The organism is Marinomonas communis (genome assembly GCF_004363305.1).
Taxonomy (GTDB): Bacteria; Pseudomonadota; Gammaproteobacteria; order Pseudomonadales; family Marinomonadaceae; genus Marinomonas; species Marinomonas communis.
On the sequence record NZ_SNZA01000001.1, the window covers coordinates 1,072,413 to 1,303,098 of the forward strand.

A 230,686-nucleotide genomic window follows, 5' to 3' on the forward strand; every position below is an offset into this window, starting at 1 on the left:
TTTGAAGACGGACAGCGCGCTTGCCTAGATCTAAATATGTTTGCAGAAGGCTCACGCTACCAAGAAGAAATCTGTGCTATTGGCCCTAAAGCCAAACTTGAGTGCTTCGTACCAGGCCCTGGACGTTTCTGGCCGACTGAAACGCTCGGCGCAGCTCCCATTCCGAAAGTGGTTCTTAGCCCACGTGATCCAAAAGGCCCAATCGAGTCTGACATACCTGTGGATCCAGCTTTACTGGATGCCGGTGATCATAATGGCTCAACTTTTTACCAACACCTTGGCTTTTTCAAAGCCATCACAGAAAACGCTCCTGTAGACGTGACAGTGGAAGATGGCTTGAAAGCTGTCGTGATAGGCTTAGCCGCTCAACACTCTGCACAAACTGGCCAAGCCGTCACAATAACGGACTCTGGCTACGCTTTCGCGTAAATTAATTACAGAAAATAAAACTAAGTAAATCAATAGCTAATGATCAAGTAAGGCGTTTCTTACAAAAAATTCATTCACTATTGATTTACTTTTTAGATTCACGTGATTAGAGTTAATTAAATTCATTCACTATTGATTCATATCAATAAATGAATCCCTAACAACACGATGACCTAAATCGGGAGTAAATATGAGTGTGGTAATTTCCAAACTAGAAGAACAAAAACAAGTAAATGGGTTGGATTTTCCATTGCTGGTAACGCCTCACAACTCGGACGTTCAAAGCAATAAGATGGACTTTTTCAATTGGGTAGAAGGCAACAAAGCAGAACTTCATGATCTGTTGATCAAACACGGTGCCGTATTATTTCGGGGCTTCCCGGTCGAAAACTCAGACGAGTTCGAAAAGATGCTCGACCAAACAGACTACCAAAACATGCCTTATGTAGGTGGCGCCGCCCCTCGTGCACAGGTAACGGCTTCACGTATCGTGACCGCTAATGAGTCCCCAGCATCAGAAAAAATTCCGTTTCACCACGAAATGGCGCAAGTACCAACACCTCCGGGTTATATCTTCTTTTATTGTGAAACCTCCGCTGCCAAAGGTGGCGCGACCTCCATTCTTCACTCAGGCGAAATCTGCAAAAAATTCTTTGAAATCGCTCCTGACTTCGCCAAAAAAGTTGAAGAGCAAGGGGTTCGCTATGTACGAGTGATGCCTGAAGTGACGGACAACACATCTGCAATTGGCCGCTCTTGGAAAGACACTTTTCATGTACAAACCCGTGAGGAAGCAGAAGAAAAAATGCGCGAAGCGGGCATGAATTGGGAATGGCTAGAAAACGGTGATGTACGCACAGAAACTCGCGTGCTACCAGGTATTCGCTTCGATGATGAAACTCAGCAAAAAACTTTCTTTAACTCTATTGTTGCTGTGTTCACAGGCTGGAATGATTCTCGCAACCAAGGGGAAAAAGCGGTCACGACAGCAGATGGGGAGCCAATGGATGCCATGGCACTTGAACAACTCGTTGAGGCCATGGATGAGCTGTGCGTAAACTTTAAATGGCAAGCTGGCGATGTATTATGGATCAATAACCATACTGTTTTACATGCACGTCAACCATTTGAAGGCGAACGCCGCATTCTTGCCTCTATTTCTTTCAAGTAAAGTCATTAAAGGCGCTTGTGCAGTCAAGCGCCTTTCTAAACTCTTAACATCATCAATGACTTACGTAAGGCGATGGCACAATTGGACAGTTCACCACGACGTTAGTCCGTTCGATGTTCACTAGGCCTTTTGCTTCCGCATCCAGCAATGCTTCTTCTGATTTGAGTTCGTAGGCTTCATCAGGATTCACCCATTTCACCCAGTACATTAGCCAAAGTGGCGAATAGGCGGTATCAGTGCTTTGATAGCCCACTGGCGTAGGTGCCGAGGGGAAAATATTTCTCTGTTCACCATTGGGAAAGCCGTAAACGCGCTCAAGCACTGTCTTTTGACGAGGCGGTTTGGGGTAATTTGGGATAGCATCACGTAAGCGTGGCACATAGTTGGCGCCCATCTCTTTTGCCATGTCCTGATCAGACACATCCGTTGTCACGTAGTAGACTAGGTCATTATTGAACCAAGCGCTTTGTAGTGGCAGTGACACTTGTTTGGTCGAGTTGGTGGCGCACCCCGTTAGACCAATCATTAACAAAATTCCCAGCACCCCTCGGACAGTCATTTCCTTCGCCTCCTTTTATAATTTCATGTCCTATGAGTCTTTACTTAGAGATAAAGTTCCCAAGCTCTTCATAGACATTGACTGACACCAAGGTGGCCAATTTGCTCATGCGCAAAATTTCAGGAGGATTATCACTGGACCAGAAACTACGCCAATCTTCCGTTGTGTTCCAACGAGCAATGGTAAGTAGGTGATTCATTTTACTTTCATGTTGCAACAACACGCTGCCGTGGGCACCAGCATACATTTCTCGGACCAAGCCTGTCGTTTGCTGCCAAGCATCACAAAACTCTGATAGATGCTCTGGGCTGACGTGCCACTCATAAACCACTCGAATCATTGCGCTCTCCTTAAGATGAAACAAATCACTACGTTATAGAATTATAGGCTTTTTTCTTTAGCATATTTATAAACGGTATTACGGCTAACGCCAGCCAGCTTGGCTGTTTGAGACACATTCCCTTGGGTTTGCGCCAATAACTTAGGAATTAAGACATCGTATGACTCAGGTTCACTTTGCTCTTCAGATACTTGTGCAGACGTTTGCAGGTCATCAAAGAAATCATCAGGCAGGTGCCAATCTTCCAGCTCATCCCCATCTGCCATAGCCATGCCCACTTTTAACACATGTACTAATTGGCGCATATTGCCTGGCCATGGGTGTCCTTCTAACAGTGCCAACATCTCTTCTGACAGGGCTGGCCCTGGTTCATCTATGCGTAAGCGTTCATGAACGTAGGAAATCAGTTTACGCTTGTCTTGGCGCTGTCGCAGCGAAGGCAGCTCAATGTTCAAACCTGAAATTCGATAATACAAGTCTTGTCTAAAGCGCCCTTCTGCCACTTCGTCTTTTAAGTTTCGATTGGTGGCTGAAATCAGTTTCACATCGACAGGATATACTTCGGTTGATCCCAACGGTGTAACCACACGCTCTTGCAACACTCGCAGTAATCTGGATTGCACTGTGGCAGGCATTTCACCGATTTCATCAAGGAACAAGGTGCCCTTGTGCGCACGTCTAATGAGGCCAATTGAGCCTTTGTTTTGAGCGCCAGTGAAGGCACCTTTTTCATATCCAAAGAGTTCAGACTCCACCAACTCGGATGGGATGGCGGCACAGTTGACCGCCACCAACATCTCTTTGTGACGGGAGCTGTGATAGTGCAAACTGCGCACAAAGATTTCTTTGCCCGCTCCCGTTTCACCATGGATTAAGATCGGAATGTCTTTCTCCATGATTTTGTGAGCTTGCTTTACGACGCGCTGCACCTGTGGGTCGCCATGCTCTAGCTCATCTAACGGAATCACATTATCAGGGATGCTGCTGGGCATACTTTGCTTCGCAATTTGCTGCGGCGGCGCTTCATAACCACCTGATGTACGATAGTCAGGCACTTTCATCACTTGGGTGACAGGTGGCAGCACCTTCATATAAAACTGAAAACGCCCTAACGCTCGTTGCTTCATGGGCATGTGCAACGGCTGGTTTTTAATCTCACGCATGTCGCAGTCAAAAATCTGCGAAATATTCAGCAGCGATAAGTCCCGCGCCAAAACGATTTCAGCACGGCGGTTAGCCGAGACAATGGTGCCTTGATCATCCAATACCAATAATCCTGACCAATGGCTGTCGAGGCTGGTGAGATTGGTATTAAAGCTGACAATAAAATGATTCTGCTGGAATGCAGCAAAGATCAAACGATTTTCGACACTTAGAGACATGAGTTTAACCATGCCAAGGGTATGATCTTGAGGAAGATACGCGTCAGAGGAAATGTCTAGGACGCCCAGCAGTTCATTGCCTGTATCATAAATAGGTGAAGCTGACCCCACCATATAACGATTGGCACGTAAGTAGTGTTCATCACGGCCAACTTGAATCGCACGACCACTGATAATCGCCGTACCGATAGCGTTGGTGCCCACACCTTGTTCAGTCCATTGGTTACCTTCCACTAAACCGTGGTACTCACCACGCCCAAAGCGGTTTTGTCCCCATGTATTGAGTACATGTCCCTGACGGTCTGCTAAGACAATGATACAGGCCGAGTTACTGAGGATATTTTCGTAATAGGGAATGATCTCATTCTCAGTGGTTTCTAATAAGTTACGGTGTTGATCGCGTAAATCATTAAGCTCCCCTTTTGGCAGGGCGGCAAAATTCGGTTCAGAGGTGTGCTCTAAACCAAACTGTTCACATCGATACCACGAGGCTTCGATCTGTTGTTTGTGTTCTTCGTCATTTAAGTTGACGTTGGGACTTCGCATTGCCTTGCTGTCATCCGATTCTTGTTGTTCTTTTTTTATCGTCATTCTGTGCTCCATTTGAAAAAGGAGCGACAAGCCAACTGCTATTCTGCTTGGCTCTGACCACAAGGTCAATTCAATTACCAAGGATTGTTCAACAGTGTTCAAAGAGACTGTTCAGTGAACACTTTTTACGGATGTGAACACTTGTGTTTCGTAAACGAACATTTTCTAAAAAGCGACTCAAAATTAATTTATATCTATATATTTCAATAATTTAGCAAAAAACACCTTTTTCTTACACAATCTTGGCACAGGCTTTGTATTGTTACTCTGACCACTGACATGTTTATGCATTTGCGAAAAGCGACAAGCCAATCTCTTGAGGCGATGCTGAACACAGTGCCGACTACACACCGCATCATTGTGGCGGCCATAACAACAAAAAAGGGTTAATTACAATGTCACTGACGCTGAGTAATGTGTCTCGCGTTGTTGATGGAGAAACTTGGATTGACGACGTCAATCTGTCCCTAGAGCCAGGTTCATTTAACGTGCTTTTGGGAAGAACACTCTCCGGTAAAACAACGCTGATGCGCCTAATGGCAGGGCTGGACCGCCCGACATCAGGCAAAATTATGATGAACAATGTTGATGTAACGGGTGTTCCGGTTCGAGAGCGTAACATCTCTATGGTGTACCAACAGTTCATCAACTACCCCAACATGACGGTGTATGAAAACATCGCCTCGCCTTTGCGCCTAGCGAAAATGTCGGACCAAGAAATTGATCGCCGAGTTCGTGAAACCGCTGAAATGCTGCGCATTGATCCTTATCTAGACCGCTTACCACTGCAACTATCTGGTGGTCAGCAGCAGCGTACCGCCATGGCCCGCGCATTGGTCAAAGACTCACAAATTATTTTGTTTGATGAGCCACTGGTGAACCTAGATTACAAACTTCGTGAAGAGCTTCGCCAAGAATTACGCGCCTTGTTTAAAGCTCGTAACTGTATTGCTGTGTACGCTACCACAGAACCTAACGAAGCATTGGCTTTAGCGGGGAACACCGCGGTACTACACGAAGGCAAACTTTTACAATTTGGCGAAACTGCAGAGGTTTACCACCGTCCAAAAGACATCATCACCGCAGAGATGTTCTCCGAACCACCAATCAATGTCGTGCCTGGTCGTGTTAGCGATACCGAGGTGACTTTTGATGACAGTGTTCATTTTCAGTTAAACAGCGACTTGCGTCCTTTAGAACCAGGCAACTACCGCTTTGGTGTTCGCGCTTCGCATATTGGTTTAGTGCCACACTCAGACGACGATTTAGAACTCCCCGTACGAGTGGACCTTGCCGAAATCAGTGGCAGCGAAACCTTCCTGCACGTGCACAATCCACACTTTGATTTGGTGCTACACCTTTCGGGTGTGCATGAGTATCACGTTGATCAACAGATCAAAGTGTATTTCCCAACACACAAGCTGTACGCCTTTAACGAAGCGGGTCGCCTTGTGCATGCACCAGCTGGTTTAGGAGGACGCTAACATGGCAGAAATTACTTTGAATGCCTTGGCCCATACTTACAGTGATGCGCCCAGTAAACCGGAAGATTACGCCATTCGCCAAATGCAGCACGTTTGGCACCAAGGCGGCGCTTACGCCCTACTTGGGCCATCAGGCTGTGGCAAATCGACGCTTTTAAACATCATCTCTGGCTTGCTGGAACCCTCTGACGGTGAAGTGCTGTTTGATGGTAAACGCGTCAATGAGCTGAAGCCTGAAGAGCGCAACATTGCCCAGGTTTTCCAGTTCCCTGTGGTGTACGACACCATGAGTGTGTACGACAACTTGGCCTTTCCACTACGTAACATTGGCGTACCAGAGCATAAAATCCGCTCTAAGGTACTGGAAGTGGCTGAAATCCTAGAGCTTTCCGACCAGTTAAAACGCAAAGCCAAAGGTCTATCCGCTGACCAGAAACAAAAAGTCTCCATGGGACGAGGTTTGGTGCGTGATGATGTGTCGGCAATCTTGTTCGACGAACCATTGACCGTCATCGATCCACAATTGAAGTGGAAACTGCGCCGTAAGCTCAAGCAAATCCATGAACAGTTCAACATCACCATGGTGTATGTGACCCACGATCAGTTGGAAGCTTCTACCTTTGCCGACAAAATCGCGGTGATGTACCAAGGTCAAATTGTTCAATTTGGTACGCCACGTGAATTATTCGAGCACCCTGCTCATACCTTTGTCGGTTACTTCATTGGCTCACCGGGCATGAACTTTTTAGAAGCTGAAGTTGGCGAGGATGCGCTGATCTTTGGTGAACATACGTTGAATATCGATCCGAAGTTGTTAGCTGCTCTGAAAGCACAAAACGCGACCTCAGCAACCGTAGGCATTCGCCCTGAGTTTGTTCATGTGTGGGATGGCCAGAATGTAGACGCTTTCAAAGTAGATGTGGACTTTGTTGAAGACTTGGGCACCTACAAAATTCTTACTTTTACCTTTGCCGGTGTGTCCATGAAAGCACGCTTAAGCGAAGACCAGAAAGTGCCTGAAGGCAAAGCCTTTGTCAGCTTCCCAGAGCAGTGGACCAAGATTTATCTCAACGATTATTTAGTGGAGGTACCCCATGACTAAGGTCGAAAACAACAAGGCTTGGTGGTTGGTACTGCCAGTATTTTTGATCGTTGCCTTCTCCGCCATCATTCCGTTAATGACGGTGGTGAACTACTCAGTGCAAGACATTTTTGACCCTTACACGCGCTACTTCGTGGGCACAGAATGGTTCAAACAAGTCATGCTGGATGAGCGTTTGCACGATGCCTTGATTCGCCAGTTTATTTTCTCTTTCACAATCCTAGCGATCGAGATTCCACTCGGCATCATGGTAGCGTTAATGATGCCAACCAAAGGCAAAGGAGCATCTCTAGCGCTGATTTTGGTGGCGATCCCACTGCTGATTCCGTGGAACGTAGTCGGCACAATTTGGCAGATCTTTGGCCGTGCTGACATTGGTCTTTTTGGCGCAATGATGGCGGAACTGGGCATCAACTATAACTACGCCTCAGAACCCATGCACGCTTGGTTAACCGTGGTACTAATGGACGTTTGGCACTGGACACCTTTGGTGGCATTGCTTTGCTACTCGGGCCTACGCGCCATTCCAGAAGTGTACTACCAAGCTGCACGCATTGATAAAGCGTCGCGTTGGGCAGTATTCCGTTACATCCAACTGCCGAAGTTAACCAATGTGTTGATCATTGGCGTGCTGTTGCGCTTTATGGATTCGTTCATGATTTACACCGAGCCGTTTGTATTAACCGGTGGTGGTCCAGGAACGTCAACAACCTTCTTAAGCCAGTCTTTGGTACAGCAAGCCATCGGTCAGTTTGACCTAGGTCCTGCCGCCGCCTTCTCTCTGGTGTACTTCTTAATCATCCTGCTGGTGTGTTGGGTGTTCTACACCACCATCATGCATATGCAAAAAGACAAATAGGAGGTGAGTATGTCGACTTCATCCAGCATCACGTCACAACGCTCGTCTGAAGAAACAATCGCCGAGGGTTCTTACTCAAGCCAAGCGCCGCAAGCTCCTGTGGTCAGTCTGGCTGAGCGCAAAGCAAGAAATGCGATGTGGCGTGGCCGCATCGGCATGACGGTGTATTTGATTTTGTTACTGATGCCTATTTACTGGCTCATCAACATGTCATTTAAAACCAATACGGAAATTCTAAGTGGCTTATCGTTCTTTCCTGAGAACTTCACCCTGGAAAACTACGCCAAGATTTTTGGCGATCCGACTTGGTACATGGGGTATGTAAACTCGATCATCTATGTATCCATGAACATGGTGATCAGTTTATTAGTTGCCCTGCCCGCTGCTTACGCGTTCAGCCGTTACAAGTTTGTCGGTGATAAGCACATGTTCTTCTGGTTGCTGTCTAACCGTATGGCACCACCAGCGGTATTCCTGTTGCCATTTTTCCAGCTGTACTCGTCGGTTGGCTTGTTTGACACCCACATTGCCGTGGCGTTAGCACACTGTTTGTTTAACGTGCCACTGGCGGTTTGGATCCTAGAAGGCTTTATGAGTGGCGTGCCACGCGAGATCGATGAAACCGCCTACATCGACGGTTATTCGTTCCCGAAATTCTTCGTCAAGATCTTCTTGCCATTGATTCGCTCTGGCATCGGTGTGACGGCTTTCTTCTGCTTTATGTTCTCTTGGGTAGAACTGTTGCTAGCAAGAACGCTGACGTCCGTTGATGCCAAACCGATTGGTGCCATCATGACGCGAACCGTGTCCGCATCCGGTATGGACTGGGGGCTACTCGCCGCTGCCGGTGTGCTGACCATCGTCCCAGGTATTTTGGTGATCTACTTCGTTCGAAATCATGTTGCTAAGGGCTTCGCCCTAGGCCGAGTTTAAGGAGCTTCAAAATGGTTTGGATGTCTTGGACCTTACCTACTGCCGCATTTTTTGCTGGCATCGCTTTGATCCTCGTCGCGATGACGACTTGGCAAGCGATCTCCCCAAGCGTGGAACGTAAAGGCTTTTTGCCGATTGAAACGACACGTGGCGATCGTTTGTTTATTGGCCTACTGAGTAGCGCCTTTGTTCACCTAGGTTTCGTTGCGTTAAGTGATGTTCCACTTTACGTAGCAACCGCCCTTTGCGTGCTTTGGATGTGCTTCCTGATGCGCTGGGGTTAAGTGAGAGTGTACAAGGAAGAACCTGCATGGAAGCGAAATACCTATCTTTAATCATTGAGGTAAAACATGTACAACAATAAAAAGAAATTCGTTTTAGCTGCTATCCCATTGGCTGTTGCACTGGGTTCAGGATCTGCTTGGGCAGACCAATACTCTGATGCTGCCCAAAAATGGCTAGATAGTGAGTTTACGGTATCGACTCTTTCAGAAGCTGAGCAATTAAAAGAAATGGCTTGGTTCACTGAAGCAGCTAAACGTTTTCGCGGTATGGAAATCAACGTCGCATCGGAAACACTAACTACTCACAAATACGAGTCACAAGTTCTTGCCAAAGCCTTCTCTGAGATCACAGGGATTAAGGTGAACCATGACTTGATCCAAGAAGGGGATGTGGTCGAAAAACTGCAAACCCAAATGCAGTCTGGTCGTAACATCTACGACGCTTATGTAAACGACTCCGATCTGATCGGTACTCACTTCCGTTACGGTAAAGTAGTACCTATTTCAGACATCATGGAGCAGCATAGCGACCTTAAGTCTCCTACTCTTGATCTAGGTGACTTCATCGGTTTGAACTTCACCTCTGGTCCAGACGGTAAGCTTTACCAACTGCCTACTCAGCAATTTGCGAACCTATACTGGTTCCGCTATGACTGGTACCAACGTCCAGAGCTTAAGAAGCAATTTAAAGAAATTTACGGTTACGAGCTAGGTGTGCCAGTGAACTGGTCCGCTTACGAGGACATCGCAGAGTTCTTTACTAAGCACGTTGGCGAAATCGATGGTCAAAAAGTTTACGGTCACATGGACTACGGTAAAAAAGACCCATCTCTAGGCTGGCGTTTCACGGATGCTTGGTTCTCTATGGCCGGTGCGGGTGACAAAGGCCTGCCAAACGGTTTACCAGTCGATGAATGGGGTATTCGTGTTGAAGGCTGTAACCCTGTCGGTTCCAGCGTAGCTCGTGGTGGTGCGACCAACGGTCCAGCAGCGGTTTATGCGACGACTAAATATGTGGATTGGTTGCGTCAATACGCGCCACCAGAAGCGCAAGGCATGACATTCTCTGAAGCCGGCCCAGTGCCAGCACAAGGTAACGTGGCTCAGCAGATCTTCTGGTACACCGCGTTCACGGCTGATATGACACAAAAAGGCCTACCAGTGGTAAATGAAGACGGCACGCCAAAATGGCGTATGGCTCCTTCTCCACGTGGACCTTACTGGGAAGAAGGCATGAAACTGGGTTACCAAGACGTGGGCGCATGGACGTTCATGAACTCAACGCCTGAAGATCGTCGTTTAGCGGCTTGGCTATACGCTCAGTTCACAACGTCTAAAACGGTTTCTTTGAAGAAAACGCTGGTTGGCCTAACACCAATCCGTGAATCGGACATCAACTCGCCAGAGATGCAAGAAGCGGCACCATTCCTAGGTGGTTTAGTTGAGTTCTACAAAGGCCCTGCTCGTGAGCAATGGTCACCAACAGGTACGAACGTACCGGACTACCCAAAACTGGCTCAGCTATGGTGGCAGTACATTTCTCAAGCCGCATCTGGCGAAGCGACACCACAAGTGGCACTTAACGGCCTAGCAGAAGCCCAAGATAAAGTGCTTCAGCGTCTAGAGCGTGCTGGTGTTCATGAGAACTGTGGTCCAAAACTAAACGAGCCTCGTGATGAAGCCTACTGGTTGAATCAACCAGGTGCGCCAAAAGCGAAACTTGCGAACGAAAAACCTCAAGGCAAAACCGTCGATTACGACGCGCTATTACGCTCTTGGGAATAACGTTCAAAAGATCACCCTCTAAGTGTTAGACCGGCTTCGCGCCGGTCTTTTTTTGCATTCAGCATGCTCACTTAACGGCTAGTGGACACTCGCATAACACTGGCAATGATTAACAAGGCCCCGAGCCATTGGATTAGAGAAAGACTCTCCCCCAGCCACAACATGGCAAATAGGGCACCAAATAACGGCTCACTGCCCATCAGTAGCGCGACACGCGTTGGGGACGTTCGGCTGATCGCAAGGTTTTGAGCAAAAAATGCAAACAGCGTACACATCAGCACTAAATACAAGGTAATCAGCCAAAAAGCAGGTTGACTGAGTGACGACCAAGCAATCGATTCGCCTGAGCCCCAGCCAACGATGATGGCCATGAGCATCACCATCAGAGACTGAATCGCAGTCAAACTCAACATGGTAATGGAACGGTTATGAGTCAGGCGTTTGGTCAGCGTCACCATGATTGCACGCCCTACTGCAGCCAATAGAATCAAGCCATCTCCTAAGTTGAACGAGAGGTTAAAGCCTGAGTGCAAGCTCAGCAGCAATACCCCCAAACAACTTAACATCCCCATGAGCCATAGAGATCCAGAAACTCGGCTACGATTAATCAACGTTTCTGCAAGCGCCGTTAGGATCATAGACAAGCTGATCAGCACCGCAGCATTCGTAGCGCTGGTATACAGCACGCCAGACACTTCACAGACAAAGATTCCTGACAGAACAAGACCGGTAGGCAGAGCGCGTAACCAATCCTGATTCTTGCCTTGTTTAAAATCTCGAACCAAGACAGGCAAAAGCATCAGGAATGTCAGTCCAAAACGGATGCCAATGAAACTAAACACCCCAACATACATTAACGCGTCTTTTGTTAATCCATAGCTGGTCCCCCAAAAGATCGCGACCAGTAGCAGCATGCATTCTGTCCAGCCAAATAATGGTCGATAGGGGTGAGTTGTTAGGGTTGTCATCATCTTACCTCGTTGTTTCTTTTGACGAGGTACAGTCTAAATTGTATCGTTCAAGACAATAATACAGGCAACTAATAAATAACTTTTGTCTTATGAACACAAATGAACTACTCAAGCTACTGCCTGAACTCGGCACATTTGTAACGGTGGTCGATGCAGGCAGTCTTTCTGAAGCGGGCCGACGTCTACAGCTGCCGCCCTCTTCCATTAGTCGTGCCATCTCCAAGCTTGAAGATCAATTGAGCAGTAAATTATTAGAGCGCACCACTCGTTCATTGGCTTTGACACCGATAGGTCGGGATGTATACGAACAAGCGCTTTCAATGATGGACGCAGCAAAAGCCGCCATTGCTCGCATTGAAAGTCAAAAACACGAGTTGAATGGTCTGCTAAGGATTGCGGCCCCAAAAGCATTAAGTAAGCACATCATTGCGCCTTTGATCTTTAAATTTATGGCGCAGCACCCAGCGTTAAAAGTGCAGCTCACGGCTTCAGATAACATGGTCGACCCAGCGACAGGGGAAGTGGATCTATTGCTTCAGGTGACTGAATCCCCTTGTGAACATCTGGTGGCGAGGCCTGTGGGATTCGTTAAGCAAGTGCTTTGCACAACTTGGGATTACCTTGAACAACACCCCAAACCACAACACCCACAGGATTTAAAAGACCATACATGCATCGCTTTAGGTGAAAAAAACGATGATCACTGTTGGTACTTTGCCAACGGTGAAACAGTAGAGCAGGTCATGACAAAAGGCGCGTTTGCCAGCAACCACTCTGAGATTCGTCTAGCTGCCGTTCAGAAAGGACTGGGGATCTCGATTTTTCCAGAATTCGTGGTAAATGAAGCCATTTCAAAAGGCGAGTTGGTGGCGTTGTTGCAGGATTGGACGTTCCAAGGGAGCTATCACGGCACGATATACGCTCAATACAGCCAATCACGCTTTGTGCCGGCGACCATTCGAGCGTTTATTAGTTTTCTTACCTCTGAGCTTGCTGAAAAGGATTAGGTGTTCAGCAAGCCTACAGAGATGCTAAACGAGCGCTATTGGACCGAACGCACTCGGCTCACCGCATCAAGCCAACCGGAGTAAAGCTTTTCGCGATTATCTTGCCCCATTTCTGGGTTGAACTGCTGCTCTGATTGCCACAGTTCACTGATTTGTTCGAGAGATTCGTACATGCCCACACGAAGCCCTGCAAGGAAAGCCACACCTAATGCAGTGGTTTCCGTCACCTGTGGGCGTTCTACGGTGATACCCAATACATCGCTCAAGAACTGCACGACAAGGTTGTTCACCACCATGCCACCATCAACTCGAAGCGTACTAAACTGCGCGCCATCCTGCGCCATAGCATCGACAAGGTCTTTAGTCTGGTAACACACGGAACGCAGCCCTGCGCTGACGATATCCGACACGCTGGTATCACGAGTTAGGCCGATCATGGCACCACGGGCATCAGGATCCCAGTACGGCGCACCTAACCCAGTAAAGGCAGGCACTAAATAGACGGTATCTGCATTTAAAGCTCGTTCCGCAAGACTTTGCGTTTCAGCAGCATCATCAAACAACTTCAAACCATCGCGGAGCCATTGAATAGCTGCCCCAGCCACAAAGATACTGCCTTCTAGGGCGTAGGTGACTTGCCCGTTAATTCGATAGCCTACGGTGGTGAGCATTTTATGTTCTGATTTAAGCGGCTGATCACCGGTATTCAGGATCATAAAACAGCCTGTGCCATAGGTGCTTTTCACCATACCAGGGGAGAAACAAGCTTGACCCACTAATGCGGCCTGCTGATCACCAGCAATGCCGTTTACAGGGATTTCAGCTCCCAACCACTGGGCATCGATGGTGCCGAAATCATCACTTGAGTCCATCACTTGCGGGAAGATAACATCGCCGATTTCGAGTAGTTCGATTAGCTCTTCGTCCCATTTTTGCGTGTGGATATTAAACGCCATAGTGCGGGCGGCATTGGTCGCATCTGTTCGATGGTAACGACCATTTGTAAGCTTCCAGAGCAAATAGCTATCAACCGTACCAAAGGCAATGTGGCCGAGTTTTGCTCGCTCTTTAACGCCTTCAACATTCTCTAGAATCCAACGAATCTTGGTCGCAGAGAAATAGGGATCGATGAGCAGACCTGTTTTGGATTGCACCAATTCGCTGTACTCTTTGTCGACTAAAGATTGACAGTACTGGCTGGTTCGGCGATCTTGCCAAACAATCGCGTTGTAAACTGTCTCACCCGTCTCAGTGTCCCACAGCACGGTCGTTTCACGTTGGTTGGTAATACCAATTGAGGCTATCGCATCCGCATCAATGCCTGTATCCTTGAGCACGTTTTGACAAACCGTAAGGGTAGATTGCCATAGATCGTTCGGGTCGTGTTCCACCCAGCCATCGTTTGGAAAATGCTGAGGAAATTCTTGTTGGGACTGACCAACGCGCACGCCTTTCGCATCAAATATAATCGCTCGGCTACTGGTCGTTCCTTGGTCGATAGCAAGTAGATATTGGCTCATGACTTAGCTCTCTTGGTTTTTCAAAACATCACTATCCAATGGGATGGCAATGAATACGTTGTTATTTTTGTTAATCGAACATAAATGTTCAAATTCGAATATTCTGTATTAAAACCATATTCGTTTGCTTTAGCAAGCAGCTATTGAGGAGTTTGAGTCGGCATGGGCCAGATGACACGCCAAGATCAGATTATTAAAGTCGTTCGTGAAAAGGGTTACGTCTCTATCGAAGAGTTGGCTGCGCAGTTTAATGTGACCCCTCAAACCATTCGCCGTGACATCAATACGCTGGCCGACCAGAACATCATTCGTCGCCATCATGGTGGTGCTAGCTGCGAGTCTTCTACAACGAATGTAGATTACAACACACGCCAAGCATTACAGCTCGATGCTAAAAAACAGATCGCTAAGCACATCGCCAAAGAGATCCCAAACGGCGCGTCTTTGTTTATTAATATCGGCACCACAACCGAAGAAGTGGCTCGCGCATTGCTGCAGCACCATAACCTAAAGATCATTACCAATAACATCAATGTTGCGTCGATTCTGCGTACCAAAGAAGACTTTAACGTTATTGTTGCAGGGGGGACGGTTCGAAGCCGAGACGGCGGTATCATTGGTGAGGCCACGGTAGACTTCATAAATCAGTTTCGCGTGGATTACGGCATTATCGGTATCAGTGCCATTGATCAAGAAGATGGCTCTCTATTAGATTACGATTACCAAGAGGTACGTGTCGCACAGAGTATAATCTCCAATTCACGGGAAGTCTTTCTGGCCGCCGACCATGCGAAATTTGGCCGAAGTGCCATGGTGCGCTTAGGCAATATCACCCAGGTAGATCGCTTATTCAGTGATGCAGAACCCCCAAAATCTATTAAAGCCTTATTAAAAGAACACTCGGTAAAATTTGAACTGTGTGAGTAATCCTGACACAGTTCACGCTTTCTAACTTTGTCACAAGCCTTTTCCATTCTGAACACCTCTCCTCCTTCTCAAAGCTTAACGCTCAACAACTGTCACATTTGTTTGATAATTTTTTAATCAATCAGCTTGCCAAAGCGAACATCTAGTTCTAGTATTCGAACAATAATTTTCATTTTCGAAAATAAAAGTTCATATTCAAACTTATAAATGTATTCGAGAGGGACAGGGCATGACCCACAGACACGTTGATCTTTTCATTGTCGGTGGCGGCATCAATGGTGCAGGCATAGCAGCTGATGCAGCAGGCAGAGGCTTATCGGTAGCGCTGTGTGAAATGAACGATTTAGCCAGTGCTACATCTTCTTCTAGCAGCAAGCTGATTCACGGTGGCTTAAGGTATTTAGAGCATTACGAATTTCGTTTGGTGCGTGAAGCATTAAGCGAGCGTGAAGTATTGCTAAAGAATGCGCCTCATCTGGTGACTCCCATGCGCTTTCAAATGCCTCACCGCCCTCATCTTCGTCCTGCTTGGTTAATCCGCCTTGGTCTTTTCCTTTATGACCATATTGGCAAGCGCGAGATGTTACCTGGCTCAAAAGGCGTAAAGTATGGCGCTGACAGCCCTCTTAAACAGGACATTTCTCAGGGTTTTGAATACTCAGACTGTTGGGTTGATGATGCACGCCTAGTCGTTGCCAACGCTATGAGTGCTAGAGAACACGGCGCTCTGATCATGACTCGCACCCGTTGTGAGTCAGCTAAACGTGAAAACGGTGTTTGGGTAATCGACGTGGTTCATACCGAAACGGGTGAAAGCCAACGTTTTACCGCAGACGGCATGGTCAATGCGGCAGGCCCTTGGGTTTCAAGCTTTATCGAATCTAAGCTAGAGCGTAAGGCACCTTACAGCATTCGAATGATCAAAGGCAGTCACATTGTTGTTCCGAAACTATTTGAGCAAAGCAATGCCTTCATCATGCAAAACGCCGATAAACGCATCGTGTTTGCTATACCCTATCGCGATCAATACACATTGATCGGTACAACAGATGAAGAGTATCGTGGTGATCCAAAGGACGTGTCTATTAGCGATGCCGAAACGGATTACATTCTTGATGTGGCCAACCAACATTTTAAAACTCAGCTGTCTAAAAAAGACATCGTTTGGACTTACTCAGGGGTTCGCCCACTACTTAACGATGAGTCGTCTAACGCCTCAGCGGTCACCCGTGACTACACGCTTCATGTGGAAGATGACCACGGAAAAGCGCCATTGTTAAGCATCTTTGGCGGTAAGATCACGACTTATCGTCAACTGGCATTATCAGCCATGAAAGATCTGAAAGAGTATTACCCTAATATGGGCAAAGAATGGACCCATGCACACCCACTCCCTGGCGGTGATATGAGCAATGACCATCAGGCTTTCGCACAGAAACTGATGCAAGAGTTTCCATTCCTTACTCAAGCACAGGCAAAACGCTTTACAGGAAGCTACGGTACTCAAGCCTATGTTCTGTTGGGTGAAGCCACTTCAGTGAGTGATTTGGGCGAGTGCTTTGGTCAAGACCTCTATCAAAAAGAAGTCGACTATCTGATTGAGCATGAGTGGGCAAGAACAGCCGAAGACATCTTATGGCGTCGTTCTAAACTCGGACTGGAGTTCACCACAGAGCAATGTGCTCGTTTAGAAAGTTACCTGAAAAGTGAACTGGCAAACGACGAAATCCTGATTAGCGAACAAATCGCTTAAACCAGATAGTTAAAATGAAAAAGAGTGCACTCAGCACTCTTTTTTCATTTATTCACTAGTAAACTGAAGGATCGTCTTCATTAGGACGAGTTTTAAAGCGGCGATGCAACCACATGTATTGCGCTTTATTACGGCTGATCAACTCTTCAATAATTTGATTGCCGCGGATAGCATCCACCGTTTCATTTTCACCAGGGAAATTCTCTAAAGGCGCGCCAATTTCTATATTGTAGCCTTTGTCGTCAGCGTTACGCTCCACAAAGAATGGCAGTACTTTCGCTTTACCAAGTTTCGCCAATGTTGTGCCGCCAGTGATAGTCGCCGCATTCGGCACGGCAAAGAATGGGATAAACACAGCACTTGAACGACCGAAGTCTTGGTCAGCGGTGTACCAAATAACATCTGGCGCGCGTAAGCTGCGCACCATTTGTCGCATGTCTTTTTTCGGGATCAAAGCTTTGTTCGAACGCAAACGGCCTTTAACTTGTAGATATTCCATCACAGGATTGTTATGCGGGCGGTACACCCCAACACCAGGATTAAACTGACCAAAGATACGCGCCCCCATTTCCAGTGGTAAACAATGCACCGCAAACAAGATGACGCCTTGCCCATTGTCCAACGTGCTCTGAACATGCTCTTGGCCTTTGATGGTCATATGACGTTGCACACGCTCATCAGACCACCACCAACCACAGATCGTATCAAAAATAGCTTTACCAGCTTCTTCGAAATTACGGACTAATAAATCGTGGCGCTCTTCTGGGCTCGCATCAGGAAAACAAAGCTCTAAATTACGTTTCGCCGTTCTGACTCGGCTTTTAGCGTACTTCATGATCAGACGACCGATAAGTTTACCCAGTCCCATCTGCCATGGTAACGGCAACATGGACACTAAACGTCCTAAACCGATACCGAACCAAAGTCCCCAATGTTTGGGATGGAGCAATGCCTTAGAGAATTGCGCTTGTTCTACCACGTCTTATTACACCCATTAAAAATTCGCCGCCATTCTAACGTATCTTGCGTAAAATTTTGAGTTCGTAGAGACAAATAAAGCCCCATATAGGGGCTTTATGAGAAGCACTAAGGTTGAAATGAGTTATTGCTGTAAAGTTGCGATAAAATCGTCTGACTCTTTAATCGCTTCACTCATCTCGTTAATCAGACCTGAAATGTCAGTTCTTAGGCTTGCGAACTCGCCCTTGATAGCACTTACAGCGGCAGCATTAAGATTATGCTTCAAATACAGCACATTATCATTCAGGGTTGCCAGTACTGGCGCCATCTTAGACTCCGCTTGATGCATACTGCGAAGCATTTGGCTGAACTGACGCTTAGTCGCGTTCAGTTTGTCTTCGCTTGCACGGCGTAGCTTACTGTTCGTGTATTGATCGAGCTCGTCTTCCCATTCATCAAACAAGTCGTTAGCGACCTCTTCTACGTTATCGATTTTTTTCGATACACGCTCCGCCGCGGCTTTACTGTTTTGATAATCGTCATTTAGATCGTTGTAAATGTCTTCGTAATCGCCACCATCAAAATCGGTCAACACCACCAAACGCTGGTAAGCTGTTTGAAACTCTTCTTGGCTGTCTTTTTGACTATCACGGACATCTTCAACTCGATCCACCAAGATGTCTCGCTTATCAATGCCAATTTTTTCCATGGCACCATAGTAGGCCGTTTGACAGCCAGCTAATGACATCAACAACACTGCACCCATGGTTTTAACGACCATACCTTTCATATATTTTTCCTTATCAATCCGTTATCTGTTGAATATTGTCTCGACTGTTAACAAGGATTACAACCTTTCGCAGCCCAGCTTTCATATTAGGTATCATTATAAATCTTCCATACTGAGGCTTATCCTATCAGACATGTAATCCAGAAAAGCCGTTATTCGGCTGGCGAGTGTGGTATTGCGATAATACACCGCATGCACGGGCTCCCGCTCATTCGGGCTAACTGTGTCTTGCTCCAATACTTTGATGAGACGGCCACTTTTTAAATCTTGCATAATCATAAATTCAGATAACAACGCAAAACCTTGTCCTGCAAGGCATAGTTGGCGCATGGTTTCACCACTACTGCAATGCAAAGTTGGGCGCAGAGTCACTGCAGAAGAAAGCGGCCAACGATTCAAATGAGGGGCATCGGTAAATCCCAACACCTGATGTTTCAGTAAGTCTTCTGGCACTCGTGGAGCACCATAGCGATTAAGATACTCTGGAGATGCGACAACATGCAAAGGGCTTTTGCCAAAGTATCGCGCATGCAGATTTGAATCCTTAAGTGAACCGATCCTAAAAGCCAAATCCGTGCGGCGCTCAATCAAATCTATGATATTTTCATTTGCCACCAACTCCAGCTCCACCTGCGGGTAGCGTTCGCGAAAGCCTGCCACATGGGGGACTAGCTGATGCAAGATAAAAGGTGTTGCTGCATCAACTCTCAAGCGTCCCGCAGGAATGCCTTTTAGTACTTTTAATTCCTCTTCTGCAGCAGCAAGTTGTTGCAAGCCTAGGCGTACTTGCTGGGTGAACTGACGTCCCTCTTCCGTTAACTCAAGCCTTCTAGTCGTTCGGTTTAATAGTGTGCTATCCAATTCTTTTTCAAGGCGACTGACGGCACGAGACACTTTCGCCACTTGAATATCTAGAATCCGTGCAGCCGAAGAAAAACTGCCACTATCAACTACCGTGAGAAGAATTTCGAGATCTTCGTTACGAGAAATTATTGTCATTTTTGTAAAAGTAATTTGTTGTTAATGCTGTTTTTGCAAAAAATAGCATTGGGCATACTGACACGCAAGTTCAACATAACCTCAACTGGAGATTGAAATGCCCATTGCTCTACTCGCACTGACCCTCAGTGCATTCGCGATTGGTACAACCGAGTTCGTTATTGTCGGTTTGGTACCTACTATCGCTCAAGACCTTAGTGTGTCATTGCCCTCAGCTGGCTTGTTGGTCAGCTTGTACGCTTTAGGCGTAGCCATTGGCGCCCCGGTATTAACCGCTCTGACTGGTCGCTGGCCCAGAAAACATGTCTTACTTTCGGTCATGACATTATTTGTGATTGGTAATGTGCTAGCTTGGATGGCCCCTAGCTACGGTTCACTGATCACAGCCCGCATCCTTACCGGTCTTGCTCACGGTGTGTTCTTTTCTATCGGCTCAACCATCGCAACGGGGTTGGTTAGTAAAGATAAAGAAGCCAGTGCTATTGCCATCATGTTCACCGGTCTTACCGTTGCTCTAGTGACGGGTGTGCCGCTAGGCACATGGATCGGCCAAAACTTTGGTTGGCGTGCGACCTTTATGGTGGTTGCTGTTCTTGGCTTTATCGCACTGATCGGTAGTGCTTTATTGATACCTAAAAACTTAAAGCAATCAGCCCCTGCGCGTATCTCACAGCAGCTGAGTGTTCTGACTCAACCTCGTTTATTACTGGTCTATGCCATGACAGCTGTTGGTTACGGCGGCACTTTTACCGCCTTCACTTATCTTGCGCCCATTTTGCAACAAGTCTCAGGTTTTGATGCCAGTGCTGTAGGACTAATCATGCTGGTCTATGGCGTCTCTGTTGCGTTCGGCAATATCTGGGGTGGCCGTTTGGCAGACCGTTTGGGACCAATCAAAGCTTTGAGTTACATCTTTGCTGCGCTGGCTGCCGTTCTTCTAGTGTTCACGTTTACCGCAAGTAACTCTGTGGCAGCAGTACTGACGATCTTAGTTTGGGGAGCTTTTGCCTTTGGCAATGTACCAGGTCTTCAGGTCTATGTTGTGCAATTGGCAGAGAAATACACACCTAACGCCGTGGATGTGGCATCTGGTTTAAACATCGCCGCCTTTAATGTAGGCATTGCTTTAGGTTCGATTCTTGGCGGCGTCATTATTGAGCGCATGTCTCTCACGGACACCGCTTGGGTTGGCGCCATCATTGTTGTCATTGCACTCATACTGACCCGCTTTTCTGGATCTTTGGATCAGCGTCAAACCTCTGCTCAAGCAGCACTTTAACCCTTATCATTACATTAATAGGAGCATTTTATGAATACGATCCCATCACTTGGTTTTGGCACCTTTCGTCTAGAAGGTGACATCGCATATCAATCCGTAAAGTCTGCATTGGAAGTTGGCTACCGCCATATCGATACCGCACAAATTTATGGTAATGAAGCTGAGGTTGGTCAAGCCATTGCTGACAGTGGTATTGATCGCTCAGAGCTATTTATCACAACAAAAGTCTGGCTCGACAATTTAGCTACTGAGCACTTTATAAAGAGTGTTCAAGAGAGCCTAACCAAATTGCAGATTGACCAGGTAGATCTTCTGCTTATTCACTGGCCTGATGCGACTAACAAGATACCTTTGACCTCTTATCTTGATGACTTAGCTCAGGCTCAAAAACAGGGTTTAACCAAACACATAGGCGTTTCTAACTTCACCACCCAACATTTGGAACAAACCATTCAACAGTTAGGTGAGGGAGCAATATTTACCAACCAGATCGAAGTGCACCCCTATTTGCAAAATCGTCAGGTCATTGACTTCTGCCAGCAACACAATATTCGTGTAACAGGCTTCATGCCTCTTGCTGTCGGTAAAGTCATGGAAGATGCAGTGTTACAGTCCATTGCCAAAGATCACCAAACCTCCGTCGCGAATGTGGCGCTTGCTTGGCAGTTACAGCAAGGGTTTATTACTATTCCATCTTCTACCAAACGCGCAAATCAAGAGGCTAATTTAGCCGCATTCGATTTAGTTCTGACAAACGAAGACATGCAACGAATCGCTAGACTTGAAGCCAACGAGCGCATTGCAAACCCAGACTTTTCTCCTGAATGGGACTAATAGAGGTCGTTAAATATGATTCACGTAATCGCAACAATTGACGCAAAACCTGACTGCAAACAAGCCATCTTAACGGAGCTTCTGGCTATTCGTCCCGAGGTGCTGCTAGAAGATGGTTGCCTAGAGTATACGCCACTGGCGTTAAGGCCCAATACATTAGGCATGGAAGTAACAAACCATCCAAATCGCTTAACCCTTGTTGAAAAGTGGGCATCTGAAGAACATTTAAAGCGCCATTTAGAAACAGAGCACTTTCTGCGCTATAAAGCAGCAACGGAAGGCTTAGTAGAAGCTGTTAGCATTAACGTTTTTGAGCCGTTAGCGTAACGGCTACGTGAAAGGCATCGCCCTATTAATTGATATTTTTAGGGCGATTTTTTCTATGGAAAAATCTCGCTGTGTTAAGCGGACGTTCGACTTTGACGCTCTAACCAATCAAAAAACAACATCGCTTCAGGAGACAGGTCTGTGCCTGACTTGCGCACTAAATAGAAAGACTCACTAGCAGGGATACGTCGATCAAACAGTTCCACTAATCGACCATCGGCGAGCATATCTTCCACCATGGATGAACGTGCCAACGCTACCCCTACGCCAAGCTCCGCTAGACGCAACGATGCCAATAACGTGTCCAGTTGCATACCGCGAGAAGGATCGACCTGATCCTCATTGATCATCGATAACCAATAGCCCCAGCCTTCTTCGTAACCCAGTACATGCAGCAAGGTGGTTTTAGCTAAATCACTAGGATTTTCAATCGCTTCACGTTCCATAAGCTCTGGTGAGCAGACAGGAAACAAAGTATCCCAGCTTAGGCGCTGAGATACATAACCGGACCACTGGCCATTGCCCCAACGAATCTCAAAGTCATCGTCCGCATCGGTGTCTTTCACCCACAGGGAGCTGATATAGCGAATGTCGATGTTTGGGTGTAACTGATTAAACTCCGCCAAGCGCGGTGCTAACCAATGAACAAAGAAGGATAAACTGCCACGAATTTTTACTGGCGTGCGCTGATCCGAGTTGAACAGTTCATTGGTCGCGGCGGCTAAACGAGAAATAGAATCTTGGACCACGGGCAAATAAGACATGCCCTCATCGGTTAAGGTCAAACCGCGTGGCAAACGCTTAAACAATGCCACACCCAGATGACGCTCAAGCAAGCGAATTTGCTGACTGACCGCACCTTGGGTTAGATGTAGCTCTTGGGCAGCTTTGGTAAAGTTCAAGCTGCGCGCAGAGACTTCGAAGGTGCGTAACCAGTTTAATGGGGGAAGTGTTTTCTCATTCATCAAAGCACCCAAGCGCCGACCGTTTCGATTAGAAAGGCGCTTAGAGTACCTGACCTAGAAAACGTTGCAAGCGCGGGTGTTCAGAATTAAAGAAACGCTCTGGAGATTCTTCGAGAACTAACTCACCCTCTTCCATAAATACCACACGATCGGCCACTTCACGGGCAAAGCCCATCTCATGGGTGACCACGACCATGGTCATCCCTTCTTTGGCCAAGCCTTTCATAACATCCAGCACTTCTCCAACCATTTCAGGGTCTAGGGCACTGGTTGGCTCATCAAAAAGCAGTGCTTTAGGCTTCATAGCAAGTGATCGAGCGATGGCAACACGCTGTTGCTGACCACCGGATAAGCGTGATGGATAGTGCCCCATGCGCTCATGTAATCCGACTCGGTAAAGTAAGTCTTTGGCTTCTTGCTCTACCTCAGCTTTATCACGCTTCAGTACCTTTAGTGGCGCCAGCATGACATTACCTAGAGCTGTTTTGTGCGGAAACAAATTAAACGATTGAAACACCATGCCCACTTCTTCTCGAAGCTTGTTGATGTCAGTGCTTTTATCCGCCAAGTGCACGCCGTCAATCTCAATTCGACCAGAGCTAATGGTCTCAAGCTGATTAAGCGTACGCAGAAAAGTAGACTTACCTGAGCCACTTGGACCGATGATCACCACGACTTCACCACGGTGAATGTCGAGCGATACGTTTTTCAGCGCGTGGCAGCCATTTTCAAAGACTTTATCCACGTCTCGCGCTTGGATTAACACTTCTTGTTTGATGGACTTAGTCACTGGCCGCTAACCTCTTTTCTAGTCGTTGGATTGCCCAAGATAAGCTGCCTGTCACCAGCAAATATAATGCGGCGACCGTAAACCACACCTCAAATGGCGCAAAGCTGCCGCTGACCACTTCGCGGCCTGCCTTAGTCAAGTCGGTAATCGAAATCACCGATACCAAGGACGAGTCTTTGATCAAGTTGATGAACTGTCCCGCCAGAGACGGTAGCGTTCGCTTGATGGCTTGTGGCATCACCACATAGGTCATCGCTTTGGCATAGCTCATCCCTAACGAGCGAGCCGCTTCCATTTGACCTGGGGGCACGGATTGAATACCGCCGCGGACGATTTCAGCAACGTACGCTCCGGTAAAAATCGATAATGCCGCGACACCCGCTGTAAATCGATCGAGATCAAACACTGTGCCGATAAAGAAGTAGACGATGAATATCTGCACCAACAAAGGCGTGCCACGGATGACTTCTACGTAAGTGACAGCCAAATTACGCCATACTTGGCCATGAGCCACACGCATCAAGCCAAAAATCACCCCAAGGATGATAGAGAAAATCAGCGATAAAAATGAGATCTTAATGGTGACCCATAAACCTTCGGCAATCGGCCCAAAGCGCCAACCTTCGATACGGGCAATGGTGTCCCCTTGGAAGATCAAATCTCCATCACGGGCCACCAACTTGTCATATTCAGGAACGATCTGAGGCGAACCGCCAAAGTCAGGGGTGATACTTAGCTGACCGGAAGCACTCACCACTGCAGTACCATCGGTTTGGGCAATAATGTCCTGCGGCTCAGTATTAATGACATAAGGCCATAAGCGCTCCCAATGCCAACTGTAATTGATTTTCTGTCCTGAAAAATACACGCCAGCTATTAAAGCGGCCATGATGACAAGGTATAAGCCGTGGCCAAACCAGCGGCGTGATGATGTCTGCATGATGTCTCTTTTTATAGAAAAAGAGCCTAACAGGTTAGGCTCTTGATATGTCTCACTGATCGATTCAGCGTTTACTGAATGCTATCTACCCAAGCATCTGAGTTAAACCACTTGTCGTAAATACGATCGTAAGTTCCGTCTTTCTTGATCATCACTAGGTAGTTGTTCAAGAAGTTGATGAAATTTACATCATTCTGGCGAATCGCCCAACCCAATGGTTCGTATGTGAACGCTTCGTCTAGGTGTACAACACTGTCTTTGTTTTGTACCGCGTACATGGCGTTGTATGGCAGATCGTAAACAAATGCGTCCGCTTTGCCATTTTTCACCTGAAGAACAGAGTCTGCCGACGTTTCAAATAGGTCTAACTGTGCATTAGGGAAATATTTCTTTGCCGCCATCGCACCGGTTGTGCCGATTTGAGAAACCAAGCGGAACTTAGGATCATTCAAATCACGGAAGCTATCAATTTGTGCCGCGACTTCTGGCGTGACTAATACCGTTTGCCCCATTTCTAGGTAAGTGTCAGCGAACATCACTTTTAAATTACGCTCAGGTGTGATGGCCATGCCGCCATTGATAATGTCACACTTGCCGGTTTGTAAAGCAGGGATAATACCGTCCCAAGCAGTGTTAACAGGCACAAATTTCACGCCCATAGAACGTGCCATATGTTTTGAGATGTCGATATCAAAACCAATAAAACGACCATCTTTGGTTTTCATTTCGAAAGGAATGTAGCCAGCCTCAAAGCACACTTTTAACTCACCGGTTGAAAGGATGTTATCGATCGCTGAATCCGCCGCGTTGGCGAAACTTCCACCTAGCATTGAACCTGCTAGAGCTAAGCCAGCCAGTGCTTTCTTGAAACCTAGTTTCATGTCATTCCTCATCATCTATTTTGTTTTGAAGGCACTCTCACAGTAGTAAACCACTGCGCCTATTAGAGAGGCCTGTAAGGGGAACTAAATATACCCAAAACTAAAAAGAAGTAGTATCGACAGGATCCAGCCCTAAGACCCAAGTATTTTAATGGCTAGGCGGAATTTTATTGACAATTCGACCATTATAGCCATAAAAAACCAATTTTGACCCTCCAAAAGTAATCAATTCGATTTTATTTCCGAATTGACCTCGCTAGAATGGGCACCCATCAAATCTTGCTAGGAATACAATCGTGACGACAATCACCATACTTGATGGCGGCATGGGCCGCGAACTAGAGCGACGCGGTGCGCCTTTCAAACAACCTGAATGGTCTGCCTTGGCCATGATGGAAGCGCCCGAGATCGTAAAGGACGTACATAAAGCGTTTATCGCGGCAGGTTCTCGTGTCATCACGACCAACAGTTACGCTCTAGTACCGTTTCACATTGGTGAAGAGGTTTTTAAACAGCGCGCAGTGGAATTGGCGATTGATTCTGCCAAGGTTGCAAAGCAAGCGGTTGCGGAAAGCGGCGAAGAGGTAAAAATTGCCGGCTCTCTTGCGCCTTTGTTCGGTTCATACCGTGCTGATTTATATGAAGCGTCACGCGCTGAAGACATTGCACGTCCATTGATCACAGCGTTGGCACCACATGTTGACCTTTGGCTGAATGAGACTCAGAGCCTATTAGCAGAAACCTTGTTAATGAAGAAGTTGGTTGACGAACTTGATAGTGAGACAAAACCTTACTGGGTGTCCTTCACTCTTGAAGACTCAGAACCAACTACTGAGCCTTGTCTACGCTCTGGGGAAACGGTTGTTGAAGCAGTAAAAGCCATGGCTGAAGCGGGTGTCGATGGGATTTTGTTTAACTGTTGCCAACCTGAAATCATCGCTGATGCAATTGCTCTGACCAAACAAGTCTTGGCAGATATGAATAAAGAGCTTCAGATCGGTGCTTACGCCAACGCCTTCCCCCCGCAACCGAAGAACGCCACCGCGAACGACGGCTTAGACGAACTGCGTGCCGATCTAACACCAGAGTCTTACTTAGTTTGGGCTGAGAAATGGTGCGAGCTAGGTGCGACACTGATCGGCGGCTGCTGTGGCATTGGCCCAGATCATATTGCAGCGCTTGCTAAGCGTTTGTAATCCAGAATAGAAAGATCAATACAAAGCCACAACTAGCTGATCGTTGTGGCTTTAAGCCTTTTTCACAAATTTTGCTGTGACAAACATATCTCCAGCGCCATCCACCTTACAATCAAGTTGATGGTCTTTACCTTCTTTGATGCGTTTGATCAGCGCTTTCGTACCAATCTTTAGCACCATAGAGCTGCCTTTGACTTTGAGGTCTTTTGCTAAAGTGACTTTGTCGCCTTCAGATAACAAAGTACCGTTCGCATCTGCAACCGAGAACTCGCCATCATCTTCTACTTCATTAGGGTTCCACTCATAAGCACACTCTGGGCAAATAAGATTCAGCTGATCCTGATAGACATATTCTGATTGGCATTTCGGGCAAGGTGGTAAGGACATGTGATGCTTCTTTTACATTTAAAATAGTCGTTAATTTTAACCCCAAACGATTTCTTGGACGAGAGGCAAACTTGCTAAAATGCAAAAGCCCCCGAAAGTTACCTTTCGGGGGCTTGGTAAAGCAAATATTTAAGCGATCTAATGCTTAGTTTGCAGTGCGAACAGTGTCGAACTGAGATTGCAAATCACTGATTTTGTCTTGGTAAGCATCTAGTTTCTGAGACAACGTCGCTGGAGAGTTAAACTCTACATTTGGGTTTGATTCAACACCCATTGTCTCTAGTTGAGCAGACAATGCTTTGGCGTGTGCTTGTGCATCTAGGTAATCATCTAGAAGATTGTTTTCATCGCCAGAAGCGAATGAAGCTGTTGCAGTTAGGGCTAAAGTTGCAATGATAGCTGGAGTTTTAAAGTTCATATTATTCACCTTTTAATCTATTAAACATTTTCTGTTTTGTCTGTTAGGCGAAACGTTTAGGGAAGTGTTTCGCGTTTCGATGGAAGTAATATTAGCGCTTCCAAAATAGAAAAAAAGAGCCCAAACGTGCGTTCCAAAATGCTTCCTTCAAGCCTCTAAAACAGCCTTAATTAGCGATAAAAGCACCAATCGCGCAAACCCTAAAAAAAATGACATTAAAGCGTCAGAAGTTGCAAATAATGTTCATAAAAATCATGCCGTGCCCCGTTTAAATACATTACAACAGCCAAATATTGCAAACAGCATTCACCGATCCGTTCGCAATCCATCCTAAAACCCCACCATCAAAGTTATTTGAACTCGTACACTTACATAATTGAAATCGAAGAAATTGATAAGAAAGCATCAGTACGTTCGATACATTTTCTCAAACTGCAGAGTCATTAAGTTTTGTATATAAGTTTAACCCCCAAAGACGTGATTTTGCTTTGCAAATAAGCTGGCGGCTGACGGTCTGTAATCAGGCAATCAATGTCTTTCAGGCGTGTCCAAACACAGCGCGATGCACGGTCAAATTTCGTACTATCGACCATTAAAATTCGATAATGGCAATTATCAACCAAGGCTTCCAAAGAGCTGATGTCATCGTCCGTGAAATCAAACAACACACCATGCTTATCAATAGCGGATACAGAAAACACACCCACATCTGCGCGATATTTTTGAAAGAAGCGCACTGCATCTGCACCCACAATATCCTGATCGCGTTTACGGACTTTACCACCCGCAACGGTTAACTCTCCATTTGGTTGCTCGCTGATTATGCGCGCTGCATGAAGGTTAGTGGTCATCACATGCAAATCTTCTTTTTCATTTAAACATTTCGCAAGCTCAGCAACCGTAGAACCTGAGCCGAGAAACACCGACTGATAATCCGAAATCTGCTGTAAACACAGTTCGGCCATACGTCGTTTGCCTTCTGCATTGTGGATTTGTCGTTGGTTGAAGCTGATGTTTTCCCGATTGGGAAAAGGCACCACTTCCCCATGATTCCGCAGTAAAAGCCCTTTTTCGGATAACAAGCGAACATCGCTACGAATGGTTTGTACTGACACATCAAAGGCGTCAGCAACGGCTTGTAGCGGCTGACGACCATTCGTATTAATCCATTGAATAATATCTAGTTGACGCTGATTCATGATGAGCCCTTTTAGAGAAAACACTTCAAACGAAAGTAAATAACATTCAAACGAAAGCATTCAGTAACCTTAGTGTCAAAGTGTGGCGTTAGTGTTTCAGTAACTTCTAACCACTAAGGAACATTTGCAATGAAGATGTTAAAAACGCTCGTCGCAACCAGTATTTTGGCTTCAGTATCTTCCCTATCTTTCGCTGAGACCCTAACGCTTTACACCAGCCAGCCAAACAAAGATGCTCAAATGACAGTGGATGCGTTTGAAAAAGCGAACCCTGGAATCGATGTGGAATGGGTACGTGACGGCACCACTAAACTAATGACTAAACTTCGTGCTGAACTAAGCAGCGGTGTGGTGAACCCAGATGTGCTTTTGATTGCAGACAGCGTCACCATGGAATCCATGGCAAAAGATGGCTATTTAGCGCCCTACCTAAGCCCAAACCGCTCGAACTATGATGCGTCTCTTTACCACAACCAAGGCTACTACTACGGCACTAAACTGATCACAACAGGTATTGTTCGTCACCAACGTGCGCCAGAAAAACCAACAGACTGGTCTGACTTCGCAAAGCCTGAGTACAAAAACCAAATTGCGATGCCAAGCCCTCTTTACTCTGGTGCAGCGCTGATCCATTTGGCAACGCTTACGGATGAAGCAAGCCTTGGCTGGTCTTACTACGAAGCGCTGCATAACAACCAAGTAATGGCGCAAGGTGGCAACGGTAGCGTACTCAAAGCTGTGTCTTCTGGTACCAAACCATACGGTGTGATCGTCGATTTTCTTGCGATTCGTGAAGCACAAAAAGGCTCACCACTTGAATTCGTATTTCCGAAAACAGGTGTCAGCATGGTGACAGAGCCAGTGGCTATTATGAAAGGTTCGAAAAACCAAGCAGCGGCGCAAAAGTTCGTAGATTTTGTTTTATCAAAACAAGGTCAACAGCTAGTGCTTGACCAAGGCTACTTACCAGCACGCTCTGATATGCCTGTTCCAGAAGGCTTCCCTGCACGTGAAGACATTAAGCTGATGGCTTTCGATGCAGCAAAAACATTGGAAAACAACGAAGCCAACAAACAACGCTTTAGCGATATTTTTGAAGGCTAATACACGATGTACCTACGCAACACCGATAGCCAGCTTCGCTGGCTATCCTTTTCGATTTTTCTCCTGATTGCTTTGCTGAGCTTATTACCCAGCGTCAGACTCATCATGGAAGCCTTAAAGGGTGTGCAATTTGACGTGCAGTCTCCCTTAAGTGAAGTGATGCGCAGTAGTCAAACATGGACGGCTTTTCGTAACAGCTTTTATACCTCCGGCTTAGGCACATTAATCGCCGTAGTATTGGGTGCAGGGTTTGCCTTTATTGTCACCCTGACCAATATCCGTGCCCGTGCGATTTGGGTATTTCTGTTTATGTTGCCGATGATGATTCCACCACAAGTCACGGCACTGAGCTGGCTTCAGCTGTTCGGCCCAGCCAGTCCTATTTTGAATACCTTTGGCGTGGCACCTGCGCTGGGTAGTCCAAACCCAATGTACTCTGCAGAGGGCATTGCTCTGCTATTGGGCATTCAGAATGCACCTCTGGTATTCCTTGCTTTGCGCACTCAGCTGCTTTGCTTACCTCAAGATCTGATTGAGGCGGCTAAAGTTGCTCGTGCCTCACAAGAAGCCATTTGGATCGATATCATTTTGCCGCTCACCCGTGGCGCCTTAATCGCAGGTGCAGCACTGGCGTTTGTCTCATCATTGGGCAACTTTGGTATCCCTGCCATGCTTGGCATCCCCGTGAATTACTTGGTTCTGCCGACGCTGATTTATCAAAAGATGGCCGGCTTTGGCCAAGGTATGCTGAGCGAAGTAGCTGGTTTATCCATGCTGATCTCGTTTCTTGTTCTAGGCGGGATGATTATGCAGCAATGGCTACAACAGCGCAGCGAATACGCATTAGTGGGACACAGCTCAAGCCATATGTCATTTCGTTTAGGTAAATGGCGCCTACCGACTGAAACCGCTCTTGGCTTGATACTGCTAATGATTTTAGTGGTGCCATGCATTGCGCTTGTCGTCAGTTCATTTGTGCCAGCTTTAGGCATGCCATTGAACAGTCAAACGTTCACTGTCTCTGCTTACATTGAAATGCTTGCGAACCAAGGTGTGACGGCCAGAGCGTTTAGCAATAGTTTGTTGCTGGCTGGAGCGGCTTCCGTTGTCTTGATGTGCTTGTGTTTACCACTTAGCTACATCTTGCTAAAACTGCCGCTTAAGGTGCGTATCCTTGTGACCAGTTTGATCGAAGTGCCTTATGCCATTCCAGGCATTGTATTGGCCATTGCTTTCATTTTGCTGTTTGCACGCCCTCTGCCTATTCTCGGTGTGAGCATCTACGGTTCCATGAGCATTATCTTCCTTGCCTATTTGTCATGCTTTTTGAGTGTCTGCTTAAAACCGATTTATAGCGCTATGTCTCAGATGGACAAAGCTTTAGAAGAAGCTGCACAGTTAGCCGGCGCTAATGCAATACAGCGCTTGGTGCATATCATTCTGCCGCTTACCGCACCCGCCTTCTTTGCTGGTGCCATCCTAGTGTTTCTTATCTCAGTCAATGAACTGACAGTATCGGCTCTGCTTTGGAGTGCTGGTAATGAAACCCTAGGTGTATTGATCTTTAACTTGGACGAAAGCGGTGACACCGTTCTAGCGTCTGCAATTTCCGTATTAGTTGTTTTACTTGTGGCAGCGCTGATGGCCTGTCTTAGCTTACTCGCGCCACGCTTACCAAAAGGTGTAATCCCATGGCACGACTCAGTTTAAACGCAGTCAGCAAGTCTTTCGGCGATAAAACAGTCGTCGATAATCTTTCACTAACCATTGAACCTGGGCAGTTTGTCGCACTGCTTGGCCCAAGTGGTTGTGGCAAATCCACAATATTGCGCATGTTAGCAGGCTTTGAAACCGTCTCAGCTGGCGATATTCAGCACGGAGATCAGTGCCTTTCGAGCGCGAAATTTCACTTACCTACGGAAGAGCGCAACTTTGGTATGGTGTTTCAATCCTATGCTCTATGGCCGCACATGACCGTGATGGAAAACGTAGGCTATCCGTTGAAAATCCAGAAAGAGGATCGTCAAAACTATCAACGACGCGTACAAGACGCCTTGGATATTGTGCAGCTTAACGATTTCAAAGACCGTTTACCTAGCCAATTAAGCGGTGGTCAGCGTCAACGTGTAGCACTCGCTCGTAGCCTTGTGACAGAGCCAGATGTAATTCTGTTTGATGAACCTCTCGCGAATCTTGATCGTCATTTACGCGAAAGCATGGAAATCACTTTCCGTGAATTTCACCGCCGTACTGGCGCCACCATGGTTTATGTGACTCACGATCAAGCGGAAGCAATGGCTTTGGCGGATCAAATTGCCGTATTAAAAGATGGCCAATTGATGCAATGGAGTACGCCTGAAGACCTATACGCTCAACCAAGTAATGAATGGGTAGCAAACTTCATCGGCCAAGGCTCGATCCTGCGTTGCCAATCGGTTTTAGGTAACCAACTGCTGACTTCTGCTGATGTAATCGGGCTATTGTACGATCAAACAGGACATCATGGCCGAATGCTGGTTCGCCCTCAACATGTTGATTTGTCCGCTACCTCCAACATGTTACAAGGCACGGTTCGCGAATGTATTTTCCGTGGAGAACGTTACGATATTTTCTTGGAACTTGAAAATGGCGACACGCTGCACGCATACCACACAGAGCCTTTAACGATTGGCTCAACACGTCAGTTATCGATTCAACAAGCCTGGACCTTAGAGCCTTCCCATGACCACGACCATTAATGTTTTAAGTGGTTTTGGCACCAAGGCCGCAGCTGCGATTTCCGTTAAAACCCAATTAGAAAATGGCCAACTTGTGCACTTACTGCTCGATGCAGGCGGTTCACTAGAAGGCCTCTCAGATAAAGGCTGGCAACTCCCCGAGGATGTCGATGCCATCGTTATCAGTCACGATCATCCGGATCATATAGGTGGATTAATCGACGTCCCTGCATCGGTGCCTGTGTATGCAACGGAGCAAGTCATTCCCTATTTGCCGAAGCATTTAAAAATTCAGCGATTACCAAACCGAGGCAAGATTGATATTTACGGTGTTCAGATTCAAACAGGCTGTGCCGGCCATTCTTTTGGTGGCGTGTGGCTGCACTTGGACATCGCAGGCGGCATTTTTTACAGCGGGGATTTCTGCCTAGAATCCGAACTGTTTCCGTTTGACCGGCCGCCCAAAGCGGCAACGGCATTATTAGATGCGTCTTACGGTTTATACGAAAAAACTCAAGATCAGGCGAAGCAAAATATCTTGTCTGTGCTTTCAACAGAAAAGCCTAACTTGATGCCCGTTCCGCAAAGCGGTCGAGCACTGGAAATGGCTTGTTGGTTTGAACAACAAGGTATTAAAGATTGGGTGTTAGGCAATGACTGTCTACAACCTCATAACATCGCTCAAGTCTCGGATGAGCTGGTTTGCCCAGCGCTCAAAAAGCTAGCGTCTAATATTGCCCCCCGTAAATTTGATGACCATGCACCGATTATCTTGTGCGGCGATCCCGAAGGCTTCTCTGGCGATGCTGGACGATTATTGGAACACGCTGATCAGTACAACGTGATCTATACAGGGCACCTTCCCGCTCACGCGAGACAAGCCGTTTCCGAAGGAAAAGCGCACTTTGTCCGTTGGAATGTTCACCCAACCAGCCAAGACATCGCGCGCGTGATGGATCAATTGCAATGTCAGCGCTGTGTGCCTCTCTTTAGCCCCATCGAAGATATCGACGCATGGCGCTACCGCCTAGGCGAACATCTTCTAGCAACGTCAATAATCGAACTTTAACTATGCAACTTATCTCGAAACCGTTTGTATTTGCTCGCCATGCACAAAGCAACTTTAACGCTGCTAAACGCATTGGCGGCAGTACCGATAGCCATTTATCAGAGCTTGGTGAACAACAGGCTAAAAGCGCCGCCAAGTTGCTAAATAAGTCTTGGTCAGCCGTGTGTACTAGCGATTTAACACGCACCATTCAAACCGCCAAACTCGCCGTTCCGGGACATGATTTGAAACATTTCAAGGGCATTCGAGAGCGAGACTGGGGCAGCCTTGAAGGACGCCCTATCCCTGACGCAACCGACTATTTCGCAACGCCTGAAAACGGTGAGCCTTGGGATTATTTTTATGCTCGCAGCATCGATACCCTCAATCATATTTTGGCGCAATACGATCACCCTTTAATCATCGCTCACTCAGGCATTTATAGAGCCATTCATCATTCCCTATTCGGCACGCCAGAAGGTCCACGTATTGGCAATATTGAGCCAATCATCGTGCAGCCCAAACGTGGTCGAGGCAATCGCTGGGAACTTATTCCATACAGAGGACATTCATTATGAAACACAGTGCAGTCATCGTCGATTTAGATGGCACATTAGCCGAGTTCGATCCCGTTTTTGTCAAAGACTGGGTGCTAGGCAAAGAGAAGCAATGGGACCCTTTCTTTGATCACATGAAAGACGCCCCCGTGATTGAAAATGTCTTTAAACTGGTCAATATCCTAAAAAATAGTGGCGAAAAGATTCTAATCTGCTCAGGTCGCCCAGAAAGTCACCAGCGACATTCTGAAGCCTGGATGCAACAAAACAACATCCCATTCGATGGCGTTTATCTAAGACCATTAGATGCGGATCATGTGCCAGATGAAGAAGTAAAAAAACAGTTGCTTGAGCGTATTCATGCAGATGGGTTTGAGCCTTGGATGGTGCTTGATGACCGTGACGCAGTGGTGGAACAATGGCGTAAGCTGGGGCTGACTTGCCTACAGTGTGCGCCGGGAAATTTTTAATCCCAAAACAACAAAGCCCCGACAGAGTACCTGTCGGGGCTTTGTTGTTTTTCGGCTTTAACTTAAGCGTTAACTCAATATTAGTTAGCTTGAGTTACTGCTGTGTTGTGCGCATCAAATTCAGCTTGAAGCGAATCAATTTTGTCTTGATAAGCATCTAGCTTCTGAGACAACGTTGCTGGAGAGTTAAATTCTACGTTTGGATTTGACTCAACACCCATAGTCTCAAGCTGTGCTGACAATGCTTTAGCGTGTGCTTGTGCATCTAGGTAATCATCAAGAAGGTTATTCTCATCGCCAGCTGCGAATGAAGCAGAGGCAGTTAAAGCAAGAGCAGCGATTAATGCAGGAGTTTTGAAGTTCATAATTTCACCTTTAATTTGTCATTAGGCTGTCGATTACTACACCTTTAAACTTGTTAAGAATTAAGCACATTGCTTAATTCGTTTTGATAAGGTGAATATTAGACCGCCTAGAAAATAAAAAAAGAGGTCTAAAAAGTGTTCCCAAATGCTTCCTTCAAACCGTTAAATCAATCTTAATTTAGGATAAATGAATGGATTATGGAACTTTTGAGCATGACATCCGCTATTCATTAAACATCGCAAAAAATGTTTATGATCAACAAAATTTTCAGCATACCTTCGATCACTTAAACAGCAAGAGGTCAAAAAAACGTTAAGGATGAATGCAATATTCATCCTTAAAACTGTAACCAAGCTGAAATAGGTGTATTCCATTTACTCATTTGAAATCAATAAACTTGATCAGTAATGATCAAACTTATCGATAGTACTCACTTCGGCCAATGCCAAGCAGGTAGATCTAGAACATCAATATCAGGGATCATGGTTTCCCCAAAGCTTTTTTCTAAGCGTATCGAGTGACATTGCTCGTCTTGTTCTAAAGCTGCAATAAGGCGCGATGCATGCGAAACGACCCACATTTGTGAATGCTGAGCAGCGTAGCGGATTAAACGCGCAAGCGCAGGCAGCAGATCTGGATGTAGGCTTGTTTCTGGCTCGTTTAAAACCATTAGCTCCGGTGGTCGTGGCGTGAGCAAGGCCGCTACCCAAAGCACATAACGCAATGTTCCATCGGATAGTTCAGAGGCGGTTAGCGGTCTTAGTAAACCGTGCTGGTAAAAATAGAGAATAAAGCGACCTTCTTGGGTTCTCTCAATATCAATGCTGGAACCAGGGAAAGCAAAGTCAATTGCGCTGTGTAATGCTTCTGCATCCCCTATTTCTAAAATGGTTTGTAGAGCAGCGGCTAAATCCCTGCCATCATGATGCAGGACTGGCGTGAAGGTTCCCAAATGATGCTGACGTGCAGGCGCGGCTTGGTCAGTACGAAAGTGATCGTAGAAACGCCATTTCTTAATGCGATCTTTCATTAAGAATGCTTCTGGGGTTTGAACCGCGTTTGCCGCCACTTCAAATAATGAGTCAAAGCTTGAAGTATGGAAATTAATGACTTCCCAGCTTCGGCCATTACGACATTTGATGGCATTGTCTTGTCGATCGATCAAAGCACTAGCAGGTCGGTAATAATCACCATGCCAAATCGTTTCACGCATGATCCCAGGATCAAGTTTAAACAGCGTCTCAGATGTGGTCGGCATTGCCACTCCAAATTTTGGTAAACCAAGTGACACGGCATAGCCATAGTCTTCACCAGAAAACCCCAACCTCAGTTGGCGCTTGGTTTTTCTTGGGCCACCCTGTACAGGTACTTCGCCATTGCGCATTCGTTTTGAAATTTGTTCTGGGCCAGCCCAAAACACCGACTCCAAACCACCATCTTCTGCTAAGGAGCGCACCAAGCCACCCTCCCCCACTTTAGCCAGTAATCGCAGTGCTTTGTAGAGATTAGACTTACCGCTGCCATTTTCACCCGTGACCAAATTTAGCTGCCCCATAGGGATGGTTAAGTTAATAATGGATCGGTAATTTTGGATGGCTAAGGTTTTGATCATATGAAATGGCTTCCTTTGGATCAGTTTAACGCGTTCATACTTTGCTTTCTTTTAATAACTAGGTAACGTCTACCTGAATTAAGGAGTCATTTAATGCAAACCGTTGGAATTTTCGTGGACGTACAAAATGTGTACTACACCACAAGGCAAGCGTATCAAAAACGCTTCGATTATAACTACTTTTGGCAAACAGCTCTCTCAGATCGATCTCTTTACCAAGCTAACGCTTACGCCATTGACCGAGGTGATCCTCAGCAGCGCTCTTTTCAAAACATTCTACGCGCCATTGGTTTCAACGTAAAAACCAAACCCTACATCCAGCGAGCAGATGGCTCAGCTAAAGGGGATTGGGACGTTGGCATCACAATCGATGTTATGGAAAGTCTCCAACATATTGATGTTTTAGTCCTAGTGTCAGGGGATGGGGATTTCGAGTTACTAGTCGAAAAGGCAAAATCTTACGGGAAGAAGGTGGAAGTCTATGGCGTACCAAGTTTGACGGCGGACTCGTTAATACACGCTGCGACAACATTTATCCCTATTGAGCAGGACCTATTACTTAATAAATAACCTAACCATAACAATAGCTTAGTATCTTAATAGCTTGAAATAGTTTAGATTTAGGAAATATAACAATAAAACAGGATGTACCATGAAGATCGAGAATCTTTTTAACACAGACCATGTTCTCAGTCAGACAGAGCAATTTTCACCACTTGCCTCTACCACGAACGCCTCACTAAAACATATTGTCTCCCCAGCAGGCTGCTCCCTTGATACGAACTGGTACGATCAAGACCAAGAGGAGTGGGTTACGGTTATTCAGGGGTACGGTGTAATTGCTTTTGAGGACGCAACCATTGTTACATTAAAGCCTGGAGATCATATTACGATACCAGCACACACTAAGCATCGAGTCATTAAAACTTCCGCTGATGTAGCAACGATTTGGCTAGCTATGTATTTTGATAAGATGGAAGAGTAATGTATTACGCCACCTGTTGATTACGCTTTGATATCAATTAAGGTTCCGAGCATCTCATTGGAAGTATCAATGACTCGTGCGTTTGCCTTGGCGTTAATTTCACTTGTCTTAGCGTCAATCAAACCACTTTGAATACCCTCTCTGGCACCATCTGAAGTACGTTTTGTGCTCGCTTCTGCTACTTTTGCGCTGGCTTGGTCTAAACTTTGTTGGCTTCTTTGCAGACCTAATTGGCCATAATACAGACCGCCATTAGATGAAATTTGCATACAACACCTTTAGCTTTTATTCCGATCATTAGTTATAGCACAGTCTCAGTTGACTCGCCCCATGTCTCGCTCTTGCCAAATCTCGTGGGCAGCTTGATGCAACAGACTATGCCGCTGAGCTACTTTTTGATGATTATGATCATATCCCCCACCGATCACACATGCGATTGGCAAGCCTCGGTCTAATACTTGCTCTATCACGTATCTGTCACGCGCCAAAATCCCTTGATCCGATAAATTTACATAGCCTAATCGATCATCTTTGTGAACATCAGCACCTGCATCGTACAAAACAAAATCTGGTGAATGCTGGTCCAATAGTTTAGGGATATTCTCTTCTAGAATACGTAAATAGGCTTGGTCTTCCGTACCTTTTGGCACAGGAATATTAATGCCCTCTCTTTGCTTGTCAGCAGGGAAGTTTTCTTCACAATGGAATGACACAGGCAATACAGTTTCCATATCTTGAAAAAAGGCAATGGTGCCGTCCCCTTGATGAACATCACAGTCAATGATCATGACTTTAGTCGCCTTACCGGATTCGATCAGATGCGTCGCCGCGACGGCTAAGTCGTTAAAGATACAAAAACCAACACCTCTATCAGGAAATGCGTGATGTGTTCCCCCTGCCAGATGGCACGCTAGTCCATATTGCAAAGCAAGCTCTGTGGTGAGCAATGTTCCAGATACTGCTCTCAGTGTTCGCTCAACTAGCCAATCGCTCCAAGGCAAACCAATGGCTTTCACCTCTTCTGTCGATAACTGCCCACGAATAAATCGTTGCACATAATCAGGCTGATGAGCTTTCATTAACGTAGCTAATGACAAGGGGCTCGGTTCATGGCAGTTATCAGGCGTAAGGATTTCGAGTTGAATTAAGTGTTCGTACAGAAGCCGAAACTTGGCCATCGGGAATCGATGTCCATCTGGAAAAGGGATACTGTAATGAGGATGGTAAACGAGAGGTAACTTCAAAGCAGAACAACAAGTCGCATAAAAACTTAACCTTAACGCTATCGGTTCTTCGCCACCAGCAGTTTTCTCACCGCACGGTTAAAAGCATCAATTAAATGCGGCGGTACGCCTTTACCACTCTCTGAGTTTACTTTTTGAATGGCTCTCATGGCACTTTTTTTGTACTCACCGCCAGATTTCCCCCACACCACATCAATGAACTTTACCGCCATTGAAAGGACAAACGCACCTTGTGGGATCATGCCACCTACCAGCCCCTCTGGATAACCGGAACCATCAAAGCGCTCTTTGTAAGCCATGACCATTTCTGACGCCTGTTCCCAGCCCTCATGTTTGGACATGAGCTGTGCGCCAACCATTGGGTGGTTTTGCTCGGCATGTTGTTTAGCGTCCTCATCATCGCCACACTTAAGGATCATGGCTAATCCCATATTATGCATGTACGCCGCGGCGCAAAGCTGTGCTTTGTCGACAGGATCCGAGCATTCTTGATTAATCAGCAGACTCAATTTGAGGATACGCTCACCACGTTCAGGTGAATAGCCTAGCAACTTATTTAGTCGATAACTCAACTGTCGAAAGTGTTGGATATCTTCTAACTGCTCATCAGCGTAATCCACTTTTACGACGAGACTATCAGCTTCTTCGTTTTCCTCATCCTCAATATTGTTGTCGCTCATTTTTCGCAAGAAACTATCAGCTAAATCAATGCGCGTCTGCTGATCTTCTTCGGCATAAATTTTATCAAGGTAGGATTGTAGGAAGATCAGTGGCTCACGATCAGCACCGTGATGCTGATGCAACTGGCGAAGTAGATATAAGACTTGATCTAATACCAAGTTAATAAGTTCGCCTAGCAATGAGTCGTATGCAATGTATCCACCACGCATACCGTCTACGATTTCTTCTAAACGATGTAGAGCATCCACTAACGGATCAAGAAAACAAACAGAACAGTTGCCCTTCATACTGTGAAGAGAGCGAAACAAGGTGTCTAGCTTTTCATGAGAAAAGCCAGTTGATTCAATATCATTTACAATCGCTTCGATTTCTTGCTGAGCTTCCACGTAACACTCTAGCAAGTCATCTTTTAGCTCTGCGTCTAAAGCAGAGAACTCTTTGCAAGCAAATTGATTCATAGTTTATCCAATCAAACCCAAACATCCGGTTATTTCACTTAACCCATTTCATTGTAGTGACTATCTTTCGCTTAATGAACAAAATGAATGTATCTTTCTGCAAAGATCAACAATTTAAGAATAGGATAAGTATGGCAGTTTGGTTAATGAAGTCTGAGCCGGACGAGTTTTCGATCAATGATTTAAAGCATCGACAACGTGAGAATTGGGATGGTGTACGTAATTTCCAAGCACGCAACTTTATGAGAGACATGCGTATTGGAGATACGGTTTTGTTTTACCACTCAAGCTGTAAAGTACCAGCGATCGTGGGCTTAGCACAGGTTTCTAAAGAAGCTCACCCAGACCCCAGCTGTTGGAACCCTGAAAGCTCCTATTACGATCCCAAGTCTACTCCCGAAGCACCTAGGTGGGATCAGATTGAAGTGACCTTCGCTAGCATTTTGAAAAAACCACTGACTTTGACCCTATTAAAAAGCATACCTGAGCTAGCAGGCTTCCCATTAATCACGAAAGGCAGCCGACTCAGTGTCATGCCAGTAGAAGAAAACTACTGGCAAGTTATCAAAGACAAACTAGGCGACATCTGAGTTACATAAGTTGAACTAATGGAACGATCTGTCCCTTTGCTTGACGGTCATGGTGCGGTCAAAGAAGTAACGCACCTCTAGACCCACATAAGGAAATGAGTCCCCTTCCCCTGTTCGTAAGATAGCGCCGTACGCTAATTGGTTACGGCGCTTCTCAGGCTGAATAAACGATTCTAAGCGCCAACCTGTGCCTTTTACTTGGTCTTCGGCATACAAAGCAATGCGTCGAATCGCATCAGGATACCAAATAGCTCCCAATTCCATAGAAACCGCTCGATCAAACTCATCGTTATAATTGGCGTATTGCCAGTCCAATGTCACATCTTGCCAGTAGTAAGAAGCTAAAAATCGAGCAATGCCAACACGCTCTGTCGTAAACGAATCATCACGAGACTTTTTCTCCAATAACCCAAGACCCACACCTAAACGCCAGTCATCACGTCGGTAAAAGCCAATCGCATTAAACTCAGACATGGAATAATCTTCATAAACCGTGTCATTAAACACGTAGTCACTATCTAAGTTTATCTGTGACGAAAACCGCTCTGTAATCGGAATATTAATGGTCAAATCGATATTAAACGCAGGCTCTGTTTTCGCAATACCGCCACCTAACGCCAGCTCAAAGTTTGGTAACTCTCCATCAGCATGAGCGGTTGACACTAAAGCGCCCCCCAGCAAAGCTGCAAAATATAAGTGCTTCATCACGATTTTTAAGACCTTATAAAAATGACAAAATCGAAACAGTTTTCCATAGCCCGCTATCCTTGTAGACGAAGCAATCTTGAAAATCCTGTATAGCTTGGCTCCACCCTATGGGAATCGAACCAAAACCTCAATATAATGTGCGCCAAAGTCACATGACTCACATATTACTAGGTTTACTTTTTACATGGCGAAAAAACTCTTTATCCAAACGCACGGCTGTCAGATGAACGAATACGATTCATCTCGTATGGCTGACCTTCTTGGTGACTCTCACGAAATGGAATTAACGGACAACCCAGAAGAGGCAGATGTTCTTCTGTTAAATACTTGTTCAATCCGTGAAAAAGCACAAGATAAGGTATATCACCAACTTGGCCGCTGGAAAAAACTTAAAGAGAAAAATCCTGACCTGAAAATCGGTGTAGGTGGTTGTGTTGCCTCTCAAGAAGGCGACAACATCCGTAAACGTGCTAAACACGTCGATATGATTTTTGGCCCACAAACGCTGCATAAACTTCCAGAAATGGTCGATGCAGCAGCCAATGCTATCCCTATTACGGATGTTACCTTCCCTGAGATCGAGAAGTTCGACCACCTTCCCGCGCCAAAAGTGGATGGTGCTGAAGCGTTTGTATCGGTCATGGAAGGTTGCAGTAAATACTGTACTTTCTGTGTGGTACCTTACACTCGTGGTGAAGAAGTAAGCCGTCACTTTGAAGACATCATCAAAGAAGTGGTCCAACTGGCTGAGCAAGGTGTACGTGAAATTCATTTATTGGGTCAAAACGTTAACGCTTATCGTGGCGAAAACGAAGATGGCGACGAAATGGATCTAGCGGATGTAATTCATGCTGTGGCACTGATTCCTGGTGTTGAACGTATTCGCTTTACAACCTCGCACCCTGTTGAGTTCACTGACAGCTTAATTGAAGCTTTCCGTACCGAGCCAAAACTGGTTAGTCATCTTCACTTACCAGTACAAAGTGGCGCTGACTCGGTATTGGCCAACATGAAACGTGGCCACGACCGTCAGTTTTACATCGACAAGATCAATCGAATCAAAGAAGCACGTCCAGGCATTAGCTTGTCTTCTGATTTCATTATTGGTTTCCCTGGTGAAACTGAGCAGGACTTCATCGACACCATGAATCTGATTCAAGAGATCGGCTTTGATCATTCATTCAGCTTTGTTTACAGCCAGCGTCCTGGTACTCCCGCTGCGCAGCTTGATGACACGACGCCAGAAGAAGTGAAGAAAGAGCGCCTTGCGATACTTCAACGACGTATCATCCAACAGGCTTACGACATTAGTCTAGGAATGGTTGGCAACATTGAACGTATTCTAGTAAGCGGCTACTCTCCACGTGATCCAGGTAAGTTACAAGGTCGTACTGAAAATAACCGTATCGTGAACTTCCCTGCGGATAACCCTGCTCTGATCGGCAAATTTGCAGACGTCGTCATTTCTGATGCGTACCCTAATTCATTATTGGGCGAGCTGGTCAGTTCTGAGCTTGACGCCGACTTCGAACTAAACAAATAAGGTCTATTTTGGACACAACATCTGTTATAACCCAACAAATTCGTTTGGAGCCTGCTGAGGCTCCAGCACTGGCTGCATTATGCGGCCAGTTTGATGAGCACCTTAAACAAATCGAGCAACGTCTAAGCGTTTCTATTTCTCATCGTGGTGAATTATTCGAAATTTCTGGCGATGATAATGAGCGCGTTGCCGCGACAAAAGTGCTACTAGAAAGTGTTTACCGTGAAGCCCTTGCACAAAAGGAAATCACCAAAGAAGCCATCCATCTTTACCTACAAGAAAGTGCTATTGAATCGCTTTCGAAAGGCAAATCGGATAATGGCCAAGTAGTGATCAAAACCCGTAAGGCTTACATCAAACCTAAAGGTAAAAACCAGCAGAGCTACGTCCAGCAAATTCGTAAGCACGATATCAACTTTGGTATCGGTCCTGCAGGTACTGGTAAAACCTATCTGGCGGTTGCTTGTGCCGTAGAAGCCCTTGAGGCCGACCGTGTTGAACGCATCATGCTTGTTCGCCCTGCCGTCGAAGCAGGTGAAAAACTGGGATTCTTACCGGGTGACCTTTCGCAAAAAATCGACCCTTACCTGCGTCCTCTTTATGACGCATTGTATGAAATGCTTGGCTTTGAACTTGTCGATAAACTGATTGAGAAAAACGTGATTGAAATTGCGCCATTGGCTTTCATGCGTGGTCGTACTTTGAATAACTCCTTCATCATTCTAGACGAGAGTCAAAACACGACTCGAGAGCAGATGAAGATGTTCTTAACACGTATCGGCTTTGGTTCTACTGCAGTTATCACGGGTGACAAAACTCAGGTTGACTTACCTCGTGGCACAAACTCAGGCTTAGCGCACGCCATGCATGTACTCGACAATGTGAATGGCATTAGCATGACGCACTTTTCTTCTTCAGACGTGGTTCGACACCCATTGGTACAGCGCATCGTAGAAGCCTACGATAAGTTCGATGAAGAAGCCGAAGCTGAGCGCAAAGAGAAAGAGGCACTAAGACGTGCTGAGCGTGAAGCTGCGCAAAATACTGATCAAGGTCAATAAACGTGACAGAACTGTATTTAGACTTGCAGATCGCAACTGAAAGCGAAGATAACCTACCAAGCGAAGCTGATTTTCAAAAGTGGACATCAGCTGCACTGCCCAGTGATGGTGAGTTTGAAGTCACTATTCGCTTGGTAGACGAAGCTGAGAGCCATGAGCTAAACCTTGAATACCGCGGCAAAGACAAGCCAACGAACGTTTTATCGTTTCCTTTTGAAGTCCCTGAAGGGATTGAGCTGCCTTTGCTAGGTGATTTAGTGATTTGTCGTCAGGTCGTTGAACAAGAAGCCATCGAACAACAAAAACCTTTATCACATCATTGGGCACATATGGTTGTACACGGCATATTGCATTTACGTGGTTATGATCATATAAAGGACGATGAAGCAGAGGAAATGGAAGCGCTTGAAACTGAAATTCTAGCGACATTATCCATTCCTGACCCTTATTTAGTTAACGAGTGAGTTTCACCACCATGAGCGAAGACCGATCGGGAAGTTCTAACGATCAGCAGAAATCTTGGTTTGAGCGTCTTGCCCAAGCCTTCCATGACGAGCCTCGCAGCCGTCAGGACATTATTGAATTACTTCAAACCGCAGTTAAATCAGAAGTGATTGATCGTGATGCCTACACCATCGCAGAAGGTGCTTTGGATGTTTCTGAAGTGCAAGCGCGCGACATCATGATTCCACCATCACAAATGGTTGTTATCAAATCTGAAGACGACCCTAAAACCTCCATTAGAAAAGTGATTGATTCCTCTCACTCACGTTTCCCTGTGGTGGGTGAAGACTCTGATGAGATTCTCGGGGTGTTGTTAGCCAAAGATTTACTGCCTTTGCTCTTCAAAGAAGGTGAGGTTACGCTCGAAGACATTCTTGATAGACTGCGTCCAGCGAACTTTATCCCTGAAAGTAAACGCCTAAACGTACTACTCAATGAGTTCCGCACCAAGCGCTACCATATGGCCATTGTTTTGGACGAATACGGCAGTGTATCTGGTTTAGTAACGATTGAAGACGTGCTGGAACAAATCGTTGGTGAAATCGAAGATGAAACCGACCGCTTAGAAAACGAAGACATTCAAAGCACAGATGAGCCTGGAATTTACCTCGTACCCGCTCTGGTTTCTGTTGAAGACTTCAATGAACACTTCAATGCTAAACTAAGTGAAGAAGAATTCGACACTATTGGCGGCATCATTGTTCAGCAGTTTGGTCATGTGCCTTCTCGCGGTGAGGAAATTGCCTTTGAAAACTTCCATTTCAATGTTGTGAAGTCAGATGGCCGCCGTGTCAAAACTTTACAAGTCAGAAAGTTAAGCGAAGACGATACTGAATAATATGAACACCAACGCCACCTTAACAACGGATGTATTGGGGTGGCGTTTGCGCCTCCTTCATTCTTTTACCAACCACCCTTTCCTGCAATCTATTGCTTTGCTGCTACTCGGAGCAGTATCTACGTTAAGTTTTGCGCCTTTTTATATTTGGCCAATTTATATTCTGGCTGCCGCATATCTCATGCTTGCTTGGCAAGGCGCTCATTCCGCAAAACATGCTTCAGCCTTTGGCTTTAGCTTTGCTCTCGGGCTATTTGGCAGTGGAATTTCATGGGTATACGTGAGCATTGCCAACTTCGGCCAAGTAGGCTTTCCAATTGCCATTTTAATCACCTTTGGCTTGATTGCGGCGGCATCTATTTACTGGGCTTTCGCTGGGGCAGCGTATTTTAAACTGCGTACCCAATTAAATTTGGCCTTCAGAGTCCCTTTATTTGTAATGACCATACTGCTATTTGAATGGCTACGCAGCACACTTTTTACAGGCTTTCCGTGGCTGTTACCAGGCTACATTATCGAGAAAAACTGGCTATTTGAGTTCCTACCTATAGGTGGTATTTGGTTCGCCAGCGCATTAGTTGCACTAACTTCTGCGGCTATTGCGACCGCATTAATGTTTAAACAATGCCGTTATTTGGTCGTTACAGGACTGTTATGGAGTGCAGCAGGTCTGCTAACGTTTACGGCTCCAAGCTATGTCACTGAAACAGATACCAAGCAAGTCACCTTAGTGCAGGGCAATGTTTCTCAGGATCAAAAGTGGCTCCCTGAAAATGCCGCGCCAACGCTAACGTATTATCAGCAAGCAACGCTTGAGAACATTAGCAGTGATATCGTGATTTGGCCGGAAACAGCCATTACTTATGAACTGCACCAAGTTCAGCCATATCTTAAACCGTTCTCTGAAGATTTAGCACAACAGAACACAACCGTCATCACAGGTGTGCCAATTTGGGACGCAGAGCGTAAGAGTTATTTCAATGGGGTTTGGGCCACAGGAAATGGCTTTGGCATGTACGAAAAGCAGAAGCTTGTCCCTTTTGGCGAATACGTACCTTTAGCGGATTGGGTTGGGCCTATCTTTGATTTGTTTGGCATGCCCATGTCGCAATTCCGTAAGGGACCTAGCAACCAGCCCACTCTGCAAGCAGGCGAATTAAGCGTTGCCCCCTTTATCTGCTATGAAGTGGTGTACCCAGAACTCGTACGCTCGATGGTTCGCGACAGCGATGTATTACTGACTATCAGCAATGACGGCTGGTTTGGACACTCCATTGGCCCATTACAACATTTACAAATTGCACAGTTTCGCGCGAAAGAAGCGGGACGCTACATGATACGCGCGACTAATACTGGCGTCAGCGCAATTATCGACACCAATGGTCACATCAAGAGTGAGCTACCACAATTTGTCCGCGCCACACTGACCGGGGAGATCTCAACAGTGAGCGGAAACACACCGTATGTTATGCATGGCAACCTAGCCCTTTGGCTATTACTCGCCTTGCTGGCAGGTCTAGGCGCATTACCAAGTTTCAAATTATCCAGCCGACAATAACAACCTGCCGTACGAGCCAATTCCATTGGGATACGATGCTTTATCGCCATCAGGAGGTGGCTCGTACGACCTGATTTATTTTTTGGGGGCGGGAACAATTCCCTTACTCACCTTGGTAGTACATGACGCCGTAATGGCAGACCTCACAAGTCGCCAATGATCCACCCTCATGGCGATTTTCATGGCCGCAGTCCATACAAATATAGCGCCCAGCATCGGCCTCTTTGCCAGCGACGACACATTGCTCCAATGGTACTGGATTGCTGTTGGCATGGTTAATAAGCCAAAGCAACGCAGCATCCTCCCGCTTATCTAGGTCTTCTACGAGCTCTTCGCCTTGGTCTTGCACCAAATGCCAATTGGCATCGACCCAGGCTTCCATATACCCCATTTGATCATGCCAATAGGCTTTCATCAGTTCCACGTCTTCAAGAAACCAATTCTTCGCTCCTTCGAGTGTTTTTTTGGCTTCTTGCACCAAATCTAGGTCTTGATCAGTATCTTTTTTCATAGATTGTACAACTCCATCGTTATGCGCCTTCTAAAGTGCGCCCCATCTATATAAAATAGCGGATATTTCATTTTTCTGTTGGCGAAACTCGCATTCAAGCGATGTACAGTATTAAGTCGCCAAACAAACTTAACGCCTATTACGGGATGATCAAAGCACATGCAAGAACAATATAGTCCGCAGCAAATTGAAACCGCTGCACAAAGCTATTGGGATGAAAACAAAGTATTTAAAGCGGTAGCCGATTCAAGTAAAGAAAAATACTACTGCCTATCTATGTTCCCTTACCCAAGTGGTCGACTCCACATGGGCCATGTGCGTAACTACACCATTGGTGATGTGATCTCTCGCTACCAGCGTATGCTGGGCAAAAACGTAATGCAACCAATGGGTTGGGATGCATTTGGTATGCCTGCTGAAAACGCTGCAATCAAAAACAAAACAGCACCAGCAAAATGGACCGATGAAAACATCGCGTACATGAAAGGCCAGTTGAAGAAACTAGGTTTTGGTTACGATTGGGATCGTGAAATCGCGACTTGTAAACCTGAATACTACAAGTGGGAGCAATGGTTCTTCACTCAATTAGTAGAGAAAGGCCTAGCGTACAAAAAAACCTCTGCCGTGAACTGGTGCCCAGAAGACCAAACTGTTCTTGCGAACGAGCAAGTTGAAGATGGTGGCTGCTGGCGCTGTGGCACACAGGTTGTGCGCAAGCATATCCCACAATGGTTTATCAAAATCACTGACTACGCTGAAGAGCTGCTAAATGATCTAGACCAACTAGACGGCTGGCCAGAAAAAGTTAAAGCGATGCAGCGTAACTGGATCGGCCGCTCAGAAGGCCTTGAGTTCAGCTTTGCCGTTGAAGGCAGAGAAGAGCGTCTATCAGTTTACACAACTCGTCCAGACACTGTGATGGGTGTCACTTACGTTGCGGTTGCGGCAACGCATCCTCTTGCTCTAGAAGCAGCAGAAAACAATGCCGAGTTAGCGGCATTTGTTGAAGAAAGCAAACACACTTCTACAACGGAAGCAGACCTTGCAACGGTTGAGAAGAAAGGTATGGACACTGGCTTTAAAGCCGTTCACCCAGTCACTGGCGAATCTGTACCCGTTTACGCGGCAAACTTCGTATTGATGGACTACGGTTCAGGTGCCGTAATGTCTGTGCCTGCACACGACCAGCGTGATTACGAATTCGCAGAAAAATACGGTTTACCTGTTAAGCAAGTTATCCAGCCAGCTGGTGATGAAGCGATCGATCTAGCGAAAGAAGCTTTCACTGAGAAAGGCATTCTGTGCAACTCAGGTCAATTCGACGGCCTTGAATTCGCAGCAGCATTTGATGCGATTGCAGCTTTCATGACAGAAAAAGGCATTGGTGAGCGTAAAGTTAACTACCGCCTACGTGACTGGGGTGTAAGCCGTCAGCGTTACTGGGGCGCACCAATCCCTACGATTAACCTTGAAGACGGCACAGTAGTAACAACACCACACGACCAACTACCTGTGGAACTGCCAACTGATGTTGTGATGGACGGTGTTAACTCGCCAATTAAGAACAACCCTGAATTCTCTGCTACGACTTACAATGGTCAGCCTGCTGAGCGTGAGACAGATACCTTTGATACCTTCATGGAATCGTCTTGGTACTTCGCCCGTTACTGCTGCCCAGAGTCAGACGATGCTATGCTGACTGAAGAAGCAAACTACTGGCTTCCAGTTGACCAATACATCGGTGGTGTTGAGCACGCAATCCTGCACTTGTTGTACGCGCGCTTCTTCCACAAATTGCTACGTGATGCGGGTCTTGTAAAATCTGACGAGCCATTCAAGCGCCTACTAACGCAAGGTATGGTAAACAAAGACGGTACTAAGATGTCGAAATCTAAGGGCAACACCGTTGACCCTCAAGAGATGATCGAGAAATACGGTGCCGACACAGTTCGTCTATTCATCATGTTTACTGCGCCACCAGAGCAATCACTTGAGTGGAACGATGCAGGTGTAGACGGTGCGTCACGTTTCCTACGCCGCCTATGGTCATTGGCATACCGCCATAATAATGCAGGCACGCCGGGCAAACTGGATGCAGAAGCGCTAAATGGCGATCAAAAGGCACTTCGTCGTAAGACCCATGAAACCATCAGTAAAGTAAGTGATGATATTGAGCGTCGCCAGACATTCAATACAGCCATCGCTGCGGTCATGGAACTTTGCAACGAGATCAGTAAATTCGAAGACAAATCTGAGCTGGGCCTTGCTGTAGAGCGTGAAGCACTTGAAGCAGCGGTTCTTTTGCTTTCTCCAATCGTGCCACACATTTCGCACCAACTTTGGAGTGAACTAGGTCACGGTACCGATGTTGTTAATGCTCCATGGCCACAAGTGGATGAAGCCGCACTTGTTAAAGACGAACTAACCATCGTTGTTCAAGTACTTGGCAAAAAGCGTGCAGAAATCACAGTGTCTGCTAATGCAGACAACAAGGAAGTGGAAACTCAAGCACTTGCTAACCCTAACGTTCAGAAATTTATCGATGGCAAAACAGTTCGTAAAGTCATCGTTGTTCCAGGACGTTTGGTTAACATTGTTGCTAATTAAGTGACTTGGGGGTAGTGATCCTACCCCCTTTATATTAGGGATAAGATATGTCATTACATGTTCGTACTTTATGGCTTGCGCCATTACTTTGTTTGTCGTTGATTCTTACAGGTTGTGGTTTTCAGCTACGTGACCAAGCAAACTTGGCTCCGGAGTTGTCACAACTTACGTTGTCATTAGGCCCTGGTTCACAAGATTTTAACCGTGACCTTCGCATCGCATTAGCACAAGCAGGCATCAAGATTGTCGATGCCGAGCCATCCGAAACACTACGTGAGCTGAAGACTAACCCTTTGACAGCTGAAGATACCGTTTTAGCGCGGGCAAGTGATAACGATGTGACTCAAGTCGAACGTCGCCTTTCGTTGACATATTTCATCCGTGATGAAGAAGGTAAGGCCCTGTGGGGACCACGCACTATCAGTACGTCATTGATGCTAAATAACCAAGACGCAGAGCAAAGCTTAAAAGCGGCCTATAATGCGGAGCAAATGAGCCGAGCAGGTCAGCAACTTGCAGATGAGCTGGTGTACGACCTTAGGTTTGCCTCGTTCTAAGCATGAAAATTCGCCCTGATCAACTTAATGCCTCATTAGAAAAAGGCTTACAGCCTATCTATATCGTTTCTGGAGATGAGGTATTACTGTGCCAAGAAGCTTGTGACAGCATTCGCAAAGCTTCTTATCACCACGGAATTGAAGAACGTTTGAGATTTGTCGCTGATGCTCAATTCGATTGGCAAGATGTCACAAATGAGCTACAAGCCCTATCTCTGTTTTCCAGCCGCCGCTTGTTTGATATTCAGATTGACAAGCTCGCAGAAAAGCATAGCAAAGCTCTAGCGCAGATCGTGCAGCACTTGAGTCTCGACAATGTGGTGTTGCTGTCGCTTCCAAAAGTGGATGCGAGAACCCAAAAGAGCAAATGGTTCACGGCCCTAGAGCAAGCTGGAGCATTTATTCAAGTCTGGCCTATTGACGCCAATCGCCTACCAGCTTGGGCACAACAACGTGCCAAGTCGTTAAACCTAAACCTGTCACGGGATGCAGCAAGTGTGCTGTGTGAACGGGGTGAAGGCAACTTACTTGCGCTCTCTCAAGAGCTAGAAAAACTTCTTCTAAGTCACGGCCCAGGAGCTCAGTTAGACGTCCAAACGATTGATGAAACTGTTGCCGATTCAAGCCGTTATTCGATTTATGATTTAAGTGATCGCCTGTTAAGTGGCAAGCTTAAAGAAGCACTACACTGCCTGCAACAACTGCGCGCCGAAGGCACAGAGGACAGTATTATGCTTTGGCTATTTAACCGAGAACTGAGCACACTAGTCGAACTCAGCCACCTAGCAAAGCAACAAAACTTTCGTGCGGCCTGTCAAAAATTGAGAATTTGGGACAAGCGAGTACCACTCTACGAAAGCGCTTTCCAGCGCCTTCCTATCAACAGTCTGGCTTACATGCAGCGTTATATTGCGTTATTAGACCAAAGTATAAAGGGGCTTGAAGGTCCAGATATTGAGTTAGGATTTCGTAACATAACCCTTATGTTTTGTGGCATTAAACCCGTCATGACTGAACTAGACTGCTAAAAGTAGTGCCCTCTCTATTCTTAATGTCCATTGACTCAGATCAATTACCCTCCTAAGTTTACATAAACACTATAGGTTTACATTTCAGCGAACCTTACACTGAAAACAAAAAGTAATACTTATATTAGGACTGCAAAATATGGCTTGGTTTAAGCGTACACCTTTTGTCGATAGCACTACCTCACCTCAAGAATTTTCTAATCTCGTTCAAGTCAGTTCTAACCAAATTTCATCTGATTCCTTACAGAAGTTAGCCTTCAAAAAAGCCAAAACCCAACTGGTCCTTGCTTTTATATCTCCACACGTAGATTTTGAGTCGACGGTCAACAAAATCAAATCAGCGATACCATTTTGTTCAAATATCATTGGTATCATGACCGCAGGGGAATTAAACAGCTGTCAAAGTAATCTATATCAATCAGCTGATAATGCTTGGGATAACATTGTGCTACAAAGCTTCAGCAGTGATTTGTTTGAGCAAGTTAGTATCCAAAGTATTCCATTGCATTGTGAAGATCTTCGTTCAGGAAATGCTAAGTTCTCGAAAGAGCAACGAATCAAATCCATTCAAAATGAATTCGAGCGAATTAAACTGCCCTTTCCTGTTCATTTTAATGACACCATTGCACTGACATTTATCGATGGTCTCTCATCGTCTGAAAACTTCTTCATGCAAGCTATGTACGCTACCGGAGAATTCCCATGTCACTTTTTAGGTGGCTCCGCTGGTGGCAAACTGGATTTCAAGCAAGCTTTGGTTCATAACGGCAGTCAAGTTGCTCATAACTGTGCCGTGGTTGCATTTGTTAAGATGAAACCAGATACCCGATTCGGTATTTTAAAAACTCACAATTTCGAAGCCACTAACGAGTCCTTTATCATTGCTGAAGCTGATGCCCTGCGGCGAAATGTTCGAACTGTTATTTCTAAGAAAACAGGACAGCTGGTTAATATCATTGACCATCTTTGCCAACACTTTCACTGCCATCCTAATGAATTAGAAGATAAGCTTACTGGCCACACCTTTGCTGTAAATATTCGCGACGAGCTTTTCATTCGCTCCGTTGCTGCCGTCGACACCAATGAAGGCCTCATTCACTTTTTCTGTGACTTAGATTTCGGGGACGAGCTGCTACTCGTCAAAGCAAAAGATTTCGCCGGCTCTACTGAAAAAGCTTTCCAGGAGTTCATGCGCGAAAAGCCATCTAAACCAGTCGCTATGATCGCAAACGATTGTATTTTACGACGCTTAAACAATCCCAATGAGCTAAATAAAGTCACTAGTTTCAAAGACATCAAAGCAGCTGGCTTTTCTACGTTCGGAGAGATACTTGGCATCCATATGAACCAAACTCTCACAGGGATCTTTTTCTTTCAAACTAAACAGGGCGAAATCTTCAAAGACTACTTTGTTGATAAATTCCCTGTGCATTACGCAAACTTCCGAGAGTACTTCTTGCTCACGCAGCTCAACAGCAGCCAGCAGCTCAACAAGCTTCAGGATCACTTGATCCATCACCTGTCCGGGTATCGCCCATTATTAGAAGAGATAACCAGCAGCTTTGAGCGCGTTACGAATTACTCAAGCTCAACCCAAACGGTTGTTTCAGGTGTCACCTCAGAGTTTTCAGACTTTAGCCAAGCTATTCAAAGCCAAGAGAAAGACCGTGCTGAAATGGTATCGAATGTCAAAGAGCTGAAAGAGAATGCTGAACGAGTACTTAGTATTTTAAAGGTTATTTCAGGCATCGCAGACCAGACTAATTTGCTAGCATTAAACGCAGCAATCGAAGCAGCTCGTGCTGGTGAGGCAGGACGTGGCTTTGCGGTGGTTGCCGACGAAGTACGTCAGCTATCTCAGAATACTCAACAAAGCTTAGATCAGACAGGTGAGACCATCCACGCTGTGGATGCCTCCGTTGGTTCCATTGAAGACAGCATACAAAAAATCGACGCATTTATGAGTCGATTACTTGAAAGTACATCCACACTGTCTTCTCAAATAAGTAGTTTAAGTGAAACCTCTGAGTTGGCCAGTCAAGATGTTCAAAACAGTATTGCCTCCATCGAAAGAATGAGCCATCGAGTTGAAGAAATAAACAACGAAGTAGATATGATTGAACGGTTAAAAACCAATAACAAATTATCTATTTAGATAACCTGGTAGAGACCTAAAGGGATGTCCCTTTAGGTCTCTAAGTTATTAACCCTCTGAACTGACCTCACTGCTGTACACTTGCGCTAATCGATCTCCATCCCAAGATTCCAATCGAACATCAAAGCCCCATAAACGCTTGAAGTGTTTTACGACTTCTACAGTATCGTCATTTAATGGGCGAGAGCTGTCCATGGTGTGCCTCAACACTAGGCTGCGATCACCATATAAATTAACCTTTTGAACCTGAATGTTAGGCTCTCTATGGCTTAAGTTATATTGCTGAGCCAGTCTTTGACGAAGTCCTTTAAAACCGCTGTCATCATGGATTTCTTTCACTTCTACGTAAGGGTCCAGTACATCGTTTTCGATACCAAAGAAGCGGAAGTCACGCATTACTTTGGGCGATAAGAACTGCAGGATAAAACTTTCATCTTTGAAGTTTCGCATGGCAAAATCCAATACCTCTATCCAAGGCTTACCCACGATATCTGGAAACCACTCACGATCCTCTGGCGTTGGGTTCTCACACATGCGCTTAATGTCTGAATAAATCGCAAACCCCAAGGCGTACGGGTTGATCCCTGAGTAGTAAGGCGAATCAAAACTTGGCTGTGAAACAACGTTAGTATGCGACTGAAGGAACTCGAGTATAAACCCCTCTTCAACCTTGCCTCGGTTGTACAGCTCATTCATCAAGGTATAGTGCCAGAATGAGGCCCAGCCTTCATTCATTACCTGAGTTTGACGCTGAGGGTAAAAGTACTGAGCCATTTTTCTAACAATACGAATGATTTCACGCTGCCACGGCTTCAAGAGAGGTGCATTCTTCTCCAAGAAATACAGTAGGTTTTCCTGTGGTTCGCTAGGAAAAACTCGCTCTTTTTGCTGCTCCTCTTCTGCTCGATCAAATACTGGAATCGTGCGCCATAGGTCATTCACTTGCTGTTGCAAAATTTGCTCACGCTCATCCTGCCTAGCTTTCTCTTCAGTCATCGATAATGGAACGGGGCGCTTATAGCGATCCACCCCAAAATTCATTAAGGCATGACAAGAATCTAGCGTCAGTTCAACTTCTTCAATGCCATACTTCTCTTCACATTCAAGGATGTACTTCTTGGCAAACACTAAGTAATCAATAATGGCTGTGGCATCGGTCCAAGTACGGAATAAATAATTACCTTTAAAAAAGGAGTTATGACCATAACAAGCGTGAGCAATGACTAACGCCTGCATCATCATATTGTTTTCTTCCATTAAATAAGCAATACATGGAGACGAGTTGATGACTATCTCATAAGCCAGCCCCATCCGGCCGCGCTTGTAGTTTTGCTCCACTTCGAGAAATTGCTTGCCATATGACCAATGGTGATAACCAAGTGGCATCCCCACGGACGCGTAAGCATCCATCATCTGCTCTGAGCTGATGATCTCAATTTGATTCGGATAGGTATCCAACCCGAACTCTTTGGCAATTTTGCCAATTTCCTCATCATACTGCTGAATCAACTCAAACGACCAATCCGGTCCTTGAGACAAACGGTCTGACTTTTTAGCGGTTCGACTCATGCTGCCTCCTTTGGAACAAATCTCTAAACACAGGATAAATATCGCCTACTTCAACAATGTGACGCATTGCAAAGTTTTTAGGGTGATTGGTCTGTACTTGTTCATAAGCATGCCAGAGGCTCTGATGTTCACGAGGGGTGATCTCGATGTAAGTGAAGTATTGCACCAAATCGACAATTTCCTCTTCCATCAGTTGTCGACAAATTCGAGAGTCATCATCCCAGTTATCACCATCAGAAGCTTGCGCTGCGTAGATGTTCCACTGCTCCGGTGAATAACGATCTTTAACGATTTTTTCCATGAGCTTGAGAGCACTTGAAACAATGGTTCCGCCAGTTTCTCGGGAATAGAAAAACTCTTCTTCTGTTACCTCTTTAGCGCTGGTATGGTGGCGAATAAACACCACATCAATTTTCTCGTAGTTCCGGTTTAAGAACAGGTACAACAAAATAAAGAAGCGTTTCGCTACATTCTTTGTTTCCTGTGTCATAGAACCAGAGACGTCCATGATGCAAAACATTACTGCCTTGCTGCTTGGGCGCGGTTCTTTTACATGATGGTTATAACGAAGGTCATAAGTGTCTAAGAACGGCGTGCGCTCTATTTTTTGCCTAAAGAGCTCTATTTGTTCGTCGAGCCAGGCTATTTTGGCTTTTTCCTCAGGGGTTTCTGCAAGTTTTAGTAAGGCCTCACGTTCCGCTTCAGCTTCGGCAAGCTTCTTTCGGGAACCGCTACTCATAACCATACGGCGAGCGTAGGCATTACGCATCGAACGCACGATATTTAACTTTGAAGGGGTTCCTTCAGATACAATCCCTGCATGTTTGATACTAAACTCTTTAATTTCTTTTAGATCTTTCCTAACCAGATTAGGTAAGGCTAAATCTTCGAAAACAAAGTCCAGAAACTCTTCCTGAGAGATCTGAAAAACAAAGTCATCCTCGCCTTCGCCTTGGTTGGATGCATTACCTTGACCAGCTCCTTGACCACCGCCTCCCTCTGGTTTAGGGATACGGTCGCCCGTGGCAAACTCTTTGTTGCCAGGATGCACGATCGAACCTTTGCCCCCTGAGCCATGGCCAAAATTTGGCTCATGGATGTCACGCTTAGGGATCGTGATTTGCTCTCCACGATCCAAATCTTGAATGCTACGTTGATTAACCGCTTCCTCCACCGCTTTACGAATATGCTCGCGATAACGGCGCAGGAAACGCTGACGGTTGACGCTACTCTTGTGCTTTCCATTTAGGCGGCGGTCAATTATGTAAGACATGCTCGCACCTCCTCTTTCAACCTATTTAGGCAACTGCTTAACCACTACCTACTGGGATTTACGCACACGTAGATACCACTCAGACAATAAGCGCACTTGTTTCTCGGTGTAGCCGCGCTCAACCATTCGTTTCACAAACTCATTGTGTTTGCGTTGATCTTCTTTCGAAGATTTGGCACTGAACGAAATGACTGGCAACAGATCTTCTGTGTTAGAGAACATTTTACGCTCAATCACTACACGCAATTTTTCATAACTTAACCAGCTAGGGTTCGAGCCGTTGTTATTAGCGCGCGCACGCAGAACAAAGTTCACCACTTCGTTTCGGAAGTCTTTTGGATTGCTGATGCCTGCAGGCTTCTCGATTTTCTCCAGCTCGTCGTTGATGGCTGAGCGATCTAGAATGTCCCCTGTTTCTGGGTCGCGATATTCTTGGTCCTGAATCCAGAAGTCAGCATAAGTCACATAACGATCAAAGATGTTCTGACCGTACTCAGAGTATGACTCTAAGTAAGCAGTTTGGATTTCTTTACCAATAAATTCGACATAACGTGGCGCAAGAAACTCTTTCAATGCCCGCAAGTAGCGATCATGACGATCTTGGTCAAATTGTTCTTGCTCTATTTGCTGCTCAAGTACGTACATCAAATGCACAGGGTTTGCTGCCACTTCGGTTGGGTCGAAGTTAAACACTCGAGATAGAATTTTGAAGGCAAATCGAGTTGATAAACCATCCATGCCTTCGTTCACACCTGCGGCATCTTTATACTCTTGCAGTGACTTCGCTTTTGGATCAATGTCTTTTAAGGATTCGCCATCGTAAATCCGCATCTTAGAAAAGATACTAGAGTTCTCAGGCTCTTTGACACGAGACAGAACAGAGAATTGAGCCAACATTTTTAATGTATCAGGTGCACACGGCGCGTGATTCAAAGAGGAATGCTCAAGCAGCTTTTTATAGATGCTCATCTCCTCTGTCACACGCAAACAGTAAGGCACTTTTACCGTGTAAACACGGTCAATAAACGCTTCATTAGTTTTGTTGTTTTTGAACGATTGCCACTCAGATTCGTTTGAGTGGGCAAGGATGATTCCATCAAATGGAATACCACCGAGGCCTTCTGTACCGTTGTAATTACCTTCTTGAGTGGCAGTTAAAAGTGGGTGCAAGACTTTAATCGGCGCCTTAAACATTTCCACGAATTCCATAATGCCACGATTACCTCGACACAAACCGCCCGAATAGCTGTAGGCATCCGCATCGTTCTGCTCAAAGAATTCCAGCTTACGAATATCCACTTTACCAACCAAAGCGGAGATATCTTGGTTGTTCTCATCGCCTGGCTCAGTTTTAGATATACCAATTTGCTTAATGGCAGATGGATACACTTTCACCACTCGAAATTGTTGTATGTCACCATTGTATTCTTTTAATCGTTTAGCCGCCCAAGGCGACATCACCCCCTTCAAGTAACGTTTGGGGATGCCATATTCCTCAGCAAGGATGTCGCCATCTTCATTAACGTCAAATAAAGACAAAGGTGACTCAAAGACTGGTGAGCCTTTGATTGCATAAAATGGTACCGACTGCATTAGCTCTTTAAGCTTCTCTGCTAATGAGGATTTACCGCCACCGACAGGCCCGAGTAAATAGAGCACTTGTTTCGACTCTTCAAGCCCTTGAGCGGCATGAGTTAGGAAGGCGACGATCTTTTCAATCGAATCTTCCATACCATAGAAATGCTCAAAGGTTGGATAACGCTTGATTAGTTTGTTCGAAAAAATCCGGCTGCTACGGGAATCTTTCGACGTATCAATAATTTCTGGCTCACCAATTGCCATCAGTAAGCGTTCAGGTGCAGAAGCATAGGCAGCAGGGCTGTCTTTACACAAAGTTAGGTACTCGTCGAGTGACATTTCTTCTTCTTTTTGAGCATCAAAACGAGATTGAACATGATCAAAAATACTCATCGCGGTGTCCCCTTCTATACAGTCTATGGGTACGCACAGGTCGCAACGGCTACCCAGGATGTCAACCAGACGAACTGGTTTCAAATGCAGTAATAAATTTGAGAAGATAATTAAGGTTTAGCATAGTCTGGCGACTACTCAAGGAAGAAAAGACAGGATTTACAAAAATAAATCTTTGGTAAAACAAAGTGATAAAACTTTAACTGTCTGATAATTAAGCGTTTCAAAAGTGTTTCACGAAAATAAGGATTTTATTTTCTTGTTTCATCAGAACAGCTTATCTACGAGCATTATTTAAGGCAGTAGAATTGCCGTTTTCCTGTATTGAAGCTTTCCATACAAGATCAAAATGTAGTAATTTAACGAAATAAAGCACGTATTTTCATCATACAGTTTTTCGTTTACACAACCGATGCCGGAATATTTTTTGCATTACATTTAGAGCAATCTAATCTAAATAACAACATGCACCCGATCCGTTGTCATACTCGCTGTATCACAATGGATGACTTCAAACATTTTGCTAAGGCAATGTCATAAGGTGGTTTAATGGATTTATCAAATTATGTGAGCGACCTCCCATTTACTCAGAACGCTCCGCAACACGTCATTCAAACCCTTAATGAGCTGGCCCAACTTAAAGAACTCAACGCTGGAGACATGTTAGCTCAGCAGTTTGAGGTGGGACATTCTCTTTACTTTCTGGTTTCAGGAGAGATCTCAATCTCTATTCCTTTGCAAGAGTCTGGAAAAAGCTATCATGTAGGCCTAATCAACCAATCATTCGCACCGATTGGCTGGTCTGCGTTTCGCCAGCCTTCTCGCTACGCAACAAGCTTTCAGGCTACCAAATCAAGCCAACTGATCAGCTGGCCTATTTCGTCACTACAGAAGCTGCTTGAACAAGAAACAGATTTTGCTGATCAATTTTTGTCATTCGTTTATCGAGAATCACTGCCTGTACTGACCAGCATTCAGAACCAAACTCGCCCATTCTTCGCAAATGAGTCGCTCGCATTTGAAGAAACTCGTCCATTAATAAACCCTGTTATCCAAAAACAGTCGATCAAACAAACCACAGCATTTTTAAGCGATACAGCGTTCTGCGAATCATTCACTCAAGTGGAGTTGCAGGCCATTGCCAAACAAGCGGGGGTTATCCTAGCGCATCAAGGCGATATCCTCTCCCAGCAAGATCAAGCCGAAGATGGACTTTATTTCTTGGTTCAAGGTAAAGCGGTTGTCAGCTACCAAACAGAATCCGGCGACATCATCACCACGCGCACGATTTCACGCCCGGGTACCGTGTTAGCTTGGTGCACTACAGATGAACAACAACGCAATCGTGCGACCATTATTAGTTCTCGTGACTCGACGGTCCTATTTATACCAAGGCTTTCTTTGGTAAACATTTTTGCTGATATGCCTAAGCTAGCACTGAAATATTGGTATCGTTTAATCTGGTTAGTCGGCACACATTTAGTGTCGGCTCGAATGCGTTACCTATCGCAAATCGCAGGTGATGAAGTGCTGGCAGTGAACAGCATGATTGAACAGAACGCTGCCGTTCTACCAGTAAGCTCGCCGCTTTATAAAGTGGGATCTCTTTTGAAAAATGCGGTGACGACCGATGAGGCTTTTGGCGTTTTATATCGTTGCCTACACTATGGTACAAGGATTGAGCGTACGGTTGCGGGGATGAGTTTAGACATTCTTAAAGACCTGCAACGAGAAAATGCTTTCTACCGTAAGCTTGCTAACATTTATGATTCCGTCAATGCACTACCCGACGAGCAAAGTTCAATCGATGTAAGACGTTTTGGTACGGAGCAGTTCCGCCAAGCTTTCAAGCAAGTACCTTACATCATTAAAGGTATGGAAAATCTACCGAAGAAGCCCGGCAGCTTGTTCTTTTACAACCACCTTTTAGGTTCTAGCAGCACACAACTTGCGAATGGCTTCCGCTACTCCCTTGATGCGCAATTTATCAGCTCAATGGTGATTTACAAACAATATGGCGTGGCTGCGCAGCGAGTGGTACGACGCAGTAAGGAATTTGAGTTCTGGCGTGACGCATACTATGAACGTTTTGGTAATGTATTTGTCGACAGCTGGAGTGCTCTCACATCTGGAACAGAAGCGCACGACCAATTCATCGCTGATGGTCAAACAACCCTAAAAGCTAAAACACCTTTATTAATTTCACCTGAAGGAAAGAGCTTCGCAACCGATCAATCACCTGGTGAATTACTTCCCTATGTGTTCGAATTGGCTGGATCTTTGAAGGGTGAAGAGGAACCTTGGTTAGTGCCTATTGCGGTCGCCAACTTCGATAAGCGCTCCGATCACAATATTTATACGGTAGTCATTAAACCGGCTTTCAAACTCTCAGAGCGCGTCGATATCTCGGATAAAGAAGCGCTTTCTGCTTTCTTGAAAGACTACCAGCAAGAGTTCCGCTCAGCGGTAAAAGAAGCTGAAGAGCTAGCGCAAGAAATTAAGAAATACCCGATTCTTAGCCAGCGAGAAGGCTGCCTATCAAACGTTAGAAGTGTTAATCAGATCGATGTTGAATTTGAATCGGATGTTCGTGAACTAGAATTTCGCTCAGCTCACCGTCGTTTTGATAAGCGCCCGGTAGCATTTTATGGCAGCTCCACCATCAAATCTTGGTCAGAATTTGAAGCCCCTTTTGATACTAAGGAAACCATTAACTTAGGCTTTAATGGTGCGACACTAGATGCCTGCGTTTATTACTTTGAACGCATTATCTTACCTTATAACCCTCGCTCTTTGGTGCTTTATGCAGGGGACAATGACATTGGTAATAAGCATAACAGCAATAAAGTGATTGATCGGTATGTCAGCCTTTTAGAAAAAGTAGATCGCTATTTACCTGGGATTCCAGTCACCATTCTTGGCGTCAAAATTAGCCCAACTCGACACGGTTTAGAAGCAACAGTGAATGCAACAAACCAGATGCTTAAGCAGCTTGCACGAACAAGACCCAACACTCTCTTTGTCGATACCAACGAATCGATTCTAGATAAGCATGGGAATGCTGACGAAAGCTTGTTTGAAGAGGATAAATTACATTTAAATCAAAAAGGCTATCTGAAACTCAACGCTCAATTACAATCTAAAAAAGCTCACATATTCGACCAATAGAGCTTTAAATACTTGGGTAGTCCACGCTTTATGGTCTACCCAGTTCTTAGCATTGATGATGCTGCACAGTGTTATATGTACTCTGCCATAAGTGGCTGCAAATACGTCCTTTCAATTACACTAGCGGCTTGAGGTTTTGCAAAATAGTACCCTTGCAAGTACTTACACCCAAAGGACTGCAGCAACTCCCATTGCGCTTGCGTTTCGACTCCCTCTGCAACAACATCCATGGACATGCTGGCTGCAAGCGCAATAATAGCTTTTGCCACATCACGATCATAATGGTCATTGGTAATACCATCGATAAAACTTCTATCGATTTTCAATGTGTTGGCATTCAATTTTTTCAAATAGCCTAGGGAGGTATAACCTGAGCCAAAGTCGTCTACCGACGATTTTACACCGCATCGTCTCAACGTATTTAAAACCACTGTCGCTTGGTCAGGATCCGCCATAATGGCCGTCTCAGTTAATTCTATTTCTAAGCAATCTCCTAAATAAGGGTGCTTTTGTAATAGCCCCTGGAAAAGATCAACTAGACCATTTCTGGTGATATGCGCAGCGGAAACATTCACCGACACTTCTAACAACGGAAGCCCTCGTTTACGCCATTTCGAAAGCTGATCTGCGACCGCATTGACGACCCAACGATCCAACTCCAAGATCAAATTGGACTCTTCAGCAATACCGATAAAACGATCAGGATACACTAAGCCAAGTCGAGGGTGATTCCAGCGCACCAAGGCTTCTAGGCCATAAACTCTTCCCGAGTCCGCTTCCACTTTCGGTTGAAAATGAAGCATCAGCTGATCTTGAATGATTGCTTCGCGTAACTCTGACTCCATTTGCACGCGCTCTGGTGTGGAGCCTTTCAAAAACGAGCGTTGCCAGAACACAAAACAACCTTTACCAGCTTTTTTGGCTTCATATAACGATATGTCGGCATAACGCATGGCGGTCACCATATCTTGAGCATCATTCGGCAGGTTAACAATGCCGACACTTGCGCCGATATACACCTGGGACTCAAAGACATTGAATACCGCAGATAATTGTTCAATAAGATGCTCAGCAATCTGCTCTTGTTGCTGACGTGATAATACCCCCGTCAGCAACACCACAAATTCGTCACCACCCTGTCTGGCAACCAAAGTAGCATTTTCAACCGATGCCACTAATCGCTGTCCGACAAGATACAGCAGTCGATCACCAGCATGGTGCCCGAGTGAATCATTCACAAATTTGAACCGATCAAGGTCCAAATAAAAAAGAGTCATGGGCTGGGTTGTCAGCAGAGGAGAAGAAAGCTTTTGCGTTAGAAATTGCTCAAACTGAAAACGGTTAGGCAAAGAAGTTTGTGCATCAAAATAAGCCATGTGATGCAGCTGCTCTTGCACTTTCTTAGACTCAGTAATGTCATTGAAAATAGCAATAAAGTTAACCACCTTCCCCTGACTATCTCTCAAGGCTTCAAGTGATAACCAGATCGTCTTATCCACTAACTCAGGGCTAGTAAAGTAAACTTCCCCAGCCCAATGGCTACTTTCAATTACATGGCGCCATATATCATTAATAGACATATCATGCGTCCATGCTGTCGCTAGACGCTCATTGATCCTATCAGCGAACTCCCAGGCTCGTAATTTAAAAATTCCGCAAGCAACGTCATTAAAGTCCAGTATTTCTTTATGACGACCCATTAAGACATTACCCTGCATAGAGGACTGAAAAAAATGCGATGAAATTTTCACCAAGTGTTCCGAGGTTCTTAGGTCGGAGATATCCTGTAAAACGCCTTGAATAGCATCTTTAGAATGAACACCACCTACTTTAAATCGCCCCCTTAGGATGACGTAAAACTCCTGACCCTCTATGGCGAAATGCAGCTCAGACTGTATGGATGTTCCGTATTTTTGACAGTGCTTAAATTGCTTTTTTAGGACTTGCTGCTCATCGTCGTTCACCAGCTCTAAAAAGTCCGCAAACATGAACCTTCGATAGCTTTGAGGCAGTTTTAACAGCGCGAGCAAGTTATCAGAGAATAGGATTTCTTGGCTGTCCAAATCGAATGACCACTCCCCCATTTTGGCGAGCTCATGAGCGTTCTGTAATTCTTCTTCGAACTCCTCTAGTAGGCGCTCTGCTTGTTTTTGCTCAGTAATATCAGATAGCGTCCAAAGTCGACCTATCATTGCCTCCCCTCGCATGCGAGGCTTCACATGATATTGCAACCAGCGACCATCTTTTAACAAAAGCTCCCCATTAAAGGCGGCATGATTTTCATGACTGTTACGTAGGAAGGTTAGAAAATTATCTGGATTTTCTAACTGAATCGATAAAATCTGCAGAAAGCTGGCCATACTAATCGCCCCACTAAAATGCGGTGGGATTTGTAGTAACGTTGCCAGAGCGTCGTTGTATTTGAGCAATGCCTTTTCAAAGTCGACCAATAGCATCGCTTCAACAGAGGAGCCAAACGTAGCTTCGAACAGTTCCAAATTCTCTGTCGCAACATGGTTGTGCTCTTGTAAAGCCTCAGAAGCAAGATCAACTGATCTTTCCAGTAAGTTTATTTCTTGTTCTTGATCCCTAAACAGAAGATCTAATTCAGATGCCAAATTCTGAAGTTTGCGGTCTTCCAACTGATTTGGAAAATGCTTTTCAAGCAAGTACTTGATCTTCTGGTGCATTACAACTCTCTAAAATGAATTTAGTACTATCAGACATGCATAGATAACGAGATATGATGCTAATGAATTTCATCCTTAATTTCTAATGAAATCACCCTTAATTTCTTATGTAATAGACTTGACTCTCACGTAAAAAAACATCAGCATGACATGGATCCAGTTTTCAACTAGCAAAAGATTTCACGACTCATGGCATTCACTTCTAAACGCAACGGCGATAAACGTAAGGAAAAGAAACCTTGCGATGCTGGCGTGTGAATGTAATTTAACAAATTCCCCCGGCAGCATGTTTGCCGATGGAATACCTAAGCCAGCATGCTACCGATAAACAATGAGGTAACAGCATGTTTCAAGGCGCTATCACTGCACTAATCACTCCTTTTTCCAACAATCGTCTAGACGAAGATGCACTTCGTCGAATTGTCCGCTGGCAGATTGACTCAGGCATTAACGGACTGGTTCCTGTTGGTACAACTGGCGAAAGTCCAACGTTGAGTGAGGCTGAACATAAACGCGTTGTTGAAATCACAGTTGAAGAAAGCAATAAGTCTGTTTCAATCATCGCTGGTGCAGGCTCTAATAACCCAATCGAAGCAGTAGAATACTCAAACTTTGCGGCTCAAGCAGGCGCGGATGCTGCACTTCATGTTGCAGGCTACTATAATCGTCCAAACCAACGTGGCTTGTATGCTCATTATGAATACGTTCATAACCATACAAATTTACCTATTGTCATTTACAACATTCCACCACGTGCAGTCGTTGGTGTAGACGTCTCTACCATGGCAGAGCTGGCAAAACTTGAACGTGTTGTTGGCGTAAAGGATGCTACAGGCGATTTAACGCGCCCTATCCGAGAACGCGCGCTGATTCAAAAGCCTTTCAGCTTCCTAAGTGGCGATGACGTAACCGCTGTAGCCTACAATGTTGGTGGTGGTAATGGTTGTATTTCCGTCACTTCTAACATTGCTCCAAAGCTAGTGGTTGAACTGCATAAACTTTGTCGCGAAGGTGATTTTGTTGCCGCTGCAGCACTTCAAGACAAGTTATTTGCACTCCACTCCTCTCTCTTTATCGAGCCAAACCCAGCTGGCCCGAAATACGCCATGTCTCTACTTGGCCTATGTTCTGAAGAAGCACGACTGCCAATGATGCCGTTACAAGAAAGCACCAAAGAAACTATCCGCAATGCAATGAAGGCTCTCGAACTTATTTGATCACCCTACATAAAAAGGCAGCGAAAATTCGCTGCCTTTTGACATGATTTCAGTATCAGACTAACAATATCTATTCACCAATGTGCCAGCCATTTGTGATGGGGTATCGTCGATCTCTTCCGAAACCGCGCTCTGTGATTCGCACTCCTGTTGGCGATTGGCGGCGCTTGTATTCATTAAGGTCGACAAGACGTAATACACGATAAACCGTCTCACGATCAAAGGTGCCCAGCGCCAAGATTGCTTCTGCACTCATGTCTTTTTCAATGTACATATGCAGGATTTGATCTAAGACATCATAGCTTGGCAATGAATCTTCATCGACTTGGTCAGGCGCTAATTCAGCACTTGGTGGACGTGTAATCACACGCTCAGGAATCACATAGCCTAAAGTATTTCGGTATCGGCATAGACGGAATACCAAGGTCTTAAATACATCTTTCAGAACCGAATAGCCGCCAACCATATCGCCGTATAACGTCGCATAACCAACAGCCATTTCACTCTTGTTGCCCGTTGTCAGTACCATGTAACCTTTCTTGTTAGAAATCGCCATCAGTGTCACACCGCGGGTTCGAGCTTGCAGGTTTTCTTCTGTGGTATCACGACCATAGCCTTCAAATTCTGGAGCCAAGGTCTCCATGAAAGCAGTTACCATCGGTTCAATCGGCAAAACGCTGTATTCGACACCTAGAAGCTTGGCTTCTTCTTCTGCGTCTTCCAGGCTCATCGACGACGTGTAGGTATACGGCATCATAACCGCCTGCACCCGATCAGCACCAATCGCATCAACCGCGACGGCTAATGACAACGCTGAGTCAATACCACCACTTAAACCAAGTACAATGCCTTTGAAGCGATTTTTCTCAATGTAATCTCGAAGCCCTGTTACCATAGCTTGATAAACACTGGCTTCAACATCCATGGTCGGTGCGATTTCTCCCGCCATCACTTCCACGCGAGGCACACGATCTTCTGCGATGGTAAAATCTACACAATAAAGCCCTGATTCGTACCAAGGGGCTTGGCGGACTTTTTGACCTTGTGCATTCACCACAAAAGAACCGCCTTCGTAGACCAACTCATCCTGCGCGCCCATGTAGTTTACATACACAATAGGTAACTGGTTTTCTGTTGAACGCTGGTGCAGTAATCGCTCACGCACACCCATCTTTTCAATATGGAAAGGAGATGCATTAAGGTTCAAGATCATTTCAGCACCCGCGTCTTTGGCCTGTGCAATAGGCTCCGGATGCCAAATATCTTCACAAATACTTAGGCCAACTTTCGCTCCTTTGATCTCAACGATGCAAGGCGTATGCCCTGCTTGGAAGTAGCGCTTATCATCGAAAACTTGGAAGTTAGGCAGCTTCTGTTTGCAGTACTCACCTAGAATTTTACCTTGATGGAAAACACCTGCGCAGTTGAAGAGCTCTCCATCAATCTCACGTGGGTAGCCTACAACAACAAATATGTCATGAACTTGTTCTAAAATCTGAGTCAGAGCCGCTTCAATTCTCGGTGTTAAGCTAGGACGTAACAAAAGGTCCTCAGGTGGATAACCGGTAAGCGTTAGTTCAGGAAAAACGATAACGTCTGCGTTATGCTGATCTCTAGCGATCAAAGACTGAGCAATCACGGATTCCGTGTTATTTTTTATATCGCCAACCAGCATATCTAGTTGGGCCATAGCGATTCGAATGGTCATTACGTTGTGATCTCTGACACTCTATTTAATGGTATTCGTGTTATTGTCGTGGAATTACAAGGTTAAGGTAAAGAGCATGATTGTACGTTTGTTATTTTTTATTCTAGTTTTTGCCATTGTTTGGGTAATTTATCGACAATTTGCAAAAGCCATCGTTGCGAAGTCTAAGTCCGTCAAGAAAGCCGACAAAGCAAATCACGAAGAAAGTATGGTCAAATGCGCAACATGTGGCACCTTTGTTCCATTAAGCCATGCGGTGTACGATCACAACCAAGTCGCATTTTGCAGTATGGAACACAAAATTGAGCACTCAGACCAGCAGAAGTAACCTTCGCAGGTTAACAGGAAGCAATTTATTTTGACTAAGGCAGTGTGAGCCACATCTCTCTTTTTGCGCCAGAATCGTCATGCCACCAACATTTGATGTGTTTTTTATCAAAGGACGCGCACCAGCGCTCTACTGATAATGACGATAGGCGCTTACGTTGTAGCCACACTCTCTGCCCTTCTAGCATTTTGCTCTGCCACCCTTCGACTGAAGGACTACAAAACCCGATGCATGAGGGCCCTCCGCCTGGTGAGGGGGTAAGATCAGACAGAGCAAGATAAGCATTGTGCCAAACCACATTTTGCGAAAGCACTTCAGTGGCCAATTGGAAGCGTTTGTGATCGTTTATAACAGTTTGCTGCTGCAGTAAAAGCAAACCCAACATCACAACAAGCAATAATACAGGAACACTGATCCATCCCCGACTCTTAGCAGTTTTACTCATTGTTTTTCGCGACCACTAGCTTACCGATCCCCGAACATATGTTGTCATATTGCCAGCTGTCACCACGTAAAGTCCGATAGGCAAAAATAGACTGTCGTGCTTCACAATTTGGTAAACGGAAGTGGTATTCAACGAGCAGGCCAAGGAACTTATCGGAAGTCACCTTGTGGGGTTGATTCAACAACTCATCAGCAAAACCGTCATCATTGTGATCCAGTAATGAATAAAAACGTAAATGCTTAACTCCAGGCGTAAGCTCCAATGCATTGCCTTGCATAGCAGATCGCCGCCAAAATGCGTTTTCACCTACCTTGCCAGGCTTTACAAACCAATAAAAAGGCTCTTGAGAATAAACATGTAACTCCCCCTCCGATATAGGCTCGGGCCACAGAGCGATCACTTTGTCATTTGAAGTCGAAACTATTGGTACTTTTTGTGTACTATGGCAATCACTTGCTTGCAATTGGTCTCCCACATCAATGCTACTGCATACCGCTGGCAGCTCGACTAGACCACTCTTCAATGTTCCAAATGTCGAGCAGGCGCCAACATAGGAGCCATACAGCCAGTCCGCATCTCGGTCTAAATCATAGCCCTTTAACCGCGGTGGAATTTGATCGCTTGTGCCTACCTCAATCTCCAACTTACTTGTTGAACAGCCAAAATCTCCCACCTGACTCAACTGCGACGTTAACTGGTCAGTTATATTCTGCTCCAACAACATTAGCGCCAACATTTGGCGCCTAGTCTCCGTTGTTTTTTGAACCTGTTGAATACTTGGAGTCAGTAGCGCAAATAAACCTGTCAATATGGCAATCACCAGTAACACTTCTAGCAACAGATAACCATTAAGACGCTGCCTTACCATTGGTTCAACTCGTATTCTAAAACCTGCTTTAGCACAGCACCTTGGCAGGACTGACAAGATGGTATTGAGGCATCGGTTTGCCCCGTTGAGATCTTTACGGCAAACACTTTTTCGATCGATTCTTTCAAATCACGTTGTCTAGCCTCTATATGCGCCTGTTTTAACTCGTGTAACTGATGATCCAATGACGCCTGATGAGATTGAAAAAGCGACAGCATAAACGCAACACTTGCCACAGCAAACATGGCCTCTAGTAACAACCAACCTTGATACAGTCTTGCTCTCATTGACACACCTCAGCAGAGTACTCAGCCGTATCCAGATAAGCTCGTCCACTTTGGTTGATCAGTATTCGACGTGCCATCTCTTGGTCGTAGCACAAATAAAATGAGCCATTTTGGTAGCTAGACAGTCCATTGGGCAGGAATTCAATGTATTGACGAGACACCGGAAAACCTCGCCAGATCATCTTGGTCTCAAGCGCAAGTTTCCATGTATTAATGTCGGTTAATGATTCCGCCATGCGAAGGCTAATTAGTTGACTCCAATCGCCATCGCATTCTTGACCACCGCAAAGATAGATAGAGTGCTGAGACGTCACCGCTAGATTTCTTGCTCTCGTAATACCGGTCAAAAGCATTTGTACATCTTGGTTTAATGCGTTTTGCACTTGCCAGCGTTGAAATGCATTGCTGATGTTTGTCGATAGAAAACCTGCCGACAGAATTGAAAGGATGGCGACCACAATTAGCACTTCTGCTACAGTGAAACCACGATAATATTGGTAGGCCATGGCACACTCCCTATGCCCTCAAACAAGTGCGTCCGTGCACAAGTTTTATATTTTATTGCACCCCAAAAATGCTTACTCTGATTTGCTCACTTCATCGGAGGTCACACCGTTAATTTTAGCGTCTTGTGGCTGGATCCATTGAGCAATTCGATCAATCATTTCCTGCTGGTAATCAAATATTTGTTTCATATCAGTCATTGTTTGCTCTTGCTGTTCTCGCATGGCTAAAATATCTGACATAGTACTTTCTACAACGCTTCTAAAGTCATCAAACAACTCCGAAGCTTTTAGCATAGTGTCTTCCAAAGCCTGTCGATATTCTGTCAACGGCTCTTGAATCGAGCGCATGCCATTGTTCTGGGAATACGCTGAAACAGCCTGACTTGTCTTCATCGATTGTGTCGTTTGCAATGTCATTGAGAAATTCGCTAACTGCGACGCATCAAAGCCCATATCGAAGCCTTTTTGCAGTGCACCGGACACATCACCGCTAAAGAATAGATCGGACACTTCCCCTGCTGATTGCATCATTTCTTGAATGGCAGCCAACTCATCATCATTCAAATCACCTTCTACACTGAAATCAAAGGCAAAAGCTTGGGAAGTACTTTGATAGCGAGAATACGCCATGCCATCATCTGAAACACTTAATGAGTCACTCGCTTCAGAGCGGTTTAAGGCATACAAATTGATGCTAACGACATCTCCCTCTTGAGTCGTGACCTTCATCGTTGAGAAGTCTTCGCGACGGTAGCTCTGACTTGAGCTCGCTTCAAGAGCAGAAGTCACCTGCTCATTCGTATCAAACAAAACGGACTCTAAAGAATCAAACCCTTCGTCGAGCAAAGACTGTGTTTGATCAATCCCTTGTTGCACACCGCCATTGGCTAACCAGCCTAATGCTTCCAACTTTTCTTTGGCATCATCCATGCCCTGTTGCACAGCCTCTTTAGCACTGGCAAACACTGTACTGAGACGATCATCACTTGCGCCATCTTGCTGCAGTTTCTCCATGTAATTTCCGACATGAGAGAGAATTCTCTGAGCCACACGTTCAGGAGAGAAATCGTTTTTGGACTCTTGTGTATTAGCCTGTTCTGCAGTTGAGCTAATCCTACCTTCAATCGATGCGCTAAATCGTGCCGTCACCGACTGCTGAACTAGCCCCATAGCCCGATACGAGGAAGAAGATGGGCTATATCCATCAGCGCCCCAACTTTTTTGAGAGACAGAAGAATCGGCAGACGCACTTTGATTGCGCTGCTGTGTCGCATAATTGGACACGAAATTCCCCAAGCCTTTTAGTGGATCAGACATACTCCTTCCCCATAACTTAATTAAACTATAGGGAAGTTAACGGCCAAGCTGTTTAAAACTTAAGCAAAAAAAGACACTATTTTATTAGCCATTGATTAATGTATTTTGCAATTTGTCTTGGTTTTTGGAATGGAAGAGAGTGATCACAACCTGTTAGCATAATGTGCTGCCAACCGTTGCGCGCTTGAGCTACCTCGTCATAGTGCTCAATCAATAGGGTATGACTTAAAGCCCCAGAAAACAGTAAAACTTGATCCGTATGATCAATCAATACATCACGCTTATTTGGGGCTTTCGTCATCGCTTCCACCCAATCCGTCACGGCATCTAAGGCATAACTAAAGCCAATCGGACGATGGGCCAAGCGGCTTTGGGTCGTTGCTTCGGCAACCGGATGTTTGCGGCGATTCGGCGAGACACCATCCATAAAATGTGCAACACCGAGTTCCACGTCCCCTGTTTCTCGAATGGTTTGAGAAGCCAATCTGTAACGCTGACGCACGTCTGCAAGTGTATTAACACATGCTCTATCCAAAGAAGCTGGCTCCATTAACATCATACGATGCGCTACGCCATTTTCTTGCACCAGCCATGCATTTAGGTTCAGTGCTACTAAGCCTCCTAGAGAATAGCCAATGATGTCAAACTGCTGCCAAGATACATTCTCGATCAAACATTGTATCTCTCGAGTTAGAGAATCAATTGTGACCGGTGTTTCTTGTTTCGTGTAATGGTAGCTTTGCCCCATTCCGGTTAAGTCTGGGATCAATAACCAACGCCAATAAGATAAATGCTCTAACATAGGTCCATAAGTTAGCTCTCCTGCCACCCCTGCTCCGTGGAGTAGCAAACAACACCCATCACTGTGACTGTTGGGATTTTCGATTAGCCTGTATGCAAGAATACTCTCACCACAGTGTAAAAATTTTGTCTTCACCACTTTAATTCTTCCTATTTGCTCCCACTTTTTGGGTATCATACGTCTCTAACGCTTTAATTTACGTGGTTTTATATTATGTCAGAAGTCAAACTTATTCGTTTGCCTTATGAAAGCTCTCTTGCACGACTGTACCCAGCTGTGCAAGACCTCGATTACCCGATTTTACTAGATAGCAACCATGACTCATTCTCGGACACGCGTTGGGATATCCTGAGCGCCGCACCCATTGCGACGCTCACCGCCCAAGGAACATCGTCTGACCTAATGTGGCATACTCCAGCACCATTTGAACTAAGTAACCAAGAGAATCCGATGGAGACTCTGCGCTTAATGGTTGAAGAGATTACCAATCAACCTTGGAGCGACGATGTCACTCTGCCATTTAATGGTGGTTTGCTAGGCTACTATGGTTATGAAGCTGGAAGATATGTTGAACAGTTACCTGAAAGTGTCATCGAAGACGTTAACCTCCCTACTCTTCTAGTGGGATTATATGGTTGGGCTCTCATCTCAGACCATCAAGCCAAAACCACGTCTTTGGTCATGACACCTTGGTGTCAATTCGACGAGCAGACATTGCTCGACCGACTGACAAAGCTAACATCAGATAAGACGGTACCATTTTCGTTGCACAGTGCATTTGAAGCGAATATGAGTGCACAGAGCTATGCAGAGCGGTTTGAAAAAGTAAAAAACTACATCAAAGCTGGTGACTGTTACCAAGTCAACTTAACGCAACGCTTCTCAGCCTCTTATGAGGGGGATACTTGGTCTGCGTACCTAGCGTTGAAAGCTGTCTGTCCCACCCCTTTTTCCGCTTACTTCAAATTACCAGATGGACGCGCCGTTTTATCTCACTCTCCAGAACGGTTCATTTTGTGTGATCAAGGCAGAGTAGAATCCAAACCGATAAAAGGTACTCGCGCTCGTGGAGAAAATGCCAAACAAGATGCGGCATTGGCAGAAGAATTGCTTGCTTCTGAAAAAGACCGCGCTGAGAACTTAATGATTGTCGATTTGCTGCGTAATGATCTAGGTAAAAACTGCGTAACTGGCAGTGTAAAGGTTCCTATTTTGTTTGGCCTTGAGAGCTATGCCAATGTGCACCACATGGTTTCAACCGTTGAAGGCAGAGTCGCTAAAAAAGCCGATGCGTTAACCGTATTTCAAGAAGGCTTCCCTGGCGGCTCTATTACCGGAGCTCCCAAAGTGCGAGCGATGGAAATCATCGATGAACTTGAGCCTCATGAACGCAGTGTTTACTGTGGATCAATGATTTACTTTGGTTGTAATGGTCAAATGGACTCAAGTATCACCATTCGCACACTCGTGGCGGATGGTCAAAAGATCCATTGCTGGGCAGGAGGAGGCTTGGTCGCAGATTCAATCTGTGAAGAAGAATACCAAGAAACCTTTACCAAAATAGGTCGTTTAACCCATACTTTAGAGAAGGAGTTCTTAAGGTAATCGCTATGTTGGATGTATCTCACTTTTTAGAATCCCACCCATTAACGCCCACGATTGACGACATTCGTGCCGCGTTAGATATCGAGACATCCAACCACATCTACAATCCAGATCAACATATAGCACCACAGGCTTACCGCCATGAATATCGAGCGGCTGCAGTATTAATTCCTATTTATAATTGTCCCGAAAGCAACGAGCTGAAGGTTTTACTGACACAGCGCTCATTAAATATGCGTAATCATCCAGGTCAGATCGCCTTTCCAGGAGGAAAGCACGACCCAGAAGACGCCAGCATCCAGTACACCGCCTTGCGCGAGACATTAGAAGAAGTTGGGCTTTCCCCCGACTGTTTCGACCTATTGGGAGAATTGGGCGAGTACTGCTCCGTCTCAGGCTTTTGCATCAAACCCGTTGTCGCAGAGATGACAAGAATGAGTGAACTTAGCCTGTGTGAAGAGGAAGTGGAACAGGCTCATTGGGTCCCCTTGCATCACTTGCTTGACCCGAGGAACTTTCGCTACGTAGAGCGCGAAATTGGTAATGTAAAACGAGGCTATTTCGAGATTCTTTACGGTGATCTAAGGATCTGGGGAGTCACTGCTGGCATCATTTATGGGCTCTACCAAGCGATTGAAAATCATTCTCACAGATAGTGCTGATACATATAAGGTTAGGCATCATTTGTATTTTATATCCCGCTAGTTAATTGCTATGGTACAGCCAAATTTGATTTCAACTAGGGTAGGAAACAATGTCCAACTTTGACCTAGACGCCTTTGTTGCTCGCCATAAAGCAGATGAAGCACAAAAAATTATTCACAGCGCACTCAAAGAGTTCGATAACATTGCGATCTCATTCAGTGGTGCAGAAGATGTTGTTCTGATTGATATGGCTGTAAAAGCCAAAAAAGATGTCAGTGTTTTTTCTTTGGATACTGGCCGCCTTCATCCAGAAACTTACAAGTTTATTGAAACGGTTCGTAAGCATTACAACATTACGATTGATATCATGTCACCGGACTCAGCAAAGCTTGAAGCCTTTACCAAAGAAAAAGGTCTCTTTAGCTTTTATGAAGATGGTCACAAGGAATGTTGTGGCGTTCGTAAAGTAGCTCCTCTACGTAAAAAGCTGGCTACGTTAGATGCTTGGATTACCGGCCAACGCAAAGACCAAAGCCATGGCACACGTAATCAGCTTGATTTCGCCGAATTAGACAGCGCTTTCAGCAGCAAAGATCAGCCATTGTATAAATTCAATCCACTTGCAAACTGGTCTTCAGAAGATGTGTGGAACTACATCAAAGTGTTCGAAGTTCCATTTAATGAGCTACACCAAAAGGGCTTCACCAGCATTGGCTGCGAACCTTGCACACGCCCAGTTCTGCCTAATCAGCATGAGCGCGAAGGACGCTGGTGGTGGGAAGAGTCAGAGCATAAAGAATGTGGCTTACATATCGGTAACTTAATACCTACCAAGCAAGCCTAACTCTTTTTGAGCGCCTAAATCACTTTAGGCGCTTTGCCTTGCCGCTACACGATCATCTTTGTGAGTGACATAGCTCTGCCACTGCTCAACAAAACGTTCATAGCAACTACCTAAGTCTTGAACATGTTGAAACAGCACTTCCCCAGCCTCTGTTAACTCCGTTGAACGACCGTGGCGAATCAACAAAGGTTCACCCAATCCTTTCTCCAGTTTTTGAATATGCTGACTGACCGCAGGCTGAGTCAACCCCAGCTTACGAGCCGTCTGCGTGAAACTTCCTGTTTCGACCAGCGTTCTAAATGTAATAAGATGTTGAGTATTAAGCATAATGTTTCCTTATGATTACGCTCATTATGCCCCCTACTCAGCTGTCAGGCATTGACCTACATCGTATTTTAATGAAAGACTGAGATTACCGCCTTTTGACAGCAGTAAAGCATGATGAACGACAAATACGATCTCACCGAGTGGATGGAGAGACGCTCTGGTCCACGACTTGATAAAAGCAACGATCATCGCAATGTCTATCAGCGTGACCGTGCTCGAATCATTCACAGCGCGGCTTTTCGACGCCTACAATCAAAAACTCAAATTCTGGCCATACGCCAGAACGATTACAGTCGGACACGATTGACCCATTCATTAGAGGTTGCTCAGATTGGGGGCGGTATTGTCTACCATCTACACGCCTCCAATGATCAAGAAGCCGCTTTTCAGCCATGGCTTGCCAGTGACTCCCTGATCGAAACAATCTGCTTAAGCCACGATATCGGTCACCCACCATTCGGACATGGAGGTGAAGTTGCTCTGAACTACATGATGATTGATCACGGCGGTTTTGAGGGGAACGGACAGTCGCTGCGCATATTAGGTAAAAGAGGATCATACTCAGAACATTTCGGCATGGATGTTTCTCGAAGAACTATGCTAGGCGTACTGAAATATCCAGCACTACACGATACGGTGGTGGGAAAATACCCGCAAAAACCGGATAGTTTAAGAGAATTCAAAGCGAAAAACTGGCATCCGCCAAAATGCATTTATGCTGAAGAAAAAGAATTACTTGAATGGATTCTCTCACCTTTCAGTCAGTGGGATCGAGAACAACTCAGCCAAGTTACTTGGCACGAAAGCAGTCAACATGGACGAACCGCTCACTGTAGCTTTGATACTTCGATCATGGACCTAGCTGATGACATTGCTTATGGCGTGCATGATTTAGAAGATGCCATTGTGTTGGGTATGGTGACCCGAGACATGTGGCAACAACACCTACGCCCTAAATTGGATGAAATCAATAGTGCTTTTCTAAAGGACAACTTGTCCCGCCTTGAGGAGCAACTGTTTAGCAAGCAAAGTCACTTACGCAAGAAAGCGATTGGCGACTTGGTAAGCTGGTTTATTACCACCTGTTACGTCCAAGAAATACAGTCATTTGAGCATCCTTTGCTCCGCTTCCAAGCCACACTGCCGGAAGCTGAGCGCACTGCACTTAACATTCTAAAAGACTTTGAAATGCAGCACATCATCATGCGCCCCGAGGTGCAAATGCTGGTTTATAAAGGTCAGCAAATGCTCTTAGAGATGTTTGAAGCGTTGGCAGCAGACCCAGCCAGATTACTCCCCAAAGAGCTTGCAAAAGAATGGCGACAGTGCCATGAACAAGGAGCCAATAGCCATAGAATCATTTGCGACTATATGGCGTCAATGAGTGACGATTACGCCAGCCGCATGTATAAAACGTTGTTTGTTCCAAGTTCTGGGTCAGTATTCGAGCCGATTTAGCCAGTATCACAACTCAATATGGCGACCCAACAAAATCAGGTCGCCTTTTACACCACCGCTACGTGCAACACTGGGTAAACATCCCCACTGCTCATAACCCTGCTGCAAAAAGAAACGTTGACTGGTGACATTGGCCTCTAATACATGCGCTACAAATGTATGCAGCTGATGTTTCAAAGCGTACTGATTTAAATAGCGAAGTAGCCAAGCCCCGATGCCCAGTCTATGCCATGCTGTTTTTATATAGATGGCGATTTCAGCAACACCTTCCAAGGCCGGAACACCATAAAATGATTCTGAGGCACACCACCCAATGAGCTCACCTTCATGACATACAACCAGCAACGGGAATTTATCCGTTGAGCAATCGATCCAGTCCAGCACGCTGGCAAGAGTAATCCCGCCTTTGAAATCGGCCTGAGCCTCTGACTCAAGAAAAATAGCAAGAATTATTGGTGCATCATCTATATCCGCATGACGCACCAATAATGAATTAAGGTCCACGCTAACCTTGCTCAAGCAGTCGAATCAAGTCGATGATCTGTGCATTCGCACGGGACATATATGACGCCATCACAAGGGAGTGATTGGCAAGAAAACCGAAACCGCTACCATTCAAAATGACTGGTGACCATACAGCTTGCTGGGTTGACTCTAGCTCTCGAATAATTTGACGAAGGCTGACTAAAGCATTCTTATCCTGCAATGTGAACACGAAATCCACTTCCACAGATTTTAGAATGTGAATCATAGCCCAGCTTGCACCACGAGCCTCATAGAATACATCGTCTATTTGGGTCCATGGTGTCTGAACATATTTATAGCCAGATGTTTCAGTTGATTGACGCGCACTTGTGTCACCCGCCAAATCAGTGTTTTCTCGAACCTTGGCCACACTTGCCGATAAACGTTGGGACAAGCTGCCTAAACGAGTAGACATATCGGACAAGTAATCCGCTAAATTGTCAGCACGAGAGTAAAACTGTGCGTTATCTTCTTTCACAGCTAAACGATCGAGGTATTTGATAAGCTCTGAGTTGCCGCGGCGATACTCACTTTCACTAGATGGCAAAGCCCAACTGCGTGTGTCAAAGTTGTACTGTGGCTCCGCAATTTTCAAATTCTCATCTTCGGTAGATTGGGATTGACTACGGCTAAATTCTTTACGTAAAGCACGCGCCAAGTCTCGAACCTGAACCATTACTCCCATTTCCCATGCAGGCATATTGTCTAGTAATACGCCAGGTGGCATCACGTCATTTGATAAAAAGCCTCCCGGCTTCTCTAGCAAAGTATCAACCAAACTGTACAAAGTGTTTGTGGTCGTGTACCCCGTCACAAGTTGCTTACTATTATTCAAGTAGCCACGAGATTCAGCACGCTCTTTTGCCGCCGCCACCACATCAAATGGCTCAGGCTCTGAACTCCAATACATTCCCAGCCCAGTCAGCAATACGATCAGTAGCAGAACGATCACTGAAATCGTGCGACCAACCTTTGGCAACTCTGACAATGAGCGCCAAAATGCTATTTTACTAATGAATTTCGCCATAAATGCGTTCCCATAGTTAGTTTACTTTAATCTCAATCAGGTGCTTCGAGTTTCTATAAGTCATTGCTCGAACACGAAAATTAGGTGTTCTGCTATTGATGATTTGATATAGCAGCCGACCTTCTTTATCACTAGGCCAGTGTATTTCAAGTGCCCCTTGTGTTTGCTCAACACGATCAATAATGGGTTGTAAATGCGATAGAATAACAGGTTCGTCTAATGCAAATAAATTTTTAGGTAGAGTATACACATCTTCACTTACCCGCGTTTGCACGGCTTCTGTCTTATTAGCACTGATTTGAGCGATGCGCTGTTTTGCTTCTTTAATGGCTGGATCATCAGCGTTAACTCGCGATGCTTTTGCTATAAAACTATTCGCGCTCGCTCTTTTCCCCTGCCGAGCCGCCGTTTCAGCCCACTCGATATATGTGTCTACAATGTCAGCCAATCCTTGTGTCGCTTCATAGTTCCCAGGATCACGACCTAAAGCAATTTGAAAGTACAAATAAGCATTGTCACCCTCAGGAGTTAATAATCGCTGTTCAGACAAAGCCAGCTTACCCTGCTGGATAATCCTTTGTGTAATACGTTGCGCTTGTGACATTTTATTCGTTTTAGACGTGTTAGCACTATGACTAACTTTCGGCTCTTCAGCTTGCTCAATTACGTCACTTTTTTGAAGACTATTCGGTGTCGCTTGCGTATCCGTATGCCACCAGTTTTGCCCACCCATTGAGCTACAAGCAGTTAAAAACATTGACGAAGTAAGTAAGAAAAGCGCTTTTTTTATCAAGAGAACTCCTAGCTATTTGGAAACTTTTACATCCATTGGTAGTCTATATCGCCTTCAGCTACGATGACACTTCCGTCACAACAATTCGGGCCCAGCACTATTATGCGAATAATCGCTACATTTATATTATTCATTTTTTCCAGCTATGCCGCAGCCTTTAATTTTGGGTCACCTTTTCAATCCGAACCTGAGTTCCTACCTGTCGATCAAGCATTTAGTTTATCTGTAAACAGTGATGACACAGGACAAGTCTGGGCCACTTGGCAGATTGCTGACGGCTATTACCTGTACCGCCATCAACTTTCTGTAGACAGCGACAGCGCATCCAATATTCGCTTCAAAAGCATTCCAAAAGGGGAAATAAAGCAAGACCCGTACTTTGGCGAAGTGGAAGTCTATCATCAACAATTAAAACTGCCATTAGAGATCGACAACCCTCGCCCCTACCAAGCATCTTTTATACTTAAATACCAAGGCTGTGCCGAACGAGGACTTTGTTACCCCCCTCAATCCGTGCCCATGTCTACTGAGTTTCCAAAACTAGCCGCACCAGTACAGGAAAACCAAACAACTACTACGCAAAACATAGCGCCTTCCGAGGCAGAAAAAGTTTCCTCTTTGATCAGTCACTCGTCATTTGGTCAAATGCTAGTGGTTATGTTTAGTCTCGGATTAATGTTATCTCTAACACCCTGCGTGCTACCGATGGTGCCGATTGTTAGCGCTATTGTTGTTGGGGGCAAAGCGAATGGACGAAAAGGTTTTGCTCTATCCAGCGTGTATGTATCGGGCATGGCCGTAACATATGCTGCATTAGGCGCATTAGCGGGTTGGTTTGGCGCGCAAATGAATTTACAAGCGGCCTTGCAAAACCCTGTTGTTTTGCTGATTAGCGCAACGATATTTGCTGCTTTAGCTCTAGCAATGTTTGGTGTATTTGAATTACGACTACCGACTGCAATACAAACACGAGTCGACCAATTAACAAATCGCTCGCAAGCCTCAACATCTAGACTTCTCGGTATCTTTATCGCAGGCGTGCTCGCAACGTTAATTGTATCACCTTGCGTCTCGGCACCTCTTGCAGGGGTGATCTTGTATATCAGTTCCACTTCTGACCCCGTATATGGGGCAACAGCTTTGTTTAGCATGGGGATCGGCATGGGCATCCCTCTTCTACTAGTGGGTACATTTGGTGGTAAAGTGCTACCAAAGAATGGCCCCTGGTTAGATGACATACGAAAAGTGATGGGCTTTGCGCTTCTTGGACTCGCTGCATGGTTAGCAAACAGGTGGTTACCAGAAAGCACACATCTCATTATTTGGGGTGGCCTGAGCCTTAGTGTCGCAGCTTACTTTTTACACCGAGTCTTCACTCAGCACTCTCATCCAATCAGATGGTTCATTGCGCTCATTACCATTATGGCAGGTTTCATGGAGATTTTGGGCGGGGCCACTGGCGGCCAATCGCCATTATTTCCTTTAAAGCACTTAGTTTTAGGAAGTCCGTCTAACAATACATCCAAGACTGTACCTTATTATAAAACAATCGGCTCATTAGCGGAGTTAGAGCAGATTCAACAGCAAAGTACTCTTCCCGTGGTTATCGATTTATATGCCGATTGGTGTATTAGCTGCAAAGTAACAGAAGAAGAAATCTTTAAGCATCCTGACATTCTACCGATGTTGCGACAGGTAACTTTTGTAAAAGTAGACATTACTGACAACAGCGATGAGAACCAAGCACTACTCAAACACTTTAACCTGTTTGGGCCGCCAGCCATGCTGTACTTCGACTCTAAAAACCAGTTAATCGATAAGTTTTCTTTGATCGGAGAACCCTCAAAAGAAGAAGTTGAAATACGTTTGCAAGCTCTCATTACTAACAAGCAGGACCAACAAAGTTAACAGTTGATCATATTTTAACCTGAAATTCGTTTTTTATGTTTTTTCATAGCAAAACTGGACAATTTCGCGGTTTTTACTGATAATTTCCGGCTAATTGGAATTTCAAATGTCAGTAGATCCTTTTCTGTTCTACTGACACAATCGCCTATTGGCTTGTGCGACAAGCCAATAGAAATAGACTGAATACATAGACAAAGAAAGAGAGTCATCATGGACATTCGCAAAATCAAAAAGCTTATCGAACTACTAGAAGAATCTAACGTTTACGAGATCGAAATCAAGGAAGGCGAAGAAGCAGTTCGTATCAGCCGTGGTGGCGCTCCTGTAGCAGCACCTCAAGTATTTGCAGCACCAGCTCCAGTAGCAGCTCCAGCGCAAGCAGCGGCTCCAGCAGACGCAGCGCCAGCAGAAGCAGCGATTGCAGGCCACACGGTTAACTCTCCAATGGTTGGTACTTTTTACCAATCTCCTGCTCCAGGTGCGAAGTCTTTCGTTGAAGTCGGCCAAAAAGTAAACGTTGGCGACACGATCTGTATCGTTGAAGCGATGAAAATGATGAACCAAATCGAAGCTGACAAAGCTGGTACCATTGGCGCTATCTTAGTATCTGATGGTGAGCCAGTCGAATTCGACCAGCCACTTGTTACAATCGTTTAATTAACAGCCAAAGGTTCATCATGCTAGATAAAGTATTGATTGCTAACCGAGGCGAAATTGCACTGCGTATTCTTCGCGCTTGTAAAGAACTCGGTATTAAGACAGTTGCGGTTCATTCTAAGATTGACCGTGACTTACTACACGTACGCCTTGCAGACGAATCGATCTGTATCGGCCCTAACCCATCTAAAGACAGCTATCTAAACATCCCTGCACTAATCAGTGCAGCAGAGTTGACAGACACGTCTGCAATCCACCCAGGCTATGGCTTCCTTGCGGAAAACGCTGACTTTGCCGAGCAAGTTGAGCGTTCTGGTTTTGCCTTCATCGGCCCTAAAGCTGAAACAATTCGCCTAATGGGTGACAAAGTTTCTGCGATCAAAGCGATGCGTGAAGCAAACGTACCTACGGTTCCAGGCTCAAATGGTCCAGTACCATCTGACCCAGAAGAATGTATGCGTATTGCTCGTGAAATCGGTTACCCAGTGATCGTAAAAGCGGCAGCTGGTGGTGGCGGTCGTGGTATGCGCGTTGTTCACAACGAAGGCAGCCTTCTAAAATCGATCAGCGTAACGCAGTCTGAAGCAGGTTCTTACTTCGGTGACAGCACGGTTTACATGGAGAAATTCCTAACCAACCCACGTCACGTTGAAGTTCAAGTTCTTGCTGATGGTCAAGGCAACGCTATCCACCTATACGATCGTGATTGCTCTCTGCAACGTCGCCACCAAAAAGTATTGGAAGAAGCTCCAGCACCACTACTTGACCCTGAGTCACGAGCACAATGTCTTCAGGCATGTGTGGATGCTTGTATTAAGATTGGCTACCGCGGCGCAGGTACGTTTGAATTCTTATACGAAGACGGTCGTTTCTACTTCATCGAAATGAACACTCGTGTTCAGGTAGAGCACCCTGTAACCGAAATGGTAACTGGCGTAGACATCGTTAAAGAGCAACTACGTATCGCAAGTGGCTTACCTCTTTCTATCAAGCAGGAAGATGTTCAACTAAAAGGTCACGCAGTTGAAGCGCGTATCAACGCAGAAGACCCTAAAACCTTCATGCCAAGCCCAGGTAAAGTAAACTACTTCCACGCTCCAGGCGGCATGGGCGTTCGTGTTGATTCTCACCTATACAGTGGCTACTCAGTTCCACCAACTTATGACTCAATGATCGCAAAAGTTATTTGTTTTGCTGACACTCGCGAAGGCGCATTGAAACGCTTAGAAGTGGCTCTTGACGAGACGTTCATTGATGGCATCAAAACCAATGTCGACCTGCAAAAAGACTTGGTAACAGACGCCAACTTCATTCAAGGCGGTGTTAACATTCACTATCTTGAAAAGAAACTGGGCCTATAATTGCGCTCAATTACTACACCTCCAGCCGGAGGTGTAGTACCCTCCTTTATATAAAGAATTAACCAGACTTGCAAAAGTCTCAATTGGACCTTACTCCCATGCCTTGGTTGCAAATCCGCGTTCATACAACACCTGACCACGTCCCAGCTTTTGAAGATGTCTTGCTTGACTGTGGCGCTTTAGTTGTCACCTTCGAAGATGTTCATGACGACCCAGTTTACGAACCAGATCTCAACACAACACCACTTTGGAAGCACACTCGTGTAACGGGACTTTTTGAAGCCGATGCGGATCTTGAGCACATCCGCCCGGTGGTTGAACATAAAGCCGAGCAACTAGGCCAGACTAACATTGACCTAAAGATTGAAATCCTCGAAGACAAAGATTGGATTCGCGAATGGATGGACAGCTACCACCCGATTCAATTTGGTAAACGCTTGTGGGTTTGCCCGAGCTGGCGTGAAGTGCCAGATGAAAATGGAGTTAATCTTATTCTCGATCCAGGCTTGGCCTTTGGCACAGGTACCCACCCAACTACAGCACTATGTTTAGAGTGGCTAGACTCTATTGACTGTAAAGACAAAAGCATCATCGACTACGGCTGTGGCTCTGGCATTTTAGGCATTGCTGGTTTGTTATTGGGCGCCAACAACATGGTGGGGATTGATATCGACCCTCAGGCTGTTGAAGCGACACAGGCCAATGCTGAACGCAATAGCATTACGCCAGATCGTTACGAAGTAAAACTGCCACCTTATGATGGCGACCTGCAAGCAGATGTTGTTGTTGCGAACATATTAGCAGGGCCTCTAGCAGAGCTTTCGGGCACTATTTCCAAGTTAGTGAAACAAGGTGGTATGCTTGCTCTTTCCGGCATTCTAGAAAGCCAAGCACACTCTGTTGTTGAGGCTTACAAACCATGGTTTAAAATTGAATCCATTGTCGAAAAGGAAGAATGGGGTCGTATTGTGGCTAAAAAACTGTAGCCCTTTAAGGAAGTACTCGCTTTATGTCAGAAAGCATGATCACTCGCTGCCCTAAATGTTCAACGACTTTTCGCGTCACGCAAGAAGTTCTCAATATGGCCAAAGGGAAAGTCCGCTGTGGTCAATGCTTTCATATCTTCACAGCATCACCAGTATCGTCGAACCAGAATAAATCGACGCAATCCAACCCAGTAAAACCCACTAAACCGCAGCAACAGGCAAATCCTAAAGCCCCACTAAAACAGCTAGATGTGCCAAGCAAGAATACTGCAAGTTCAGCCCAATTGAGTTCTGCCACTCCGGTTAGCGATGATGGTTCCGTTAATCCAGAATGGTTAAACACACTCTTCCACGAAGAAGACCTTGCTCCGTATACGCCACCTAAAAACACAAACGCACGCTTTACGGAACAAATGGATCTAGATGACGAGCAGAAAACCTCGGTACTCGACAACCCCATTTTAAAGACCCCTAAAACACCTTATTCTGAAGCGACGCAGCCAAGACAAGAAAAGGCAAACGAAGAACTCGCGCCATGGGAACTGGAGCTAGCTGAACTTGATGCACAAATGAGTGCGCAATCCCCTGCAAGTGAGCCTGTTTTTAGCGAACAAATAAAGCCTGAACCAAGCCGAAACACTGTCCAGCCGAAAGCAAGTACAGAGGAAAAGCAGACTTCTCCTGCAACCGAAGAACCTGACTATATGCAGGCCCTGCACTCTCTTGCTCAAGATGTTTCAAAGAAAGACGCATTCGATGAAGAAGAATACTCCTCCCAAGAGTCCATGAAGCAACTGGCAGCGGAGTACAGCCTTGCTACCCTAACCGACCACAGTGATACAAAAACCAAAAGCAAAACTAAAAACAAACACACCGCTCTTTGGTCGCTCGGCTGCTTTGCAGCGCTACTTTTATTAGCAACCCAAGTTGCCATAGGTTACTTCGATGTTGGCAGTCGATCACCAGAATTTAGAGGACTATACAAAACTGCCTGCGCTTATTTAGGTTGCACCTTACCTGCTTTTGAAGATGTTGATGCCATTACCACCGAACACGTTCGCATTCAAAGTCACCCAACCGCTGCAAACACGCTACAGGTGAATGCCATCATGACCAATACAAGCAGTTTTGCTCAACCAATGCCAAAACTTGCGCTTGAATTTTATGATTTAAATGGTCGACCTGTTGCAGCAAGACTCTTCGCCCCGCAAGATTACTTACACAAAGACTTTCTCGATATTACTTTCATGCCACCGAGCACCCCTATCCATATCGTTATCCCTATTCAAGATCCTGGTGCTCGCGCTGTAACACATCAAATAAAAGTGTTCCCTAGTGAGACACAGTCTTACTAAATGTGCATTTATTAAACACATTTAAAATAAGCACAAATTTTAGCCAATTTATGAGTTGTCAAGACTTCAAAAATTCAAATCCCCTAGGTATTATTCACGCCCGCTCGACGGTGTAGCAGATCTTTAACAACAGATTCGGTATTTAAAATCATCATGGCTTTCAATATTGGCCAATACAGCATCGATAAGCCTGTCATCCTAGCCCCTATGGCCGGTGTTACAGACTTACCTTTCCGACGACTTTGTCACCAGAACGGCGCTGGATTAGTGGTCTCTGAAATGGTCACTTCAGACGTTCGCTTATGGGACACCAACAAAAGTCGCATGCGTTTAGTCCATGATGATGAAGTAGCCCCCCGCTCAGTACAAATTGCTGGTGCATCCCCTGAAATGATGGCTGAAGCCGCACGTGAAAACGTAAAGTTAGGCGCTCAGATCATCGATATAAATATGGGTTGCCCCGCGAAGAAAGTACTCAACAGAGCAGCAGGGTCTGCTTTATTACAAGACGAACCTCTTGTTCAAAGAATACTCGAATCTGTCGTAAGTAGTGTTGACGTTCCGGTAACGCTTAAAATAAGGACAGGCTGGTCAACCGATCAGCGTAACGGCTTAACAATTGCTAAAATTGCTGAGCAGTCAGGCATACAAGCCCTAGCAGTACATGGTCGTACTCGTGCTTGCAAGTTCAAAGGCGAAGTTGAGTACGATACCATCGCGCAAATTAAACAGGCGATATCGATTCCTGTTTTTGCTAATGGTGATATTCAATCGGCCGAGCAAGCCAAGCAAGTATTAGATTACACCAAAGCTGATGCAGTCATGATTGGCCGTGCTGCTCAAGGACGCCCATGGATCTTTAGGGAAATCAATCACTACTTAGAACACAACGAGCTTTTAGCGCCACCTTCCACGGAAGAGGTGAAAGATATCGTCATTAATCATGTTAAAGCGTTACATGCATTTTATGGTGACTTTATGGGCACAAGAATTGCGCGCAAGCACGTTGGCTGGTATCTGCAAACATTGGCTGATACAACGCCATTTCGTAGCCAGTTTAATCGCATCGAAGATGCACAAGAACAGCTCGATCTGTTGAATGAATTCTTTGTTTCTTAAAACATAAGAAACATATCTGGTACCTGAGTTGCGTTGAGGGAACCCCTTTGCACAACTCCATAATGGTTAGCTTTAAAATAGAAGGTTATTCTGTGGTAGATCAAACACATACTCAAACATTTCAAACCGCTTCAGCTGAGCAATCTCAAACTCTGCGCGACAATGTTGAAAAAGCATTGCAGAACTACTTTGCTCACTTAGATGGCCAGCCAGTCACTGATTTGTACCAACTAGTGTTAGCAGAGGTTGAGGCCCCTTTGCTAGAGTCCGTCATGAACTACACTAAAGACAATCAAACAAAAGCGTCGGCTATCCTAGGCTTAAACCGTGGTACGCTACGTAAAAAGCTGAAGCAGTACGGTATGCTGTAAGTAAAAAAGGGCTTAAATGCCCTTTTTTCGTTTTACCCGTTCCCCTTAATTATTAAATGTTCATCACATTGCGAGAAGCATAATGGCAAATACGACTCCAATTAAACGCGCTCTAATCAGCGTTTCAGACAAAACTGGTATTGTTGAATTCGCACGCGAATTAGCAAACCAAGGTGTTGAAATCCTTTCTACAGGCGGTACTTACAAACTTCTTCTTGAAAACCAAGTCGCTGCTGTAGAAGTATCAGACTACACTGGTTTCCCTGAAATGATGGATGGCCGCGTAAAAACACTTCACCCGAAAGTACACGGTGGTATCTTGGGTCGTCGTGATATCGACGGTGCGATCATGCAAGAACATGGCATCCAAGAAATTGATATGGTTGTCGTTAACCTATACCCATTCGAAGCAACCATTGCTCGCCCTGACTGCGATCTTCCTCTTGCAATCGAAAACATCGACATCGGTGGCCCAACAATGGTTCGTTCTGCTGCGAAAAACCATAAAGACGTTGCTATTGTTGTTGATCCAGCAAGCTATGAAGGCATCCTAGCGTCTTTGCAAGAGAACGGTGGTCTTACTTACGATCAGCGTTTCGACCTAGCTGTTAAAGCATTCGAGCACACGTCTAACTACGACGGTAACATCGCTAACTACCTAGGCAAGAAAGTAGAAGGTGGCAGTGAAGACTTCCCACGCACTTTCAACTTGCAATTCAACAAGCAAGAAGAAATGCGTTACGGTGAGAACCCACACCAAAAAGCAGCATTCTACGTTGAAGCTAACCCTCAAGAAGCATCAATCAGCACTGCTAAACAGCTTCAAGGCAAAGCCCTTTCTTACAACAACATCGCTGACACGGATGCAGCCCTTGAGTGCGTTAAGAGCTTCCAAGAGCCTGCTTGTGTCATCGTTAAGCACGCGAACCCTTGTGGTGTTGCGACAGCAGCGAACCAACTAGAAGCTTACGACCTAGCATTTAAAACGGACCCGACGTCTGCTTTCGGCGGCATCATTGCCTTCAACCAAGAGCTTACTGCTGAAACCGCGCAAGCCATTGTCGATCGTCAATTTGTTGAAGTGATCATCGCACCAAAAGTTAGCCCAGCAGCACTTGAAGTGGTTGCCGCGAAACAAAACGTTCGCCTTCTAGAATGTGGTGAATGGTCAACTGACAAGCCTGCTGCACTTGACTACAAACGCGTTAACGGTGGCCTATTGGTTCAAGACCGTGATGACGGTGCAATTGAACTTGGCGATCTAAAAGTTGTGTCTAAGCGTCAGCCTTCTGAAGACGAACTTAAAGACCTTCTATTCGCTTGGAAAGTAGCGAAATTCGTGAAATCTAACGCCATTGTTTACACTAAGAACGGTCAAACAATCGGCGTGGGTGCTGGCCAAATGAGCCGCGTCTACTCTGCTAAGATTGCAGGCATTAAAGCAGCGGACGAGAACCTACAAGTAGAAGGTTCTGTTATGGCCTCTGATGCCTTCTTCCCATTCCGTGACGGCATCGATGCAGCGGCAGCAGCTGGTATTACAGCGGTTATCCAACCTGGCGGTTCAATGCGTGATGAGGAAGTCATCGCAGCCGCTGACGAAGCAGGCATGGCGATGGTATTCACCGGCATGCGCCACTTCCGTCACTAATAAAGGCATAGGAAACAAGCATGAAAGTTCTTGTAATTGGTAACGGCGGGCGCGAACACGCGCTTGCTTGGAAAGCAGCACAATCGGCTGACGTAGAGACCGTTTATGTTGCACCAGGTAACGCTGGCACAGCCCTAGAGGCAAAAGTTGAAAATGTAAACATCGGTGTAGAAGACATCGATGCTTTGGTTGCATTCGCTAAAGATAACAACATTGGTCTAACCATCGTTGGCCCTGAAGCTCCGCTAGTAATTGGTGTAGTCGATGCATTTGATGCGGCGGGTTTACCAATCTTTGGTCCAACCAAAGGTGCGGCTCAACTAGAAGGCTCTAAAGCCTTCACTAAAGATTTCTTAGCACGCCACAAAATCCCTACAGCGGAATACGGTAACTTCACAGAAATCCCACCAGCAATCGCCTACATCAAAGAAAAAGGCGCTCCAATCGTTGTTAAAGCCGACGGTCTTGCTGCTGGTAAAGGCGTTATCTTGGCAGAAACTGAAGCCGAAGCGATTGCAGCGGTTGAAGATATGCTAGCAGGCAATGCTTTTGGTGAAGCTGGCTCTCGCGTTGTCATCGAAGAGTTCCTAGTGGGTGAAGAAGCTAGCTTCATCGTCATGGTTGACGGTGAAACGGTTCTTCCTATGGCATCTAGCCAAGACCACAAAGCTCGCGACAATGGCGATACAGGCCCTAACACAGGCGGCATGGGTGCCTACTCTCCTGCCCCAGTGGTAACTCCTGAAATTCATGATCGCATCATGAACGAAGTGATCATGCCTACGGTTAAAGGGATGAACGCTGAAGGCAACCGTTACCGCGGCTTCCTATACGCAGGCGTCATGGTTGCTCAAGACGGCACACCAAAAGTACTTGAGTACAACTGTCGCTTCGGTGATCCAGAAACACAACCGATCATGATGCGTCTACGCTCTGATCTGGTATCTATGTGTCTAGCAGCTATTAATGGTGAGCTTGCGTCTGTAGAAGCAGACTGGGATCCACGTGCAAGCCTAGGTGTTGTGCTAGCCGCTGGTGGTTACCCAGCGTCTTACAACAAAGGCGATGTGATCTCTGGCCATGATGTAGCATTGCCTGCACACCAGAAGGTATTCCATGCTGGTACTTCTTCAAAAGACGGCAACGTTGTTACCAACGGTGGTCGAGTTTTGTGTGCTGTATCGCTAGGCGAAACCGTTGCAGAAGCGCAAGCTGGCGCATATGACGTCGTTAAGCAAGTCACATGGGACAAAGTATACTTCCGTACTGATATCGGCCATCGCGCCGTTTCTCGTGAGCAAGCTAAATAAGCTAGTCCCCTACTAGATCGCGAGACTAAAAAGGCCACTTCAAAGTGGCCTTTTTTACACTTTTTTAACAGTCACTACTTACCTAAACCAGCCTGTTTTTTGTCTAACCACACTTTAAACTTCTTGCCGACTTCCAGCACTAGTAAGCCAAAAATCACACCAGCCATCCAATCTAAATCCAACAAAAACCCCAGCGCTCCCAGCATGGCATAGCCATACAAGAAATTGCTTCGTTTTTGGCCTTGGTGTACACGCGTAAACCAAGTAACGACGAGCAGTGCAATACACCACCAAACATAATATTCCACCAAGATTGGATATAGCATTTCACACCCTAACTAGTTAATAATGTAAGCCTCATGGAGGCCATTTTGATAAAGTTTTGCAAGCACATAATTCTACTCGCTATCGTTTTAATGACCAACATCGGTTACGCTGCACCTATGATGGCATTACTGGACGACGATCATCACAGTGTCAATCTTGGCAGTGTTGGTAGCTATTATATTGACGAAAGTGCCCGCCTCACCCTCAGTGATATAGACTCAGAGCTTCTACGCAAACGTTTCATACCACTCAAAAAAGATTTCCAGCAATTTGGGCTTGTTAAAGGCAACATTTGGATCCGCGTAGACATTGCACAACGCCTTCCTGCAGGCCAATCCGCCGCACTTCACATAAAAGCGCCAAGAGCTCAAATAGTGGATGTGTACACCCCAAACCTATTAAACAACCAGATTTTTGCCGAAATGGGCGATGAACGACCTTATACCAATCGCCTAATTGCCTATCCAGATTACATCATCCCTCTTCCCAACAACGTACCACCTGTTTTTACAACCTATATAAAGGTTAACTCACGTCTACCCATTAACTTGTTTATGGAAGTAAAAACACTCTCAGAACTGACCACAGATGTTCAGCGAGATATCTATATTACTGGTTTTCTAATGGGAATCTTACTGCTGCTCTTGGCCAGCAATGTTTTCTTTTTTGTTCGTACGAAGCACCCCATGTATTTGGTTTACAGCGCGTTACTCGTTGGTATCGCCTGCCTGCACTTCGCTCTTCACGGACTTATTTATCAGTGGTTCCCACAATGGATGGGATTACAGGAACGAATTTACAACTTTTCCTCATTGGCTTGCGCGGCACTTATAACCTGCTTTACACGTTATTACATTGATACCAAAGAGTACTTACCGCGAGTCGACCAACTATTGATCGTGCTGATCGTTACGAATTCCATTCTGGCTGTCATTTTCGCCCTTGCACCACAAGAGCTTAGCATTGCCTTCCTAAGTGCAAGCACGGTTTCAACCTTAATTACATTGCTTATCATTGCTTTCTATGGTGTGTACCTACGAATACCGTACTCTAACTACTACTTGGTCGCACGCTTAGTGCTGACTACAGGTCATACTCTATGGATCTTAGCGGCATATGGTGTTCTCTCTATTCCTTTTTGGCATGAATGGGGGTTAACCACCTCCATCATTCTTGAGGCACTAGTACATTTTGGAGGCATCATCACTCGACACACTCCAACAAGCCTACATACAGGTAAGCACGAAGATCTTCGTAACCTCGATGTTTTGACCGAGATTGCTGCCAGAATTAAGCGCCAAACAGCCGTCATTGATCATCAATATTCGCTGCCTGATCCCCATAAGGATGAGCTAATGCAGGCATATAAAAATCTTTCCAACCTAGCTGATCGCATCACCTACATTCAGAATTTTCGTCAGATCAACAACTCTGGAAACACAACGGCGATCAATCTCCAGTTACTGATTGACCAAGCCACTATTGATTTTTATGCCTTGGACCAAAGCAATGCTGAAATTGATATGCAGTACGATACAACGGTCTCATGGGAGCTATTAAGTAACACCCTCGCCATCAAGCATATATATCAAATCATCATGGAAGAGATGCGCCACCAGACAGATCAGGTACTGAACATCAAAAGTACCGTGGAATCAAATGAAAGAGATGGACATAAAGAACTAAAAATCGAAGCCTACCCTATTCCTAGCTCAGTCGTTATGAACAGCGAGCTCTACTTTGGTCCTAGGTATTTAAGAGATCTCGTAGAGTCATTAGATGGCACCGCAGAAATTTTAGGTGAAGGCCGTAAACGTGCCTTAACGTGTACTATCCCAATCCACGCAAGGCAAGTAGAACTAACTGAGCTAGCTCGATTGACTCAGTCTGGCACAATAGTTCCGGTGATCTTAGGCCATCAAGAATCGGATTTAATCGAACGAACCAGTAACTTCTTACACAGTCGACTCCTCTCTCTGACACACGTGGATAAAGTCGAAGACTTACATTTGTTACTGGGAAATAGACCTAACAATTGCCGCTTCATTATATTTTTGTTTGAAGACCAAAAGAATTTTGGCGCTTCAGACTTGGCAAGCTTTGTTTCAAACCTTCGTGACAACGATGCCTGCCTACTGATCTCTAACAATGTTAATATGTCACAAGAATACGCAAGTGCACTTGGCTTTAATGGCTTTATATACAGCTCTCAAATTGAGACTAAACTACTCTTCGATATGGAACGTATTCAACGAGAAACTTCGAATATTATGTTGCCACGAGTCAAGAGAAGGCACTAATTCCCTTGTATTTGATATACATTCTCAAATAATGGACCAGCTTAGCTTAAGGAGCTCATTATGGATTGTTTGTTCTGCAAACTTGTAAACGGCGACATACCTGCAAAAATCTTATACCAAGATGATGATGTGATCGCTTTTGAAGATATTGCGCCACAAGCACCCACTCATTTTCTGGTCATTCCTAAGCGTCATATTAGTACGTTAAATGACCTGACTAATGACGACGCAGCACTGGTCGGCAAACTCCCTATTACCGCAGCGAAAATTGCAAAAGAGAAAGGGCTTGCTGATGACGGTTACCGAGTCGTTATGAACTGCAATGAGATGGGAGGACAGACAGTCTACCATATTCACATGCATGTTCTGGGTGGCCGTGCGATGACTTGGCCTCCAGGCTAACCAAAAGGTACTATCATGCTGCTAAATAAATTGGATAAAGCGGTCTTACAACTTGATCGCGCACTACAAACACTGGTACCTAAAGCGGCTAAAGCTGATCGACCGTCGCCAGCTCATCCTCTACCCGAAGCAGAATTTTCTGCATCAGAGCGCAGGCATGCTGTTGGGTTGATGCGTATAAACCACACTGGCGAAGTGTGCGCACAAGCCCTTTACGCAGGTCAAGCAACGACCGCCAAACTGGCTACAGTTAGAGCCGAAATGGAACATGCTGCAGATGAGGAAATCGACCACCTCGTATGGTGCGAAGAGAGGCTTTACGAGCTAGGTAGCCGACCAAGTATACTCAACCCATTTTTCTACGGCGCATCATTTTGTATAGGTGCTGGAGCGGGACTGATTAGCGACAAGCTCAGTCTAGGCTTCGTTGCCGCGACAGAAGACCAAGTATGCCTTCATTTAGATAAACATATGGCAGCTTTGCCCGCTCAAGATCAACGCTCGCGAGCAGTACTTTCTCAAATGCATATTGATGAAGCGAAGCACAAACAAATGGCACTTGATTCTGGCGGCTATGAATTCCCAAAACCTGTTATGCAAGTCATGACATTAGTCTCAAAAGTTATGACACAGTCAACTTACCGGATTTAAACTATGAATCGTGATTTACAATCTTTACGCAGAGATTATCAGTTTGATGACCTGACAGAAGAGAAAGCTGGACAAGACCCTTTAGCACTCTTTGACGAGTGGCTTAATCTAGCCATTGAATCTTGCCCGGAAGATCCTACAGGTATGCTTCTTAGTACAGTCGATGCGGATAACAAACCCCATTGCCGAACCGTTTTGTTAAAACAACGCGATGGCGATGCATTTAGTTTTTTTACAAACTATGATAGCGACAAAGGTCAAGATATTGCTCAGAACCCGAATGTCTGCTTAACGTTTTTCTGGCCTTCCTTGTCTCGCCAAGTTCGAATTGAAGGGGTAGCAAGCAAAGTCGACCGCTCAATCTCAGAAAACTATTTTGCCACACGTCCGAAGGGTAGCCAGCTAGCAGCCTGTATTTCTCGACAGAGCCAAGTCATTGACTCGAGAGAAGTACTCTCAACAGAATTTGCTGCCATGGAAGAACAATATAAAGATGCACCAGTCCCCTGCCCTGAAAACTGGGGAGGATACAGTGTAAAAGCGACCATAATAGAGTTCTGGCAAGGGCGACCTAGTCGTCTACACGATCGTATTATTTTTACCGCTCACTCAGAGGGTAAATGGAGCGTCGTGCGAAAAGCTCCTTAGTTGCTTTTCCGATCGGCTGCCATGCTATATTCTGTGCAGCCGATATCTACCACTTTTACCATAATGTCTTTAACTGAACACTCATATCGATCAAACAGCTTAGATACTTACCGTGGTATCGCCGTTGGTTTGATGATCCTCTTTCATTTTCTATGGAACCTTAGGGAATTCGGGCTCCTATCTTTCGATATAGACGGCCCTATTTGGCAGGGGTTTCGAAGTATCATTGTCTTTATGTTTGTCAGCGCATTAGGGTGTTCAAGCTATCTTGCCGTCAGTCAGAATCATGCTAGGCAGCGCTTTCTTAAGAATCAGCTCAAACTTGGTATCGCTGCACTCTTTATCTCTTGTGGTACTTATCTTTTATTGCCATCACAGTGGGTATTCTTTGGTATTTTACAGTTCTTGTTCATAGCTGGCTGGCTACTGAGGCCCATCGCCTCTTCCCCCGTGCTCACTGCAACAGCAGGATTGGCTTTAGTAGCACTCAGCTTTTACAACAACCTTGATGCCATCACTGCACACCGCTGGTTCATAGCGGCTTTTAATGCACCAGCAAATACCATCGATTTTATTAACCCACTCCCATGGATTGGGGTTGCTATGATTGGCCCGTTTCTTGGATACATAAAGCTTCATAGACTTATATTGCCGACCAATACACTGACTTCTGGATTGAGCTGGATGGGAAAAAATGCACTGGTGATTTACTTATTACACCAGCTTATTCTATTTCCTGTCGCTGCCTTAATTAGTTTCACTGTAAGATAGCAAGCACTACTCTTACGGTGCCACAAATTAGTAAACAAAATTTCTTATTTAAGTGTTGCAATTATAGGTTCTTGAAACGTTGGGCATAGAAACGTGAGTGACCACTTCAGTTGCTAATGAGACGTAAAATTTTGCATTTTTCAAGCCTTGATTTTCATCGGTATGAGCACTATTGTTCGTGCCATTAAACACAAAATTACACTACATCTAGTATCAAGCAGTACTTGTAAATACTATATACAGTATATCCACAGGTTTTACTGCAAAAACGGGAATTTAAGCATGAGCACTCTGACAGTTACCAAGCGGAACGGCAAGATTGAAAAAATTGACCTGGATAAAATTCACAAAGTGATTACCTGGGCAGCAGAGGGTTTAGAGAATGTTTCCGTTTCACAAGTAGAGCTAAAAGCTCAAATTCAATTCTTTGAAGGCATTCGTACAACAGACATTCACGAGACCTTAATCAAGTCAGCAGCAGACTTAATTTCCGAAGACACTCCGGACTATCAATACCTAGCAGCTCGTCTTGCTATTTTCCACCTTCGCAAAAAAGCATTTGGTGAATTTGAACCACCACACTTGCACCAGCATGTACGCAACCTGATCGAGCAAGGCCGCTACGACAAAGAAATCCTTGAGCATTACAGCCCAGAAGAGCTGGATACAATCAACGGCTTCATTGATCACTCTCGCGATATGAACTTCTCTTACGCAGCCGTTAAGCAGCTAGAGGGTAAATACCTAGTCCAGAACCGCGTAACGGGCGAAATTTACGAGAGCCCACAGTTTATTTACATTCTCGTAGCGGCATGCTTGTTTGCGAAATATGAAGGCGAAACTCGCCTTGATTTGATCAAACGCTTCTATGATGCTGTTTCGCAATTCAAACTATCTCTACCAACTCCAATCATGTCTGGTATTCGAACACCTACTCGCCAGTTCAGTAGCTGTGTATTGATTGAGTGTGGAGATTCACTTGATTCCATTAATGCGACATCCAGCGCTGTGGTTAAATACGTCAGCCAACGTGCAGGCATCGGTATCAATGCTGGCGCCATTCGAGCGCTAGGTAGCCCGATTCGTGGTGGCGAAGCATTCCACACTGGCTGTATCCCATTCTATAAACATTTCCAAACAGCAGTGAAAAGCTGTTCTCAGGGCGGTGTGCGTGGTGGTGCAGCAACCGTGTTCTACCCAATCTGGCACTTAGAAGTTGAGAGCTTGCTGGTTCTTAAGAATAACCGTGGTGTGGAAGAAAACCGTGTACGCCACCTTGATTACGGTGTTCAGTTTAACCGCTTGATGTACCAACGCTTGATCAAAGGTGGCAACATTACTTTGTTCAGCCCTTCTGATGTACCTGGTTTGTACGATGCCTTCTTCGCTGATCAAGAAGAGTTTGATCGCCTATACACTATGTACGAAGCGGATGAGAACATCCGTAAGCGCACTATCAAAGCATCTGAGCTATTTACTTTATTCGCTTCTGAACGTGCGAGCACAGGTCGAATCTATCTACAAAACGTTGACCACTGTAATACGCATAGCCCATTCGATCCGAAAGTTGCACCGGTCAAACAAAGTAACCTTTGCCTTGAAATTGCATTACCGACTAAGCCGTTAAACCGCATCGATGATGAAGAAGGTGAAATTGCATTATGTACTTTGTCTGCATTTAACCTAGGTGCGCTAGAAAACCTAGATGAGCTGGAAGAGCTGTCTGATCTGATTATTCGTGCGCTAGACAGCCTATTGGATTACCAAAACTACCCAATCCCAGCGGCACAACGTGCAACGGAATTGCGTCGTACACTAGGTGTAGGTGTCATTAACTATGCTTACTACCTAGCTAAGAACGGTGTACGTTACTCAGATGGCAGTGCAAATGATCTTACCCATAAGACCTTTGAAGCCATCCAGTACTACTTGCTGAAAGCGTCTAATCAACTGGCTAAAGAGTTTGGCCCATGTACTGCGTTTAATGAAACCACGTACGCTCAAGGCATCCTGCCAATTGATTCATACAAGAAAGACTTGGACAGCGTTGTCACAACAGCGCTTCAGTACGACTGGGAAGCACTGCGTGAAGAAATTAAGCAACACGGCCTGCGTAACTCAACTCTAACTGCCTTGATGCCGTCTGAAACGTCTTCACAAATCAGCAATGCGACCAACGGCATCGAGCCACCACGTGGTTTTGTATCTGTTAAAGCCAGCAAAGACGGTATCCTGAAACAGGTTGTTCCTGAGTTTGAACGTCTTAAGCACAACTACGAGCTACTTTGGACATTGCCTTCGAATGATGGCTACTTGCAGCTTGTTGGTATCATGCAGAAGTTTGTTGACCAAGCGATTTCGGCAAACACGAACTACGATCCTTCGAAGTTCGAGGGTGGCAAAGTGCCTATGAAAGTCATCCTAAAAGACTTGTTAACCGCTTATAAACTCGGTGTTAAAACTCTGTACTACCACAACACCCGTGACGGTGCAGAAGACAAGCAAGATGACATGGCAGATGATTGTGCAGGCGGCGCTTGTAAGATCTAATTCCCTTGGCCCTACGTAGTATTAGGTAGGGCCTCGCTCCTAATTTACTTATTTATTTTCGCGATCATTAAGGATCTTTTTCGGCAATGAGTTACTCTACTTTCAACCGCAAGAAATTTGATAGCTTGCAAGAACCGATGTTTTTCGGGGAAAACGTTAACGTAGCCCGCTACGACCAACAAAAGCACCCAATCTTTGAAAAGCTTATCGAGAAGCAACTGTCATTCTTTTGGCGCCCTGAAGAAGTAGACCTTTCCAATGACCGCAAGGATTTCCTTAAATTGGAAGAGCATGAGCAACACATATTCTTGAGCAACCTGAAATACCAAACACTGCTCGACAGTGTGCAAGGTCGCTCACCAAACGTTGCTCTGCTGCCTATTGTATCGCTTCCTGAACTCGAAACTTGGATTGAGACATGGTCGTTCTCAGAAACCATTCACAGCCGTTCGTACACACACATCATTCGCAACATTGTTAATGATCCGACCAAAGTATTTGACGATATCATCGTCAATGAGGAAATCGCCAAACGTGCGGTCAGCGTGTCTAAGTACTACGATGACCTTATTGAGCTGGTCAACCTTTACAACACTTTAGGCTTGGGTACTCATCATGTTCCTGAGCGTGGCGAAGTGGTTGTTACGATGAAGACGCTGAAGAAAGCACTGTATCTGACCGTCGCATCCGTAAACGTCCTAGAGGCTATCCGCTTCTACGTTAGCTTTGCCTGTAGCTTCGCTTTTGCTGAACGTACATTGATGGAAGGTAACGCGAAAATCATCAAGTTGATCGCTCGCGATGAAGCCCTGCATTTGAATGGCACTCAGCATATGATGAACCTGATGATGTCTGGACGCGATGACCCAGAAATGGCCGTCATTGCACAAGAGTGCCAGCAAGACGTCATTAATATCTTTGTTGAAGCAGCGCAACAAGAACGAGATTGGGCTCAATACCTATTCAAAGACGGCTCTATGATTGGCTTAAACGCTCAGATTCTTGGCCAATATGTTGAATACATTACCAATGTTCGCATGCAAGCAATTGGTCTTGAGCCTCAGTTCCCTACCAAGAACAACCCTATCCCATGGATCAATGCATGGCTTGTCAGCGATAACGTTCAAGTGGCCCCACAAGAAGCTGAAATCAGTTCTTACCTAGTGGGTCAGATTGACAACGATTTAGACGGAGCAGATTTTGACGACTTTGATCTCTGATACTGAGCATCAAGATCGAACCGTACATCGTGTGTTATTGGGGAAGAAGCAAGTTCTGGTAACAGAAGATGAACCACTCCTTCCCCAGCTAGAACGATCTGGTATTCTCGTCGAATACCAGTGTCGCGAAGGATATTGTTCAGCCTGTACCATTAAACTGCTTTGGGGAAAGGTAGACTACCCTATTGAGCCATTAGCATGGGTCAACAGTGGTTATGTTCTGGCCTGCTGTGCAATCGTAAAAAGCGATATCGAGATTGCTCTTCTTTAAGCTTTTAACATCTTATAAGACACAAACACTCTTGTTGCGGTTGTCACCCAACAAAGACAACCGAACACCACTGCCAATAACACAAAGTGGCTCGGAAACAAGCACATTAATACAAAACAAGCGATGGTTTCTGAGCCCTCAGTGATCCCCCCTAGAAAGTAAAGAGACTTTTTCCCATACTCTAACTGTTCAATGTTTTGTTTGGCCGCCATAATAGCGAACGCTAAAAAGCTGCTACCTGTTCCCATAAAAGACCAGATTAAAAACGCTGCCGCCAAAGCGTTTTCCTCAGGCACAGCGACGGCAAAGCCCACCACAACCCCAGAGTAAAAGATAAAATCGAGAACAATATCTAAATACCCTCCTGCATCAGAGCTGGTATCAGTGATTCGAGCAATCGTACCATCCAGCCCATCTCCTAAGCGATTAAGACAAATAGCAACAAGCCCCAATCCATACATCTCCATTGAGATAAACAACGCACCAATCATTCCCACAACAAAAGCTGCTATGGTAACTTGATTGGCTGATATACCGCGATCAATCAGAGGTGTCGCCAAACGTACTAGAGGCGCTTTTATGACCGGCAAAACATATTTATCAAACACAACTTCTCTCTCATCACTAAATCTATAAGCATTATTTTACTTATACGTTCGATCCATGTTGTTTGTTACTATAGCGATCAGATTTAATGCCTGGCTATAGGAAATAATTTCATGATTTACGCAAAGCAGTATGGTGAAGGCCTGCCTCCACTTGTTGTCATTCACGGCCTCTTTGGAAACGCTGACAATTGGCACTCTATCGCTCAAAAATGGGCAGAGCACTTTACCGTCTACTGTCTTGATTTACCAAACCACGGGCGCTCTTCCGGCTTAGCTCCTATTACTTTTCCAGCGATGGCCAAAGTCATCAACGAATGGTTAGAGGAAAACCAGCTCAGCCAGTTCTATCTCTTAGGGCACTCTCTTGGTGGTAAAGTTGCGATGCAGCTAGCAAGTGATTATCCAGAGAAAGTTCTAAAGCTCGTTGTAGCAGACATCGCTCCGGTGAATTACACACCTAGCCATACCGAAATATTCAAAGGACTGAAAGAAATTGATCGCCAACTCCCTGCTACTCGTAAAGAAGCCGATCAAATCCTTGCCCAATTTGAACCAAATATCGGTGTTCGACAGTTTCTGTTGAAAAACCTTCAACGCCAAGACAATGGCGGACACACCTTAGCACTTGGCTTGGATAATTTGATGGCAGGTTACCATACAATATTGAGTGCTCCGCTATTGAGTGACGGTATTTCAGTTGAAACACTGTTTATAAAAGGCGAAAAGTCGCCTTATATCTTACCTGAGCATCAATCAGCAACCTTGAAGTTCTTTCCAAACGCCACTGTGAAAATGATTCCCGATACTGGACACTGGCTCCATGCAGAAAAGCCGACAACGTTCGCCAGCCTAGTTCGTAGATTCTTGGCACCCTAGTTCTGGGCAGACACCGAGTTCATCAATTAAAAAGCGGTCGGTTGGTAAAACTAGCCCATACATCCTGATGAGGTATGGGTTAAACGTCACACGCAGAGGCGTGGGGTAGCTTGGGGGCATCAACGTTTGACTTGATTCATAAACATGGATGTATGAGCTGACCAAGGACAATTTTTCTTGAGATGTACTGTAGATTCCATAGAGCGCCCCAGCCCTAACCAATTGCAAAGAATGCGCTCCAAGCGCTTTCTTTTTATGAAACATGAGACGAATGGCATCTTTCGAAAATTGAGCGTCAAACAAGACCGAATCATATAGAGACAGTACCAGATTAGAACTTTCCAAAACCGTTGTCAGGTCTTTGAGTGTTTGCTCACGATCACCTGTTTGAATCACCTGACTTTGCAAAGCTACACCAAATTTCTCAGACAACTCAACCAGATCTTCACCTAAAGCAATATTCGGGCTATGCACAATCGTAATAGGTGCTCGATCTTCCCAGAAAGTTTTTAACACAGATAAACGAAGGGCTAAGGGAGCCCCAGAGAAAACTGCTGTAGTGGGATTGCTGCACCCCGCTTGGGCCTGTACAAACTCTTGCTCACCCAAAAACAAAGCTACGATAGAGACTTGTTTAGAACTTTCGCATACTTTCTTGAAACTATGTTGACCTACCGTAATAACAAGGTCGCCATCTATCAGCTGCTGCTGAGGGTTATTTAATACAGAAACCTGGTAGTGCGACGAGGCACTAAGGGACATGGAAAGCACTCTAGAAACGTTTTCTCGGCCATCATGGTATACGTAAGTTATAGCGCTAGCATAAGCACTAAACATGCACCCCATGATCACCGAGACAAGCCATTTCATAGCGAACAATTTCGTAGTTAAAACGACAAGTTTGCAAACATGAATAGACTAGTTTTATCATCCGAAACATTATTTACTCGGATATAAGGATTATTGTCCAATCGTACCGTTCCTCCTAAACCTGCACTGAACGTAAAGTCTTCTGTTGTTGCCCGATGGGTCAACCATAGACTTAAAAATTCGTGGTCGTATGTCGCCATTTCCTTTCCATAAATATAGCGGGAATTGAGGGAAATTCTATCGTTTACAGGTAAACTTACAAATAACGTTGTAATCAAAGGTGTTACCGTTTCTTTCAGCTTGCGAGACTCCGTGTCGGTGTCTTGGTAAGCAAATGTACCTCGCACCAGTACCCCGTTCTGAGAACGCCAATCTAATTCAGCTTCAAAACCTTCGATGGTAGCTTGATAACTTTCATTAGACGTTAAAATTCCCCCATCTTCTAACGCATCCGCATATTTTTTACCTGATGCAGAAAGATTGGATAAATGTTCACTGTAAACCGACAGGTCATAAGATAACCCCAGTACAGGTATATTATGATAAAGGCCTAGTTCGTATGAAGTAATCTTCTCTGCTGGAATGCCGGTGGCGTAGACAGGTGTTGAACGAATGCCATTAAATACATACGACCACTCAGCCTTTTCGTCCAGCAAGTCTGGGGTACGATAGGCCTGCGATACATTTGCTCTAACCGAGGCCTGTTCAGATAGTTTATACACCACACCAAGCTGCGGCGATGTATAGCTTCCCGTTAGCTTACTGTGCTCAAGCATAAGCCCTGCATTCAATATAATAGGATCCCATGCTCGATAGTTCAGATTACTAGACGCGCGAACCAGCTCTTCGGTGTAATCGCCATTGAAATAAGTCTTAGAATATACGTTATCTTGTCTATAGGACGCCGAATTTACTAAACGTAAATCCTGATTAGGGGTCCAAATACTCTGCACTTCAATATCATGTCGATATTCATCAAGATCCGATACAAGCTCGCCTGAGTATATTTGGGCATTCGGCAGATTTTGAGCAAACAGCAGGTTTAAGACTTGGCCGTATACATCAATATTATGTACTTCGGTCTGTTGAGATCGGTCATAATAATATTGAAGCTTTACTGTATGCGATGGCGATTGGTCTAATTCCCACCCAACTTTAATGTGCTCTCTATCTTGATCCAAATATGGGGTTGATTCGCCGTAACTTACTCCTGTTATTTCATAGAACTCAACATCTGCATCAAGATGTGAGGCCCCTATATCAATATCTAACTTCTGAGACTCATCTTGGTAGATAAACAACATATTACCAGAGCGCTGAGTATGCCCATCATTCCTTGGATCCCCATCACCTTTGCGATCGTAACCATCAATAGTTCCTTGAGAAGCAGAAACTCGATAGCTCCAGTTATCCTTTAGACCGCTGTGCTGTCCATAAACTCTACGGTTACCTTGATCATCATTGGTATAAAAAATATTGCTACCCAATGTATCCATAGGGCTACGGGTAATAATATTCACCACCGCTAAGAAAGAGTTACTACCGTAGCTTGATGCATTTGGTCCGCGATTCACCTCAATACGCTCAATATCCTCAACATTTAGAGCCAAACTTGACCAGTCCACACGAGCGTAAGCAGAGCTGTACACGGAACGGCCATTAACAAGCACTTGGATACGACGAAATCGATCTAACTCAGTACCATGGTAAGCCACAACTTTGCGGTATGAATTCCAATATGGCCCGACAAAAAAGCCCGGCACATAAGCAAGAAGGTCTTCAACATATTGCACATTTGACCGACGAATAAACTCTCCGGACAGCACCGACAAAGTGGAAGAAACTTCTACTCTAGGTTGAGCGACCCTAGCGGGTGTCACCACCGCTGGGATGTCATCTTGTAGCATATTATCTAGCGCAGCTAACGAAAACTCGTATTCTTCAGCTGAGATTAATCCTGCATAGGCAAAAAGAATTGCCCCTGTCGCGAATCGAAACATATATCCTCACTTACGAAAAGAGTCGGCATAGTAAGTCCCTAATATGCGTACATCCTCTGAAAAGAAACGGAGCTCCTCTAATGCTGCCTGCATACTTGGAGATTGAAAATGTGCTTCTACATCTACATAGAATTGAGTTGCGGTAAAATGACCGTCTAACATGTAACTTTCTAACTTAAGCATGTTAATGCCATGAGTAGCGAAGCCCCCCATAGCCTTATATAACGCAGCAGGGATGTTTCGCACTTTAAATAAAAAAGAAGTGATGTAGCGTTGATCTGGCTCGTAGATAGGCATCTTTTGTTGTCTAGAGAAGACAAGGAAGCGAGTAGTATTACCAGAAACATCATTAAAATGAGATTGTAAAATCGTTAAACCATAAAGCTCCGCTGCAAGGGATGAAGAAATCACCGCTAAATCCTGCTGTTTGGATTCAGCCAGATGTTTCGCCGCACCTGCTGTATCATACATAGCAACGGCTTTTGCATTGATCCCTTTAATGTTTCGATCACATTGAGCGAGCGCTTGGGGATGGCTGCCAATAAGCTGTATCGACTCAATCGTAGTATCAGGCAAGGCAATTAAACAATGATTAACCGGCTCAAAGTGCTCTTTCACGACATAGAGTTGCGTGCCTTTTAGCTCTCGATAAATCTCTTCGACTCGACCTGCTGTCGAGTTTTCAACCGGAATCATGGCATAATGCGCTTCGCCATTCTCGACTTTCGCTAATGCTTGGCTAAAACTGGCACAATTAATCATTTGCCAGTCAGGGAAGCAGTGCTTACACGCTAAATGAGAATATGCGCCGGGTTCTCCTTGGTAAGCGACAATTTGGTCAGCATTAATAGCCACATCTACGTGAGACATGAACGTTTACCCATATATGAAAAAAATTAGAGTTTGAACCTTACCAATTTTTTACGTTTTTCAACACTAGAAATGGCAATAAAACCAAACATTTAATGACATATGAGCCAATATGAAACGCGCCTTTATTCTCTTCGTGAAACTTTATCAGTACCTGATAAGCCCTCTTTTGGGTAATAACTGTCGCTATTACCCAAGCTGCTCAGCCTATATGATCGAAGCAATTGAACGATTTGGCGTGGTAAAAGGAACATGGTTAGGACTAAAAAGATTAGGCCGCTGCCACCCACTTTGTGAAGGTGGCATTGACCCTGTGCCCGAAAAGAGCGGCCAAACCTGTCAGTCATGCTCAGACAAACACTCTTCGAAGAAACGCTAATTAAGCTGGAGATTCAGATCACTCACAACCAAAACGGCTTGTGTGCGATTGTTGATATTCAGTTTCCTAAAAATGGCTGTTATGTGTGCTTTAACAGTAGCTTCTGAGATACTTAGCTCATACGCAATTTGCTTGTTCAACAAGCCTTCATGCAAATAGCAAAGCACCTTATATTGCTGCGGTGTCAACTCTGCAACCCGACGTTGCATGTCTAAATCTGGTGCAGGTAACTGCTGCAGCTGCTCCGACATACCCTGCGGCAACCAGCTATCTCCTTCCAAAATGGTTGAAATGGCTTCTACGTAAAGAGCGGGCTCGCTAGTTTTAGGGATAAATCCTAAAGCACCAGCCTCAATAACATTAGCAACAACCGTCAAATCATCACTACCAGAAATCACTGCAACAGGAATATCAGGAAAGTCCGAACGGATACGTATTAATCCATATAAATCACCGCTTCCTGGCATATTTAAATCCAGAAGCAACAAATCCACATCAGGGTTTGCCTTTAAGCTACCTAATGTGGATTCCAGGTCATGTGATTCTTGGATCTCTACTTCACCGAGTTGATCTCGCAGTGCCCCCGTAAGAGCACTACGAAATAAAGGATGATCATCAGCGATAAGAAGTGAAATCACTCGTTTTCCTTAGCATGTACGTATGATTTACTTATTTAACCTGTTATCGATCAAATCATCAACCACACTTGGGTCTGCTAGGGTACTTGTGTCACCTAATGAGTCATGTTCATTGGCTGCAATCTTACGCAAAATACGGCGCATGATCTTACCTGAACGCGTTTTTGGTAAGCCCGTGGTTGCCCAATGCACCAAATCAGGCGTTGCAATTGGGCCTACTTCTTGACGCACCATCATTTTCACTGACTTAGTCAACTCTTCGTCTACCTCAACTCCAGAAACCGGGATGATGTAAACATAGATCCCCTGACCTTTCAGGTCGTGTGGGTAACCAACTACTGCTGCTTCTGCAACAGATGGGTGAGCAACTAAAGCACTTTCGATCTCTGCCGTACCTAAACGGTGACCAGAGACGTTAAGTACATCATCCATACGGCCAGTGATCCAGTATGCGCCATCAGCGTCGCGACGAGCGCCATCACCCGTAAAATACTTGCCTTCAAAGGTACTGAAGTATGTTTGCTCGAAACGTTCATGATCACCGTAAACCGTTCGAGATTGACCAGGCCAAGAATCTAGAATCACTAGACCGCCCTCTACTTCAACCCCCATTTCAGTAATCAAGTTACCTTCTGCATCAACTAGAGCTGGCTGAACACCAAACAATGGAGCAGTACAAGAGCCTGGCTTAGGATTTGTTTCTGTGACACGTGGCGTCATCATTAAGCCACCGGTTTCTGTCTGCCACCAAGTATCAACGATCGGACACTTACCGTTACCAATGTTCTTGTGGTACCAAACCCACGCTTCTGGGTTAATTGGCTCCCCTACACTGCCTAGCACACGAAGTGAGTCACGTTTGCTCGTCGCAATTGGCTCATCACCTTTCGCCATTAAGGCACGGATTGCGGTAGGCGCGGTGTACAGTTGGGTCACATTGAATTTATCAACGACGCGACCAATACGACCAGAATCAGGGTAAGTCGGTACACCTTCAAATAGCACGCTTGTTACGCCATTTGCTAATGGGCCGTATACCATGTAACTGTGGCCAGTGATCCAACCAACATCGGCTGCACACCAGTACACATCATCAGGTTTAATATCAAACACCACTTCGTGAGTTAATGATGCGTAAACCAGGTAACCACCTGTGGTGTGCACTACACCTTTTGGTTTACCTGTTGAACCAGACGTGTACAGAATAAACAACGGATCTTCAGCATTCATTGGCTCAGGTGCAGCGTCTGTACTTTCTTGAGACGCAAGCTCAGCCCAATCCAGATCACGACCTTCTACCCAATTCACATCGGCGTTGGTATAGCGATAAACCACCACGCTCTCGACCGATGGGCAGGCATTATTTTCAAGCGCCTTGTCCACGTTATTTTTCAGAGGTACAAGGTTGCCGGCACGCTTACCTTGATCTGCAGTAAGAACCAATTTCACTTTACAGTCGTTTAGACGATCTGCGATGGCAGAAGCAGAGAAGCCGCCAAAGATCACACTGTGAATCGCACCAATGCGGGCACAAGCAAGCATCGCATAAGCCGCTTGAGGGATCATAGGCATGTAGATAGCGACACGATCGCCTTTTTGCACACCTTGTTTACGCAACACATTTGCTAAACGACCCACTTCATCATGCAGCTCTTGGTAAGTAACAACTGAATCGTTACCTTCTACATCACCTTCAACATAAAAAGCGACTTTATCTGCTTTTTCAGGTAAGTGGCGGTCAATACAGTTGTAAGCCGCATTCAACTCACCATCTTCGAACCACTTAATGCTGACATTGCCACGCTCAAAGCTTGTATTTTTTACTTTCGTGTAAGGTTTTGACCAAACTAGGCGCTTACCCTCTTCTCCCCAGAATGCTTCTGGGTCAGATACTGATAACTGGTAACGCTCTTCAAATTCAGCTTGGCTAACATTGGCATTGGAGTAGGTGTAATCCATCTGCTCCGTGTAATTTGACTGTGACATGACTCGCTCCGTTGTTATTTTTTATAAGGATGCTGAAAACTACTATATAGTTTGGTCTTTGCCACGGTATCCCACTTTAGTCTAACTCGACCTCTACTTTGGCTAGTCAAACGTTCCCGCATACAGAAAGAAAGGCAGCTTTGCGGGGATTTTTTCCAGCGGATTCTGCCACACTTGCTCTATCGCCCTCTCCGCTTGTTGGATTTGAAAGTCACCGTGTTGCTCCATCATAATTTGTGACGCGGACCAAGAGCGCATAAAAGCAAAAGCTTGCGACATGGTCCAATGACACTCAAGATCAAAAGAAGGTGTTTCAATCGCTGTGAAGGGAAATTCAACGGCTTGATATTGCCCTCGAAGCAGCGCGGTTTTCTCTGGCCAGAATGGCTGTAAAACTGGGAGTAAATGGTCTTTGATCGCCTGATCTAAAGGGTTCTCAAATTGAACCCAGTTGTAGCCCCATATAAATAATTTTCCGTCAGGCTTAAGCACTCGACGCACTTCTTGCCAAAAATAGCTTAGATCAAACCAATGAAGAGCATGGGCTACACATACCGCATCAAAATAGTTATCAGGGAAATTCGTATGTTCCGACGGCTGTACTGAATAGTTAATTTTCCGATGTGGCGTCGCCTTGGCAATTTGCGCTTCAGAAATGTCTGTCGCCTCTACCTGATTGAAATAGGCTGCCAAATCGATCGACGCTTGTCCGGTGCCACATGCACAATCCCAAACACGTTCTGGCCGAGCCACTTGATGACTTAACCAATAATAGAGTTCCGGCGGATACGTCGGCCTAACCCTAGAATAATTCGCAGCTGTTGAAGGATCGAATGTACGCATAGCTCTTCCATATGAAATTGTACAAACACTTAGTATCTACTTAATTACACCATATGTATAAAGAATTTCTTGTGCACGAGCGACACCTTTAACAAGTTCGGCCTGAAGCCCTCTAGAAAGTGCCGCATCAATATTCATTTGATTGTCATCCAAAAATAAGATGCTATTCGCTTCCACGCCCAAGCTGGCAACAACATAATCAAACAAGTAAAGGTCAGGCTTAACTAGCCCTACCTGATGTGATGCAAAGTAACTGTGAAACTTACCTGATAGTTTCATCTCATCCATCAGTCGTGCCCAATGAGCGTCATTGGTATTGGATAACACTGCGCGATGGTAATGAGCAGGAATTCTGTCAAGTAAGTCGATAGAGCCGTCGAATAGACCCTTTGGCCAACCAATGAAATCCTTAATAAAATCTTGGGGATTCTGCTTACTACCAGTTTCAAGCAGTAATTGGTCAACAAATTTTGGTAAAGGTATTTGACCACTATCAAATGCTTTTACGGCAGAGGACTTAAGCCACATTTCCCATAATTCAGACTCAGAGCCTGCTGATATATTGAAGACCTTAGCAAAGTCTTCTTGAGCACCCAAATCGACTAGAACATTGCCCAAATCAAATAGAATTACTTTGAAATCTGTCATTATTTATCGGTCTAGCCCCTTCAAAAAAATTTGATTTGCATTAAATTGTTTAAATTCACTAAAGTTTTGAATATTCATGACGAAAAATAGAAACGGTTCAATCTATTAAAAGGTAATACACCATGAAAACGATTTTCAAATATCTACCTATAGTTGCTTTACCTGCCATTGGCATGTCATCGGCCTTTGCACTTGAGCAGGTGAATGGTTCAGCAACCGTTATTGTACAAAACTCATTTACCCTACAAGAAGACAGCGGCCTTGACTTTGGCACAGTGCGAGCTTCAGCTGACACAACTGGTACAACTGTTGCGACATTAACGCTCCCTGCTGATGGGTCAGCCTCTTCTGTGGTGCAAGGAACGAATGCCACTATTCAGGAGATCACTGCTGGTGCCGCAGCAACATTCTCAATCAGTGGTGCAGCCCCTTCAACCGCTCTTACTCTAACACTGCCATCCTCCACTACTTTGACAACTGGCGGCGGCACAGCATCATTTACCGTTAACAATTTTATTGCTGAAGTAACGAGCGGCCCTAGTAATGGTTCAACCTACGCTGCTTCCAATCTTATTACCGATACTGCTGGGGCTGTAACTTTTAGCGTAGGCGCTGACTTAGTCACTGATGCATCAACACCTGCTGCAGACTACCTAAATGGTACGTATACTGGTACATACCAAGTCTCTGTTGACTACTAATCAAGCATGCGCATAGACAAAGCTAGCTTTGCTTTTGTTGCAGCCTTGTTTGTGGAGATGGCGTGGGGCGATATTGTTGAAGTATCGTCCCTCGATTTTGGCACCGTGGCAGTGTCTCAAAACTCTACTCCAGGCCAGGTTGATGTAAGCTTTACTGGCCTTGTGAATTACACTGGTGGTATTTACGGGATTACCGCTCCCAGTAGAGGGGAGTTTTTTTTAAGCAACTTCCCAAACAATCAGTCACTATTCATTACAGGTTCTAATATACAGGCGACTACCAATAGCGATAGCACTTCACAGGACCAGTTCACACTTGACAGCATCAATGTACCCTCTGTTATTACAACAGACAGTAGTGGAAACGCCACTCTGTACGTTGGCGGGGTATTGGAGACTTCTGCTGATGGGACGAACAACTACACAAATACTCGTTACACCATTTCCTACCAGATTTCAGTGAACTATTAAACATGATGTATTTCAGACCAAAAGTTTTAATTAAATCAGCACTTTTAGTCACTATAGGACTCATTGTTGCTACTCAAAGCTATGCCAGTTTACTCATATCACCTGTTCGAAGTGTATTAAGTGAACGAGATCGCACTCAGGTAATTACTTTAATTAACACTGGAAATCAGACACGAAGCTACCGCGTTGAATGGCGGCAATTAATGGCTGTTCCAGAGGGAGGCTATCGGGAATACACTGAGGAAGAGAAAAAGCGTATTGCAGGGCTTGAGAAAATAGTTCGAGTGACTCCGAAGCAAGTAAGTTTGCAGCCTGGACAACGACAGTCTGTGAAAATTCTACTGAGAAAACCAGAAGGTTTGGCTGAAGGCGAATATCGTTCTCATCTAAGTTTTGTTGCACTTCCACTTCATTCAGCTCAAGAAAACAACCAAGGTGAAACTTCACTTAAACTGCAGTTGCTGATGAGCTACTCCATGCCCGTCATATACCGAACAGGCTCTGTTATCGTAAACCCTGAAATTACTAATCTGTCATTGGTTCATATCAAGGAGTCTGGCGTCACTAATATCAAAGTTGATTTTTACCATGATGATTTATTCAGCACTCATGGCAGACTCGTTGCCACATGGACTCCTAAAAATGGCACACCGCGAGAAGTCGGCTTATTAAATGGGTACAACTTTTATCCGGAAACCAAAAACGCAACGATCCAATTCCCGTGGAAAGATTTTAAATTAGCCCCCGGATCACTTGAAGTTCGCTATGAAGGTCAGGGTGAGTACCAAGGGCTACTACTAGCCCAAAAAACACTCACAATCACCCAACAGATGATCGATTCGGTGAAATAAACATCATGCGTAGGCTCCACTTTTTGTTTTTTTTCTGCCTTGCTTCTCAACCATCTATGGCCAATGAAGCTTACGAGCGCTTAAAGGCAAAATATCAGGCCCTTCAGAATGGGCAACTGGAGCTACCTAGTTTGTCAGCTTCCACTGCAACAACAGCCAATCAACGCAGTATCAGTAATTTGACTGCAATCCCGAGTGGCGAAGAACTCATACTAGAGATTCAGCTTGGAAAGTTAGTGCTTGGCCAAGTATTTGGCTTCAAAACTGACCAAGGAGTAAAGTTAAGTCTGTCAGACATGTCCAGTGCATTCGACTTTGTTATTGAAAGCGATATAGAAAACAACAGCGCTTCAGGATGGGTTCACAATCCAAATAATACCTTTGAACTTCAACGAACCGATAATGGAGACTGGTCTGTTTTAAACCGTGGTTCAACCACTGTTTACCCAAATCAAACCATTCAATTAGAAGACGACTTCTATGTCGACCTAGCGTTGTACCAAACATGGTTTGATCTCAATTTTGATGTAAATTACAGCACCTTAGTCGTCGAAACAAAAAGCAATACACCACTTCCAATAGAACAAAAACTAGCCCGAGAGCAACGCTCAAAAGATATCTACCAAACCAGCAATACAGCCCGTGCACCTTTGTTAAAGCATGACTACCAACCTGTATCAAAACCTCTTATCGATATGCAAGGCTCAGTTAACGTACGTGATAGCAATACCAGTCATAGCTTATCGGTTTTGGGAACAAATGATATCGCCTATTTTAATACGCAATATTATTTTGCAATTGATGAGAACAATGATATCGACTCTGCCCATTTATCGGGTAGCAGATATTCTCTCGATAACAACCTATTGGGCCCCTTGAAAGCTTCTACAGTAGAATTTGGTGATATACGCCCAACCCAAATCAATACGCTTGAAAGTAACAATTTAAGCATTGGTGCCAGAGTCAGTAATAAGTCGCTTACCTACAATGGCGGAAACAGCGTTAACCTAATTGGCAGTATACAGGCTGGCTGGGATATCGAGGTATATCGCAATCAACTGCTTATAAACAGCCAAATTAATGTGTCAGATGGTCAGTATGAGTTCCAAAATATTCCGCTTGTTTTCGGCTATAACGAAATTGAACTCGTATTCTATGGACCACAGGGGCAAGTCAATCGCGAGACTCGTGACTATTATGTTAGCTCTACTGGTCAATCAGAAGGTGAATTCATCTACGACATCTCCCTCATTAATGAGGGAGAACGCTTAATTGATCAAAACCTGCTGAATAACAATGAAGATAACGGCCTAAGTACACTGATAAGAGTCGATTATGGCATTACTGACTGGTGGTCGGTGAACTTAGGCTCTCAGCTTTACCATCAACAAGGTGTTTCATCATTTGATAAGCGGGCACTAGGGACTGAAGTTTCTTTATTTGGATCGGCGCTTCTCTCACTGGATACTATCGAAGAGGACAACGGAGACTATGACCGACGCTATCAGATTGATACCAGCCTACTAGATCAGTCCATTAGCTTCACAACTCGCGACTATCAGGCGACTGATCAAGATGGCGATATTGACTCTTTTGAGTCTCAAGAGTTAAGACTGTCCGGCTCTTTGCCATCTCTTAAACTGTCCTACCAACAATCATTTGAACAAATAAAAGCTTCCGACAATGAGGAATACGTTCGACTCATAAATCAACTCGGGGCAAATATTAAAAATAGTTATCTATCAAATAGAATCACTTGGTCTAGCAGAGATGACGCAGAAACTGTAGGCGACTGGCAAATACAACGTTATTTAAATGAGTACTTTGTGCGATTGGGAAACAATTACTCTGTATCCCCTGAATTCGATATCAATTCATTCTTCGCCGAAATAAGTGGTGAGATAGAGAACGACGTTACAGGACGCATTCGATTCCTTCATGATTTCGAGACCCAGTCCAGTGAAACAGCTCTTATCACTAGCTGGCAACCTAATGAATTTAGCATTACGTCAAATCTCATTTACAACGAGCGAACTGGGTGGCGTGCATCACTTCTTGGACGCGTTGGCATTGGATTGAGCCAAGACAACAATGCTTTCTTCACAAACAAATCACTGTCATCCCAAAGTACTCTTTCTGCTAGAGTTTTCTTCGACAAAAATAACAACGGTCGTTTTGACAAAGGTGACTCTCCCCTTGAAAACGTAGAAGTTGAAACGACTCAAAATAGAAGACGAGCGACGACAAACTCTCAAGGTGTTGCGATTTTGACATCCTTACCAAGTTACCAAAAAACAGACATTAAAATTGATCTCAGCAAACAAGAGGAAGGCTTCTTAATTCGAGCTGACGAAGGCGTTTCTATTGCTCCGCGCCCAGGGGCTTTGCAGACCATAGACATCCCCGTAGTCCAATCACTAGAAATAGAAGGTTACGCTCAGGAATTACAGAGAAATGGTGATCTCATCAATAAAGCGCGCGTGCCAATATTACTAAAGGATTTATCAGGGAAAACAATAAAAGAAGTCACAAGTGAGTTTGATGGTTATTTCCTGATAACGGAGATTGTCCCTCAGCCTTATACACTTGAAATTGATCCAGCATATCTTAGGGACTTTAGTTATCAGCTGAGCACATCAATCACGTTAAATGGTACTGAGACAGGCGTTCTGGATAATCAAAACCTCACACTTCGCAAAGCATTTGAGTTAAATGGCTTCAGTGCGGAACTTGCATCCTTTTCTCATATTGAGTCATTAAGAGGTTATTGGAAAATTCTTACTCATCGCTTCCCAAACCTTATACAACGTCGTTACTTCTATTCGAAAACCGAGTCAGGGTATCAGCTTTATGTGGGATTCGATGAAGAGCCAAAGCAAGCAAACAGCATTTGCGCTGAGCTTACTGCAGGAAAAGTAACTTGTTCAGTAAAAGCGATCACCCGCCGTTAGTCGGCTCTAATGACGGGGCAGAAGACTAAAGTGACAAGAAAGGATCACCTTTATACTGAGTCACCAAACAGTCCTGCTGCATTTGTTTCAGCATATTACAAAAGTCCGTGCTGTACGCTTTTTTCAGGAAGGGACCCACGATCAACTGATAATAGGTTTTACCATTCACCTGATGTTGGTTTATAAGAGGAGCGGTATCTGCAAATTCCTCAGCATAACTCTGTGTGATGGACTGCCAACCTTGTATTGCCTGCTTTTCAGATCTGTACGCAGCGAGCTGAACACCATAATAAGGTGTCATGGACTTAGCCCCTTTTGCCTCTGATTGTCGCTCGCTCTTTGCAGCGTTACGAGATGAAGCCTGAAACTCAGCTGTTACAGCATTACTTGGAGGAGTTTGACTAAAAGGGTTTTCTAGGCGCTCTGAAGAGGTGGAGACGGGGGGAGTCTCCACCGTCTCAGTAGAACTCTCAACATTAATATCCGCTATCGCTGCAGAAGGCATAATTGTCGCCTGACCAGATTGCTGCTCATCCTCTGCTTCGGGCGTAATTTCTGCCGTTAAACTTGTACTCGATTCTGGGACACTGTCTAGAGTTTCCACTAATAGTTTTAAATCAGATTCAAGGGCAAGAATACGCTGAAGTTGTGGCTTCATGTCTTCCCATTCTTGCTGCTGTGTCTGCAATGCAGCTTGTAATTCAGCATTAGACATGGTGCCATTTTTCTCTTTGGTAATAGTACAACCGGATAAAACGACCATTCCGACAGCAACACACGTTAACTTCAGTCTCATACATCCCCCTATGTCCATTGAGACATATTACGATAACACCAAGGCACTTGTCCCTAAAACCAATACAGCATAACGTAACGATTTACCAATAAAGATCCATAAACAAGTCCCCCATCCGTTTAGTCTAGCCACACCAGCTGCCAAGCAGATAGCATCTCCAACCACAGGCAGCCAGCTCAACAATAATGCAGGAAAACCAAAACGCCTGACCCACGACTGCACTTGCATTAGCCTTTTTTCTGAGACTGGAAACCAACGTTTATGTTGATAGCGTAATAAGTATTTACCGAGCCACCAATTGGTTAAACCACCTAAGGTATTTCCAACACTAGCGGATAACCAAAACCAAACGGATTGCTCCGGCATTTGCCCCACAAGGCCGAGCAACAGCACTTCTGAGCCAAGTGGCAATAATGTCGCAGCTAGGAAGGATACCACCAATAAACTGGCCAGCTCTGGCCCAAGCTCTATCAGCAAATTATAGATAGCCGTTACCTTCTACTTTCTGAAAATTGTCATTATTGACCAGTGGAGACTCTCGTCAACCTACTGTGAAACGTGATAATAATTAATTGTTCTCACATTTTATATTCATAATATATAAATAAGATGAGTCGACGACTCAGGCAAATTCGGGCATCAACAAGGCCTCAAAATTGCATGCGCATATTATCACACTAAAAAGGGATCTTTTTTATGCCGTTTGATATTACATCCGAGCTCAACTCCCTATACGAACACATTGATAAAGTAATCTTGTCACGACAGCACCCAGTGACAGGGCTATTTCCTGCAAGTACTAGTATCAATAATCATGGTGACTACACTGATGCCTGGGTGCGCGATAACGTCTACTCAATTCAAGCGGTTTGGGCTCTTTATCTGGCTTATAAACGTGCTTCAAACCCAAACAATCGCGCTCATGAATTGGAATATGCGTGCATCAAAATGATGCGCGGTCTCTTGTTTGCCATGATGCGCCAGTCTCATAAAGTCGAGGTATTTAAAGACACCTTGGACCCCAAAGACGCTTTACACGCAAAGTACGATACGAAAACAGGCCTGGAAGTCGTCGCAGATGATGCTTGGGGACATTTACAGATTGACGCCACTAGCCTGTTTTTACTGACCCTTGCACAAATGACGAAGTCTGGCAGCTCGCTGATTTATTCTCGAGATGAATTCAACTTTATCCAAAACCTGATTTACTACATTTCCAGAACCTACCGCACACCAGACTTTGGGATTTGGGAGCGCGGAAATAAAGTTAACAACGGTAAAGCAGAGATAAACGCCAGCTCTGTTGGCATGGCAAAGGCCGCACTAGAAGCATTAGATGGGCTCAACTTATTTGGAGAACAAGGTCCTGAATGGGCCGTTGTACACTCATTTGCTGACGCTGTCGCAAGAGCTGGCTCAGTACTCGAATCATTACTACCAAAAGAATCACGCTCCAAAGAGGTAGATGGAGCCCTACTCAGCATCATTAGCTACCCAGCCTTTGCCGTAAATGATGAAAAACTTAAACGCCGAACACGCCAAGAAATCTTGGACAAGCTGGGAGGCAACTACGGCTGTAAGCGCTTCTTATTAGATGGACACCAAACCGTCTTGGAAGATCATAGTCGGATTTACTACGAATACGATGAATTGATTAACTTTGAGCACATTGAATCTGAATGGCCATTGTTCTTCACGTATTTGTATATTGATCGCCTCTTCGCAAGGGACTGGGAAGGCGCCAATTATTATCGCTATCGCCTAGAAAGCTTAATGGTTGAAAAAGACGGTGAGCAGCTCTTGCCCGAACTTTACTATGTGCCCGAAGAACACATTTTGGAAGAAAAAGCCGCCCCAGGAAGCCAGCCTAGAAAACCAAATGACAACCTACCACTAGTTTGGGCACAAAGTTTGTATTTAGTCGGCCGTATGTTGGACGATGAGTTGATCACAACCGATGATCTAGACCCATTAGGTTTACATAAAAAACAGCATATCCATCGCAAAGTGAACATCTCCATGGTGGTGCTAGCTAAGAACAGCAAAATCAAACAGCAACTTATTGACGCAGGCTGCCTATGCCAAACGGTTGACGAAATTGCGCCGATACAAGCGATCAGTTCAGAGCAGTTAATTGAACTCTACCGAAACGTCGGAGCGTCTTCTGCACTGGGGCTAAGTGGACGCCCTAGCCGTGCCCTCAGCAGCTTAGCGAGCGCACAGCCTTTTGTTGTAAACGATCAAAAGTGTCTGTGTCTATCATGGTTCCAAAACGAAGATCGTGACTATCGCAAAACCGATCCCGCCCTTTTTGAACAACATATCCGCAACGAGCTATCCGTCCTGTCGGACAGCTGGTATTACCCGGCTAATGCCGTTTTCGCCATTCTGATTGACGAGGCATTAGCCGAAATGAAAGGGGCGTCTGATCTTTTTGAATTCATACGCAGCCTACAAAACAAAGAGCTCAGTGAGTTCCGAGTTATTCCACAATCGGCTAAAAATGCCTTCAAGTCAGGCAGTCGTCGCGTTATGAATTTCACCATGCCAAACGGGCATGAATTGGGTGCTCAACTGCCAGTATATGAGTCACCTTGGCCAATTTCAGAAGCTCAAGACAATCAAGTCTACGATTACAGCAGCTGGAGCATCAGTCAGCTTATTCAACATTTGCAGGAACAGCCTAGTCTAAGTGACGCAACAGAGATCCTTCTGCAGCTTGGTCGTCGCAATGCACTACACGAGCATATACAGCAAACTGACGGCGATGATATCAGCATCAAAACCGTATTGGACTCGGTATACACCAATGCACTCATTCACCGAAATTGGTACTGCGCTCGTCAGCTATACTCACTCATGCTTAAGCCCACCACAGACATGGCTACGCATGCTGCTGAAATCACAGTTCGTCAACGGGTGCTAATACTTGGCAAACAGTCAGACAAACAAAACCACATCACGACTCCCCTACATCATAATGAAGTCTTTAAAGCCATAGCACAGAGCTCTGAGTCTTTGCTCGCTCAAGTGGTTTATCATGAGCTACTGGCCATCACAGGCACACTGATGAAAATTCATCCAGAGTACTTCGCTGGGGTGCGTACGATCCGCTTGCACAACCTCGGGCTGTTGTGCGCACATAAATTCACCGAAGAAGACGATGACAGCAAGATCGATGTCATTCAAATCTTAGCGTCAAAATCACCTATGTCTCTTTATGAAACATTACGCAGTGTACTGGTTGAAAAACATAAAGAGTTCACTCATGTGGTAGCCAGTGTGCGATATAACCATCGACTGGATGCTAAAGATGGTCGATCTAAGGACATCGATTGGTTTGACTGGCGGACAGGCCAAGGACTGATTACGAAATTGCCTGAAGCCATGCTGCTGCAACTATGGGATAGCCTGAATCAAACCAATCGCATTGTTTTTGGCGACCTACAAAGTAATACCGTGCTAGAGAGTAAGAGCACATTAAGCTCCATGACACCCGGGGAAGACACTTTTGCCTTGTTAATTGAGTCTCTGACATCAGACATTTCTCCCAGTTGGTATAAATGTCTGATCTTTGAGGGCCTCTATGCCTTTATTCAATTTTGTCAGAAACACCCCGAAGGCCACTTTATAGAAGAAATTAATTTACCGGTTTTGGTTTCCAAAGCGGCACTAGATCATGTAAAACAGTATAAGAGTGACCACCCAGAGGTGGAAAACTATGACATGGCTCTGGATGAGTTTGCACAATTAACGCCGAACAAAGTGAATCATTACTTCAGTTGGGCCGTCACAAAATTACACAGTCAGCAGCGCCATGCGCTCAAATAATTAGCTTGGTTGGAGATGTAAATGGATCTTCTGAACGACGTCATCAACGCTCGATGTTCCGACCCTTTTAAGTGCCTAGGCTTAAAACCCAATGATAAAGGCGAATTAACGTTAACCGTTTGGCGTCCAGACGCGTCAAAAGTGGAAGTCATAGCCATCGACAGTGATGAGCTCATTGGTACTATGACCCAATCGGATACGGCTGGGGTATTCACCCTAGCATGGCCCAAAAACACTACTGAGCATCACTATCGGTTAACCATTCATTACGCGAACGAAAGCTATACCATCGTAGACCCTTATCAATTTTCGTTTGCAACGTTTTCTGATCCTGAGCACCATCGTGCTGCTTTGTATAAAAAAGAAGGGGCCTTGCTTCGCTCTGCTCAAGTCAGCGAATCACTTTCCATTTTAGGGACGCGATTTGCAGTTTATGCTCCAGCCGCACGCTCTGTATCAGTGGTCGGGGATTTTAATAATTGGGATGGTCGCTTACACCCTATGTCTAGCAATGGGGACGGCGTATGGCGTCTATTCATTCCTGACGTGGTGGCTGGCGCTCGCTATAAATACGAGATTCGCGCATCCAATGGTGATGTATTGCCTCACCGTACCGACCCTTTTGCTCAGACAATCGAGCAATTCCCATCATTTGCAAGCGTTGTTTGTGACCACAACTACCGTTGGCAAGACAGTGCTTGGACAAGCCGCAATGTAGAAGACGTTTACGAGCGTCCAATGTCGATTTATGAAGTACATTTAGGGTCTTGGCGCAAACATCATGATGGCAAACCTCTTTCCTATCTCGAGCTAATTGAACAACTTGTGCCTTACGTCACCGATATGGGATATACCCATGTCGAGCTATTACCTGTCATGGAATTCCCATTCGACGGTTCTTGGGGCTATCAGCCCATTGGCCTATTTGCTCCCACTTCCCGTTACGGCACAGCAGAAGAGTTTAAGCGCCTTGTCGACGCCTTCCACGAAGCAAACATCGGCGTCATTATGGATTGGGTACCGGCCCATTTCCCGACCGACAGCCATGGCTTGGCAAACTTTGATGGCTCTAAACAATACGAGTACCCAGATCCGAAAAAGGGCTGGCACACTGAATGGAATTCACTGATTTACGACTTTGGTAAAGAGCATGTCGTGGATTACCTAATTAGCAATGCTAATTATTGGTTGGAAGAGTTTCATATCGATGGATTGCGAGTAGATGCTGTCGCCTCCATGTTATACCTTGATTACTCTCGCGAAGAAGGTGAATGGGTACCAAATGTCGATGGTGGCAATCACAATTATGAAGCCATCGATTTTTTGCGAAAATTAAATGAAACCATTTACCTAAACCACCCTCGATGCTTTACCGTTGCGGAAGAATCAACGGCTTTCCCAGGCGTTTCCAAACCAACCTATATGAATGGGCTGGGCTTCGGCTTCAAATGGAATATGGGGTGGATGAATGACAGCTTAAATTACATCAGTAAAGACCCCATCTACCGCCAATACCATCAGGGTAATCTAACGTTCTCAATGGTTTATGCCTTTGACGAGCAGTTTATCTTGCCAATATCACATGATGAAGTGGTACACGGTAAGGGATCCATGATTGCTAAAATGCCTGGGGACGCTTGGCAAAAGTTCGCCAATTTAAGAGCTTTTACCAGCTACATGTACTTTCATCCTGGCAAGAAGCTTAACTTTATGGGCAATGAACTGGCACAAGGCCAAGAATGGAGTCATGAACGTTCTCTTGACTGGCATTTGCTAGATGTTGATTTTCATTTGGGCCAACAACGGGTCACAAAATCACTCAATCACCTCTATCGTAACGAGCCTGCATTACATTTGGACCACTCCCCTTCAGGTTTTGAATGGATTAGTCATGATGACAGCACCAACTCAACTTTAGCGTTTGTTCGACGAGCTAAAGAGTCCGCTGAGCATCTCATCGTGCTGGTTAATTTCACACCAACGCCACATGGTGATTACAAGATTGGTACCCCTCAAACGGGCCGTTATGAATTGGTGTTTAACTCCGATGAGAATCAATATACCGGGAGCGGTTACCCTATCCATAGCAGCTATACAACAAGCTCAGAAGCTAGCCATGGTCGGGGGCAAAGTATCAAGGTTCAGCTACCACCATTGAGTGTGATTGCGCTCAAATGGTTTGACAAATAAACACCAAAGAGAGGATTGAAGCATGGCAACTAGTTGGCAGATACGCAGTGGTACGCCCCTACCTCTGGGCGCGACTCCGACTGACTATGGTGTCAACTTTGCTGTCTTTTCAGAGCATGCAACCAAGCTTTACTTGTGCCTTTACTCCGATGCAGGAGAAGAGCTAACCAGACTGCCTTTTCCCAATAAACAGCGAGGAATCTGGCACATGGAAGTGGCGGACTTAAAGGTCGGTCAGCATTATGCGTTCAGAGCCGACGGTCCATTTGACCCTGAGCAAATGCATTTCTTTAATCCTCATAAACTGTTAATTGACCCGTACGCGAAACGTTTGAGTGAGCGCTTAGTATTCCACGAAGAACAAGTCACTCAACAAGAAGATGGCACCCTAGATAACCGCGACTCAGGTAATGTGGTACCAAAATCTATTGTTTCTCATATCACTCCTTTAGAGCATAAACGCCCTAAGAGCCCAGAAACCTATCAGAGATCTTTATACGAATTACATATTAAAGGCTTCTCGCAACAATTGGACATTGATCCGGCTCTTCAAGGCACCTATATGGGAACCTGTAGCGCCCCAGCTATAGAGCATCTGCAACAGCTTGGTATCACCACCATTCAGTTAATGCCTTGTTTTGCGTTTGCTGATGAGGTACATCTGCAACAAAAGGGATTGTCAAATTACTGGGGTTACAATCCCATTAACTTCTTTACTCCGGATCATCGCTACGCCATAGAAGATCCCGTGACCGAGTTTCAAGCCATGATCGCGACATTCCATGCGGCAGGGTTTGAAGTGATTCTTGACGTGGTCTACAACCACACTGCTGAAAGTGAGCTGCGACATGGCACAACGTGTTACAGAGGTCTAGATAACGCGGTCTATTATCGTCACCAAAACGGTATGTATTTGAACTACACAGGATGCGGTAACTGTGTAAACACTTATCACCCAGCCAGCGTCAGACTGATCTGCGACAGCATGCGGCATTGGGTGGAAATACTTGGTGTAGATGGTTTTCGTTTTGATTTAGGCGTTGATTTAGGGCGCGAGCAGCACGATTTCTCAGCTACAGCTCCCCTACTTCAAGCGATCTTACAAGACCCTATATTGAGTCAGACAACATTAGTTATGGAACCATGGGATATTGGCCCAAATGGCTACCAAGTAGGTCATTTCCCAAGAGGGTTTCTAGAATGTAATGACAAGTATCGTGATACCGTGAGACGTTTTTGGCGTGGAGATACACACACTATTCCAGAATTCGCAACACGCTTAATGGGGTCTCGAGATGTGTTCCACAAAGGCCACAAATGCGCCCTACACTCGGTGAACTACATTACTTATCACGATGGTTATACACTAAAAGACTTAGTGTCTTATCATCGCCGTCATAACTTGGCTAATCTTGAGGGCAACCGCGATGGCCATACTGATAACATCAGTCAAAACTTTGGTCTAGAAGGCGAAACGGACGACTTACGCATCCAACAAGCTCGTATCAATCAACAGAAGTGCTTTCTTGCCACCCTATTTTTTAGCCAAGGTACGCCACACTTATTAGGCGGTGATGAACTATCTCATTCACAGCTAGGTAACAACAATGCTTATTGCCAAGACAACGAGACCACATGGCTAAAATGGCCAAAAGAGAACAGTGAATCTGATTTCAGTCACGTCATTTCTGAATTGATTACGCTACGACAGCGGTTTCCAATTTTAGCCGAGGCATTTCTACCTGACGACCCTCTTTACCAACATAAGCAAAGTGATGAAGTATCTTGGTTCAATGAGTTTGGTCATCCTATGTCAGGCAGTGACTGGGATGATCCTGAACGTGATTTTATTGCATTACAATTAATAGAGTCACAAAGCCAAACCAGACTTTGGCTCGCTTTTTATCGGGAGGACCTCTCCCTCACCGTGATACCGCCTAATAGCTCTCACATTAAAAGCGTGCTATTTTCCACGGATGAAACAATTCAACTGCCAAATAATAGTGTTGAATTCACAAGACGCTCAGTCCTATTGGTCGAGTTGTTGAATGACTAAATTTATTAATCTAATCAATAACGGGATGTGAGAGTGCGTAATGGAGAGAATTGAGTGGCAGATGTAACCGTACCTGACTTTAAAACCCTTGATAACAAAAAGCCTGATAGCCGAGAATCGGTTGCACATAAAAGAGTTCTAATCGTAGAAGACATCGGTGAAATGCGGCTGATGTTGAAATCGCTTATGAGCAACCTAGGATATTCTAAAATTGATATAGAGCCCTCTGGCCAAGCAGCCCTTAAGCGCATTCTGGAAGGCCGCTATGATATCGTTTTGTCTGATTTCAACCTAGGCGGCAGCGTTGATGGTCAGCAGCTTCTTGAAGTCACCCGTAAAACTTATGCACTGGATCACTCAACGATTTTCATGATGATCACTGCAGATACAGCCTACGAGGCAGTCGTCAGTGTACTGGAATATCAACCTGACAGCTATTTAGTCAAGCCATTTCCCCCAGAAGCATTCATGCGTCGTTTAGGACGTGTCATCCAGCAAAAAAAATCTTTCCATAACCTTAACACTTGTCGTATCAATGGCGATTGGGACCAGGTTATTGAAGAAGCCAAATACATTATGAGCAAGCATGCCCCTTACGCTAGCTTATGCCTTAAGTCTATTGGTGAAGCACTTTACGCTAAGGGTGAATACAAGCAGGCCAAAACACACTACATGCTCATTACGCAAAAGCATAAAAACCTCGCTTGGGCATATTTTGGTATCGCGCAGTGCGAAATGGCGTTAGGCTCTTACGCAGGTGCAGCAAAAAATCTCGAAACGACGATAAGCCTGAGCCGTCATTTCTTATCAGCTTATGACCTTCTTGCCGATGCACACGAAAAACTAGACAACCTCAGCGAAGCACAAAGTGCGTTACGCTTAGTACTGGAAGTCTCTCCGAGATCCCCCGAGCGCAGTAAGCGTATGGGTGATATTAGCGCTAAACTTAGAGATTGGGCCGCAGCAGAGCAAGCCTATGCGCGAGTCATCCGTTTAAGCCGTGATACTGTCAACGAGACCGTAGACATGTACTATGATCACCTGCAAGCCATCACCAATTTGATCGCATCAGGTCATGAAGGCAATAAAACATTGAATGAGAAGTTCAAACGCTCTCTCACTAGGTTACGGATCATAGGCAAAGCCAGCCCTGTGGCAGTCACAAACTCTTTCCGAATAGAGGTTCAGCAATATGTCACTCGCAATCACCTTGGTGAAGCAATAAAAACCTGGCAAAACTGGCATCGCCTTATTACACAGGGGAAAGCTTCTCCTCTGACTGAAGCCCAAGAATATACTCTTAAAAAACGACTCGGCCTCGTTTAAACTCAATCAGAATGAACACCACATTGAATCACTCAGATCATCCGTATAGCGACTTATTACCTGACATTGTTATGGATGCGGTGGAAGCACAAGGCTTCTACTGCGACCATCGCTTATACCCTCTTAACAGCTATGAAAACCGCGTTTACCAAGTAGGTGTTGAAGACCGTACGCCATTAATTGCAAAGTTTTATCGACCCGGTCGTTGGCAACAAGATCAAATCCAAGCTGAGCACGATGCATTATTGCAGCTAAAAGAAGCTGGAGTCTCCGTGGCGGCGCCCATTGTCGTCAATGATCAGACACTCTTTCACCACAATGGCTTTGATTACTCCCTCACCAACAAATTGATCGGGGATGTGCCTGAAGCGGGCAACCTTGATCATCTCTACCAAATAGGTGAATTAATCGGGGCCATACACAAGGCATCAACAAGCTGGTCATTGCCAGAAAGACCTTATGCATCAAACCTGTCACGCATTGAGCGAGCAAGCCAGCAACTCCTGAAAGACTCTTGTTTCCCAACATCATTGCAAACAGAGTATGTGAAAACAATTGAGCAATTGCTGCTTGCGTCAAAGCAAACCGTAGAAAGGTCCAATCAAAACAATGTTCGCTTCATTCATGGGGATTGCCATCGTAGCAACCTGATTTTAAGCGAAGGTTTGATGACAGCCCTGGATTTTGATGACTGTCGTATGGGATATGCAGTTCAAGATATTTGGATGCACCTTAGCGACGCCAATGAACGCCAAGCACAACTCAGTGAACTCATTGAAGGTTACGAGAGCTTTTGCGCATTTGATACACGGGAACTGGATCTAATCGATGTTCTCATTGCCGAAAGAACGATTGTATACACCGCTTGGATAGCAGAACGCTGGAGCGACCCAGCATTCCCGAAACTGTTTCCACACTTTACTGGCAAAGCCTACTGGGAACAGCATCTCGCAGACTTAAATAGGATCTTAGATGACTGGGGAAACTGGCGCTAATCATCTTGTTTAAGGCTTTTTACCGCAATCAAATTACGATCAAGGTCATGCATTAAAAACATCACAAACGTACCTTGATCTTTTGGTGGCTCCAGCAGCTCAACTTGTAACGACTGGAAATGCTCGGACAGAGTTTCTGGGGGTAGTATCGTTAACAGCACAATGTGCGATGCTCCCTCTAAGGCATGGTGTCTAAGTTCTTCACCAATGCTTTGCAGCCATATTGTTTGCTCTTCGAAACGCACACCTTTGCAGCTGCCCTCTGTGATCGGCTCCATGTTAAATACAGTCTTGTAAAATGCCTGTGATCGAACCACATCCGAGACAGTTAACACCATGCCATCAAATCGTTTAATCATTGCCAATCCCTTTACTTTCGCTTAATCAGGATTTCCTCTATCACCTAACTTAAGATTGAGTTAGGACTAAATCTGGAAACGCCTCAAATAACGTAATCTGCCCCGATACAATGCGATCTTTCATCGCGCGAGGCAAGCGCTTTATTCTGTATTCCACCTTGAGCGCTAGCTCTTTACTCAAGCCTGCATGATGCCATACTAAGGTTAAAGGGTGTTTACCTCGTAAGTAGCGGGCACACTTCTTCCCACCACTAGCATGCTCAGCGAAACGCCTCGCTACATCTGTGCTGACACCGGTATATAAGGTTTCACTTTGCGTTTCGATCATGTAAACCGCCCATGATGCCATCGTGGTAGATACCCTCAAATGATCTATTTCACACACCTAACTTGCAACAAAAAGCAAATATAATAGTAGGTTAAGAACACGCCCCATGAGACTATGTAAATCTATGCAAAGAGCATAGTTATTGTGTGTGTTTCCTTTAAAATTTCCAGTAATTTTAACGACTTATTTATGGATGATCTACGATGATTCCTTCGAGAGTCCTCTCCATCACTGTCTGTTCAGCGCTTGCAATCATGATCGCGGGGTGCAGCTCAACGGCGGATAATCAAGCAAGTTATTACCAGACCGCTGAGACATCACTGCAACAAGAAAACCAACGCATATTCGGTGAATCAACGGCGCAACAATCCGGTGCCATAGACTTAGCTGATTTAATCCCTGATGAGAATTTAAAAACGCTTATTAACAATGCCTTAGCAGGCAACCCTAGCCTTCAGCAAACGTTACTTTCTCTGAAGGCCAGTGAGTTAGGATTGGTAAGCACTCATGCTGATCGCTTACCCAGTGCTAGCGCCAGTCTATCAACCAGCCGTTCTGAGGGCAGCGATACAGAGTTTTCCTTAAGCAGCAGTGTTAGCTGGCAGTTGGATATTTGGTCACAATTGGCGGATGCTGAACAGGCTGCAACTAAGAGTTATCAAAGCGATGTAGCGCTCTTTCGGGCCGCACAAGCCTCTTTGGTCGCCAGTGTTATGAAAAGCTGGTTAGAGCTAGTGTCTAGCTATCGAGCCATCGTCATTGAAGAAAAAAGATTGGCTCTACTGGAAACAAATGAAGCATTAATCATTCAACGTTTTCGTAACGGTTTAGGCACACTCGAAAGTCTAGACGAAGCACAAACTTCTACATCTAAGTCACGTTCTGATTTAGCAGAATATAAGGAAACCCTTGCCAGCAATAAACGAGCATTGCAATTACTGCTCGGCGAACAACAAAGCTCTATTAAAAATTACCCCACGGAGTACCCGGATGTTTGGCTCGATTTAAGCGCTCTACCCCAGCAAGACCTGGCGTTACGCCCTGACTTACAAGCCGCCTATCTCGCCATCGAAGCAGCCGATTACAACGCCAGCGTTGCCTATAAAGAAATGTTGCCGTCGCTCAACCTAAGTGCTTCACTCAGCGACAGTAGTACGTCTTTACGGGATGCATTGTTCGTTTCTCCAGTTTGGTCATTATTAGGGCAGCTTAGCGCCCCTTTATTTCAAGCAGGAACACTAAAAGCCAATCATGAGATCGCCAAATTAGAGGTCGTACAGTCTTACCAAAGTTACCGTGAAACACTACTTAACGCCGTCAATGAAGTCCAAAACGCCATTGGTCAAGAGAAGGTTCTCAACACCCAACAGCAACACATCCAAAAAGCATTGACCAGTGCCCGCAGTAACCGTCAGCAATATGAGCAAAAGTATCGCTCTGGGCTCGTCGAACTCAGTGATTTGATCTCAGCTCAGCAAGCCGTCTTCGACCTCGAAGCAGAACTGGATACCTTACAGTATCAACAACTCAGCAATCGTGTTGATTTGGGCCTCGCCCTAGGATTAGGAAGCAGCAACACATGAAACGATTTTTACCTTGGATAACCTTTGGCCTAGCACTACTGTGCCTCTTGGCTGCCTATCTTTATGTCAGTTCCGCCATGAGCGCCAAAAATGAAACGTTTAGTCGTCAGCGCCCTACCGCTCAAGAAACAGCGCTCGACGTCACCGTGGTTACAGTTCAAGCTTCTGACCATGCAGCAGCGATTCGCGCTGTGGGTGTTGCAGAGCCCAAGCAGAACCTCACCTTATCCTCACAGGTGAGTGGCGAAGTCGTTTCACTAGATCGTGAATTTGAAGTGGGCAATCGAGTTCGTAAGGGACAAGTACTTGTTTCACTTGCAAACACAAACCTTGTATCAGAGCTGGCCAGTGCAGAAAATACTTTGGCTGCTGCACAGCTGACTCTGAAAGAGGAGCAACGTCAAGCAGAGCAGTCCAATGCCGAATGGCAAGCCGCGGGTCTAACCGGAGAGCCAGCCTCAGATTTGGTGTTGCGTGAGCCTCAGTTGGCTGCCGCTGAAGCTGAAGTCGCTGCAGCAAGAGCCGCTTTGGCTGAAGCCAAAGACAATGTCCAGAAACTGACGATTCGTGCTCCTTTCGATGCCATCGTGGTCAGTAAAGATATTTCATTAGGATCTTACCTTAGCAGCAACACCCAAGTGGCAACCCTCTATAGTACGGACAAAGTGAAGATTGAGCTTGAGCTCAGTAGCAGTGACTGGCAGAAGCTGCCATCATCAGACAGCATGATAAAGAGCCAATGGCCAGCAAACATTACTGGCGTTAACGAACCTCAGAAAAAGTGGCAAGGTTATGTGGATCAAGCCGGTATGCATATCGACAGTGAATCAGGGCTACGTAGCCTATTCGTTGCGGTGGACCAACCATTGCAGCAATCTCCCCCTCTTCTTCCAGGGAGCTACGTAACCGTTACCTTAGCCGGTGACTTACTGGCAGACTTATGGCAATTACCAAACTCAGCACTCAGCCAAAAAAGCCAAATCTGGTATCTAACAGATGAGCAAAGGCTAGCCAATTTTGATGCGACACCGGTATTTGTTGATCGTGATTATGTGTACATCAAGGCCCCAGAAAGCCTTCGACAAGCACCGCAGCGGGTTTTGACGCACCCTTACAATAGCTATTTGACCGGTACACTCGCTAACCCACAAGAGAGTGTTAGCCAATGAACCCAGAGCAAGCACGCGGCATCATTCCTTGGTTCGCTAACAACCCGGTTGCAGCCAACCTTTTACTCGTACTGATCATCGCATTGGGTGTCATTAATATGAATGACATTAATCGCGAGGCCTTTCCGAGCCAGGAGCCTGATGAAGTCACCGTCTCCATTAGTTACGACAGCGGTTCTGCTCAAGCCACCGAAGAAGGGGTCGCCATTCCTATGGAACAGGCCCTTGAAGATGTTTTAGGGATTGATACGCTCACTATCTCTTCGACTTCAAGCAAGGCTTCCGCTGAAATTGAAATGCAAGCAGGTTATGACATTGATGAGTTGCTACAAGATGTCAAAGACAGCCTCGATCAAGTAACGTCCTTTCCAGATGAAGCGGACCCTCCAGTGGTGGCAAAAGAGACTCGTCAAGAGCATGCCATCATGATTCAGCTGTTTGGCGATACCGACCGCCGCTCACTGCAAGCGCTTAGCAAAGACTTAGAGTCTGATCTACTTGAGAAGAGCAATATCAATTCGGTTTCCATTTCGGGCTGGCTGGATCCGACAATCATGATCGAAGTGGATAAAGACAAGCTAGAAGCCTATGGATTAACACTAGATGACATCACCAGCGCCATTAATAGTGAGTCGAGCCCGTCTCAAGTCGCTACGTTAAGAAACGAAGATATTTACCTGCATGTTAGAGCCTCTGAGCAAGCCTATGTGAAACAGGATTTTGCCCAAATACCGATACGCACTACCAGTACTGGTGCTGTCTTAACGCTTGGCGACCTAGCAAACATCATTGACGGTTTTGACGATGATGACTTTACCTTATCTCGCTTCAATGGTCGTAGCAGTTTGGCGGTACAGGTCATTACAACAGGCCAAGATGACATCAGCAAATCGGCCGAAGCCGCCAAAGAGGTTGTAAAAGAATGGCAAGAAAGCGGCCGTCTACCACAAGGAGTTGAAATCGAAACCTGGTATGACCGTAGCGAGTCCATCAACGATCGACTGTCGCTGATGGTGAAAAATGCCATCACGGGTATTGTGCTCGTATTCATTATGCTAGCGATTTTCCTAAACCTGACGGTGGCTTTCTGGGTCGCCATGGGACTGCCATTTATATTCTTTGGCACCATGTTTGTGATGGGGCTGGACAGTGTCGGGCTGACTCTAAACATGTTCACCACCTTTGGCTTTATCATGGCGTTAGGCATCGTCGTCGATGATGCCGTTGTGATCGGTGAAAGCGTTTACAGTGTTCGCTCAAAAGAAGGCGATACTCTTGCGAACACCATAAAAGGTACATTGCGAGTGGCCATCCCTACCCTATTTGGTGTATTCACGACGGTGGCAGCCTTTTGGGCCTTATCCAATATTGATGGTCGATTAGGCCATCAATATGCCCAATTTGCTGCGGTTGTAACCATTTGCCTAGTGTTATCAGTGATTGAATCCAAGCTGATCCTGCCGGCGCATTTAGCCCACCTCAACACCCAGCGAAAAGCTCGAAAAAATTGGTTAGCACGAGGCTGGGGCGCTATTCAGCACTCGGCTGATTTTGCTTTGCAGTGGTTCAATAACCGTATCTACGCAGGCACCATTAGATACGCCATTCAGCATCGTTATGCCGTGATTGTTGCCTTTATCGTGCTGTTTTTATTAGTGGTCTCAATGCCATTAACGGGAGCGATCCGTATCAGTTTCTTCCCTAATATTCCAGGCGATACCATTCGTGCAAGCTTGAGTATGCACAGCGATGTAAGCTATGGACAAACCCACAAAGCGCTTACGCTACTTGAAGAGACAGCTCGGGCGACCGATAAAAAGCTGTTAAATGGTAGCGATGCTCAAGGGATAGAACATCTTCAAGTGACCGCAAGCGGTGATCAATCAGGCAGTCTACGTATTGAATTAGCATCCTCAGCGCCATACAGCGCCAATGATTTTGCTCAAACTTGGCAACGCCTTGCTGGAACGCCAGAAGGTGTGAGCAGTCTTCGCATTCGAAGCGCAAGAGAGTCTATTGACGCCCTAAGAGTTGAGCTACGAGGCTCTGATAACACTGTTCTTGATGGTGCTATGGATACTTTTATCAGCAAGTTAGGGGCTGTCTCTGCTGTACGAGGCATTGAGTTGAGCAACTCTTCGACAGAGTCTCGACTGGTTTTGAAACTGAATGATCAGGGCCGCGCCCTAGGACTTTCGACCAATGAACTTGCTTCACAAATCAAAGGTAACTTTGACGGCGAAGTGGTACAAAAGTATCAACGCGACAATGCGGAAATTGAGGTCAGAATTGGCTATCCGGACAGTCAACAAGAAAGCCCTGCTAACATTCTAAATACGCTGATTACATTAACCGATGGCACCAGGGTTCCGCTGTCATCAGTGGCCTTGCTCACTCAAGAAGATGCTCAAACACGCATCACTCGAATTGATGGCAAACGCTCGGTCTACTTATCAGCAGAAGTGGATAAAGATCAGATGTCTTCCACTGAAGTCGTTGAGTATCTGAAGAGCGCTATTGAACCCGAAATGAATAAACGCTTCCCTTCGGTGGATTTATATTACTCAGGCGAAGCGGAAGAACGAGAAGAAACCGAATCGTCGATGATCAAGATGTTTGCCATCGCCATGCTGGTGATATATGGCTTATTAGCGATTCCATTAAAGTCATACAGCCAACCAGTCATCATCATGATGGCCATCCCATTTGGTATTGTCGGAGCACTCTTAGGCCACTGGTTTAACGGCATCGCCTTAGGTATTTTCTCTCTGAACGGCATCATCGCTCTATCTGGGGTTGTAGTGAATGACAGTCTCTTGCTGACCTCCCGCTTTAACGAGTTAAGACAGGAAACCAAGCATTTACACAAAGCCATCAGTGAAGCATGTCAAAGCCGCTTACGAGCCGTCTTATTGACGTCTATTACCACGTTTGCAGGGCTTATCCCTATTCTTTGGGAAACCTCACGACAAGCACAAGTCATGGTACCTGCAGCGGTCTCATTAGCTTACGGTATTCTGTTTGCCACGCTGATCACCCTAATATTGATTCCCGTTCTGCTGATGGTACAAGAGGACATTAAGTACCTTGTTAAGCGCGTGAAGGCGTATGTAAACGACGACAATACTGAGCTAGTAAGCAAAACGCTCGATTAGTTTTTTACGTATTTCATTTGACCTCAACGAAACAGCGCCGCCTCGAAAGGGAGCGGCGCTTTTTTAGGTCTCTAACAAGCCTAATTTGATGTTTTTTTGCACTCTTCGACTAAAGTCTCAATTCTTCTTTATAAGCGCACTGCTACATTCAATGTGCAAATAAAAATAACAAAGGAGATCGACAATGTCTGATCACACGGAAAACCAAGAAAACTATTGGAAGGCGAATGTTAGATTGATTTTCGGCTGCTTAATCGTATGGGCCTTAGTGTCTTACGGTTTCGGCATTCTACTTCGTCCAATGCTTGCAGGAATCGAAGTCGGGGGGACTGATTTAGGCTTCTGGTTTGCTCAACAAGGCTCAATCATCAGCTTTATTGGCCTAGTGTTTTTCTACGCATGGCGTATGAATGCACTGGATAAAGAATTTGGACTTGAGGAGTAATCACCATGAGTCAATTCACGATTAACTTGTTGTTTGTAGGGGCATCCTTTGCCCTCTACTTTGGTATCGCGATTTGGGCCCGTGCGGGTTCGACAAAAGAGTTCTATGTTGCAGGTGGTGGCGTACACCCTGTAATGAACGGTATGGCAACGGCCGCCGATTGGATGTCCGCGGCTTCTTTCATTTCGATGGCGGGCTTGATCGCTGCTGGCGGTTACGCTAACTCAACCTTCCTTATGGGTTGGACTGGTGGTTACGTACTTCTAGCGATGTTGCTTGCACCTTACCTACGTAAGTTCGGTAAATTTACCGTGCCAGACTTCATTGGTGATCGTTTCTACTCACGCACAGCTCGATTGGTAGCGGTAGCGTGTTTGATCATTGCCTCTGTAACCTACGTAATCGGTCAGATGACAGGCGCTGGTGTTGCCTTCTCTCGCTTCCTTGAAGTAGACAAAGACACTGGTCTAATCATCGCGGCGGTTGTGGTATTCTTCTACGCTGTATTGGGCGGTATGAAAGGTATCACATACACTCAGGTGGCTCAGTACTGTGTATTGATCGTGGCATACACGATTCCTGCTGTGTTTATCTCTCTTCAACTGACTGACACTTTCATTCCTGCGATTGGTTTGTTCTCTGAACACACTCAATCTGGTATGCCTTTGCTTCAAAAACTGGATGAAGTCGTACGTGAACTTGGTTTCCGTGATTACACCGCTGACGTAGACAACAAACTAAACATGGTACTGTTTACGTTGTCTCTAATGATCGGTACTGCGGGTCTACCACACGTAATCATCCGTTTCTTCACTGTACCTAAAGTAGCTGACGCACGTTGGTCTGCTGGTTGGGCACTAGTGTTCATCGCCCTGCTTTACCTAACGGCTCCAGCAGTAGCGTCTATGGCTCGCTTGAACCTAATGACCACTATCTACCCTGAAGGTCCAACAGAAAACTCTATCGCATACGATGAACGTCCTGATTGGATTCAAACTTGGGAGCAAACAGGTCTAATCAAATACGAAGACAAAAACGGTGACGGCCGTATCCAGTTCTACAACGACACGCCTGCGTTTGCTGAAGAAGCAACAGCACGTGGTTGGGCGGGTAACGAGCTGACTGTTAACCGTGACATCCTAGTATTGGCAAACCCAGAGATCGCTAACCTACCTGGTTGGGTAATCGGTCTGATCGCAGCAGGTGGTCTAGCCGCAGCACTTTCCACTGCAGCTGGTCTACTATTGGCGATTTCATCTGCGGTAAGTCATGACTTGATCAAAGGTTCGATTAACCCAGACATTACTGAGAAGGGTGAGCTGTTAGCGGCTCGTGTATCCATGTTCTTCGCGATCATTATCGCCACTTACTTGGGTATGAACCCACCTGGCTTCGCGGCTCAGGTAGTTGCATTAGCTTTCGGTATCGCTGCAGCATCTATCTTCCCAGCGCTAATGATGGGTATTTTCTCTAAACGCGTGAACAGTAAAGGGGCTGTACTAGGTATGCTAGCAGGTCTATGTAGCACTCTAGTTTACATCTTCACTTACCTAGGTTGGTTCTTCATTCCTGGTACAAACACACTAGCGAACACACCTGACAACTGGTTGTTCGGTGTATCACCTCTATCATTTGGTGCGATCGGTGCTGTGATTAACTTCGCAGTAGCCTTCATCGTGTCAAACATGACAGAAGAAGTGCCACAGGATGTACAAGACCTTGTTGAAAGCGTACGTTACCCTAAAGGTGCGGGCGGCGCGGTCGACCATTAATCGTTAGTTTGACTAACACGGCTAGCTCCACTGGAGCTAGCCACTTGATTTGCACCACTGATTTCAAACAACAGAATAATAAAAAGGTGACTTTATGCTTTGGGAATTAATCGCGACAATCTGTGCAGGCCTTGCAGGTGCGGGTATCGCCCTATTCATCCGCAAGCTGTCGTTAAAGAAAGCACCTAAATGGCTGGTCCCTACTTTTGCAGGCATCGGCATGCTAAGTTTTCAAATTCAAAGCGAATACACTTGGTACGAGCACCAAGCAAGCCTATTACCAGAAGGCGTAGTGGTAGTAAAAACCGTTGAAGAAGAAGCCCCATGGCGTCCATGGAGCATGGTTTACCCACAAACCACTCGCTTTATTGCGGCAGACATCAACAATGCCGCACAAAATGATCTAAATCACGATGTGTATTTAGTAGATCTCTATTTCTTTGAACGTCGCCTCTCGGCTAAGCGCGTTACTCAAGTTATCCATTGTGGCGCAGGTGCACGTACAAATTTCACCAATAAATTAGAAGTACCAACTGGAAACCAGGTAAATAATAGTGAATGGGTATCTCTTCCAAACAACGACCCATTACTGACCGCTGTTTGTGATGGACGTGCTTCTTGAAAGGCGCTCAGCAATAAGCGCTAATCACTCATTTGCACCTTTAACACTTTTTCCCGACAATACAGGGCTCTTACATTGGAGCCTTGTATGCATTTCGACGCAACCCATCGTGATCATCTTTACAACATCATTTTCAACCGCCGCGATGTGCGCCGAGACTTCCTACCCACTCCGATTGATGATGACGTCATTCAGCGACTTTTGACCGCCGCCCACCATGCCCCAAGCGTTGGTTTTATGCAGCCATGGGATTTCATCATCATTAAAAACCCTGAAACTCGCGCCAAAATTAAAGACGGTTTTCTTGCCGCTAACGAAGCCTCTGCCAAGTTATTTGACGGCGAGCGTCAGACGCTTTATCGCTCACTTAAACTAGAAGGCATTGAAGAAGCTCCATTAGGTATTTGCATCACTTGTGACCGATCACGCACGGGAAACGTTGTCTTAGGTCGCACCATCAAACCGGAGATGGATCTATTCAGCGCGGTTTGCGCGGTACAAAACCTGTGGCTAGCAGCAAGGGCTGAAAACCTTGGTATGGGATGGGTAAGCATTTTAGAAGATCAAGTGCTATATGACACGCTGGGGATACCTGAAAGCTTAGACATCATTGGCTACTTCTGTATCGGCTATGTAGAAGCTTTTCAAACAACGCCTGACCTTGAGCGTTATGGATGGCAAGACCGACGCCCCCTAAATGAAGCTATTCACTATGAGAAGTGGAACACCGATAGTTGAATTTTTCTAATCTATCAGGAGAGTTTTTATCGTTTGAGACAATGCAAGCGTTCTTCTATCATACTTTAGTGTAAGAACTCACTTTTAGGAGAACGATATGAAAACTAAATCTCTTGTAGAAATGCTTGAAGCAGTAGACACAACTTACTTAACTGAACACGAGAAAGCAGCGGCAATTGCTCGTGCTGAAGCGTCTGAATACACTGTCGCACTAATTTCCTCAGCATTTGCTTGGGTTAAAAAAACATTGGTAAGCAAACGTATTTCTTTCAATTCAGCTAAGCACTCTCACGCTTAATCACGCTGTTTTAGGTTATAGGGCGCAAAAATTAATATAAAAATGCGCTTTCCTAAGCCTCCCTCCACACCCTGTCTTTTCTCTTCTTATATTTAAAAACACTAAGCACAAAAAAGGCCACCTTTCGGCAGCCCTTTCTCAATCAATTTCTTGATTAGTGGTGGTGACCACCTTCACCGTGAACATGTCCATGCTCAACTTCTTCTTCAGTTGCTGCACGAACTTCAACGATTTCAACTTCAAAGCTAAGTGGCTTTCCTGCTAATGGATGGTTACCATCTAAGACAACACCGTCTTCTTCAACACCTACAACAACTACTGGCTGTTGGCCGTTAGGCGTTTGCGCCATGAATTGCATACCAACTTCGATGCTATCAACGCCTTGGAAGTTTTCACGTGGTACTTTTTGAATCAATTCTTGATGAATTGGACCGTAACCTTCTTCAGGTGTGACTTCTACTTTCAATGCATCGCCCGCAGCTTTACCCTGAATCGCGTTATCTAAACCTTCGATGATGTTTTGAGCACCACTTAAGAAAACTAAAGGCTCTTGACCTGCTGAAGAGTCAAGAACTTGGCCTCCTTCGTCGGTTAGTGTGTAGTGCATGCTCACCACTGTGTTCGGTGCGATTTGCATTGTAATCTCCTAATTATATATTGGCTGGGAACGAGTGCCGAAGAACTGCAATAACTTATTGCCAAACACTGCCACATCACGAACCCTAATGTGTATTCAAGAATAATGGTAACGAAGCCATCTTTGCTTTACTACCGTATCAGGCATTTTCTTCAAAAATACAGCGGATTTTATTAGATTTTAGGCAAGAACTGACGAATATCTAATGTATGGCTTTTTCCTAACCAGCACGCCCCCTGCGTGTGATCCCAAAGTTCATCTCCGCTCAATGGATGTAGGAGAACATCTAAGCCGCCACGATTTTGAATCAGCCAAGGCATGATGTCTCCCAAAATAGCGGATGAAAATGAAATTTGCACACTCCACATAGGATGAGGACCAACTTTCTTTTCGTGGAAACGCCCCACACGCACATGAAACCTTTCAGCGGCTTCATGGGCAACCTGCTGCGCTTCTGATAAGCCATCATGATCTGAATAGTACAAATGTGCGTGGTAGGCTTTAAACTCTTGCGATGGCATAAGCGATCTCATATTGAATGGTTTCGATCAATCATAGCATTTCTAATCACTGTAATAGAGTGATCGACCTTTAACTGTCTGTTTCATATAGTGAAACAAAGCACTCAAGACTATGGTCTAAAGGCATTCAGCATAAGCTGTGCTACATTAAGCACATCTCGTAGCTAGTAATGGAACATGTCACGCGATGACAGCATTTTGGGTAATTCTCGCAATACTCTACATCTTAGGGCTTTTCTGGATTGCAAATTGGGGCGATAAGGACAGTCCAATTGCTAAACGGCTCACCCGACACCCTCTTGTCTATAGTTTGTCCCTGGCCATTTATTGTACCGCTTGGACTTTTTACGGAGCCATTGGTGAAGCCACTCGGTCAGGTTGGAGCTATTTGCCCATTTTGCTAGGACCTGTTCTGCTGTATCTATTTGGATTTGGCATTCTACGAAAGATGATCTTTGTAAGCCGCAGACAAAACATCACCTCGGTCGCAGACTTTATCTCTTCGCGCTATGGCAAAAGACCGCTCACTGCCCCAGTTGTCATCCTGATCTGCATGCTCGCAGTAATCCCTTATATTGCACTTCAACTTAAAGCCATAGGCTCAAATTTTGCGTTATTTGTAAACCAAGATGAAAGCTCAGCTAGCCTAGTGGTCTTTGTGGCAACCGTATTGATCGGGGTCTTTGCGATGTTGTTTGGTACACGCAAGGTCGAAGTAACTGAATACCGCTCAGGTATGATGCTAGCGATTGGCAGTGAGTCACTATTTAAATTAGTAGCCATCATTGCCGTGGGACTGGTTGCGATTTTTGCGGTTCCTCATGACTCTTTTGAAGGCTTTATCGAAGGCGCTGATTTGAGCGAATGGCGCAGCGATACCTTTTTCTCATTTCCATTTATTATGCAAACATTGATGGCCGCCGCCGCGGTCATTTGTTTACCTCGCCAATTCCATGTCACGGTGGTCGATCATCAGAATGACAAGCAGTCACGCACAGCACGATGGGTATTCCCTTTATACTTGCTCATTTTTGCTGCGCTTATTCCCCCTATTGCCATTGTTGGACAGAGCCTCTTTAGCAGTGACGTAAATGGTGATACCTATGTCATTCAATTGGCTCTAGAATCGCAAAACCTCCCGTTACAAATCCTCATGTTTCTTGGTGGTATGTCTGCGACAACTGCCATGGTCATTGTCGCGACCTTTGCGCTCAGTATCATGATCAGTAACGATGTGATTCTGCCGCTGATGTTGGCTCGGAGCAAAACCCAAAATAGAGCCTTACCTATTTATAATCGTCGGATTTTGCTGGTGCGACGAATCGCCATGATAGGTATTTTGTCTTTATCCTTTGTCTATTACCAAGAAATGGCAAACAGTGAATCCCTTGCTAGCACAGGCTTACTTGCCTTCTCATTAGTATTCCAGCTAGTTCCAGCTGTCATTGGCGGTTTATATTGGAAACGCGGTCATGCCTACGGTGTCTACGCGGGTCTGACGCTTGGCTTTATCTGCTGGTTCTTATGGATGCTGCTACCCTTCACTGCTGGCGGTGAAATGTCATTAGGCACCTATTCGTCACGCAGTGAGCTCATTAGTTATGGTGCCTTAATCAGCCTAATTGCCAATATTATTGGTTATGTTTTTGGCTCTCTGTTGGCAAGCGAACGTCTAGTCGACCGTATCCAAGCCACAGCCTTTGTCACACCCACTTCGGAAGTTGAAAGCCGCTTTTTTAAGCCAAAAAGTAAAGCTATTAATGGCGACTTATTCGTACTCTTGGAAACTTTTTTAGGGGAACAAAAATGCGCTGAAGTGATTCATCATTTCGAACAAAATTACAACGAGGACTTGCCTTCAAACCAGCGCCCGTCTCGACTATTTATTGAATATTGCGAACGCGTACTTGGGGGAGTGCTAGGTGGTTCTTCTGCTCGAACGATCATCAACTCATTATTGGTTGATAAGCAAATCAAAGTAGAAGAGATGGTGACCTACTTAGATGAAGCCACTCAAGCTATTCAGTTCAACCAAAACTTATTGTTCATCTCGCTAGATAATCTAGACCATGGCATCAGTGTCGTCGACAAAGAGCTACGAATGGTGGCTTGGAACAAAACCTATATGTCCCTCTACCCGTATCCAGAAGGCATGTTAAAAATAGGTCTACCAGTCGAAGAGTTAATCCGTTTCAATGCCGTCAATGGCGAATGTGGTGTGGGTGACGTTGAAGAGCTAGTAAATAAGCGACTAGAGCATCTACGTAAAGGTACAGGACATCGTTTCCTCCGCAGAAGAGCCAATGGCCGAGTTATTGAAATGGTGGGCAACCCCCTCCCCAATGGCGGCTTTGTTACCAGTTTTACCGATGTCACAGAGCACATTGAAAGTCAGCAAGCCCTAAAAGATGCCAACATAGATCTGGAAAAACGTGTAGTTGCCAGAACACAAGAAGTACAGGGCATTAACCAAGAATTGAGACAAGAAATTGACCGACGCGCTCAGGCAGAACAAGAGTTAATGAGCGCTAAGGCCGAAGCTGAGCATGCGAATGCCTCCAAAACAGAGTTTCTCGCTCTGGCAAGCCACGATATTTTGCAGCCGTTGAACGCTGCAAAACTTTACCTTGGCGCACTTCAAGACAGCGCAATCCCAGATGATTCCATAACCACCTTGAGCAAGTTAAGCGACTCGCTTGAGTCCACCGAAACCTTGATCTCAACGTTATTAGAAATTGCAAGACTGGATCAAGGTGCGATCAAACCGACTCTTGTTGACACTGACATCCAGCCGATTATTGATCCAATTATCACAGAATTTGCCGTAATAGCAGAAAGTAAAAACCTGCGCCTGTCGACTCACATACGACCTTGCCGAGTACACAGTGATCCAATTTACCTAAGACGCATCATTCAGAACTTTGTCTCGAATGCAGTCAAATATACTGAGACGGGACGGGTCTTAATTTCTGTTAGACCAAGCCATCAACATGTCTCTATTCAAGTATGGGATACAGGGGTTGGCATCCCCAAAAGCGAACAGAAAAAAGTATTTGATGATTTTTATCGCTGGGAAAACAACCGTGAGCCAGGAATGGGCTTGGGTTTGGGATTAGTAAGACGTATGCAGAAATTGCTTGGTGTTACCACCCAAGTACGCTCAGTTCCCCATAGAGGCAGCTGCTTTACGATATTGGTCCCCAATGCGAAGCAACCAGCACTACCTCAGCAAGCCCCTGAAGTAGTCCCTATTACTAAGATCAACAAAGCACTAGCAATGTGCCATATATGGTGCGTCGACGATGATCCTAATAATCTGGAAGCCATGAGCACCTTATTGGACAAATGGCATTGTACTTACCGTACTTTTAATCGTTACGAAGATGCTCTCAATGCTACAGAAGAATCACTCCCTGAGTTATTACTCATGGACTACCAACTTAATGACCAGCATGATGGAATAGATCTAATCACACGCCTGAGGGCGCGCTTTAATCAGAATATCCCTGCCGTATTGATTACAGCGGTGCGTACAGATGAATTGGCAGAACTGTGCAAACAGCAGCACATATCCTATATGCCAAAACCAGCAAAGCCCGCAAAATTACGGGCTTTGGTTCAACACATTATCACACAACGGGATGTTATAAAGGATGAGTAGAAACAGGTGGAGTTAACCCACAACCACGAAGGATGATCTCGCTTAAGGTATCACCAACGCGAACTAAATCTGCTTCGTCAAGCTGTTCTTTTCCTGTTAAAGCAAGAATCTGCGCTTCAAAATCCGCGTAATGCTGGGTCGTCGACCAGATCATAAAGATAAGGGCAACTGGATCGACTTTGCGCATCTTGCCAGTCTCAATCCATTGCTCAATCACCCCCACACGAGAGCGCAACCATGGACGTAAGTCCTCTTTTAAGTAATCACCAATGTAGTGAGCACCTTGAATCACTTCTTGAGCAAAGATGCGCGACGATCGACCACTTTCAAAACTTTGACGTAATTTGATTCGAATAAAGCGATCAAGCACAATGGCTGGGTCATCCATGGCCGTGGCCTTATCAAATAGATCATTCCAACTGTCAGCAATGTTGTTCAAAACTTGCTTGTAAAGATTCGCTTTGGAATGAAAATAGTAAACGATATTTGGCTTTGGCAAACCCGCTCGTTCAGCTATATGCTGGAGGCTCGCACCACCAAAGCCTTTCAATCCAAATTCAATTTCAGCCGCTTCTAAAATACGCGAGAAGACCTCTTCTCGGTTGGCTTGACGCTTACTCATGAGTCGTTTTATTCCTTCGATTTATCCACGTAAATGATCTAATTGATCTGATACTAATGTGTTGGGAGCTAACTCGTATGCTCGACCAAAACCTTTGACGAAACGCCCTTTTACTGGACTTAGCTGAAACATCAGAAAATCCCCCAGCGACAGCAACTGAGACGCGACTTCACCGTGTCGTTTGACTAACAAGCCACCCACAGACGACCAAATAGCAGACTCTCTCTGAATCATGCTAACTGATACTTCGTATTGTAACCGTTTTCGAGCATAGACAGTATCGCTGCTCGCTTCGTCTTCAATGATCAATACTGAGGCATTTAGAGCCTGCTCTAACGCTTCAGTATGCTGCGCTAAACGACTGACTAATATGTAAAACTCGTTGTCTAGCACGACATAGGGAGCATATGACGCAATAGGAGCACCCTGAGCATCCACAACAGCGAGCATTAAGCTGCCCTGCTGATCAAGGAAGGCTTGAATTTCAATCGCCAGCTCACTGGCCAAACGTTGGTTTTTCACGGTGCCTCCTTGTCGTCTTTAAAACTTAGTCAAGCAATGCCTTCAATTGCTCAGCACTTGTCAGCTTACCTTCATCATCTATGTTTGGAAAAACAGCTAAGGTAATATTGTCCTTCTCAAGACTTGGAAGCCACATGCTTTGGAAAGTCTCCAGAGAGACCTCAACAGGCTCACAGTCATCCCATTCATCTATCGCCCACTGAGCAGCGAAGTCTGCATCAGGCCACACCATAACGCAGTCGCCATCATCGGTTTCAACCATCACGAAACCTTCTTCGTTGCTTAGACTCCAAACTGTTTTATGTTCTTTGACTGTTTTTACAAAGTACTCTAATCGAACATCATCAGGGGATGCGAGTAACTGGATGCGTTGATCTAAGCTTAGCTCTTCACTCATTCTGGATCTCTCTTTAAAACGTTAAAATAGCGCCACTTCGGCATCGGTTAGCTCTCGGTACTGACCTTCTTCTAAGTCACCCAAAGCCACCTCAGCGATGGATTCTCGATGTAGACGAACAACTTTATTACCTAAGGCCGCCAACATACGCTTAACTTGGTGATATTTTCCTTCAGAAATACTTAACAATATTTCGTGAGAAGTCACTCGTACAACTTTAGCAGGCTTAGTTGGTTGCTCTTCGCTCTTAAGTTGGACGCCCAGCTCAAGTTGCTTAATCGCTTCATCAGTGATGTCGTCCGCACACCAGACTCGATATTGCTTAAAACAGTCACTCTTAGGCGATGTAATACGATGCAACCATTGTCCATCTGTCGTTAAAAGCAGCAACCCTGTTGTGTCCATGTCCAGACGCCCAACAACACGTAAATCTTTCTGCTCGTGCGTTGCAATCAAATCCAACACAACCGGGTGTTGGCCGTCTTCCGTAGCACATACATAGCCAGCAGGTTTATTCAGTACGAAATACTTATCTCTAGGCCAAGCTAATAAATCATCGCGATGCTTAACTAGATCTTGGTGCGTGACTGTATGATTGGCTTTTTTAGTGACCGTATCATTGACGCTGATCTGTCCTTTGGTGATTAGGACTTTGGCATCTTTTCGTGACAAACCTAATGTATGGGAAACAAAGAAATCGAGTCTAACGGAAGTATCGGAAAAGGGTTTTGACATAGAGGCTGGAAGTGTCTCGTCGCATGAAATTGAGGATTAAATACAGCGAGCCCTGTTTAACTTTGTTGTATGAGCACAAAACAAAACGGGTCAAGCATGATGTCTATATCATACCTGACCCGCTAGATTTAAGAAACGCAGTTAGCGTCTAATTAAAATGAGACGCTGTATCGACCAGGCTTATGATTCATGACCAGCATAAAGTTAAGCACCACAGCGCCCAAGATTGAAATCGCAATCAATGAGAAGTCCACGATAAACACTGACATGAACACCACCATACAATCCACTGTCATCATAAACTTACCAATTGGCACGCCACGAGTTTGGAATAAGTAACGCGCCAGAATATTCAGGCCACCCAAGCTTGCGTTATGGCGGAACAGCATCACGAAGCCTACGCCAATTAAAAACCCGCCAGCGATGGTGGCATAGAATGGGTTAATGTTCTCAAGCTGTAAGAACATCGGCGTGATATCCGTGAATAAAGACACTAAAAACACTGAAGCAAAGGTTTTGAGGGTGAATTCCAAGCCAATACGACGAATCGACAACCAGTAAAATGGCAGATTGATGACAAAGAAAATTTGTCCGAAGCTAAAAGACGTTATGTAATTAAGCAAGAAAGCAATACCTGCCGTACCGCCAGTCAACAAGCCAACTTGCGTATAAAAGTTAATGCCCAAGGCGATCATCATAGTACCCGCGATGATGGCTTGGGCATCTTCTAGAAGAGAATGCCGTTTGATATCAGACACCGCTACAGACATAAAAACTAACCCTTGTTGAATCCTAAAGAGCCTGTATTTTAGTCTCTGTCTAAGCGGTACTCTATGGCTGAGCAAACCCTAAAAATGCACAGCAAGTCTTACGTGTATACTTTTTTGTACACCACAAGACATCGTGCCAACCTATCGCCTCAAGAGATTAATCACGAGCACTAACAGCAATACACTTAAAGCGACCATTAAAATGTTAGTAACCATAGCTACTTTGCCACGACGAGCTGTCGTCATTACGTTGTTTTAACCAACGAAGGCGATTAGTGCGTTTCGCGACGGCCAGTTTGCTGCCGTAAGTTTGCGTGAAAAGCTCCCACTCAAATCGTAAATGGGAAGCCGTCAGCTCAATGAGCTCACGATGCTCTGTCGGTAGCTCAGGCTTAACAATGATACTCTGCAGAAATTGCACACCACGCTCAAAGTAATCATTAGCCTGAAGCCACTCCTTCATAGAAACAGACACTTCTGCGAGATTCATATAGCTCACAATCACCGCCGAAACGGCTGTTTCTGCATCGACCTCAAAGTCATCTTTAAAAGTTGCTTCCGCACATGCCAAGGCTTTTCGCCCCAACTCTTGAGCGTCTACATAGGCCTCGCGAGTATGTGCTTCATTTGCTTGTCGAGTTAAATGCTGCCAGTAAATCATAGGACCTCCTCTTCTAATGATAAGAATGATTATCATCTAGAAAACAGGAAAAGTCCAATTAAATAAGAAAGATTCTCATTTTACCATTCGATGCCAGCTTGCGCCTTCACTCCCCCTTCGAAGGCATGACGCTCATTAGCGATTTTACTATGCGTATCAACACTATCTAATAAGGCTCTCGGTGCCGTTCTGCCGGTCAGCATCACATTTTGGTGAGCAGGCCTATTCGCTAACGCTTCGACCAGATCGTCCGCATCAAGATAACCGTACTTATACATATAAGTAATTTCATCCAGCAGGACAAAGTTCACACGCTCATCCGCAAGCGCTTGTTTTGCCACTTCCCAAGCTTGATTGGCGGCTTTTTGCTCTAACTCAGGGTCGCGCGTTTCCCAAGTAAAACCATGCCCCATCACATGAAAAGACACTTGGGGATGTTGACCAAAAAATAATTGCTCCCCTGTTTCTTTACGACCTTTGATAAATTGAACAACGGTCGCATTTTGGCCATGCCCCAATGCTCGGGCCATCGTACCAAACGCGCTCGAGCTTTTGCCTTTACCGTTGCCAGTTAACAAGATCGAAACACCACGCTCTTCGGTTGCCGCAGCAATTTTCTTATCCACCACCTCTTTCTTTTTCAAACGCTTGGCCATGTCGATTTGCGCTTGCTGTTCTGGGGTTCTCTCCATCGTTATGAATCTCTTTTTTTGAATAGTAACCAGCTTGGGTAATACAAGCCTTTATGAATTGCCAGTATTCTCAGTATAAAGATCAAAAAGCTGGCGTAAATCGAGTTATATTCATGCCAAGGCATATTCTGCTCTAGTAGCACGACTAACAAAGCTCCGAGAAATGCTGGTGTGGCATAAAACTCTTTGCCTAACACCAATGGCGCACGATCACTCAACAAGTCTCGGATGATCCCACCTGCAACTCCAGTAATCACCCCCATGGTAATGGCAATCATCGGAGAAAAACCTTGAGCCAGTACGCGCTCCGTAGCGACGACAGTAAATAAAGCCAACCCAAATGAGTCGGCGTAGTGAAATACCTGCTGGCGGTTTTCGATCACCCTCACGCCAAAGAAAGCGAATACTGAGGACAAAAATGCAACCCATAAATAAGACGTATCTTGCACCCAATACACGGCATCCAGCCTCAGCACAACATCACGAATGGTACCACCGCCCAACGAAGCCACCATACCCAGCAACACAATGCTAAAAATATCCATGTTGCGTCGACCAGCAGAAATAACTCCCGAAATTGCGAAAGCGGCAATACCAATCATGCCCAAAATGTACAACAGCATAGATACCTCTTTATCGTACCCAGTCACCCGCGCCTAAACGATTCAGCATGGCATAATGCTCGCCTAGATCTAATTCAGTGATACTGGAATAAGAAGGGTTTAAACGATGACACTGGTCCAATGGCCATTGACATAAATGTGCCACCAGCACTTTAATCACGCCAGCATGCGTAACCAATATTGTGTCTTTATCCGCCTGACGAATGCCTTCAAACCAGCTTATTACGCGCTCCAACAAAGCGGTTAAACTCTCACCATGATATGGAGCGTTATTGGTCAGACATGCCATCCATTCATCAATTTCAGACTTGGGAATGTCATTCCATAAACGATTTTCCCAATTGCCAAAATCTACTTCTTTAATAGCCTCCACTGACACGGATTGAGGGTGTAATGTTTGTGCGAGCAAGCGTGTTCGCACTAACGGGCTGTGAAAGAATTGCCAAGTTTTATCTGGGTAGTGTTTGCTGAGCCAAGTGTTAATAGCTTGTGCATCGTGCGACCAGCTCTCCACAATCGGTACATCCGTTTGACCATAGCAAAGCCCTTTTGCAACGTCCGGTTTGGGGTGACGAATCAACAATAACTTCATTAGGCTTGCCACCCAAGTAAGGTAAATAACACCAACAGCTCCGCGATCTGTTCACTGGCTCCCAGCGTGTCACCGTTATAACCATTAATTCGGCGAACTAAATATAGGCCGACACAGACACCTGTTACCGCTAACATTAGTACAACTGAGAACCAAGCATTTACGCCAATCAACACAATGACAAACAGCATAGACAAGGCGATCCAAGCATAGCCACGCAAAGTGAAATCAGAAATCATGCTTTTAGCTTTACTATGACCAAGGCTGACGTAATCCAAGAAAGTCATGATCCCAAGTGGCAACCAACGGGCGCAAACATGAACCGTGATCCAGCCCAACAGCACAAACAATATGCCATCTTGCCACAGAGATTTAGTGATCCACTGACTCAAGAGCCACCACTTTATTGCAAAGCAAAATATCCCTGCCAGCACACCATAACTGCCAACCCGCGAGTCTTTCATAATGGTGAGGCGCTGCTCTGCTGTCCAACCGCCGACTAATCCATCGGCAGCATCCATCAAACCATCTTCATGAAAGGCCCCAGTCAATAACACTGCACTGACGATCATAAGCAATGCTTGAAACTCAGGAGACCATCCGCTGAAGAGCAGCGGCCAAGCACTAACCATTGCGACGATCACACCGACCCATGGCAAAAAGCACACGCTAGGCGTGTGCTTTTTAGGGGAGTCCCAATCGATATTCAGTGGGATTCTTGTATAGGTCGCCAGAGATCGTTTAAAGCCCTGCCAATCCTGATCAAGAAGCATTGCTGACTCCAGCGGACTCAAAACTCGCCATTTCATTAAAGAAGGTGACGGCACTTTTAATGATTGGGTAACTAAGAATGGCACCAGATCCTTCGCCTAAACGTAAGTCCAGCTTTAAGATAGGTGTGGCGTCAAAGTGTTGTAACAGCGCTTTATGGGCCTGTTCATCGGATTGGTGAGCAAAGATGGCATAATCCACCACGGCTTGCTGCAATTTGCTAGCAAATAACAAAGCAACCGTGCAGATAAAGCCATCCACAACAAACGGTTTACCTAACTCAGCCGAACGTAGCATGGCCCCCGACATGGCTAGAATTTCTAAACCACCTACTTGCGTTGCCACTTCCCAAGGCGCCCATTCACCCACAGGCTTGTTAAGCTCTTGCTCAGCTCGTTTGAGCGACGTCGCAATAATCTGCGCTTTTTTCGAAACGCCAGCGTCATCTAGCCCAGTCCCGCGCCCTGCTGTTTCTTCTGGCTTCGTTCCAGTTATCGCGCTCATCATGCAAGATGAGACACCTGTATTACCAATACCCATCTCACCAAATAGCAGCAAGTCCATCTCACCACATGCATCCACTTCATCAGCCCCAGCCTGCAAGGCTTGATTGACTTGCTCAAGGCTCAAAGCGGCTTGCTCAGAGAAGTCTTGACTCGCGTAGGCCACTTTTCGTTTCGACAGTAATGGGTGGTCTGGCATGTCAACTTTGACGCCAACATCAACCACCTTTAGTGGTACGTTGTGTTGTTTACAAAAAACACTTACCGCGGCACCACCAGCTAAAAAGTTCGCCACCATTTGTGGTGTGACTTCTTGAGGAAACGCACTGATGCCTTTATCAACCGCTCCATGATCTGCTGCAAACACTAGCATTTGCGCTTTCTCAAGTTTTGGGACTAACGTTCTTTGAATACGTGCCACTTGAAAAGCGATGCACTCTAGGCCCCCCAAAGCACCTGGCGGTTTGGTTTTAAAGTCAATCTTATGTTGGATATCGTCGTCTAATTCACTGCCTAGAGGGGCTACTTGGAAGGTTTTTAACACGGGAACCTCACGAACATTCAATCAATTAAAAAAGCAGGTTAAGCACCTGCTTTTGCCGCACGCTGACGTACCACTTCGTACAAACAAACACCTGTGGCAACCGAGACATTCAAGCTGGTCACCACACCCGCCATCGGCAGTTTAATCAAGTAGTCGCACTGTTCACGGGTCAGACGACGCATACCGTCGCCCTCTGCGCCCATGACAATCGCTGTTGGGATCGTGAGGTCTTGCTCGTAAACAGTTTGCGTTGCTTCACCCGCAGTACCAAAAATCCAAACACCGAGGTCTTGAAGCTTCTTCATGGTGCGGGCAAGGTTGGTGACAGAGAACACAGGCATACTTTCCGCAGCGCCACACGCTACCTTGCTTACCGTCGCATTAATCGTTGCAGATTTGTCTTTCGGGATCACTACCGCATGAGCCCCTGCCGCATCGGCACTACGTAAACATGCGCCAAGGTTATGAGGATCTGTTACACCGTCCAAAATTACGATCAATGGTACAGCATCTAGGTTTTTCACTAAACGCTCTAAATCCTTCTCATCACCTGTTTTGGTGACCTCAGCCAACGCCACCACACCTTGGTGCACCACACGCTCTTTGCTTTTACTAAATAGCTGGTCCAAGTCACGGCGCGGCACTTGGCTGACCCGAATTTTCTGAGCCTGACACAGCTTAATTATGCGCTGCATCTTTTTATCATCACGTCCTTCCTGTAGACGCACTTCTTTCACTTTACCATCTTGGCCCAGCGCATTTTCTACGGCATGAATACCGTATACCCAATCTAAATCTGCCATGTGGCTAACACACTCTTTCTATTCTTTGATTAATCACGTACACGAGCTTTGGCGTTGCTCTTTTTCTTTTTGGTTTTCAGCTTGGTATTTTTAGCTTTCGTCCCCGTTGCCTTTTTCACAGCTGACGATTTTTTTGGCGTTGCGCTGCTGCTTGCACCATCGGCTTTCTTGCCCGCTTTTTTAGGGCGTGACTTTTTAGCTTTGGCTTTTACTTTCTGAACGTCCTTTTTCTTGCCTGATTTTTTCTTAGGCTTGTTATCCCACTCTTCGTTCGCGGGCGCTTTTTGGCCTTCACGATCAGGTCTTGCCTTTGGTTTAACACGTCCACCAAGCTCCATCGGTGGCAACTGAGCCAACTGCATTTCAAGCTCAGTCAATTCGTCCAAATCCATGCGTTTTTTAGGCTTCGGACGACCTTGCAACATTTGCAGGTCAATCTTACGCTGCTCAAGGTTTACGCCAGATACGGTCACACGTACTTGCTCGCCTAAACGGAAAACCTTACCAGTGCGCTCACCAATCATAGCTTGGTGCTCAGGATCGTGAACAAAGTAATCGTCCCCAAGTCCAGACACGTGCACCAAACCGTCGACGTATAAACCGCCTAATTCAACAAACAATCCAAATGGCGTAACAGCAGTGACAATGCCATCGAACTCTTCACCCAAGTGTTGTTCAACGTACTGACACTTAAGCCATGATTCCACATCACGAGTGGCCTCGTCCGCTCGACGCTCCGTCACAGAACAGTTTTCACCGAGTTGATCCATGGCAGCATCATCGTAGCCATAAATCTTGTTCGCTTTTAGGGTCACTGAACCCGGTACTTTATAGGCTTGAGTGACCTTTGGTGCACCCTCACCACGAATCAAGTAACGAATCGCACGGTGAACTAATAGGTCTGGGTAGCGGCGAATCGGGGATGTAAAGTGGGTGTACGCATCGTATGCAAGACCAAAGTGCCCCACATTATCTGGTTGATAAACCGCTTGCGACATAGAACGAAGTAACATGGTTTGAATGCTTCGCGCGTCAGCTCGATCACGGATTTTCTCAGCTAAATCAGCGTAATCTTTCGGTGTCGGCTTTAATCCACCACCCAGTTCTAAACCCAGTACGGATAAGTAAGTACGCAAAGCAATCAATTTCTCTTCACGCGGGCCTTCGTGGATGCGGAACAGCGCTGGCAGATTCGCTTTTAATAGCAATTCAGCAGAAGCAACGTTGGCACACAGCATACACTCTTCGATCAGTTTATGGGCATCGTTACGCTCGATCGGCACAATTTGCTCAATCTTAGCGTTTTGATCAAACACCATACGTGTTTCGACCGTGTCGAAGTCCATCGCACCACGCTCTTCACGCGCTGCACGTAAAACTTGGTATAAGCCATATAAGTCATCAATGTGTGACACGATGTCTTTGTATCGCTCACGCAGCTCAAGACCTTGCTCATCCGGCTCGGCAGCAATCATCTTCGCGACTTTTGAATAGGTCAGGCGTGCATGAGAGTTGATGATACCTTCGTAGAATTTGTAGCCGCGCATTTTACCGCGAGTGGTTAACGAGATTTCAGCCACCATAGCTAAGCGATCAACGTTTGGGTTTAGGGAACACAAACCGTTAGAAAGCACTTCTGGCAACATAGGTACAACACGACCAGGGAAGTAAACCGAGTTACCACGTAAGATCGCTTCTTCATCCAACGCAGAGCCTTTCTTCACGTAGTGTGAAACATCGGCAATGGCAACATACAACTTCCAACCGCCCGGTGTTTTTTCACAGTACACCGCATCGTCAAAGTCACGAGCGTCTTCGCCATCAATGGTGACAAAAGGCGTTTTCCTATGATCAACGCGATTCACTTTATCGTCTTCTGCGACCTCTGTCGTGAAGTGACTGATTTGCTGTACAACGTCTTTCGGCCATTCATTTGGAATGTCGTACTGGTGAATCGCGACATCAATCTCAAGACCAGGTGCCATAAAGTCACCTAAAATCTTTTTCACGATGCCTTTTGCTGCAACATGACGTTCCGCGTAGGTAACGATCTCCACTAATACATATTGACCGTGCTTCGGAGATAGTCCGGAAGATTGCTCGATCATGATGTCTTGGGATATACGAGGGTTCTCAGGCGTAACAAACGCTGAACCACTTTCTTCGTAGTAACGGCCAACCAAAGTACTGTGTTTGCGTTCTTTGATCTCGACCACGACACCATCAAGTCGCCCTTTAATCGTTTTGCCAGACAGACGCGCAACGACTAAATCGCCATCCATAACAGATTGCATTTGTCGGGGAGATAAGAATACATCGTCTTCATCTTTGCGTAGTAAAAAGCCATGGCCGTCTTTTTGACCTTGTACGTAGCCTTCTATTAAGTCGCTTTCTACGATAGGAGAATAAGCATCGTCATAGTTGCTAACCAATTGATGATCTCGACACATCGCAATTAAGCGTCGACGCGCGGCTTCAATGGAGTCATCATCTTTTAAACCGAAGGCTTCACATAATTCAGGGTGAGTAACAGGACGACCCACCGAGGCGATGTGCTCTAGTATGTATTCGCGACTCGGAATGGGGTTGTCATATTTTGATGCTTCCCGATCTCGAAATGGGTCTTGAATGTCTTTTTTACTCAAATGGTACCGTCCTATTAATTAGAAGCACTTCTTAGCTTCTATTTTTGAATGAATTAATGATCTAAGTATAAGTTATTATTAGAGAATACTCTCTAAATGGTGCCACATTATTCACTATGGCTGCATCTTTAGCCTCTTAAGCCCTGTAATAACACAACAAAACGGGGCTTTTTATGTCATATCTATGGCGAAAAAATGACAAGCAGGTTTGCCTTCATAACTTTTTCGCCACAAATATCGTCTAAATCATGTAATAAATCTGTTATTTCCCTGCACAGATCAATTTTTTAGATAGTTCCGCTACTTTTCAGCTCACCCCCGATTACGGGTTAAATGCATCTCAGCCATGATTCTGGTGGAAATTTCTTCCACAGACAGGCGTGTTGTATTCAAAAATGGAATACGTTCTTGGCGATAAATCGCCTCTACTTCATTTAGTTCATAACGACACTGGCGCGATGAAGCGTATTTACTTTCCGCCATACGCCCTGTGCGAATTTCATGCAGACGTTCAGGATCAATGGTCAAACCAAACAACTTATGCTTATGTGGTTTTAGCACTTTCGGCAGACCAAAATCATTAAAGTCATCTTCCGTCAAAGGATAGTTGGCGGCTTTGATACCGTACTGCATTGCTAGATATAAGCTAGTTGGGGTTTTACCAGAGCGAGACACACCCAATAGAATGATTTCAGCTTCATCATAATTTTTTACAGAGACCCCGTCGTCATTGGCTAACGCATAGTTGATCGCATCAATACGCCCATCGTAAATCCCTTCCTTTATACCATGCGCTTTTTGCGCGTTAGGCTGAGCTGGAACGCCCAATGCTTGTTCAATAGGTGACAATAAATCCCCAAAAATGTTGTAACAATGACCATCACAAGACTCGATTATTGAACGAATATTAGGATCTGAAATAGTGAAAAACACCAGAGTGCTTTCCCCTTTCGATCGCTCTTCTTGCAACTGTTTACAGAAACCATGCGCCTGATCTGCGGTTGATAAAAAGGGCACGCTGACCTGCTTAATGGTCACATCAAAGAACGAAAGCATGGCTTGACCAAACACCTCAGCTGTAATGGCCGTACCGTCTGAAACGAAATAAACCTTCACGAAATACCCCTATTTTGTTGTTAAGCAACGACATTGAAAAAACTGATTGAAATAAAACAACATCGAATAATCGATTTTATTCATTTCACATCCTCTTTTTACAATGACTCCTATTGTTCCGTTATGGCAAGCCATTGATCAGGAACAAAATAATAATTCTTATGTGACAAGCTGGAGTGCAGTGTGAGCAAATTTATTAAGTGGTTTAGTGATCTACGTCTTGATGATGTAGGCGAAGTGGGCGGAAAGAACGCATCTCTTGGTGAGATGATTTCCAACCTTTCTGATTTGGGGATTCAAGTTCCAAACGGCTTTGCAACAACCGCTTACGCTTATCAAACGTTTTTAGAAGAAAGTGGCCTTAACCAACAAATCCATGATCTGCTTGATGCTTTGAATGTTGACGATGTTCAAGCACTTGCTCAAGCAGGTAAGCAAATTCGCACATGGGTTGAAGAAGCGCCATTTTCAGACGAATTCAACAATGAAATCGAGCAAGCCTACTCACAGCTGTCTAATGATAATGCTGGTGCTTCCTTTGCAGTGCGCTCATCAGCAACAGCGGAAGACCTTCCTGACGCATCCTTTGCTGGACAGCAAGAGACTTTCTTAAACGTACAAGGTTTGGATGCTGTTAAGTTAACCATCAAGCAAGTATTTGCTTCACTGTTTAATGACCGCGCCATTTCATACCGTGTTCACCAAGGTTTCGAACACAAGGGCGTAGCTCTATCAGCAGGCATCCAAAAAATGGTGCGCAGTGACATTGGCGCTTCCGGCGTACTATTCACCCTTGATACCGAGTCGGGCTTTAACGACGTGGTGTTCATCACTGCTGCTTACGGACTAGGTGAAATGGTCGTTCAAGGTACCGTAAACCCAGACGAGTACCATGTTCACAAGGGCACGTTACAAGCTGGTCGCCCAGCAGTAGTTCGAAAAACACTTGGCAGCAAAGCTCAAAAAATGGAATACGCAGCGGCTGACAGTGATGAGTTTGTGCAAATCGTACCGGTAACACTGGATCAACAAAATCAATTTGCATTAACCAACGAAGAAGTTGAAGACCTTGCCCGTCAAGCCATGATCATTGAAAAACACTACCAGCGTCCGATGGATGTTGAGTGGGCCAAAGATGGCATCGATGGCAAGCTCTACATCGTACAAGCTCGCCCAGAAACGGTTCGTTCGCAATCCAGCACGCAAAGCATGGAACGTTACAACCTTCGTGAAAATGCACCTGTATTGGTTACAGGCCGCGCCATTGGTCACAAGATCGGCTCAGGTGCCGTAAAGGTTCTGCGCTCTATCAACGAAATGGATCGTATCCAAGAAGGCGATGTTTTGGTTACAGATATCACCGATCCTGATTGGGAACCAATCATGAAAAAAGCCTCTGCGATTGTCACGAATCGTGGTGGTCGTACCTGTCACGCAGCCATCATTGCTCGTGAGCTTGGCATTCCTGCTGTTGTAGGGACTGGCGATGCAACAGAAACCTTGAAAGATGGCCAAGAAGTAACTGTTTCTTGTGCTCAAGGTGATATGGGCATGGTTTACCAAGGTGCATTGAAATTTGATGTGGTGACCTCTGAAGTGGGCAACATGCCCGATCTACCTGTAAAAGTCATGATGAACGTAGGCAACCCAAACCGAGCGTTTGACTTCGCCATGCTACCGAACGCTGGCGTTGGTTTGGCTCGCCTAGAATTCATCATCAACCGTATGATCGGCATTCACCCGAAAGCACTGCTTAACTTTGATCGTATGGATGCAGGTTTAAAAGAAGAGATCACTCACCGAATCGCAGGTTACGCAGGCCCAGTTGAGTTTTACGTTGAAAAGCTTGTAGAAGGTGTATCAACGCTCGCCTGCTCGTTTGCAGACAAACCAGTGATTGTGCGCCTATCTGACTTTAAGTCAAACGAGTACCACAACATGGTCGGTGGACCGCAGTTCGAACCAGATGAAGAAAACCCAATGCTTGGTTTCCGTGGTGCGGCACGCTACCTAGACGAATCATTCCGCGATTGTTTCGCCTTGGAATGTGAAGCGATTCGCCGTGTACGTAATGACATGGGCTTCACCAATGTACAGATAATGATTCCTTTCGTTCGTACTCTAGAAGAAGCTGAACAAGTGATTGCTCTACTTGCTGAGCATGGCTTAGTTCGCGGTGAGAACGATCTTAAAATCATTATGATGTGCGAATTACCATCTAATGCTTTGCTAGCTGATGAGTTCCTAGAATTCTTTGATGGCTTCTCAATCGGATCAAACGACCTGACACAGCTAACACTGGGTCTAGATCGTGACTCTGGACTTATTGCCGACAAGTTTGATGAGCGCAATCCAGCCGTTAAAAAGCTACTTAAAATGGCCATTGAGGCCTGTAAAGCAAAAGGCAAGTACGTAGGTATTTGTGGTCAAGGCCCATCAGACCACGCCGATTTTGCAGATTGGCTAGTAGCACAAGGCATCGAAAGTGTATCACTCAACCCTGATACAGTGGTTGAAACATGGCTGCACCTTAATGAAGTACTTACCGAAGCCACTTCATTAAGTCAGGACGCTGTTTAATCGCAGCATTCTCTCTAAGTCATTCGCCCCGCTTTATGCGGGGCTTTTTTTGGGAAAGTGAAAATACTAGCGAAGCTGACTGTCTTTACTGCCACTTCGATTGTATAGGCTGCTCGCCTTATCGTGATCTTCAAACTCAGATTGACAAGCAATACACAAGCGTACTCCAGGGATCACTTGGCGGCGCTTTTCAGGAATCTCAGCATCGCACTCTTCACAGAATTCAAGGCTATCCCCGACCGTTAGACGGCTGCGAGCACGCTCTACAGCTGAGTTAACGGTTGCATCAATTTGATCCTGTACTGCGCCGTCATGCGCCCATCCACTTGCCATATACTGCTCCTTATATGTGTATGTGCAGCATAAAAAACCATCAACAAACTCTCAATAAACAGATTAGGAAAGTTTAAAGGTCGACATGACCTTATAATTCTCTTGAGCAGTATCCGCCAATTCTTGGCTTGTTGCTCGGTTTCGGGAAACCAGCTCACCAGCCTCTTTCGATAGCTGACTAATGTCTTGATTCACAGAATTCAAGCTCTGTACTGCCGCTTTCTGCCCTTCAATACTGTGATTGATATCAGCACCTGCAGCCATGATAGCATCGACGGAAACAGCTACCGCATTCAGTGAATGAGCCGTCTGAGTGAGGTCCTCTGAGGTATGATGCAATTGTGAGAAGCTTGCTTGGATCTTCTCTTGAGCATCTTTCGCTCCAGATTGCAGTTTCGTGATCATGGCCTGGATTTCTTCTGTACTCGCTTGAGTTCGACTCGCTAGGTTACGAACCTCATCTGCGACCACGGCAAAACCTCGACCTTGCTCTCCTGCCCGCGCCGCCTCGATGGCTGCATTCAAAGCCAACAAGTTAGTTTGCTCAGCAATTTCACTGATCACCACTAAAACCGCACCAATATTTTGAGACTCTTGAGCAACGCCTTCAACACTACTCACACCTTGCGTTAACTCACGAGATAATGTCTCAAGAGACGCAATCGTCTGCTGGATAGAGTCTTGCCCTAGGGTGGTTTTAGCTCGAGTTTCTGAAGCGTTCTCAAGACTGGTATCAATGGAAGCAATTACCTTATTTTTTAGGCCATCTACTTCTTCAATGATGTCGCTCATCTGTTTAAACAACAATTCACGCTTAGCAGTAATCGCCTGTGTATCCGATGCAACTTGCTGTAGTAACTGGCTACGTTGCTCCACTGTTTTATTTAACCCAACGGCTGACTCTAAAGTCCCACGCAAGCGTCTTGAAAACGCATTGTAAGACTTAGAAATCATAGCCAATTGATCTTGACCGTTTTCCGGTAATTGAATCGTTAAATCGCCCTCACCGTTTGCAATGTTCTCCATGGCATTCCGAATATCTTGGATAGGCTTCATAATCGAGCGCAGAATAAGCATTGAGATAACAATCGCTACAAACAACACCACAACCACTACTAAGGAGACTCGCGTAGCCTCTTGCAAAAACAGATCATTGACATCATCTAGATATATTCCCGTGCCAACAATCCAGCCCCACGGCTCAAAACCTTTTACATAGGAGATCTTTTCTATCGGTTTGTCTTCGCCAGGTTTAGGCCATAGGTAATCAACATAGCCACCACCACTCTGCTTAACCACCTGAGTAAAGACTGTAAACAGCTTTTTACCATTAGGGTCTTCAAGCTGACTTAAATCTTGCCCATCTAATGCTGGCTTGATCGAATGCATGACCATACGTGCTTGATAATCGTTTACCCAGTAGTACTCGGACTCATCATAGCGCGCTTTTTCTATAGCATTTAACGCATAAGCCTGGGCTTGATCTTTTGTAAGCTGACCTGATACTTGCAGATCGTAGAAATGTTGTAAGGCGCTAACTTGTACCTCAACAAGGTTTTTCACCTTCTCGGACTTGGCTTCAAGAATGTAGGACTTGTTAACACTCAGAGACATGAAAGCAATTAGCACCATGCCAAAAGCCAGAGTAGTTACCAGAATAGACAATCGCAAACGAATCGTTAATTTTCGCAACAGATTGATCATAAGACCCTCACTTAGCAGTGTTTTTTTTATGCTTTTCTAAGGAGTATAGACCTATAAAAACTCTATGGATGCTGTTTTATTGTGTAAGGCGTGTTTTAGAACGTAAAAATACGTGTCAAAGATGAGTAACTAGAAAGGCTTTAGAAGAGAAGTTTCATAGTAAGAAACGAAAAAAGGCACCAAATGGTGCCCGGGACCGGAATCGAACCGGTACGATATTTCTATCGCAAGATTTTAAGTCTTGTGCGTCTACCAATTTCGCCACCCGGGCTTGGTTCTGAATTGGAGGCCGGAGTCGGAATCGAACCGGCGTACACGGAGTTGCAGTCCGCTGCATGACCACTCTGCCATCCGGCCTCTATCAGGTTTCTCTTGAGAGTGGAGCGGGAAACGAGGCTCGAACTCGCGACCCCAACCTTGGCAAGGTTGTGCTCTACCACTGAGCTATTCCCGCGTCTCAAAAGATGGTGCGTATTCTATAGAATTTGATTTAGACGTCAAGCAAAAAAACCAAATAAATTGTTAACTTAGCGACTTTCTTCAAAAACGAACACTCTTTAACCAAAGACGATTAATCCTTATACAACAAGGACTCACAACCCCCATTACTTTGATGTCAGCTCGGGCCAAGCAGCTCTTAGGTAAACAAACATCGACCATAATGTCAGCAAAGCAGCGACAACAAGGATACCAAGACCCAGTGCAGCCCATTCTGTTCCAGGCGGGTTCGACAGCAATACAAAAATAGCCATCATTTGCATGGTGGTTTTCACTTTACCAACAAACGATACCGCCACACTGGCTCGCTTACCCATTTCTGCCATCCATTCTCTTAGAGCAGAGATCACAATCTCTCTACCTACGATGACAGCACTGGCTAACGTCATTAACACACTATTGTATTCGGCAACCAAAATCACCAAAGCAACAGATACCATCACCTTATCTGCTACCGGATCAAAAAAAGCACCAAACGGTGTTGATTGATTCAGGGCTCTTGCGAGGAAACCATCCAACCAATCCGTGATCGCTGCGATACCAAAAATAGCGGCACTCGCATAGAAGCGACCTTCCCACGGCAAAAAATAGACAATAACTAAAATAGGAATGAGAAAAATACGTAAAGACGTAAGTAAGTTTGGAATGTTCATAAAAGCCTTTTAAAAGAATCACCAATACTTAAGGGATTGGTTAAGCTTAACTTTTATGGAGGTAGAGGTATATCTCTTGTGCTTTATTTCCTCCGATACCTTTAACTTTTGCGATATCTTCCTGCGATGCCGCAAGTAACTCTTGATAACCACCAAATGCCGTTAATAAATCTTTGCGTCGCTTCGGACCTATTCCAGGAATATTTTCCAAAACAGAGTGTCGTCTTTTCTTGTCGCGGCGGCGGCGATGACTCTTTACTGCAAAGCGGTGCGCCTCATCACGTATATGCTGGATCAAATGCAAAGCAGAAGAGTCCGGCGGCAAAACAACCTCATCCTCTTTTGAACCAATATACAAGGTTTCCAAGCCAGGCTTTCGTGTATCACCCTTAGCGACACCCAGTAAGAAAATATCTGGCAACCCCAACTCAGCCAACACTTTTTGAGCTTGTGCTAACTGGCCTTTACCACCGTCAATCAGTAGTACATCAGGAGCTGAAATCTCGCCCTCTTTTACTCGTTTATAACGGCGTGTCAAAGCCTGATGCATGGCAGCATAATCATCGCCTGGCTCAATACCTTCAATATTAAAAGATCGATAACGTTTTTTATCAGGCCCTTCTGCGCCAAACACAACACAAGAGGCAACGGTAGCTTCCCCAGAAGAATGGGAAATATCAAAGCATTCCATATGCAAAGGTGGCTCTTTAAAGCCTAACACCTTTTGTAAAGCAGTGATTCGACTGTAGTGATTTCGCTTATCCGTTAAACGCGCTTGTAGCCCTTGTTCAGCGTTAAGCTTAGCTAATTCCAACCAGCGCGCGCGCTGCCCTCTCACACTCGCTGTTAGCTCAATTTTTTTGCCGGAGGTTTCAAATAATGCATTCTCAATGGCTTCTTGATCATCAACAGGATGACTAAGTATTAGAGACTTGGGCAACTCTTGGATACCACCGATGTAAAGCTGCGCAATAAAGGATGACAGGAGTTCTGACTCGCTGATTTCGATTGGCATTTTAGGATAGTGGCTCTTACTTCCAATCACTTTACCTTGGCGCACCATCATGACATGGATACAAAAGCCACCAGGCTGAATAAGCGCCGCGATGATATCCGCATCCCCAGACTGGCCATATACATGTTGCTCCTCTTGAACATGCTTTAACTGGATCATCTGGTCACGCAACGCTGCAGCACGTTCAAACTCCATTTGCTTCGCCGCATCCGTCATCTGCTCAGTCAACTCGGTGGTTAACTCGTGATTCTTACCCTGTAAAAACATTCTGGCATGGCGAACATCTTCCGCGTAATCTTCATTACTGATCAGAGCAACGCAAGGAGCAGAACAACGTTTAATTTGATACTGAAGACAAGGTCGCGTTCGGTTGGCGTATACAGAGTCCTCGCATTGTCGGACACGGAACACCTTCTGCATGGCAATCATGCTTTCTTTGACAGCAACACCACTTGGGTAAGGACCGTAGAGCTTACCTTCTTTGGTTTTACCTCCACGGCGGAATAAAATCGCAGGGTGCTCATGATCAGAAATGAGTATATAAGGATAAGACTTATCGTCTCTAAGCAGAATATTATAAGGCGGACGGTGTTGCTTAATGAGAGTTTGCTCAAGCAGCAATGCTTCGGTTTCACTTTTGGTAACCGTGATTTCTATGTCATCAATACGACTTACCAATGCCATGGTTTTAGTCGTTAAGCCTGATGCTCGAAAATAACTCGAAACACGATTTTTTAGATTCTTTGCCTTGCCGACGTACAGCAATGTACCTTTGCCATACATTCGATACACGCCAGGGCGTGTCGTTAGATTCTGTACAAAATGCTTTGGATCAAACTCTTGTGACACAAACAGACCTTAGACAAGCCCGAGAACGTTGTAACGCATAGCTAATCGCGCCAGCTCAACGTCACTCTCTATCCCAAGCTTAGTAAATATTCTTTTCCTAAAAGTACTGACTGTTTTATCAGACACATTCAGACGGTTAGCGATCTCTTTTGTTTTGACACAGTCAACAATCATCTGAGCAACTTGAAGCTCTCTGTCACTTAATTCACCAAATGGCGAATCGCTTCCGTTCTTCGATGTTTTAGCCAATGCAACCTTTTGAGCGACGACACGAGACAAATACTGTTGACCACTAAATACTGCTTCTAATGCTTCAATCAGCTCTGACATATCAGATCCTTTTGCCACATAACCACTGGCGCCTGCTTCCATCATTTTAGCTGGGTAAGGAGCATCGTCGATTGCAGAAAGGGCAATTACTTTAGTGTCGGGATATAAGCGATTAATTTCTCGAGTAGCACCGAGACCACCAATCCCAGGCATGTGAACATCCATTAAAACAACATCTACTTTGTCTTTACGGAGCGCCTGAAGAGCTTCTTCACCACTGTGAACAGTCTCCCAAACATGAACTCCATTGATGTCCTCAATGACACGCTTTATCCCTTCACACACAACCGTGTGATCATCGACGATCAGAACTTTACGCATCTATACCTCATTTAAAACATCAAACACTCGCGGCTATATTACCGTTTACGAATCTTTGCGAAAAGCATTCACAGTGCAGCTTAGCGTAGTGTTTTGTAAGCCCAAGTAACTTCGACCAGTAAAGCTTTGGGCTTTAACGAAGTTATTCGTAGCTATTTGTAATATTGCAGCATAAGAACACCAAAACCTACATCACGCTATACAGGCAAATCACCTTCATAACCTAACAGTTTAAGCGCTTTTTGAGCTTTTTCACGATAAATGGCACGAATTTTAGTACCGTTCGTTTTGTACAGGTAATAAAGATGTGGCGCAATATCACTTTCGTCTAAGTTGACTTTGTCAGATATTGCCTTTAACAGAGACTCCACATCAGGTGCTGACTTATCTTCAATCATTATAGGCTTAGGAATGATAAGCTTTTCACCATTGATCACTTTATCTACCAGACGAGTGTAATGCTTCTCAAACAACGGCCAAGTTGTTCGCTCCTCTTCTGTACTCAAAGCATGCCAGCCGGTCTCTGACCCAGCAAAATACACTGCAGGATGAGTCCAATGCTTTTCTCTTGGATTATGTCGGCAACTACACGCTTCTAAATATGCTTGCCTCGGCTCTGGCAAACCATAAGCTTTATATGCTGTTTGGATAACCGCCAGAAACTCAGAAATGGTTGGTGGCCAAGCGTAACGCTCTTTGGTCCGCTCTACTGCATACGCCAACAACGGCTCTTGAAAGCCTTTTAATGCAATGGCCCATTCTCGCTTCGCCAGCTTAACCTCTTCAGTTGTAGCATAAGCAGAAGCAAATTTGTGCGTATAAATTGCTTTGAAACGAGCAAACAACATATTGACCAGAACTCGCGTGCGCTGTTCAGCTTCGGTCGATGCTTGCTCTGCACCATCACCAGTCTGTGTCGTGGATGTTGGTGAGGGCGCTGCTAACTTGCTCGCGATTGGATTTAGCATTTGTTGTATAGGTTGCGGTTCCTTCATAGGACTGTCGATCCGATTGCTTATATTGCCATTGACGTTTCACGTATTTAAAAAACTCGCTGTTCCAGGTACGAACATTTTTTCGCTGTTCTTTGATTCTCAATAAGAACTCAGCCATAAGAGACTCTGCAAAGTTCCTTTCGATACCTGCTTGCTGAATTTGCTCAAACGTTGCTTCTTCTGGTAGCCACTGATCAGGCTGACGGTTTCTTTCTTTTGCCTCTAAGTACAAATCAAAATCTGATAACCCTCTGCGATCTCTAGGGGAAGCCACAGGTGGGGGCATAGAATCAGATGCTGCTCTATTACGCTGAGTAAATTGAGGAGTAGCAGGAGGTTTTGTAACCGCTTCATTCTGCAAACGAGACAACTTACTAAGTGCATCGTCAGAACCTTGAACAGAGTGTTCAGTTTTTTCAGCGGCAGGCCTTCGGTGGCTGCTTGTTGACTGACTTGCTTCAACATCCAGCATAATATCCAAGCCTAGCTCAGTTCTCTGGAATTGTAAGCGTTGCGCCATTTGCAAGCTTGATAACAAACGCACCACGTAGGGTGCAGTCCAAAAAGGCAACATATCAACAATTTCTCGATGAGAAATTTTCATCTGACGACTACCAAGATGGTGAGCCTTCTGCTGCAAATAGGACAGCAAAACACTTTCTTCTAATCCAAGCTCACATGCAAGATTAAACGAGACAGGTAACAAAAAATCAGGGGCAGCCATATACTCGACCAAATCGTTCGCGGTGAATTAGTTTACCAAACGGCAAACCTTTTAGCACGATAACTCTCTTTTCTCCTCAGAATCAAGCGCCCAAGGAAACTCATTCATACAATTGTTACAGGCACATTTCTTTACAATGAAATCCTGTTGACAGAAAAAAATATGACTCCTATGCTGGAATTGTGCCGCGAAGCTAGAGTTCTTTCTGGCTCGAAAATCGGCCAACTTTACTGAGGAGAAAGTTGTATGTACACAATAAATATTACTGGACACCACGTCGACATCACCCCAGCAATAAAAGAACACATCAACGAGAAAATGGGCAAAATTGCCAAGCTTAGTGATCAAATCACTTCTGTTAACGTGACGCTTGTTCAAGACAGTAAAGAACAAAAAGCAGAGGCTCGAATACATTTACCTGGTAAAGAACTGTTTGCCACCGCCTCTTCCGAGGATCGCCTATTCCACGCTATTGATGGCATGATCGATAAGCTCGCGCGCCAAGTAGACAAGCACAAAACTAAACAAGCTTCTGGCACACATAAATCCGCTGTAGCCTCTTAGTTAGTTCAATTTATTATTCACAAGAACGCCCACTTATATGTGGGCGTTTTTATTCGTACATCAAACACACAAATTATTTATTGAAGTTTGGAACTTCCGCCCGCATAGTTAGTCTTATGTAGCAGGATAATCTAACTAGGAGAACCTTATCATGCGTTACACTGATGCCCTTTCGACACATACGTCCCAAGCGGCCAATAAGACGCTGCGTAACACGTATGGCCTACTATCATTAACTTTGCTTTTCAGTGCATTTACCGCTGGACTAAGCATGGTTTTGAATTTGCCGCACCCTGGCTTAATCATCACACTGGTTGGTTTTTACGGCCTACTTTTCTTGACACACAAATGTCAAAACAGTGCACTAGGTCTACTTTGTGTCTTCGCTCTAACAGGTTTTATGGGACTGACACTCGGTCCGATACTGAACGCCTACCTAAGTATGTCTAATGGCGCTTCAATGATCATGAGCGCATTAGGTACTACAGGTCTATCTTTCCTAGGTCTATCTGCTTATGCGATTGTTTCTAAGAAAGATTTCAGCTTCCTGAATGGCTTCTTAACAGTTGGCTTCTTTGCCCTGCTGTTCGCTATGATTGCTGGCTTCTTCATTCAGCTTCCAGCCCTACAAATCTTTATTTCTGTAGGCTTCACTCTGTTCTCTGCTGCAGTGATTTTGCTACAAACTAGCGAGATCGTTCGTGGCGGTGAAACCAACTACATTATGGCAACGGTAAACTTGTATGTATCTCTATACAACATGTTCCTGAGTCTTCTTTCTCTTTTCGGTATGGCTAGCGACGACTAATCAACCTAAGAGATTTCGAAAGGCCGCAGACTGCGGCCTTTTTTGTGTGTAAAATTCTTTTTATTTTACAAGCGAGCTATGAATTACTCTCTCTTAATTACAGGAAGCCCTACCGCAAGTAGAGCATGCTATAGCGCTTTGGACTTTGCTGAAGCGGCTGTTGCCAATGGCGATAACACCATTCAAGGCATTTTCTTTTACGAAGAAGCCGTAGCGATTGCCTCGAGCTTGGCCATGCCCCCACGGGATGAATGCAACATCCGCGATGAATGGTCTGCCTTTGCTAAACAGCACAATATCCCTCTTTATGTGTGTATCGCCGCAGCGCTACGTCGAGGCCAGCTAAATGAAGCCGAAGCTAAGCGCCATGAAGTAGAACATTTCAATCTGGCAGACGGCTATCAACTCGAAGGCCTAGGCAGCTTAGTTAGCCTAACGCTTGAATCTGATCGCATTATGAGGTTCAAATAGCATGAGCACTCTGATTTATCTGTCTAGCTCACCGTATACAAGCTCAAGCCTCAAAGAAGCATTAGACTTAGCCTTAGTTTTCGGCACATTTGAACAGGCCGTTTCGATTGCGATCACAGGCGATGCTTTAGCACTTTTAGTCGAAGGTCAAACACCAAGTAAGCGCCAAGGCAAACACCTATATAAGCTATTAGATGGTCTGGAGTTCTACGACATTGAAAACATCTACGTCAAAGAGACTGAAGTTAAAGCATTCGGCACTTCACTCTGGACTGGCGTACAGGCTATTTCTCAGGAAGCTTGGATCGACATGCTCGAGCAGCATCAACACATCTATCGCTTTTAAGGATTCTCATGAAACTTTATCAGATTAATCAGAGCCAATATCCTCAGAGTGTGGAGCTAGACTGGACCGAGTCTTTAATCGAGGGCGATGCTGTTTTTCTATTTGAAGCAGGTGTTCTCCGTCTAGTCACTCAAGCGCCAACACTAGAAACCCTTTCTCAGAAAAAAGTATCCATCTATTTTCGCCAACAAGATCTAGAGGCCTACGGTTTGAAACCATCTATTGGAAATGGTATCTCAGATCTTGAGTGGGTTGGGCTCACACAAAAGCACTCAAAAATAGTCTCTTGGTAATACAGCATGACAAATATAGAATTTGACGAAGAAGGCTACCTTTTAGACCTAAGCCAATGGAGCGAAGCGTTAGCCGAATCCATTGCCACAAAAGAAGGGCTTGAATTAACCGAGGCCCACTGGGAAATCTTGCGCGTTTTAAGAAATTTTTACGAGCAGTTTGAAGTCTCCCCAGCCATGCGACCACTAGTAAAAGCAGTGACAAAAGAGCTGGGAGCAGACAAAGGCAAGAGCATTTATCTAATGAAGCTATTTCCTGGCAGCCCACCAAAGTTAGCGGCTAAGATTGCAGGCTTACCCAAGCCCGCCAATTGCTTGTAGCAAATAAACCAAAGGCAGCGATAAGCTGCCTTCATCTTTTTAGTAATGTCTTAATATTACTGACCAAACCAAGAAAGCTTTTCTTGCAGTGTGACCACTTCACCAATAATAAGCAGAGCTGGGGACTTCACTTCATTATCGATTGCCACCTGATGAATGTCTTTCATTGTCGAGGTAAACACTCGCTGATCCTTAGACGTGCCTTTTTCAACAATCGCAACAGGCATAGAAGGACGCATACCAAAGCGAATCAATGACTGGCTAATCGATTCAAGACCAGTAAGCCCCATGTAGATCACCAAGGTTTGTGCTGGATGAACTAACTCATCCCAAGGCAGCTCTGTCGTCCCATCTTTTAAATGGCCAGTTAGAAAGCGAACCGATTGCGCGTAATCACGGTGAGTCAGAGGAATGCCAGCATAGGCTGCACAACCAGCAGCCGCTGTGACACCGGGTACCACTTCAAATGGCACACCTTCACTGACTAGCTCTTCAAGCTCTTCGCCACCTCGTCCAAAAATAAATGGATCGCCGCCCTTTAGGCGAACAACCACCTTTCCTTCTTTGGCTTTCACAGCTAACAAGGCATTAATTTCTTCTTGAGGCAAGCTGTGTAGCGATTTGGCTTTGCCAACATACAGCTTCTCAGCTGTTTCTGGGATCATCGCAATTATTTGCTCTCCCACTAGACGATCATAAAGCACCACATCCGCTGCAGTTAATAAACGATGAGCCTTCATCGTTAACAAGTCCGGATCACCCGGCCCTGCACCGATTAAATATACTTTACCTGTCATAACAATCTTTTCTCAAATAGAAAGGCCCCGCATACGGGGCCTTTGACAATACAAAACGAAACCGTATTAACCGATTTGTGTCTTACCGCCCATATATGGCACTAGTGCTTCAGGCACTGTGACGGTTCCATCGGCATTTTGATAGTTTTCAAGAATCGCTACCAAAGTACGACCTACCGCTAAGCCAGAACCATTCAATGTATGTGCCAACTCTGGCTTACCTGTTTCAGGGTTACGCCAGCGAGCTTGCATGCGTCGAGCTTGGAAGTCCCACATATTTGAACAAGATGATATCTCACGGTATTTCTGCTGACCTGGAAGCCATACTTCAATATCGTAGGTTTTGTGAGCTGAGAAACCAAGATCACCACCACATAGCACTACTGTGCGGTAAGGCAAATCAAGCTTCTGAAGAATCGTTTCAGCATGGCCAATCAACTCTTCTAATACTTCTGTAGAACGATCTGGACGACAGATATGCACCAGCTCCACTTTTTCAAATTGGTGCTGACGGATCATTCCACGGGTATCGCGACCATAGCTGCCCGCTTCACTACGGAAACATGGTGTGTGTGCAACATATTTCTGGTGCAGATCTGCGTCGTTTAAGATTTCATCACGTGCAATGTTTGTTACTGGCACTTCAGCCGTTGGAATCAAGTAAAGGTCACTGTTTCCACTGTCTTTGTCTACCGGTACCTTGAACAGATCCTGCTCAAACTTCGGCAACTGGCCTGTACCACGTAGCGACGCGGCATTTACTAGGTAAGGCACATAGATCTCAGAGTAACCATGCTCTTCAATGTGCGTATTCAACATGAATTGAATCAGCGCACGGTGCAAGCGAGCAAGATCAGATCGCATCACAGCAAAACGTGAACCAGTGATTTTCGCTGCCATTTCAAAATCAAGCATGCCTAGTGCAGCGCCCACATCTACGTGGTCTTTGACTTCAAAATCAAATGTACGTGGCTCACCCCAACGGCGAATCTCGACATTGTCGTCTTCACTCGTACCTGCTGGCACAGACTCATGTGGGATATTTGGAATGCTCTCTAATAGTGCATCCATTTGCGCTTGAATGTCATCAAGTTGCGCTTTCGCAGACGCTAGGTCATCACCTAGTGTCGCCGTTTTTGCTTTCAACTCTTCCGCTAGTGCTTTATCACCCGCCTTCATCGCTGCGCCGATTTCTTTCGATACGGAGTTACGAGACTGCTGCAGCGTTTCTGTTTCAATTTGAACTGTTTTGCGACGCTCTTCTAAACTTGAGAAAGTCGCCACATCTAAATCAAAGCCTTTTTTCTTCAATAAAGCGGCAATCGCTTCTGGATCCGCACGTAGAGCTTTAATGTCTAACATCGCTGCAACAAAACCTTATGTAATTAAATAGATGAAAACTGCGTAGGGTTGGTCCTAGAAGACTCGAGCAAGACTGATGCCTGCGGCCAATGCCAATATTCCCAGCAAACAACTCAATGATAAATAGCTTAAGGCACTTAGCCAAGCCTGCTGGTTCAATAGAGACACAATTTCTAAGGAAAAAGTCGAGAAGGTGGTAAATGCACCTAAAAAACCCACCATGATAAGGGGCCTGAGTGGTTCTAAACTAGGCAAACGTTCGCTAATCAGTACAAACGCAATCCCCATGAGAAAGCTACCCAATATATTAATAGACATGGTTGCCATCGGGTATTGTGCTTGCCAGAAGCTATTTATCCACTTTCCCATGGCAAAGCGAGATACAGCCCCCAGCGCACCTCCCAAGGCAATCATCAGGTACATCATGGCTACTTTTCTCCTTTCACATAGCGCTGTATTGGACTCTCTTGGTCCAGCTGTTCAAGCCAGGCAAGCTTCTCGCCAATCTTCTTCTCGAGGCCACGATCAGTAGGCTGATAATAGCGCTCATTGGCTATTTCCTCGGGTAGATAAGACTCGCCAGCGGCGTAAGCATTTGGCTCATTATGAGCATAGCGATATTCTTCCCCGTGCCCCATTTCCTTAGCAAGACTGGTTGGAGCGTTTCTTAGGTGGTTTGGCACTTCAAGACTTGGATGATTTCTAACACTTTCTAATGCTTGGCTAAAGCCACGGTAGACCGCATTACTCTTAGGGGCGCAAGCCATATAAACAGCTGCCTGAGCGATCGCTCTATTACCTTCATAAGGTCCTACTCGCTCAAATATGTCCCAGGCATTTAAACCCACCTGTAGCGCTCTTGGGTCAGCATTGCCAATGTCTTCTGAAGCAATCGCTAGCAAACGTCTAGCAATATATAGTGGGTCACAACCGCCATCTAGCATACGCGCCATCCAGTACAATGCACCATCAGGCGACGAACCTCGAATGGATTTATGAAAAGCGGAAATCTGATCATAAAAGACATCCCCACCCTTATCGTAGCGGCGAATGCTTCCCCCGAGTACATTTTCTAATTGCTCATCGGTAATGGTTTCACCGTCCTCGACAAAATCAGCCAATATTTCGAGAAAGTTCAAACTACGGCGCACGTCACCATCTGCGGCTTGCGCTAATATGTTTAAATGATGATCGCTAATCTGGATACCTCGTTTGCCTAACCCTCTCTTAGGATCAGCGAGTGCTCGCCCCATCACATCTTGCAGGTCCTCAACACTTGGCGTCTGCAAACGATAAACACGGGCACGAGATAGTAGTGCTGAGTTCAGCTCAAAAGCAGGATTCTCAGTGGTTGCACCGACGAAAAGAAAGGTGCCATCTTCAATAAACGGTAAGAAAGCATCTTGCTGGGATTTATTAAAGCGGTGCACCTCGTCCACAAACAACAAAGTGGCCTTTTGTGTCATGAGCCGCCATTGTTTAGCATCGTCTACCGCCGCGCGAATTTCTTTCACACCGGACATCACTGCGGACAACTCAATGAATTTTGCATCCAGAGAATTTGCAAAAAGCTTCGCAAAGGTGGTTTTACCTATACCAGGAGTCCCCCATAAAATGAACGAATGCCCCTGACGACGTTCGATCATTTTGCGCAGAGGCTTGCCCTCTCCAACTAAATGCTGCTGACCAACGTATTCATCCAATGTCTGTGGACGCATACGCGCAGCCAGAGGCGCCATGGGATTTACATTGTCCGCGGCAAATAAATCATCCATTGCTTACTGCTCAAACATAACATCTACCGATTCTGGTAGTTTCACTACAAAGTTGCTTTCTGATACGCCATCATGCGCTTCAATATTGGCAAACTCGATCAGCGTTGTCTGACCTAAAACATCTTTAATGCTCATAGCACTGATCTTCTTATTGTCGAATGATAGCGTCAACGTATCAAATAGGTCTTCTTGTTCTTTAGGTGACAATTCGTATGTATTTTCACCTAGCACCTTGACCTCATAGTGGGTGAGCACATCGTCCGCTGATTCGCCCAATAACGCAGCAGGAGAGTTACCAACAGAACCGGCAAAAGGCTTGCGAGTGGCCTGCTCTAAATCCACATCCCAAATCGTAACCCATTCACCATCAGAAATAATGCGTTGTGGAAAAGGGGTAATTGTGTCCCAAACAAAACGATTCGGAGCCGCAAGCAGGAAAACACCCTCACTCTTTTGTACAGCTTCCCCCTGCTCATTATTCGTCATCTGACGAAATTCACCTTCAATATTCCGATTCTGGTCTAATAACCCCGTCAAAGACTCTGCTGCAGTTTGCGCAGCGGCTGTAGCACTTAACATAAACCCTAATACTGCAAACAAATGCTTCATAATTTCTCCTAGCTCATCATTTACCTTATTCAGGTATCAGTATTTCACGCTGACCATTCGTTCCCATCGGCCCAACTAATCCAGCTGACTCCATCGCTTCCACCAAGTTTGCTGCTCGGTTATAGCCAATTTTCAATCGACGCTGAATGGATGAAATAGAAGCTTTACGTGTTTCAATCACAATTTTCACTGCTTCGTCATAAAGTGGGTCCTGATCCTCACCGCCTCCACCAGAGCTTAGTTCTTCAGCACTAACCGTCACATCACTGATGTACTCAGGCTCACCACGAGCTTTCCACTCTTCTACCACGGCATGCACCTCCTCATCGGACACAAAGGCACCGTGGACACGAATAGGCGTTGGCAAACCTGCTGGCAAGTAAAGCATATCACCCATCCCGAGCAATTGATCCGCGCCACCTTGGTCTAAGATTGTTCGAGAGTCTATTTTCGATGATACTTGGAACGCCATTCGTGTTGGGATATTGGCTTTAATCAAACCCGTAATAACATCAACCGATGGTCGCTGAGTGGCCAACACCAAATGGATCCCCGCAGCTCGAGCTTTTTGCGCAATACGAGCAATCAACTCTTCGACCTTCTTACCTACAATCATCATCATATCGGCAAATTCGTCGACAACAATCACGATATAAGGCAGAGGCTCGAGATATGGTACGGTTCGTGCCACCCCATCCTCTGAGAACATCGCCATTTCCGGCGTCCAAAGTGGGTCTTCTATTGGCTGGCCCGCTGCGGCCGCTTCTCGTACCTTTTTGTTAAAGCCTGCGATATTTCGAACACCAAGCTTCGACATCAGTTTATAACGGCGTTCCATTTCATCTACCGACCAACGTAGACCATTTGCCGCGTCTTTCATGTCCGTGATAACAGGTGTTAGCAAATGTGGGATGCCTTCATAAATAGAAAGCTCCAACATCTTCGGATCCACCATGATCATACGCACTTCTTCTGGCGTTGATTTAAGTAGCATACTTAAGATCATGGCATTCACCCCAACAGACTTACCTGAGCCTGTTGTACCCGCTACAAGTACGTGAGGCATCTTAGCCAAGTCCACTACAACCGGTTCACCTGAAATATCGTGACCTAATGACAAAGTTAGCGGAGAGGAAGCATTGTCGTACAAAGGGGTGTTAATCACTTCTGAGAAGTAAACCGTATCTCGGTGCTGGTTAGGGATTTCAATACCGATCGTAGACTTGCCAGCAATGACTTCAACAACACGTACACTCATCACACTTAATGAGCGCGCAAGATCTTTGGCAAGGTTAGTAATACGTGAAACCTTCACACCAGGCGCAGGTTGAATTTCGAAACGCGTAATAACTGGCCCAGGGTTTACCTCAACCACTTCAGCTTTAACACCGAAATCCAATAGACGCTGTTCTAACAAGGCAGAAAGATCAAGCAACTCTTCTTCGGTATACCCCCCTTTTTTAGGTTTAGGGGGAGTTAACACATTCCTGTCTGGTAATGTGTAAGCCGCTTCACTTCGCTCGACCTCGGTATGAGGACCGCCTAAGCCATCTAACTGTTTCGCTTCTGAAAGAGTTTTTACTGCCGGTCTATGGGCATTTAAGTCTGGTTGCGGCTGACGAGCAGATTTTCCCTCTGTATTCGCTGATTTAGATTCAACACGCTCAGCAGCTTTTGGCTGATAATCTTCCTCGCCTTTAGTCAATGGGGCATTGAGCTGATCGCCAGAGGATTTTTGTTCAGCTTTCTTAGGAGATGCTTTGGGTGTTGATTCCCAGACCTCATCAAAGCGGACCTCTTTATCGTCTTCTTCAATATAGAGGGTATCTTTGAAATCAAATTTATCTTCATCAAAAGAAACGTTATCTAACCCCGTAAAACTTGGTTCCTGATGCGCTCGTTTCTGATTATCTGAAGTAGGCGATGATTCATCATCACGTTGTCGCTGAAATTTGCTTTTAATCGTATTCCAGAAGCTAGTAGATGACTCCTCATCTATCTGTTCACTATCATTTGAAGGCATATCCGATCGCTGCTTTTTGCGGAAAATAGCAGGCTTATCTAATTCGTCTTCATCAAGAGCCTGATCAGGAGCCTTAGCAGCATTTAGCTTTCTTGACTTGTCTTTCTTTGTGCTCGTTTTAGATTCAGCTTGTTCATTGTCATCTTTGTCTTCACCACGCTTTAGCGCGTTAGCGACTTTTAGAGAAATAAACTCAGCGCGCTCACCGATATACTCCAATAATTGGGACCAGTGAATCTGAGCAAGCAAAGTGATCGCTAGAAGGAATGCAGCCAAGCTGACAAGTGTCGCACCATCGTACCCAATCCAATGGTACAGAAGCTGCCCAAACGCTTGCCCTAAAATACCACCAGCGCCAAACTGAAGGGAAACATTACCAACCGTATGCAAAAAGCATAAAGCTGATCCTGTTGCTAAATATAGAATACTGCCGATGGAGCAAAGAATAGCATTGTTCACCGGAATCATTTTGTGTGGATTGCGCCAAACAATAAAAGCAACCACCAAGAAAAGAATTGGCAATGAGTAAAATAAACTGCCAAAAAAAGCGGATAACAAATCCGATAGCATGGCTCCCACAGGCCCCATAGAGTTTGTTATGGGTCCCCCATTACCAGAGTAAAACCAGCCCGCGTCCTCTGGGTTATAGGTATATGTTGCAAAAGCAAAAAAAAGAAAAAATAACAACGCGCCAATAAACGCTGCCTGCTTTGCAAAAGTCCCCCAGATCAGTGATCGTACAGACTCACGTTCTGTTTGTGTCAAAAGCCACCTTCCAATGTATTTAGCCAATGTTAGGCTGCAAGCTTACCATAAAAAAAGCCAGCCCAAAGGGCTGGCTTTCGCTTTTGCTAAGATAGGGAAATCTTAGAAAGAAGCTTTAACACCAACGATGTTCTGCTCAGTAGTCAGGTCACCGTTGTAGTTTTCGAAGTAGTAAGTTAGATCGCCAGATTTGTAAGCAGCGATGAAGTAAGTGCCGTCATCTTTAGCACCTTCAAGATCTTTAGCGTACTCAAGAGTAAGCGTTAGAGCTTCTGTAGCAGCAAGTTCGATAGATAGACCAGCTTCTTGAACATCAGTAGTAGTGCCAGTACCAGTCTCGCCTACACCGTAGTTAGCAGAGATAGTAGCCATACCTGCATTGAATTGTGCACCAACGTTTACAGAGTTAGCATCACCGATTGCGCCACCAGAAATACCTAGCTTAACGCCTTCAAGGTCAGCAACGTAAGAGATTGCTGCACCAACGTCAGAATCATCGTTGTCGTTGTTAGTTGCTTCAAGAGCAACAGTTAGGCCTGGTGCAACTTTGTAACGAACACCAGTGTTGTCAGTGTCGCCGTCACCAGTTTTAAGATCAACGCCACCGTGGATCTCATCCATACCGAAGAAAGCACCAGTCGATACAGAGCCGTCGAAACGACCGAAAGAAACAGCACCTTGCTTAACGTATAGTTTCTCAAAACCAATTTTCGTAGCTTCGTCAACACCAGTTGTCGCAACTTCAATCTCTGCGTATACAACACCAGTGTCAATAGAAAGCTCTAGCTCACCGATATCAGTACCGTCAGCTAGGTCGTTGTTAGCTTTAGCGTTACCGTAGTAGCTAGTGTACTCAACACCAGCTTCACCAGAGAAAACTGGCTCAGCTGCAAAAGTAGATGTAGAAACAGCAGCTGCAACAGCAGATACCGCGAAAACAGAAGCAAGTTTAATCGCTTTCATTCAAGATTCCCCTTTAATTATATATGTTCGGTCTCAAGACCTTCTTGAAAGGTTTTATTTACCTATTCAAAGAAACGCTGACAAATCAACGACTCAGGTATCCTAAAACCTATCAATTTCAGTTTTGTGACAAACCCACAACACCGAAAAATTTTTTAGTTCATTTGTAGCAGTGTGTTTGGTTTTTTTACTCACTGTTTTGAACTAACCTGATTAAAACCAAGTTTTCCTTTACTGGTCAAGCACTACGAACACTTTTTTTGATTTTTTTTTGCATTTTTCAGGTTTTACTTATTTCTAAATGGCAAAATTAGAATATCCGAGCAAGAAATCACGTGATTTTAGTGCGCTTTATGTGCTTATTCCTCGTGAAGCAGAATAAAATGCGCAAACCAAGTATTGAAACTTGTCAAATACGTCAAAAATAGTGGATAACAAACGAACATTTAACCTCTTCTTAGAAGTTTTTTCATGCAAGATACACCCAAAAAAAGCAGAAAGTGTGCAGAAGAGCTCGTATTACTGAGTGAATCTCCATACGACACCCCCAACCCGTTTAAGGCCCTTTCTGATCCAGAAGGACTATCGGCTGTGGGAGGCGATCTCAAACCAGAACGTTTAATTCATTTGTACCAGCATGGCTTTTTCCCATGGTACAGTGATCCTGATCCCATTTTATGGTGGCACCCATTAGAACGCTGCACCTTAGTTCCTGAACACTTTCATGCAAGTCGCTCCTTAAAGAAATGCATCAGACATGGTGAATGGACTTGGAGAATAAACAATAATTTTCTACAGACGATCAAAACGTGCAGTGAACTTAGAGCACAAAATGAAGGCACATGGATTTCAGACGAGATCATTGAGGCCTATTCAAACCTAAACCGCATGGGCTATGCTTTTTCGGTAGAAGTCTACCTAAATCAAAAGCTTGCAGGGGGCTTCTACGGGGTCGCCATGGGAAACATGTTCTTTGGTGAGTCAATGTTTTCACTATTGCCTAACGGCTCAAAAGTAGCACTTTGGCAGTTCTGCCAAGTGGCAAACAAGCTCGGTATTGAGTTAATCGATTGTCAGGTTGAGTCTGACCATTTGATATCACTTGGCGCCCAGATGATGTCAAAAGAGGCATTTGTTGCAAACCTTCAAAAGTATGTCACCAAGCCAACCAGCAATGCCCAGCTAAACCAGCTTGCGTCGCAAAATCGCACGCATTTGATAGAGTTTAAAACAGACTAAATTTGCTTTTTAAGGGTATTTTGGGCAAAATACCGCCGAAATTTTAGCAAACTCGCCAATCACAAGCCTATTTTTAGCCTAAATAGCGAGACCATGCTTAACCTTAATTAAGAACAGGACACTGATTGTGGCAAAAGAAGACAGCATTGAAATGGAAGGTACGATTGTCGATACCCTTCCAAATACCATGTTCCGCGTAGAACTTGAAAACGGTCACGTTGTGACAGCGCACATCTCAGGTAAGATGCGCAAAAACTACATCCGTATTTTGACTGGTGACAAGGTAAAGGTTGAGTTAACGCCTTACGACTTGTCCAAAGGTCGCATCGTTTACCGTTCTCGTTAATTTAAAACGATAACGCAAAACAAAACGCCGCTTAGCCCTTAGGTTAAGCGGCGTTTGCGTTTCTAAAACAGACGAAAGCAAAGTAACCGATAAGCTGCTATTAACAGCTCACCGCTTCTTTACGTACAGAAAAATCCAGTTCGTCTTTCTCTTCATTTAGTGAAACCGATACAACACCGCCTTCGGTTAGATCACCGAACAAGATCATATTCGCCAATGGCTTTTTCAAGTGCTCTTGAATCACGCGCGCCATCGGGCGAGCCCCCATTTGACGATCATAACCTTTGTTCGCCAACCAGCCGCGAGCTGTATCGCTGACCTCAATCATGACTCCTTTCGAATCAAGTTGCGCTTGCAGCTCCACAAGGAACTTATCAACCACATTGAAGATGACCTGTTCGTCCAGCTGTTTGAACTGAATCACTGCATCTAAACGGTTACGGAACTCTGGAGTAAACGTTTTATTAATCACTTCCATTCCGTCTGTCGAATTATCCTGCAATGAGAAGCCGATTGAACGTTTAGCCAGCACTTCTGCCCCCGCGTTAGACGTCATGATCAGAATAACATTGCGAAAATCGGCTTTACGACCATTGTTGTCTGTAAGCGTACCGTGGTCCATGACTTGTAGCAGAAGGTTAAACACCTCAGGGTGAGCTTTCTCGATCTCATCAAGCAACACGACACTATGAGGGTTCTTAGTGACCGCTTCCGTTAGAAGTCCACCTTGGTCGAATCCTACATAGCCTGGCGGAGCACCAATTAAGCGAGACACCGCATGACGTTCCATGTACTCGGACATATCGAAGCGAATCAGCTCAAGACCTAATGCTTTAGCTAACTGACGTGTCACCTCTGTTTTACCAACACCGGTTGGTCCTGCCATTAGGAATGAGCCAATTGGTTTTTGCTCAGCTTTCAAACCGGCACGAGACAACTTAATTGCATCAGATAAGGATTCAATCGCTCCATCTTGCCCAAACACCACCATTTTCAGGTTGCGCTCAAGATTGCCCAAGACCTTACGGTCATCCGAGTTTGCCGCTTTCACTGGCACACGAGCAATTTTAGAAACGATTTCTTCAATGTCTTCAACGGTAATGGTTTCTTTACGAGTATCTTCTGGTTGAAGGCGCTGAAACGCTCCCGCTTCATCCACTACATCAATCGCTTTATCCGGCATATGTCGATCTGGTACATAACGCTGTGCTAGCTCAGAAGCAGCTTTCAGTGCAGCATCTTCGTATTTGACCTTATGGTGCTCTTCAAATGAGCCAATAATCCCTTTAAGAATTTCGTAGGTATCATCCACACTTGGTTCGTTCACATCCACTTTCTGGAAACGACGAGCCAAGGCGTGGTCTTTTTCAAAAATGCCTCGGAACTCTTGGAAAGTTGTAGAGCCAATGCAACGTAATTGACCAGAGCTCAATGCTGGCTTCAGTAGGTTCGATGCGTCCATCACGCCGCCAGAAGCTGCACCTGCGCCAATAATGGTGTGAATTTCATCAATAAATAAAATCGCGTTCGGTAGTTTTTTCAACTCACCAAGTAAGTGCTTAAGTCTCTTTTCAAAGTCACCACGGTACTTAGTACCTGCCAACAATGCACCTAGATCCAGCGAGTACACCACACCATCAGCAATAACATCTGGCACTTCACCATCAACAATACGTTTAGCAAGACCTTCAGCGATGGCGGTTTTCCCCACACCAGACTCGCCAACTAACAAAGGGTTGTTCTTACGACGGCGAGATAAGGTTTGTACCACACGCTCGACTTCGTATTGACGACCAATCAATCGATCAATACGGCCAGCCTTGGCTTCTTCGTTTAAGTTCGTAGCGTATTTTTGAAGTGGTGCCTTAGCTGTGTCTTCACCATCCTCATCATCATGCTCAACGGAATCTTCTTGAGAAGAAGCATCCCCTAACTTTGAAATACCATGGGCAACAAAGTTAACCACATCAATTCGAGCCACATTGTGACGACGCAAAAGATAAACGGCCTGGCTTTCTTGTTCGCTGAACATCGCTACAAGAACATTCGCACCAGTCACTTCACGTTTCCCTGAGGACTGAACATGGAAGACAGCACGCTGAAGCACGCGTTGAAAACCAAGAGTTGGCTGCACTTCCCTCTCTTGATCACCTTCTGGGATAAGAGGGGTGGTGCTGTCGACGAACTCTTCTAACTCCTTGCTCAAAGTTTCTAAAGTGACACCACATGCTTCAAGTACTTTTGACGCTGCAGTATTGTCAATCAAAGCCAGCAGTAAATGCTCGACTGTCATGAACTCGTGACGCTTATCACGAGCGGCTTTGAAGGCATTATTCAAGGTTTGTTCTAGTTCTTTATCTAGCATCGCTTATCCCTCTCTTGAAATCATTCGACTTGTTGCAAGTCGCACATTAGGGGGTGCTCATTTTGTTCTGAAAACTGCTGCACCATAGCTACTTTGGTTTCTGCAATACCAAATGGGTAAACGCCACAAATACCTTTACCTTTGGTATGCACTTCCATCATTACATGCTGGGCTTTCTCTGCATCCATATTAAAAAAGCGCTGAAGAACAAACACGACAAAATCCATTGGCGTGTAATCATCATTAAACAGTACCACCTGATACATGGATGGTGGCTTAAGTTCGGTTTCATCTGGCGCAATGGCAACAGATGAATGCCCGATATCATCGTCCTCTAAATTTAGCTTAATTTGCTCCGATGCAAACATCTGGGACCTCAAACACTACAAATATTCACGTTAATTTGCATTTTCACAATGCCCGATTACTCAGAAACTGGAAAACAATAAGAATTTTACAAATCCACGATAGGGTTCTACGCTCAACTAGAGTGTGGTTAAAAGTCAAACAATTAAACCCTGTAAATTCTATACGGAGTTTAACAGATCTTTGGCCTCATAGATTGCAACGAATGTGTTTACAACGCTTATTTGCGGTTCGGCTAATCGGGCCTAAAGAGTATTGAAGGAGTGACTCATGCATCGTGGATCCGTTAAATGGTTTAATAACGCAAAAGGATACGGCTTTATAGTATCCGACAGTTTTGAAGAAGATTTGTTCATTCACTATTCAGCGATCAACGTTGAAGGCTACAAGACGCTAAAGGCTGGCCAAGCCGTCACGTTTGACGTGACACCGGGCAAAAGAGGTTTGCACGCAACTGAAATCACTCCTGTTACATCAGAAGCGACTTCCGCTGCGACAGAGCGCGAAGCAGAAACCGCCTAACGGAAGTTAGCTCGCCTACTCGTCAATGTAAAAGTGTCTTAAAGAATTTAATAAAGTCGTTAAGACCTAAGCACCTTTGGTATGATGGACGCCTTAGGTGCTTTTTGGCGTCTACACTTTTTATAAATAAACCACTCAAGTATTAAGATGCTACTGCTACTGAATAAGCCCTTCCAAGTCCTTAGTCAATTTACTCACGACGGCGATAAAGACACTCTTGCAAGCTATGTCGACATTGCTGACGTCTATCCAGCGGGTCGCCTAGATTATGACTCAGAAGGATTGCTGTTACTGACAGATCATGGCCCACTACAACATTTAATTGCTTCGCCAAAGTTCAAAATGCCAAAAACCTATTGGGTTCAAGTGGAAGGAGACATCACAGCTGAGGCGATTGACCAACTCTCAAAAGGCGTTGAACTAAAAGACGGTCTAACCAAACCTGCTAAGTGTCAACGCATCGAGGCACCCAATATCTGGCAACGCACACCTCCTATTCGGGAGCGTGCCAACATCCCGACTAGTTGGATTGAGCTACAGATTACGGAAGGGAAAAACCGACAAGTGCGTCGCATGACGGCCCATGTTGGCTTTCCAACGCTTCGGCTGATTCGTGCTGCGATTGGCCCCTACTCGGTTGAAAATATCCCTGTGGGCACCTATGAAACAGTAGAACCCACTGAAACATTAGCAGCACAGGTAAAAGAATTTGAACGAGAAAAAGCGCGCAAGCCTGCCTCATCTCACCGTCGCCGCCCTCATAGCGGACAACGGCCGTTACCTAATGTTCAAAGAAACACAAGACGGTCAGATCGTTCTCAACCAACCAGCCGGACACGTGGAAAACGGTGAGTCACTCCAACAAGCCGTGATCAGAGAAACGCTGGAAGAAGCAGGCTGGCAAGTTGAACCGACAGCGATTTTAGGCATGTACGCCTTCACCCCTTTTGCGGGAGCCGATACGTACCATCGGGTTTGCGTTATTTGCCGCCCAGTCGGTCATATAACCAATAGTCTAGATCCAGACATCCTGTGTGCAGGTTGGTTTACAAGAGAAGAAATTGAGCAACACCCGCAGCGTAGCCCACTGATCTTGGAATGCATCAACGACTTTGAAAATGGTCAAAACTTCCCTATCAATATGATTAATAATCATCACTTGGAAGCAAAATAAAGATCTTGATCAAACGTTCAGATACAATACGCCACTTATTCTAATGACGGGCCTTTACCCCGTTTCAACTATTAGAGAGCAATCATGAGTAAAGAAAACCCAAACGCATCCATTAAAGTTATCGTCGGCATGTCCGGTGGTGTCGATTCATCTGTTTCCGCCCTATTACTTCAACAACAAGGTTACCAAGTAGAAGGCTTGTTCATGAAGAACTGGGATGAAGACGATGGCACTGAGTACTGCACAGCTAAGGAAGATTTGGCAGATGCGCAAGCTGTCTGTGACAAACTAGGCATTCATTTGCATACGGCAAACTTCGCTGCAGAATACTGGGATAATGTATTTGAGCATTTCCTTGAGGAGTACAAAGCCGGACGCACACCTAACCCAGACATCCTGTGCAACAAAGAAATCAAATTCAAAGCGTTCCTAGAATACGCTTTAGAATTAGGCGCTGACTACATTGCGACCGGCCACTATGTTCGCCGTGGTGAGATGGATGGACAACCCGTTCTATTGAAAGGTCTTGATAACAACAAAGATCAAAGCTACTTCCTTTACGCGGTTGGTAAAGATGAAATTGGTCGCACCTTCTTTCCTGTTGGTGAGCTTGAAAAGCCAGAGGTGCGCCGCCTTGCCGAAGAGTACGACTTAATTACGCACAATAAAAAAGACAGCACAGGCATCTGTTTTATTGGCGAACGTCGTTTTAAAGATTTCCTTGAGCAATATTTACCTGCCCAGCCAGGTAATATTGAAACGTTGGAAGGTGACATCATTGGCAAGCACCACGGTTTGATGTATCACACCATTGGTCAACGCCAAGGCTTAGGCATAGGTGGTCTATCAAAATACCCTGATGAGCCATGGTATGTAGTAGAAAAAGACCTTCAGCGTAACGTACTGGTTGTCACACAAGGTGGCCAACACGAATCCCTGTTTAAAACGCATCTTATTGCAGATAACTTCGATTGGGTCGCGCGTGAAAAGCCAAGCATGCCGCTAACTTGTATGGCGAAATGCCGATACCGTCAGCCGGACCAAGAGTGTACGATTTCAGAATTAGCCGATGGTCGCGTTGAAGTCAGCTTCAAAGAACCTCAGCGAGCGATTACACCAGGGCAATCCGTTGTCTTTTACATTGGTGAGCACTGCCTTGGTGGTGGCATCATTAACGTTGCTTTTAACAAGTAAAGGCATGTCTAACTGGAGTAAGCAATGCAACACGATTTAAAAGAGCAAGCCATTGCCCTCTCCGCTATTTTTCAAGCGGCAGAGCTGGTTGCGAATTTGGCACGCAAAGGCACCGCAGACGAAGCATACAGCAAGCCATTACTTGAAAGCATTTTGGTCGTAAATTCCTCCTCTACGGAGGATATTTACGGTGGCTCATTCGACTGTCAGGGTAACTTGGCTTTAGGTCGCCGCATTGCCAAAGAAGTGATGGGAAAAGGTCGCGATGCGATTAACCCTGACACCATTCGTTATGCGCTAAGCATGATTCATCTCGAATCCAAACTGCAAAAAGACGACAACACCTTAAGTGCAATTGGCAGACACTTATCACAAGTGGAACGCCAGAAAGAGCACTTTGATTCTGTGCTACATGAAAACATGATTGCTGGTATCTCGGGCATGTACCAAGAAACACTTAGTAAGATGTCGTTTCGTATACAAGTACACGGGGACGCTCGACATCTGCAGCAACCTCACACCGCCAACCAAGTACGAGCGTTGTTGATGGCTGGAGTTCGCGCAGCCATGCTTTGGCGTCAAGTTGGTGGTCGACGTTGGCACTTAATTTTTAAGCGCAAGGCCCTAATTAAGCAGTTGGAAGCCCGTTTCTAAATTGCCTCTCAACACTTCATGCAAGAAGCCCATACTGCAGTGAGCTTCTTGCTGATCTACCATTATACGCCACAATCATTTAGATCAATCTTGACTATATTCGCGGTCAATATTTCTCAAACCACCATTTGAGGTAGTATATTGACCAAAATTTTAATCATAATTGAATTGATTACTGGGAATGGCGGCCAAAAGTCACCTTCTATCCAAGCGGCTAACTAGCCAGAATGTTAGGGGAATTACATGTCAAAACAAACGATTTACTACACGTTGACAGACGAAGCACCAGCACTTGCAACAGCTTCACTACTGCCAATCTTTAGTTCATTTGCGAAAGAAGCAGACATCGAGCTAAAACTTACGGATATTTCATTAGCTGGCCGAATCCTTGCAGCGTTCTCTGATCGTCTTCCAGAAGATCAACGCGTTGAAGATGGTCTTTCTTTCCTAGGTGAGTTAACAGCTGATCCAAGTGCAAACTTCATCAAGCTACCAAACATCTCAGCTTCTATCCCACAGCTAAACGCTGCGATCAAAGAACTTCAAGGCCAAGGCTACGCTATCCCGAGCTACCCAGAAACAGCAGAATCTGAAGAAGACAAAGAAGTTCAAGCACGTTACGCAAAATTGCTAGGTAGTGCAGTAAACCCAGTTCTTCGTCAAGGTAACTCTGACCGTCGTGCACCAGCAGCGGTTAAAGCTTACGCGCGCAAACACCCACACTCCATGGGCGAATGGAAGAAAACTTCTCAAACTCACGCAGACTACATGCGTGACGGCGATTTCTTCTCATCTGAGCAGTCTGTAACAATGGACAAAGCGCAAGACGTTCGTATCGAGTTTGTTGACCAAGCAGGTAACGTTGAGCTTAAGAAAACACTTCCTCTACTAGAAGGCGAAGTACTAGACAGCATGCGCATGAGCGCAAGTAAGCTACGTGACTTCTTCGAAGCGTCTCTACAAGAAGCTAAAGATGCGGGCATCATGTGGTCACTGCACGTGAAAGCAACCATGATGAAAGTGTCTCACCCAATCGTTTTCGGTCACGCAGTAACTGTATTCTACAAAGAAGTATGGGATAAGTTCGGTGACGTGTTTAAAGAAATCGGTGTTAACCCTAACAACGGTTTAGGCAGTGTTCTTGATAAGATCAAGGTACTTCCTCAGTCGCAACAAGACGAAATCCTTCAAGCGATCCACGATTGCTACGAGCACCGCCCTGAAATCGCCATGGTAGACTCTGTACGTGGCATCACTAACCTACACGTACCTTCTGACGTCATCGTAGACGCGTCTATGCCAGCGATGATCCGTAATTCAGGTAAAATGTGGGGCCGTGACGGCAAGACTAAAGACACTAAAGCAGTAATGCCTGAGTCAACTTACGCACGTATTTACCAAGAAGTAATCAACTTCTGTAAAACTAACGGCGCATTCGATCCAACGACAATGGGCACCGTGCCAAACGTTGGTCTAATGGCACAAAAAGCAGAAGAGTACGGTTCACACGACAAAACATTCGAAGCTAAAGCTAACGGTGTAATGCGCGTTGTAGACGCAGCTGGCAACGTGCTGATGCAGCACGAAGTAGAAGCTGGTGATATCTGGCGTGCATGTCAAACTAAAGACGCTGCGATCAAAGACTGGGTGAAACTAGGTGTTACTCGTGCTCGTAACTCTAACACGCCAGCAGTGTTCTGGTTGGACGAAGAGCGTGCGCACGATAACGAGCTACGTAAGAAAGTTGCTCTATACCTACAAGACCACGATCTTGAAGGTCTAGACATTCGCATCATGTCTTACAACGAAGCTATCCGTTTCTCTATGGAGCGTATTATCCGTGGTCTAGACACTATCTCAGTAACGGGTAACGTACTACGTGACTACCTAACTGACTTATTCCCAATCATGGAGCTAGGTACGTCCGCGAAAATGCTATCTATCGTACCAATGCTAAATGGCGGTGGTATGTACGAAACAGGTGCTGGCGGTTCTGCACCTAAGCACGTACAGCAGCTTCAAGAAGAAAACTACCTACGTTGGGACTCACTAGGTGAATTCCTAGCGACAGCAGTATCGTTCGAAGAGCTTGGTATCAAGCAAGGTAACGAGAAAGCTAAAGTGCTAGCAACTTGCCTAGATAAAGCGACTGGCCAGCTTCTAGATAACAACAAGTCACCTTCTCGTAAGATCGGCGACATCGATAACCGTGGTAGCCACTTCTACCTAGCGATGTACTGGGCACAAGAATTGGCAGCTCAAACAGACGACGCTGCATTGGCCGCTAAATTCGCACCACTTGCGAAGACTCTGACTGAGAATGAAGCAAAAATCGTTGAAGAGCTAAACACTGTTCAAGGTTCTGCTGCTAACCTAGAAGGTTACTACCACATGAACCTAGAAGAAGTTGCGAAAGTAATGCGCCCAAGTGCGACATTCAACGCGGCGCTTGAGTCTCTATAATTTAGGCTTTAGCTAGCAGCTTTAATGATCAAAAAACCACTCGATGACTCGAGTGGTTTTTTTGTTTATAAGCATAATTATTATGCGCCATAAAAAAAGAGCCAATATTTGGCTCTTTTCATCAATAGTATGGCGGTGTAAGTGCGATGCTAAAGGACTAGCTCATAGCAGCTAGGGAACCAAAGCTCGGCTCCGAGTGGGCACTGTTTAAGGCGCGAGTCGAATGTGGCATATATACCAAATTTGCCATGGCGTTAGGATCAACCGGAGTAATATTCCCCATCCAAGCCACTTTACGCTCATCTCTTGGCGATATCCCCAAATGTTTTCGGTAGCAGCGACTAAAGTGAGGAGTTGAGATAAAACCACAAGCCGCTGAAATCTCGACGATAGACATACTTGATTGTTTCAACAACTGACGGGCACGATCTAGTCGCAGCCTTAAATAGTAGCGTGATGGTGAGCAATCAAGGTATTTATGGAACATGCGCTCCAATTGACGTCTAGACACATCTACAAATGCCGCTAATTCATCAAGATCAATCGGCTCTTCCAGATTGTTTTCCATCAACTCAATCACATCAACTAGCTTAGGCTTACAACCGCCCTTGTTCAGCTGACGCAAAGGTACGCGCTGCTGATCAAACTCGCTACGGATACGGTCGCAGATAAACATATCAGACACAGCGCTGGAAAGCTTTGCACCATGCTCACGAGCAATAATCGTTAAGAACATATCAAGAGGAGCACTACCACCTGTCGCCGTGAAACGTCCATCGTCCATCGAGAACAAACGGTTATTACAACGGACTTTAGGGAAACTTTCCTGAAGAGCCGTCATACATTCCCAATGCACACTGCAGTTGTAGCCATCTAATAGACCCGCATGCGCCAATACATAAGCACCTGTACAAATGCTACCGAGCGTAATGCCTTTACGTGCCTTTTGTTGCAACCAGCTGACCTGCTTAGAAGTAAACGCCCTAGTGATATCTAGTCCACCGGCTACGATAATCATATCCAGTTCAGGAATATCGTACATAGAGGTATCAGCAGATAAACTTAAGCCATCACTTGCACTGACAGGATCGCCTGACTCAGAAATCATGCACCATTGATAAAGCTCTTCTCCATAGAGCTGATTGGCCATTCGCAATGGCTCAAGAGCAGAAGCCAATGCGATCATTGTAAAATTATCGAGCAATAAAAAACCAACACGCGTCACTTTTTTATTACTGGATGCACCATTCGTTTGGGAAGTTGAGACCATGAGTGTGCCCTCTTATATGTGATATATAGCGTAAGCAATTAGCAGGCCAAACAGGCTATATTCACTTATTTTTATTATGACGGACCGACAGTTAGCTGTTGGGTATACGTCTCTCCACTTTTGCTGTCTGTTTAGTAAATAAATACGCCAAAACAGACACCGTATAATAATTGAGCCTCCCTGATGAAATATCACATGAGCGACACCAATCAAACCATTTTTAACCAAAAACGACCAAGTAAAATTTAGCTCATTACGACAAAATGTCGTCACCAGATATCACCAAGACCACTTTTCTAAACATAGGGTAAATTGGTTTCATTTGCTTAGCTTAAATAAATAATTTTCACGGACATCTTAGGCACCTTTTTAGGGCATAACGCACACTTATTGCCAGACATCTGAAACATAATCACTATCTGAGAAACGGTGCCTGACTTGCGCTTGAAATAACTCGGCTGTCGCGATCGCATCGGTCAAAGCACTGTGCATCTGGTAGCGTGGTAAACCATAGCGTACGCGACTATCAGCAAGTCGAATCGAAACTTGCTTAGCACCAAACCAGCGCTTCAATTCAGAGCGCCAACCCATTCGGTGCCATCGGGCCTCAATCGCCATGGTATCAATCATAGGGAAAATCAATTCTTGTCCCATTAGCCGAACCGATGCTTGAGCTAGAAATTCGCGCTCGATAAATTGATAATGCACGACAACAACTTTGCCTTGTAATTCGGGTAGCAAGGATTGCAGCACCTTATCCAAACTGGGGGCTTGTGATAAATCTGAATGGGTAATGCCATGAATCACCACCGATTCATCCGAGAGTTGTCCTTGGGGACGCACTAACCAGTGCTTGGCTTGGGCGACTTTAATACGCTGCAAAGTAAATGGAACCAGACCAACACTCACGATTTCATCTTGCTCTGGACACAGCCCCGTCGTCTCAAAGTCCAAAGCGACAAACTCAGCTGCTCGTAACGTCTTATCTTGTATGAAGTCCAACTGCGATTGATAAAAGCACTTAAGCAAAGGCTCTTGAATCGTTTTGCTTTGCTCTTGTAGATAATCAAGCCATGAAAAACGTCGCTTGTGTTTAAACATGTGCGCAACTCGACTTAGGAAAAAGGGTAGCGATATTTTAGAAAGCGCTGGCTACTGCTGAGGACATTAAACGCTTCTTTTAGATTGCGCCTTTCAATATCAGATAGCTTGTCAGGCTCAATGGTATTGTCTACCTCTTCTCCAGACTCAACGTCTTCCGCTTGATGACGTATCCGCACCATTGCCAAATATTCCAAGGCGTATTTCAGTTCCTGGCCTCGCTTGTCCGGTAAAATACCAGATTCAATTACATCCTCGAGTCGCTCACTGGAGTTTCTGGCTCTAGAACCAATGGCCAGGGCATGCACGCGAATAACATCCACTAATGGCGCAGTACCACGTCGTTTCAAGTTGATTGTGCGGCGATGGGCACCATCCTGCTCCATGACAAACTCTTTGAAAAAACCAAGTGGCGGGGTTCGTAGCAAGGCATTTCGCGCCAAACTAGCAAGGAATTTAGGCGTTTTCTGGGCTCGGTTTACGATAAATTGGTACAAGTCATCCGCCCATGCAACATTCCCCCAAACCCCCTCTAAATCAAAAAAAACAGAGCAATTAAGCAAGGCATCAGGGTTAGGAACATCGATCCAGTCAGCAAAACATGTACGCCACTCTGATAGTGTTTTTCGCCATCTAGGATTAGTGGCCATAATACGCCCACTGCAATATGGGTAACCGCAACGATCTAACCCTTCGGAAACAAACTCGGCCAAAGACTCAAAATAGTCACCGTGCTTCGATGCCTCGTAATCATCAGACAATATCAATGCATTATCTTGATCCGTAATGAGCAATTGCTCATCACGAGCCATAGAACCCAAAGCCAAAAAACAGTAAGGCACTGGCGGTGGCCCTAGTTTTTCTTCGGCCAGCTCACACAAACGCTGCTTAAAGCTTCGACCAATGACCGACATAGCACTGCCAATCATGTGCGCACTGGATTCTTGTCCCACCATACGAACAAAACAGGCCGGCACATCATTCGCCACAAGCGCCAATTCAGCGAGTGTCTGTTGCCGATGAATTAAACCCACAATGTATAGACTGTTCTTAGATTCATGGCGCACAATGTCAGAGATAGCGATGACACCGATTGGACTACCGTGTTCAATAATCGGCAAATGATGCAAGTTAAACCGCAGCATCATTAACATGGCTTCAAATACGTAGGTTTCTTTATCAAGCGTTTTCGGAGAGGCCGTCATGACTTCCGTAACTGGGGTTTCCAAATCAATGCCTTGAGAAACCACCCGTGTTCTGAGGTCGCGATCCGTTAGAATCCCAACCAATTTTTTTCGTTCCTCTCCTCCATCTTCAAAGGAAGTGATTTGCTCAATAATCAAAAGTGATGACACAGACTCTTCGGTCATAATCTGAGCCGCTTGCCGCACGCTGGCTTGAGTTGAAATCATCACCGGCGCACGGGCGATTAGCGCCCCCACTTTGACACTGGATAAGGCATTATCCTCTTGTTGCTGTTGAACTTCTTTGTTGAGCTTACGTTTGTCATCCACCTCCACAAAGTAGGCAAATTCATCAAAGTTATCGCAAAGCTCATTAAATAGCGCTTCCGGCACAAAGTAGATGAGAGAGTCTTCTAAAGCACGTGCGGGCAGACGCACTCTGTTTTTCATCAATAAGCCTAGCTGGCCAAATACGTCACCAACACTAAGACGGTTGTAGAGATGTCCGTTACGGCGGTAAATCTCAACTGAACCACTACGAATAAAGCAGAAGTCGTGTATGTCATCGCCGAAACAATACACGTCAGCGCCTTGGCGGTAATAACTAATTTCGATGGCAGAGGCGACTGAATACAGCGCGTCTTGGGGGAGAAATGAAAAAGGTGGGTAACGCCCTATGAACTCGGCAATTTCAATATGTTCCGCTTCCATAGGGCGCCCTCAGACAATGCTAGTATTCAATCACAACATCAGATTTAGCCACGGTACAGCAAGACAACACATAGCCTTCGGCCACATCTTCGTCTGTAATACCACCATTGGCCTCCATATGCGTTTCACCTTCTTTCACCAGCACTTTACAAGTTCCGCAGATCCCCATACCACAAGCTTTAGGAATATGAAGATTCAACTTAGCCGCAGCATTATGCAGTGTTTCACTTGGCGCAACTTGAACGCTCATCGTCATGCCACTACTGATGACTTCAACGCGATGCATATCTGCAGAGTCCAGAGCATCCGCTTCTGCTTGTGCAACCTCAGCCAATTCAATGGCGTCTTCGACAATCGCTTCTGGTGTTTCACCAAATGACTCTTCATGATAACGGCTCATATCGAAGCCTTTTGCCTTAAGCAACTCACGCACCGCTTTCATGTATGGTGCAGGGCCACAACAGAATACTTCGCGCTCCATGAAATCAGGCGTCGTCAGTAGCAACTTTGTCTCATCAAGATAACCGCGATAGCCGTGCCACGCTAAGCCATTGTGCATCCGCTCAACAATAGTATGAACACTGATATTGTTTACTCGTGAAACCATATGGTCCAGCTCTCGAGGATAGATCAGATCACGAGGAGAACGTGCGCTGTGAACAAATGAAATATCTACATCCGCACTGGTATCAAACCACCAACGAGCCATGGACATGACAGGGGTAATCCCCACACCACCGGAAAGTAATAAAACTTTGTCTGCTGGAAAATCAATACAGTTAAAGTTCCCTACAGGACCATGCACCGCCAACTCAACGCCGACATCCATGTTGTCATGTAACCAATTCGACACCAGCCCGCCAGGAACGCGCTTAACCGTAATAGAGAAGCTGTAAGGCACGGAAGGCGAGCTAGATATAGTGTAAGAACGCATCACTTGCTTGCCTTCTATTTCAAGCTCTAACGTGACAAATTGCCCAGGCTTAAAGAAGAACATGACTGGCTGCTGCGCCATAAAACAGAACGTATTTACGTCCCACGATTCTTGAATAACTCTTACACAGCGAACGTTGTGACGACCATTAACCCATGTCTGGGTATTAACGGGAGCAAGATATTCAGCCGAAGAAGCTGTAGTAGGGTTTGTCATAGTGGCTCTCTCTTTATTGGCGTTGACGTTTCACCTATTGGGAGCATTGTCGTTCGAGGCATCAGAATTGAGTTGACCTTTAACGACATCGACTTGCTCATAGCAGTCAATCCACTATGACACCATGGATATGCCTAGGGCATGCGTCGATTTATGTATGAGAGGATGTCGTGTTTGGTCATCTTGCAAAGCCAAACTTAGGTGACGATAGCGTCATTATTATAACGACAACGGGCCAGTCTAAACTGCCCAAGACATGTTGCTCCGACGAGGGAAACAACATTAACTCGGCTTTTGTTATTGAGGATCACTCAACATGAATCAAAATGATCTGCTAAACATGCGTTACTCTACGATTGAAGATGCGCGCGCAGAAATGTCAAAACTGTTGGAAGCTCGTCCTGCGAACCACTCTTTGGACGCTCCGCTATACAACGACCCTCACATGTTTCGCGTGGACGTAGAAGAGGTATTTCAAAAGGAATGGCTATTTGTTGGCATGACCAGCGAAATCCCTAAGCGTGGCGATTATTTCACGGTAGAAATTGCACAAAACCCTGTCATGGTGATTCGCGATGCAGATGGCTCTGTTAACGCATTCCATAACACTTGTCGCCACCGTGGTTCACGTATCTGCCTTGAGCACCGCGGCAAAGTGGCGAACCTAGTCTGCCCTTACCACCAGTGGACATATGATTTGAAAGGCAACCTGCTGTTTGCGGGAACCGAAATGGGCGATGGCTTCGATAAATCTCAGCACGGGCTGAAAAAAGCACATTGTAAAACCGCTGGCGGCTTTATCTTCGTTGCACTAGGCAAAGAAGCACCGGAAGGTGACTTTGATGAGTTTTTAGCAACGCTTGAAGAGTACATGGCTCCTTACGACGTCGAAAACACTAAATTGGCCGCTGAATCCAATATGTACGAAAAAGCTAACTGGAAGCTTGTATTGGAAAACAACCGTGAGTGTTACCACTGTGCTGGCAGCCACCCAGAATTGTTAAACACCATTCTTGAATGGGATGACACAAACGACCCACGTGCGCCACAAGATTTCTTAGATCATTATGCTGATCAAGCGGCTAAATGGGACGCAGAAGGCATCCCTCATGAGCATAAAAGCTATGGGCCAGGTAAGCGCAACCGTATCGTTCGTATGCCTCTGAAAAAAGGCACGAAGGTTATGACGATTGATGGCGAAGCGGGCTGTAAGAAAATGCTAGGTCGCATTCAAAACCCTGAGCTTGGCTCAATGCGTATCTTGCATCTACCAAACTCTTGGAACCACATGCAGTCTGATCACTTTATCGTGTTCCGCGTACTGCCAATTTCAGCTCAAGAGTCGATGGTGACAACAAAATGGTTCGTCCACAAAGACGCTGTGGAAGGCCAAGATTACGACCCAGATCGCCTGCGCCAGGTTTGGGACGCTACCAATGATCAAGACCGTATCCTTGGGGAGCAGAATCAGCTAGGCATTAACTCTATTGGTTATCAGCCAGGCCCATACTCTGAAACCTATGAATTCGGTGTGATGAACTTCCTAGAATGGTACTCAGATACCATTCAGAAAAATCTTAAGAAATAACCTACCCACAAAAAAGCCAGCTCAATGCTGGCTTTTCTCATCATACAGTTTTTTGCTAACAAGGCTGCATGACCCAAGCTAAGATAGGATCGGTATAGCCGTCGTCATTCTTGAACTCTCGATAGCCTTTAGATAAGGCTACCCCCATGAGATAGTATTGGGATTCGTACTCATAAACCACTGATAAACTCCCCTGCTCTTGCAATACCTGTAAATCAACATCAGGAAAAAACAAATCCCCCACCTGAAAACGATTATCACTGGATGAAATGACTTGCCCTTCATCATTCGTAAACACTGCAAATGCTTGATCACCTTGGGGGTTCTCGTCGGATGAAAGCACATCTTGAAGAATGGCGCGAAACTCTACTGTGGCATCAAACACCGTCCCAATCCCGCCAATCACTTGGTCTTTATGCTCTGGATGTCGAATCGCACCATTGTAAATATAGGTGGACTGATCATCATAGCGCTCAGACGGTACAAAGTTCGATACGGAATATTCTTGTAAATCTTTTAAAGCCAAGGTCTCTACAGCAGCGGCCGACTCGGGAACATGTTTGCCATGACAGCTTTCAATATCTAAAGAAGAAGTCACATATTGCTTTTTCTCATCGAAAACGTACAAGTCGTGATACACCGTATACAAGCCGTGAATATCCTTTAGGATCGCACTAATCTGCTCAGTGTTAACCGGTTGCTCCAATAGCGCCAAACCAATACGCGAATCCAATGCCCACCAGCGACAATCATTCGCTCGTTCATATAAGTTTCGATCTAAAACATCCACTGCTAACTCGGCTTGTAAACGTGTTTCATCCAGCTGCGTTGACAGAATAGTAGAAAATAACGACTCAATAGAGTCTGCAAAAACGGAGTCGATATCGCGTCCAATGTTTTTAATCGCCTCTAGCACAGGCATAAACTCAGCAGAATCATTACGTGCGGCAGTAATCACACCATTAAGCACGATGAGCTCTAAGTCATTATTAATCAGAGTGGAGCGATCTCGAATATCCAACAGGTCTGGTGAGAATATGCCGGATAACTTCTTTAAAGGAGGTAATTCATTGAAATCCACCTCCCCTGCATCAGACTTACTTTTGAGGACAGACATAGGCATGAGTGCACAGGCACGCCAGCCTTCTGGCCCCATGTATTCTTGATAGGCATTTCCTTGAGTATTAATCAGCAGCATTTCTTGCCCATCATAATGCCATACCGAAATGTCGTCATGAATCGGAAGCTGGGTAATATAACTACGACCAAATTGATTCTTTTGGAAAATCACTTTGCCAGAGGCATCAGTCAACACGTACATGGTTGGATCATCGGCAGTAATCAGGGTATCGAAAATGGCATGCATTTCGTTTCTAAAACGAAAACACAGAACAACCACACCCACAACCTTTCCTTGATACATTACGCTGTGAGCATAAAACAGATGCTCATTAGCATCATCAATGAGGGGAGAAACACCAAAATATTCAACGTACTGCGAAGGTTGCCCTAGAGCTTGGTCAACCAACGGCTCTTGAACTGTGCGACGGCTGTTTTGGCTAAGCTGAAACACTACTTCCCCAGACGGTTTAAGCAATATGGCGTCGTTATACACCGTATATTTATCAACGTAATTCTGAAGATGCTGACGGATACCTAAGCGCTGCTCTTCTGTCGACTCAGAGCTGTTGAGGAAAGCTCCGACCATTGGATCATCACTTAAAAAACCAATGTCCGCCGTTCGCTCAAATAAGTTTCGGATCAATACATCAATCGCCATTTGGCAACGAGTCTGGTGATGCAAAACGGCCTTGCGTCCATGTTGCTGAATTAAGCTTTGGATCAAACTGTCTTGTAAGCGATGAAACCGGGTTCTTGCACTGTCCATATCGTCTAAGATAGTGGCAGCGACATCTAAACTGTTTATCTTCCCTAATAAAGCAATTCGCCCCCACCAACTACTTAAAGACTTAAGGTTCTTTTCATAGTAATTCACATCGTAAATCAGGGATTTCAGCTTATGTTCATGTGTAGACAAGAAAGTTTCCACAAGGCACTCCATTCATTAATTAGCTTCTGCTACTTAACGCAAACTCCTTGCCATTAGCGCTCAAAACGATTCAGATAAAGTTTATTAAAATCAGCAAGCTACAAAAAAACACAAGACACTTACATTCTGAAACAGCACCAAGATAAAACAGTTTTCGGATAACTGTTTTATCTTGCACCAGCTGAAAGCATACTCTATACGTTTGCCCTATTGAGCAGGCATTATTGAGAATCGTGAATTAGAAGTAATAAAAGGTGGACAGCTGACTAATCGCTTCATGCTTATGGTCAATCTCTAAATACTGATAAGAAGCTCGCCATTGCCAGTCTTTAGCAAACTGATAACTCAAACCAACACTAGCCTCTTGTCTCACTGAATCGTGTTTATTTGGATTAATTAGATACTGATAACTAGCTAACATACTTGTTTTCTCTCTATTCCAAACCCACTTTAACTCAGGTCCAGCTTCCATCACATAGCCCTTATCGAAGTCATTATCTAGCGAGAGTCGTCCATTCAAAAAGCCTGCTAACAACGAATGCGAAGTGAATTGCTTTGTAATACCTGCGCCGCCATGAGCACGATATATTAATTCATCTTGATAGAGCACATCACGCAACAAACTGACGTTGATATGCCATGATTTAGGTGTCATTAGCGCATTAGTGGGTGCCATTGAATGAATGTTAACGATATTAAAATGATTAAGCTGAAGATCTTCATCATCAAAGCGAAGTGAGCCACTGAACATAGACAGCTCAGCGCCTTTTAGGTATCCACCTTGTGGGTCTAAAACATCATGAAACGAAGGCCGATAGTCGATCACACCATAGTTTTGATCATTCTGACGTAATGCCGCAATGCCTATGCGAGCAGTTTCATGGCCCTGGTCATCACGTAAAAGTGGTTTTTCAACTGGAGAAAAAATACTTGAAGCACTCAACTTACTTCTAAGAGATAAGAGCTTAATTGAGCGTGAATTGAGATGCTTTAGCGTTGACTTTTTACGAGCTGAGAGATAACGGCTGTATTCATATGCGATATCAAGGGTTTTAGCCTGATCAACCGTACTTAATTCATTTAATTCAGCTAAATCTAGACTTGGGAGCTCAACTAAGCGCTTCGCTATAGCGATGTTATGCTGATCAACTTGTTTCAGCATATTCTGAATATTGTTCAATGATGAAGAACGATAAGTTGCCTCACCTAATACCCCTTGGGCTTTAATTTCTCTAACCGTATCAGCAGGTATGGCCCATAACGAGAATTGACTCGCTAGATTGAGTCTAGGACTTGCAGCATCCAGCATAGTCAAAAGCTGGTAAGAGCAATTTTGAGAAAAGAAATAATACGGCATAGAGGTACTTTTCATTTCCCAAATATGACGAATAAACTGATCAACTTCTTGATCTGTCAGTAATAACTCATATTCCCAGATATCCCTATTTTCAAGGAAATTATATTCTTTCACTTTCTGGTAATATGGCATTACAGACACCACACCAGGATAACCACCAGTCAATCCTTTATAGCTAAAAACTAGCTGATTATCATTAGGGTCTGTATTAGCCGCATAGTTTATGGCGAAATCTAATAGTGGTGTGTCGTTATCCTGCTTTTTAACTCGAAACAATGTATGTCCATACATTGAAGATGGACTGTTTAAATAAGCCGAAGGAAACACTAAATAGACTTTTTCAGCATCAATCTGTGCTTTCCACTCGTTAAATTCAGGGCAGTTAATTTCGAAAAAATTAGAGTCTGGCAACTTAGTTTGTAACCATGCCAATCGTCCTGGAAAACGACACTGCGCAGTATTATTAGGATCATCTAGGGTAGGTGCTTGCTGAAAAGCATTGATCGTCGCGATAAGCTCATCTTTTGCTGAAAGATGGCCAGTTGAAGCTAAGAAAAAAGTACTATCTTCGATCTGACTACCTTGCTGCTTAACAACACCAATTTGCTCGTAATGAAGCATGCTGAGCCATTGACGATCATTCGCCAGCTGCTCAATTTGAGCGTCAGGTAAAACATTTGAATAAGCTTGATTCGTAACAAAAACAGATAGAGCTGAAAAAATAAGAAGAGAACGCATAAAAGTCCATTTCAATAAAAAAGAGCGGACAAGCCGCTCTTCTATTCAATCAAAGCGAAAGAATTAACCTAGGTACTTAGCAAGTACAGGTGAACGCTCCATCACTTTAACGATATCTTGGTATGCTGATTCAGACGTTACGTCTGCCGAAGCAAAAATCACATCAAAGTTTGCTTGGATTTCTTGGTTGAAATCTGCTTTATCTGCAGCGTCTACACCAATTAGCTCAGCAAGAGCATTTAGTGTCTCACCTTCGCCTTTAGCAGAATCAACTGCAAGAGGCTCAAGGTTGTCATTGATGAATAGCGCAACGCCGCCAGCAAGAGGAGCATCAGGGATATCACAACCCAAAGTACCTGACGTCATACCGAAAGTTTGGTTGCCTGACGTGCCGTTTGTCGTCGCAGCAAGAACATGCTCGTGCCATTCGTTAGCGTCCTTGAAGATTACTTCAGAACCAAGACCACAACCTGCTGGACCGTATGCAGCAAAAGAAGAGACAGAAGCCGTAGCTAACACTGCAGATAAGATAATTTTTTTCATATCAATTCCTAGAATTCCATTTAATGAAAATATTTTTTATTAAGCGTCCCGGCAATCCCATAAGAAATACCAAAAGAGCATGCAAATAATAGCAACTCGTTAATTTTTCTGAAACAAAATTAACTATGCATAATGGGTAATTATAAAAAAACCGCGCCAGCAAAGCTAACGCGGTTCTCTTTAGAAGCTTACTGAGTAAGTTATAAACTTAGCTTAGTAAAGCTCTGAACGTAGACCTTTGTAAATGCTTACACACATCAACAGTAGGATAACAGTGAATGGTAGACCTGTTGTTACTGCACCAGCCTGTAGTGAGCTTAGTGCTTCAGAACCACCACCGAACAATAGCACGCCTGCGATTAGACCAACCATCGATGCCCAGAAGATACGCTGTGGCACAGGTGTTTCCACTTTACCACCAGCAGTAATCGAGTCGATTACCAGCGAACCAGAATCAGATGATGTAATGAAGAATACCAATACCAAGATGATCGCAACAATTGACGTCAGAGTACTAAGTGGTAGATTTTCAAGCATCTGGAACATCGCACTGGATACATCACCTAGGCCGCCGGCTAGAGCACCGACGCCGCCTTGTACTTGATCTATCGCTTGGCCACCAAAAGCAGACATCCAAATAATAGATACCAACGTTGGCACCAACAATACTGCGATCATGAATTCGCGAACCGTACGGCCTTTTGAAACACGTGCAATGAACATACCTACGAATGGCGACCAGCTCACCCACCATGCCCAGTAGAATACTGTCCAGCCTTCATAGAATTTGTTGTCGTCGCGACCAATCCAGTTACTAAGCGGAATAATGTATTCGACGTAAGAAACTGTGGTGCTAAATAGGTGACCGAAGAAACCAATCAGTGATCCGAAGATAGCTACAAATAATACTAAAACGGCAGCCAATGTCATGTTGATATTACTCAACACTTTTACACCGCCATCAAGGCCACGCATGACCGATAGCACAGCAATACTTGTCACAACGATGATGATGCCGATCTGAGTTGAAATGGTATTCTCAACACCAAACAGGAAGTTCAAACCACCTGCGGCTTGTGTCGCACCTAGGCCAAGGGATGTTGCCAAACCAAAGATTGTAGCAATGACCGCAATGATATCGATGACATGGCCGATTGGTCCCCAGCAACGCTCACCCAGTAGTGGGTAGAATGCTGAACGGATCGTTAATGGCAAGCCTTTGTTGAATGAGAAGAATGCCAGTGCTAGCGCCACAACACCGTAGATCGCCCATGGGTGTAAACCCCAGTGGAACATGGTTGCGCCCATGGCAGCAGAAGCGGCCTCATCTGTGCGAGCTTCAACATTAAGTGGCGTTCCCCACCAGTCGGTAAAGTAAGCCACAGGCTCAGCTACAGACCAGAACATCAAACCGATACCCATACCCGCTGCAAACAACATTGAGAACCAAGATAATGTTGTAAACTCAGGGCGAGCTTCACTACCACCTAAACGCACTTTACCAACAGGCAACAGAATCAAAGCCAAACAGAACAGTACGAAAATGTTCCCGCCTATCATAAACAACCAGTCAAAGGACTCGATTGACCAACCTTTCGCACCGTTTAACCACTCTTTCGCTGCTGCAGGGAAAAGTAGCGCAAATGCAATAAAGCCGATAATCACTAATGCACTTGTCGTAAACACAGGGTTGTTAACATCCATCCCTAATATCTGGACGTTATCCTGCCCCGCTTTATAGTCGGACGTGTAATCCGTCGACTTTGGGCGTCTCTTCATTTTTGGATCCATTAAGTTACTCCACCTAGTTGAATCAACAACCGCTCACCTAGACACACCAGCATTCGAGTCTAGGTGAACAGTCACTGTTTTATATAATAGTTTTAGTCTTAAACTCTGATTATGAGCTTATTCACGAGCGCACATTTTTTGCACCGTACATTGATAGTACGACGACTATTTGCTTACTTGGTGTCCAAATACGACAGCGTTTGAACACATAATGACCACTTACGACGACCATTGACTTTAAGCATAGACACTAAAATCAACCCAATTTACGGGCGCTTCTTCATGGGGCAAAGCCCGTTTCCTACTGTTCGAACAGTCTTTTTTTGCTCTAAAATAAAGCATAGAAAACAGGATGTTAAGGGAAGAAAGGATTTTTTTATTGTTTGAATGCTTTACGCCTTAAATATAAGAAAATGCTAATTTCTTATCAGAAAAGATTAATCGTTTTGTAACAGGCGCGTCATGACTTGATGAACTTCAGGTAAGATTGTAGCTTGAGTTGCAATTAATTCATCTACCGCTGATTTCAATACAGAGATGTTATTGGGATTTGAGGCTAACCAATCTTTGGTTGTTTGCTCCGTCGCGGCCAACGTTTGACAGTCTTTGGCAGGTACGCCGATCCCTAGCATTTTTTCTTTGAAGTCCACTTCATCAATCAAATCTACAATCATCATGGTCCATTACTCTCTATATCTTGACGGGATAGTAGCTTAGAAAGGTAACGTAAATTAAAGGGAATGGATAGACGCCATTCCCTTTAATAATGGGGCTAGCGAATCACTTTCTCTTCAATTAATAAGTCAAAGATCGCTTGCGCTTTTTCTTGAGCAGACTCGTTCTTCATCACTTTACCTAAACCACCTTGAGGCTTCGCAGTAGCTGCTTTGAAGCGGTCTGCTGCCGTTTTAGCTTTGACAACTTTCAGACGCTTAGGACGGGCTTTCGCTGGCGCTTCGCTCCAGTTAACACGAACGTTATCTTCTTCTGTTGAGCCAGTTTGCGTATCCATTTTTGCACGAAGACCAGGACCGAATGCACTTTGACGAGCCGCTTGCGCCGCATTATCAATGGAGGCAATAAACGGCAGCTTAACCGTTACTTGACGACGCTGACCTCGTGGAAGCGCCAGTAGCACCTGCGCTTCGCCATCTTTGATTTCAACGATATCCGCCACACGAGCAACAATAGGCCAACCTAGTTGCTCAGCAAGAAGGTAAGGCGTCATACCCGACGACTCGCCACTTTCAGAGCGAACACCAGTTAACACGATATCTGCTTTTTCTGCTTTTAAGTAGCTCGACAATGCAGGAATTGCGTCTGCAGTTTCGGTTTGCTCAAGCACGGTAACCTTTTGCAGTCCCATACCCGCGTATTGGCGAAGTACTGGCTCTTCTGCATTACCCGCATGAACGACATCTAAATCTGTTCCAGCAAGCTTAAGACCAAGCTCAACAGCACGACTGTCCTGGTCAGCACGGCGCGAACGACCTGATTGAGGGTGACGACCGACAGAGATTAAAGAAATGACTTTATGCGGCATTGCTATTCTCCTCCGCTTGATCGCTTAGGCTTGTTTGTTTGTGCTCAGCAACTAGTTTCATCAATTCAGCAAGAATTTCTTCACTGTCACCAATAACACTCAGCGCAGCACGTTTCACCATGTCACAGCCCGCATCCGTGTTGATAGCAACCACTTTATCTACTTGACCGATACCCTGCATATGCTGAATCGCACCAGAGATACCCACTGCCACGTATACTCGCGCCGTAACCCAAGTACCCGTCGCACCCACCTGACGTGAACGCGGCATAAAGCCATCATCGACCGCCACACGGCTGGCACCTTCTGTTGCACCCAACACTTTCGATGCTTCATGGAACTGATCCCAGTTATGGATACCGTTGCCCGCAGACAAGATAAACTCAGCCTCAGCCATTGGAATCGCGTTTGGATCCACAGCTATTAGACCTTTATCTTTGATCGTTGCAGCAGCAACAGATACATCATCCAAAAACATTGGTGTCGCTTCATGACGCGTTTCGTCAATGGCGTCAGCACATTCTTCAAGCAGCATCAGAATTTTAGGTGTTTGACGCGTGATGTCTAAGCTCGCAGAAGCACCACGGCTTACGCTTTGCTCAGCATTGACTTGCCATGCCTGTGTCGCTGGACGCTCACCTAAACGAGCAGCCAAACGAGAAGCTAGATCACAACCACCGTGGATGCTGTCTGGAAATAACCAGTGCTTAACACTGTATTGCGCTTCCACTTTAGTCAGTGCTTGTACTCGCGCTTCAGGAGCATAGCCTTCAAAGGCTTCACCTTCGATATGTAACACGCGGTCAACGCCTGCTGTATCAAAGTTATCTTCTTTCACTTCACCGAAGCACACAGCAACAACAGCACCATTACCGCCTTGCTCTACGATCAGCTTGTGCGCAAGACCAAGGATATCTTTATCGTGTCCAGTTAGACGACCACCGACCATATCCGCAACCATCATGATGTAGTAATCAGGGCTATCCACTTTATGCAGAGGCAATTGAACCTCTTGCGCTGCAGCAGAACGCTTACCTTTCGGTGCGGTTGCGTTACCTTTAAGACGGTCAATACGTTTAATACCGTTCGGACCGATAAAGCCAACTTTATGCGGGAACTTACGAATCAAGCCAGATGGGCCGCGAACTTCGCCACCCTCTTCTTGACTTGCGTATTGCTCATGTAGTGGGTGCAGACGGTTACGCATAATCCATTCTGCACGTGGGTCACGACGAATGATGTCACTCATTAGTGAACCTCCTCAATCAATTGATCCACTAGGATTTCAGAGATGTCTTTCACTTGTGGACGAGGTTCAACAACCCCCTCAAGCATAGCGGTACATTGCTGACAACCTACTGCCACAAGCTCAGCCCCCGTAGCGCTCGCATCTTCCATACGCATATCGGCGATACGACGTTCACCTGGGATATCCGTGATCGGTGCGCCACCGCCACCGCCACAACAACGTGAGCGGAAACCAGAGCGTTCCATTTCAGCGATTTCAATACCCAAAGAACGTAATAGATCACGTGGCGCTTTGTACTCACCGTTGTATCGACCTAGGTAGCAAGGATCATGGTAAGTCACTTTACCACCCTTGAAAGCGTCAAGTTTAAGCGCGCCAGACTGAACGAGTTGGTTCAAGAAGGTCGTGTGGTGCAACACTTCAACACCAGCCAAAGCACCGTCTTTATCAAAGTCAGCGTATTCATTTCGCAGACAATGGTAAGCGTGCGGATCGGTCGTTACGATCTTGTTGAACTTGTATTGGCCTAGCGTTGCCAAGTTGCGTTTCGCAAGGCTTTGGAATGTCGCATCATCACCTAGACGACGAGCTACGTCACCACTGTCACGCTCTTCGTCACCAAGGATCGCTACATCAACGTCAGCAGCTTTCATCAGTTTCACGAAGGCACGTAGAATACGCTGGCTACGCATATCAAAAGCACCGTCAGACACCCAGAATAGAACGTCGACTTCTTTCTTGTCTTTCATGACCGCAAGGTTTTGGTCAGCCGCCCAGTTAGTACGGCTACCAGGAGCGTAACCACCAGGGTTGTCCGTTGCGATGATGTTTTCTAGAACTTCAGAGCCTTTGTTTGGCGTTTCGCCTTTTTCCATGGTTAGGAAACGACGCATGTCAACGATGGCATCGACATGCTCGATCATCATCGGACACTCTTCCACGCAGGCACGGCAAGTGGTACATGACCAAAGGGTTTCTTGGCTCACAAGACCCGCTGTAATGATCTCGTTTGGGCTGCCTTTCGCCTGCCCCACTTCTTTACCTGGATAAGGAGAACCTGCGTAATTCGCATCGCTACCACCAGCAAGCCCCACCACCATATCTTGAATCAGTTTTTTCGGGTTAAGCGGCTGGCCTGCAGCAAACGCAGGACACATTGCCTGACACTTACCACACTGTACACAGGCATCAAACCCTAGCAGCTGATTCCATTTAAAGTCACTTGGCTTGGCAACACCAATCACCGACGCATCAAGATTCGCAGGCTTAAGCCCCGTTGAACGCCCACCACCGAAGCGCTCTGGACGACGGTGAAACGCTAGGTGAAGCGCACCTGCAAAGGCGTGCTTCATTGGGCCACCCCAGCCCATGCCAAATAACAATTCGCCAAGACCAATCACGATACCAACACTTAGCACTGCAATAAGCAATACACCACCGGTTCCATCTGGGAGGATGCCTGCCGCAGGAAGTGTTAGAACGATGAACGTTAAAGCAAATGTAATTAAGCTTTTTGGCAAGCGCATCCAAGGGCCTTTTGAAAGGCGCTCAGGTGGATTCAATCGACGCTTGAAGACAAAAAAGGCACCCACAAGCATTAGTAATAACGCGCCAAGCAAAGCCCAAGCAACGATCTGTTCCTCTACTTTGAATACGTGTACCACTAATACCAGCACCATAGATAGGACAAAACCACCACCGGTTGCAACGTGGGTTTTCGACATGTATTTGTCGCGCTCTACCACGTGGTGCAAATCTTTCAGGTAGCGCCCCGGCATCGCCATAAGACCAGCGATAATATTGACTTTTTCTGGTTGTCCCGCGCGCCATAGACTCGCTCGGCGAAGCATGCCAATTACGCCTAATAGCAACAGCACAACAATTAGAATAGAAGGTAACCAGTCGATAACCATCTTTCACCCCATGTAACATTAAAGAGGCGGCGTAGTGCCGCCTCTTGGGTTCAGTATTTTGGTTTAGTTTTGAATGGCTAAACGGTTAAAGGTCTTTACACAGACGCAAAGCATCGTACATCGCCGCGTGAGTGTTACGCTGAGACACACAGTCACCTAGGCGCCATAGGATCATGCCATCACCACTTTCAGAAAGAATTGGCTGTGGTTTGATGTCGAACAAAGCCTCCACATCAATCTGTCCCTTGTTGCGAGATTCACCTTTAAGCTCGTAGTACAACTCTTCATTTGGACGAGTTCCGTTTTCGATAACAACTTGGTCTACCACACGCTCTTCACGTTGACCTGTGTACTCGTTCTCAAGTACCGCCACTAAGCTGTCACCCTCGCGATATACTTTTTCCAACAAGAAGTCAGAGGTCATGATGACTTCTTTCTCATATAACGAACGGTAGTAAGTTGGGAAGGTCGTACCACCGATGCCAACACCCGGCTTAATATCATCGGTTACAAGCTCAACTAAAGAGCCTTTGGAGGCCAAGAAGTCTGCTGCTGACATACCAGAGAATTCACAAATGGTGTCGTAAATCAGGACATTTTTACCTGGCTCAACTTTGCCAGTTAACACATCCCAGCTCGACACACTCAGGCCTTCCTCTGCGCCCCATTCTGGGTTCTGCTCAACAAATGGACGACCACCCGTTGCTAAGATACAAACATCTGGTTGTAGATCACGGATTACGGATGCGTCAGCAGCAACGCCCGTTTTCACCTCTACGCCTAGACGGTCAAGTTCCATTACCAACCAACGAGTGATACCGGCGATTTGGTCACGTTGTGGTGCTTTTGATGCGATCGTGATCTGACCACCCAATTCGTCGTTACGCTCTAGCAGAGTCACCTTATGACCACGCTCAGCTGCAACACGCGCTGCTTCCATACCACCAGGGCCACCGCCCACTATGACGACGTTGCGTACTGGTCCTTCGGTTTTTTCGATAATATGAGGCATGCCCATGTATTCACGAGACGTCGCCGCGTTTTGAATACAAAGCACATCAAGACCTTGGTACTGACGGTCGATACAGTAGTTTGCACCCACACACTGACGAATCTGATCCACTTGATCCATTTTAATCTTGGCAATGAAGTGCGGGTCAGCAATGTGTGCACGAGTCATACCAACAAAGTCTACATAACCTGCTTCGATGATGCGTTTGGCTTGGTTAGGGTCTTTGATGTTCTGTGCGTGAATAACAGGAACACTAACGACTTCTTTGATACCCGCGGCCAAGTGTAGGAATGGCTCTGGTGGGTAGCTCATGTTTGGAATCACGTTTGCTAATGTGTTGTGCGTGTCACAACCAGAACCTACTACACCGAAGTAGTCGATTAGGCCAGTGTCATCGTAGTACTTAGCAATTTGCTTCATGTCGTCGTGGTTTAGACCGTCTGGGTGGAACTCGTCCCCCGTGATACGCATGCCCACAACGAAGTCTGGACCCACTTCGGCACGAACGGCTTTGGCAACCTCTAGACCGAACTTCATACGGCCTTCGAAAGTACCACCCCATTCGTCAGTACGTTTGTTGACACGTGGCGACCAGAATTGGTCAATCATGTGTTGGTGTACTGCCGACAGTTCTACACCGTCAAGGCCACCTTCTTTCGCACGACGCGCAGCTTGGGCAAAGTCGCCGATGACACGCCAGATTTCTTCCACTTCGATGGTTTTACACGTAGCACGGTGTACCGGCTCACGAATACCAGATGGCGACATTAGGTTAGGCCAGTTCTCACCGTCCCAGCGGGAGCGACGTCCCATATGGGAAATCTGAATCATGATTTTGCCGCCATGCTTATGCACAGCATCAGCTAAGTTCTGAAAATGCGGGATAATACGGTCTGTTGACAGGTTAACAGAGCTCCACCAACTCTGAGGGCTGTCAATCGAGACAACACTGGAACCACCACAGATACACAAGCCACATCCACCTTTGGCTTTTTCTTCGTAGTATTTCACATAACGATCCGTCGTCATGCCTCCATCCGTTGCGTACACTTCTGCGTGAGCCGTACTGACAATACGGTTACGAATGGTTAATTTATTAATATTTAGTGGCTGAAACAGCACATCAAACTGGGACATAGTAGAACCCCGCCTTTCTCAAACAATAGACTGACAATTTTTAGTAATAATTAAAGCGGCGTTACTTCGAAGTAACCCACATCGCAACCTTCCTCTGCTGCGCACTGTGTTTGCTCTGCTTTGGTACGAACAGCTAATCCTTGGGCTTCTGCAATCTGGTCTAAGGCACCTGCAAACCAACCAGTAAACATGTAATCAATCTTGCGATTGACTTTTTTCCCGTGGATTTTTTCATAGTGGTAAACAAAAGCTGAGTTCTCTAATCTCACTTTTGCTGTGCCTTTCTCGATGTCTAGCTCCTCGGTGATAAAGAAGCCCCAACCGCGTTGAGACAGACGTTTTAGATAGTGATGCCATACATCAGCGCCAGAAATTCCATGGCACTCTGCTTCTTGTTCACACCAGAAGTAAGCAGACTTGTAACCTGCTTTATAAAGAATCTCCGCGTATCGTTCTGCGCCAATCTCGTCTTCGATTCCCATGTGATTGTTTACAAAGAAGTGACGTGGCACATACAGCATAGGCAACGCATCCGTTGTCCAAACCCCAGTTTCATCGTCTATTTCAATTGGCATTTCAGGAGCGTGTACACCCATTTTTAAAACCTCAAATTCTGCTGTTCTGGATCGCATATCGCGTGTTAAGACATCATTTAATCAAATCGACAGACTGGTCACTTTTCCGAAATCGACTCTCTGCCCTATCGAAAAGACGTTTTTCGACACTTTGGTTAATTGTTACTCACCCCAGATTTCACGTAACAAGTTGACCCAGTTTTCACCCATGATTTTGCAGACTTGGCGTTCAGTAAAACCATGACGCAAAAGTGCTTCCGTTAGATTTGGGAACTCCCCAACCGTACGAATGCCTTTTGGATTAATGATTTCACCGAAACGTGTTAAACGGCGGGCATAGCCTTTGTCATGGGTAAGGTATTCGAAGAAGTCTTCCCCGTGGCCTTGGGTAAAGTCAGTGCCAATGCCGATCGCATCTTCACCCACAATGTTGTAGACGTATTGAATGGCTTCAACGTAATCATCGACAGTTGCGTTAACCCCTGCACGGAGGAATGGTGTGAACATGGTCACACCAACGAAGCCACCATTATCGGCGATGAACTTCAGCTCTTCGTCAGAACGGTTTCGTGGGTGCTCTTTTAGACCTGAAGGAAGGCAATGCGAGTAAGCAACAGGCTTTTTCGATTCGATGATGACTTCTTTAGCAGTATTCGGCCCCACATGAGACAGGTCGCACAGCATACCCACTCGGTTCATTTCAGCCACAATTTCACGCCCAAAACCTGATAAACCGCCATCACGCTCGTAACATCCGGTACCCACGAGGTTTTGCGTGTTGTAACACATTTGAACAATGCCAACGCCAAGGTCTTTGAACACCTGTACGTAGCCGATCTGATCTTCGAAAGCGTGGGCATTTTGGAAGCCCATCATGACCCCAGTCTTCCCTTCTTCTTTCGCACGAAGAATGTCTTTGGTTGTGTAAACTTTTGTGAGTAGATCGCTGTTGGCTTCGATTAACTGGTTCATTTCAACGATGTTGCGAACCGTGCCTTCAAAATTTTCCCAAAACGACACAGTGCAGTTTGCGGCAGTTAACTTTCCTTTCGCCATGTCTTCAAACAGTTCGCGATTCCATTTCGCACAAATTAAGCCATCGATCACAATGGCTTGATCATGTAATTCTGCTGCGTTCATCGTTTTTTCCTTTAATACAAAGATAGGATTAGGGGAAGGAAGACCTTCTGATGAACTCAGTTTATGACTAAGAAAAAAACGTTTAGAGGCTGGAAACGACTTTAGAGAGACTAAAACCGACGCTCAAATTCAAGTGTCGAAAGGCATAAGAAAGGACAAAGGCGCCTGAGCGCCTTTGTAGATAAATGAGAAGATTAAACTCGGTAGGAACTGACCATTTGGCTTAATGAAGATGCCTGATTCAGAACCGTTTTAGAAGCTTGGTTGGTTTGAGTGGCATTGACGCTGGTTGTCATAGCTTCATCACGAATCATGCGAATACGACCGTCAATGGTTTGCGCCGTTGCCGCTTGCTGCTCCATTGCCGTTGCAATTTCAGTCGCCTTCGCCGACATTCCTGAAATAGTCGACGCGATTTTCGTAAGTGCGGCTGTGGCTTCGCTGGATTTCACGACGGTTTCTTCGGCTTGTTGCTTGCTTGCCCCCATCACTTTAACCGCTTCGTGTGCGCCACCTTGCAACTTGGTGATCATGTCTTGGATTTGCTCTGTGGATTCTTGCGTGCGTTGAGCAAGAGTTCTTACTTCATCAGCTACCACTGCAAAACCACGTCCTTGCTCCCCTGCACGCGCCGCTTCAATGGCCGCATTCAAAGCCAATAAATTGGTTTGATCAGCAATATCTCGAATAACATCCAAGATCGATCCCACATCCGCCGTTTGACTCTCCAACGCCTGCAAAGCCAATGCGGCACTGTCTACCCCTTGCGCCAAACGGGTAATGGACGAAGCATTATCTGACACAATCGCCGTCACTTCTCGGGCATACACATCTGACTCTTTTGCGGCATTCGCGGTTTGGTCAGCACCCTCGGCAACATAGCGGATGGTCCCCTGCATTTCCTCTACAGCTCCAGCAATCCCTAATGTTTCGTGCTGTAACTCTTCCATGCCTAAGCGAGTTCGCTCTGAGGCTTGTAGCATTTGCTCACCGACACTGGATAGTTCATGGGACTGATTTTGCACCGTACCAATCAGGGTATTTAAATTAGCGATGAAGCGGTTAAAACTCTTAGCAACGTCTGCCAATTCATCCTTGCCAGCTTCATCTAAACGCACCGTTAAATCACGAGCGCCTTGAGCGATATCGTGAAGAGAGTGCTCCAGTTTACGAATATCAGGCAACGTACGATGACGCAAAAGCCACATTACGGAAATAATCACCAAGGCAGAAATAATGCTACTGATTAATGTCGCACGCTCAGCGGTTAAAATGTACTCAATGGAAACCACAGAGCTTTTTTCTAATTGTTGGTTTATCTCTTCAGCAATGACATTTAAAGAATCAGATAACGTTGCAGACGCATCATCTAAGCCACCTGGACCTTTCATTAGGCGATTACCGGCTTCCGTTCCCTCATTAATGTAAGCTTGCGCCATGGTGTAACCGGATTGATACAAAGCATCCAGTTGCGACTTCAGAGAAACGACTTGAGTCTGATAATCAGGAATATAAGTCACTAGCTGGTCCAAGCTTGCCTTAGCAGACACTAAACTTTGCTTGGCTTCCGAAAGGGCATCATTGTCACGGGTTGCCCCCATATCCGTTAGGAACTGTTGAATTTGGACGGTGTAATACCTAGCATCCTTCATTGCCCCCATCGCGTGGGCCAATTCAACTTCTTCCTTGATCGCATGTTCGCTCTGCTTTAATCCATACGCACTAATTGCAAACAATCCCAACAAAGCAACCACAACTATGGCAATGGCTAGGGTAAACAACCGGTTTATCGTCACAACAACTCCTAAAATGGATTCAGATTTAAGCGTGTATATATTAAGAACCCTAAAAATTCTCGCAAAGACAATAACGTATCTTTTTGTCAGTGCTATGAATTTTCGATTTCAGAATGTTAACAGTGCCTTTGCGTAGCGATTAACGGCCTATTCCCCTATAATACCCGCTCCCTGAAAAACCATGTTCGAGGCGTTTACTCAATGCAATTAACCAGCTTAAATGCGATTTCCCCGATCGACGGTCGTTACGGCTCTAAAACTAACGCGCTACGCCGCTCTGTTAGCGAGTACGGCCTATTACGTATGCGTGTTATCGTGGAAGTACGTTGGCTTCAAGCGCTCGCTGCGCACCCTGAAATTTCTGAAGTACCAGCACTTAGTGCGGAAGCAAATGCGATCCTAGATGATTTGGCTGCAAACTTCTCTGAAGCGGATGCGCAATCCATCAAAGACATCGAAAAAACGACTAACCACGATGTGAAAGCGGTTGAGTACTTCATCAAAGGCAAAATTGCAGACAACGCCGAGCTAGCAGCTGTTTCTGAGTTCGTACACTTCGCTTGTACGTCTGAAGACATCAACAACCTTTCTCACGCATTAATGCTAAACGAAGCGCTAGCTGAAGCCATCATTCCTGAGATGAAAGCGGTTCTAGCTGCAATCGAAGAATTGGCTATCGAACATGCGGAACAATCTATCCTATCTCGTACCCACGGTCAGACTGCGTCTCCAAGTACGGTAGGTAAAGAAATGGCGAACGTAGCAGCTCGTCTTGCGCGTCAAATCAAGCAAGTTGAAGCAGTTGAGTTCCTAGGTAAGATTAACGGTGCAGTAGGTAACTACAACGCTCACCTTTCTGCTTATCCTCAAGTTGACTGGCAAGCACATGCAGAGAAGTTTGTAACCTCTCTTGGCCTTACTTGGAACCCATACACCACTCAGATCGAGCCACACGATTACATCGCTGAGCTATACGATGCGATCTGTCGTTTCAATACTATCTTGATCGACTTCGACCGTGATGTTTGGGGCTACATTTCTCTAGGCTACTTCAAACAGAAAACGATCGCTGGTGAAATCGGCTCTTCAACTATGCCGCACAAAGTTAACCCAATCGACTTTGAAAACTCTGAAGGTAACTTGGGCATCGCTAATGCAATCATGGGCCACCTAAGCGCTAAGCTACCAATCTCTCGCTGGCAGCGTGACCTAACAGACTCTACGGTTCTACGTAACCTAGGTGTGGGTCTTGCACACAGCTTGATCGCTTACCAAGCGTCTCTAAAAGGCATCAGCAAACTAGAAATCAACGCTGTTCGTCTGAACGAAGACCTAAACAACTCTTGGGAAGTATTGGCAGAGCCAATTCAAACCGTGATGCGTCGCTACGGTATCGAAGCACCATACGAGAAGCTTAAAGAGCTAACTCGTGGTCGCACGATCAACCAAGAAATCATGCAAGAGTTTGTTGATAAGCTTGAACTTCCAGAGCAAGCGAAAGAAGAGCTTAAAGCACTGACTCCTTCAAACTACATTGGTAACGCCGTAGCGCAAGCGAAAGCGATTCGCGGCTAATTCAGCAACCAATGCTATTTCTTAGATACAAAGAGCCGTTTTCTAACGGCTCTTTTTTTTGATGAGAACTGACTATGAATATCGATACGCCACTGACCATTCTCGCTGGCATGAGCGCAAAAACCTTCTACCAAGAGTACTGGCAAAAAAAACCTTTGCTGATCCGAGGAGGTGCAAAAGACATTGATCTGCCTATTGCTGCAGATGAGTTGGCTGGCCTGTCCATGGAAGACGAAGTGGAATCTCGTATCGTTATTGAACAAGGCGAGACACCTTGGCAATTACTGCAAGGCCCTTTTAACGAGGATACCTTTGCCACCCTGCCGGAGCGAGAATGGACGCTTTTAGTCCAAGCGGTAGATCATTGGGTGCCTGAAGTACAGACGTTGAAAGAACGCTTTCACTTTCTACCCAGTTGGCGCGTCGATGATGTGATGGTCAGCTACGCCACTGAAGGCGGTAGCGTCGGCCCTCATTACGATCAATACGACGTTTTTTTAGTCCAAATGGCAGGCAAGCGCCGCTGGCAAGTGCTCGCACCGGAGCAATATCAAGATTCAAATATTGAAGGCATCAAGCTTCATATTTTAGATAACTTTGATGTCGATCCAGAGCAAGATTATGAGCTGGAAGCAGGCGATATCTTATATTTGCCGCCTAACTTTGCGCATAACGGCCGAGCGTTAGATAGCGAATGCATGACCTTTTCTGTTGGCTTCCGAGCGCCCTCGGTACAAGCAGCTCTTCAAGGTATCACGGATAAGCTCTGCGAAGACATTAACGAAAAGAACCGTTTCGCAGCACCTGAGCCACTGGAACGTGACCATCATGCACAAATCCAAAACAGTGATATTGAACACCTAAGACAGAAACTGCTGACGTTAATCGACTCTCCGACTGAGTTAGCGAATTGGCTTGGTGAAACCATGAGTGAAAGCAAGTACCCAGAGTACAGTGCACAACTTAATGATGAAGAACTTGCGGAAACCTTCGCCCAAGCACAAAACGGCGATACCTTTATCCGACCGGGTGATGCACGTCTCTGTTATTATCTAAATGATGCAGAGTCCACTTGCACACTATACTGTAATGGCAACGCCCTAAAACTGGATGCCGACTTGGTTGATTTTGTCCAAGCGATTTGTGACCAAGAAGAATTCGATTTCAGTGGGTTGGACCTAACAAAACACCCTCAACTACCTGACACATTGCGCTTTTTGCTTCAGCATCAAGCCATTGTCGCATTGCCCTACGAGGACGAGTAACGGCATGAAAGTACTGACATCTGATTGGAACAGTAGTAAAGCACAATTAACCTTTGTTCGCCGACAGGTATTCATCATCGAACACGGTATTGATGAACAGGATGAATGGGATGGTAAAGATGAAGACGCCGTTCATTTCGTTGCTTTTGGCACAACTGCGGTTCCGGTCGGTGTCTGTCGCCTGACTTCAGATGGACAAATAGGCCGATTGGCGGTACTCCCTAATTATCGCCACCAAGGAAATGGTAACCTATTACTGCGCAAAGCGATTCAAGTAGCGCGAGAAATGCAGCTCCAGCAGGTATTTTTGCACGCGATGGTGGATGTGCAGATCTTCTATCAAACTCACGGTTTTAAAACCGATGGCAAGATTTTTATGGAAGCCGGCAAACCACACGTCAAAATGGTGCGGGACATCTAGCGCGTGTTGGATGTTTTGCAAGACAAAAAAATAGGAGCCGAGGCTCCTATTTTTATGGGTATGGTTGATTAAACGATAGCGATTAGCTCAACGTCAAATACCAATACAGAATGTGGTTTGATCATCGCACCAGCACCTTGAGCACCGTAAGCAAGATCAGAAGGAATTGCAAAGCGGTACTTAGCGCCTTCCTTCATTAGTTGAAGACCTTCAGTCCAACCAGCAATAACGCCAGCTAGCGGGAACTCAATCGGCTCACCACGAGCGATAGAGCTGTCGAATACCTGACCGTCAACTAGACGACCTTCGTAGTGAACACGAACAGTAGAAGACGCAACAGGTTGATTTCCTGTACCTTCTTCGATCACTTCAAACTGAAGACCAGATTCAGTAACTTGAACACCTTCGCGTGCTTTGTTCTCAGCAAGGAAAGCTTCGCCTTCTGCAACAGTTTCTGCAGCCGCTGCTTTAGACTTTGCTTCCATTTTTTCTTGAAGCTCAGCAAAAGCCGCTTCAAGTTCTGCCGCTGGAACTGCCATTGGCTGCTCGTTTAGCGCATCTTTAATAGCTGCAAATAGGTGATCCAAAGATAGTTCACCAAGGTCGCTACCACGTAGCTGATCACCGATCTGACGACCGATACCGTACGCGATTTTCGCTTCGTTTGTGTCAAAAGACAGTTCAGACATAATGTAATCTCTTTTGTGTCGTTATAAATTCGGCGGCAAGGATACCATAACCACTTAACAATGCCGACAACCAGGTTAGAAACAAACTATAGACTTCATTAATGATATTAATTATCATTTACTATAGATATCATTAACAGGAAGCAAATCATGAAAAAAATCGTTTCTTCCCTAATTACCCCGACACAAGCTCAACAAAAGTGGAGCACGATCGCCTTCGTTGGAGCGATCCTGACAATTGCTGCATTCGGCTTCATTGCTGACGGTTACTACGACAGTATGAATCAGAAGAATATTTTATAAGTCGGAAGCCCTATTGATGTAAGTCACTTCAATTTAGTCAATAAGGATTAGACTACATTTTATCCGAGTGAGGAGAAAAGTGATGCTACCGAAAATCAATACAATCTTATATGCCTGTGATTTAGAGCCAAAAACAACTCAAGCCATGGAACTGGTCATGAACCTTGCGATTTCTAATCAGGCAAAAGTCGTTCTTATGCATGCTATGGAACCTATTAGTGCCCAAGCTGCTAATATGATTCATAACTACATGTCAGAACAGACAGTCAAAACCATGCGCGATGAAGCCGTACAATCTGTCAAAGAACGTATGACGACTTACCTTGCAGAGTTTACTCAAACTCACGCTGACGACATGAACAACTTAAGTGAAACACCGCGAATCGAGGTGGTAAACGGCGTTCCAGCCGAAGCCATTGAGAAAACAGCTGAGAAAGTTGGTGCTGATCTCATTGTTATGAATAGTCGCACACACAGCAAAATCGGTCAGATGGTGATCGGCTCGACGGCCAACAAGGTTGTCCACCACAGCCGTATTCCCGTTCTCGTCGTACCGATTATTAAGTAAAAACGACGACAATAGACTTGGATGCACAAAATACTGTATAAATAACCATACACGTAATAATCTTTGTGCATCCATGATCTTATACATCGCTGAAAAACCAAGCCTTGCACGCGCGATTGCTAGTGCCCTTCCCAAGCCTCAGAAAAAACATGATGGTTATATTGAATTACCTAATGGTGATTGTGTCACTTGGTGTATTGGCCATTTGCTAGAATTAGCAGAACCTCAAGATTACGCTCCCCATTACAAACAATGGCAGCTAGACCACTTACCTATTGTTCCACAAGAGTGGCAGTGGAAGGCCAAAAGCAACACAAAAAAACAGCTCGGTGTGGTTAGAAAACTGCTCAAAAATACTCAGCAAATAGTCCATGCAGGCGACCCTGACCGCGAAGGTCAACTCCTTGTTGATGAAGTATTACATTTCGCGAAGGTCCCAAAATACAAACTTGATCAAACCCAGCGTCTTTTGATTAGCGACCTAACGCCGGCGGCCGTAAAAAAGTCACTCAATAAGCTTCGTTTAAATTCTGAATTCGCCGCCCTGTCACGCTCCGCACTGGCCCGCTCTAGAGCTGATTGGCTATATGGTATCAATCTAACACGAGCCTATACCGTAAAAGGACGACAAGCGGGTTACAACGGTGTGCTATCGGTTGGGCGTGTGCAAACACCAGTTCTTGGGCTCGTAGTGAAACGCGACAAAGAACGTGAAGCATTTGTCGCGAAAGACTTCTATCAGGTGATTGCGCACCTTGAAACGGACTCATTTCCATTTCAAGCGAAATGGCAACCGAGTGAAGCCTGCGCACCTTATCAAGATGAAGAAGGACGAGTGCTCAGTCGCCCCCTTGCAGAAAACGTGGCTCGACGGATCACCGATAAACCAGGTTTTGTAAAACAGTTTGATAAGACACCCAAAAAGCAAAATGCTCCATTGCCTTACAATCTTTCAGCGTTGCAAATAGATGCGGCAAAAGCCTTCTCCATGAATGCTCAGAAGGTACTCGACACATGCCAAGCGCTCTACGAGCGTCACCAAATGATCACTTACCCGCGCTCAGATTGCCGCTACTTACCAACAGAACAGTTTGCCCAAGCAAGTAGCATCGTATCAAAACTTAAAGAGATGTCTTTGCCATATCAAACGGCTGCGCAACAAGCAAACCCCACACAGAAAAGTAAAGCGTGGAATGACAAGCAGGTTGGGGCACACCACGCGATCATTCCCACTCAACAATTAAGTGCTTTTCCAAAATTAAGCGCAGATGAAAGAAAAATTTTTGAACTGATCGCACGTCAGTACCTGATTCAGTTCATGCCTGCATACGAGTATTTAGCGACCAAGATTGTGGTAGAAATTGAAGGTGGTCAGTTTATCGCACAAGGTGTCACTGTGATCAATGAAGGTTGGAAATCACTGATGCCAAGGAGCAAAAAAGAAGAACCCGAGCTACCACAGTTAACCGTCAATCAAACGCTACATTGTCGCGTTGGTGAAGTACTTGAAAAACAAACAACACCACCTGATGCATTTACCGATGCAACCTTGTTGGCTGCCATGACGGGGATAAATCGGTTTGTAAGCGATAAAGCAATCAAGGCGATATTGAAAGAAACCGATGGCTTAGGTACCGAAGCAACCAGAGCTGGCATTATTGAATTACTGTTTAAACGCGGCTTTCTACAACGAGAAGGTAAGCAGATTCATGCCACGGCAGCAGGAAGAGCGCTGATCGACGCCCTTCCTGAAAGCACTACCGTTCCTGATATGACGGCAAAATGGGAAGCGATGCTTAATGACATTAGCTTAAACCAGCAGTCATATCAGCACTTTATGCATGAGCTTGAAGACGCTCTCAACACCCTAATTCAAACTGCGAAAACGGGCAACATGACAGCTTTCGCGTCTCTTCCAAAGCAAGCAGCGAAACCTTTTACAAAGAAGAAGAGCACATCAAAAAAGCGCAACTACACTCGAAAGAAATCAACCAAAGAGACAAAGCGTTAACCGAATGCGAGCCAGATACCCACACCTAACATTAGGGAACCCGCAATTCGGTTCATAATACGAACGTTGCCACTTTTCAGTAGCAAGGAACGCAACGTTCGCCCACCCGATGCGTAAATGAGCAAGCAACAAAACTCTAGGGCAAGAATCACGGTGATCAGACTGAATAATTGCTGTCCTAAAGGTTCATCCGCCTGTAAAAAAGGCGGCAGTAACGCAACAAAGAAAGCCCATCCTTTGGGGTTAGCGATGGCAGTAACAAAGCCTTGGGAGATTAGCTCAAATACACTAGCCGGACGCGTATTCTCTTCGGTTTTGATCGCCATTTTCCCTCGTGATAACCACATCTGGACACCCAAATACGCAAGGTAAGCCCCCCCCACATATTTAAATAACACGAAGAAAGTTGGGTAGTTTAACAACAGGGCAGCCACACCAATAGACGACAATAGTGCGACCAAGCCGACACCAGTCAGCTCGCCCAACATCATCCACAACGAGCGTTTTACGCCGATAGTCATACCAAGCGTCATGGCTAACGTCATGCACATACCTGGTGTAATCGAGACAAAGAAGAACGTCGGAACGAAAACCGACAAGAGCGCCAAACTCATACTTTATTCCATAAAGTTAAAGAAAAGATCGAGGTAAATTGCCAGATCTTATGACTGGCGACAATGAGGAAATAATGAAAAAATCGTCATCCTAGACAGGTTAAAAATGTTTCTTACGCTGAAACTCTCCGTCTTCCATGAACCGCTGCCACTCGTTATCGAGCTCTTCTTCTGCTTCGTTGTCACCTTGCTCTTCAGCCTCTAACTCAGCCTCTCTTTGCTGCAAGGCCATGTCGTCTTGAATTTCTTGGATCGTTTCAACAAATTTATTAATTAACTCTGCGGCTTCAGGCTTTTCTTCAATGGGCTTTAGTTGGTTAATCGCTTCTTGATATTCATTGATGGCATCATCCATTTTTTGGGTCAAAAAGAACTGACGAGCAAGGTAAGAATGATGATCAGCGTTTACCTTATAACGAAACCAGTGCAGCATTTCATCAAACCGAGCAAAAGACTCATCATCAATCTGCTTGTTACTCTTGGTAGATAACAAATAGCCATGAAAAGACTCAAATAAACGCTTCAGCTCCATGATCTGGATTTCATCCACGACAGGCTTAGCACGGCGTTTTTCCTTACTGGCTTGAAACTGGGACATTTCTTCTTGTAAAAAACGCCTACGCCTTGAAAGAGGCTCATCAGCTTGTATAGCCAATAGCTCATCACACAGGCCAATCATACGGCTGTATAGCCACAGGCGCATGTCCTTCGGCTGGTATTGAGCAGGCATTTCATCAAGGTAACGACGAACTTGGCGTAATTGATTATTAAGCAATGCTGCTTTACGCAAACGCTCTATGCGCGCTTGTTCTTTAAGCTGAAGATAGATAGCAAAAGCAATAAAGCCACCAATAATCAACAGCAGTAGCGTAACGATGATTGCTGTCATAAGTTCCGTTTTCCAAAGCGCCGTGATAGAAAGTTTATTTATATAACTTATTTCTTATATCAAAAGGACTTAGCTTACTCTAGCGCTTTTTCCAAATAATTCATTTTCAATGCGCTGAATGGTGCCATTCAAAGATTCAATGACCTGTCCAGCTTGCTCGAATGATGCAACTTTTTCCATTTCAGCAAGTGCCTGTCGAAGTTTATCCAGTGCCGCAGCTTTCTTATCCAGCTCTAAGCAGCCATCCGCTTCTTTCACTAGCAAGTCATGATGAGCCAGGTGAAAAAAGAACCGAATTTGAGTTACTTGGTCCTTTGCCGTAGCCTTATCCAATAAATCATTGGTCACCAGTCCTCTCAAAAGAAGGGGGAGCGCTTGTAGCCCTTGCTGAACTTGAGAAAGCTGAACATGAGTTTGAACACGGTCTTTTAGCGTCGCTTGTTGGCTGATTTTTAACTCTTCAAGCAGCTGTATAAAACCAGGTAATTCTGGCTCTAAGGATCGCCCCATTTTGTGGCGAATTAACGTCGAGATACTAGCGACAAGATACTCAACTAGTACTAATTTGGTCGTCAGGGGTATATAGCGATCCGTGATGATGTTCAGCAAGTCAGCAATGCGGCCACACCGCTTCTCAAGTTGCTCTAACTCCAGTTGTTGCTGAGCTTGACGTTGTTGGTAATATCGTAGCAACCCAATACAAACTAACACGACACCTAATGCTAGCGCGGCACTAACAACAATGGTTATAAGAAAACTCGTTGACACAAAAATACCGCCTCACACTTTCGTTTGATTCTTTGTTAAGCATATAAAAAAACCGACCATTATGCATGGTCGGTTTTTTAAGAATACTTTGTTTAGCTAGCGCATTACGCGACTGAGAAACCAAGTAGGGCGTAGAAAATAATCGCAGACAGTAGTGCCGATGCTGGAACAGTAATGATCCATGCTGCGGCAATGCGAAGTAGAGCCGAACGTTTAACCAACTCTTTCTTGGTCGCTTTCTTAAGGCTCTTACGCTCTTCTTTAGAAATCGGAGCAGCAGATTGCAGCGCTTTAACTTCACGAAGAATTGCACGCTTTTCCTCTACGTCGGCCATTTTGAAACGTTCTACGAACGCGTGGGTCTCATCTGCACCTAGGCCAGAACTTTCAGAATGTTTCTCAATCTGAGCAAGTTTCTTCTCGTATGACAGCTTCAAGTACTCACGAAGGAAACCAACACCGAAGATACCGCCTACCGCAATGTGCGTAGAACTTACTGGCAAACCTAACTGAGATGCAATGATTACAGTGATTGCCGCTGCCATTGCCACACAGAAAGCACGTGTCTTATCAAGTTCAGTGATTTCAGAGCCCACTGTCTTAATCAGCTTAGGACCAAACAACGCCAAGCCAATCGCGATACCAATACCACCTACTAACATTACCCATAATGGGATGGAAGCTTTAGACGATACACCACCGTGAAGCAAAGCATCGTTGATCGCAGCCAACGGCCCGATAGCGTTAGCAACATCGTTTGCACCGTGAGCGAAGCTTAATAGAGCTGCAGATACAATCAAGGGAATTGTAAACAAGCTATTAACGGCATCTTTTTCATTTTTCAGAGATGCAGCGGCACGATCTACCAATGGGCGAACAACGAAGTAAGCAGTCAGGGCAAGACCAAAGCCGATGATCAAAGCGGTAATAATGTCCAGCTTCCAGATCTTCTTAAGACCTTTCATCGCCAAGTAAGTAGCAAATGCCCACACCATTAACGATACCAATAGTGGAACCACTTTCTTAGCCGCCGAAATCATGTCACTTTGATAAGTGATCGAGCGCTTAATGTAAATCAAGAAGGTTGCCGCAATGATACCGCCCAACGCAGGAGAAATAACCCAGCTGGCAACAATGGCTCCAACTTGGCTCCAGTTAGCAATGCCCCAGCCACCTGCGGCAATACCAGCACCCATTACACCACCAACAATCGAGTGTGTCGTTGATACCGGAGCTCCTAGGTAAGTCGCTAAGTTCAGCCAAATTGCGCCCGCTAGCAATGCTGCCATCATCACCCAAATAAAGGTCGTCGCATCAGCGATCGCATTAGGATTAATGATACCTTTCTTAATCGTGCCAACGACACTGCCACCAGCAATGATTGCACCAGCCGCCTCAAAAATCGCAGCGATTAAGATCGCACCTGCCATAGACAGAGCTTTCGAACCTACCGCAGGGCCAACGTTGTTAGCAACGTCATTGGCACCGATATTCAGAGCCATGTAGGCACCAAACGCAGCGGCAATAGCTAGGATGGACACGTTAGAAACGCCTTCGCCGTGGCTGTAAGCATAAAAGCCTGCTACCAAAACGAACGCTAACGCGATAAGAATGCGGACAACTTCACTGCCGCGACTGGTCTTTGATTCTGAGCCGTAATTTGCAAGATCCATAAAAGAGTCATCTTAGGTTATTAAACGACACTGGTCGGCAAAAATGCCGAGTTACCCTTTCCCAAGTAACTACTCCAGCGATGCAAAAACTAATCCGTCATATTTCATAAAACTGAAACGTGCGCCATTCTACACTTAGAAGTTTTTCATAAAAACCCAAAGCTAGGCTAATTAAGAAAATTCCAATCAAAAAATTGCCACATGTTTCATTTTGGTGACATTTATATGTCTTTTATATGACAGAAATATTACAGGCAGTGTCATGTTACGAAATTAAATGTAAACAGCATAAAAAAAGCCCCCAGAGGGGGCTTAAAGAGTAGAATTGGGGGGCCAATTCTCAGGGTAACAAAGGGACTTAGAAGAAACCTAGAGGGTTGATATCATAGCTCACAAGCATGTTCTTCGTTTGTTGGTAGTGATCCAACATCATCTTGTGTGTTTCGCGACCTACGCCCGATTTCTTGTATCCACCAAACGCCGCGTGTGCTGGGTATTGGTGGTAGCAGTTCATCCAAACACGACCCGCTTCAATACCGCGCCCCATACGGTACGCAAGGTTTGTATCACGTGTCCAAACACCCGCACCAAGACCAAATTCCGTATCGTTCGCAATCGCAAGCGCTTCTGCTTCGTCTTTAAACGTTGTCACCGCTACAACAGGACCGAAGATCTCTTCTTGGAAGACACGCATGTCGTTTGAGCCTTTCAGAAGTGTTGGCTTGATGTAGTAGCCATCGTTAAAGCCATCAATTACTTCAGAATCACCACCAATCAGAACTTCAGCACCTTCATCGCGACCAATCTGCAGGTAGCTTAGGATCTTATCAAATTGCTCCTGTGAAGCTTGTGCACCAACCATTGTCTCTGTATCAAGTGGATTGCCGCGTTTTATTTGTCCAATACGTTCAATGACTAGCTTGATGAAATCATCATAAACATCTTCTTGAACCAACAAACGCGATGGACAAGTACACACTTCACCTTGGTTAAAGAATGCTAGAACTGTACCCTCAACACACTTGCTGATGAATTCATCTTCCGCATTCATGATATCTTTGAAGTAGATGTTTGGCGACTTGCCACCTAACTCTACAGTAGATGGGATAATGTTTTCTGCCGCACACTTCATGATGTGTGAACCAACAGGTGTTGAACCAGTGAAGGCGATTTTTGCAATGCGAGTGCTTGTAGCCAACGCTTGACCAGCCTCGGCACCGTAACCGTTAACGATGTTCAATACACCCGCTGGCAGTAAGTCTTTGATTAAATCAGCAAGCACTAGGATAGATGCTGGTGTCTGCTCAGCTGGTTTTAGAACTATACAGTTACCTGCAGCTAATGCTGGTGCAAGTTTCCATGCTGCCATCAGTAGCGGGAAGTTCCATGGGATGATTTGACCAACCACACCTAGAGGCTCGTGGAAGTGGTACGCAACGGTGTTTTCATCAATTTCACCGATTGAGCCTTCTTGTGCACGGACACAGCCCGCGAAATAACGGAAATGGTCCGCCGCTAATGGCACGTCAGCAGCTAGTGTTTCGCGTACTGCTTTACCGTTATCCCATGTTTCAGCAACCGCTAGAGTTTCTAGGTTCGCCTCAATGCGATCAGCAATTTTAAGTAGAATATTTGAACGCGCTTGAACAGATGTTTTTGCCCAAGCCGCTTTGGCTTCATGAGCTGCGTCAAGAGCAAGATTGATATCTTCTTCAGTAGATCGAGGGATGCGGCAGAAAGGTTTACCATCAACCGGACTAACGTTATCGAAGTACTGACCTTTAACTGGTGCTACCCATTCGCCACCAATAAAGTTTTCGTACTGTTCGTTAAAGGTTACAACACTGCCTTCAGAACCTGGTTTAGCATAGATCATACTGTTTACTCCGTTATTGTTGTTTTGTTTTATACTTAACAATGCTTTTCAATGTAGACCTATGAATGACAACTTACTTGCCTGTGAGTCTAAAAAACTTGACTGCCAGTCCATAAAAGTTGACCACCCACTATAATTTGGGTTAATCATATTCCAGCGTTCTGAAAACACCGCCATCAAACAACAATTAAAGAGGTGTGTATGTCTCATCCGATTACAAGCTTATCTATGCATCGACAGCCGACTGAGCTTGTTGAGAATAGAGTTTGTTTTGCAGGGCCTCATTCCGAGCTAAGTATTTATGATACCTATGAGCAAGCAAACAAAGTCAGCCTAAAGTCAGATGCACTGCTTTATTGTGGCATGGTGACAGGCGCGAAAGTGATGCACACTCGCCATGAGCAAAACATTGCATTTATGCCGCATGAGTCCTTTATCCTTGCTCCAAAAGAAGAAGTCTTTATTGACTTCCCCGAAGCTCAATTAGACCGCCCTACAACCTGCTTAACCGTCGAAATATCCCAAGAGCGGATTGCTCAGATTTGTGATCGCATGAACGATGTCAACAATGTCGACGGTTTGTCGCCCATTGATCCGAATAAGCCATTGCATACCTTACACACCCAGGGAACACAGCAAGTCTTGGACCGATTAGTCAGTGATTTTGTCCAAAATGATCCCGATCGGGATTTGTTGGTGGATTTTGGGGTAAGTGAATTAGTCACGCGAATTTTGCGCCACCATGGCAGAGAAGCTTTCCTACAATTTACCAAGACTATGCCAGACGCAAATGGACTAACTAATGCATTGAGTTTTATCGAAGCAAACCTTGCACACCCTTTGGACATTGATCATTTAAGTAAATTAGCGTGCATGAGCCGTAGTCGCTTTTATCAAGCTTTTAAACGCCACCTCGGCTGCACGCCCAATGAATATCAGCACCAACGTCGCATGAATGTAGCGCTAAGCTTCTTGAAACAACGTCGCTCTGTTACTGAAGTCAGTATGGAACTTGGCTACCAAAGCCTAAGCCACTTTAGCCGTCGCTTCCATCAGCACTTCGGCCTTTCACCTAGACAAGTCCAGAATCAACTTAACTGAACCTCTACTCTTCACGAGAAATGAAAAAAGCATAAAGAGAGCATTCGCAGAATGTTCTCTGGCATTGCCCAAAGTAGTTGATATGATTCACTATCTCTCATCTTCTTGCCAAAGGTTGCCATGTCATCTATCCCCTCTTCTCTACTGAAACAAAAGAACTTTGTCCATTTTTGGATAGGTCAGATTGCATCCTCTTTTGCATTCCAAATGTTAAGCGTAGGCATTGGTTGGCAAATATACGATCTAACCGATAGTGCTATGGCCCTTGGGCTCGTCGGTCTTTTTCAGTTTCTACCGCAACTACTCTTAACACTGGTAGTAGGGCATGTGGCCGACCGCTATAACCGGCGCATTATTTGTATTTGCACACGTTTAACCATGGCATCAACTGTCGGTGTGCTCGCATACGGAAATTTAACCGATACTATTTCAGCACAAATGATCTATAGCTGTGCGGTTATGATGGGAACAGCACGGGCTTTTGAGATGCCTGCCGGCCAAGCTATTTTACCGAACTTAATTCCCCCCGCCCTACTATCAAGAGCCGTTAGCGCTATCGCCTCTGCACGCGAAATTTCAGTCATCGCTGGCCCCGCGCTTGGGGGCGTAATTTACTTACTTGGCGCGCCCACACTTTATTTGACCAGCATGGTTTGCTTTCTTGTCTCCTGCTGCATCTTATTTTTCTTACACTACAACTATGTCGCAAAAGCTAAGCAACCGGTTGATTTACATCATTTATTGGGTGGCCTTCGCTTTATCAAGAACAACAAACTCATATTAGGCTCTGTTTCCTTAGATATGTTTGCCGTACTGCTCGGTGGTGCAACGGCTTTATTACCTATCGTTGCAAAGGACATTCTACATACTGGCCCATGGGGACTGGGCCTATTACGCTGTGCGCCCGCAGTTGGCGCTTTACTCATGTCAGTGTATTTAGCAAGACACCCATTAACTCATAGTGTGGGAAAAATCATGTATATCGCTGTGGCGACCTTTGGTGCGGCCACTATTCTATTTGGCTTATCAGAGCATTTAATTCTATCGATGATTGCTTTGTTTATCTTAGGGGCATCAGACATGATCAGCGTAGTAATCCGTTCAACCCTGGTACAGCTGGAGACACCTGATGATATGCGTGGTCGTGTTAGCGCAGCCAATTCGATTTTTATCGGCAGCTCTAATCAATTAGGCGAATTTGAATCCGGAGCAACGGCGGCACTGTTTGGCGTTGTTCCAGCGATCGTTTTAGGGGGCTTTGGCACAATCGCAGTGGTAGGTATCTGGATGTATCTCTTCCCCAGCTTATTGCATCGAAACACACTGGAAAACGAAGAGAAATAACTAAATAAAACTTGTGTGATCGGCTAAATAATAAAAGTTCAACAACAATAAGTTTTAGGCATAAAAAAAGCTGATCTATTTCTAGATCAGCTTTTTTAAATTTGGTGCGGAAGGAGAGACTCGAACTCTCACGCCGTGAAGCACTGGAACCTAAATCCAGCGTGTCTACCAATTCCACCACTCCCGCAAGGAATGACGCGTATTATAGATAAGTGCGCCATGAGGTCAAGCGAATACTCTCTAATTTTTCACAAGAGAAATCACTTTAAAATCAAATATCTACTAGTTAAAACCCAAAAAGGCCGATCGGAACGATCGGCCTTTTTAAATTTGGTGCGGAAGGAGAGACTCGAACTCTCACGCCGTGAAGCACTGGAACCTAAATCCAGCGTGTCTACCAATTCCACCACTCCCGCAAGGAGTGGTGCGTATTATATGGAAAGGTCTCATGAGGTCAAGGGAATTATTTAAAGTTTTTTAACAAAGCAAAAAATAGATCGAGACGCATACTTTAGTAAACCTCATTTTACGTGACTAGTTTACTAAATAACTCATGCTATCTATACTCGCGCGACGTATTCGAGGAGCTTACAAAGATGTGGATTTTACTGGCAATGACAGGGCTTTGGGCCTTTTCTTTTAGCCTGATAGGAGTGTATTTAGCAGGTCAAGTTGACTCTTGGTTCTCTGTCTTAATGCGAGTGACGTTAGCGATGCTGGTCTTCCTTCCTTTTATGAAGTTTCGCCAAACACCGCGACCGCTGGCAATAAAGTTGATGCTGATAGGGGCCTGCCAGCTTGGCATCATGTACGGGTTTTACTACCAGTCTTTCCTTCACCTATCAGTGCCAGAAGTATTGCTATTCACTGTTATGACACCAATTTACATTGCGCTGATCAATGATATTTTGGAAAAGCGTTTTCATCCTGGCTACATCGTTAGTGCCATCATTGCTGTTTTAGGCGCCGTTGGCATACGCTATCAAGGAATAGATGAAGGCTTCATTCAAGGATTTCTTCTCGTTCAGGGTGCCAACCTATGTTTTGGTTTAGGCCAAGTCTGCTATAAGCGCTTAATGGCAAATCAAACCTCCGAACTGCCTCAACTAACGTTATTTGGCTGGTTCTTTATTGGCGCTTTTTTAGTGGTACTGCCTTGCTTTGCATTATTGGGTAATACAGAGAAGCTACCAACCACCACTTTACAATGGAGTATTCTTGTATACCTAGGTGTTATCGCATCGGGTTTCGGTTACTTTGCTTGGAACAAAGGCGCTACATTGGTAAATGTGGGAGCATTGGCCGTTGCTAACAACCTCTTGATCCCTGCCGGCATCCTAGTGAACGTACTATTCTGGAACCGTGATGCTGATATCATTCGTTTGGCATTTGGTGGCGGTATTATTATTTTTGCCCTGTATCTCAATGAGTGGTTTGTTAAGCAAAAGGACCGCGCTCAATTAGCAGTTAGCTAGGCCCCTTCTCCTATGCATAAAATACAAAGGGGACACTAGGTCCCCTTTGAAATACTGACTCAAACATGTTCAAGCCACTTTATTTGGCTAAAAACTCACTACGTGTTTTATCACTTCGCTTAAACAGACCGCCTAGTGCAGTAGTTTGGGTCGATGAACTCGCATCCATAACACCACGAGCTTTAACACAGTAATGTGTCGCATCGATACTCACCGCAACGTTATCGGTTTCTAACAACGTTTGCAGCGTAACAAGTACCTGCTGAGTTAGTCGCTCTTGCACCTGAGGTCGCTGACCGAAAAAGCGCACGATACGATTTATTTTAGAAAGGCCAATAATTTTGTTTTTTGGTAAATACGCAACTTTTGCCAACCCATCAATCGTCACAAAATGATGTTCACAGGTACTAGTGAAAGAGATATCGCTCACCTTCACCATCTCATCCACTTTCATCTTATTCTCGATCACTGTGATCTTAGGAAACTGGCTGTAATCCAAGCCAGAAAAGATCTCTTTCACGTACATCTTAGCGATACGATGAGGTGTTTCACATAAACTGTCGTCGGTTAAGTCCAAACCCAGTGTGTAAACAACATCTTCAAATGCTGACTTGATTCGCTGGTACTTTTCTTCAGTGGTTAAGCCGTTATCAATCATTGGCGTTTCTAGGCCATGCTTGATCAAAGCATCACGAACTTTAGAAGCCTCTGCTGAAAGTGCAAAAGGGCTAACGTTGCTTGTTTCTGCCATTGCAGTAGTCATATCGATACCTGTCTCACTAATTCGTCTAACATGTACTCAGTGCGCCCCAGCTTTAATTAAGCCAAATGACGACCGCCGTCTAAAGCCAAAGTACGCCCAGTCATGTAACGACTATTTAAGAGGTATTGTACCGCTGCAACCCCCTCCTGTTCACCTGGTTCTAGGCATAATAGCGATTTTTTTAATGCTTTCTGCTGATATTCCTTATTGTCACCTTCCTGAAACATCAATAAAGAAGGCGCGATAGCATTCACTTTTACCTTCGGCGCCAGCTGGCGAGAGAAGGATAAACTTAAATTAGCTAGGCCTGCTTTACTCGATGCGTACGCAATATGCTTATCACTGCCTTTTTCCGCAACAAAATCTGTTAAGTGAATGATGTCAGTTGCTTCACCTAAGCTTTCAGCGGCATGGCATAGCAAGTTCTTAAGTGACATATTTATCTGGTAAGGCGCTGCCACATGGACCTTCCACATTCTCTCCATTAATGCATACAGGTCTGATTCTTCCGACTCAGAGGACCAATCAGAAGCATTGTGTATGATGCTTCTAAGACCGGTGTATTCCGATTGGATTTGTGTAATGAGATCATCAAGCTGCCGCTTCGATGTAAAATCTGCCTGGATACAATGCACACCAAGGGAATTTAGCTCTTCTACCTCATGTGAGTGAGTGCGATAGCTCGTTACGACCAGCTCACCTTGAGCAACAAGGTGCTTAATAATCGCAAGGCCCAAGCGCCTCCCACCACCCGTTACCAAGTGAGGAAATCGAGTATTTGAAGCATCGGTATTGGAGTGGCGATCCGATTTACTGATCATTTACTAAGCTCTCTCATCCATTCTGAGTAAACATACGTAAAGAAACTTAGTCCGGTTTAATAAAATAGTCTAAATTTCATACTACCTTTCTGCACATTAGCTGATGGAGCACACATGAAAAATCGTTCAGATTTACCTTCTATTCCCCAAGCCGCATTTGACTGGTATGACGAATACGCCCACGGTGATATTGATCGTAGAACCTTTATTCGTCGACTATCGACTTTAGGGGTTGCAGGACTCACCGTTTCGGCCGTGTCATCGGCGTTGTTGCCAAACTACGCCATGGCGGAACAAGTCTCTTTCAATGACCCAGATATAACCGCCAAGTACATTGAGATCGACGCCCCTAGTGGTCATGGAAAAGCGGGAGGATATTTGGTCACACCGAATAAAGTAACCAAAGACAATCCAGCTCCTGCAGTATTAGTTGTGCATGAGAACCGAGGGTTAAACCCATATATAGAGGATGTCGCTCGTCGACTAGCGAAAGCTGGATTCGTTGCCTTTGCGCCGGATGCTCTCTTCCCTCTCGGCGGCTATCCTGGGAATGATGATGAAGGGCGAGCAATGCAGAAAACCTTAGATAGAGAGAAAATCCTAGGGGACTTCACTGATGCTGCCACGTACTTAAAATCGCAACCGATAACTACTGATAAGCTGGGGGTTGTCGGTTTTTGTTTTGGTGGGTACGTGTCTAACCAATTAGCGGCTTCTTGGCCTGAAATGATTAACGCTGCTGCTCCATTCTATGGCACTCCTCCTACAGCAGACCTACAAAGCATCAAAGGCCCATTACTATTACATTTCGCGGAGCTAGACCAACGAGTGAATGCGACTTGGCCTGATTATGAGAATGCCCTAAAGACACTAGGTGCTCAGTATGAAGCACACATGTACGAGCGTGTTAATCACGGGTTCCATAATGACTCTACTGCTCGCTACGATGAAAAAAGCGCTGAGTTAGCTTGGCAACGAACGTTAGACTTTTTCAATCAACATTTGAGCTAAAATGCGGTTCATGTAACCCTAGGCTACTTGCTCAGGGTTACATGCTCCTTAAGAAGCTTCCATAAAAGGTTTCGGCTTATCAAACGTTACACCGTTTGCAGGTGTCACGGATTGCCATAGAGATTGGCTCAATTCCTCGATTGGCGTCGTTGCGCCATTCGCTACCCATTCCGCAATACCCTTTGCCACATTTGGAAATGTTACACGAACCACTTTGGCGTCATCCAGCCAACTGCTAATTACTTGAGATGACAATTGATAGGTCGCTTTGGCAAAGCCTAAATGCTCAAGAGCCACCACATTAGAGAGCTGCTCTACCTGACCGTGCAAAGGTTTCACCATGATTCGGCGCCCCATGTGCAGCGCTTCAGAATTCAATTCAAAACCCGCATTACAGAGCACAGATTGGCACTCATGCAAATTCTTTTGAAACCCCTCTCGACTAAAAGGGAATACTTCAACATTACCGTATTTTCCAGGCTCGATATCTTTACAGTGCATTCGAAAAGTATAATTAGGCACTCCTTCGAGCCACTCCATCACATCTTCAGAATTCTCAAACGGCAAATACACCAACACTTGATCATCCATAGCACCAGATTGGCTGTCTGCGTGCTGAATAATTGGCGGTAAGATTGGCTGATCGAAATGGTGCCAGTGTACCCCCAGTCCACGAGAAACAGGCGCAAACCAACTCATAATCCAAGTGCCAATTGCATCACCAGTGTACTTAGGTATGTCGTAGTGAAAAGCGTACTGATGCCCCACTCCAATGCATGGCTTTCCTTGTCGCTTTGCGGCCCATGCTGTAATTGGCTCAAAATCCGTTAACACTAAATCATACGAAGACAAATCAAGCGTATATATGTCTTTCAGTAAACGTATTAATTGCGCATTACGATACGTAGCAAGAAAACTGACTTTGCCATTTTTCGCGACAAACGATAGTCCAGGAAAGGTTCGATAATTTCCAAAGCATGCCATATCGAAGTAATCTTTTTGATCTCGCCCAGAGAAGATAAAGTCAACCTCAATCCCCAAGCGAGCAAGCTCCTCACTCATTGCTCTGGCCCTCGTAATATGGCCATTTCCCGTTCCCTGAACACCGTAAAGAACCTTCATGCGAATACCTCAAACGCTAACATGGCACAAGACGTTCCCAGTAACGCCCCCATCGCCGTGTCAGTTGGAAAATGCACCCCTAAAAAGATACGAGACATGCCAACCATCACCGACCAACTATAAAAACTAACGTAAAACTCAGGGAACCACTCACTTAGACAGTAGGCCATGAAAAAGGCCCCCGATGTATGACCTGAAGGAAAAGAGAATTGATCGGATGGACGAATGAAGCTGGTAAAATCATCCAGTATGTCTGCTGGGCGGTTGCGCTTGAAGCTACGTTTCAAAACAAGATACAGGAGCCGTTCCAAAGCAAAGCCTACCGCTATGATAAGCGTCCAAGTCGGATAACCAAGGGCCCAAAATGACAACCCTAACAACACGTATAAGGGACCATCGGCTGAAATCGAAACGATTCGGCTTACCCTAGTGAGTAGCTGACGTCGTTTGCGGGCCATCAACCAGTAAAAAGTCGTTACGTCCATGTTATGAATGCTATTCAGTATGTTCATACCTTTTCCACCTATACATGTCTTCTATAGTTTCAAATTAGACCGTTTAGGTGTCACTTTCATGGCAGGGTCATGATGCTTTTATGACAACAAAAAAGCGCCTGAATAGGCGCTTTCTCTAGATCTTGGTAGAACAAGAATGGATTACATTTTGTTCGCTTCTTTGAATTTAGCCATCAGCTCAACAGGCTTTTTCTTCTTATTCTCGCCGTTCAATGCGTAAACAACTGTTTCACCATTTGGGCCAGCAGCGATATCAGTGTAACGAAGTGGCACCTCTCCAACGAGACGTGCGTTGTTCATCTCTTCAAGTGACTGGAATACATAAATACGCCCTTCCATGCGCATTTCACCATAGAAATCTTCCGCGCCGTTCAGGTCACCATCGAACATATCGATGCTCGCAATGCCACTTGTCTTTTTCTTGTCTTCGTTGGTCAAGCCAAATACCAGCGTCTCACCTTTTGGGCCTTCGCCAATGCGCACTTTACGGTAAGATGTTTCACCAATTGCAAGAAAGTCTTCATACGTTGCACGATCATCGAATAAGTAAATTCGACCTTCATCATGAACTTCGTACAAGTCTTGGTTATTTAAAGACATTTCTGTTGCAGCCATATCTGAACCAGACTGTGTATTTGTACCAGCACAAGCGGTAAGCAGCAAAGAGGAAGCAATTAAACCAACAAAAGGTAGTGAACGTTTAGTCATGAGATATTCTCCTTAATGTAATTACCCATAACTTAACAATTCAATATTGCAAAAATATTGCATCCCTAAAGCCAGTTGGTCAGCATAAAGCCAATCCCGAATGAGCGAGTGTAGTTATCATAGTCTAGTAACGATTGACCATACCCCTCAAAGTATTGGGCATACCCTCGTACTTTCCCCCACATAGGGAAACTCACACCTAAGCGCACCGCACCTCGGTTAGTGGAGAAGTCTAGGTTATTTCTGAGTTGCAAATCGTAGGTCACATCATTAACAACGTGCACGAGCGTCAGTTCACCATGACCTAAGTACTTTTCGATATCTGGGTTATCATCATCAGCCTTAGATTCAGGTATACGATACCAAGGCTTGAACGATACAACCGTGTTGTCATGTTCAAAGACAAAATCTGCGAAAACACGATTCCAAGAACGTGAAAGAGGCTCTCCACGACCATTAGACTGATGATTAACACCAAAGTTTATATGGGTAAGTTTCGTGCCCAAAAACGTAAAATCTGTTTCCTTGGTTATGAAAGCTTCAGGTTCGTAACTCGTATCGCGAAAAGGCGCCGAGATTTTGCTGTTATATGCCTGCCAATAGGATTCTTGCGTGTAAGCAAACCATAGCTTGGAATCATCCCCTAATACTCCTTTGGCAACAGGAAACTTCATACTCACTTGGAATTTAAACTCTGTATCCTGCAGGGTGTCATTAGGGTTGGCACTGTTGTACAAGTCTCGATTGCCAGACTTTTGAGCATAGTAGACAGGCAGGAAGTAATTAGGTCGATGGGGCGTCAACACAAATGGGTCATTTGCTGTTCTTTCTTCTCGCTGCACTCGCTGCTCGACCATACCATTCGCTTTGCGAGCACGTTCCGCAATCGGCTCAGGTGTCTCTGGCTCCATCGTCGTCTCAGCAGCGTTATCTGTTGGCACTACCTGTGATACACCCTCTTGAGCCCAAGCTCCAGAAGCAACCCCCACCCCTAAAAGCAACCAATTCATTTGTCGCCACACCATCACTTACTCCTAGATTAGAACGCTTGCACTATTAACATTAGGCAGGAATAACCTTTTTAAGGTAACTCTCGCCATCCATTTCAACGATCTCGACAGAGAGACTAACTTGTTTTACTGAAAAACGGCTTAAAGCATCTAGGACAGACTGTGAAAGTTCTGATTTTTGATGTTTGCTTCTTCCTGGCAGCATTCTTACAGACACGTGAACAAACGCATCCTGAACGCCCCCTGTAATAAAGTGCTTGCAGGCAAAGGCCCTTAGTTTAATATCTGCTGGCTTAAAAAGTGCTGACTCGATACAGGCCTGCTGTACCGCTTCCATCCAATCTAAGGGCGGCACTTCCTGCTCTAAGTTCTGACTGTATTCAATAATACAATGTGGCATGAGGACTTCCTGTTTTTAACTTTGTGATGAAGTGTCAATATCCTAACTGTACATCAACCGTTGCAGGTAGCATATTCAGATGTCGATAATTGCGAATATTCTGTGCCACAATGGACACTGCACTTTCAA

General features: G+C 45.3%; 215 protein-coding genes and 5 tRNA genes (2 of these 220 only partly in view). 103 read left to right on the forward strand and 117 right to left on the reverse strand.

Annotated elements, in window-relative coordinates:
- Both C8D85_RS05030 and C8D85_RS05035 read left to right on the forward strand, forming a co-directional pair.
- On the forward strand, window positions 1–429 hold the end of the coding sequence (locus C8D85_RS05030) for a Gfo/Idh/MocA family protein (RefSeq protein WP_133560242.1). 696 nt of this gene lie to the left of the window's left edge; the window shows 429 of its 1,125 coding nt (coding positions 697–1,125); its start codon lies beyond the left edge, outside the window; the stop codon is at window positions 427–429.
- 190 nt (window positions 430–619) lie between these two features.
- On the forward strand, window positions 620–1,600 hold the full coding sequence (locus C8D85_RS05035; protein WP_133560243.1) for a TauD/TfdA family dioxygenase: 981 nt from the start codon (window positions 620–622) through the stop codon (window positions 1,598–1,600).
- 52 nt (window positions 1,601–1,652) lie between these two features.
- Here C8D85_RS05035 and C8D85_RS05040 read toward each other — a convergent pair whose 3' ends face one another.
- From C8D85_RS05040 to C8D85_RS05050, 3 genes are read right to left on the reverse strand one after another with little or no spacing between them, the layout of a single operon-like run.
- Window positions 1,653–2,159: a DUF7482 domain-containing protein gene (locus C8D85_RS05040; protein ID WP_133560244.1), complete on the reverse strand. Its 507-nt coding sequence runs from the start codon at window positions 2,157–2,159 to the stop codon at window positions 1,653–1,655.
- A gap of 40 nt (window positions 2,160–2,199) precedes the next feature.
- Complete coding sequence (locus C8D85_RS05045) at window positions 2,200–2,499, reverse strand: antibiotic biosynthesis monooxygenase family protein (RefSeq protein ID WP_133560245.1); 300 nt, start codon at window positions 2,497–2,499, stop codon at window positions 2,200–2,202.
- 41 nt (window positions 2,500–2,540) lie between these two features.
- A complete protein-coding gene (locus C8D85_RS05050; protein WP_133560246.1) occupies window positions 2,541–4,472 on the reverse strand; it encodes a sigma-54-dependent Fis family transcriptional regulator in 1,932 nt (643 codons plus the stop codon).
- 395 nt (window positions 4,473–4,867) lie between these two features.
- Here C8D85_RS05050 and C8D85_RS05055 point away from each other — a divergent pair, with 395 nt between their 5' ends.
- From C8D85_RS05055 to C8D85_RS05080, 6 genes are all read left to right on the forward strand, one after another.
- Window positions 4,868–5,956, forward strand: coding sequence for an ABC transporter ATP-binding protein (locus C8D85_RS05055; protein ID WP_133560247.1), 1,089 nt, complete (start codon window positions 4,868–4,870; stop codon window positions 5,954–5,956).
- A 1-nt stretch (window position 5,957) separates the two neighbouring features.
- Window positions 5,958–7,058, forward strand: coding sequence for an ABC transporter ATP-binding protein (locus C8D85_RS05060; RefSeq protein WP_133560248.1), 1,101 nt, complete (start codon window positions 5,958–5,960; stop codon window positions 7,056–7,058).
- Entirely contained in the window at window positions 7,051–7,917 is an 867-nt protein-coding gene (locus C8D85_RS05065; RefSeq protein WP_133560249.1) for a carbohydrate ABC transporter permease, read from the forward strand. Before C8D85_RS05060 ends, C8D85_RS05065 begins: the two co-directional genes overlap by 8 nt.
- A gap of 135 nt (window positions 7,918–8,052) precedes the next feature.
- A complete protein-coding gene (locus C8D85_RS05070; RefSeq protein ID WP_133560814.1) occupies window positions 8,053–8,850 on the forward strand; it encodes a carbohydrate ABC transporter permease in 798 nt (265 codons plus the stop codon).
- An 11-nt stretch (window positions 8,851–8,861) separates the two neighbouring features.
- On the forward strand, window positions 8,862–9,134 hold the full coding sequence (locus C8D85_RS05075; RefSeq protein ID WP_133560250.1) for a DUF2160 domain-containing protein: 273 nt from the start codon (window positions 8,862–8,864) through the stop codon (window positions 9,132–9,134).
- 66 nt (window positions 9,135–9,200) lie between these two features.
- A complete protein-coding gene (locus C8D85_RS05080; RefSeq protein WP_133560251.1) occupies window positions 9,201–10,919 on the forward strand; it encodes an ABC transporter substrate-binding protein in 1,719 nt (572 codons plus the stop codon).
- Window positions 10,920–10,990: 71 nt separating this feature from the next.
- On the opposite strand, the gene C8D85_RS05085 is transcribed toward C8D85_RS05080, so the two are convergent.
- Window positions 10,991–11,890 (reverse strand): DMT family transporter, encoded by a 900-nt coding sequence (locus C8D85_RS05085; protein ID WP_244936908.1) that lies wholly within the window; start codon window positions 11,888–11,890, stop codon window positions 10,991–10,993.
- Window positions 11,891–11,979: 89 nt separating this feature from the next.
- Here C8D85_RS05085 and C8D85_RS05090 point away from each other — a divergent pair, with 89 nt between their 5' ends.
- Window positions 11,980–12,897: a LysR family transcriptional regulator gene (locus tag C8D85_RS05090; protein ID WP_133560252.1), complete on the forward strand. Its 918-nt coding sequence runs from the start codon at window positions 11,980–11,982 to the stop codon at window positions 12,895–12,897.
- A 35-nt stretch (window positions 12,898–12,932) separates the two neighbouring features.
- On the opposite strand, the gene glpK is transcribed toward C8D85_RS05090, so the two are convergent.
- Complete coding sequence (gene glpK, locus C8D85_RS05095; RefSeq protein ID WP_133560253.1) at window positions 12,933–14,417, reverse strand: glycerol kinase GlpK; 1,485 nt, start codon at window positions 14,415–14,417, stop codon at window positions 12,933–12,935.
- Between the two features lie 162 nt (window positions 14,418–14,579).
- On the opposite strand from glpK, the gene C8D85_RS05100 reads away from it, so the two are divergent.
- Both C8D85_RS05100 and glpD read left to right on the forward strand, forming a co-directional pair.
- The gene (locus tag C8D85_RS05100) at window positions 14,580–15,344 is read left to right on the forward strand and encodes a DeoR/GlpR family transcriptional regulator (RefSeq protein WP_133560254.1); all 765 of its coding nucleotides are present in this window, start codon (window positions 14,580–14,582) and stop codon (window positions 15,342–15,344) included.
- A 229-nt stretch (window positions 15,345–15,573) separates the two neighbouring features.
- Window positions 15,574–17,097 carry a glycerol-3-phosphate dehydrogenase gene (gene glpD, locus C8D85_RS05105; RefSeq protein ID WP_133560255.1) on the forward strand — a complete coding sequence of 508 codons (1,524 nt, stop codon included), beginning with the start codon at window positions 15,574–15,576 and terminating at the stop codon, window positions 17,095–17,097.
- Window positions 17,098–17,152: 55 nt separating this feature from the next.
- On the opposite strand, the gene C8D85_RS05110 is transcribed toward glpD, so the two are convergent.
- From C8D85_RS05110 to C8D85_RS05120, 3 genes are all read right to left on the reverse strand, one after another.
- Window positions 17,153–18,076, reverse strand: a complete 924-nt coding sequence (locus C8D85_RS05110) for an LpxL/LpxP family Kdo(2)-lipid IV(A) lauroyl/palmitoleoyl acyltransferase (RefSeq protein WP_133560256.1) — start codon at window positions 18,074–18,076, stop codon at window positions 17,153–17,155.
- A 123-nt stretch (window positions 18,077–18,199) separates the two neighbouring features.
- The gene (locus C8D85_RS05115; protein ID WP_211342122.1) at window positions 18,200–18,847 is read right to left on the reverse strand and encodes a DUF2959 domain-containing protein; all 648 of its coding nucleotides are present in this window, start codon (window positions 18,845–18,847) and stop codon (window positions 18,200–18,202) included.
- 96 nt (window positions 18,848–18,943) lie between these two features.
- Window positions 18,944–19,846 carry a LysR family transcriptional regulator gene (locus tag C8D85_RS05120; RefSeq protein WP_133560257.1) on the reverse strand — a complete coding sequence of 301 codons (903 nt, stop codon included), beginning with the start codon at window positions 19,844–19,846 and terminating at the stop codon, window positions 18,944–18,946.
- Between the two features lie 97 nt (window positions 19,847–19,943).
- On the opposite strand from C8D85_RS05120, the gene C8D85_RS05125 reads away from it, so the two are divergent.
- The 3 genes from C8D85_RS05125 to C8D85_RS05135 are packed head-to-tail and all read left to right on the forward strand — an operon-like array spanning window position 19,944 to window position 22,286.
- Complete coding sequence (locus C8D85_RS05125) at window positions 19,944–21,125, forward strand: MFS transporter (protein ID WP_133560258.1); 1,182 nt, start codon at window positions 19,944–19,946, stop codon at window positions 21,123–21,125.
- 30 nt (window positions 21,126–21,155) lie between these two features.
- Window positions 21,156–21,959 (forward strand): 2,5-didehydrogluconate reductase DkgB, encoded by an 804-nt coding sequence (gene dkgB / locus C8D85_RS05130; RefSeq protein ID WP_133560259.1) that lies wholly within the window; start codon window positions 21,156–21,158, stop codon window positions 21,957–21,959.
- 15 nt (window positions 21,960–21,974) lie between these two features.
- Complete coding sequence (locus C8D85_RS05135) at window positions 21,975–22,286, forward strand: putative quinol monooxygenase (protein WP_133560260.1); 312 nt, start codon at window positions 21,975–21,977, stop codon at window positions 22,284–22,286.
- A 74-nt stretch (window positions 22,287–22,360) separates the two neighbouring features.
- On the opposite strand, the gene C8D85_RS05140 is transcribed toward C8D85_RS05135, so the two are convergent.
- The 4 genes from C8D85_RS05140 to C8D85_RS05155 all read right to left on the reverse strand — a co-directional run bounded on the left by C8D85_RS05140 (window position 22,361) and on the right by C8D85_RS05155 (window position 25,862).
- Window positions 22,361–23,251 (reverse strand): LysR substrate-binding domain-containing protein, encoded by an 891-nt coding sequence (locus C8D85_RS05140; RefSeq protein WP_133560261.1) that lies wholly within the window; start codon window positions 23,249–23,251, stop codon window positions 22,361–22,363.
- A 40-nt stretch (window positions 23,252–23,291) separates the two neighbouring features.
- Window positions 23,292–24,041: an amino acid ABC transporter ATP-binding protein gene (locus C8D85_RS05145; RefSeq protein WP_133560262.1), complete on the reverse strand. Its 750-nt coding sequence runs from the start codon at window positions 24,039–24,041 to the stop codon at window positions 23,292–23,294.
- Window positions 24,034–24,981: an amino acid ABC transporter permease gene (locus C8D85_RS05150; RefSeq protein WP_133560263.1), complete on the reverse strand. Its 948-nt coding sequence runs from the start codon at window positions 24,979–24,981 to the stop codon at window positions 24,034–24,036. The genes C8D85_RS05145 and C8D85_RS05150 overlap by 8 nt, the downstream gene beginning before the upstream one ends.
- Before the next feature lie 71 nt (window positions 24,982–25,052).
- On the reverse strand, window positions 25,053–25,862 hold the full coding sequence (locus C8D85_RS05155) for a transporter substrate-binding domain-containing protein (protein ID WP_133560264.1): 810 nt from the start codon (window positions 25,860–25,862) through the stop codon (window positions 25,053–25,055).
- A gap of 296 nt (window positions 25,863–26,158) precedes the next feature.
- Between C8D85_RS05155 and C8D85_RS05160 the strand changes: the two genes are divergently transcribed.
- Window positions 26,159–27,058 (forward strand): homocysteine S-methyltransferase family protein, encoded by a 900-nt coding sequence (locus C8D85_RS05160; RefSeq protein ID WP_211342123.1) that lies wholly within the window; start codon window positions 26,159–26,161, stop codon window positions 27,056–27,058.
- Window positions 27,059–27,109: 51 nt separating this feature from the next.
- On the opposite strand, the gene C8D85_RS05165 is transcribed toward C8D85_RS05160, so the two are convergent.
- From C8D85_RS05165 to C8D85_RS05175, 3 genes are all read right to left on the reverse strand, one after another.
- Complete coding sequence (locus C8D85_RS05165) at window positions 27,110–27,445, reverse strand: zinc ribbon domain-containing protein YjdM (RefSeq protein WP_133560265.1); 336 nt, start codon at window positions 27,443–27,445, stop codon at window positions 27,110–27,112.
- Between the two features lie 145 nt (window positions 27,446–27,590).
- Window positions 27,591–27,863 carry a hypothetical protein gene (locus tag C8D85_RS05170; protein WP_133560266.1) on the reverse strand — a complete coding sequence of 91 codons (273 nt, stop codon included), beginning with the start codon at window positions 27,861–27,863 and terminating at the stop codon, window positions 27,591–27,593.
- 443 nt (window positions 27,864–28,306) lie between these two features.
- Window positions 28,307–29,062 (reverse strand): DeoR/GlpR family DNA-binding transcription regulator, encoded by a 756-nt coding sequence (locus tag C8D85_RS05175; protein WP_133560267.1) that lies wholly within the window; start codon window positions 29,060–29,062, stop codon window positions 28,307–28,309.
- Window positions 29,063–29,191: 129 nt separating this feature from the next.
- On the opposite strand from C8D85_RS05175, the gene C8D85_RS05180 reads away from it, so the two are divergent.
- Genes C8D85_RS05180 through C8D85_RS05205 form a run of 6 tightly spaced genes read left to right on the forward strand, consistent with a single transcriptional unit; the run spans window position 29,192 to window position 34,958 of the window.
- On the forward strand, window positions 29,192–30,166 hold the full coding sequence (locus tag C8D85_RS05180; protein ID WP_425324503.1) for an ABC transporter substrate-binding protein: 975 nt from the start codon (window positions 29,192–29,194) through the stop codon (window positions 30,164–30,166).
- 6 nt (window positions 30,167–30,172) lie between these two features.
- Window positions 30,173–31,876, forward strand: a complete 1,704-nt coding sequence (locus tag C8D85_RS05185) for an ABC transporter permease (RefSeq protein ID WP_133560268.1) — start codon at window positions 30,173–30,175, stop codon at window positions 31,874–31,876.
- Window positions 31,858–32,904: an ABC transporter ATP-binding protein gene (locus C8D85_RS05190; RefSeq protein ID WP_133560269.1), complete on the forward strand. Its 1,047-nt coding sequence runs from the start codon at window positions 31,858–31,860 to the stop codon at window positions 32,902–32,904. The genes C8D85_RS05185 and C8D85_RS05190 overlap by 19 nt, the downstream gene beginning before the upstream one ends.
- Window positions 32,888–33,952 (forward strand): MBL fold metallo-hydrolase, encoded by a 1,065-nt coding sequence (locus C8D85_RS05195; protein ID WP_133560270.1) that lies wholly within the window; start codon window positions 32,888–32,890, stop codon window positions 33,950–33,952. Before C8D85_RS05190 ends, C8D85_RS05195 begins: the two co-directional genes overlap by 17 nt.
- 2 nt (window positions 33,953–33,954) lie before the next feature.
- A complete protein-coding gene (locus C8D85_RS05200; RefSeq protein WP_133560271.1) occupies window positions 33,955–34,509 on the forward strand; it encodes a histidine phosphatase family protein in 555 nt (184 codons plus the stop codon).
- Window positions 34,506–34,958, forward strand: coding sequence for a phosphatase domain-containing protein (locus tag C8D85_RS05205; RefSeq protein ID WP_133560272.1), 453 nt, complete (start codon window positions 34,506–34,508; stop codon window positions 34,956–34,958). The genes C8D85_RS05200 and C8D85_RS05205 overlap by 4 nt, the downstream gene beginning before the upstream one ends.
- A gap of 80 nt (window positions 34,959–35,038) precedes the next feature.
- Here C8D85_RS05205 and C8D85_RS05210 read toward each other — a convergent pair whose 3' ends face one another.
- Together C8D85_RS05210 and C8D85_RS05215 are read right to left on the reverse strand one after the other, a co-directional pair.
- Window positions 35,039–35,323, reverse strand: a complete 285-nt coding sequence (locus C8D85_RS05210; RefSeq protein ID WP_133560273.1) for a hypothetical protein — start codon at window positions 35,321–35,323, stop codon at window positions 35,039–35,041.
- A 431-nt stretch (window positions 35,324–35,754) separates the two neighbouring features.
- A complete protein-coding gene (locus C8D85_RS05215) occupies window positions 35,755–36,936 on the reverse strand; it encodes an AAA family ATPase (RefSeq protein WP_133560275.1) in 1,182 nt (393 codons plus the stop codon).
- A 93-nt stretch (window positions 36,937–37,029) separates the two neighbouring features.
- Here C8D85_RS05215 and C8D85_RS05220 point away from each other — a divergent pair, with 93 nt between their 5' ends.
- Window positions 37,030–37,506 carry a LabA-like NYN domain-containing protein gene (locus C8D85_RS05220; protein ID WP_133560277.1) on the forward strand — a complete coding sequence of 159 codons (477 nt, stop codon included), beginning with the start codon at window positions 37,030–37,032 and terminating at the stop codon, window positions 37,504–37,506.
- Between the two features lie 82 nt (window positions 37,507–37,588).
- Window positions 37,589–37,921 carry a cupin domain-containing protein gene (locus C8D85_RS05225; RefSeq protein WP_133560279.1) on the forward strand — a complete coding sequence of 111 codons (333 nt, stop codon included), beginning with the start codon at window positions 37,589–37,591 and terminating at the stop codon, window positions 37,919–37,921.
- 20 nt (window positions 37,922–37,941) lie between these two features.
- On the opposite strand, the gene C8D85_RS05230 is transcribed toward C8D85_RS05225, so the two are convergent.
- The 3 genes from C8D85_RS05230 to C8D85_RS05240 form a co-directional block, all read right to left on the reverse strand.
- On the reverse strand, window positions 37,942–38,190 hold the full coding sequence (locus C8D85_RS05230; RefSeq protein WP_133560281.1) for a hypothetical protein: 249 nt from the start codon (window positions 38,188–38,190) through the stop codon (window positions 37,942–37,944).
- Window positions 38,191–38,235: 45 nt separating this feature from the next.
- A complete protein-coding gene (locus C8D85_RS05235) occupies window positions 38,236–39,099 on the reverse strand; it encodes a histone deacetylase family protein (RefSeq protein WP_211342124.1) in 864 nt (287 codons plus the stop codon).
- A gap of 104 nt (window positions 39,100–39,203) precedes the next feature.
- Complete coding sequence (locus C8D85_RS05240; protein WP_133560285.1) at window positions 39,204–40,304, reverse strand: HD domain-containing phosphohydrolase; 1,101 nt, start codon at window positions 40,302–40,304, stop codon at window positions 39,204–39,206.
- Between the two features lie 131 nt (window positions 40,305–40,435).
- Here C8D85_RS05240 and C8D85_RS05245 point away from each other — a divergent pair, with 131 nt between their 5' ends.
- Window positions 40,436–40,894, forward strand: a complete 459-nt coding sequence (locus C8D85_RS05245) for an EVE domain-containing protein (protein WP_133560287.1) — start codon at window positions 40,436–40,438, stop codon at window positions 40,892–40,894.
- A gap of 15 nt (window positions 40,895–40,909) precedes the next feature.
- Here C8D85_RS05245 and C8D85_RS05250 read toward each other — a convergent pair whose 3' ends face one another.
- On the reverse strand, window positions 40,910–41,602 hold the full coding sequence (locus tag C8D85_RS05250; RefSeq protein WP_133560289.1) for a hypothetical protein: 693 nt from the start codon (window positions 41,600–41,602) through the stop codon (window positions 40,910–40,912).
- A 184-nt stretch (window positions 41,603–41,786) separates the two neighbouring features.
- Between C8D85_RS05250 and miaB the strand changes: the two genes are divergently transcribed.
- From miaB to lnt, 5 genes are read left to right on the forward strand one after another with little or no spacing between them, the layout of a single operon-like run.
- Window positions 41,787–43,145 (forward strand): tRNA (N6-isopentenyl adenosine(37)-C2)-methylthiotransferase MiaB, encoded by a 1,359-nt coding sequence (gene miaB, locus C8D85_RS05255; protein WP_133560291.1) that lies wholly within the window; start codon window positions 41,787–41,789, stop codon window positions 43,143–43,145.
- 8 nt (window positions 43,146–43,153) lie between these two features.
- Window positions 43,154–44,206 carry a PhoH family protein gene (locus C8D85_RS05260; protein ID WP_133560292.1) on the forward strand — a complete coding sequence of 351 codons (1,053 nt, stop codon included), beginning with the start codon at window positions 43,154–43,156 and terminating at the stop codon, window positions 44,204–44,206.
- Window positions 44,207–44,208: 2 nt separating this feature from the next.
- Complete coding sequence (gene ybeY / locus C8D85_RS05265) at window positions 44,209–44,670, forward strand: rRNA maturation RNase YbeY (protein ID WP_133560294.1); 462 nt, start codon at window positions 44,209–44,211, stop codon at window positions 44,668–44,670.
- Window positions 44,671–44,681: 11 nt separating this feature from the next.
- A complete protein-coding gene (locus C8D85_RS05270; RefSeq protein ID WP_133560296.1) occupies window positions 44,682–45,548 on the forward strand; it encodes a CorC family transporter in 867 nt (288 codons plus the stop codon).
- Window position 45,549: 1 nt separating this feature from the next.
- A complete protein-coding gene (gene lnt, locus C8D85_RS05275) occupies window positions 45,550–47,106 on the forward strand; it encodes an apolipoprotein N-acyltransferase (protein WP_133560298.1) in 1,557 nt (518 codons plus the stop codon).
- A gap of 103 nt (window positions 47,107–47,209) precedes the next feature.
- Here the strand turns inward: lnt and C8D85_RS05280 are convergent, their stop codons facing one another.
- A complete protein-coding gene (locus C8D85_RS05280) occupies window positions 47,210–47,617 on the reverse strand; it encodes a hypothetical protein (protein WP_133560300.1) in 408 nt (135 codons plus the stop codon).
- A gap of 159 nt (window positions 47,618–47,776) precedes the next feature.
- On the opposite strand from C8D85_RS05280, the gene leuS reads away from it, so the two are divergent.
- The 4 genes from leuS to C8D85_RS05300 all read left to right on the forward strand — a co-directional run bounded on the left by leuS (window position 47,777) and on the right by C8D85_RS05300 (window position 53,964).
- Window positions 47,777–50,224: a leucine--tRNA ligase gene (leuS, locus tag C8D85_RS05285; protein ID WP_133560302.1), complete on the forward strand. Its 2,448-nt coding sequence runs from the start codon at window positions 47,777–47,779 to the stop codon at window positions 50,222–50,224.
- Window positions 50,225–50,271: 47 nt separating this feature from the next.
- On the forward strand, window positions 50,272–50,781 hold the full coding sequence (locus C8D85_RS05290; RefSeq protein ID WP_133560304.1) for an LPS-assembly lipoprotein LptE: 510 nt from the start codon (window positions 50,272–50,274) through the stop codon (window positions 50,779–50,781).
- A gap of 2 nt (window positions 50,782–50,783) precedes the next feature.
- Window positions 50,784–51,809 carry a DNA polymerase III subunit delta gene (gene holA / locus C8D85_RS05295; protein ID WP_133560306.1) on the forward strand — a complete coding sequence of 342 codons (1,026 nt, stop codon included), beginning with the start codon at window positions 50,784–50,786 and terminating at the stop codon, window positions 51,807–51,809.
- 139 nt (window positions 51,810–51,948) lie between these two features.
- The gene (locus C8D85_RS05300) at window positions 51,949–53,964 is read left to right on the forward strand and encodes a methyl-accepting chemotaxis protein (protein ID WP_133560308.1); all 2,016 of its coding nucleotides are present in this window, start codon (window positions 51,949–51,951) and stop codon (window positions 53,962–53,964) included.
- 48 nt (window positions 53,965–54,012) lie between these two features.
- Here the strand turns inward: C8D85_RS05300 and C8D85_RS05305 are convergent, their stop codons facing one another.
- Genes C8D85_RS05305 through C8D85_RS05315 form a run of 3 tightly spaced genes read right to left on the reverse strand, consistent with a single transcriptional unit; the run spans window position 54,013 to window position 58,777 of the window.
- Complete coding sequence (locus tag C8D85_RS05305) at window positions 54,013–55,533, reverse strand: SpoVR family protein (protein ID WP_133560310.1); 1,521 nt, start codon at window positions 55,531–55,533, stop codon at window positions 54,013–54,015.
- Window positions 55,517–56,806, reverse strand: a complete 1,290-nt coding sequence (locus tag C8D85_RS05310) for a YeaH/YhbH family protein (RefSeq protein ID WP_133560312.1) — start codon at window positions 56,804–56,806, stop codon at window positions 55,517–55,519. The genes C8D85_RS05305 and C8D85_RS05310 overlap by 17 nt, the downstream gene beginning before the upstream one ends.
- 48 nt (window positions 56,807–56,854) lie before the next feature.
- On the reverse strand, window positions 56,855–58,777 hold the full coding sequence (locus C8D85_RS05315) for a PrkA family serine protein kinase (protein WP_133560314.1): 1,923 nt from the start codon (window positions 58,775–58,777) through the stop codon (window positions 56,855–56,857).
- Between the two features lie 549 nt (window positions 58,778–59,326).
- On the opposite strand from C8D85_RS05315, the gene C8D85_RS05320 reads away from it, so the two are divergent.
- On the forward strand, window positions 59,327–61,945 hold the full coding sequence (locus C8D85_RS05320; RefSeq protein ID WP_133560316.1) for a cyclic nucleotide-binding domain-containing protein: 2,619 nt from the start codon (window positions 59,327–59,329) through the stop codon (window positions 61,943–61,945).
- Between the two features lie 71 nt (window positions 61,946–62,016).
- On the opposite strand, the gene C8D85_RS05325 is transcribed toward C8D85_RS05320, so the two are convergent.
- The gene (locus C8D85_RS05325; RefSeq protein ID WP_133560318.1) at window positions 62,017–64,635 is read right to left on the reverse strand and encodes a sensor domain-containing protein; all 2,619 of its coding nucleotides are present in this window, start codon (window positions 64,633–64,635) and stop codon (window positions 62,017–62,019) included.
- Window positions 64,636–64,979: 344 nt separating this feature from the next.
- Between C8D85_RS05325 and dapA the strand changes: the two genes are divergently transcribed.
- The gene (gene dapA, locus C8D85_RS05330; protein WP_133560320.1) at window positions 64,980–65,852 is read left to right on the forward strand and encodes a 4-hydroxy-tetrahydrodipicolinate synthase; all 873 of its coding nucleotides are present in this window, start codon (window positions 64,980–64,982) and stop codon (window positions 65,850–65,852) included.
- A 70-nt stretch (window positions 65,853–65,922) separates the two neighbouring features.
- Here the strand turns inward: dapA and C8D85_RS05335 are convergent, their stop codons facing one another.
- Window positions 65,923–67,560, reverse strand: coding sequence for an NAD+ synthase (locus C8D85_RS05335; RefSeq protein ID WP_133560322.1), 1,638 nt, complete (start codon window positions 67,558–67,560; stop codon window positions 65,923–65,925).
- A gap of 76 nt (window positions 67,561–67,636) precedes the next feature.
- Between C8D85_RS05335 and C8D85_RS05340 the strand changes: the two genes are divergently transcribed.
- Window positions 67,637–67,888, forward strand: a complete 252-nt coding sequence (locus C8D85_RS05340; RefSeq protein WP_133560324.1) for a PP0621 family protein — start codon at window positions 67,637–67,639, stop codon at window positions 67,886–67,888.
- Window positions 67,889–67,922: 34 nt separating this feature from the next.
- Here C8D85_RS05340 and C8D85_RS05345 read toward each other — a convergent pair whose 3' ends face one another.
- The 6 genes from C8D85_RS05345 to C8D85_RS05370 all read right to left on the reverse strand — a co-directional run bounded on the left by C8D85_RS05345 (window position 67,923) and on the right by C8D85_RS05370 (window position 72,290).
- Window positions 67,923–68,333: a hypothetical protein gene (locus tag C8D85_RS05345; RefSeq protein WP_133560326.1), complete on the reverse strand. Its 411-nt coding sequence runs from the start codon at window positions 68,331–68,333 to the stop codon at window positions 67,923–67,925.
- A complete protein-coding gene (locus tag C8D85_RS05350; protein WP_133560328.1) occupies window positions 68,326–69,201 on the reverse strand; it encodes a type II secretion system protein in 876 nt (291 codons plus the stop codon). Before C8D85_RS05350 ends, C8D85_RS05345 begins: the two co-directional genes overlap by 8 nt.
- A complete protein-coding gene (locus C8D85_RS05355; protein ID WP_133560330.1) occupies window positions 69,195–69,488 on the reverse strand; it encodes a hypothetical protein in 294 nt (97 codons plus the stop codon). Before C8D85_RS05355 ends, C8D85_RS05350 begins: the two co-directional genes overlap by 7 nt.
- Window positions 69,485–69,994 (reverse strand): GspH/FimT family pseudopilin, encoded by a 510-nt coding sequence (locus C8D85_RS05360; RefSeq protein ID WP_133560332.1) that lies wholly within the window; start codon window positions 69,992–69,994, stop codon window positions 69,485–69,487. The genes C8D85_RS05355 and C8D85_RS05360 overlap by 4 nt, the downstream gene beginning before the upstream one ends.
- A 72-nt stretch (window positions 69,995–70,066) precedes the next feature.
- Window positions 70,067–71,311, reverse strand: a complete 1,245-nt coding sequence (locus tag C8D85_RS05365) for a DUF5610 domain-containing protein (protein ID WP_133560334.1) — start codon at window positions 71,309–71,311, stop codon at window positions 70,067–70,069.
- Between the two features lie 76 nt (window positions 71,312–71,387).
- Window positions 71,388–72,290, reverse strand: a complete 903-nt coding sequence (locus C8D85_RS05370; RefSeq protein ID WP_133560336.1) for an alpha/beta fold hydrolase — start codon at window positions 72,288–72,290, stop codon at window positions 71,388–71,390.
- Between the two features lie 36 nt (window positions 72,291–72,326).
- On the opposite strand from C8D85_RS05370, the gene pabB reads away from it, so the two are divergent.
- The 3 genes from pabB to C8D85_RS05385 all read left to right on the forward strand — a co-directional run bounded on the left by pabB (window position 72,327) and on the right by C8D85_RS05385 (window position 75,207).
- Window positions 72,327–73,718, forward strand: coding sequence for an aminodeoxychorismate synthase component I (gene pabB / locus C8D85_RS05375; protein ID WP_133560338.1), 1,392 nt, complete (start codon window positions 72,327–72,329; stop codon window positions 73,716–73,718).
- Between the two features lie 5 nt (window positions 73,719–73,723).
- Window positions 73,724–74,374: an NUDIX hydrolase gene (locus C8D85_RS05380; protein WP_133560340.1), complete on the forward strand. Its 651-nt coding sequence runs from the start codon at window positions 73,724–73,726 to the stop codon at window positions 74,372–74,374.
- Window positions 74,375–74,472: 98 nt separating this feature from the next.
- Window positions 74,473–75,207, forward strand: coding sequence for a phosphoadenylyl-sulfate reductase (locus C8D85_RS05385; protein WP_133560342.1), 735 nt, complete (start codon window positions 74,473–74,475; stop codon window positions 75,205–75,207).
- A 24-nt stretch (window positions 75,208–75,231) separates the two neighbouring features.
- Here C8D85_RS05385 and C8D85_RS05390 read toward each other — a convergent pair whose 3' ends face one another.
- Window positions 75,232–75,534 (reverse strand): LysR family transcriptional regulator, encoded by a 303-nt coding sequence (locus C8D85_RS05390; protein WP_133560344.1) that lies wholly within the window; start codon window positions 75,532–75,534, stop codon window positions 75,232–75,234.
- 111 nt (window positions 75,535–75,645) lie between these two features.
- On the opposite strand from C8D85_RS05390, the gene C8D85_RS05395 reads away from it, so the two are divergent.
- Entirely contained in the window at window positions 75,646–76,992 is a 1,347-nt protein-coding gene (locus C8D85_RS05395; RefSeq protein ID WP_133560346.1) for an anti-phage deoxyguanosine triphosphatase, read from the forward strand.
- Window positions 76,993–76,998: 6 nt separating this feature from the next.
- On the opposite strand, the gene C8D85_RS05400 is transcribed toward C8D85_RS05395, so the two are convergent.
- The 3 genes from C8D85_RS05400 to C8D85_RS05410 are packed head-to-tail and all read right to left on the reverse strand — an operon-like array spanning window position 76,999 to window position 79,337.
- Window positions 76,999–77,496, reverse strand: coding sequence for a GNAT family N-acetyltransferase (locus tag C8D85_RS05400; protein ID WP_162847540.1), 498 nt, complete (start codon window positions 77,494–77,496; stop codon window positions 76,999–77,001).
- Window position 77,497: 1 nt separating this feature from the next.
- Window positions 77,498–78,544 carry a DUF2333 family protein gene (locus C8D85_RS05405; RefSeq protein WP_133560350.1) on the reverse strand — a complete coding sequence of 349 codons (1,047 nt, stop codon included), beginning with the start codon at window positions 78,542–78,544 and terminating at the stop codon, window positions 77,498–77,500.
- Between the two features lie 16 nt (window positions 78,545–78,560).
- Complete coding sequence (locus tag C8D85_RS05410) at window positions 78,561–79,337, reverse strand: hypothetical protein (RefSeq protein WP_133560352.1); 777 nt, start codon at window positions 79,335–79,337, stop codon at window positions 78,561–78,563.
- Between the two features lie 102 nt (window positions 79,338–79,439).
- Between C8D85_RS05410 and dsbD the strand changes: the two genes are divergently transcribed.
- From dsbD to purD, 9 genes are all read left to right on the forward strand, one after another.
- Window positions 79,440–81,245 carry a protein-disulfide reductase DsbD gene (dsbD, locus tag C8D85_RS05415; protein WP_133560354.1) on the forward strand — a complete coding sequence of 602 codons (1,806 nt, stop codon included), beginning with the start codon at window positions 79,440–79,442 and terminating at the stop codon, window positions 81,243–81,245.
- A 210-nt stretch (window positions 81,246–81,455) separates the two neighbouring features.
- Window positions 81,456–81,902, forward strand: coding sequence for an acetyl-CoA carboxylase biotin carboxyl carrier protein (gene accB / locus C8D85_RS05420; protein ID WP_133560356.1), 447 nt, complete (start codon window positions 81,456–81,458; stop codon window positions 81,900–81,902).
- A 20-nt stretch (window positions 81,903–81,922) separates the two neighbouring features.
- Window positions 81,923–83,263 carry an acetyl-CoA carboxylase biotin carboxylase subunit gene (gene accC, locus C8D85_RS05425; protein WP_133560358.1) on the forward strand — a complete coding sequence of 447 codons (1,341 nt, stop codon included), beginning with the start codon at window positions 81,923–81,925 and terminating at the stop codon, window positions 83,261–83,263.
- A gap of 98 nt (window positions 83,264–83,361) precedes the next feature.
- Complete coding sequence (prmA, locus tag C8D85_RS05430; protein WP_133560360.1) at window positions 83,362–84,249, forward strand: 50S ribosomal protein L11 methyltransferase; 888 nt, start codon at window positions 83,362–83,364, stop codon at window positions 84,247–84,249.
- 23 nt (window positions 84,250–84,272) lie between these two features.
- Entirely contained in the window at window positions 84,273–85,604 is a 1,332-nt protein-coding gene (locus C8D85_RS05435; protein WP_133560362.1) for a zinc-ribbon and DUF3426 domain-containing protein, read from the forward strand.
- 153 nt (window positions 85,605–85,757) lie between these two features.
- Window positions 85,758–86,723 carry a tRNA dihydrouridine synthase DusB gene (gene dusB / locus C8D85_RS05440; protein ID WP_228189663.1) on the forward strand — a complete coding sequence of 322 codons (966 nt, stop codon included), beginning with the start codon at window positions 85,758–85,760 and terminating at the stop codon, window positions 86,721–86,723.
- 92 nt (window positions 86,724–86,815) lie between these two features.
- A complete protein-coding gene (gene fis / locus C8D85_RS05445; RefSeq protein WP_067034794.1) occupies window positions 86,816–87,094 on the forward strand; it encodes a DNA-binding transcriptional regulator Fis in 279 nt (92 codons plus the stop codon).
- 82 nt (window positions 87,095–87,176) lie between these two features.
- A complete protein-coding gene (gene purH / locus C8D85_RS05450) occupies window positions 87,177–88,745 on the forward strand; it encodes a bifunctional phosphoribosylaminoimidazolecarboxamide formyltransferase/IMP cyclohydrolase (protein WP_133560366.1) in 1,569 nt (522 codons plus the stop codon).
- A gap of 20 nt (window positions 88,746–88,765) precedes the next feature.
- Window positions 88,766–90,055 carry a phosphoribosylamine--glycine ligase gene (purD, locus tag C8D85_RS05455; RefSeq protein WP_133560368.1) on the forward strand — a complete coding sequence of 430 codons (1,290 nt, stop codon included), beginning with the start codon at window positions 88,766–88,768 and terminating at the stop codon, window positions 90,053–90,055.
- A 74-nt stretch (window positions 90,056–90,129) separates the two neighbouring features.
- Here the strand turns inward: purD and C8D85_RS05460 are convergent, their stop codons facing one another.
- Complete coding sequence (locus tag C8D85_RS05460) at window positions 90,130–90,381, reverse strand: hypothetical protein (RefSeq protein WP_133560369.1); 252 nt, start codon at window positions 90,379–90,381, stop codon at window positions 90,130–90,132.
- Between the two features lie 45 nt (window positions 90,382–90,426).
- Between C8D85_RS05460 and C8D85_RS05465 the strand changes: the two genes are divergently transcribed.
- The 8 genes from C8D85_RS05465 (at window position 90,427) to yfaE (ending at window position 99,195) form a co-directional block, all read left to right on the forward strand.
- Entirely contained in the window at window positions 90,427–92,682 is a 2,256-nt protein-coding gene (locus C8D85_RS05465) for a 7TMR-DISM family protein (protein WP_162847541.1), read from the forward strand.
- A gap of 60 nt (window positions 92,683–92,742) precedes the next feature.
- Entirely contained in the window at window positions 92,743–93,084 is a 342-nt protein-coding gene (locus C8D85_RS05470) for a histidine triad nucleotide-binding protein (protein WP_133560371.1), read from the forward strand.
- A gap of 18 nt (window positions 93,085–93,102) precedes the next feature.
- On the forward strand, window positions 93,103–93,735 hold the full coding sequence (gene coq7 / locus C8D85_RS05475) for a 2-polyprenyl-3-methyl-6-methoxy-1,4-benzoquinone monooxygenase (RefSeq protein ID WP_228189811.1): 633 nt from the start codon (window positions 93,103–93,105) through the stop codon (window positions 93,733–93,735).
- A gap of 3 nt (window positions 93,736–93,738) precedes the next feature.
- Window positions 93,739–94,383, forward strand: coding sequence for a pyridoxamine 5'-phosphate oxidase (gene pdxH / locus C8D85_RS05480; RefSeq protein ID WP_133560375.1), 645 nt, complete (start codon window positions 93,739–93,741; stop codon window positions 94,381–94,383).
- A 63-nt stretch (window positions 94,384–94,446) separates the two neighbouring features.
- Complete coding sequence (locus tag C8D85_RS05485; RefSeq protein WP_162847542.1) at window positions 94,447–95,154, forward strand: heparan-alpha-glucosaminide N-acetyltransferase; 708 nt, start codon at window positions 94,447–94,449, stop codon at window positions 95,152–95,154.
- Window positions 95,155–95,436: 282 nt separating this feature from the next.
- Window positions 95,437–97,704, forward strand: coding sequence for a class 1a ribonucleoside-diphosphate reductase subunit alpha (nrdA, locus tag C8D85_RS05490; RefSeq protein ID WP_133560379.1), 2,268 nt, complete (start codon window positions 95,437–95,439; stop codon window positions 97,702–97,704).
- Between the two features lie 86 nt (window positions 97,705–97,790).
- Window positions 97,791–98,924, forward strand: a complete 1,134-nt coding sequence (gene nrdB, locus C8D85_RS05495) for a class Ia ribonucleoside-diphosphate reductase subunit beta (RefSeq protein WP_133560381.1) — start codon at window positions 97,791–97,793, stop codon at window positions 98,922–98,924.
- Window positions 98,905–99,195, forward strand: coding sequence for a class I ribonucleotide reductase maintenance protein YfaE (gene yfaE, locus C8D85_RS05500; RefSeq protein WP_244936912.1), 291 nt, complete (start codon window positions 98,905–98,907; stop codon window positions 99,193–99,195). The genes nrdB and yfaE overlap by 20 nt, the downstream gene beginning before the upstream one ends.
- Here yfaE and C8D85_RS05505 read toward each other — a convergent pair.
- Window positions 99,192–99,803 (reverse strand): CDP-alcohol phosphatidyltransferase family protein, encoded by a 612-nt coding sequence (locus C8D85_RS05505; protein ID WP_133560383.1) that lies wholly within the window; start codon window positions 99,801–99,803, stop codon window positions 99,192–99,194. The two genes, yfaE and C8D85_RS05505, sit on opposite strands and share 4 nt — an antisense overlap.
- A 111-nt stretch (window positions 99,804–99,914) precedes the next feature.
- Between C8D85_RS05505 and C8D85_RS05510 the strand changes: the two genes are divergently transcribed.
- On the forward strand, window positions 99,915–100,679 hold the full coding sequence (locus tag C8D85_RS05510) for an alpha/beta fold hydrolase (RefSeq protein WP_133560385.1): 765 nt from the start codon (window positions 99,915–99,917) through the stop codon (window positions 100,677–100,679).
- Here the strand turns inward: C8D85_RS05510 and C8D85_RS05515 are convergent.
- The 3 genes from C8D85_RS05515 to C8D85_RS05525 form a co-directional block, all read right to left on the reverse strand.
- Entirely contained in the window at window positions 100,653–101,441 is a 789-nt protein-coding gene (locus C8D85_RS05515) for a hypothetical protein (protein ID WP_133560387.1), read from the reverse strand. The genes C8D85_RS05510 and C8D85_RS05515 overlap by 27 nt on opposite strands.
- A 125-nt stretch (window positions 101,442–101,566) precedes the next feature.
- Entirely contained in the window at window positions 101,567–103,549 is a 1,983-nt protein-coding gene (locus C8D85_RS05520; protein WP_133560389.1) for a TonB-dependent receptor plug domain-containing protein, read from the reverse strand.
- Window positions 103,550–103,555: 6 nt separating this feature from the next.
- Window positions 103,556–104,419, reverse strand: coding sequence for a prephenate dehydratase (locus C8D85_RS05525; RefSeq protein ID WP_133560391.1), 864 nt, complete (start codon window positions 104,417–104,419; stop codon window positions 103,556–103,558).
- A 112-nt stretch (window positions 104,420–104,531) separates the two neighbouring features.
- Between C8D85_RS05525 and yidD the strand changes: the two genes are divergently transcribed.
- Window positions 104,532–104,798 (forward strand): membrane protein insertion efficiency factor YidD, encoded by a 267-nt coding sequence (gene yidD / locus C8D85_RS05530; protein WP_133560393.1) that lies wholly within the window; start codon window positions 104,532–104,534, stop codon window positions 104,796–104,798.
- Here yidD and C8D85_RS05535 read toward each other — a convergent pair.
- From C8D85_RS05535 to C8D85_RS05550, 4 genes are all read right to left on the reverse strand, one after another.
- On the reverse strand, window positions 104,795–105,436 hold the full coding sequence (locus tag C8D85_RS05535; protein WP_133560395.1) for a LuxR C-terminal-related transcriptional regulator: 642 nt from the start codon (window positions 105,434–105,436) through the stop codon (window positions 104,795–104,797). The two genes, yidD and C8D85_RS05535, sit on opposite strands and share 4 nt — an antisense overlap.
- 27 nt (window positions 105,437–105,463) lie before the next feature.
- Complete coding sequence (gene acs, locus C8D85_RS05540; RefSeq protein WP_133560397.1) at window positions 105,464–107,422, reverse strand: acetate--CoA ligase; 1,959 nt, start codon at window positions 107,420–107,422, stop codon at window positions 105,464–105,466.
- Window positions 107,423–107,524: 102 nt separating this feature from the next.
- Entirely contained in the window at window positions 107,525–108,265 is a 741-nt protein-coding gene (locus tag C8D85_RS05545) for a class I SAM-dependent methyltransferase (RefSeq protein WP_133560400.1), read from the reverse strand.
- Between the two features lie 36 nt (window positions 108,266–108,301).
- A complete protein-coding gene (locus C8D85_RS05550) occupies window positions 108,302–108,913 on the reverse strand; it encodes an HAD-IA family hydrolase (RefSeq protein WP_133560402.1) in 612 nt (203 codons plus the stop codon).
- Window positions 108,914–109,035: 122 nt separating this feature from the next.
- Between C8D85_RS05550 and C8D85_RS05555 the strand changes: the two genes are divergently transcribed.
- From C8D85_RS05555 to C8D85_RS05570, 4 genes are all read left to right on the forward strand, one after another.
- Window positions 109,036–109,614 (forward strand): DUF4402 domain-containing protein, encoded by a 579-nt coding sequence (locus C8D85_RS05555; protein WP_133560404.1) that lies wholly within the window; start codon window positions 109,036–109,038, stop codon window positions 109,612–109,614.
- 6 nt (window positions 109,615–109,620) lie between these two features.
- On the forward strand, window positions 109,621–110,085 hold the full coding sequence (locus C8D85_RS05560) for a DUF4402 domain-containing protein (RefSeq protein WP_133560406.1): 465 nt from the start codon (window positions 109,621–109,623) through the stop codon (window positions 110,083–110,085).
- A gap of 203 nt (window positions 110,086–110,288) precedes the next feature.
- Window positions 110,289–110,936 carry a fimbrial biogenesis chaperone gene (locus C8D85_RS05565; RefSeq protein WP_425324504.1) on the forward strand — a complete coding sequence of 216 codons (648 nt, stop codon included), beginning with the start codon at window positions 110,289–110,291 and terminating at the stop codon, window positions 110,934–110,936.
- Window positions 110,937–111,067: 131 nt separating this feature from the next.
- Window positions 111,068–113,887: a fimbria/pilus outer membrane usher protein gene (locus C8D85_RS05570; protein WP_133560411.1), complete on the forward strand. Its 2,820-nt coding sequence runs from the start codon at window positions 111,068–111,070 to the stop codon at window positions 113,885–113,887.
- A 25-nt stretch (window positions 113,888–113,912) separates the two neighbouring features.
- Here the strand turns inward: C8D85_RS05570 and C8D85_RS05575 are convergent, their stop codons facing one another.
- Together C8D85_RS05575 and C8D85_RS05580 are read right to left on the reverse strand one after the other, a co-directional pair.
- Window positions 113,913–114,683: an SPOR domain-containing protein gene (locus tag C8D85_RS05575; RefSeq protein ID WP_162847543.1), complete on the reverse strand. Its 771-nt coding sequence runs from the start codon at window positions 114,681–114,683 to the stop codon at window positions 113,913–113,915.
- A 27-nt stretch (window positions 114,684–114,710) separates the two neighbouring features.
- Entirely contained in the window at window positions 114,711–115,160 is a 450-nt protein-coding gene (locus C8D85_RS05580; protein WP_211342125.1) for a YqaA family protein, read from the reverse strand.
- Window positions 115,161–115,379: 219 nt separating this feature from the next.
- Here C8D85_RS05580 and C8D85_RS05585 point away from each other — a divergent pair, with 219 nt between their 5' ends.
- The 5 genes from C8D85_RS05585 to C8D85_RS05605 are packed head-to-tail and all read left to right on the forward strand — an operon-like array spanning window position 115,380 to window position 125,081.
- On the forward strand, window positions 115,380–118,514 hold the full coding sequence (locus tag C8D85_RS05585; RefSeq protein WP_133560416.1) for a phosphorylase b kinase regulatory subunit alpha/beta: 3,135 nt from the start codon (window positions 115,380–115,382) through the stop codon (window positions 118,512–118,514).
- A 21-nt stretch (window positions 118,515–118,535) separates the two neighbouring features.
- Complete coding sequence (glgB, locus tag C8D85_RS05590) at window positions 118,536–120,704, forward strand: 1,4-alpha-glucan branching protein GlgB (RefSeq protein ID WP_133560418.1); 2,169 nt, start codon at window positions 118,536–118,538, stop codon at window positions 120,702–120,704.
- A 22-nt stretch (window positions 120,705–120,726) separates the two neighbouring features.
- Window positions 120,727–122,760: a glycogen debranching protein GlgX gene (gene glgX / locus C8D85_RS05595; RefSeq protein WP_133560420.1), complete on the forward strand. Its 2,034-nt coding sequence runs from the start codon at window positions 120,727–120,729 to the stop codon at window positions 122,758–122,760.
- 54 nt (window positions 122,761–122,814) lie between these two features.
- Entirely contained in the window at window positions 122,815–124,086 is a 1,272-nt protein-coding gene (locus tag C8D85_RS05600) for a response regulator (protein WP_133560422.1), read from the forward strand.
- Window positions 124,087–124,109: 23 nt separating this feature from the next.
- Entirely contained in the window at window positions 124,110–125,081 is a 972-nt protein-coding gene (locus tag C8D85_RS05605) for a serine/threonine protein kinase (protein WP_211342126.1), read from the forward strand.
- On the opposite strand, the gene C8D85_RS18065 is transcribed toward C8D85_RS05605, so the two are convergent.
- Together C8D85_RS18065 and C8D85_RS05615 are read right to left on the reverse strand one after the other, a co-directional pair.
- Complete coding sequence (locus C8D85_RS18065) at window positions 125,078–125,440, reverse strand: VOC family protein (protein WP_162847544.1); 363 nt, start codon at window positions 125,438–125,440, stop codon at window positions 125,078–125,080. The genes C8D85_RS05605 and C8D85_RS18065 overlap by 4 nt on opposite strands.
- Before the next feature lie 49 nt (window positions 125,441–125,489).
- A complete protein-coding gene (locus tag C8D85_RS05615) occupies window positions 125,490–125,768 on the reverse strand; it encodes a GIY-YIG nuclease family protein (RefSeq protein ID WP_244936915.1) in 279 nt (92 codons plus the stop codon).
- A 203-nt stretch (window positions 125,769–125,971) separates the two neighbouring features.
- On the opposite strand from C8D85_RS05615, the gene C8D85_RS05620 reads away from it, so the two are divergent.
- The 8 genes from C8D85_RS05620 (at window position 125,972) to C8D85_RS05655 (ending at window position 135,550) form a co-directional block, all read left to right on the forward strand.
- Window positions 125,972–127,351: a TolC family protein gene (locus C8D85_RS05620; RefSeq protein ID WP_133560430.1), complete on the forward strand. Its 1,380-nt coding sequence runs from the start codon at window positions 125,972–125,974 to the stop codon at window positions 127,349–127,351.
- Window positions 127,348–128,520: an efflux RND transporter periplasmic adaptor subunit gene (locus tag C8D85_RS05625; protein WP_133560432.1), complete on the forward strand. Its 1,173-nt coding sequence runs from the start codon at window positions 127,348–127,350 to the stop codon at window positions 128,518–128,520. The genes C8D85_RS05620 and C8D85_RS05625 overlap by 4 nt, the downstream gene beginning before the upstream one ends.
- Window positions 128,517–131,675, forward strand: a complete 3,159-nt coding sequence (locus C8D85_RS05630; protein WP_133560434.1) for an efflux RND transporter permease subunit — start codon at window positions 128,517–128,519, stop codon at window positions 131,673–131,675. The genes C8D85_RS05625 and C8D85_RS05630 overlap by 4 nt, the downstream gene beginning before the upstream one ends.
- Before the next feature lie 184 nt (window positions 131,676–131,859).
- Window positions 131,860–132,120, forward strand: coding sequence for a DUF4212 domain-containing protein (locus tag C8D85_RS05635; RefSeq protein ID WP_133560436.1), 261 nt, complete (start codon window positions 131,860–131,862; stop codon window positions 132,118–132,120).
- 5 nt (window positions 132,121–132,125) lie between these two features.
- Complete coding sequence (locus C8D85_RS05640; RefSeq protein ID WP_133560438.1) at window positions 132,126–133,892, forward strand: sodium:solute symporter family protein; 1,767 nt, start codon at window positions 132,126–132,128, stop codon at window positions 133,890–133,892.
- A 94-nt stretch (window positions 133,893–133,986) separates the two neighbouring features.
- Window positions 133,987–134,514, forward strand: coding sequence for a hypothetical protein (locus C8D85_RS05645; protein ID WP_133560440.1), 528 nt, complete (start codon window positions 133,987–133,989; stop codon window positions 134,512–134,514).
- A gap of 87 nt (window positions 134,515–134,601) precedes the next feature.
- Window positions 134,602–135,252 (forward strand): 5,6-dimethylbenzimidazole synthase, encoded by a 651-nt coding sequence (gene bluB, locus C8D85_RS05650; RefSeq protein WP_133560442.1) that lies wholly within the window; start codon window positions 134,602–134,604, stop codon window positions 135,250–135,252.
- A 97-nt stretch (window positions 135,253–135,349) separates the two neighbouring features.
- Window positions 135,350–135,550, forward strand: coding sequence for a hypothetical protein (locus tag C8D85_RS05655; RefSeq protein ID WP_133560444.1), 201 nt, complete (start codon window positions 135,350–135,352; stop codon window positions 135,548–135,550).
- Between the two features lie 154 nt (window positions 135,551–135,704).
- Here C8D85_RS05655 and C8D85_RS05660 read toward each other — a convergent pair whose 3' ends face one another.
- Complete coding sequence (locus C8D85_RS05660) at window positions 135,705–136,187, reverse strand: FKBP-type peptidyl-prolyl cis-trans isomerase (protein ID WP_133560446.1); 483 nt, start codon at window positions 136,185–136,187, stop codon at window positions 135,705–135,707.
- Window positions 136,188–136,360: 173 nt separating this feature from the next.
- Entirely contained in the window at window positions 136,361–136,708 is a 348-nt protein-coding gene (locus C8D85_RS05665; protein ID WP_228189635.1) for a DOPA 4,5-dioxygenase family protein, read from the reverse strand.
- A 187-nt stretch (window positions 136,709–136,895) separates the two neighbouring features.
- On the opposite strand from C8D85_RS05665, the gene C8D85_RS05670 reads away from it, so the two are divergent.
- Window positions 136,896–140,369 (forward strand): PAS domain-containing hybrid sensor histidine kinase/response regulator, encoded by a 3,474-nt coding sequence (locus C8D85_RS05670; RefSeq protein ID WP_133560450.1) that lies wholly within the window; start codon window positions 136,896–136,898, stop codon window positions 140,367–140,369.
- Here the strand turns inward: C8D85_RS05670 and C8D85_RS05675 are convergent.
- The 14 genes from C8D85_RS05675 to ppsR form a co-directional block, all read right to left on the reverse strand.
- The gene (locus C8D85_RS05675) at window positions 140,353–140,991 is read right to left on the reverse strand and encodes a TetR/AcrR family transcriptional regulator (RefSeq protein WP_133560452.1); all 639 of its coding nucleotides are present in this window, start codon (window positions 140,989–140,991) and stop codon (window positions 140,353–140,355) included. The genes C8D85_RS05670 and C8D85_RS05675 overlap by 17 nt on opposite strands.
- Window positions 140,992–141,012: 21 nt before the next feature.
- The gene (locus tag C8D85_RS05680) at window positions 141,013–141,513 is read right to left on the reverse strand and encodes a HugZ family pyridoxamine 5'-phosphate oxidase (protein WP_133560454.1); all 501 of its coding nucleotides are present in this window, start codon (window positions 141,511–141,513) and stop codon (window positions 141,013–141,015) included.
- A 25-nt stretch (window positions 141,514–141,538) separates the two neighbouring features.
- A complete protein-coding gene (locus tag C8D85_RS05685; protein WP_133560456.1) occupies window positions 141,539–141,910 on the reverse strand; it encodes a DUF2750 domain-containing protein in 372 nt (123 codons plus the stop codon).
- Between the two features lie 21 nt (window positions 141,911–141,931).
- Window positions 141,932–142,645, reverse strand: coding sequence for a pseudouridine synthase (locus C8D85_RS05690; RefSeq protein WP_133560458.1), 714 nt, complete (start codon window positions 142,643–142,645; stop codon window positions 141,932–141,934).
- A 152-nt stretch (window positions 142,646–142,797) separates the two neighbouring features.
- Window positions 142,798–143,415, reverse strand: a complete 618-nt coding sequence (locus tag C8D85_RS05695; protein ID WP_133560460.1) for a YitT family protein — start codon at window positions 143,413–143,415, stop codon at window positions 142,798–142,800.
- Window positions 143,416–143,620: 205 nt separating this feature from the next.
- On the reverse strand, window positions 143,621–144,076 hold the full coding sequence (locus C8D85_RS05700) for a tetratricopeptide repeat protein (RefSeq protein ID WP_133560462.1): 456 nt from the start codon (window positions 144,074–144,076) through the stop codon (window positions 143,621–143,623).
- Between the two features lie 80 nt (window positions 144,077–144,156).
- The gene (cobO, locus tag C8D85_RS05705) at window positions 144,157–144,768 is read right to left on the reverse strand and encodes a cob(I)yrinic acid a,c-diamide adenosyltransferase (RefSeq protein ID WP_211342127.1); all 612 of its coding nucleotides are present in this window, start codon (window positions 144,766–144,768) and stop codon (window positions 144,157–144,159) included.
- 2 nt (window positions 144,769–144,770) lie between these two features.
- The gene (locus tag C8D85_RS05710) at window positions 144,771–145,391 is read right to left on the reverse strand and encodes a trimeric intracellular cation channel family protein (RefSeq protein WP_133560464.1); all 621 of its coding nucleotides are present in this window, start codon (window positions 145,389–145,391) and stop codon (window positions 144,771–144,773) included.
- Window positions 145,392–145,401: 10 nt separating this feature from the next.
- Window positions 145,402–145,983: a histidine phosphatase family protein gene (locus C8D85_RS05715; RefSeq protein WP_133560466.1), complete on the reverse strand. Its 582-nt coding sequence runs from the start codon at window positions 145,981–145,983 to the stop codon at window positions 145,402–145,404.
- Window positions 145,983–146,756 (reverse strand): adenosylcobinamide-GDP ribazoletransferase, encoded by a 774-nt coding sequence (locus tag C8D85_RS05720; RefSeq protein WP_133560468.1) that lies wholly within the window; start codon window positions 146,754–146,756, stop codon window positions 145,983–145,985. The genes C8D85_RS05715 and C8D85_RS05720 overlap by 1 nt, the downstream gene beginning before the upstream one ends.
- Complete coding sequence (cobT, locus tag C8D85_RS05725; protein ID WP_133560470.1) at window positions 146,746–147,801, reverse strand: nicotinate-nucleotide--dimethylbenzimidazole phosphoribosyltransferase; 1,056 nt, start codon at window positions 147,799–147,801, stop codon at window positions 146,746–146,748. The genes C8D85_RS05720 and cobT overlap by 11 nt, the downstream gene beginning before the upstream one ends.
- 38 nt (window positions 147,802–147,839) lie before the next feature.
- Window positions 147,840–148,604, reverse strand: coding sequence for a 23S rRNA (guanosine(2251)-2'-O)-methyltransferase RlmB (gene rlmB / locus C8D85_RS05730; RefSeq protein ID WP_133560472.1), 765 nt, complete (start codon window positions 148,602–148,604; stop codon window positions 147,840–147,842).
- Window positions 148,605–148,633: 29 nt separating this feature from the next.
- Window positions 148,634–151,249, reverse strand: coding sequence for a ribonuclease R (rnr, locus tag C8D85_RS05735; protein WP_133560474.1), 2,616 nt, complete (start codon window positions 151,247–151,249; stop codon window positions 148,634–148,636).
- Between the two features lie 312 nt (window positions 151,250–151,561).
- Entirely contained in the window at window positions 151,562–152,365 is an 804-nt protein-coding gene (ppsR, locus tag C8D85_RS05740; protein WP_133560476.1) for a posphoenolpyruvate synthetase regulatory kinase/phosphorylase PpsR, read from the reverse strand.
- A gap of 183 nt (window positions 152,366–152,548) precedes the next feature.
- On the opposite strand from ppsR, the gene ppsA reads away from it, so the two are divergent.
- Window positions 152,549–154,945: a phosphoenolpyruvate synthase gene (gene ppsA, locus C8D85_RS05745; RefSeq protein ID WP_133560478.1), complete on the forward strand. Its 2,397-nt coding sequence runs from the start codon at window positions 152,549–152,551 to the stop codon at window positions 154,943–154,945.
- A gap of 66 nt (window positions 154,946–155,011) precedes the next feature.
- On the opposite strand, the gene C8D85_RS05750 is transcribed toward ppsA, so the two are convergent.
- The 10 genes from C8D85_RS05750 to C8D85_RS05795 form a co-directional block, all read right to left on the reverse strand.
- Complete coding sequence (locus C8D85_RS05750) at window positions 155,012–155,278, reverse strand: DksA/TraR family C4-type zinc finger protein (RefSeq protein WP_133560480.1); 267 nt, start codon at window positions 155,276–155,278, stop codon at window positions 155,012–155,014.
- Window positions 155,279–155,341: 63 nt separating this feature from the next.
- Window positions 155,342–156,982: a methyl-accepting chemotaxis protein gene (locus tag C8D85_RS05755; protein ID WP_133560482.1), complete on the reverse strand. Its 1,641-nt coding sequence runs from the start codon at window positions 156,980–156,982 to the stop codon at window positions 155,342–155,344.
- Window positions 156,983–157,166: 184 nt separating this feature from the next.
- A tRNA-Leu gene (locus tag C8D85_RS05760) sits at window positions 157,167–157,253 on the reverse strand.
- Window positions 157,254–157,265: 12 nt separating this feature from the next.
- A tRNA-Cys gene (locus tag C8D85_RS05765) sits at window positions 157,266–157,339 on the reverse strand.
- A 22-nt stretch (window positions 157,340–157,361) separates the two neighbouring features.
- Window positions 157,362–157,436, reverse strand: a tRNA-Gly gene (locus C8D85_RS05770).
- A 151-nt stretch (window positions 157,437–157,587) separates the two neighbouring features.
- Window positions 157,588–158,133 carry a CDP-diacylglycerol--glycerol-3-phosphate 3-phosphatidyltransferase gene (gene pgsA, locus C8D85_RS05775; RefSeq protein WP_133560484.1) on the reverse strand — a complete coding sequence of 182 codons (546 nt, stop codon included), beginning with the start codon at window positions 158,131–158,133 and terminating at the stop codon, window positions 157,588–157,590.
- Window positions 158,134–158,179: 46 nt separating this feature from the next.
- Window positions 158,180–159,997 carry an excinuclease ABC subunit UvrC gene (gene uvrC, locus C8D85_RS05780; RefSeq protein WP_133560486.1) on the reverse strand — a complete coding sequence of 606 codons (1,818 nt, stop codon included), beginning with the start codon at window positions 159,995–159,997 and terminating at the stop codon, window positions 158,180–158,182.
- 9 nt (window positions 159,998–160,006) lie between these two features.
- Entirely contained in the window at window positions 160,007–160,648 is a 642-nt protein-coding gene (locus C8D85_RS05785; protein WP_133560488.1) for a response regulator, read from the reverse strand.
- Window positions 160,649–160,845: 197 nt separating this feature from the next.
- Entirely contained in the window at window positions 160,846–161,616 is a 771-nt protein-coding gene (locus tag C8D85_RS05790; RefSeq protein WP_228189619.1) for a replication protein P, read from the reverse strand.
- Entirely contained in the window at window positions 161,552–162,367 is an 816-nt protein-coding gene (locus C8D85_RS05795; RefSeq protein WP_133560490.1) for a DnaT-like ssDNA-binding domain-containing protein, read from the reverse strand. The genes C8D85_RS05790 and C8D85_RS05795 overlap by 65 nt, the downstream gene beginning before the upstream one ends.
- A gap of 246 nt (window positions 162,368–162,613) precedes the next feature.
- Between C8D85_RS05795 and hpf the strand changes: the two genes are divergently transcribed.
- The 6 genes from hpf to C8D85_RS05825 all read left to right on the forward strand — a co-directional run bounded on the left by hpf (window position 162,614) and on the right by C8D85_RS05825 (window position 165,170).
- On the forward strand, window positions 162,614–162,931 hold the full coding sequence (gene hpf, locus C8D85_RS05800; protein WP_133560492.1) for a ribosome hibernation-promoting factor, HPF/YfiA family: 318 nt from the start codon (window positions 162,614–162,616) through the stop codon (window positions 162,929–162,931).
- Window positions 162,932–163,082: 151 nt separating this feature from the next.
- Window positions 163,083–163,739, forward strand: coding sequence for a Bax inhibitor-1/YccA family protein (locus C8D85_RS05805; RefSeq protein WP_133560494.1), 657 nt, complete (start codon window positions 163,083–163,085; stop codon window positions 163,737–163,739).
- Between the two features lie 78 nt (window positions 163,740–163,817).
- Window positions 163,818–164,210, forward strand: a complete 393-nt coding sequence (gene tusD, locus C8D85_RS05810; protein WP_133560496.1) for a sulfurtransferase complex subunit TusD — start codon at window positions 163,818–163,820, stop codon at window positions 164,208–164,210.
- Window position 164,211: 1 nt separating this feature from the next.
- Entirely contained in the window at window positions 164,212–164,556 is a 345-nt protein-coding gene (locus C8D85_RS05815) for a DsrE family protein (RefSeq protein ID WP_133560498.1), read from the forward strand.
- 8 nt (window positions 164,557–164,564) lie between these two features.
- A complete protein-coding gene (locus C8D85_RS05820; protein WP_133560500.1) occupies window positions 164,565–164,849 on the forward strand; it encodes a DsrH/TusB family sulfur relay protein in 285 nt (94 codons plus the stop codon).
- A 6-nt stretch (window positions 164,850–164,855) separates the two neighbouring features.
- On the forward strand, window positions 164,856–165,170 hold the full coding sequence (locus C8D85_RS05825) for a TusE/DsrC/DsvC family sulfur relay protein (RefSeq protein ID WP_133560502.1): 315 nt from the start codon (window positions 164,856–164,858) through the stop codon (window positions 165,168–165,170).
- A 56-nt stretch (window positions 165,171–165,226) separates the two neighbouring features.
- On the opposite strand, the gene cobA is transcribed toward C8D85_RS05825, so the two are convergent.
- The 7 genes from cobA to C8D85_RS05860 all read right to left on the reverse strand — a co-directional run bounded on the left by cobA (window position 165,227) and on the right by C8D85_RS05860 (window position 173,464).
- A complete protein-coding gene (gene cobA / locus C8D85_RS05830) occupies window positions 165,227–165,967 on the reverse strand; it encodes a uroporphyrinogen-III C-methyltransferase (protein WP_133560504.1) in 741 nt (246 codons plus the stop codon).
- 66 nt (window positions 165,968–166,033) lie between these two features.
- Window positions 166,034–167,329, reverse strand: coding sequence for a serine--tRNA ligase (gene serS, locus C8D85_RS05835; RefSeq protein ID WP_133560506.1), 1,296 nt, complete (start codon window positions 167,327–167,329; stop codon window positions 166,034–166,036).
- Window positions 167,330–167,383: 54 nt separating this feature from the next.
- Complete coding sequence (gene crcB / locus C8D85_RS05840; RefSeq protein ID WP_133560508.1) at window positions 167,384–167,755, reverse strand: fluoride efflux transporter CrcB; 372 nt, start codon at window positions 167,753–167,755, stop codon at window positions 167,384–167,386.
- A 2-nt stretch (window positions 167,756–167,757) separates the two neighbouring features.
- The gene (locus C8D85_RS05845) at window positions 167,758–169,104 is read right to left on the reverse strand and encodes a replication-associated recombination protein A (RefSeq protein WP_133560510.1); all 1,347 of its coding nucleotides are present in this window, start codon (window positions 169,102–169,104) and stop codon (window positions 167,758–167,760) included.
- Window positions 169,105–169,107: 3 nt separating this feature from the next.
- A complete protein-coding gene (lolA, locus tag C8D85_RS05850) occupies window positions 169,108–169,713 on the reverse strand; it encodes an outer membrane lipoprotein periplasmic chaperone LolA (RefSeq protein ID WP_133560512.1) in 606 nt (201 codons plus the stop codon).
- A 25-nt stretch (window positions 169,714–169,738) separates the two neighbouring features.
- Window positions 169,739–172,501 (reverse strand): DNA translocase FtsK, encoded by a 2,763-nt coding sequence (locus C8D85_RS05855; protein WP_133560514.1) that lies wholly within the window; start codon window positions 172,499–172,501, stop codon window positions 169,739–169,741.
- Between the two features lie 102 nt (window positions 172,502–172,603).
- The gene (locus tag C8D85_RS05860; RefSeq protein WP_133560516.1) at window positions 172,604–173,464 is read right to left on the reverse strand and encodes a hypothetical protein; all 861 of its coding nucleotides are present in this window, start codon (window positions 173,462–173,464) and stop codon (window positions 172,604–172,606) included.
- Between the two features lie 471 nt (window positions 173,465–173,935).
- Between C8D85_RS05860 and aat the strand changes: the two genes are divergently transcribed.
- Window positions 173,936–174,703 carry a leucyl/phenylalanyl-tRNA--protein transferase gene (gene aat, locus C8D85_RS05865; RefSeq protein ID WP_133560518.1) on the forward strand — a complete coding sequence of 256 codons (768 nt, stop codon included), beginning with the start codon at window positions 173,936–173,938 and terminating at the stop codon, window positions 174,701–174,703.
- Window positions 174,704–174,830: 127 nt separating this feature from the next.
- Complete coding sequence (gene infA / locus C8D85_RS05870) at window positions 174,831–175,049, forward strand: translation initiation factor IF-1 (RefSeq protein ID WP_055461515.1); 219 nt, start codon at window positions 174,831–174,833, stop codon at window positions 175,047–175,049.
- A 100-nt stretch (window positions 175,050–175,149) separates the two neighbouring features.
- On the opposite strand, the gene clpA is transcribed toward infA, so the two are convergent.
- Both clpA and clpS read right to left on the reverse strand, forming a co-directional pair.
- Window positions 175,150–177,414, reverse strand: coding sequence for an ATP-dependent Clp protease ATP-binding subunit ClpA (clpA, locus tag C8D85_RS05875; RefSeq protein WP_133560520.1), 2,265 nt, complete (start codon window positions 177,412–177,414; stop codon window positions 175,150–175,152).
- Between the two features lie 20 nt (window positions 177,415–177,434).
- Window positions 177,435–177,782 (reverse strand): ATP-dependent Clp protease adapter ClpS, encoded by a 348-nt coding sequence (gene clpS / locus C8D85_RS05880; RefSeq protein ID WP_133560522.1) that lies wholly within the window; start codon window positions 177,780–177,782, stop codon window positions 177,435–177,437.
- Between the two features lie 268 nt (window positions 177,783–178,050).
- On the opposite strand from clpS, the gene C8D85_RS05885 reads away from it, so the two are divergent.
- The 6 genes from C8D85_RS05885 to C8D85_RS05910 all read left to right on the forward strand — a co-directional run bounded on the left by C8D85_RS05885 (window position 178,051) and on the right by C8D85_RS05910 (window position 183,787).
- Entirely contained in the window at window positions 178,051–178,302 is a 252-nt protein-coding gene (locus tag C8D85_RS05885; protein ID WP_133560524.1) for a cold shock domain-containing protein, read from the forward strand.
- Between the two features lie 147 nt (window positions 178,303–178,449).
- Window positions 178,450–179,154, forward strand: coding sequence for a pseudouridine synthase (locus tag C8D85_RS05890; RefSeq protein ID WP_425324505.1), 705 nt, complete (start codon window positions 178,450–178,452; stop codon window positions 179,152–179,154).
- Complete coding sequence (locus tag C8D85_RS05895; RefSeq protein ID WP_133560528.1) at window positions 179,087–179,476, forward strand: NUDIX domain-containing protein; 390 nt, start codon at window positions 179,087–179,089, stop codon at window positions 179,474–179,476. Before C8D85_RS05890 ends, C8D85_RS05895 begins: the two co-directional genes overlap by 68 nt.
- A gap of 84 nt (window positions 179,477–179,560) precedes the next feature.
- Window positions 179,561–180,670 carry a tRNA 2-thiouridine(34) synthase MnmA gene (mnmA, locus tag C8D85_RS05900; RefSeq protein ID WP_133560530.1) on the forward strand — a complete coding sequence of 370 codons (1,110 nt, stop codon included), beginning with the start codon at window positions 179,561–179,563 and terminating at the stop codon, window positions 180,668–180,670.
- Between the two features lie 24 nt (window positions 180,671–180,694).
- Window positions 180,695–181,324 carry a high frequency lysogenization protein HflD gene (hflD, locus tag C8D85_RS05905; protein ID WP_133560532.1) on the forward strand — a complete coding sequence of 210 codons (630 nt, stop codon included), beginning with the start codon at window positions 180,695–180,697 and terminating at the stop codon, window positions 181,322–181,324.
- Window positions 181,325–181,567: 243 nt separating this feature from the next.
- A complete protein-coding gene (locus C8D85_RS05910) occupies window positions 181,568–183,787 on the forward strand; it encodes an NADP-dependent isocitrate dehydrogenase (protein WP_133560534.1) in 2,220 nt (739 codons plus the stop codon).
- Between the two features lie 157 nt (window positions 183,788–183,944).
- Here the strand turns inward: C8D85_RS05910 and gbdR are convergent, their stop codons facing one another.
- The 4 genes from gbdR to C8D85_RS05930 form a co-directional block, all read right to left on the reverse strand.
- Window positions 183,945–185,057: a choline metabolism transcriptional regulator GbdR gene (gene gbdR / locus C8D85_RS05915; RefSeq protein ID WP_133560536.1), complete on the reverse strand. Its 1,113-nt coding sequence runs from the start codon at window positions 185,055–185,057 to the stop codon at window positions 183,945–183,947.
- A gap of 387 nt (window positions 185,058–185,444) precedes the next feature.
- Entirely contained in the window at window positions 185,445–186,158 is a 714-nt protein-coding gene (locus C8D85_RS05920; protein ID WP_133560538.1) for a 3'-5' exonuclease, read from the reverse strand.
- Between the two features lie 14 nt (window positions 186,159–186,172).
- The gene (locus C8D85_RS05925; RefSeq protein WP_133560540.1) at window positions 186,173–188,053 is read right to left on the reverse strand and encodes a DUF294 nucleotidyltransferase-like domain-containing protein; all 1,881 of its coding nucleotides are present in this window, start codon (window positions 188,051–188,053) and stop codon (window positions 186,173–186,175) included.
- A 19-nt stretch (window positions 188,054–188,072) separates the two neighbouring features.
- Window positions 188,073–189,203: an FAD-binding oxidoreductase gene (locus tag C8D85_RS05930; RefSeq protein ID WP_133560542.1), complete on the reverse strand. Its 1,131-nt coding sequence runs from the start codon at window positions 189,201–189,203 to the stop codon at window positions 188,073–188,075.
- A 316-nt stretch (window positions 189,204–189,519) separates the two neighbouring features.
- Here C8D85_RS05930 and C8D85_RS05935 point away from each other — a divergent pair, with 316 nt between their 5' ends.
- Complete coding sequence (locus C8D85_RS05935; RefSeq protein WP_133560544.1) at window positions 189,520–190,791, forward strand: aromatic ring-hydroxylating oxygenase subunit alpha; 1,272 nt, start codon at window positions 189,520–189,522, stop codon at window positions 190,789–190,791.
- Between the two features lie 55 nt (window positions 190,792–190,846).
- Here C8D85_RS05935 and C8D85_RS05940 read toward each other — a convergent pair whose 3' ends face one another.
- The 12 genes from C8D85_RS05940 to C8D85_RS05995 all read right to left on the reverse strand — a co-directional run bounded on the left by C8D85_RS05940 (window position 190,847) and on the right by C8D85_RS05995 (window position 207,635).
- Window positions 190,847–192,829: a cache domain-containing protein gene (locus C8D85_RS05940; protein ID WP_133560546.1), complete on the reverse strand. Its 1,983-nt coding sequence runs from the start codon at window positions 192,827–192,829 to the stop codon at window positions 190,847–190,849.
- 250 nt (window positions 192,830–193,079) lie between these two features.
- Window positions 193,080–194,936 carry an Lnb N-terminal periplasmic domain-containing protein gene (locus tag C8D85_RS05945; RefSeq protein ID WP_133560548.1) on the reverse strand — a complete coding sequence of 619 codons (1,857 nt, stop codon included), beginning with the start codon at window positions 194,934–194,936 and terminating at the stop codon, window positions 193,080–193,082.
- Between the two features lie 63 nt (window positions 194,937–194,999).
- Window positions 195,000–195,479: a DUF3015 domain-containing protein gene (locus C8D85_RS05950; RefSeq protein WP_133560551.1), complete on the reverse strand. Its 480-nt coding sequence runs from the start codon at window positions 195,477–195,479 to the stop codon at window positions 195,000–195,002.
- 213 nt (window positions 195,480–195,692) lie between these two features.
- Window positions 195,693–197,258, reverse strand: a complete 1,566-nt coding sequence (locus C8D85_RS05955) for a BCCT family transporter (protein ID WP_244936917.1) — start codon at window positions 197,256–197,258, stop codon at window positions 195,693–195,695.
- Between the two features lie 449 nt (window positions 197,259–197,707).
- On the reverse strand, window positions 197,708–197,947 hold the full coding sequence (locus C8D85_RS05960; protein ID WP_133560555.1) for a hypothetical protein: 240 nt from the start codon (window positions 197,945–197,947) through the stop codon (window positions 197,708–197,710).
- Window positions 197,948–198,042: 95 nt separating this feature from the next.
- A complete protein-coding gene (etfB, locus tag C8D85_RS05965) occupies window positions 198,043–198,813 on the reverse strand; it encodes an electron transfer flavoprotein subunit beta (RefSeq protein ID WP_133560557.1) in 771 nt (256 codons plus the stop codon).
- Window positions 198,803–200,062 carry an electron transfer flavoprotein subunit alpha gene (gene etfA, locus C8D85_RS05970; RefSeq protein WP_133560559.1) on the reverse strand — a complete coding sequence of 420 codons (1,260 nt, stop codon included), beginning with the start codon at window positions 200,060–200,062 and terminating at the stop codon, window positions 198,803–198,805. Before etfA ends, etfB begins: the two co-directional genes overlap by 11 nt.
- Window positions 200,062–201,975, reverse strand: coding sequence for a (Fe-S)-binding protein (locus C8D85_RS05975; RefSeq protein ID WP_133560561.1), 1,914 nt, complete (start codon window positions 201,973–201,975; stop codon window positions 200,062–200,064). Before C8D85_RS05975 ends, etfA begins: the two co-directional genes overlap by 1 nt.
- Before the next feature lie 85 nt (window positions 201,976–202,060).
- Window positions 202,061–204,124 carry a dimethylglycine demethylation protein DgcA gene (dgcA, locus tag C8D85_RS05980; protein ID WP_133560563.1) on the reverse strand — a complete coding sequence of 688 codons (2,064 nt, stop codon included), beginning with the start codon at window positions 204,122–204,124 and terminating at the stop codon, window positions 202,061–202,063.
- Between the two features lie 50 nt (window positions 204,125–204,174).
- Entirely contained in the window at window positions 204,175–204,720 is a 546-nt protein-coding gene (locus tag C8D85_RS05985) for a DUF5943 domain-containing protein (RefSeq protein ID WP_133560565.1), read from the reverse strand.
- Between the two features lie 141 nt (window positions 204,721–204,861).
- Window positions 204,862–205,839: a dipeptidase gene (locus C8D85_RS05990; RefSeq protein ID WP_133560567.1), complete on the reverse strand. Its 978-nt coding sequence runs from the start codon at window positions 205,837–205,839 to the stop codon at window positions 204,862–204,864.
- Window positions 205,840–206,033: 194 nt separating this feature from the next.
- Window positions 206,034–207,635, reverse strand: coding sequence for a methyl-accepting chemotaxis protein (locus C8D85_RS05995; RefSeq protein ID WP_133560568.1), 1,602 nt, complete (start codon window positions 207,633–207,635; stop codon window positions 206,034–206,036).
- Between the two features lie 201 nt (window positions 207,636–207,836).
- Here C8D85_RS05995 and purB point away from each other — a divergent pair, with 201 nt between their 5' ends.
- The 3 genes from purB to C8D85_RS06010 all read left to right on the forward strand — a co-directional run bounded on the left by purB (window position 207,837) and on the right by C8D85_RS06010 (window position 210,896).
- Window positions 207,837–209,210, forward strand: a complete 1,374-nt coding sequence (purB, locus tag C8D85_RS06000; RefSeq protein WP_133560570.1) for an adenylosuccinate lyase — start codon at window positions 207,837–207,839, stop codon at window positions 209,208–209,210.
- 74 nt (window positions 209,211–209,284) lie between these two features.
- Complete coding sequence (locus tag C8D85_RS06005; protein WP_133560572.1) at window positions 209,285–210,475, forward strand: cupin domain-containing protein; 1,191 nt, start codon at window positions 209,285–209,287, stop codon at window positions 210,473–210,475.
- Between the two features lie 4 nt (window positions 210,476–210,479).
- Complete coding sequence (locus tag C8D85_RS06010) at window positions 210,480–210,896, forward strand: GNAT family N-acetyltransferase (protein WP_133560574.1); 417 nt, start codon at window positions 210,480–210,482, stop codon at window positions 210,894–210,896.
- A 68-nt stretch (window positions 210,897–210,964) separates the two neighbouring features.
- Here C8D85_RS06010 and bamJ read toward each other — a convergent pair whose 3' ends face one another.
- Window positions 210,965–211,585: a BamJ family beta-barrel-assembly machinery protein gene (gene bamJ, locus C8D85_RS06015; protein ID WP_133560576.1), complete on the reverse strand. Its 621-nt coding sequence runs from the start codon at window positions 211,583–211,585 to the stop codon at window positions 210,965–210,967.
- 150 nt (window positions 211,586–211,735) lie between these two features.
- On the opposite strand from bamJ, the gene C8D85_RS18070 reads away from it, so the two are divergent.
- The 3 genes from C8D85_RS18070 to C8D85_RS06025 all read left to right on the forward strand — a co-directional run bounded on the left by C8D85_RS18070 (window position 211,736) and on the right by C8D85_RS06025 (window position 214,467).
- Window positions 211,736–211,888 carry a hypothetical protein gene (locus C8D85_RS18070; RefSeq protein ID WP_162847545.1) on the forward strand — a complete coding sequence of 51 codons (153 nt, stop codon included), beginning with the start codon at window positions 211,736–211,738 and terminating at the stop codon, window positions 211,886–211,888.
- Between the two features lie 82 nt (window positions 211,889–211,970).
- Window positions 211,971–212,456 carry a universal stress protein gene (locus tag C8D85_RS06020; RefSeq protein ID WP_133560578.1) on the forward strand — a complete coding sequence of 162 codons (486 nt, stop codon included), beginning with the start codon at window positions 211,971–211,973 and terminating at the stop codon, window positions 212,454–212,456.
- A 73-nt stretch (window positions 212,457–212,529) separates the two neighbouring features.
- The gene (locus C8D85_RS06025; protein WP_133560580.1) at window positions 212,530–214,467 is read left to right on the forward strand and encodes a DNA topoisomerase III; all 1,938 of its coding nucleotides are present in this window, start codon (window positions 212,530–212,532) and stop codon (window positions 214,465–214,467) included.
- Here the strand turns inward: C8D85_RS06025 and C8D85_RS06030 are convergent.
- The 5 genes from C8D85_RS06030 to exaC all read right to left on the reverse strand — a co-directional run bounded on the left by C8D85_RS06030 (window position 214,464) and on the right by exaC (window position 220,287).
- Window positions 214,464–215,081: a LysE family translocator gene (locus C8D85_RS06030; protein WP_133560583.1), complete on the reverse strand. Its 618-nt coding sequence runs from the start codon at window positions 215,079–215,081 to the stop codon at window positions 214,464–214,466. The two genes, C8D85_RS06025 and C8D85_RS06030, sit on opposite strands and share 4 nt — an antisense overlap.
- A 100-nt stretch (window positions 215,082–215,181) precedes the next feature.
- Window positions 215,182–215,970: a hypothetical protein gene (locus C8D85_RS06035; protein ID WP_133560585.1), complete on the reverse strand. Its 789-nt coding sequence runs from the start codon at window positions 215,968–215,970 to the stop codon at window positions 215,182–215,184.
- Between the two features lie 69 nt (window positions 215,971–216,039).
- On the reverse strand, window positions 216,040–216,738 hold the full coding sequence (locus C8D85_RS06040; protein WP_133560587.1) for a hypothetical protein: 699 nt from the start codon (window positions 216,736–216,738) through the stop codon (window positions 216,040–216,042).
- 104 nt (window positions 216,739–216,842) lie between these two features.
- Window positions 216,843–218,411 carry an inorganic phosphate transporter gene (locus tag C8D85_RS06045; protein ID WP_133560589.1) on the reverse strand — a complete coding sequence of 523 codons (1,569 nt, stop codon included), beginning with the start codon at window positions 218,409–218,411 and terminating at the stop codon, window positions 216,843–216,845.
- A gap of 358 nt (window positions 218,412–218,769) precedes the next feature.
- Entirely contained in the window at window positions 218,770–220,287 is a 1,518-nt protein-coding gene (gene exaC, locus C8D85_RS06050) for an acetaldehyde dehydrogenase ExaC (protein WP_133560591.1), read from the reverse strand.
- A gap of 201 nt (window positions 220,288–220,488) precedes the next feature.
- Between exaC and C8D85_RS06055 the strand changes: the two genes are divergently transcribed.
- Window positions 220,489–221,388 carry a helix-turn-helix domain-containing protein gene (locus C8D85_RS06055; protein ID WP_133560593.1) on the forward strand — a complete coding sequence of 300 codons (900 nt, stop codon included), beginning with the start codon at window positions 220,489–220,491 and terminating at the stop codon, window positions 221,386–221,388.
- A 120-nt stretch (window positions 221,389–221,508) separates the two neighbouring features.
- A complete protein-coding gene (locus C8D85_RS06060) occupies window positions 221,509–222,732 on the forward strand; it encodes an MFS transporter (RefSeq protein ID WP_133560595.1) in 1,224 nt (407 codons plus the stop codon).
- 102 nt (window positions 222,733–222,834) lie between these two features.
- On the opposite strand, the gene C8D85_RS06065 is transcribed toward C8D85_RS06060, so the two are convergent.
- Both C8D85_RS06065 and C8D85_RS06070 read right to left on the reverse strand, forming a co-directional pair.
- Window positions 222,835–222,919 (reverse strand) — tRNA-Leu (locus C8D85_RS06065).
- 144 nt (window positions 222,920–223,063) lie between these two features.
- Window positions 223,064–223,148, reverse strand: a tRNA-Leu gene (locus C8D85_RS06070).
- A 180-nt stretch (window positions 223,149–223,328) separates the two neighbouring features.
- On the opposite strand from C8D85_RS06070, the gene C8D85_RS06075 reads away from it, so the two are divergent.
- Window positions 223,329–224,207, forward strand: coding sequence for a carboxylate/amino acid/amine transporter (locus tag C8D85_RS06075; RefSeq protein ID WP_133560597.1), 879 nt, complete (start codon window positions 223,329–223,331; stop codon window positions 224,205–224,207).
- A gap of 79 nt (window positions 224,208–224,286) precedes the next feature.
- On the opposite strand, the gene folE is transcribed toward C8D85_RS06075, so the two are convergent.
- Both folE and folM read right to left on the reverse strand, forming a co-directional pair.
- A complete protein-coding gene (folE, locus tag C8D85_RS06080) occupies window positions 224,287–224,970 on the reverse strand; it encodes a GTP cyclohydrolase I FolE (protein WP_133560599.1) in 684 nt (227 codons plus the stop codon).
- Between the two features lie 56 nt (window positions 224,971–225,026).
- Window positions 225,027–225,791: a dihydromonapterin reductase gene (folM, locus tag C8D85_RS06085; RefSeq protein WP_133560601.1), complete on the reverse strand. Its 765-nt coding sequence runs from the start codon at window positions 225,789–225,791 to the stop codon at window positions 225,027–225,029.
- 114 nt (window positions 225,792–225,905) lie between these two features.
- Between folM and C8D85_RS06090 the strand changes: the two genes are divergently transcribed.
- Window positions 225,906–226,802 (forward strand): dienelactone hydrolase family protein, encoded by an 897-nt coding sequence (locus C8D85_RS06090; protein ID WP_133560603.1) that lies wholly within the window; start codon window positions 225,906–225,908, stop codon window positions 226,800–226,802.
- 48 nt (window positions 226,803–226,850) lie between these two features.
- Here the strand turns inward: C8D85_RS06090 and C8D85_RS06095 are convergent, their stop codons facing one another.
- From C8D85_RS06095 to C8D85_RS06120, 6 genes are all read right to left on the reverse strand, one after another.
- Window positions 226,851–227,924 carry an MJ1255/VC2487 family glycosyltransferase gene (locus C8D85_RS06095; protein ID WP_133560605.1) on the reverse strand — a complete coding sequence of 358 codons (1,074 nt, stop codon included), beginning with the start codon at window positions 227,922–227,924 and terminating at the stop codon, window positions 226,851–226,853.
- Window positions 227,921–228,436, reverse strand: a complete 516-nt coding sequence (locus C8D85_RS06100; RefSeq protein ID WP_133560607.1) for a phosphatase PAP2 family protein — start codon at window positions 228,434–228,436, stop codon at window positions 227,921–227,923. The genes C8D85_RS06095 and C8D85_RS06100 overlap by 4 nt, the downstream gene beginning before the upstream one ends.
- Window positions 228,437–228,580: 144 nt before the next feature.
- Window positions 228,581–229,147, reverse strand: coding sequence for a hypothetical protein (locus C8D85_RS06105; RefSeq protein WP_133560609.1), 567 nt, complete (start codon window positions 229,145–229,147; stop codon window positions 228,581–228,583).
- Between the two features lie 65 nt (window positions 229,148–229,212).
- A complete protein-coding gene (locus tag C8D85_RS06110; protein WP_133560611.1) occupies window positions 229,213–230,172 on the reverse strand; it encodes a phospholipase A in 960 nt (319 codons plus the stop codon).
- 37 nt (window positions 230,173–230,209) lie between these two features.
- On the reverse strand, window positions 230,210–230,557 hold the full coding sequence (locus tag C8D85_RS06115) for a 5-carboxymethyl-2-hydroxymuconate Delta-isomerase (RefSeq protein WP_133560613.1): 348 nt from the start codon (window positions 230,555–230,557) through the stop codon (window positions 230,210–230,212).
- Window positions 230,558–230,591: 34 nt separating this feature from the next.
- On the reverse strand, window positions 230,592–230,686 hold the 3' end of the coding sequence (locus C8D85_RS06120; protein WP_133560615.1) for a 2-hydroxyacid dehydrogenase. 853 nt of this gene lie beyond the right edge of the window; the window shows 95 of its 948 coding nt (coding positions 854–948); the start codon falls outside the window, past its right edge — the gene reads right to left on this strand; its stop codon occupies window positions 230,592–230,594.

What these genes read in the sequence shown, in the direction of transcription:
- C8D85_RS05035 (WP_133560243.1), top strand. Translation starts at nt 620, where the DNA reads ATGAGTGTGGTAATTTCCAAACTAGAAGAACAAAAACAAGTAAATGGG.
- C8D85_RS05040 (WP_133560244.1), bottom strand. Translation starts at nt 2,159, where the DNA reads ATGACTGTCCGAGGGGTGCTGGGAATTTTGTTAATGATTGGTCTAACG.
- C8D85_RS05045 (WP_133560245.1), bottom strand. Translation starts at nt 2,499, where the DNA reads ATGATTCGAGTGGTTTATGAGTGGCACGTCAGCCCAGAGCATCTATCA.
- C8D85_RS05050 (WP_133560246.1), bottom strand. Translation starts at nt 4,472, where the DNA reads ATGACGATAAAAAAAGAACAACAAGAATCGGATGACAGCAAGGCAATG.
- C8D85_RS05055 (WP_133560247.1), top strand. Translation starts at nt 4,868, where the DNA reads ATGTCACTGACGCTGAGTAATGTGTCTCGCGTTGTTGATGGAGAAACT.
- C8D85_RS05060 (WP_133560248.1), top strand. Translation starts at nt 5,958, where the DNA reads ATGGCAGAAATTACTTTGAATGCCTTGGCCCATACTTACAGTGATGCG.
- C8D85_RS05065 (WP_133560249.1), top strand. Translation starts at nt 7,051, where the DNA reads ATGACTAAGGTCGAAAACAACAAGGCTTGGTGGTTGGTACTGCCAGTA.
- C8D85_RS05070 (WP_133560814.1), top strand. Translation starts at nt 8,053, where the DNA reads ATGTGGCGTGGCCGCATCGGCATGACGGTGTATTTGATTTTGTTACTG.
- C8D85_RS05075 (WP_133560250.1), top strand. Translation starts at nt 8,862, where the DNA reads ATGGTTTGGATGTCTTGGACCTTACCTACTGCCGCATTTTTTGCTGGC.
- C8D85_RS05080 (WP_133560251.1), top strand. Translation starts at nt 9,201, where the DNA reads ATGTACAACAATAAAAAGAAATTCGTTTTAGCTGCTATCCCATTGGCT.
- C8D85_RS05085 (WP_244936908.1), bottom strand. Translation starts at nt 11,890, where the DNA reads ATGATGACAACCCTAACAACTCACCCCTATCGACCATTATTTGGCTGG.
- C8D85_RS05090 (WP_133560252.1), top strand. Translation starts at nt 11,980, where the DNA reads ATGAACACAAATGAACTACTCAAGCTACTGCCTGAACTCGGCACATTT.
- glpK (WP_133560253.1), bottom strand. Translation starts at nt 14,417, where the DNA reads ATGAGCCAATATCTACTTGCTATCGACCAAGGAACGACCAGTAGCCGA.
- C8D85_RS05100 (WP_133560254.1), top strand. Translation starts at nt 14,580, where the DNA reads ATGGGCCAGATGACACGCCAAGATCAGATTATTAAAGTCGTTCGTGAA.
- glpD (WP_133560255.1), top strand. Translation starts at nt 15,574, where the DNA reads ATGACCCACAGACACGTTGATCTTTTCATTGTCGGTGGCGGCATCAAT.
- C8D85_RS05115 (WP_211342122.1), bottom strand. Translation starts at nt 18,847, where the DNA reads ATGAAAGGTATGGTCGTTAAAACCATGGGTGCAGTGTTGTTGATGTCA.
- C8D85_RS05120 (WP_133560257.1), bottom strand. Translation starts at nt 19,846, where the DNA reads ATGACAATAATTTCTCGTAACGAAGATCTCGAAATTCTTCTCACGGTA.
- C8D85_RS05125 (WP_133560258.1), top strand. Translation starts at nt 19,944, where the DNA reads ATGCCCATTGCTCTACTCGCACTGACCCTCAGTGCATTCGCGATTGGT.
- dkgB (WP_133560259.1), top strand. Translation starts at nt 21,156, where the DNA reads ATGAATACGATCCCATCACTTGGTTTTGGCACCTTTCGTCTAGAAGGT.
- C8D85_RS05135 (WP_133560260.1), top strand. Translation starts at nt 21,975, where the DNA reads ATGATTCACGTAATCGCAACAATTGACGCAAAACCTGACTGCAAACAA.
- C8D85_RS05140 (WP_133560261.1), bottom strand. Translation starts at nt 23,251, where the DNA reads ATGAATGAGAAAACACTTCCCCCATTAAACTGGTTACGCACCTTCGAA.
- C8D85_RS05150 (WP_133560263.1), bottom strand. Translation starts at nt 24,981, where the DNA reads ATGCAGACATCATCACGCCGCTGGTTTGGCCACGGCTTATACCTTGTC.
- C8D85_RS05155 (WP_133560264.1), bottom strand. Translation starts at nt 25,862, where the DNA reads ATGAAACTAGGTTTCAAGAAAGCACTGGCTGGCTTAGCTCTAGCAGGT.
- C8D85_RS05165 (WP_133560265.1), bottom strand. Translation starts at nt 27,445, where the DNA reads ATGTCCTTACCACCTTGCCCGAAATGCCAATCAGAATATGTCTATCAG.
- C8D85_RS05170 (WP_133560266.1), bottom strand. Translation starts at nt 27,863, where the DNA reads ATGAACTTTAAAACTCCAGCTATCATTGCAACTTTAGCCCTAACTGCA.
- C8D85_RS05175 (WP_133560267.1), bottom strand. Translation starts at nt 29,062, where the DNA reads ATGAATCAGCGTCAACTAGATATTATTCAATGGATTAATACGAATGGT.
- C8D85_RS05180 (WP_425324503.1), top strand. Translation starts at nt 29,192, where the DNA reads ATGAAGATGTTAAAAACGCTCGTCGCAACCAGTATTTTGGCTTCAGTA.
- C8D85_RS05185 (WP_133560268.1), top strand. Translation starts at nt 30,173, where the DNA reads ATGTACCTACGCAACACCGATAGCCAGCTTCGCTGGCTATCCTTTTCG.
- C8D85_RS05190 (WP_133560269.1), top strand. Translation starts at nt 31,858, where the DNA reads ATGGCACGACTCAGTTTAAACGCAGTCAGCAAGTCTTTCGGCGATAAA.
- C8D85_RS05195 (WP_133560270.1), top strand. Translation starts at nt 32,888, where the DNA reads ATGACCACGACCATTAATGTTTTAAGTGGTTTTGGCACCAAGGCCGCA.
- C8D85_RS05200 (WP_133560271.1), top strand. Translation starts at nt 33,955, where the DNA reads ATGCAACTTATCTCGAAACCGTTTGTATTTGCTCGCCATGCACAAAGC.
- C8D85_RS05205 (WP_133560272.1), top strand. Translation starts at nt 34,506, where the DNA reads ATGAAACACAGTGCAGTCATCGTCGATTTAGATGGCACATTAGCCGAG.
- C8D85_RS05210 (WP_133560273.1), bottom strand. Translation starts at nt 35,323, where the DNA reads ATGAACTTCAAAACTCCTGCATTAATCGCTGCTCTTGCTTTAACTGCC.
- C8D85_RS05215 (WP_133560275.1), bottom strand. Translation starts at nt 36,936, where the DNA reads ATGATCAAAACCTTAGCCATCCAAAATTACCGATCCATTATTAACTTA.
- C8D85_RS05220 (WP_133560277.1), top strand. Translation starts at nt 37,030, where the DNA reads ATGCAAACCGTTGGAATTTTCGTGGACGTACAAAATGTGTACTACACC.
- C8D85_RS05225 (WP_133560279.1), top strand. Translation starts at nt 37,589, where the DNA reads ATGAAGATCGAGAATCTTTTTAACACAGACCATGTTCTCAGTCAGACA.
- C8D85_RS05230 (WP_133560281.1), bottom strand. Translation starts at nt 38,190, where the DNA reads ATGCAAATTTCATCTAATGGCGGTCTGTATTATGGCCAATTAGGTCTG.
- C8D85_RS05235 (WP_211342124.1), bottom strand. Translation starts at nt 39,099, where the DNA reads ATGGCCAAGTTTCGGCTTCTGTACGAACACTTAATTCAACTCGAAATC.
- C8D85_RS05240 (WP_133560285.1), bottom strand. Translation starts at nt 40,304, where the DNA reads ATGAATCAATTTGCTTGCAAAGAGTTCTCTGCTTTAGACGCAGAGCTA.
- C8D85_RS05245 (WP_133560287.1), top strand. Translation starts at nt 40,436, where the DNA reads ATGGCAGTTTGGTTAATGAAGTCTGAGCCGGACGAGTTTTCGATCAAT.
- miaB (WP_133560291.1), top strand. Translation starts at nt 41,787, where the DNA reads ATGGCGAAAAAACTCTTTATCCAAACGCACGGCTGTCAGATGAACGAA.
- C8D85_RS05270 (WP_133560296.1), top strand. Translation starts at nt 44,682, where the DNA reads ATGAGCGAAGACCGATCGGGAAGTTCTAACGATCAGCAGAAATCTTGG.
- lnt (WP_133560298.1), top strand. Translation starts at nt 45,550, where the DNA reads ATGAACACCAACGCCACCTTAACAACGGATGTATTGGGGTGGCGTTTG.
- C8D85_RS05280 (WP_133560300.1), bottom strand. Translation starts at nt 47,617, where the DNA reads ATGAAAAAAGATACTGATCAAGACCTAGATTTGGTGCAAGAAGCCAAA.
- leuS (WP_133560302.1), top strand. Translation starts at nt 47,777, where the DNA reads ATGCAAGAACAATATAGTCCGCAGCAAATTGAAACCGCTGCACAAAGC.
- C8D85_RS05290 (WP_133560304.1), top strand. Translation starts at nt 50,272, where the DNA reads ATGTCATTACATGTTCGTACTTTATGGCTTGCGCCATTACTTTGTTTG.
- holA (WP_133560306.1), top strand. Translation starts at nt 50,784, where the DNA reads ATGAAAATTCGCCCTGATCAACTTAATGCCTCATTAGAAAAAGGCTTA.
- C8D85_RS05300 (WP_133560308.1), top strand. Translation starts at nt 51,949, where the DNA reads ATGGCTTGGTTTAAGCGTACACCTTTTGTCGATAGCACTACCTCACCT.
- C8D85_RS05305 (WP_133560310.1), bottom strand. Translation starts at nt 55,533, where the DNA reads ATGAGTCGAACCGCTAAAAAGTCAGACCGTTTGTCTCAAGGACCGGAT.
- C8D85_RS05310 (WP_133560312.1), bottom strand. Translation starts at nt 56,806, where the DNA reads ATGTCTTACATAATTGACCGCCGCCTAAATGGAAAGCACAAGAGTAGC.
- C8D85_RS05315 (WP_133560314.1), bottom strand. Translation starts at nt 58,777, where the DNA reads ATGAGTATTTTTGATCATGTTCAATCTCGTTTTGATGCTCAAAAAGAA.
- C8D85_RS05320 (WP_133560316.1), top strand. Translation starts at nt 59,327, where the DNA reads ATGGATTTATCAAATTATGTGAGCGACCTCCCATTTACTCAGAACGCT.
- C8D85_RS05325 (WP_133560318.1), bottom strand. Translation starts at nt 64,635, where the DNA reads ATGCACCAGAAGATCAAGTACTTGCTTGAAAAGCATTTTCCAAATCAG.
- dapA (WP_133560320.1), top strand. Translation starts at nt 64,980, where the DNA reads ATGTTTCAAGGCGCTATCACTGCACTAATCACTCCTTTTTCCAACAAT.
- C8D85_RS05335 (WP_133560322.1), bottom strand. Translation starts at nt 67,560, where the DNA reads ATGACCATTCGAATCGCTATGGCCCAACTAGATATGCTGGTTGGCGAT.
- C8D85_RS05340 (WP_133560324.1), top strand. Translation starts at nt 67,637, where the DNA reads ATGATTGTACGTTTGTTATTTTTTATTCTAGTTTTTGCCATTGTTTGG.
- C8D85_RS05345 (WP_133560326.1), bottom strand. Translation starts at nt 68,333, where the DNA reads ATGAGTAAAACTGCTAAGAGTCGGGGATGGATCAGTGTTCCTGTATTA.
- C8D85_RS05350 (WP_133560328.1), bottom strand. Translation starts at nt 69,201, where the DNA reads ATGGTAAGGCAGCGTCTTAATGGTTATCTGTTGCTAGAAGTGTTACTG.
- C8D85_RS05355 (WP_133560330.1), bottom strand. Translation starts at nt 69,488, where the DNA reads ATGAGAGCAAGACTGTATCAAGGTTGGTTGTTACTAGAGGCCATGTTT.
- C8D85_RS05360 (WP_133560332.1), bottom strand. Translation starts at nt 69,994, where the DNA reads ATGGCCTACCAATATTATCGTGGTTTCACTGTAGCAGAAGTGCTAATT.
- C8D85_RS05365 (WP_133560334.1), bottom strand. Translation starts at nt 71,311, where the DNA reads ATGTCTGATCCACTAAAAGGCTTGGGGAATTTCGTGTCCAATTATGCG.
- C8D85_RS05370 (WP_133560336.1), bottom strand. Translation starts at nt 72,290, where the DNA reads ATGATACCCAAAAAGTGGGAGCAAATAGGAAGAATTAAAGTGGTGAAG.
- pabB (WP_133560338.1), top strand. Translation starts at nt 72,327, where the DNA reads ATGTCAGAAGTCAAACTTATTCGTTTGCCTTATGAAAGCTCTCTTGCA.
- C8D85_RS05380 (WP_133560340.1), top strand. Translation starts at nt 73,724, where the DNA reads ATGTTGGATGTATCTCACTTTTTAGAATCCCACCCATTAACGCCCACG.
- C8D85_RS05385 (WP_133560342.1), top strand. Translation starts at nt 74,473, where the DNA reads ATGTCCAACTTTGACCTAGACGCCTTTGTTGCTCGCCATAAAGCAGAT.
- C8D85_RS05390 (WP_133560344.1), bottom strand. Translation starts at nt 75,534, where the DNA reads ATGCTTAATACTCAACATCTTATTACATTTAGAACGCTGGTCGAAACA.
- C8D85_RS05395 (WP_133560346.1), top strand. Translation starts at nt 75,646, where the DNA reads ATGATGAACGACAAATACGATCTCACCGAGTGGATGGAGAGACGCTCT.
- C8D85_RS05405 (WP_133560350.1), bottom strand. Translation starts at nt 78,544, where the DNA reads ATGGCGAAATTCATTAGTAAAATAGCATTTTGGCGCTCATTGTCAGAG.
- dsbD (WP_133560354.1), top strand. Translation starts at nt 79,440, where the DNA reads ATGCGAATAATCGCTACATTTATATTATTCATTTTTTCCAGCTATGCC.
- accB (WP_133560356.1), top strand. Translation starts at nt 81,456, where the DNA reads ATGGACATTCGCAAAATCAAAAAGCTTATCGAACTACTAGAAGAATCT.
- accC (WP_133560358.1), top strand. Translation starts at nt 81,923, where the DNA reads ATGCTAGATAAAGTATTGATTGCTAACCGAGGCGAAATTGCACTGCGT.
- prmA (WP_133560360.1), top strand. Translation starts at nt 83,362, where the DNA reads ATGCCTTGGTTGCAAATCCGCGTTCATACAACACCTGACCACGTCCCA.
- C8D85_RS05435 (WP_133560362.1), top strand. Translation starts at nt 84,273, where the DNA reads ATGTCAGAAAGCATGATCACTCGCTGCCCTAAATGTTCAACGACTTTT.
- dusB (WP_228189663.1), top strand. Translation starts at nt 85,758, where the DNA reads ATGGCTTTCAATATTGGCCAATACAGCATCGATAAGCCTGTCATCCTA.
- purH (WP_133560366.1), top strand. Translation starts at nt 87,177, where the DNA reads ATGGCAAATACGACTCCAATTAAACGCGCTCTAATCAGCGTTTCAGAC.
- purD (WP_133560368.1), top strand. Translation starts at nt 88,766, where the DNA reads ATGAAAGTTCTTGTAATTGGTAACGGCGGGCGCGAACACGCGCTTGCT.
- C8D85_RS05460 (WP_133560369.1), bottom strand. Translation starts at nt 90,381, where the DNA reads ATGCTATATCCAATCTTGGTGGAATATTATGTTTGGTGGTGTATTGCA.
- C8D85_RS05470 (WP_133560371.1), top strand. Translation starts at nt 92,743, where the DNA reads ATGGATTGTTTGTTCTGCAAACTTGTAAACGGCGACATACCTGCAAAA.
- pdxH (WP_133560375.1), top strand. Translation starts at nt 93,739, where the DNA reads ATGAATCGTGATTTACAATCTTTACGCAGAGATTATCAGTTTGATGAC.
- C8D85_RS05485 (WP_162847542.1), top strand. Translation starts at nt 94,447, where the DNA reads ATGTCTTTAACTGAACACTCATATCGATCAAACAGCTTAGATACTTAC.
- nrdA (WP_133560379.1), top strand. Translation starts at nt 95,437, where the DNA reads ATGAGCACTCTGACAGTTACCAAGCGGAACGGCAAGATTGAAAAAATT.
- nrdB (WP_133560381.1), top strand. Translation starts at nt 97,791, where the DNA reads ATGAGTTACTCTACTTTCAACCGCAAGAAATTTGATAGCTTGCAAGAA.
- C8D85_RS05510 (WP_133560385.1), top strand. Translation starts at nt 99,915, where the DNA reads ATGATTTACGCAAAGCAGTATGGTGAAGGCCTGCCTCCACTTGTTGTC.
- C8D85_RS05515 (WP_133560387.1), bottom strand. Translation starts at nt 101,441, where the DNA reads ATGTCCCTTAGTGCCTCGTCGCACTACCAGGTTTCTGTATTAAATAAC.
- C8D85_RS05520 (WP_133560389.1), bottom strand. Translation starts at nt 103,549, where the DNA reads ATGTTTCGATTCGCGACAGGGGCAATTCTTTTTGCCTATGCAGGATTA.
- C8D85_RS05525 (WP_133560391.1), bottom strand. Translation starts at nt 104,419, where the DNA reads ATGTCTCACGTAGATGTGGCTATTAATGCTGACCAAATTGTCGCTTAC.
- yidD (WP_133560393.1), top strand. Translation starts at nt 104,532, where the DNA reads ATGAAACGCGCCTTTATTCTCTTCGTGAAACTTTATCAGTACCTGATA.
- acs (WP_133560397.1), bottom strand. Translation starts at nt 107,422, where the DNA reads ATGTCACAGTCAAATTACACGGAGCAGATGGATTACACCTACTCCAAT.
- C8D85_RS05545 (WP_133560400.1), bottom strand. Translation starts at nt 108,265, where the DNA reads ATGCGTACATTCGATCCTTCAACAGCTGCGAATTATTCTAGGGTTAGG.
- C8D85_RS05550 (WP_133560402.1), bottom strand. Translation starts at nt 108,913, where the DNA reads ATGACAGATTTCAAAGTAATTCTATTTGATTTGGGCAATGTTCTAGTC.
- C8D85_RS05555 (WP_133560404.1), top strand. Translation starts at nt 109,036, where the DNA reads ATGAAAACGATTTTCAAATATCTACCTATAGTTGCTTTACCTGCCATT.
- C8D85_RS05560 (WP_133560406.1), top strand. Translation starts at nt 109,621, where the DNA reads ATGCGCATAGACAAAGCTAGCTTTGCTTTTGTTGCAGCCTTGTTTGTG.
- C8D85_RS05565 (WP_425324504.1), top strand. Translation starts at nt 110,289, where the DNA reads ATGGCTGTTCCAGAGGGAGGCTATCGGGAATACACTGAGGAAGAGAAA.
- C8D85_RS05575 (WP_162847543.1), bottom strand. Translation starts at nt 114,683, where the DNA reads ATGAGACTGAAGTTAACGTGTGTTGCTGTCGGAATGGTCGTTTTATCC.
- C8D85_RS05585 (WP_133560416.1), top strand. Translation starts at nt 115,380, where the DNA reads ATGCCGTTTGATATTACATCCGAGCTCAACTCCCTATACGAACACATT.
- glgB (WP_133560418.1), top strand. Translation starts at nt 118,536, where the DNA reads ATGGATCTTCTGAACGACGTCATCAACGCTCGATGTTCCGACCCTTTT.
- glgX (WP_133560420.1), top strand. Translation starts at nt 120,727, where the DNA reads ATGGCAACTAGTTGGCAGATACGCAGTGGTACGCCCCTACCTCTGGGC.
- C8D85_RS18065 (WP_162847544.1), bottom strand. Translation starts at nt 125,440, where the DNA reads ATGATTAAACGATTTGATGGCATGGTGTTAACTGTCTCGGATGTGGTT.
- C8D85_RS05615 (WP_244936915.1), bottom strand. Translation starts at nt 125,768, where the DNA reads ATGATCGAAACGCAAAGTGAAACCTTATATACCGGTGTCAGCACAGAT.
- C8D85_RS05620 (WP_133560430.1), top strand. Translation starts at nt 125,972, where the DNA reads ATGATTCCTTCGAGAGTCCTCTCCATCACTGTCTGTTCAGCGCTTGCA.
- C8D85_RS05625 (WP_133560432.1), top strand. Translation starts at nt 127,348, where the DNA reads ATGAAACGATTTTTACCTTGGATAACCTTTGGCCTAGCACTACTGTGC.
- C8D85_RS05630 (WP_133560434.1), top strand. Translation starts at nt 128,517, where the DNA reads ATGAACCCAGAGCAAGCACGCGGCATCATTCCTTGGTTCGCTAACAAC.
- C8D85_RS05635 (WP_133560436.1), top strand. Translation starts at nt 131,860, where the DNA reads ATGTCTGATCACACGGAAAACCAAGAAAACTATTGGAAGGCGAATGTT.
- C8D85_RS05640 (WP_133560438.1), top strand. Translation starts at nt 132,126, where the DNA reads ATGAGTCAATTCACGATTAACTTGTTGTTTGTAGGGGCATCCTTTGCC.
- C8D85_RS05645 (WP_133560440.1), top strand. Translation starts at nt 133,987, where the DNA reads ATGCTTTGGGAATTAATCGCGACAATCTGTGCAGGCCTTGCAGGTGCG.
- bluB (WP_133560442.1), top strand. Translation starts at nt 134,602, where the DNA reads ATGCATTTCGACGCAACCCATCGTGATCATCTTTACAACATCATTTTC.
- C8D85_RS05655 (WP_133560444.1), top strand. Translation starts at nt 135,350, where the DNA reads ATGAAAACTAAATCTCTTGTAGAAATGCTTGAAGCAGTAGACACAACT.
- C8D85_RS05660 (WP_133560446.1), bottom strand. Translation starts at nt 136,187, where the DNA reads ATGCAAATCGCACCGAACACAGTGGTGAGCATGCACTACACACTAACC.
- C8D85_RS05665 (WP_228189635.1), bottom strand. Translation starts at nt 136,708, where the DNA reads ATGCCATCGCAAGAGTTTAAAGCCTACCACGCACATTTGTACTATTCA.
- C8D85_RS05670 (WP_133560450.1), top strand. Translation starts at nt 136,896, where the DNA reads ATGACAGCATTTTGGGTAATTCTCGCAATACTCTACATCTTAGGGCTT.
- C8D85_RS05675 (WP_133560452.1), bottom strand. Translation starts at nt 140,991, where the DNA reads ATGAGTAAGCGTCAAGCCAACCGAGAAGAGGTCTTCTCGCGTATTTTA.
- C8D85_RS05685 (WP_133560456.1), bottom strand. Translation starts at nt 141,910, where the DNA reads ATGAGTGAAGAGCTAAGCTTAGATCAACGCATCCAGTTACTCGCATCC.
- C8D85_RS05690 (WP_133560458.1), bottom strand. Translation starts at nt 142,645, where the DNA reads ATGTCAAAACCCTTTTCCGATACTTCCGTTAGACTCGATTTCTTTGTT.
- C8D85_RS05695 (WP_133560460.1), bottom strand. Translation starts at nt 143,415, where the DNA reads ATGTCTGTAGCGGTGTCTGATATCAAACGGCATTCTCTTCTAGAAGAT.
- C8D85_RS05700 (WP_133560462.1), bottom strand. Translation starts at nt 144,076, where the DNA reads ATGATTTACTGGCAGCATTTAACTCGACAAGCAAATGAAGCACATACT.
- cobO (WP_211342127.1), bottom strand. Translation starts at nt 144,768, where the DNA reads ATGGAGAGAACCCCAGAACAGCAAGCGCAAATCGACATGGCCAAGCGT.
- C8D85_RS05710 (WP_133560464.1), bottom strand. Translation starts at nt 145,391, where the DNA reads ATGCTGTTGTACATTTTGGGCATGATTGGTATTGCCGCTTTCGCAATT.
- C8D85_RS05715 (WP_133560466.1), bottom strand. Translation starts at nt 145,983, where the DNA reads ATGAAGTTATTGTTGATTCGTCACCCCAAACCGGACGTTGCAAAAGGG.
- C8D85_RS05720 (WP_133560468.1), bottom strand. Translation starts at nt 146,756, where the DNA reads ATGCTTCTTGATCAGGATTGGCAGGGCTTTAAACGATCTCTGGCGACC.
- rlmB (WP_133560472.1), bottom strand. Translation starts at nt 148,604, where the DNA reads ATGGCAGATTTAGATTGGGTATACGGTATTCATGCCGTAGAAAATGCG.
- C8D85_RS05750 (WP_133560480.1), bottom strand. Translation starts at nt 155,278, where the DNA reads ATGGCAAGTGGATGGGCGCATGACGGCGCAGTACAGGATCAAATTGAT.
- C8D85_RS05755 (WP_133560482.1), bottom strand. Translation starts at nt 156,982, where the DNA reads ATGATCAATCTGTTGCGAAAATTAACGATTCGTTTGCGATTGTCTATT.
- pgsA (WP_133560484.1), bottom strand. Translation starts at nt 158,133, where the DNA reads ATGAACATTCCAAACTTACTTACGTCTTTACGTATTTTTCTCATTCCT.
- C8D85_RS05785 (WP_133560488.1), bottom strand. Translation starts at nt 160,648, where the DNA reads ATGCGTAAAGTTCTGATCGTCGATGATCACACGGTTGTGTGTGAAGGG.
- C8D85_RS05790 (WP_228189619.1), bottom strand. Translation starts at nt 161,616, where the DNA reads ATGCTAAATCCAATCGCGAGCAAGTTAGCAGCGCCCTCACCAACATCC.
- C8D85_RS05795 (WP_133560490.1), bottom strand. Translation starts at nt 162,367, where the DNA reads ATGGCTGCCCCTGATTTTTTGTTACCTGTCTCGTTTAATCTTGCATGT.
- hpf (WP_133560492.1), top strand. Translation starts at nt 162,614, where the DNA reads ATGTACACAATAAATATTACTGGACACCACGTCGACATCACCCCAGCA.
- C8D85_RS05805 (WP_133560494.1), top strand. Translation starts at nt 163,083, where the DNA reads ATGCGTTACACTGATGCCCTTTCGACACATACGTCCCAAGCGGCCAAT.
- tusD (WP_133560496.1), top strand. Translation starts at nt 163,818, where the DNA reads ATGAATTACTCTCTCTTAATTACAGGAAGCCCTACCGCAAGTAGAGCA.
- C8D85_RS05815 (WP_133560498.1), top strand. Translation starts at nt 164,212, where the DNA reads ATGAGCACTCTGATTTATCTGTCTAGCTCACCGTATACAAGCTCAAGC.
- C8D85_RS05820 (WP_133560500.1), top strand. Translation starts at nt 164,565, where the DNA reads ATGAAACTTTATCAGATTAATCAGAGCCAATATCCTCAGAGTGTGGAG.
- C8D85_RS05825 (WP_133560502.1), top strand. Translation starts at nt 164,856, where the DNA reads ATGACAAATATAGAATTTGACGAAGAAGGCTACCTTTTAGACCTAAGC.
- cobA (WP_133560504.1), bottom strand. Translation starts at nt 165,967, where the DNA reads ATGACAGGTAAAGTATATTTAATCGGTGCAGGGCCGGGTGATCCGGAC.
- serS (WP_133560506.1), bottom strand. Translation starts at nt 167,329, where the DNA reads ATGTTAGACATTAAAGCTCTACGTGCGGATCCAGAAGCGATTGCCGCT.
- crcB (WP_133560508.1), bottom strand. Translation starts at nt 167,755, where the DNA reads ATGATGTACCTGATGATTGCCTTGGGAGGTGCGCTGGGGGCTGTATCT.
- C8D85_RS05845 (WP_133560510.1), bottom strand. Translation starts at nt 169,104, where the DNA reads ATGGATGATTTATTTGCCGCGGACAATGTAAATCCCATGGCGCCTCTG.
- lolA (WP_133560512.1), bottom strand. Translation starts at nt 169,713, where the DNA reads ATGAAGCATTTGTTTGCAGTATTAGGGTTTATGTTAAGTGCTACAGCC.
- C8D85_RS05860 (WP_133560516.1), bottom strand. Translation starts at nt 173,464, where the DNA reads ATGAAAGCGATTAAACTTGCTTCTGTTTTCGCGGTATCTGCTGTTGCA.
- aat (WP_133560518.1), top strand. Translation starts at nt 173,936, where the DNA reads ATGCAAGATACACCCAAAAAAAGCAGAAAGTGTGCAGAAGAGCTCGTA.
- clpA (WP_133560520.1), bottom strand. Translation starts at nt 177,414, where the DNA reads ATGCTAGATAAAGAACTAGAACAAACCTTGAATAATGCCTTCAAAGCC.
- clpS (WP_133560522.1), bottom strand. Translation starts at nt 177,782, where the DNA reads ATGTTTGCATCGGAGCAAATTAAGCTAAATTTAGAGGACGATGATATC.
- C8D85_RS05885 (WP_133560524.1), top strand. Translation starts at nt 178,051, where the DNA reads ATGCATCGTGGATCCGTTAAATGGTTTAATAACGCAAAAGGATACGGC.
- C8D85_RS05890 (WP_425324505.1), top strand. Translation starts at nt 178,450, where the DNA reads ATGCTACTGCTACTGAATAAGCCCTTCCAAGTCCTTAGTCAATTTACT.
- C8D85_RS05895 (WP_133560528.1), top strand. Translation starts at nt 179,087, where the DNA reads ATGTTCAAAGAAACACAAGACGGTCAGATCGTTCTCAACCAACCAGCC.
- mnmA (WP_133560530.1), top strand. Translation starts at nt 179,561, where the DNA reads ATGAGTAAAGAAAACCCAAACGCATCCATTAAAGTTATCGTCGGCATG.
- hflD (WP_133560532.1), top strand. Translation starts at nt 180,695, where the DNA reads ATGCAACACGATTTAAAAGAGCAAGCCATTGCCCTCTCCGCTATTTTT.
- C8D85_RS05910 (WP_133560534.1), top strand. Translation starts at nt 181,568, where the DNA reads ATGTCAAAACAAACGATTTACTACACGTTGACAGACGAAGCACCAGCA.
- gbdR (WP_133560536.1), bottom strand. Translation starts at nt 185,057, where the DNA reads ATGGTCTCAACTTCCCAAACGAATGGTGCATCCAGTAATAAAAAAGTG.
- C8D85_RS05920 (WP_133560538.1), bottom strand. Translation starts at nt 186,158, where the DNA reads ATGTTTAAACACAAGCGACGTTTTTCATGGCTTGATTATCTACAAGAG.
- C8D85_RS05925 (WP_133560540.1), bottom strand. Translation starts at nt 188,053, where the DNA reads ATGGAAGCGGAACATATTGAAATTGCCGAGTTCATAGGGCGTTACCCA.
- C8D85_RS05930 (WP_133560542.1), bottom strand. Translation starts at nt 189,203, where the DNA reads ATGACAAACCCTACTACAGCTTCTTCGGCTGAATATCTTGCTCCCGTT.
- C8D85_RS05935 (WP_133560544.1), top strand. Translation starts at nt 189,520, where the DNA reads ATGAATCAAAATGATCTGCTAAACATGCGTTACTCTACGATTGAAGAT.
- C8D85_RS05945 (WP_133560548.1), bottom strand. Translation starts at nt 194,936, where the DNA reads ATGCGTTCTCTTCTTATTTTTTCAGCTCTATCTGTTTTTGTTACGAAT.
- C8D85_RS05950 (WP_133560551.1), bottom strand. Translation starts at nt 195,479, where the DNA reads ATGAAAAAAATTATCTTATCTGCAGTGTTAGCTACGGCTTCTGTCTCT.
- C8D85_RS05955 (WP_244936917.1), bottom strand. Translation starts at nt 197,258, where the DNA reads ATGAAGAGACGCCCAAAGTCGACGGATTACACGTCCGACTATAAAGCG.
- C8D85_RS05960 (WP_133560555.1), bottom strand. Translation starts at nt 197,947, where the DNA reads ATGATGATTGTAGATTTGATTGATGAAGTGGACTTCAAAGAAAAAATG.
- etfB (WP_133560557.1), bottom strand. Translation starts at nt 198,813, where the DNA reads ATGCCGCATAAAGTCATTTCTTTAATCTCTGTCGGTCGTCACCCTCAA.
- etfA (WP_133560559.1), bottom strand. Translation starts at nt 200,062, where the DNA reads ATGAGTGACATCATTCGTCGTGACCCACGTGCAGAATGGATTATGCGT.
- C8D85_RS05975 (WP_133560561.1), bottom strand. Translation starts at nt 201,975, where the DNA reads ATGGTTATCGACTGGTTACCTTCTATTCTAATTGTTGTGCTGTTGCTA.
- dgcA (WP_133560563.1), bottom strand. Translation starts at nt 204,124, where the DNA reads ATGTCCCAGTTTGATGTGCTGTTTCAGCCACTAAATATTAATAAATTA.
- C8D85_RS05985 (WP_133560565.1), bottom strand. Translation starts at nt 204,720, where the DNA reads ATGGGTGTACACGCTCCTGAAATGCCAATTGAAATAGACGATGAAACT.
- C8D85_RS05990 (WP_133560567.1), bottom strand. Translation starts at nt 205,839, where the DNA reads ATGAACGCAGCAGAATTACATGATCAAGCCATTGTGATCGATGGCTTA.
- purB (WP_133560570.1), top strand. Translation starts at nt 207,837, where the DNA reads ATGCAATTAACCAGCTTAAATGCGATTTCCCCGATCGACGGTCGTTAC.
- C8D85_RS06005 (WP_133560572.1), top strand. Translation starts at nt 209,285, where the DNA reads ATGAATATCGATACGCCACTGACCATTCTCGCTGGCATGAGCGCAAAA.
- C8D85_RS06010 (WP_133560574.1), top strand. Translation starts at nt 210,480, where the DNA reads ATGAAAGTACTGACATCTGATTGGAACAGTAGTAAAGCACAATTAACC.
- bamJ (WP_133560576.1), bottom strand. Translation starts at nt 211,585, where the DNA reads ATGTCTGAACTGTCTTTTGACACAAACGAAGCGAAAATCGCGTACGGT.
- C8D85_RS18070 (WP_162847545.1), top strand. Translation starts at nt 211,736, where the DNA reads ATGAAAAAAATCGTTTCTTCCCTAATTACCCCGACACAAGCTCAACAA.
- C8D85_RS06020 (WP_133560578.1), top strand. Translation starts at nt 211,971, where the DNA reads ATGCTACCGAAAATCAATACAATCTTATATGCCTGTGATTTAGAGCCA.
- C8D85_RS06025 (WP_133560580.1), top strand. Translation starts at nt 212,530, where the DNA reads ATGATCTTATACATCGCTGAAAAACCAAGCCTTGCACGCGCGATTGCT.
- C8D85_RS06030 (WP_133560583.1), bottom strand. Translation starts at nt 215,081, where the DNA reads ATGAGTTTGGCGCTCTTGTCGGTTTTCGTTCCGACGTTCTTCTTTGTC.
- C8D85_RS06035 (WP_133560585.1), bottom strand. Translation starts at nt 215,970, where the DNA reads ATGACAGCAATCATCGTTACGCTACTGCTGTTGATTATTGGTGGCTTT.
- C8D85_RS06045 (WP_133560589.1), bottom strand. Translation starts at nt 218,411, where the DNA reads ATGGATCTTGCAAATTACGGCTCAGAATCAAAGACCAGTCGCGGCAGT.
- exaC (WP_133560591.1), bottom strand. Translation starts at nt 220,287, where the DNA reads ATGATCTATGCTAAACCAGGTTCTGAAGGCAGTGTTGTAACCTTTAAC.
- C8D85_RS06055 (WP_133560593.1), top strand. Translation starts at nt 220,489, where the DNA reads ATGTCTCATCCGATTACAAGCTTATCTATGCATCGACAGCCGACTGAG.
- C8D85_RS06060 (WP_133560595.1), top strand. Translation starts at nt 221,509, where the DNA reads ATGTCATCTATCCCCTCTTCTCTACTGAAACAAAAGAACTTTGTCCAT.
- C8D85_RS06075 (WP_133560597.1), top strand. Translation starts at nt 223,329, where the DNA reads ATGTGGATTTTACTGGCAATGACAGGGCTTTGGGCCTTTTCTTTTAGC.
- folE (WP_133560599.1), bottom strand. Translation starts at nt 224,970, where the DNA reads ATGACTACTGCAATGGCAGAAACAAGCAACGTTAGCCCTTTTGCACTT.
- folM (WP_133560601.1), bottom strand. Translation starts at nt 225,791, where the DNA reads ATGATCAGTAAATCGGATCGCCACTCCAATACCGATGCTTCAAATACT.
- C8D85_RS06090 (WP_133560603.1), top strand. Translation starts at nt 225,906, where the DNA reads ATGAAAAATCGTTCAGATTTACCTTCTATTCCCCAAGCCGCATTTGAC.
- C8D85_RS06095 (WP_133560605.1), bottom strand. Translation starts at nt 227,924, where the DNA reads ATGAAGGTTCTTTACGGTGTTCAGGGAACGGGAAATGGCCATATTACG.
- C8D85_RS06100 (WP_133560607.1), bottom strand. Translation starts at nt 228,436, where the DNA reads ATGAACATACTGAATAGCATTCATAACATGGACGTAACGACTTTTTAC.
- C8D85_RS06105 (WP_133560609.1), bottom strand. Translation starts at nt 229,147, where the DNA reads ATGACTAAACGTTCACTACCTTTTGTTGGTTTAATTGCTTCCTCTTTG.
- C8D85_RS06110 (WP_133560611.1), bottom strand. Translation starts at nt 230,172, where the DNA reads ATGGTGTGGCGACAAATGAATTGGTTGCTTTTAGGGGTGGGGGTTGCT.
- C8D85_RS06115 (WP_133560613.1), bottom strand. Translation starts at nt 230,557, where the DNA reads ATGCCACATTGTATTATTGAATACAGTCAGAACTTAGAGCAGGAAGTG.